At 69.0% G+C, this 224,885-nt stretch carries 220 protein-coding genes, 2 tRNA genes and 1 riboswitch (1 of these 223 running past the window's edge); of the genes, 93 read left to right on the forward strand and 129 right to left on the reverse strand.

Going from position 1 to position 224,885, the window contains the following annotated elements; genetic code table 11:
• Positions 1–125 precede the first annotated feature (125 nt).
• Genes ABZ382_RS12235 through ABZ382_RS12260 form a run of 6 tightly spaced genes read right to left on the reverse strand, consistent with a single transcriptional unit; the run spans position 126 to position 7,089 of the window.
• Positions 126–1,301 carry a lipid-transfer protein gene (locus ABZ382_RS12235; protein WP_357087378.1) on the reverse strand — a complete coding sequence of 392 codons (1,176 nt, stop codon included), beginning with the start codon at positions 1,299–1,301 and terminating at the stop codon, positions 126–128.
• The gene (locus tag ABZ382_RS12240) at positions 1,298–1,711 is read right to left on the reverse strand and encodes a MaoC family dehydratase (protein WP_357087381.1); all 414 of its coding nucleotides are present in this window, start codon (positions 1,709–1,711) and stop codon (positions 1,298–1,300) included. Before ABZ382_RS12240 ends, ABZ382_RS12235 begins: the two co-directional genes overlap by 4 nt.
• Positions 1,708–2,673: a bifunctional MaoC family dehydratase N-terminal/OB-fold nucleic acid binding domain-containing protein gene (locus ABZ382_RS12245; RefSeq protein ID WP_357087384.1), complete on the reverse strand. Its 966-nt coding sequence runs from the start codon at positions 2,671–2,673 to the stop codon at positions 1,708–1,710. Before ABZ382_RS12245 ends, ABZ382_RS12240 begins: the two co-directional genes overlap by 4 nt.
• An 18-nt stretch (positions 2,674–2,691) precedes the next feature.
• Entirely contained in the window at positions 2,692–3,861 is a 1,170-nt protein-coding gene (locus ABZ382_RS12250) for an acyl-CoA dehydrogenase family protein (RefSeq protein WP_357087387.1), read from the reverse strand.
• The gene (locus tag ABZ382_RS12255) at positions 3,846–4,913 is read right to left on the reverse strand and encodes an acyl-CoA dehydrogenase family protein (RefSeq protein WP_357087390.1); all 1,068 of its coding nucleotides are present in this window, start codon (positions 4,911–4,913) and stop codon (positions 3,846–3,848) included. Before ABZ382_RS12255 ends, ABZ382_RS12250 begins: the two co-directional genes overlap by 16 nt.
• A gap of 25 nt (positions 4,914–4,938) precedes the next feature.
• Positions 4,939–7,089, reverse strand: a complete 2,151-nt coding sequence (locus tag ABZ382_RS12260; protein WP_357087393.1) for an acyl-CoA dehydrogenase — start codon at positions 7,087–7,089, stop codon at positions 4,939–4,941.
• 166 nt (positions 7,090–7,255) lie between these two features.
• Here ABZ382_RS12260 and kstR point away from each other — a divergent pair, with 166 nt between their 5' ends.
• The 5 genes from kstR to ABZ382_RS12285 all read left to right on the forward strand — a co-directional run bounded on the left by kstR (position 7,256) and on the right by ABZ382_RS12285 (position 13,759).
• Entirely contained in the window at positions 7,256–7,906 is a 651-nt protein-coding gene (gene kstR / locus ABZ382_RS12265; protein WP_357087396.1) for a cholesterol catabolism transcriptional regulator KstR, read from the forward strand.
• Positions 7,907–8,176: 270 nt separating this feature from the next.
• Positions 8,177–10,753, forward strand: coding sequence for a trehalose-phosphatase (gene otsB, locus ABZ382_RS12270; protein WP_357087399.1), 2,577 nt, complete (start codon positions 8,177–8,179; stop codon positions 10,751–10,753).
• A gap of 170 nt (positions 10,754–10,923) precedes the next feature.
• The gene (locus tag ABZ382_RS12275; protein ID WP_357087401.1) at positions 10,924–11,871 is read left to right on the forward strand and encodes a zinc ABC transporter substrate-binding protein; all 948 of its coding nucleotides are present in this window, start codon (positions 10,924–10,926) and stop codon (positions 11,869–11,871) included.
• Between the two features lie 35 nt (positions 11,872–11,906).
• Complete coding sequence (locus tag ABZ382_RS12280; RefSeq protein ID WP_357087403.1) at positions 11,907–12,884, forward strand: metal ABC transporter ATP-binding protein; 978 nt, start codon at positions 11,907–11,909, stop codon at positions 12,882–12,884.
• Entirely contained in the window at positions 12,884–13,759 is an 876-nt protein-coding gene (locus tag ABZ382_RS12285; RefSeq protein WP_357087405.1) for a metal ABC transporter permease, read from the forward strand. The genes ABZ382_RS12280 and ABZ382_RS12285 overlap by 1 nt, the downstream gene beginning before the upstream one ends.
• 123 nt (positions 13,760–13,882) lie before the next feature.
• On the opposite strand, the gene ABZ382_RS12290 is transcribed toward ABZ382_RS12285, so the two are convergent.
• The gene (locus tag ABZ382_RS12290; protein WP_357088702.1) at positions 13,883–14,767 is read right to left on the reverse strand and encodes an A/G-specific adenine glycosylase; all 885 of its coding nucleotides are present in this window, start codon (positions 14,765–14,767) and stop codon (positions 13,883–13,885) included.
• A 225-nt stretch (positions 14,768–14,992) separates the two neighbouring features.
• Here ABZ382_RS12290 and ABZ382_RS12295 point away from each other — a divergent pair, with 225 nt between their 5' ends.
• Together ABZ382_RS12295 and ABZ382_RS12300 are read left to right on the forward strand one after the other, a co-directional pair.
• On the forward strand, positions 14,993–15,616 hold the full coding sequence (locus ABZ382_RS12295) for a carbonic anhydrase (RefSeq protein WP_357087408.1): 624 nt from the start codon (positions 14,993–14,995) through the stop codon (positions 15,614–15,616).
• Positions 15,617–15,720: 104 nt separating this feature from the next.
• Positions 15,721–16,386 (forward strand): hypothetical protein, encoded by a 666-nt coding sequence (locus tag ABZ382_RS12300; RefSeq protein ID WP_357087410.1) that lies wholly within the window; start codon positions 15,721–15,723, stop codon positions 16,384–16,386.
• A 133-nt stretch (positions 16,387–16,519) separates the two neighbouring features.
• Here ABZ382_RS12300 and radA read toward each other — a convergent pair whose 3' ends face one another.
• Positions 16,520–17,923, reverse strand: a complete 1,404-nt coding sequence (radA, locus tag ABZ382_RS12305; RefSeq protein WP_357087412.1) for a DNA repair protein RadA — start codon at positions 17,921–17,923, stop codon at positions 16,520–16,522.
• Positions 17,924–18,051: 128 nt separating this feature from the next.
• Positions 18,052–18,702, reverse strand: a complete 651-nt coding sequence (locus ABZ382_RS12310) for a hypothetical protein (protein WP_357087414.1) — start codon at positions 18,700–18,702, stop codon at positions 18,052–18,054.
• 475 nt (positions 18,703–19,177) lie between these two features.
• Here ABZ382_RS12310 and carD point away from each other — a divergent pair, with 475 nt between their 5' ends.
• The 6 genes from carD (at position 19,178) to ABZ382_RS12340 (ending at position 23,975) form a co-directional block, all read left to right on the forward strand.
• Positions 19,178–19,666, forward strand: a complete 489-nt coding sequence (gene carD, locus ABZ382_RS12315; RefSeq protein WP_025346809.1) for an RNA polymerase-binding transcription factor CarD — start codon at positions 19,178–19,180, stop codon at positions 19,664–19,666.
• Positions 19,667–19,668: 2 nt separating this feature from the next.
• Complete coding sequence (gene ispD, locus ABZ382_RS12320) at positions 19,669–20,415, forward strand: 2-C-methyl-D-erythritol 4-phosphate cytidylyltransferase (protein ID WP_357087417.1); 747 nt, start codon at positions 19,669–19,671, stop codon at positions 20,413–20,415.
• A 14-nt stretch (positions 20,416–20,429) separates the two neighbouring features.
• Positions 20,430–20,897 (forward strand): 2-C-methyl-D-erythritol 2,4-cyclodiphosphate synthase, encoded by a 468-nt coding sequence (ispF, locus tag ABZ382_RS12325; protein WP_357088704.1) that lies wholly within the window; start codon positions 20,430–20,432, stop codon positions 20,895–20,897.
• A 45-nt stretch (positions 20,898–20,942) separates the two neighbouring features.
• Positions 20,943–22,343 (forward strand): cysteine--tRNA ligase, encoded by a 1,401-nt coding sequence (gene cysS / locus ABZ382_RS12330; RefSeq protein WP_357087418.1) that lies wholly within the window; start codon positions 20,943–20,945, stop codon positions 22,341–22,343.
• 246 nt (positions 22,344–22,589) lie between these two features.
• A complete protein-coding gene (gene rlmB / locus ABZ382_RS12335; protein ID WP_357087420.1) occupies positions 22,590–23,573 on the forward strand; it encodes a 23S rRNA (guanosine(2251)-2'-O)-methyltransferase RlmB in 984 nt (327 codons plus the stop codon).
• A gap of 123 nt (positions 23,574–23,696) precedes the next feature.
• Complete coding sequence (locus ABZ382_RS12340; protein WP_357087423.1) at positions 23,697–23,975, forward strand: DUF4190 domain-containing protein; 279 nt, start codon at positions 23,697–23,699, stop codon at positions 23,973–23,975.
• A 3-nt stretch (positions 23,976–23,978) separates the two neighbouring features.
• Here the strand turns inward: ABZ382_RS12340 and ABZ382_RS12345 are convergent, their stop codons facing one another.
• From ABZ382_RS12345 to ABZ382_RS12355, 3 genes are all read right to left on the reverse strand, one after another.
• A complete protein-coding gene (locus ABZ382_RS12345; protein WP_357087425.1) occupies positions 23,979–24,791 on the reverse strand; it encodes an enoyl-CoA hydratase/isomerase family protein in 813 nt (270 codons plus the stop codon).
• A 48-nt stretch (positions 24,792–24,839) separates the two neighbouring features.
• Positions 24,840–26,012 carry an acyl-CoA dehydrogenase family protein gene (locus ABZ382_RS12350; protein ID WP_357087426.1) on the reverse strand — a complete coding sequence of 391 codons (1,173 nt, stop codon included), beginning with the start codon at positions 26,010–26,012 and terminating at the stop codon, positions 24,840–24,842.
• 77 nt (positions 26,013–26,089) lie between these two features.
• On the reverse strand, positions 26,090–26,854 hold the full coding sequence (locus ABZ382_RS12355) for an alpha/beta hydrolase (RefSeq protein ID WP_357087429.1): 765 nt from the start codon (positions 26,852–26,854) through the stop codon (positions 26,090–26,092).
• Positions 26,855–26,925: 71 nt separating this feature from the next.
• On the opposite strand from ABZ382_RS12355, the gene mhuD reads away from it, so the two are divergent.
• The gene (mhuD, locus tag ABZ382_RS12360; RefSeq protein WP_357087432.1) at positions 26,926–27,237 is read left to right on the forward strand and encodes a mycobilin-forming heme oxygenase MhuD; all 312 of its coding nucleotides are present in this window, start codon (positions 26,926–26,928) and stop codon (positions 27,235–27,237) included.
• On the opposite strand, the gene ABZ382_RS12365 is transcribed toward mhuD, so the two are convergent.
• From ABZ382_RS12365 to ABZ382_RS12385, 5 genes are all read right to left on the reverse strand, one after another.
• Positions 27,238–28,470 (reverse strand): DUF418 domain-containing protein, encoded by a 1,233-nt coding sequence (locus tag ABZ382_RS12365; RefSeq protein ID WP_357087435.1) that lies wholly within the window; start codon positions 28,468–28,470, stop codon positions 27,238–27,240.
• A 165-nt stretch (positions 28,471–28,635) separates the two neighbouring features.
• The gene (locus ABZ382_RS12370; RefSeq protein WP_357087437.1) at positions 28,636–29,079 is read right to left on the reverse strand and encodes an OsmC family peroxiredoxin; all 444 of its coding nucleotides are present in this window, start codon (positions 29,077–29,079) and stop codon (positions 28,636–28,638) included.
• 43 nt (positions 29,080–29,122) lie between these two features.
• Positions 29,123–29,563, reverse strand: a complete 441-nt coding sequence (locus ABZ382_RS12375; RefSeq protein ID WP_357087440.1) for an SRPBCC domain-containing protein — start codon at positions 29,561–29,563, stop codon at positions 29,123–29,125.
• 30 nt (positions 29,564–29,593) lie between these two features.
• Positions 29,594–29,914: a multidrug efflux SMR transporter gene (locus ABZ382_RS12380; protein ID WP_357087443.1), complete on the reverse strand. Its 321-nt coding sequence runs from the start codon at positions 29,912–29,914 to the stop codon at positions 29,594–29,596.
• A 1-nt stretch (position 29,915) separates the two neighbouring features.
• On the reverse strand, positions 29,916–30,563 hold the full coding sequence (locus tag ABZ382_RS12385) for an NAD(P)H-dependent oxidoreductase (RefSeq protein WP_357087446.1): 648 nt from the start codon (positions 30,561–30,563) through the stop codon (positions 29,916–29,918).
• A 105-nt stretch (positions 30,564–30,668) separates the two neighbouring features.
• Between ABZ382_RS12385 and ABZ382_RS12390 the strand changes: the two genes are divergently transcribed.
• The gene (locus tag ABZ382_RS12390) at positions 30,669–31,274 is read left to right on the forward strand and encodes a helix-turn-helix domain-containing protein (RefSeq protein WP_357087448.1); all 606 of its coding nucleotides are present in this window, start codon (positions 30,669–30,671) and stop codon (positions 31,272–31,274) included.
• Between the two features lie 60 nt (positions 31,275–31,334).
• On the opposite strand, the gene ABZ382_RS12395 is transcribed toward ABZ382_RS12390, so the two are convergent.
• Positions 31,335–32,219, reverse strand: coding sequence for an ABC transporter permease (locus tag ABZ382_RS12395; RefSeq protein WP_357087451.1), 885 nt, complete (start codon positions 32,217–32,219; stop codon positions 31,335–31,337).
• The gene (locus ABZ382_RS12400; RefSeq protein ID WP_357087452.1) at positions 32,216–33,112 is read right to left on the reverse strand and encodes an ABC transporter ATP-binding protein; all 897 of its coding nucleotides are present in this window, start codon (positions 33,110–33,112) and stop codon (positions 32,216–32,218) included. Before ABZ382_RS12400 ends, ABZ382_RS12395 begins: the two co-directional genes overlap by 4 nt.
• 148 nt (positions 33,113–33,260) lie before the next feature.
• On the opposite strand from ABZ382_RS12400, the gene ABZ382_RS12405 reads away from it, so the two are divergent.
• Positions 33,261–34,487, forward strand: a complete 1,227-nt coding sequence (locus ABZ382_RS12405) for a sensor histidine kinase (RefSeq protein ID WP_357087454.1) — start codon at positions 33,261–33,263, stop codon at positions 34,485–34,487.
• 22 nt (positions 34,488–34,509) lie between these two features.
• Positions 34,510–35,172 (forward strand): response regulator transcription factor, encoded by a 663-nt coding sequence (locus ABZ382_RS12410; protein WP_357087456.1) that lies wholly within the window; start codon positions 34,510–34,512, stop codon positions 35,170–35,172.
• Here ABZ382_RS12410 and ABZ382_RS12415 read toward each other — a convergent pair whose 3' ends face one another.
• Entirely contained in the window at positions 35,173–35,685 is a 513-nt protein-coding gene (locus tag ABZ382_RS12415; protein WP_357087459.1) for a hypothetical protein, read from the reverse strand.
• A 156-nt stretch (positions 35,686–35,841) separates the two neighbouring features.
• Here ABZ382_RS12415 and ABZ382_RS12420 point away from each other — a divergent pair, with 156 nt between their 5' ends.
• Positions 35,842–36,636 (forward strand): LLM class flavin-dependent oxidoreductase, encoded by a 795-nt coding sequence (locus ABZ382_RS12420; protein ID WP_357087462.1) that lies wholly within the window; start codon positions 35,842–35,844, stop codon positions 36,634–36,636.
• Positions 36,637–36,640: 4 nt separating this feature from the next.
• Here the strand turns inward: ABZ382_RS12420 and ABZ382_RS12425 are convergent, their stop codons facing one another.
• From ABZ382_RS12425 to ftsH, 21 genes are all read right to left on the reverse strand, one after another.
• The gene (locus ABZ382_RS12425; protein ID WP_357087464.1) at positions 36,641–37,426 is read right to left on the reverse strand and encodes a phytanoyl-CoA dioxygenase family protein; all 786 of its coding nucleotides are present in this window, start codon (positions 37,424–37,426) and stop codon (positions 36,641–36,643) included.
• Between the two features lie 112 nt (positions 37,427–37,538).
• Complete coding sequence (locus ABZ382_RS12430) at positions 37,539–40,097, reverse strand: ATP-dependent Clp protease ATP-binding subunit (protein ID WP_357087466.1); 2,559 nt, start codon at positions 40,095–40,097, stop codon at positions 37,539–37,541.
• Positions 40,098–40,370: 273 nt separating this feature from the next.
• Positions 40,371–41,324: a lipase gene (locus tag ABZ382_RS12435; protein ID WP_357087468.1), complete on the reverse strand. Its 954-nt coding sequence runs from the start codon at positions 41,322–41,324 to the stop codon at positions 40,371–40,373.
• A gap of 42 nt (positions 41,325–41,366) precedes the next feature.
• Complete coding sequence (locus ABZ382_RS12440; protein ID WP_357087470.1) at positions 41,367–42,314, reverse strand: lipase; 948 nt, start codon at positions 42,312–42,314, stop codon at positions 41,367–41,369.
• Between the two features lie 197 nt (positions 42,315–42,511).
• On the reverse strand, positions 42,512–43,108 hold the full coding sequence (locus ABZ382_RS12445) for an anthrone oxygenase family protein (RefSeq protein WP_357087473.1): 597 nt from the start codon (positions 43,106–43,108) through the stop codon (positions 42,512–42,514).
• Between the two features lie 121 nt (positions 43,109–43,229).
• Entirely contained in the window at positions 43,230–43,790 is a 561-nt protein-coding gene (locus ABZ382_RS12450; RefSeq protein WP_357088707.1) for an FHA domain-containing protein, read from the reverse strand.
• A 250-nt stretch (positions 43,791–44,040) separates the two neighbouring features.
• Positions 44,041–44,403, reverse strand: a complete 363-nt coding sequence (locus ABZ382_RS12455) for an Lsr2 family protein (RefSeq protein ID WP_357087475.1) — start codon at positions 44,401–44,403, stop codon at positions 44,041–44,043.
• A gap of 116 nt (positions 44,404–44,519) precedes the next feature.
• Positions 44,520–45,986: a lysine--tRNA ligase gene (gene lysS, locus ABZ382_RS12460; RefSeq protein WP_357088710.1), complete on the reverse strand. Its 1,467-nt coding sequence runs from the start codon at positions 45,984–45,986 to the stop codon at positions 44,520–44,522.
• A 288-nt stretch (positions 45,987–46,274) separates the two neighbouring features.
• On the reverse strand, positions 46,275–46,697 hold the full coding sequence (locus ABZ382_RS12465) for a rhodanese-like domain-containing protein (protein WP_357088712.1): 423 nt from the start codon (positions 46,695–46,697) through the stop codon (positions 46,275–46,277).
• A gap of 5 nt (positions 46,698–46,702) precedes the next feature.
• Positions 46,703–47,317 (reverse strand): cysteine dioxygenase family protein, encoded by a 615-nt coding sequence (locus tag ABZ382_RS12470; RefSeq protein ID WP_357087477.1) that lies wholly within the window; start codon positions 47,315–47,317, stop codon positions 46,703–46,705.
• A gap of 192 nt (positions 47,318–47,509) precedes the next feature.
• Positions 47,510–48,304, reverse strand: a complete 795-nt coding sequence (locus ABZ382_RS12475; RefSeq protein WP_357087480.1) for a type III pantothenate kinase — start codon at positions 48,302–48,304, stop codon at positions 47,510–47,512.
• Positions 48,305–48,318: 14 nt separating this feature from the next.
• Positions 48,319–48,738, reverse strand: a complete 420-nt coding sequence (gene panD / locus ABZ382_RS12480) for an aspartate 1-decarboxylase (RefSeq protein WP_357087483.1) — start codon at positions 48,736–48,738, stop codon at positions 48,319–48,321.
• A gap of 13 nt (positions 48,739–48,751) precedes the next feature.
• Entirely contained in the window at positions 48,752–49,678 is a 927-nt protein-coding gene (gene panC / locus ABZ382_RS12485) for a pantoate--beta-alanine ligase (RefSeq protein WP_357087486.1), read from the reverse strand.
• Entirely contained in the window at positions 49,678–50,607 is a 930-nt protein-coding gene (locus tag ABZ382_RS12490) for a DUF2520 domain-containing protein (protein WP_357087488.1), read from the reverse strand. Before ABZ382_RS12490 ends, panC begins: the two co-directional genes overlap by 1 nt.
• 119 nt (positions 50,608–50,726) lie before the next feature.
• Positions 50,727–51,728 carry a DUF6779 domain-containing protein gene (locus ABZ382_RS12495; RefSeq protein WP_357087491.1) on the reverse strand — a complete coding sequence of 334 codons (1,002 nt, stop codon included), beginning with the start codon at positions 51,726–51,728 and terminating at the stop codon, positions 50,727–50,729.
• Positions 51,729–51,797: 69 nt separating this feature from the next.
• Positions 51,798–52,265: a DUF3180 domain-containing protein gene (locus ABZ382_RS12500; RefSeq protein ID WP_357087494.1), complete on the reverse strand. Its 468-nt coding sequence runs from the start codon at positions 52,263–52,265 to the stop codon at positions 51,798–51,800.
• Entirely contained in the window at positions 52,262–52,798 is a 537-nt protein-coding gene (gene folK, locus ABZ382_RS12505) for a 2-amino-4-hydroxy-6-hydroxymethyldihydropteridine diphosphokinase (protein WP_357087497.1), read from the reverse strand. The genes ABZ382_RS12500 and folK overlap by 4 nt, the downstream gene beginning before the upstream one ends.
• A 2-nt stretch (positions 52,799–52,800) precedes the next feature.
• Positions 52,801–53,190 carry a dihydroneopterin aldolase gene (gene folB, locus ABZ382_RS12510; protein WP_357087499.1) on the reverse strand — a complete coding sequence of 130 codons (390 nt, stop codon included), beginning with the start codon at positions 53,188–53,190 and terminating at the stop codon, positions 52,801–52,803.
• Entirely contained in the window at positions 53,187–54,110 is a 924-nt protein-coding gene (folP, locus tag ABZ382_RS12515) for a dihydropteroate synthase (RefSeq protein ID WP_357087501.1), read from the reverse strand. The genes folB and folP overlap by 4 nt, the downstream gene beginning before the upstream one ends.
• An 11-nt stretch (positions 54,111–54,121) precedes the next feature.
• Positions 54,122–54,745: a GTP cyclohydrolase I FolE gene (gene folE / locus ABZ382_RS12520; RefSeq protein ID WP_357087503.1), complete on the reverse strand. Its 624-nt coding sequence runs from the start codon at positions 54,743–54,745 to the stop codon at positions 54,122–54,124.
• Between the two features lie 153 nt (positions 54,746–54,898).
• Positions 54,899–57,259 carry an ATP-dependent zinc metalloprotease FtsH gene (gene ftsH / locus ABZ382_RS12525; protein ID WP_357087506.1) on the reverse strand — a complete coding sequence of 787 codons (2,361 nt, stop codon included), beginning with the start codon at positions 57,257–57,259 and terminating at the stop codon, positions 54,899–54,901.
• Positions 57,260–57,626: 367 nt separating this feature from the next.
• On the opposite strand from ftsH, the gene ABZ382_RS12530 reads away from it, so the two are divergent.
• Positions 57,627–58,493 carry a hypothetical protein gene (locus ABZ382_RS12530; RefSeq protein ID WP_357087508.1) on the forward strand — a complete coding sequence of 289 codons (867 nt, stop codon included), beginning with the start codon at positions 57,627–57,629 and terminating at the stop codon, positions 58,491–58,493.
• A 58-nt stretch (positions 58,494–58,551) separates the two neighbouring features.
• On the opposite strand, the gene ABZ382_RS12535 is transcribed toward ABZ382_RS12530, so the two are convergent.
• Positions 58,552–59,376 carry a DUF1266 domain-containing protein gene (locus tag ABZ382_RS12535; RefSeq protein ID WP_357087511.1) on the reverse strand — a complete coding sequence of 275 codons (825 nt, stop codon included), beginning with the start codon at positions 59,374–59,376 and terminating at the stop codon, positions 58,552–58,554.
• A gap of 194 nt (positions 59,377–59,570) precedes the next feature.
• On the opposite strand from ABZ382_RS12535, the gene ABZ382_RS12540 reads away from it, so the two are divergent.
• Entirely contained in the window at positions 59,571–59,840 is a 270-nt protein-coding gene (locus tag ABZ382_RS12540) for a DUF2277 family protein (RefSeq protein WP_213559021.1), read from the forward strand.
• A gap of 11 nt (positions 59,841–59,851) precedes the next feature.
• Here the strand turns inward: ABZ382_RS12540 and ABZ382_RS12545 are convergent, their stop codons facing one another.
• The gene (locus ABZ382_RS12545) at positions 59,852–61,117 is read right to left on the reverse strand and encodes a helix-turn-helix domain-containing protein (RefSeq protein WP_357087514.1); all 1,266 of its coding nucleotides are present in this window, start codon (positions 61,115–61,117) and stop codon (positions 59,852–59,854) included.
• A gap of 156 nt (positions 61,118–61,273) precedes the next feature.
• Here ABZ382_RS12545 and ABZ382_RS12550 point away from each other — a divergent pair, with 156 nt between their 5' ends.
• Genes ABZ382_RS12550 through ABZ382_RS12560 form a run of 3 tightly spaced genes read left to right on the forward strand, consistent with a single transcriptional unit; the run spans position 61,274 to position 64,652 of the window.
• Positions 61,274–62,908 (forward strand): aldehyde dehydrogenase family protein, encoded by a 1,635-nt coding sequence (locus ABZ382_RS12550; RefSeq protein WP_357087517.1) that lies wholly within the window; start codon positions 61,274–61,276, stop codon positions 62,906–62,908.
• The gene (locus ABZ382_RS12555; RefSeq protein ID WP_357087520.1) at positions 62,908–63,738 is read left to right on the forward strand and encodes an SDR family oxidoreductase; all 831 of its coding nucleotides are present in this window, start codon (positions 62,908–62,910) and stop codon (positions 63,736–63,738) included. The genes ABZ382_RS12550 and ABZ382_RS12555 overlap by 1 nt, the downstream gene beginning before the upstream one ends.
• A gap of 20 nt (positions 63,739–63,758) precedes the next feature.
• Positions 63,759–64,652 (forward strand): PfkB family carbohydrate kinase, encoded by an 894-nt coding sequence (locus tag ABZ382_RS12560; protein ID WP_357087522.1) that lies wholly within the window; start codon positions 63,759–63,761, stop codon positions 64,650–64,652.
• Between the two features lie 4 nt (positions 64,653–64,656).
• Here ABZ382_RS12560 and ABZ382_RS12565 read toward each other — a convergent pair whose 3' ends face one another.
• From ABZ382_RS12565 to ABZ382_RS12575, 3 genes are read right to left on the reverse strand one after another with little or no spacing between them, the layout of a single operon-like run.
• Positions 64,657–65,343 (reverse strand): nucleoside/nucleotide kinase family protein, encoded by a 687-nt coding sequence (locus ABZ382_RS12565; RefSeq protein WP_357087524.1) that lies wholly within the window; start codon positions 65,341–65,343, stop codon positions 64,657–64,659.
• Between the two features lie 19 nt (positions 65,344–65,362).
• Positions 65,363–67,618: a protein kinase gene (locus tag ABZ382_RS12570; RefSeq protein ID WP_357087527.1), complete on the reverse strand. Its 2,256-nt coding sequence runs from the start codon at positions 67,616–67,618 to the stop codon at positions 65,363–65,365.
• On the reverse strand, positions 67,615–70,188 hold the full coding sequence (locus ABZ382_RS12575; protein ID WP_357087529.1) for a serine/threonine-protein kinase: 2,574 nt from the start codon (positions 70,186–70,188) through the stop codon (positions 67,615–67,617). Before ABZ382_RS12575 ends, ABZ382_RS12570 begins: the two co-directional genes overlap by 4 nt.
• Positions 70,189–70,516: 328 nt before the next feature.
• Here ABZ382_RS12575 and ABZ382_RS12580 point away from each other — a divergent pair, with 328 nt between their 5' ends.
• A complete protein-coding gene (locus ABZ382_RS12580; protein ID WP_357088715.1) occupies positions 70,517–71,854 on the forward strand; it encodes an amidase in 1,338 nt (445 codons plus the stop codon).
• A gap of 169 nt (positions 71,855–72,023) precedes the next feature.
• On the opposite strand, the gene ABZ382_RS12585 is transcribed toward ABZ382_RS12580, so the two are convergent.
• From ABZ382_RS12585 to dacB, 5 genes are all read right to left on the reverse strand, one after another.
• Positions 72,024–72,911: a LysR substrate-binding domain-containing protein gene (locus ABZ382_RS12585; RefSeq protein WP_357087532.1), complete on the reverse strand. Its 888-nt coding sequence runs from the start codon at positions 72,909–72,911 to the stop codon at positions 72,024–72,026.
• Positions 72,912–73,290: 379 nt separating this feature from the next.
• Positions 73,291–73,848 carry a hypoxanthine phosphoribosyltransferase gene (hpt, locus tag ABZ382_RS12590; protein WP_357087534.1) on the reverse strand — a complete coding sequence of 186 codons (558 nt, stop codon included), beginning with the start codon at positions 73,846–73,848 and terminating at the stop codon, positions 73,291–73,293.
• Between the two features lie 16 nt (positions 73,849–73,864).
• Entirely contained in the window at positions 73,865–74,962 is a 1,098-nt protein-coding gene (locus tag ABZ382_RS12595) for an ATP-binding protein (RefSeq protein WP_357087536.1), read from the reverse strand.
• Between the two features lie 122 nt (positions 74,963–75,084).
• Positions 75,085–76,158 (reverse strand): zinc-dependent metalloprotease, encoded by a 1,074-nt coding sequence (locus ABZ382_RS12600; RefSeq protein WP_357087538.1) that lies wholly within the window; start codon positions 76,156–76,158, stop codon positions 75,085–75,087.
• Between the two features lie 13 nt (positions 76,159–76,171).
• Complete coding sequence (dacB, locus tag ABZ382_RS12605) at positions 76,172–77,632, reverse strand: D-alanyl-D-alanine carboxypeptidase/D-alanyl-D-alanine-endopeptidase (RefSeq protein ID WP_357087541.1); 1,461 nt, start codon at positions 77,630–77,632, stop codon at positions 76,172–76,174.
• Positions 77,633–77,766: 134 nt separating this feature from the next.
• On the opposite strand from dacB, the gene ppa reads away from it, so the two are divergent.
• Positions 77,767–78,258, forward strand: coding sequence for an inorganic diphosphatase (gene ppa / locus ABZ382_RS12610; RefSeq protein ID WP_040802838.1), 492 nt, complete (start codon positions 77,767–77,769; stop codon positions 78,256–78,258).
• 47 nt (positions 78,259–78,305) lie between these two features.
• Here ppa and ABZ382_RS12615 read toward each other — a convergent pair whose 3' ends face one another.
• A complete protein-coding gene (locus ABZ382_RS12615; protein ID WP_357087544.1) occupies positions 78,306–79,961 on the reverse strand; it encodes an MDR family MFS transporter in 1,656 nt (551 codons plus the stop codon).
• 81 nt (positions 79,962–80,042) lie between these two features.
• Entirely contained in the window at positions 80,043–80,864 is an 822-nt protein-coding gene (locus tag ABZ382_RS12620; RefSeq protein ID WP_357087547.1) for a crotonase/enoyl-CoA hydratase family protein, read from the reverse strand.
• 146 nt (positions 80,865–81,010) lie between these two features.
• Here ABZ382_RS12620 and ABZ382_RS12625 point away from each other — a divergent pair, with 146 nt between their 5' ends.
• The 3 genes from ABZ382_RS12625 (at position 81,011) to ABZ382_RS12635 (ending at position 82,458) form a co-directional block, all read left to right on the forward strand.
• Positions 81,011–81,328: a 2-oxo-4-hydroxy-4-carboxy-5-ureidoimidazoline decarboxylase gene (locus tag ABZ382_RS12625; protein WP_357087549.1), complete on the forward strand. Its 318-nt coding sequence runs from the start codon at positions 81,011–81,013 to the stop codon at positions 81,326–81,328.
• A gap of 41 nt (positions 81,329–81,369) precedes the next feature.
• Positions 81,370–81,843, forward strand: a complete 474-nt coding sequence (locus tag ABZ382_RS12630; protein ID WP_357087551.1) for a YbaK/EbsC family protein — start codon at positions 81,370–81,372, stop codon at positions 81,841–81,843.
• A 66-nt stretch (positions 81,844–81,909) separates the two neighbouring features.
• A complete protein-coding gene (locus tag ABZ382_RS12635; protein WP_357087553.1) occupies positions 81,910–82,458 on the forward strand; it encodes a flavin reductase family protein in 549 nt (182 codons plus the stop codon).
• A gap of 2 nt (positions 82,459–82,460) precedes the next feature.
• On the opposite strand, the gene ABZ382_RS12640 is transcribed toward ABZ382_RS12635, so the two are convergent.
• Positions 82,461–83,093: a LysE family translocator gene (locus tag ABZ382_RS12640; RefSeq protein WP_357087556.1), complete on the reverse strand. Its 633-nt coding sequence runs from the start codon at positions 83,091–83,093 to the stop codon at positions 82,461–82,463.
• A 154-nt stretch (positions 83,094–83,247) separates the two neighbouring features.
• Positions 83,248–83,916, reverse strand: a complete 669-nt coding sequence (locus ABZ382_RS12645; protein ID WP_357087559.1) for a biliverdin-producing heme oxygenase — start codon at positions 83,914–83,916, stop codon at positions 83,248–83,250.
• 221 nt (positions 83,917–84,137) lie between these two features.
• Positions 84,138–84,251, forward strand: a riboswitch (SAM riboswitch).
• A 57-nt stretch (positions 84,252–84,308) separates the two neighbouring features.
• On the opposite strand from ABZ382_RS12645, the gene ABZ382_RS12650 reads away from it, so the two are divergent.
• Positions 84,309–85,622: an aminotransferase class V-fold PLP-dependent enzyme gene (locus ABZ382_RS12650; RefSeq protein WP_357087561.1), complete on the forward strand. Its 1,314-nt coding sequence runs from the start codon at positions 84,309–84,311 to the stop codon at positions 85,620–85,622.
• Positions 85,623–85,637: 15 nt separating this feature from the next.
• Here ABZ382_RS12650 and ABZ382_RS12655 read toward each other — a convergent pair whose 3' ends face one another.
• The 3 genes from ABZ382_RS12655 to ABZ382_RS12665 all read right to left on the reverse strand — a co-directional run bounded on the left by ABZ382_RS12655 (position 85,638) and on the right by ABZ382_RS12665 (position 87,035).
• On the reverse strand, positions 85,638–85,826 hold the full coding sequence (locus ABZ382_RS12655; RefSeq protein ID WP_357087563.1) for a hypothetical protein: 189 nt from the start codon (positions 85,824–85,826) through the stop codon (positions 85,638–85,640).
• A gap of 19 nt (positions 85,827–85,845) precedes the next feature.
• A complete protein-coding gene (locus ABZ382_RS12660) occupies positions 85,846–86,310 on the reverse strand; it encodes a DUF2752 domain-containing protein (RefSeq protein WP_357087566.1) in 465 nt (154 codons plus the stop codon).
• Between the two features lie 95 nt (positions 86,311–86,405).
• On the reverse strand, positions 86,406–87,035 hold the full coding sequence (locus tag ABZ382_RS12665; protein ID WP_357087569.1) for a TetR family transcriptional regulator: 630 nt from the start codon (positions 87,033–87,035) through the stop codon (positions 86,406–86,408).
• A gap of 139 nt (positions 87,036–87,174) precedes the next feature.
• Here ABZ382_RS12665 and ABZ382_RS12670 point away from each other — a divergent pair, with 139 nt between their 5' ends.
• The 4 genes from ABZ382_RS12670 to ABZ382_RS12685 all read left to right on the forward strand — a co-directional run bounded on the left by ABZ382_RS12670 (position 87,175) and on the right by ABZ382_RS12685 (position 90,637).
• Complete coding sequence (locus ABZ382_RS12670) at positions 87,175–87,966, forward strand: SDR family oxidoreductase (protein WP_357087572.1); 792 nt, start codon at positions 87,175–87,177, stop codon at positions 87,964–87,966.
• A gap of 24 nt (positions 87,967–87,990) precedes the next feature.
• On the forward strand, positions 87,991–89,055 hold the full coding sequence (locus ABZ382_RS12675; RefSeq protein ID WP_357087575.1) for a diacylglycerol kinase: 1,065 nt from the start codon (positions 87,991–87,993) through the stop codon (positions 89,053–89,055).
• Positions 89,056–89,250: 195 nt separating this feature from the next.
• Positions 89,251–89,610: a hypothetical protein gene (locus ABZ382_RS12680; RefSeq protein WP_357087577.1), complete on the forward strand. Its 360-nt coding sequence runs from the start codon at positions 89,251–89,253 to the stop codon at positions 89,608–89,610.
• Between the two features lie 751 nt (positions 89,611–90,361).
• Complete coding sequence (locus ABZ382_RS12685; protein WP_357087579.1) at positions 90,362–90,637, forward strand: hypothetical protein; 276 nt, start codon at positions 90,362–90,364, stop codon at positions 90,635–90,637.
• A gap of 336 nt (positions 90,638–90,973) precedes the next feature.
• On the opposite strand, the gene ABZ382_RS12690 is transcribed toward ABZ382_RS12685, so the two are convergent.
• The 3 genes from ABZ382_RS12690 to ABZ382_RS12700 all read right to left on the reverse strand — a co-directional run bounded on the left by ABZ382_RS12690 (position 90,974) and on the right by ABZ382_RS12700 (position 94,059).
• Positions 90,974–91,219: a hypothetical protein gene (locus ABZ382_RS12690; protein WP_357087581.1), complete on the reverse strand. Its 246-nt coding sequence runs from the start codon at positions 91,217–91,219 to the stop codon at positions 90,974–90,976.
• Positions 91,220–92,428: 1,209 nt separating this feature from the next.
• The gene (locus tag ABZ382_RS12695; protein ID WP_357087584.1) at positions 92,429–93,265 is read right to left on the reverse strand and encodes a glycosyltransferase; all 837 of its coding nucleotides are present in this window, start codon (positions 93,263–93,265) and stop codon (positions 92,429–92,431) included.
• Positions 93,262–94,059 (reverse strand): GntR family transcriptional regulator, encoded by a 798-nt coding sequence (locus ABZ382_RS12700; RefSeq protein WP_357087587.1) that lies wholly within the window; start codon positions 94,057–94,059, stop codon positions 93,262–93,264. Before ABZ382_RS12700 ends, ABZ382_RS12695 begins: the two co-directional genes overlap by 4 nt.
• A 130-nt stretch (positions 94,060–94,189) precedes the next feature.
• Here ABZ382_RS12700 and ABZ382_RS12705 point away from each other — a divergent pair, with 130 nt between their 5' ends.
• Genes ABZ382_RS12705 through ABZ382_RS12760 form a run of 12 tightly spaced genes read left to right on the forward strand, consistent with a single transcriptional unit; the run spans position 94,190 to position 102,104 of the window.
• Positions 94,190–94,669: a hypothetical protein gene (locus ABZ382_RS12705; RefSeq protein WP_357087590.1), complete on the forward strand. Its 480-nt coding sequence runs from the start codon at positions 94,190–94,192 to the stop codon at positions 94,667–94,669.
• Positions 94,669–94,857 (forward strand): hypothetical protein, encoded by a 189-nt coding sequence (locus ABZ382_RS12710; protein ID WP_357087593.1) that lies wholly within the window; start codon positions 94,669–94,671, stop codon positions 94,855–94,857. Before ABZ382_RS12705 ends, ABZ382_RS12710 begins: the two co-directional genes overlap by 1 nt.
• On the forward strand, positions 94,854–95,168 hold the full coding sequence (locus ABZ382_RS12715; protein ID WP_357087596.1) for a WhiB family transcriptional regulator: 315 nt from the start codon (positions 94,854–94,856) through the stop codon (positions 95,166–95,168). Before ABZ382_RS12710 ends, ABZ382_RS12715 begins: the two co-directional genes overlap by 4 nt.
• Complete coding sequence (locus ABZ382_RS12720) at positions 95,168–95,464, forward strand: hypothetical protein (RefSeq protein ID WP_357087599.1); 297 nt, start codon at positions 95,168–95,170, stop codon at positions 95,462–95,464. The genes ABZ382_RS12715 and ABZ382_RS12720 overlap by 1 nt, the downstream gene beginning before the upstream one ends.
• Positions 95,465–95,467: 3 nt before the next feature.
• Positions 95,468–96,076, forward strand: a complete 609-nt coding sequence (locus ABZ382_RS12725; protein WP_357087602.1) for a DUF2637 domain-containing protein — start codon at positions 95,468–95,470, stop codon at positions 96,074–96,076.
• A 49-nt stretch (positions 96,077–96,125) separates the two neighbouring features.
• Positions 96,126–97,421 carry an FtsK/SpoIIIE domain-containing protein gene (locus ABZ382_RS12730; RefSeq protein WP_357087604.1) on the forward strand — a complete coding sequence of 432 codons (1,296 nt, stop codon included), beginning with the start codon at positions 96,126–96,128 and terminating at the stop codon, positions 97,419–97,421.
• Entirely contained in the window at positions 97,418–97,600 is a 183-nt protein-coding gene (locus tag ABZ382_RS12735) for a hypothetical protein (RefSeq protein ID WP_357087607.1), read from the forward strand. Before ABZ382_RS12730 ends, ABZ382_RS12735 begins: the two co-directional genes overlap by 4 nt.
• Positions 97,597–98,280 (forward strand): DNA cytosine methyltransferase, encoded by a 684-nt coding sequence (locus ABZ382_RS12740; RefSeq protein WP_357087609.1) that lies wholly within the window; start codon positions 97,597–97,599, stop codon positions 98,278–98,280. The genes ABZ382_RS12735 and ABZ382_RS12740 overlap by 4 nt, the downstream gene beginning before the upstream one ends.
• Entirely contained in the window at positions 98,277–98,918 is a 642-nt protein-coding gene (locus ABZ382_RS12745) for a hypothetical protein (RefSeq protein ID WP_357087612.1), read from the forward strand. The genes ABZ382_RS12740 and ABZ382_RS12745 overlap by 4 nt, the downstream gene beginning before the upstream one ends.
• Positions 98,918–100,681 (forward strand): replication initiator, encoded by a 1,764-nt coding sequence (locus ABZ382_RS12750; RefSeq protein WP_357087615.1) that lies wholly within the window; start codon positions 98,918–98,920, stop codon positions 100,679–100,681. The genes ABZ382_RS12745 and ABZ382_RS12750 overlap by 1 nt, the downstream gene beginning before the upstream one ends.
• Positions 100,682–100,698: 17 nt before the next feature.
• Positions 100,699–100,875, forward strand: coding sequence for an excisionase family DNA-binding protein (locus ABZ382_RS12755; RefSeq protein WP_357087618.1), 177 nt, complete (start codon positions 100,699–100,701; stop codon positions 100,873–100,875).
• Positions 100,875–102,104, forward strand: coding sequence for a site-specific integrase (locus tag ABZ382_RS12760; RefSeq protein WP_357087621.1), 1,230 nt, complete (start codon positions 100,875–100,877; stop codon positions 102,102–102,104). The genes ABZ382_RS12755 and ABZ382_RS12760 overlap by 1 nt, the downstream gene beginning before the upstream one ends.
• A 48-nt stretch (positions 102,105–102,152) precedes the next feature.
• Here ABZ382_RS12760 and ABZ382_RS12765 read toward each other — a convergent pair.
• From ABZ382_RS12765 to ABZ382_RS12785, 5 genes are all read right to left on the reverse strand, one after another.
• Positions 102,153–102,228: transfer RNA gene (locus tag ABZ382_RS12765), tRNA-Thr, on the reverse strand.
• 80 nt (positions 102,229–102,308) lie between these two features.
• Positions 102,309–103,523, reverse strand: coding sequence for a DNA polymerase III subunit delta' (locus ABZ382_RS12770; RefSeq protein WP_357087623.1), 1,215 nt, complete (start codon positions 103,521–103,523; stop codon positions 102,309–102,311).
• Between the two features lie 42 nt (positions 103,524–103,565).
• Complete coding sequence (locus tag ABZ382_RS12775; RefSeq protein ID WP_357087625.1) at positions 103,566–104,072, reverse strand: DinB family protein; 507 nt, start codon at positions 104,070–104,072, stop codon at positions 103,566–103,568.
• Between the two features lie 61 nt (positions 104,073–104,133).
• Entirely contained in the window at positions 104,134–107,046 is a 2,913-nt protein-coding gene (gene topA, locus ABZ382_RS12780; protein WP_357088717.1) for a type I DNA topoisomerase, read from the reverse strand.
• Between the two features lie 317 nt (positions 107,047–107,363).
• Complete coding sequence (locus tag ABZ382_RS12785; protein ID WP_029925108.1) at positions 107,364–107,567, reverse strand: cold-shock protein; 204 nt, start codon at positions 107,565–107,567, stop codon at positions 107,364–107,366.
• A gap of 435 nt (positions 107,568–108,002) precedes the next feature.
• Between ABZ382_RS12785 and ABZ382_RS12790 the strand changes: the two genes are divergently transcribed.
• The gene (locus ABZ382_RS12790) at positions 108,003–110,399 is read left to right on the forward strand and encodes a DEAD/DEAH box helicase (protein ID WP_357087627.1); all 2,397 of its coding nucleotides are present in this window, start codon (positions 108,003–108,005) and stop codon (positions 110,397–110,399) included.
• Between the two features lie 320 nt (positions 110,400–110,719).
• On the opposite strand, the gene ABZ382_RS12795 is transcribed toward ABZ382_RS12790, so the two are convergent.
• From ABZ382_RS12795 to ssd, 7 genes are all read right to left on the reverse strand, one after another.
• Complete coding sequence (locus tag ABZ382_RS12795; protein WP_357087629.1) at positions 110,720–111,130, reverse strand: Rv3654c family TadE-like protein; 411 nt, start codon at positions 111,128–111,130, stop codon at positions 110,720–110,722.
• Complete coding sequence (locus tag ABZ382_RS12800; RefSeq protein WP_357087632.1) at positions 111,127–111,441, reverse strand: TadE family type IV pilus minor pilin; 315 nt, start codon at positions 111,439–111,441, stop codon at positions 111,127–111,129. Before ABZ382_RS12800 ends, ABZ382_RS12795 begins: the two co-directional genes overlap by 4 nt.
• A gap of 35 nt (positions 111,442–111,476) precedes the next feature.
• Positions 111,477–111,671, reverse strand: a complete 195-nt coding sequence (locus tag ABZ382_RS12805) for a DUF4244 domain-containing protein (RefSeq protein WP_357088720.1) — start codon at positions 111,669–111,671, stop codon at positions 111,477–111,479.
• A 78-nt stretch (positions 111,672–111,749) separates the two neighbouring features.
• Complete coding sequence (locus tag ABZ382_RS12810) at positions 111,750–112,346, reverse strand: type II secretion system F family protein (protein WP_357087634.1); 597 nt, start codon at positions 112,344–112,346, stop codon at positions 111,750–111,752.
• A complete protein-coding gene (locus tag ABZ382_RS12815) occupies positions 112,343–112,999 on the reverse strand; it encodes a hypothetical protein (RefSeq protein ID WP_357087637.1) in 657 nt (218 codons plus the stop codon). Before ABZ382_RS12815 ends, ABZ382_RS12810 begins: the two co-directional genes overlap by 4 nt.
• Before the next feature lie 390 nt (positions 113,000–113,389).
• The gene (locus tag ABZ382_RS12820; RefSeq protein ID WP_357087639.1) at positions 113,390–114,586 is read right to left on the reverse strand and encodes a TadA family conjugal transfer-associated ATPase; all 1,197 of its coding nucleotides are present in this window, start codon (positions 114,584–114,586) and stop codon (positions 113,390–113,392) included.
• A 186-nt stretch (positions 114,587–114,772) separates the two neighbouring features.
• On the reverse strand, positions 114,773–116,086 hold the full coding sequence (gene ssd / locus ABZ382_RS12825) for a septum site-determining protein Ssd (protein WP_357087642.1): 1,314 nt from the start codon (positions 116,084–116,086) through the stop codon (positions 114,773–114,775).
• A gap of 438 nt (positions 116,087–116,524) precedes the next feature.
• On the opposite strand from ssd, the gene ABZ382_RS12830 reads away from it, so the two are divergent.
• Entirely contained in the window at positions 116,525–117,325 is an 801-nt protein-coding gene (locus ABZ382_RS12830) for an HAD-IB family hydrolase (protein ID WP_357087645.1), read from the forward strand.
• A gap of 468 nt (positions 117,326–117,793) precedes the next feature.
• On the opposite strand, the gene ABZ382_RS12835 is transcribed toward ABZ382_RS12830, so the two are convergent.
• The 5 genes from ABZ382_RS12835 to ABZ382_RS12855 are packed head-to-tail and all read right to left on the reverse strand — an operon-like array spanning position 117,794 to position 123,683.
• On the reverse strand, positions 117,794–118,540 hold the full coding sequence (locus ABZ382_RS12835) for an oxidoreductase (RefSeq protein ID WP_357087649.1): 747 nt from the start codon (positions 118,538–118,540) through the stop codon (positions 117,794–117,796).
• A gap of 60 nt (positions 118,541–118,600) precedes the next feature.
• Complete coding sequence (locus ABZ382_RS12840; protein WP_357087651.1) at positions 118,601–120,271, reverse strand: ABC transporter ATP-binding protein; 1,671 nt, start codon at positions 120,269–120,271, stop codon at positions 118,601–118,603.
• Positions 120,268–121,227: an ABC transporter permease gene (locus tag ABZ382_RS12845; RefSeq protein WP_357087654.1), complete on the reverse strand. Its 960-nt coding sequence runs from the start codon at positions 121,225–121,227 to the stop codon at positions 120,268–120,270. Before ABZ382_RS12845 ends, ABZ382_RS12840 begins: the two co-directional genes overlap by 4 nt.
• Before the next feature lie 13 nt (positions 121,228–121,240).
• Positions 121,241–122,167 carry an ABC transporter permease gene (locus tag ABZ382_RS12850; protein ID WP_357087656.1) on the reverse strand — a complete coding sequence of 309 codons (927 nt, stop codon included), beginning with the start codon at positions 122,165–122,167 and terminating at the stop codon, positions 121,241–121,243.
• A 4-nt stretch (positions 122,168–122,171) separates the two neighbouring features.
• Entirely contained in the window at positions 122,172–123,683 is a 1,512-nt protein-coding gene (locus ABZ382_RS12855; RefSeq protein ID WP_357088723.1) for an ABC transporter substrate-binding protein, read from the reverse strand.
• A 298-nt stretch (positions 123,684–123,981) separates the two neighbouring features.
• Between ABZ382_RS12855 and acs the strand changes: the two genes are divergently transcribed.
• From acs to ABZ382_RS12875, 4 genes are all read left to right on the forward strand, one after another.
• Positions 123,982–125,928 carry an acetate--CoA ligase gene (gene acs, locus ABZ382_RS12860; RefSeq protein ID WP_357087659.1) on the forward strand — a complete coding sequence of 649 codons (1,947 nt, stop codon included), beginning with the start codon at positions 123,982–123,984 and terminating at the stop codon, positions 125,926–125,928.
• Between the two features lie 205 nt (positions 125,929–126,133).
• A complete protein-coding gene (nhaA, locus tag ABZ382_RS12865) occupies positions 126,134–127,357 on the forward strand; it encodes a Na+/H+ antiporter NhaA (protein ID WP_357088726.1) in 1,224 nt (407 codons plus the stop codon).
• A 41-nt stretch (positions 127,358–127,398) separates the two neighbouring features.
• Complete coding sequence (locus ABZ382_RS12870; protein WP_357087662.1) at positions 127,399–127,911, forward strand: phage holin family protein; 513 nt, start codon at positions 127,399–127,401, stop codon at positions 127,909–127,911.
• A gap of 23 nt (positions 127,912–127,934) precedes the next feature.
• A complete protein-coding gene (locus tag ABZ382_RS12875; RefSeq protein ID WP_357087664.1) occupies positions 127,935–128,882 on the forward strand; it encodes an alpha/beta hydrolase in 948 nt (315 codons plus the stop codon).
• A 63-nt stretch (positions 128,883–128,945) separates the two neighbouring features.
• Here ABZ382_RS12875 and ABZ382_RS12880 read toward each other — a convergent pair whose 3' ends face one another.
• From ABZ382_RS12880 to nth, 4 genes are read right to left on the reverse strand one after another with little or no spacing between them, the layout of a single operon-like run.
• On the reverse strand, positions 128,946–130,139 hold the full coding sequence (locus ABZ382_RS12880) for a MarP family serine protease (RefSeq protein WP_357087667.1): 1,194 nt from the start codon (positions 130,137–130,139) through the stop codon (positions 128,946–128,948).
• Entirely contained in the window at positions 130,136–130,864 is a 729-nt protein-coding gene (locus tag ABZ382_RS12885) for a CoA pyrophosphatase (RefSeq protein ID WP_357087669.1), read from the reverse strand. The genes ABZ382_RS12880 and ABZ382_RS12885 overlap by 4 nt, the downstream gene beginning before the upstream one ends.
• A 40-nt stretch (positions 130,865–130,904) precedes the next feature.
• Positions 130,905–131,561 carry a TlpA disulfide reductase family protein gene (locus tag ABZ382_RS12890; RefSeq protein ID WP_357087670.1) on the reverse strand — a complete coding sequence of 219 codons (657 nt, stop codon included), beginning with the start codon at positions 131,559–131,561 and terminating at the stop codon, positions 130,905–130,907.
• Positions 131,558–132,238 carry an endonuclease III gene (gene nth, locus ABZ382_RS12895; RefSeq protein WP_357088729.1) on the reverse strand — a complete coding sequence of 227 codons (681 nt, stop codon included), beginning with the start codon at positions 132,236–132,238 and terminating at the stop codon, positions 131,558–131,560. The genes ABZ382_RS12890 and nth overlap by 4 nt, the downstream gene beginning before the upstream one ends.
• 292 nt (positions 132,239–132,530) lie before the next feature.
• On the opposite strand from nth, the gene ABZ382_RS12900 reads away from it, so the two are divergent.
• Together ABZ382_RS12900 and ABZ382_RS12905 are read left to right on the forward strand one after the other, a co-directional pair.
• Positions 132,531–132,773 carry a hypothetical protein gene (locus tag ABZ382_RS12900; protein WP_033089361.1) on the forward strand — a complete coding sequence of 81 codons (243 nt, stop codon included), beginning with the start codon at positions 132,531–132,533 and terminating at the stop codon, positions 132,771–132,773.
• Between the two features lie 270 nt (positions 132,774–133,043).
• A complete protein-coding gene (locus ABZ382_RS12905; protein WP_019044571.1) occupies positions 133,044–133,718 on the forward strand; it encodes a Crp/Fnr family transcriptional regulator in 675 nt (224 codons plus the stop codon).
• A 123-nt stretch (positions 133,719–133,841) separates the two neighbouring features.
• On the opposite strand, the gene ABZ382_RS12910 is transcribed toward ABZ382_RS12905, so the two are convergent.
• The 3 genes from ABZ382_RS12910 to ABZ382_RS12920 all read right to left on the reverse strand — a co-directional run bounded on the left by ABZ382_RS12910 (position 133,842) and on the right by ABZ382_RS12920 (position 135,353).
• Complete coding sequence (locus ABZ382_RS12910) at positions 133,842–134,648, reverse strand: MBL fold metallo-hydrolase (protein WP_357087673.1); 807 nt, start codon at positions 134,646–134,648, stop codon at positions 133,842–133,844.
• 85 nt (positions 134,649–134,733) lie between these two features.
• Positions 134,734–135,189, reverse strand: a complete 456-nt coding sequence (locus ABZ382_RS12915) for a RidA family protein (protein WP_357087675.1) — start codon at positions 135,187–135,189, stop codon at positions 134,734–134,736.
• Positions 135,189–135,353, reverse strand: coding sequence for a hypothetical protein (locus tag ABZ382_RS12920; RefSeq protein ID WP_357087678.1), 165 nt, complete (start codon positions 135,351–135,353; stop codon positions 135,189–135,191). The genes ABZ382_RS12915 and ABZ382_RS12920 overlap by 1 nt, the downstream gene beginning before the upstream one ends.
• Positions 135,354–135,522: 169 nt before the next feature.
• Here ABZ382_RS12920 and ABZ382_RS12925 point away from each other — a divergent pair, with 169 nt between their 5' ends.
• Positions 135,523–136,542, forward strand: coding sequence for an ArsA-related P-loop ATPase (locus ABZ382_RS12925; protein ID WP_357087680.1), 1,020 nt, complete (start codon positions 135,523–135,525; stop codon positions 136,540–136,542).
• 2 nt (positions 136,543–136,544) lie between these two features.
• A complete protein-coding gene (locus ABZ382_RS12930) occupies positions 136,545–137,720 on the forward strand; it encodes an ArsA family ATPase (protein ID WP_357087682.1) in 1,176 nt (391 codons plus the stop codon).
• Between the two features lie 147 nt (positions 137,721–137,867).
• On the opposite strand, the gene ABZ382_RS12935 is transcribed toward ABZ382_RS12930, so the two are convergent.
• A complete protein-coding gene (locus ABZ382_RS12935; protein ID WP_033089817.1) occupies positions 137,868–138,191 on the reverse strand; it encodes a WhiB family transcriptional regulator in 324 nt (107 codons plus the stop codon).
• A 323-nt stretch (positions 138,192–138,514) separates the two neighbouring features.
• On the opposite strand from ABZ382_RS12935, the gene ABZ382_RS12940 reads away from it, so the two are divergent.
• Entirely contained in the window at positions 138,515–140,881 is a 2,367-nt protein-coding gene (locus ABZ382_RS12940) for a penicillin-binding protein (RefSeq protein WP_357087685.1), read from the forward strand.
• A gap of 86 nt (positions 140,882–140,967) precedes the next feature.
• Here the strand turns inward: ABZ382_RS12940 and ABZ382_RS12945 are convergent, their stop codons facing one another.
• Positions 140,968–141,432 carry a GatB/YqeY domain-containing protein gene (locus ABZ382_RS12945; protein ID WP_357087687.1) on the reverse strand — a complete coding sequence of 155 codons (465 nt, stop codon included), beginning with the start codon at positions 141,430–141,432 and terminating at the stop codon, positions 140,968–140,970.
• 83 nt (positions 141,433–141,515) lie between these two features.
• Here ABZ382_RS12945 and ABZ382_RS12950 point away from each other — a divergent pair, with 83 nt between their 5' ends.
• From ABZ382_RS12950 to ABZ382_RS12965, 4 genes are all read left to right on the forward strand, one after another.
• Positions 141,516–142,481 carry a metallophosphoesterase gene (locus ABZ382_RS12950; protein ID WP_357087690.1) on the forward strand — a complete coding sequence of 322 codons (966 nt, stop codon included), beginning with the start codon at positions 141,516–141,518 and terminating at the stop codon, positions 142,479–142,481.
• Positions 142,482–142,557: 76 nt separating this feature from the next.
• Positions 142,558–143,589 carry a hypothetical protein gene (locus ABZ382_RS12955; RefSeq protein WP_357087692.1) on the forward strand — a complete coding sequence of 344 codons (1,032 nt, stop codon included), beginning with the start codon at positions 142,558–142,560 and terminating at the stop codon, positions 143,587–143,589.
• A 30-nt stretch (positions 143,590–143,619) separates the two neighbouring features.
• Positions 143,620–144,702, forward strand: a complete 1,083-nt coding sequence (locus tag ABZ382_RS12960; RefSeq protein WP_357087693.1) for a hypothetical protein — start codon at positions 143,620–143,622, stop codon at positions 144,700–144,702.
• Positions 144,703–144,766: 64 nt separating this feature from the next.
• Positions 144,767–144,840 (forward strand) — tRNA-Pro (locus ABZ382_RS12965).
• 96 nt (positions 144,841–144,936) lie between these two features.
• Here the strand turns inward: ABZ382_RS12965 and ABZ382_RS12970 are convergent.
• Entirely contained in the window at positions 144,937–145,404 is a 468-nt protein-coding gene (locus ABZ382_RS12970) for a cupin domain-containing protein (RefSeq protein WP_357087695.1), read from the reverse strand.
• 76 nt (positions 145,405–145,480) lie between these two features.
• On the opposite strand from ABZ382_RS12970, the gene ABZ382_RS12975 reads away from it, so the two are divergent.
• Entirely contained in the window at positions 145,481–146,053 is a 573-nt protein-coding gene (locus ABZ382_RS12975; protein ID WP_357087698.1) for a TetR/AcrR family transcriptional regulator, read from the forward strand.
• Here the strand turns inward: ABZ382_RS12975 and ABZ382_RS12980 are convergent.
• A complete protein-coding gene (locus ABZ382_RS12980) occupies positions 146,050–146,520 on the reverse strand; it encodes a nuclear transport factor 2 family protein (RefSeq protein ID WP_357087700.1) in 471 nt (156 codons plus the stop codon). The two genes, ABZ382_RS12975 and ABZ382_RS12980, sit on opposite strands and share 4 nt — an antisense overlap.
• Before the next feature lie 21 nt (positions 146,521–146,541).
• Positions 146,542–147,402: a helix-turn-helix transcriptional regulator gene (locus ABZ382_RS12985; RefSeq protein ID WP_357087702.1), complete on the reverse strand. Its 861-nt coding sequence runs from the start codon at positions 147,400–147,402 to the stop codon at positions 146,542–146,544.
• Positions 147,403–147,534: 132 nt separating this feature from the next.
• Here ABZ382_RS12985 and ABZ382_RS12990 point away from each other — a divergent pair, with 132 nt between their 5' ends.
• Positions 147,535–148,152, forward strand: a complete 618-nt coding sequence (locus ABZ382_RS12990; RefSeq protein WP_357087705.1) for a YbhB/YbcL family Raf kinase inhibitor-like protein — start codon at positions 147,535–147,537, stop codon at positions 148,150–148,152.
• Positions 148,153–148,218: 66 nt separating this feature from the next.
• Here the strand turns inward: ABZ382_RS12990 and ABZ382_RS12995 are convergent, their stop codons facing one another.
• Positions 148,219–149,808: a succinic semialdehyde dehydrogenase gene (locus ABZ382_RS12995; RefSeq protein ID WP_357087708.1), complete on the reverse strand. Its 1,590-nt coding sequence runs from the start codon at positions 149,806–149,808 to the stop codon at positions 148,219–148,221.
• A gap of 137 nt (positions 149,809–149,945) precedes the next feature.
• Between ABZ382_RS12995 and ABZ382_RS13000 the strand changes: the two genes are divergently transcribed.
• A complete protein-coding gene (locus ABZ382_RS13000; protein WP_357087710.1) occupies positions 149,946–150,767 on the forward strand; it encodes a crotonase/enoyl-CoA hydratase family protein in 822 nt (273 codons plus the stop codon).
• Positions 150,768–150,814: 47 nt separating this feature from the next.
• Here ABZ382_RS13000 and ABZ382_RS13005 read toward each other — a convergent pair whose 3' ends face one another.
• From ABZ382_RS13005 to ABZ382_RS13045, 9 genes are all read right to left on the reverse strand, one after another.
• Complete coding sequence (locus ABZ382_RS13005; RefSeq protein ID WP_357087712.1) at positions 150,815–152,596, reverse strand: ABC transporter ATP-binding protein; 1,782 nt, start codon at positions 152,594–152,596, stop codon at positions 150,815–150,817.
• 176 nt (positions 152,597–152,772) lie between these two features.
• On the reverse strand, positions 152,773–153,543 hold the full coding sequence (locus ABZ382_RS13010) for an SDR family oxidoreductase (protein ID WP_357087715.1): 771 nt from the start codon (positions 153,541–153,543) through the stop codon (positions 152,773–152,775).
• Complete coding sequence (locus ABZ382_RS13015) at positions 153,540–154,253, reverse strand: acetoacetate decarboxylase family protein (RefSeq protein ID WP_357087718.1); 714 nt, start codon at positions 154,251–154,253, stop codon at positions 153,540–153,542. The genes ABZ382_RS13010 and ABZ382_RS13015 overlap by 4 nt, the downstream gene beginning before the upstream one ends.
• Positions 154,254–154,319: 66 nt before the next feature.
• The gene (locus ABZ382_RS13020) at positions 154,320–155,930 is read right to left on the reverse strand and encodes an acyl-CoA synthetase (protein WP_357087720.1); all 1,611 of its coding nucleotides are present in this window, start codon (positions 155,928–155,930) and stop codon (positions 154,320–154,322) included.
• 25 nt (positions 155,931–155,955) lie between these two features.
• Positions 155,956–157,212, reverse strand: coding sequence for a hypothetical protein (locus tag ABZ382_RS13025; RefSeq protein ID WP_357087723.1), 1,257 nt, complete (start codon positions 157,210–157,212; stop codon positions 155,956–155,958).
• Entirely contained in the window at positions 157,206–157,769 is a 564-nt protein-coding gene (locus ABZ382_RS13030) for a nuclear transport factor 2 family protein (protein ID WP_357087726.1), read from the reverse strand. Before ABZ382_RS13030 ends, ABZ382_RS13025 begins: the two co-directional genes overlap by 7 nt.
• Complete coding sequence (locus tag ABZ382_RS13035) at positions 157,766–157,969, reverse strand: ferredoxin (protein WP_357087729.1); 204 nt, start codon at positions 157,967–157,969, stop codon at positions 157,766–157,768. Before ABZ382_RS13035 ends, ABZ382_RS13030 begins: the two co-directional genes overlap by 4 nt.
• 2 nt (positions 157,970–157,971) lie before the next feature.
• Positions 157,972–158,766: an SDR family oxidoreductase gene (locus tag ABZ382_RS13040; RefSeq protein WP_357087731.1), complete on the reverse strand. Its 795-nt coding sequence runs from the start codon at positions 158,764–158,766 to the stop codon at positions 157,972–157,974.
• Complete coding sequence (locus tag ABZ382_RS13045; RefSeq protein WP_357087734.1) at positions 158,767–159,972, reverse strand: cytochrome P450; 1,206 nt, start codon at positions 159,970–159,972, stop codon at positions 158,767–158,769. It abuts the gene before it with no gap.
• 232 nt (positions 159,973–160,204) lie between these two features.
• Between ABZ382_RS13045 and ABZ382_RS13050 the strand changes: the two genes are divergently transcribed.
• The 7 genes from ABZ382_RS13050 (at position 160,205) to ABZ382_RS13080 (ending at position 167,168) form a co-directional block, all read left to right on the forward strand.
• Complete coding sequence (locus tag ABZ382_RS13050) at positions 160,205–161,677, forward strand: aldehyde dehydrogenase (protein WP_357087737.1); 1,473 nt, start codon at positions 160,205–160,207, stop codon at positions 161,675–161,677.
• Positions 161,678–161,688: 11 nt separating this feature from the next.
• On the forward strand, positions 161,689–162,441 hold the full coding sequence (locus ABZ382_RS13055; RefSeq protein WP_357087740.1) for an SDR family oxidoreductase: 753 nt from the start codon (positions 161,689–161,691) through the stop codon (positions 162,439–162,441).
• Complete coding sequence (locus tag ABZ382_RS13060; RefSeq protein WP_357087742.1) at positions 162,438–163,316, forward strand: NAD(P)-dependent oxidoreductase; 879 nt, start codon at positions 162,438–162,440, stop codon at positions 163,314–163,316. The genes ABZ382_RS13055 and ABZ382_RS13060 overlap by 4 nt, the downstream gene beginning before the upstream one ends.
• Positions 163,313–163,687, forward strand: a complete 375-nt coding sequence (locus ABZ382_RS13065) for a carboxymuconolactone decarboxylase family protein (RefSeq protein ID WP_357087745.1) — start codon at positions 163,313–163,315, stop codon at positions 163,685–163,687. Before ABZ382_RS13060 ends, ABZ382_RS13065 begins: the two co-directional genes overlap by 4 nt.
• A 30-nt stretch (positions 163,688–163,717) precedes the next feature.
• Positions 163,718–165,190 (forward strand): FAD-dependent oxidoreductase, encoded by a 1,473-nt coding sequence (locus ABZ382_RS13070; protein ID WP_357087748.1) that lies wholly within the window; start codon positions 163,718–163,720, stop codon positions 165,188–165,190.
• Positions 165,191–165,205: 15 nt separating this feature from the next.
• The gene (locus tag ABZ382_RS13075; RefSeq protein WP_357087751.1) at positions 165,206–166,072 is read left to right on the forward strand and encodes an LLM class F420-dependent oxidoreductase; all 867 of its coding nucleotides are present in this window, start codon (positions 165,206–165,208) and stop codon (positions 166,070–166,072) included.
• A gap of 67 nt (positions 166,073–166,139) precedes the next feature.
• On the forward strand, positions 166,140–167,168 hold the full coding sequence (locus tag ABZ382_RS13080) for a hypothetical protein (protein ID WP_357087754.1): 1,029 nt from the start codon (positions 166,140–166,142) through the stop codon (positions 167,166–167,168).
• Here the strand turns inward: ABZ382_RS13080 and ABZ382_RS13085 are convergent.
• Entirely contained in the window at positions 167,165–167,569 is a 405-nt protein-coding gene (locus ABZ382_RS13085) for a hypothetical protein (protein WP_357087756.1), read from the reverse strand. The two genes, ABZ382_RS13080 and ABZ382_RS13085, sit on opposite strands and share 4 nt — an antisense overlap.
• A 119-nt stretch (positions 167,570–167,688) precedes the next feature.
• On the opposite strand from ABZ382_RS13085, the gene ABZ382_RS13090 reads away from it, so the two are divergent.
• The gene (locus ABZ382_RS13090) at positions 167,689–168,252 is read left to right on the forward strand and encodes a helix-turn-helix domain-containing protein (RefSeq protein ID WP_357088732.1); all 564 of its coding nucleotides are present in this window, start codon (positions 167,689–167,691) and stop codon (positions 168,250–168,252) included.
• A gap of 99 nt (positions 168,253–168,351) precedes the next feature.
• Positions 168,352–169,716 carry a cytochrome P450 gene (locus ABZ382_RS13095; protein ID WP_357087759.1) on the forward strand — a complete coding sequence of 455 codons (1,365 nt, stop codon included), beginning with the start codon at positions 168,352–168,354 and terminating at the stop codon, positions 169,714–169,716.
• Between the two features lie 23 nt (positions 169,717–169,739).
• Here ABZ382_RS13095 and ABZ382_RS13100 read toward each other — a convergent pair whose 3' ends face one another.
• A complete protein-coding gene (locus ABZ382_RS13100; RefSeq protein WP_357088735.1) occupies positions 169,740–170,204 on the reverse strand; it encodes a glutathione peroxidase in 465 nt (154 codons plus the stop codon).
• 63 nt (positions 170,205–170,267) lie between these two features.
• Positions 170,268–171,500 (reverse strand): cytochrome P450, encoded by a 1,233-nt coding sequence (locus tag ABZ382_RS13105; protein ID WP_357087762.1) that lies wholly within the window; start codon positions 171,498–171,500, stop codon positions 170,268–170,270.
• A 205-nt stretch (positions 171,501–171,705) separates the two neighbouring features.
• Between ABZ382_RS13105 and ABZ382_RS13110 the strand changes: the two genes are divergently transcribed.
• Positions 171,706–173,340 (forward strand): GMC family oxidoreductase N-terminal domain-containing protein, encoded by a 1,635-nt coding sequence (locus ABZ382_RS13110; RefSeq protein WP_357087765.1) that lies wholly within the window; start codon positions 171,706–171,708, stop codon positions 173,338–173,340.
• A gap of 151 nt (positions 173,341–173,491) precedes the next feature.
• Positions 173,492–174,487: a TIGR03617 family F420-dependent LLM class oxidoreductase gene (locus ABZ382_RS13115; protein WP_357088738.1), complete on the forward strand. Its 996-nt coding sequence runs from the start codon at positions 173,492–173,494 to the stop codon at positions 174,485–174,487.
• Here the strand turns inward: ABZ382_RS13115 and ABZ382_RS13120 are convergent, their stop codons facing one another.
• Complete coding sequence (locus tag ABZ382_RS13120; protein ID WP_357087766.1) at positions 174,488–176,170, reverse strand: PKD domain-containing protein; 1,683 nt, start codon at positions 176,168–176,170, stop codon at positions 174,488–174,490. It lies immediately after the preceding gene.
• A gap of 126 nt (positions 176,171–176,296) precedes the next feature.
• Here ABZ382_RS13120 and ABZ382_RS13125 point away from each other — a divergent pair, with 126 nt between their 5' ends.
• On the forward strand, positions 176,297–177,484 hold the full coding sequence (locus tag ABZ382_RS13125) for an MFS transporter (protein WP_357087769.1): 1,188 nt from the start codon (positions 176,297–176,299) through the stop codon (positions 177,482–177,484).
• A 512-nt stretch (positions 177,485–177,996) separates the two neighbouring features.
• On the opposite strand, the gene ABZ382_RS13130 is transcribed toward ABZ382_RS13125, so the two are convergent.
• Positions 177,997–178,605 (reverse strand): TetR/AcrR family transcriptional regulator, encoded by a 609-nt coding sequence (locus ABZ382_RS13130; protein WP_357087771.1) that lies wholly within the window; start codon positions 178,603–178,605, stop codon positions 177,997–177,999.
• 125 nt (positions 178,606–178,730) lie between these two features.
• Here ABZ382_RS13130 and ABZ382_RS13135 point away from each other — a divergent pair, with 125 nt between their 5' ends.
• The 3 genes from ABZ382_RS13135 (at position 178,731) to ABZ382_RS13145 (ending at position 181,129) form a co-directional block, all read left to right on the forward strand.
• A complete protein-coding gene (locus ABZ382_RS13135) occupies positions 178,731–179,846 on the forward strand; it encodes a hypothetical protein (protein WP_357087774.1) in 1,116 nt (371 codons plus the stop codon).
• 2 nt (positions 179,847–179,848) lie between these two features.
• Positions 179,849–180,874 (forward strand): phosphotransferase family protein, encoded by a 1,026-nt coding sequence (locus ABZ382_RS13140; protein WP_357087776.1) that lies wholly within the window; start codon positions 179,849–179,851, stop codon positions 180,872–180,874.
• Positions 180,875–180,937: 63 nt separating this feature from the next.
• Entirely contained in the window at positions 180,938–181,129 is a 192-nt protein-coding gene (locus ABZ382_RS13145; RefSeq protein WP_357087779.1) for a hypothetical protein, read from the forward strand.
• A gap of 67 nt (positions 181,130–181,196) precedes the next feature.
• Here the strand turns inward: ABZ382_RS13145 and ABZ382_RS13150 are convergent, their stop codons facing one another.
• On the reverse strand, positions 181,197–182,738 hold the full coding sequence (locus ABZ382_RS13150; RefSeq protein WP_357087782.1) for an MFS transporter: 1,542 nt from the start codon (positions 182,736–182,738) through the stop codon (positions 181,197–181,199).
• A gap of 157 nt (positions 182,739–182,895) precedes the next feature.
• Between ABZ382_RS13150 and ABZ382_RS13155 the strand changes: the two genes are divergently transcribed.
• The gene (locus ABZ382_RS13155; protein WP_357087784.1) at positions 182,896–183,636 is read left to right on the forward strand and encodes a TetR/AcrR family transcriptional regulator C-terminal domain-containing protein; all 741 of its coding nucleotides are present in this window, start codon (positions 182,896–182,898) and stop codon (positions 183,634–183,636) included.
• An 18-nt stretch (positions 183,637–183,654) separates the two neighbouring features.
• Here ABZ382_RS13155 and ABZ382_RS13160 read toward each other — a convergent pair whose 3' ends face one another.
• Positions 183,655–184,380 carry an SDR family oxidoreductase gene (locus ABZ382_RS13160; RefSeq protein ID WP_357087786.1) on the reverse strand — a complete coding sequence of 242 codons (726 nt, stop codon included), beginning with the start codon at positions 184,378–184,380 and terminating at the stop codon, positions 183,655–183,657.
• A gap of 101 nt (positions 184,381–184,481) precedes the next feature.
• Here ABZ382_RS13160 and ABZ382_RS13165 point away from each other — a divergent pair, with 101 nt between their 5' ends.
• Complete coding sequence (locus ABZ382_RS13165; RefSeq protein ID WP_357087788.1) at positions 184,482–185,084, forward strand: TetR/AcrR family transcriptional regulator; 603 nt, start codon at positions 184,482–184,484, stop codon at positions 185,082–185,084.
• Positions 185,085–185,125: 41 nt separating this feature from the next.
• Here the strand turns inward: ABZ382_RS13165 and ABZ382_RS13170 are convergent, their stop codons facing one another.
• From ABZ382_RS13170 to ABZ382_RS13180, 3 genes are all read right to left on the reverse strand, one after another.
• Positions 185,126–186,580, reverse strand: coding sequence for a catalase (locus ABZ382_RS13170; protein ID WP_357087790.1), 1,455 nt, complete (start codon positions 186,578–186,580; stop codon positions 185,126–185,128).
• 74 nt (positions 186,581–186,654) lie between these two features.
• A complete protein-coding gene (locus ABZ382_RS13175) occupies positions 186,655–187,698 on the reverse strand; it encodes a tetratricopeptide repeat protein (protein ID WP_357087792.1) in 1,044 nt (347 codons plus the stop codon).
• Between the two features lie 18 nt (positions 187,699–187,716).
• Positions 187,717–188,979 carry an ATP-binding protein gene (locus ABZ382_RS13180; RefSeq protein WP_357087795.1) on the reverse strand — a complete coding sequence of 421 codons (1,263 nt, stop codon included), beginning with the start codon at positions 188,977–188,979 and terminating at the stop codon, positions 187,717–187,719.
• A gap of 249 nt (positions 188,980–189,228) precedes the next feature.
• Here ABZ382_RS13180 and ABZ382_RS13185 point away from each other — a divergent pair, with 249 nt between their 5' ends.
• A complete protein-coding gene (locus ABZ382_RS13185) occupies positions 189,229–190,581 on the forward strand; it encodes a serine hydrolase (RefSeq protein ID WP_357087797.1) in 1,353 nt (450 codons plus the stop codon).
• Between the two features lie 15 nt (positions 190,582–190,596).
• Here ABZ382_RS13185 and ABZ382_RS13190 read toward each other — a convergent pair whose 3' ends face one another.
• On the reverse strand, positions 190,597–191,847 hold the full coding sequence (locus ABZ382_RS13190) for a helix-turn-helix transcriptional regulator (protein ID WP_357087799.1): 1,251 nt from the start codon (positions 191,845–191,847) through the stop codon (positions 190,597–190,599).
• A gap of 455 nt (positions 191,848–192,302) precedes the next feature.
• Between ABZ382_RS13190 and ABZ382_RS13195 the strand changes: the two genes are divergently transcribed.
• A complete protein-coding gene (locus ABZ382_RS13195; protein ID WP_357087801.1) occupies positions 192,303–192,503 on the forward strand; it encodes a hypothetical protein in 201 nt (66 codons plus the stop codon).
• 71 nt (positions 192,504–192,574) lie between these two features.
• Here the strand turns inward: ABZ382_RS13195 and ABZ382_RS13200 are convergent, their stop codons facing one another.
• The 3 genes from ABZ382_RS13200 to ABZ382_RS13210 all read right to left on the reverse strand — a co-directional run bounded on the left by ABZ382_RS13200 (position 192,575) and on the right by ABZ382_RS13210 (position 195,573).
• Positions 192,575–193,606: an aspartate-semialdehyde dehydrogenase gene (locus ABZ382_RS13200; protein ID WP_357087804.1), complete on the reverse strand. Its 1,032-nt coding sequence runs from the start codon at positions 193,604–193,606 to the stop codon at positions 192,575–192,577.
• Between the two features lie 4 nt (positions 193,607–193,610).
• Positions 193,611–194,876: an aspartate kinase gene (locus ABZ382_RS13205; protein WP_357087807.1), complete on the reverse strand. Its 1,266-nt coding sequence runs from the start codon at positions 194,874–194,876 to the stop codon at positions 193,611–193,613.
• Positions 194,877–194,988: 112 nt separating this feature from the next.
• Positions 194,989–195,573, reverse strand: coding sequence for a dihydrofolate reductase family protein (locus ABZ382_RS13210; RefSeq protein ID WP_357087810.1), 585 nt, complete (start codon positions 195,571–195,573; stop codon positions 194,989–194,991).
• A gap of 72 nt (positions 195,574–195,645) precedes the next feature.
• Between ABZ382_RS13210 and ABZ382_RS13215 the strand changes: the two genes are divergently transcribed.
• The 3 genes from ABZ382_RS13215 (at position 195,646) to ABZ382_RS13225 (ending at position 198,315) form a co-directional block, all read left to right on the forward strand.
• Entirely contained in the window at positions 195,646–196,224 is a 579-nt protein-coding gene (locus tag ABZ382_RS13215; RefSeq protein ID WP_357087812.1) for a TetR family transcriptional regulator, read from the forward strand.
• Positions 196,225–196,417: 193 nt separating this feature from the next.
• Positions 196,418–197,023, forward strand: coding sequence for an SRPBCC family protein (locus ABZ382_RS13220; RefSeq protein WP_357087815.1), 606 nt, complete (start codon positions 196,418–196,420; stop codon positions 197,021–197,023).
• Positions 197,024–197,106: 83 nt separating this feature from the next.
• Positions 197,107–198,315, forward strand: coding sequence for a low temperature requirement protein A (locus ABZ382_RS13225; RefSeq protein ID WP_357087817.1), 1,209 nt, complete (start codon positions 197,107–197,109; stop codon positions 198,313–198,315).
• Between the two features lie 4 nt (positions 198,316–198,319).
• On the opposite strand, the gene ABZ382_RS13230 is transcribed toward ABZ382_RS13225, so the two are convergent.
• From ABZ382_RS13230 to ABZ382_RS13260, 7 genes are all read right to left on the reverse strand, one after another.
• Positions 198,320–199,120 (reverse strand): ion transporter, encoded by an 801-nt coding sequence (locus ABZ382_RS13230; RefSeq protein ID WP_357087820.1) that lies wholly within the window; start codon positions 199,118–199,120, stop codon positions 198,320–198,322.
• A gap of 182 nt (positions 199,121–199,302) precedes the next feature.
• A complete protein-coding gene (locus ABZ382_RS13235) occupies positions 199,303–200,931 on the reverse strand; it encodes a GMC oxidoreductase (RefSeq protein ID WP_357087823.1) in 1,629 nt (542 codons plus the stop codon).
• A 158-nt stretch (positions 200,932–201,089) separates the two neighbouring features.
• Positions 201,090–201,803, reverse strand: a complete 714-nt coding sequence (locus ABZ382_RS13240) for a glutamine amidotransferase (RefSeq protein WP_357087826.1) — start codon at positions 201,801–201,803, stop codon at positions 201,090–201,092.
• Positions 201,800–203,032 carry a MurT ligase domain-containing protein gene (locus ABZ382_RS13245; RefSeq protein WP_357088740.1) on the reverse strand — a complete coding sequence of 411 codons (1,233 nt, stop codon included), beginning with the start codon at positions 203,030–203,032 and terminating at the stop codon, positions 201,800–201,802. Before ABZ382_RS13245 ends, ABZ382_RS13240 begins: the two co-directional genes overlap by 4 nt.
• Positions 203,033–203,121: 89 nt before the next feature.
• A complete protein-coding gene (locus ABZ382_RS13250; protein WP_357087829.1) occupies positions 203,122–203,745 on the reverse strand; it encodes a pyridoxamine 5'-phosphate oxidase family protein in 624 nt (207 codons plus the stop codon).
• Between the two features lie 66 nt (positions 203,746–203,811).
• Complete coding sequence (locus tag ABZ382_RS13255) at positions 203,812–205,578, reverse strand: FAD-dependent oxidoreductase (RefSeq protein ID WP_357087832.1); 1,767 nt, start codon at positions 205,576–205,578, stop codon at positions 203,812–203,814.
• Positions 205,579–205,704: 126 nt separating this feature from the next.
• On the reverse strand, positions 205,705–206,682 hold the full coding sequence (locus ABZ382_RS13260) for an EamA family transporter (RefSeq protein ID WP_357087835.1): 978 nt from the start codon (positions 206,680–206,682) through the stop codon (positions 205,705–205,707).
• A gap of 114 nt (positions 206,683–206,796) precedes the next feature.
• On the opposite strand from ABZ382_RS13260, the gene ABZ382_RS13265 reads away from it, so the two are divergent.
• Both ABZ382_RS13265 and ABZ382_RS13270 read left to right on the forward strand, forming a co-directional pair.
• Positions 206,797–207,690, forward strand: a complete 894-nt coding sequence (locus tag ABZ382_RS13265; RefSeq protein ID WP_357088743.1) for a LysR family transcriptional regulator — start codon at positions 206,797–206,799, stop codon at positions 207,688–207,690.
• A 74-nt stretch (positions 207,691–207,764) separates the two neighbouring features.
• The gene (locus ABZ382_RS13270; RefSeq protein ID WP_357087838.1) at positions 207,765–208,754 is read left to right on the forward strand and encodes an LLM class F420-dependent oxidoreductase; all 990 of its coding nucleotides are present in this window, start codon (positions 207,765–207,767) and stop codon (positions 208,752–208,754) included.
• Between the two features lie 131 nt (positions 208,755–208,885).
• On the opposite strand, the gene ABZ382_RS13275 is transcribed toward ABZ382_RS13270, so the two are convergent.
• The 5 genes from ABZ382_RS13275 to ABZ382_RS13295 form a co-directional block, all read right to left on the reverse strand.
• Entirely contained in the window at positions 208,886–210,700 is a 1,815-nt protein-coding gene (locus tag ABZ382_RS13275) for a MinD/ParA family protein (protein ID WP_357087840.1), read from the reverse strand.
• 250 nt (positions 210,701–210,950) lie between these two features.
• Entirely contained in the window at positions 210,951–212,753 is a 1,803-nt protein-coding gene (leuA, locus tag ABZ382_RS13280) for a 2-isopropylmalate synthase (protein WP_357087843.1), read from the reverse strand.
• Between the two features lie 200 nt (positions 212,754–212,953).
• Positions 212,954–213,892: a transglutaminase family protein gene (locus ABZ382_RS13285; RefSeq protein WP_357087845.1), complete on the reverse strand. Its 939-nt coding sequence runs from the start codon at positions 213,890–213,892 to the stop codon at positions 212,954–212,956.
• Entirely contained in the window at positions 213,892–216,771 is a 2,880-nt protein-coding gene (locus ABZ382_RS13290; RefSeq protein ID WP_357087848.1) for a circularly permuted type 2 ATP-grasp protein, read from the reverse strand. Before ABZ382_RS13290 ends, ABZ382_RS13285 begins: the two co-directional genes overlap by 1 nt.
• A 23-nt stretch (positions 216,772–216,794) precedes the next feature.
• On the reverse strand, positions 216,795–220,178 hold the full coding sequence (locus tag ABZ382_RS13295; protein WP_357087851.1) for a transglutaminase family protein: 3,384 nt from the start codon (positions 220,176–220,178) through the stop codon (positions 216,795–216,797).
• Positions 220,179–220,307: 129 nt separating this feature from the next.
• Between ABZ382_RS13295 and ABZ382_RS13300 the strand changes: the two genes are divergently transcribed.
• The 3 genes from ABZ382_RS13300 to ABZ382_RS13310 all read left to right on the forward strand — a co-directional run bounded on the left by ABZ382_RS13300 (position 220,308) and on the right by ABZ382_RS13310 (position 221,519).
• Complete coding sequence (locus ABZ382_RS13300; protein ID WP_357087853.1) at positions 220,308–220,514, forward strand: hypothetical protein; 207 nt, start codon at positions 220,308–220,310, stop codon at positions 220,512–220,514.
• A gap of 16 nt (positions 220,515–220,530) precedes the next feature.
• Positions 220,531–221,172 (forward strand): hypothetical protein, encoded by a 642-nt coding sequence (locus ABZ382_RS13305; protein ID WP_357087855.1) that lies wholly within the window; start codon positions 220,531–220,533, stop codon positions 221,170–221,172.
• 155 nt (positions 221,173–221,327) lie between these two features.
• Complete coding sequence (locus ABZ382_RS13310; RefSeq protein ID WP_357087857.1) at positions 221,328–221,519, forward strand: hypothetical protein; 192 nt, start codon at positions 221,328–221,330, stop codon at positions 221,517–221,519.
• A gap of 38 nt (positions 221,520–221,557) precedes the next feature.
• On the opposite strand, the gene recR is transcribed toward ABZ382_RS13310, so the two are convergent.
• On the reverse strand, positions 221,558–222,166 hold the full coding sequence (recR, locus tag ABZ382_RS13315; RefSeq protein WP_357087859.1) for a recombination mediator RecR: 609 nt from the start codon (positions 222,164–222,166) through the stop codon (positions 221,558–221,560).
• A gap of 14 nt (positions 222,167–222,180) precedes the next feature.
• Positions 222,181–222,510, reverse strand: a complete 330-nt coding sequence (locus ABZ382_RS13320; RefSeq protein ID WP_357087860.1) for a YbaB/EbfC family nucleoid-associated protein — start codon at positions 222,508–222,510, stop codon at positions 222,181–222,183.
• A 101-nt stretch (positions 222,511–222,611) separates the two neighbouring features.
• Here ABZ382_RS13320 and ABZ382_RS13325 point away from each other — a divergent pair, with 101 nt between their 5' ends.
• On the forward strand, positions 222,612–223,421 hold the full coding sequence (locus tag ABZ382_RS13325) for a MerR family transcriptional regulator (protein WP_357087862.1): 810 nt from the start codon (positions 222,612–222,614) through the stop codon (positions 223,419–223,421).
• A 14-nt stretch (positions 223,422–223,435) separates the two neighbouring features.
• A complete protein-coding gene (locus ABZ382_RS13330) occupies positions 223,436–223,789 on the forward strand; it encodes a VOC family protein (RefSeq protein ID WP_357087864.1) in 354 nt (117 codons plus the stop codon).
• Here ABZ382_RS13330 and ABZ382_RS13335 read toward each other — a convergent pair.
• Positions 223,786–224,220 carry an SRPBCC family protein gene (locus tag ABZ382_RS13335; protein ID WP_357087866.1) on the reverse strand — a complete coding sequence of 145 codons (435 nt, stop codon included), beginning with the start codon at positions 224,218–224,220 and terminating at the stop codon, positions 223,786–223,788. The two genes, ABZ382_RS13330 and ABZ382_RS13335, sit on opposite strands and share 4 nt — an antisense overlap.
• A gap of 109 nt (positions 224,221–224,329) precedes the next feature.
• Between ABZ382_RS13335 and ABZ382_RS13340 the strand changes: the two genes are divergently transcribed.
• On the forward strand, positions 224,330–224,885 hold the 5' portion of the coding sequence (locus tag ABZ382_RS13340; RefSeq protein ID WP_357087868.1) for a hypothetical protein. 338 nt of this gene lie beyond the right edge of the window; 556 of the gene's 894 nt are visible here — the first part of the coding sequence; the start codon lies at positions 224,330–224,332; the stop codon falls past the right edge of the window.

The following is a 224,885-nucleotide window of genomic DNA, read 5'->3' on the forward strand; positions in this document are numbered from 1 at the left end:
CCGGGCAGGTCGTCCAGTCCCGGCACCGGCACGAAATACGGTGCGACGGGCCGCTTCAGGAACTCCATGTCGCCGTCGGCGCCGGCGCGTCTGCGCCGGTGGACTTCCGGTCCCCTCTTCCGAGGTCAGTTGGCGGTGAGCACCAGGCCCGAGGTCGGGACGCCGGTGCCGGCGGTCACCACGATGTTCTCCAGGCCCTGGACCTGGTTGACCGAGGTGCCGCGGATCTGGCGCACGCCCTCGGCGATGCCGTTCATGCCGTGGATGTAGGCCTCACCGAGCTGGCCGCCGTGCGTGTTCAGCGGCAGCCGGCCGCCGATCTCGATGGCGCCGTCGGCGATGAAGTCCTTGGCCTCACCGCGACCACAGAAGCCCAGCTCCTCGAGCTGCATCAGCACGAACGGGGTGAAGTGGTCGTAGAGGATGCCCGCCTGCATGTCCTCCGGACGCAGACCGGACTGCGCCCACAGCTGGTCGCCGACCAGGCCCATCTCCGGCAGACCCGTCATGCCGTCGCGGTAGTAGCTGGTCATGACGTACTGGTCGGCACCCGAACCCTGGGCGGCGCCCGCGATCAGCGCGGGCTTGTTGGGCAGATCCTTGGCCCGCTCCGCGGAGGTGATGACGATGGCGACGCCGCCGTCGGTCTCCTGGCAGCAGTCCAGCAGGTGCAGCGGCTCGGCGATGTAGCGCGAGGCCTGGTGCTCCTCGAGGGTGATCGGCTTGCCGTAGAAGTGGGCCGCCGGGTTCACCGCCGCGTGTTTGCGGTCGGCCACCGCGATACGGCCGAAATCCTCACTGCGCGCGCCGTACACGTGCATGTAGCGGCGGGCCACCATGGCCACCTGCGCGGCCGGGGTGCCCAGGCCGTGGGTGTAGGAGAAGCCGTTGTCCACGCCCGAGGAGCTCGGGTTGCCGGTCGCCAGGTGAGTGGCGAACTGGCCGAAGCGGTTTCCGGAGCGCTCGTTGAACGCGCGGTACGCCACGACGACATCCGCGATCCCGGTCGCCACCGCCATGGCGGCGTGCTGCACGGTCGCGGCGGCCGCGCCACCGCCGAACGGGATGTTGGAGAAGAACTTCAGGGACGGGATACCGGTGGCACGCGCGACGGCGGCCTGGGTATTGGTGTCCATGGTGAAGGTCGTCAGGCCGTCCACGTCGGCGGGGGTCAGGCCCGCGTCGGCGAGGGCGGCGGTGACCGCCTCGGCGGCCAGACGCAGTTCACTGCGGCCGGAGTCCTTGGAGAAGTCGGTCGCGCCGATGCCGACGATCGCGGCCGCGCGGCTCAGCCCGGTCACTGTGCCTCCTGCAGGGAGATAACGGCTTTCGCCGTGATGTGGTCGCCGAGCGAATCCTTGCCGACCACGTCGATGGTGACGGTCGAGCCCTCGACGGCCGAGACGGTGCCGGACAGGGTGAGGGTGTCACCCGCGTACAGCGGCACGCCCAGGCGCAGCGACAGCGACTTGACCAGGGCCGTCGGGCCCGCCCAGTCGGTCACGAACCGCTGCACCAGACCGGTGTCGGTGAGGATGTTGACGAAGATGTCCTTCGAGCCGCGCGCCAGCGCCTTGTCGCGGTCGTGGTGCACGTCCTGGAAGTCGCGGGTGGCCAGCGCCGTCGACACGATGAACGTGGTGTCGGCGTGGATCACCAACTCCGGCAACGTGGTTCCGACCTGGACGGCCGACAGTTCGACAGTCGTCATTTCACGGCCTTCCAGTAGGGCACGGTGTTGTCGTCGTCGAGCTTCAGGAACGCCGCCTCGACCGGCATGCCGACCTCGACGTCGGCCGGGTCGACCCCGGTCAGCTCGCCGAGCATGCGCACGCCCTCCTCCAGCTCGACCAGGGCGACGATGTACGGCAGCTGCCGTCCCGGCACCCGGGGCGCGTGGTGCACCACGAAGCTGAAGACGGTGCCGCGGCCCGAGGTCACCACGTAGTCGGTGGGCTCCGAGTGGTGCTTCCACAGCGCGGGCACCGGCGGGTGCTGCAGGGTGCCGTCGGGCCGCTGCTGGATGCGCAGCTCCCCGGCCTTGACGCCCTCCCAGTAGAACTCGGTGTCCTTGGAGACGGTCGGCCGCACCCGCTTGGCGAGATCCTCGGCCGAGACATCACCGGAAGCCTCGGGGGCCTCGGTCTTTCCGGTTCCGGGCGCGAACTTCAGCATCCGGAACTTCATCTCGGTGACCAGTTCGTCGCCCACGTACCAGTTGGTGAGGTAGGTGGTGAACCAGCCGTCGCCGAGCCCGGTCTTCTTGGGGCCCACGATGTCGCCGATGCTGGAACGCACCGTCACCTGCTCGCCGAGCTGCAGGTAGCGGTGGTAGACCTGCTCGCAGTTGGTGGCGACCACCGAGGTGAAGCCGGCCGCGTCGAACAGCTCGTTGGTGCGGGTCATCGGGTCGTCGTCGGCGCGGACGCCGCCCAGGCCCAGCATGGTCCACACCTGCGCCATGGCCGGCGGGGCCACGATGCCGGGGTGCCCGGCCGCCTGCGCGGCGGCCTCGTCCACATAGATCGGGTTGGCGTCGCCGAGGGCCTCGACCCAGTTGTTGATCATCGGCTGGTTGATCGGGTCGCGGCCCGCGCGGGGCGCGGACTCGCCGTCGGCCTTGATCTTCTCCAGGCCGTCGCGGATCTCGTCGGCCGTGAAACTCTTCGTCACGCTCTGCTCCTCTGCGATCTAGCGCGGCACCCGCGGCAGCCGCAGGCCCATCTGGGCGATCAGCTCGCGCATGACCTCGTTGACACCGCCACCGAAGGTCACCACCAGGTTCTGCTTGGTGCGGCGGTCCAGCCAGACCAGCAGCTCGGCGGTGGCCGGGTCGGCGGGATCACCGAAGCGGCCCACGATCTCCTCGGCCAGGCGGCCGGCTTCCTGCAGCGCCTCGGTGGAGAACACCTTGGTCGCCGAGGCGTCGGCGATCACGTCGCGCGGATCGGCGTCGGGGCGTTCCATATTGGAGGCCACCTGCCAGTTCAGCAGTTCGTTGAGCCGGGTCATGGCATGCAGGCGGCCCAGCGAGCGGCGCACCTCGGCCTGACCGAGCACGCCCTGCTTCTGCGCCCACTCGCGCACCCGCTCGTAGAGCTGCTCGATCTTGCCGGACGGGCCCAGGCTGACCCGCTCGTGGTTGAGCTGGGTGGTGATCAGCTTCCAGCCGCCGTCGACCTCGCCGACGACCATGTTCGCGGGGACGCGGACATTGTCGAAGTAGGTGGCGTTGGTGTGGTGCGCGCCGTCGGCGGTGATGATCGGCGTCCAGGAGTAGCCCGGGTCCTTGGTGTCCACGATCAGGATCGTGATGCCCTTGTGCCGGGACTCCACGGTGCCGGTGCGGACGGCCAGCCAGACGTAGTCGGCCTCGTGCGCGCCGGTGGTGAAGATCTTCTGGCCGTTGACGATCCAGTCGCCGTTGGCATCGCGCACCGCGGAGGTGCGCAGCGCCGCCAGGTCGGTGCCGGCGTCCGGCTCGGAGTAGCCGATGGCGAAATGCACGTCACCGGTGAGGATTCCGGGCAGGAACTTCTGCTTCTGCTCCTCGGTGCCGTACGACTGCAGCGCCGGGCCGACGGTCAGCAGCGTCACCAGGGGCACGGGCACGTCCGCCCGGACCGCCTCGTTGTAGAAGATCTGCTGTTCCAGCGGACCGAAGCCCTGGCCGCCGTACTCCTTGGGCCAGCCGACGCCGAGCTTGCCGTCGCGGCCCATGCGCTTGACCACCGCGCGGTAGGCGTCACCGTGCCGGTTCACCAGCATCTCGGCCTCCTCTTCGGGAGTCACGAGACCGGTGAAGTACGAGCGCAATTCGTCGCGCAGTTGCCGCTGTTCCGCGGTCAGTTCGATGAACATCTGGCTCCCAAACGGTCCAGCCGGAACGATTCGCCGCCGAGCCAGCGGGCGATGTCCTTGGCCTGTGAGTAGTAGCGGTGCAGCGGGTGGGTGATGTCGACGCCCAGGCCGCCGTGCAGGTGGTGACACTGCTGCATGGCCGCGGGCAGTTCCGAGGCCACCGTGTACGCCAGCACGTCGAGATCGTCGTCGATCCGCTCCAGGTGCTCCGTGCCGGAGTCTTCCTGGGCCAGCGCCCACGCCACGGACAGCGCGGCCACGGACAGCGTCCGCGAGACCACGTACACGTCCGCGATCTGCTGGGCCACCGCCTGGAATTCGGCCAGCGCGCGGCCGAACTGCCGACGGGTCCGCAGGTGCTCGGCGGTCAGCGAGACGACGCCCTTGAGCAGGCCGTCGGCCACCGCGCCCAGGCCCGCCAGCGCGTACCGGTGCAGCTCGGTCAGCCCGCCGGGCAGGAGCTGCTCGGCCGGGATCGCGACACCGTCGAAGCGGACCGAGAACTCCGGCACGCCATCGGACGTGGGGCTCGCGACGCGGGTGATGCCGGGGGCGTCACCGTCGACCACGGCGATGCCGTTGTCGGTCGGCACCAGGATCCAGCGGGCGGTGTCGGCGTAGGGCACCGCCACCTTCTGCCCGGTGACGCGCACGGTCGCGCCGTCGCTCACCGCGGTGGTCTCGGGCTTCACCGTGAACGGCGCGCCGGTCTCGTGCAGGGCCGCGGTCAGCACCGCGCCCTCGGCCACGGCCGGGAAGACCTTCCCCGCCAAGGCATCCGGCACGCCGATCGCCTTCAGCGGGAGCACGCCGAACGCGAGCGTGGCCAGGGCGGGCACCTGCGCGGCGTCGGTGGCCAGCTCGGTGAGCATGGCCGAGACCTCGAGCAGACCCATATCGTCGCCGCCGAAGCGTTCGGGCAGCGGCACGGCCAGCAGACCGCTCTCCGCGATGATGGGCCAGAGCGCGATATCGCGTGCGCTTTCACGCTCCAGCAAACTTACGACAACCTCGGCGACAGCGTCCTGGCTCTCGTCCCTGGTGAAGTCCAATTCAATGCTCCCGGTTAAGTGTGGGCTAGCTGCTCGACTCGCGAGGCAGCCCGAGAATCCGTTCACCGGCGACGGTCAACAGAATCTGTTCGGTACCGCCAGCAATCGACAAACAGCGTGTGAGCAGGAATTCCTTCACCACAGGGGTTTCCAGAGCGCCCGCGACACCGGACAATTCGACGGCGAACTCGGCCACCGCCTGCCGGTGCCTGACACCGACCAGTTTGCGCACACTGCTCTCGGCGGCGGGGTCCCCGCCGGTCAGCAGCTTCCGGGCCGCACGGGCCTCCAACAATGTTCCCGCAACCGACTCCGCGACGAGTCCGCCGAGCCGATCCGCGACCAGTTCGGCGCCCGGGCCCGACACGGGCGCGGCGGCGATCAACGCCTCCAGCTCGTCGCCGATTCCCTTGCCGCCCATGGCCACCCGCTCCGCCGACAGCGTCGACCGCGCGATCTTCCAGCCATTGCCGAGCTCGCCGACCAGGCAGTCGTCCGGCACGAAGACGTCGTCGAGGAACACCTCGTTGAAGCGCGCCTCACCGGTGATCTCCACCAGCGGCCGGATGTCCAGCCCCGCGCTCTTCATGTCGACCAGGAAGTAGCTGATGCCCTTGTGCTTCGGCGCGGACGCGTCGGTGCGGGCCAGGCAGATACCCCAGGTGGCGCGATCGGCCAGCGAGGTCCACACCTTCTGGCCGCGCAGCTTCCAGCCGCCCTCGACCCGCTCGGCCACCGTGCGCAGCGCCGCCAGGTCCGAACCGGCGCCCGGCTCGGAGAAGAGCTGGCACCAGATGACCTCGCCGGTCAGCGTCGGCAGGGCGTAGCGCTCGATCTGCTCGGGGGTGCCCCACTGCAGCAGGGTCGGGATCGCCCAGTTGGCGATCGCGATGTCCGGCAGCGTGATCCCGGCCTTGCGGACCTGGTCGTCGAGGCGGGTGCGCAGCAGCGGGCCGGCGCCGCGACCGTAGGGCGCGGGCCAGTGCGACGCGATCAGTCCGGCCTCGGCCAGCGCCAGGCGCTGCTCGGTCTCGGGCAGCGCCGCGATCTTGGCCAGGTCGGCTTCCAGCACGGCCGCCTCGGCGGCGTCCAAACCGCCCGTCTCCCACTCCGATTCGGCCTCGCCGCCGAGGTCGATGCCGACGGTGCGGCGCACGCCCGCCAGGGTGAGCTCGGTGACCCGGCCCCGCCAGCGCGCGGTGCCGCCCAGCAGCTGCCGCAGCGCAGTGGCGCGGCGCAGGTACAGGTGGGCGTCGTGTTCCCAGGTGAAGCCGATGCCGCCCAGGACCTGGATGCAGTCCTTGGCGTTCTCGACCGCGGCGTCAAGGGACATCGACAGCGCGACGGCGGCGGCCAGCGGGAGCTCGGCGCTCCCGGCGTCCGCGGCGGCGGCGGCATCGGCGGCCACCGCGCGAATCTGCTCGACCCGGCACAGCATCCAGGCGCAGATGTGCTTGACGGCCTGGAACTCGCCGATCCGGCGGCCGAACTGCTCGCGCACCTTCGCGTACTCGGTGGCGGTCTCCAGGGCCCAGCCCGCGATGCCCGCCAGTTCGGCGGCGACCAGGGTGGCGGCCAGGTCCAGCACCGAGAAGCCGGGCTCGAACAGCCGGTCTGCGGCCACGGTGACCTCGGCGCAGACCACGCGGGACAGCGGCACGCTCTGGTCGATCGCGTCCAGCGGCTCGACGGTCAGTCCGGTGGCGCCGGCGTCGATCAGCGCCCACAGGTGGCGGTCGCCGTCACGGACCGGAACCAGCACGGCGGTTCCCGGCGCGGCGCCGGGAACCGAGTCCCACTCACCGGACACCACGGCGCCCGAGGCGCTCGCCGAGATCGCGATTTCGCCCTCGAGCGCGACGCCGCATGGCGTAGTCTCGTCGAGCGCCTCGCCGACGACGAGACCTGCCAGCGCCGTCGCGAGAACCGGTCCGCCGACGAGGTCGTGCGCCGCCTGTTCGATCAGGACGGCCAGGTCCCCGACGGTACCGCCCGCACCCCCGGCCTCTTCCGGAACCGCGACCCGGAAAACCCCGAGATCGGCCAGGCGCGGCCAGTATTCGTGCCAGAAATCTGGTGCGCCGGAGCGCATTGTTGCAATTGGTCGCACTGCCGACGCCCATCCGCGCATCGACTCCTGGACGGCTTTATGCTCGTCAGTGGTGGCTATGGTCACAACCCCTACCTTCTTCCCGGCGTGACTTCCACTCCTAGAACATGTTCTAATGTTCGAGCCGGGCGGAAGTCAAGCGCCGTCCCGACGACGCGGTACGAACTCGTGCCCGGCGCGTGTCTGCCGGGTGAGATGAACCGAACGATTCGTGCGAAAGGACTTTCAACCGATGGCCAGTCCCTCCCGATCGCAGGCCGCCGACGGGGCGCCCGGTGGACGCACCGCGCCCGTCACCACCCTCAGCGAGGAGGATCTGAGCTCGGCGGCCCAGCGCGACCGGCGTAAACGCATCCTCGACGCGACCCTCGCCCTCGCCTCCAAGGGCGGCTACGACGCGGTCCAGATGCGGGCCGTCGCCGAACGCGCGGACGTCGCCGTCGGCACGCTCTACCGGTACTTCCCGTCCAAGGTGCACCTGCTGGTGTCCGCCCTGGCCCGGGAGTTCGAGTCCTTCGAGGGCCGCCGCAAGCCGCTGGCCGGGGCCACCCCGCAGGAGCGCATGCACCTGCTGCTCACCCAGGTCACCCGGGCCATGCAGCGCGACCCGCTGCTCACCGAGGCCATGACCCGCGCCTTCATGTTCGCCGACGCGTCCGCGGCCGCCGAGGTCGACCGGGTCGGCAAGGTGATGGACCGGTTCTTCGCCCGCGCCCTGTCCGACGAGATCCCCAGCGACCGCCAGCTCGCCATCGCCCGCGTCATCTCCGATGTGTGGCTGTCGAATCTGGTCGCCTGGCTGACCCGTCGCGCGTCCGCCACGGACGTCACCGAGCGCCTGGAGCTGACCGTCGATCTGCTCATCGGCGGCGACAAGGAGTAGCGAACGCACTACTGCGTTCGCGAAGCGAGACGGGCTGCCCGGTCCGGAGAGCCGGGCAGCCCGTTGGCATTTCCGGGGTCCGGGTTTGCTGGAACAGCGCTGGTCAGCCAGGGTGAACAGCGGGCAATCCGGGTGTGTCTCACACACGGCGTGATCGACGCGAAAGTGTCTTGTAAACGCTATGTATCACCGCACACACGAGCGGGCAATCAAGACCCAGTAGCATCACTCGCGCCCTGAAAAATCTCCTCCGATCACTAGGTTGGATGCGTGAGCGCACAGGATTTGTCACTCGAACTTCGCCGTGCCCTGTCGGCCATCGCCCGCGTGCCACGGTTGCTGGTCGCTTCGGACTACGACGGGACCATCGCGCCCATCGTCTCCGACCCGGCCAAGGCCTATCCCCATCGAGAATCGGTGAACGCCTTACGCGCTCTCGCCGGACTCAGCGGCACCACGGCTGCCGTCATCTCCGGCCGGGCGCTGCGAGATCTCGCGGCGTTGTCCCGGCTTCCCGTCGAGGTACAGCTGATCGGTAGTCACGGTTCGGAATTCGATGTCGGCTTCGTGCACGCCATCGACAACGACGCGAAACAGCTACTGCAAGAGGTCACTTCGACCCTGACGCAGATCGCTCAGGACAACCCGGGCGCCTCGGTCGAGATCAAACCCGCCAGCGTGGCCCTGCACGTCCGCAATGCCAGCCCCGAAATCGGCCGTCGCGCACTGGTTCAGGTGCGTCAGGGTCCGGCCAGCTGGGTCGGCGTGCAGACCACCGAGGGCAAGGAAGTCATCGAGCTCGCGGTCGTCGAGACCGACAAGGGCGCGGCCCTCGACATCGTCCGGCACCAGCAGGGCGCCTCCGCGGCACTGTTCATCGGCGACGACGTGACCGACGAGAAGGCGTTCAAGCGCCTCTCCGGACCCGACGTCGGCATCAAGGTCGGTGACGGCGAGTCCCTCGCGAAATACCATGTGGCCAGCACCGAGGAGGTGTCGAAGGCGCTGGCGTTCCTACTCGAGGAGCGCCGCACATGGTTGGCAGGTGCCTCGGCCCCTCGAATCGAGCGGCTGACCATGCTGGCCAGCCCTCGCTCCAAAGCCCTTGTCACACCGGACGGCACCGTCACCTGGCTGTGCCACCCCGAACCCGACTCCGCCGCCGTCTTCGCCCACCTGCTGGGCGGACCGGGCGCGGGGCACTTCACCATTCAGCCCGAGCGCGCGGGGCTGCCGCTGTCGCAGCGGTACGTCGACGGCACCATGACCGTCGAAACCCGTTGGTCCAGTTTGCAGGTCGTGGACTACCTGCCGCACGACGTGGTCCCCGAGCGCACCGACCTCACCCGCGTGATCACCGGTGACGCCAAGGCGGTCATCACCTTCGCGCCCCGGCCCGAATTCGGGCAGGTGCCGGTGCGGCTGGTGCACGCCACTGGCGGGCTCAAGCTCGAGGGCACCAACGATCCGATGGTGCTGCGCTCCCCCGGCGTCGAGTGGGAGATCATCGACGAGGGCAACCACCACACCGCTCGCGCGGTGGTGGACCCCTCCGAGGGTCCGGTCGTGCTCGAACTGCGCTGCGGCACCTCCGATCTCGCGCCCGCCATGCGGCCCGAGGCGGACCGCCGCCGCGAGGCCGAGCGCCACTGGGCGGATTGGGTCGGCACCCTCGAACTGCCGCCGCTCAAGCCCGACCTGATGAAGCGCTCCGCGCTCACCCTGCGCGGACTGGTGCACGCGCCGTCCGGGTCCATCCTGGCCGCGGCCACCACCTCGCTGCCCGAGGACATCGGCGGCGTGCGCAACTGGGACTACCGCTACTGCTGGCTGCGCGACGCCTCGCTGACCGCGTCCGCACTGGTCTCGCTGGGCTCCACCGGCGAGGCCGAGGAACTGCTGGCCTGGGTGCACCGGGTGCTCGAGACGCTGCCCGGACCCGAGCGGCTGCACCCGCTGTACACCCTCTACGGCGAGACCCTGCCGCCCGAGGCCGTCATCGACCAGCTGCCCGGCTACGCCGGCTCGCGGCCGGTGCGCGTCGGCAACGCGGCGAACATGCAGGTCCAGCTGGACGTGTTCGGGCCCATCGTGGACCTCATCTCACAGCTCGCGCACACCCGGGAACGCCAGGGCATCAACGATCCCGCCAAGGCGCTGCCGGACGCGGACTGGGAGTTGGTGCACGCCATGGTGTCCGCGGTGCAGCGGCGCTGGCGCGAGGCCGACCACGGCATCTGGGAGATCCGCGGCAATCCGCGCCACCACGTGTACTCGAAGGTCATGGGCTGGCTGACGGTGGACCGGGCGCTCACCCTGGCCAAGCAGTTCGGCCGCCCGGCCGATCCGGAGTGGGCGCCGCTGCGCGACACCATCGCCGACGAGGTCAAGGCCGAGGGCTGGAACGACGAAGTCCAGTCCTACACAGCGGCTTACGACGGCACCGACCTGGACGCCGCCACCCTGCACATCGGGTTGAGCGGGCTGATCGAGCCCTCCGACCCGCGCTTCGCGGCGACCGTGGTGGCCACCGAGGCGGAGCTGCGCAGCGGGTCGACGGTGTACCGGTACCACCACGACGACGGGCTGCCCGGCGGCGAGGGCGGGTTCCACCTGTGCGCCGCGTGGCTGGTCGAGGCGTATCTGCTGATCGGCAAGCGGGAGGACGCGGAGGCGTTGTTCGCGCAGCTGGTGGATGTGGCGGGACCGACCGGTCTGCTCTCCGAGGAGTACGACCCGGTCGCCGAACGCTCGCTCGGCAACCACCCGCAGGCCTACAGCCACCTCGGTCTGCTGCGCTGCGCGCAGTTGCTGAGCCAGCCGGTCGCGGCCTTCACCAGTCACTGACCTGAGGATTCGATAGTTCCGAAAGACCCGGAGAGCAGGTTGCTCTCCGGGTCTTTCGTGTCGCGGACCACATCCGCGGATCGGGGCTAGGGACTCGCCCGGGGCGTGCGCTACATTCAAATGGCAATCGTTTTCGTTATTGATAAGCCGTAGTGCCAGGAGTGCCCCGCGTGACCAGAAGCTCTGCCCGAGGATTCGCCGTGTTCGCCGCAGGACTCGCGACCGTCGCCACCCTGACCGCCTGCGGCAGCACCAAGACCTCGGACCAGCTCACCGTCATCGCGTCCACCAATGTCTGGGGCGACATCACCCGGGCCGTCGCCGGACCCGACGTGAAGGTCGAATCGATCATCGACGACCCCGCGGTGGACCCGCACTCGTTCGAGGTCACCCCCGCCGACGCCGCCCGGATCACCGACGCCGCGCTCGTCGTCTACAACGGCGGCCACTACGACGAATTCATCGACAAGGCCATCGCGGGCCGGAACAAGAAGACCGTCAACGCCTTCGACATCGCCACCGAGAGCGACCACGCCCACGAGAGCGCTTCCGGCGCACCGACATCCGACAAGACCGAGGCCGCCGGTCACGACCACGAGGCCAACGAGCACGTCTGGTACGACGTGCACCAGGTCAGCCACGTCGCCGCGCACATCGCCGCGGCCCTCGGCGCCGTCGACCCCGCCCACCAGCAGGACTACACCGACCGCGCCGCCGCGTTCACCGCGAAACTCGCGCCCGTCGAGGCCATCGCCGCCAAGATCGCCGCCGAGCACCCGAACCAGCCGGTCCTGCAGACCGAACCGCTGGCCGCGTACCTGCTCACCGCCGCCAAGGCCGATGACAAGACCCCGCGCGCCTTCCAGGAGGCCATCGAACAGGGCACCGACCCGTCCCCCGCCGACGTGGCCGCCGTCCGGGACCTGGTGAACGCCAAGCGGGTTCGCGCCCTCGTCTACAACATCCAGACCGAGGACAAGCTCACCAAGGACCTCCGCGCCGCCGCCGACAAGTCCGGCGTCGCCGTCGTCGAGGTCACCGAAACCCTCCCCCAGGGCCTGGACTACGTCACCTGGATGACGAACAACGCCCAGTCCCTCGCCAAGGCTCTCGCATAAACACCCGCAGCACCGCCGGATCCGGGAGGACCACCATGACCGCGAAGCCCGCGACCAACCCCGGGGTCACCACCCCCAAGGCCGGTTGCGCCCTCACCGGAGCCCGCCCCCGCACCCCCGGGCGCTCCGGTCGCGCGGAACCGACCCGGGCCGTGGCCGCACCCCAGCCGGAAACCGTGCGGCGCCAAGGCGTCCCCGCGGTACGACTATCGGGCGCACGGCTGGCGTTCGGCGAACGGACGCTGTGGGACGGACTGGACCTCGAGGTCCAGCCGGGCGAATTCATCGCGGTGCTCGGCCCCAACGGGTCCGGGAAGACCTCCCTCATGCGCATGCTGCTGGGGCAGCTGGGGTTGACCGCCGGAACCGCCGAGATCGCGGGATCGCCGGTGCGCGTGGGCAACCCGGATATCGGCTACGTGCCGCAGCAGAAGACCATCGAAGGCGGCGGGCAGCTGCGCGGCGTGGATCTGGTCGGCCTCGGCGTCGACGGGCACCGGTGGGGACTCGGGCTGCGCGGGCGCAAGGAACGCAAACGGAAAGTGGCCGAGGCGATCTCGGCGGTCGGGGCGGAACACTTCGCGCACGCGCCGCTGGACGCGCTGTCCGGCGGCGAACAGCAGCGGCTGCGGGTCGCGCAGGCGCTCGCGGGTGACCCCAAGGTGCTGTTGTGCGACGAGCCGCTGCTGTCGCTGGATCTGGCGAATCAGCGACTGGTGTCGGAGCTCATCGATCGGCGGCGGCGCAGCCACGAGACCGCCGTGCTGTTCGTGACCCACGAGATCAATCCCATTCTGCCGCTGGTGGATCGGGTGCTGTACCTGGTGGACGGGAAGTTCCGGATCGGGACGCCCGACGAGGTGATGACCTCCGAGACGCTCTCCGAGCTCTACGGCACCGAGGTCGACGTGCTGCGGGTGCGCGGCCGCCTGGTCGTGGTCGGCACCGGCGACGCCATGGACGCGCTCGGCGAATCCGGCGCGGCCCACTGCCAGCCGGAGGTGCGGGCCTGATGGAGAAGCTGTCCAAGCTGTTCTCACAGCTGTTCGACGTGTCCACCACCACGCATCTGCTGGGCTACGACTTCGTGCAGCAGGCGGTGATCGCCGCCGCGCTGCTGGGCCTGCTGGCCGGGGCCATCGGACCGCTCATCATCAGCCGCCAGATGTCGTTCGCCGTGCACGGCACCAGCGAGCTGTCGCTGACCGGCGCGGCCGCCGCGCTGCTCGCCGGGATCGGGGTGGGCGTCGGCGCGATCATCGGGTCGGTGGTGGCGGCCGTGCTGTTCGGCGTGCTCGGATCCCGGGCCCGCGAACGGGATTCGGTGATCGCGGTGGTGCTGTCCTTCGGCCTCGGTCTGTCGGTGCTGTTCCTGTGGCTCGGCCCCGAACGCGCGGGCTCCAAGTTCTCGCTGCTCACCGGCCAGGTGGTGAGCGTCGGCAACTCCGGTCTCGGGCTGCTGGCCACCTGCACGGCCGCGGTACTGGTGGTGCTGGCCGCCGTCTACCGGCCGTTGCTGTTCGCCAGCGCCGACCCGGAAGTCGCTGTCGCGCGCGGGGTTCCGGTGCGGGCGCTGTCGATCGTGTTCGCGGTGCTGCTCGGTGTGACGGCCGCCTTCGGCGTGCAGATCGTGGGCGCGCTGCTGGTGCTGTCGCTGCTCATCACGCCCGCCGCGGCGGCCGCGCAGCTCACCGCGAGCCCGGCCCGGGTGGCGGTGCTGTCGATCGTGTTCGCCGAGATCGCCGCGGTCGGAGGCATTCTGCTGTCGCTGGCCCCCGGCGTCCCGATCTCGACCTTCGTCACCACCATCTCGTTCACCATCTACCTGATCTGCCGGGTGGTCGGGTCCCGCACCCGCAATCGGCGCACGGCCCTGGTCGCCGCCTGAGTTTCGCGGCGATCCCGCGAAACCGGCCACACCCCACCCGATCTGCCGCATGAGGGGCGGCAGATCGTGCCCGCTCGCCCGTCCCGGTTCGTCACGCATCGGCCCGGGACGGGCGGCGCGGGGTCAGCTCCCCTCGCCCGCCAGCGCGAACAAGCCGTCGGGAGTCTGCTCGATGAGACCGTCGACCAGCAGCGAATCCAGCGCCCGGTCCCGCTGGCCCGGATCGCGAGTCCAGGCCAGGTCCAGGCGAACCCGCTCCACCGGCCCCGACGAATCCCGCAGCACATCGAGCAGCCGTCCGCGCGCCTGACGGTCGGTGCCCTCGTACTTCTGCACCTTGCGCACCACCTCCGAGGCCGGACGGCCCGCCGACACCCACGCGCACGCGGGCAGCGGGCAGCGCTCGCAGTCCGGGGTCCGGGCGGTGCAGACCAGCGCGCCCAGCTCCATCAGGGCCGCCGACATGACCGCGGCCCGATCGACCCGCGCGGGCAACAGTTCCTCGGTCTCGGCCAGATCGCGGGCCGCCGGATTGCCGGCCTCGGCCCGCCCGTGCACGGCTCGCGCCACCACCCGGCGAACATTGGTGTCCACCACCGGAACTCGCTGCCCGTACGCGAAACACGCGACCGCGCGGGCGGTGTACGCCCCGATGCCCGGCAGGCCCAGCAGCACATCCACATCGGCGGGCACCTCGTCACCGTGCTCGGCGGCCAGCACCTGCGCGCACTCGTGCAGCCGCAGCGCCCGCCGCGGATACCCGAGCTTGCCCCAGGCGCGCAGCACCTCACCCTGCGGCGCGGCCGCCATCGCCGACGGCACCGGCCAGCGCGCCACCCACTCCCGCCAGATCGGCTCCACCCGAACCACGGGCGTCTGCTGCAACATGATCTCGCTCATCAGGATCTGCCACGCGGTGACACCCGGCCGCCGCCACGGCAGGTCCCGAGCAGTCTCCTCGTACCAGTCGATCAGCACATCGCTGTCCACATCCGCCTCCTCCCGCATGGCGTGCAGGCTGTTTCGACCGATGAGAAACGCCCGCGCGCCGTCACGCGCGATGGTATCCATGTCGAGGAGGCCGGGCTCCCCCCACCCGGCGTGCCCCTCGCGGCACCGAGCCCGGCGCGTCGGGCAGCTCACCGAGGCCGCCCCGACATGGTCGGCCCGTCTTTGCCGGACCGTAACGCCATGGACTCGCCGGTAACCGAGGGGCTATGGAAAATAGGTCACATGCCGCATAACAACCCGATCAGTGCGTGGAAAGCCCTGCGCGAAGGCAATGAACGCTTCGTCAACGGCCAGTTGCGGCACCCTAGCCAAGGCGCGATCGACCGGGCCAAGCTCGTCGACGGACAGCAGCCCGGCGCGGTGTTGTTCGGCTGCGGCGACTCTCGCGTCGCCGCCGAGATCATCTTCGATCAGGGCCTCGGCGACATGTTCGTGGTGCGCACCGCCGGCCATGTCATCGACGCCTCCGTGCTGGGCTCCATCGAATACGGCGTGCAGGTCCTGAACGTGCCGCTCATCGTGGTTCTCGGCCACGACAGCTGCGGCGCGGTCCGGGCCACCATCGACGCCCTCGACCACGGCAATGTGCCCGGCGGCTTCATCCGCTCGGTCGTCGAACGCGTCACCCCGTCCATCCTGATCGGCCGCCGCGAGGGCCTGGAGGGCGTCGACGAACTCGAGGCCCGGCACGTCGAGGAGACCGCCCGCCTGCTCATGCAGCGGTCGATGATCATCTCCCAGCGGGTCGCCACCGGCGAGTGCGCCATCGCCTGCGTCACCTACAACCTCGGCGAAGGCCAGATCAAGCTGCACCGCGTCATCGGCAATATCGGCGAAGTGGTCTGACCCGCCGCGGGGGCCGGAATTTACCGGCCCCGTAGCCGCTTTCGCGACCGACACGCCGAGACCCTGCTCGGGGTGACCAGGACGGTGCGCTTACCGTTGTCACCGTGCTGGAACCGAACGGACCACTCCCACCGGAAATCTACTGGCGTCGACGCGCGGTCGCGATCGGCGCGATGGTGATCGGGCTCGCCCTGGTGCTCTGGGTGGGCTTCGCGCTGCTGAAGGGCGACGGCGACCACAAGTCCGACACCAAGGCCGCCGCGAGCTCCAGTGCGGCGACCAGCGGTAAGACCTCGGGCAGCGCCACGGGCACTCCGGACCCGAGCTCGGCCAAGCCGTCCGCCGCGTCGTCGAGCGGCGCGGCCCCGGCGGCGCAGGCCCAGTGCACCGATCAGTCGCTGGCCGTGAAGGTCACCGTCGGGCAGGCCAGCTACAAGGTCGGTGAGCAGCCGCAGTTCGGCATCGTCATCACCAATATCTCCAGCGGCGTCTGCGAACGCGACATGGGCTCCGGACTCCAGCTGGTCCAGGTGCAGTCCCTCGACGGCCAGCGCAAGCTGTGGTCCAGCACCGACTGTTACCCGGACGGCACCCCCGACATGCGCACCCTGGCCCCCGGCCAGCAGGCCGCCTTCACCGTCACCTGGTCGGGCGCCAGCTCACAGCCCGGCTGCGCGGGCGAGCGCCTGCAGGTTCCGGCCGGGCCGTACACCGTTGTGGCCCAGCTCGGTTCGGTCCGCAGTCAGCCGGAACCGTTCAATATCGCCTGACGCCCGCAGCACACCGAAGGCCGGGATCCGATCGACGGATCCCGGCCTTCGTCGTTTCCGGGGAATTCCGGTATTCACGAATCGAATTCCGCCCCCATTTCGAATTCGCGCTCCCGCTATTCGATTCCGGCGTTCACTCCGCCATTTCCATCGGCTCCTCCTGATCGCGCCGCCGCCGGCGCAGGCCGGTAACCGACAGTGCCGCACGGATATCGGCCACCTCGCGCAAGGTCATGGTGCGGCCGGTGCGGTCCACGCCCGGCGGGACCAGGGCCTCGGTGAAGCCCAGCCGCTCCGCCTCCGCCAGCCGACGGGTCAGCCCGGTCACCTGGCGCACCTCACCCGCCAGCCCGACCTCGCCCAAGACCACCATGCCGGTCGGCAGCGCCAGATCCTGGCTGGCGCTCGCGATGGCAAGCGCGACAGCCAGATCCGCCGCGGGCTCGGTGAGCCGCATACCGCCCACGGTGGCCGCGTAGACGTCCTGCTTGCCCACGTACACGCCCCCACGGCTCTGCAGGACCGCCAGGACCATGGAAACGCGGTTGTAGTCCAGCCCGCTCACCGCGCGCCGCGGAGCGGGCGCCTGGGTGTCCACGGTGAGGCCCTGCACCTCACCCAGCATGGGGCGCTTGCCGTCCATGGCGACCGTGACCGCGGTCCCGGGCACCGAATCGGTGCGGTGGTGCAGGAACAGCCCGGAAGGGTCGTCCACGCAACGGATTCCCGCTTCCACCATCTCGAAGCAGCCGACCTCGTCGGTGCTGCCGAAACGGTTCTTGATGCCGCGCACCATGCGCAGCGACGAATGCTTGTCCCCCTCGAACTGCAGCACCACGTCCACCAGGTGCTCCAGCGTGCGCGGACCGGCCACCGCGCCGTCCTTGGTGACATGCCCGACCAGCAGCACCGCGATCCCGGTCGCCTTGGCCAGCGAGGTGAGCGCCGCCGTCACCGACCGCACCTGGGTGACACCGCCGATCACGCCGTCCGCGTCGGCGGCCAGCATGGTCTGCACCGAGTCCACCACCAGCAGGCTGGGTTTCACCTGCTCCACGTGGCCCAGGATGGTCGCCAGATCGGATTCCGCGGCCAGGTACACCTTTTCGTGCACCGCGTCGGTCCGGTCCGCCCGCAGCCGGACCTGACCCGCCGACTCCTCGGCGGTCACGTACAGCGCGATCTCGTCACGCGCCCGCGCCCACCGGTGCGCCACCTCGAGCAGCAGCGTCGACTTGCCGACGCCCGGCTCCCCCGACAGCAGCACCACCGAACCGGGGATGATCCCGCCGCCCAGCACCCGGTCCAGCTCGGACACGCCCGTCGACCGCGACTGCGTCTTGTTCGAGTCGATGCTCGAGATCGGCGTGGCCGCCGTGCTCGGCAGCATGGCCCGCCGCCCCACCGCCATCGCGCCCGAGGACGCGGCCACCTCCTCGATGCTCCCCCACGCCCCGCAATCCGGGCAGCGCCCAACCCATTTGGCGACCTCGCACGTGCACTCCGCACACCGATACACCGATTTCACCTTGGCCACGCGGGCAGCCTAGCCAGGGCCCCCGACACACTCCGGCAACCACGCGCGCCGAAGTCCCCGCCGGGCCCGGACACGACGGTGCCCGCCCCGGAATCCGGGACGGGCACCGTCGGAGGTTCAGCGCGAGCTCAGTGCTCGCCGCCCTTCTTCTCCGCCTTGGCGGGCTCGGGGCGCGGGTTGTTCGGACCGGCGTCGACCGGGGTGTTGACGACGACGGTGCCACCCTCCTTGAAGTTGAAGGTGAGCGGGTAGGTCAGGCCCGGGTTGACGTCCTTGGCGAGACCGGTGACCTCGATCAGGATCGGCTTGGCGTTCGGGTCCGCGACCTTGTCGGAGGCGGGCTGGCCGGCGTTGTGCTCGTGCACGTCGGCCGCCTGGGCGGCGTCCTTGGCGGTCGGCTTGTCGGCGACCACGGCGCTGGACGGCTTGATCTCGATCTTGCCGTCGAGCTTGACCGTGCCCAGGCCCTCGGCGGTGATGCTGACCAGCTCGTCGGTCTTGCTGTCGCTCATGTTCACGGCGGTGAAGGCCAGCACGGCCTTGCCACCCTTGGTGTTGCCGGACTCCTCGCCCTGCGGCAGCAGGAAGCGCACGTCGCGCAGCGCGATGGACCCGACATTGGCGGTGCTGCCGTTGACGGCGGCGACCTGGGTGGCGGTCTGCGAGATCTGACCGGCGCCGCAACCCGACAGCGCGAGCACCGCACCCGCAGCGAGTGCAGCAACTGTCACGGCACGCCGCCGCGACTTCGACGCAGTGGTGGCTTTCAGGGCAGTCACGGTGTCCTCCATGTCGACCGGGCTCACTCCACTATGGAGAGTAGTAGTCAATGAGAGTAGTGCGTCGCTTCCCCCGTGCTACACGCGGGCGGTGTCGTGCGCGCGTCACGCGGTATCGGTTGCGAGCGTCGTGCGATATCGGTTCGAACGTCGGGCGGTATCGGGCGGACGCGTCACAGATCACACGGAGCGACCGGGTGGGATGTGTCAGGGGGCATGACAGAGATTCCGAGACGAGTTCTCGTGAGAGGCATTGCCGTTTATGCGAGGGTGCCCGGTCGCGTATGCGAACTACGCACTCGCATATGCGCGCGAACAGCGCGATGCGCTATCCCCTTATGCCACAACGGGATGCACACGATTCGTCATCTGTCAACCCCCGCCGCCGCTCCGTTGTGGCCCTGACCTGCGCCGTTGATCGCGCCGTTACCGAGTCGCATGTTAAACTGTGAACATCGAAAGGGGCACGGGACACATGATTTTTAAGGTCGGAGACACCGTCGTTTACCCCCACCACGGAGCGGCGCTGATCGAAGCTATCGAAACCCGCACCATCAAGGGTGTACAAAAGGAGTATCTGGTCCTGAAGGTCGCACAGGGCGACCTGACCGTTCGGGTTCCCGCAGAGAATGCGGAGTATGTCGGCGTCCGCGACGTCGTCGGCCAGGAGGGCTTGGACAAGGTCTTCCAGGTCCTGCGGGCTCCGCACACCGAAGAGCCGACCAACTGGTCCCGCCGCTACAAGGCCAACCTCGAGAAGCTCGCCTCCGGCGATGTGAACAAGGTGGCCGAGGTCGTTCGCGACCTGTGGCGTCGTGAGCAGGACCGCGGCCTGTCCGCCGGCGAGAAGCGGATGCTGGCCAAGGCCCGTCAGATCCTCGTCGGCGAGCTCGCGCTCGCGGAAGGCACCGACGACGTCAAGGCGGAGACCCTGCTCGACGAGGTTCTCGCAGCGGCCTCCTGACCGTGAAAACAACACCCGGCGACGACGTTCGCGTCGTCGCCCTGGTTCCTGCCGCCGGCATGGGCGTGCGTCTCGGTGAGAACAAGCCGAAGGCCTTCGTCCACGTCGGCGGCAGTCCCATGCTCACTCTCGCGGTCCAGGGGCTGATCGATTCCGGGTCGGTCGACGACGTTGTGGTTATGGTGCCCGCCGAACTCGTCGCACAGACCCGAGCCCTGCTGCCCGACTCCGGCGTCCCCGTGCACGTGGTCGCCGGTGGCGCCGAGCGGACCGATTCGGTGCGGGCCGGCCTCGCGGCCGCCCCCGATGCCACCCTGGTGCTGGTGCACGACGCTGCCCGGGCCCTGACTCCCCCGGCCCTGATCACCCGGGTCGTGGACGCGCTGCGCGCGGGTGCGCGGGCCGTGGTGCCCGCCCTGCCGGTGGCCGACACCATCAAATCCGTGGACGCCTCGGGCGCGGTGACCGGCACGCCGGACCGCTCCGAGCTGCGCGCCATCCAGACTCCGCAGGGCTTCGACGCCGAGCTGCTGCGCTCCGCCTACGCTGTGGGTACACAGGCGACCGATGACGCGGGGTTGGTGGAGATGCTGGGTGCGACCGTCGAGACGGTGCTCGGTGACGCCCTGGCCTTCAAGATCACTTCGCCCTTGGACCTGGTCCTGGCCAATACCCTGGCCGCCCGCCGTGATTCGCCCGACACCGCAGGTGGGCTGGACACGACACGCGCGGCGGTGATCGCGCCGTGACGGATCCGATGAGCCTGCGCACCGGCATCGGCAGCGATGTCCACCCCATCGAACCCGGCCGCCCCTGCTGGATGGCGGGCCTGCTGTTCGAGGGTGACAGCGGCTGCGAGGGTCACTCCGACGGCGATGTCGCCGCACACGCGCTCTGCGACGCCCTGCTCTCGGCCGCCGGACTCGGCGATGTCGGCGCGGTCTTCGGCACCGGCCGTCCCGAATGGGAGGGCGTGTCCGGCGCGGCCATGCTGAACGAAGTCCGGCGACTGCTCGACGAGGCCGGATTCTCGATTGTCAATGCGGCTGTACAGGTCATCGGAAATCGGCCCAAAATCGGTCCCCGGCGGGCCGAGGCGCAACAGGTGCTGGGTGAGATCCTGGGTGCGCCGATCTCGGTGTCGGGCACCACGACCGACGGTCTGGGCCTCACCGGCCGCGGCGAGGGCGTGGCCGCGGTGGCCACCGCCCTGCTGTGTTGCCGCGCCTGACGCACCCGTAATCCGCCCATTTCCCAACAGCTAGGATGCTCTGTCGTGACTCTGCGCCTTTTCGACACCGAGACGCGGACCCTGCGTGATTTCACGCCGCTGGTCCCCGGCAAAGCCTCGGTGTACCTGTGCGGCGCGACCGTTCAGGGGGAACCCCACATCGGGCACGTGCGCAGCGGCGTCGCCTTCGACGTGCTGCGACGGTGGCTGGCCGCCAACGGTTTCGACGTGGCCTTCATCCGCAATGTCACCGATATCGACGACAAGATCCTGACCAAGGCCGCCGAGCACGGCCGTCCCTGGTGGGAGTGGGCCGCCACCCACGAGCGCGCCTTCGACCGCGCCTACGAGACGCTCGGCGTGCTGCCGCCGTCCGCGGAGCCACGCGCGACCGGGCACATCACCCAGATGGTCGGGATGATGGAACGGCTCATCGAGCGCGGCCACGCCTATGCCTCCGACGGCAATGTCTATTTCGATGTGCTGAGCTTCCCGGATTACGGAAAGTTGTCCGGGCACAAGCTCGATGACGTGCATCAGGGTGAGAGCGCGGGCACCGGCAAGAAGGATCCGCGCGATTTCACGCTGTGGAAGGCCGCGAAACCCGGTGAGCCGAATTGGCCGTCGCCGTGGGGTCCCGGCCGGCCGGGCTGGCATTTGGAATGCTCCGCCATGGCCGAGTTCTATCTCGGTCCGGAATTCGATATTCATTGCGGTGGAATGGATCTGGTTTTCCCGCACCACGAGAACGAGATCGCGCAGTCACGCGCGGCCGGGGACGGATTCGCGCGCTACTGGCTGCACAACGGCTGGGTGACCATGGGCGGCGAGAAGATGTCCAAGTCGCTGGGCAATGTGCTGTCCATTCCGAATGTGCTGGAACGGGTCGGGGTGCGCGCGGTCGAATTGCGCTACTACCTCGGCAGCGTGGGCTACCGCTCGATGGTCGAATATTCCGATCAGGCGCTGACCGAGGCCGCCGCCGGATACCAGCGCCTGGAGGCGTTCGTGCTGCGGGTCGCCGAGCGCACCGGTGACGTGCCGGTCGGCACCTGGACCCCGGCCTTCGCCGAGGCGCTCGACGACGATCTCGGTGTTCCGCAGGCACTGGCCGCGATTCACGGCGTGGTGAGCGAGGGCAACAAGGCGCTCGACGCCGGCGACCTCTCGGGCGCGCGCATGCTCGCCGGTCAGGTCCGGGCCATGCTGGACATTCTCGGCGTGGACCCGCTGGACGCGCACTGGGCCGCGCCCGCCGACAACTCGAACGCCATCGCCGCGCTGGACGTGCTGATCGGCGCGGAACTGGACCGGCGGCAGCAGGCCCGCGCCGACAAGGATTGGGCCACCGCCGACGCGGTCCGCGACCGGCTACAGGCCGCGGGCGTCGAGGTCACCGACACGCCGCAGGGCGCGGAGTGGGCCTTGTCCAAGGACAAGAAGTAGCGGTTCCGAGCGGGAGCGGCGGTTCCCGGACGGTGTGGCGGAGCGCACCGAATTCGGGGCCGCTGCCCAGCGTAGGGCACAATTCTTAGCGACCCTCCGGCAATGCCAGTGCCCGGAGGAGGTTCGATATGGGCGCAGCCGCACGCTGCGCCGACCGGAGGCAGGTTTCCCGCAGGATCGAGAGTGAGCGGGTTCGTCCCGCGCCCGGCTCGAGGCGGTTTACCGCGTAATACGGAAGGCGAAGTGATGGCAGGCAATTCCCAGCGACGCGGGGCGACCCGGAAGACCGGAAGCAAGAAGGGGCAGACCGTCGGTTCCGGCGGGCAGCGCCGACGGGGGCTCGAGGGCAAGGGGGCGACACCCAAGGCCGAGGATCGGGTCTATCACGTCGCCGCCAAGCGGGCCAAGGCGAAGGCCAAGGCCGAGGCGACGGCCGCCACCACCCGGTCGCGCAATGCCTCCCGGCCGATCGCGGGTCGCAAGGACAATGAGGGTCCCGAGCTGGTGCTCGGCCGGAACCCGGTCGTGGAGTGCCTGCGCGCCGGCGTGCCCGCCACCGCCCTGTACGTCGCCAATGGCACCGAGAACGACGACCGGCTCTCCGAGGCGGTGAAGACGGCCGCCGAGATCGGCATCTCGATCCTGGAGGTGCCGCGCACCGACCTGGACAAGATGAGCCACAACGGCATGCACCAGGGCATGGCGCTGCAGGTGCCGCCGTACAAGTACGCGCACCCCGACGATCTGGTGGACCGGGTGCACAGCTCGGGCGAGCCGGCGCTGATCGTGGCGCTGGACAACATCACCGATCCGCGCAACCTGGGCGCGGTCATCCGGTCCGTGGCGGCGTTCGGCGGGCAGGGCGTGGTCATCCCGCAGCGGCGCAGCGCCAGCGTCACCGCGGTGGCGTGGCGCACGAGCGCCGGTGCGGCGGCGCGGCTTCCGGTCGCGCGGGCCACGAATCTGACTCGCACGCTGAAGGATTGGGCCAACAAGGGCTATCAGATCGTCGGGCTCGACGCGGGCGGCGACACCACCCTCGACGAATTCGACGGCAGCGCACCGACGGTCGTCGTGGTCGGCTCCGAGGGCAAGGGGCTCTCGCGGCTGGTGCGCGAGAACTGCGACTCGATCCTGAGCATTCCGATGGCGGGGCCGGTGGAGTCGCTGAACGCGTCGGTCGCGGCGGGTGTGGTGCTGGCCGAAGTGGCTCGCCAGCGCCGCTCCTGAAACCAAATCGGTCGCTCGACCATCACTGTCGGGCGTCCAGTTTCGCCTCGATAATCAAGTGGCCCAAGCGAACACCGCGCGTCCACCTGCCGCGCGGTGCCTTCCGCCCGTAAACTTTGGCGGGTGGTCTTCGATCAGCCGCCCCTCGGGTCCCCCGTCGAGCACGAGCACGCAACCGCCGTCCTGCTACTGGGCGCGCTCAGCGTGTTCTGCTGTGGCGCGCTGGGACCGATCGCGTGGGCCCTCGGCCGCCGCGCGCTCAACGACATCGAGGAGGGTGGGGGCCGCTTCGGCGGCCGGGTGCAGGTCCTGGTCGGCTACGTCCTCGGCGTCATCGGGACGTTCATGATGGTCGTGTTCGGCAGCATCTTCCTGATGATGGTGATCAGCGGACGGGCCTGATCATCAGTCCAGGCCCGGGCGCTGCTCGCCGCCGGTGATGCCGTCCCACGCGGGCCATTCCCCCGCGACGCTGCCGGTCCACTTCGGCGGGCGGCGGTCCTTCAGTGCCGCGACGCCTTCGCCGCCGTCCGTGCTCTTGGCGACGTAGTCGTTGAGCTCGGTTTCCAAGCGGCCCACGGTGTCCGGATCCATGGTGGGGGCCTCCCAGAGCAGGCGCTTGGACAGCGCCACCGGGAGCGGGGCCGAACCGTGGGCGATGTCGTGGGCCACCTCGAGGGCGGTGGGCAGGACCTCGGCGGCGTGCAGGCAGGAGTTGGCGATGCCGAGCGAGTACGCCTCGTCACCGTCGAAGGTGCGGCCGGTGAGCAGCAGGTCGGCGGCGCGGGCGCTGCCGATCAGGCGGGGCAGGGTCCAGTGCGCGAAGCCGTCGGCGAGCGCGCCGCGGCGGACCTGGTTGAGGGCGTACACGGCGTCGCGGGCCATGTAGCGCAGGTCGCACTGCAGCGCGATCTCCAGGCCGATGCCGACGGCGTGCCCGTTGACGGCGGCGATGACCGGTTTTCGGATCCGGAACGGCGCCGGGTCGATGAGGCCGTTGACCTCGCCGACCTTGAGTGACAGGTCCGCGCCCGCGCAGAACGCGGGCGCGGTGCCGGTGATGACGACCGCGCCGATGGCGTCGTCGTTGTCGCAGCGGCGCAGGGACGCACCGAGTTCCGACGCCATGGCCGGAGTCAGCGCGTTCTGCTGGGCGGGCCGGTTGAGCGTCAGGACCGCGACGCCCCCGGAGACGTCCACAAGCAATTCCGAACTCATGCGCTGCATATTAGGCCCTGCACCCGACTCCGGGCGGGTTCCCACAGTTCAGGCGCGGAGGATCTGCCGGCCGATGGCGTACTTGTGCACCTCGGTCGGGCCGTCGTAGAGGCGGAAGGCGCGCATGTCGCGGAAGATCATCTCGACCACGGTCTCGTCGGAGATGCCGATGCCGCCGAGCACCTGGACGCAGCGGTCGGCGACCTTGAACAGTTCCTCGGAGACGGAGGACTTGGCGATCGAGGACTCGTGGCGGGCCTTGTGGCCCTGATCCATCAGCCAGCAGACGTGCCAGATGGTGAGGCGGCACTGGTGCAGCGCGATCTCGTTGTCCGCCAGCATGAACGACACGCCTTGGTGCTCGCCGATCGGCTTGCCGAAGGCGGTGCGGGTCTTGGCGTAGTCGACCGCGATGGCCTGGGCGCGTTCGGCCGCGCCGAGCCAGCGCATGCAGTGGGTGAGGCGGGCGGGGGCCAGCCGCAGCTGGGCGTAGCGCAGCGCCTGGCCGGTCTCGCCGAGCACGGATTCCTTGGGCAGGACCAGGTTTTCGAAGTTCACCACCGCGTGGCCGCCGACGTAGTTGCGGTCCATGGTGTTCATGATCCGCTCGATCACGATGCCCTCGGTGTCACCGTCGCAGAGGAACAGGGTGGGGCCCTCGGGCAGGTGCGGGTTGGCGGCCAGGCGCGCCATGATGATCCAGGTCTTGGCGCCGTCGGCGCCGGTGATCAGCCATTTGCGGCCGTTGATGGTGAAGTTCTCGCCGTCGAAGACGGCCTCGGTGGCGAGCTGGTTGGGGTCGGAGCCCGCGCCGCCCGGCTCGGTCATGGCGAAGACGGAGCGCTGGTGGCCGTCGATCACCGGCTGCAGGAAGCGTTGCGTCTGTTCCGGATTCGCGATCTTGGACAGCATGAACATGTTGCCCTCGTCGGGAGCGGCGCAGTTCATGGCGACCGGGCCGAGGGTGGACCAGCCGGCGGCCTCGTACAGCACGGCCTGTTCGACGTGGGTCAGGCCGCGCCCGCCCAGCTCGACGGGGGCCTGGATGGTGAGCAGCTTCTCGGCGCGGGCCAGCTCCACCATTTCCTGGCGCAGTTCGTCGTTGGGGCCGTGCGCGGTCAGGCGCGGGTCGCGTTCGAAGGGCACGATCTTGTCGATGACGAACCGGCGAACGCGGTCGCGTTCGGCAGCGAGGTCGGCGGGAATCGAGAAGTCGATCATCGTGGTCACCATCCGTCAGGAGTCGCGGTCGAGCCGAGCATACGACGACCACCCCACCCGACTGAAGGCACCCGCCCTCAAACGAGGACGCGGCGCAGGAAATCCTCGACTTCGGCCCGGTAGGCGGCCGGTTGATCGTCGTGCACCAGGTGCCCGGCGTCCGCGATGACCACGTGCCGGGCGTCCGGATGCAGCGCGGCCATCTCCCGCATCTGCCCCGGCGGCGTGATGGTGTACTCGCCCTCGATCAGCAGCGCGGGCACCGTCACCGACTTCCACTGCGCCCAGAAGTCGCGAGTGCCCCACTCCTCGGAGATGTCCCGGAAGGTCGGCACCTCGCCGTGCAGGTGGTAGCCGTCGGGCTCGTGGCGGAACGAGTCCAGGAAATAGCGTCCGGCCACCGGCCCGAAGAACTCCAGCACCGCCGCCTCGGTCGCGAACGGGACCGGCCAGGCCTCGACCATGGCCGCCCAATCGGCCGCGGTGCGCCCCTGGAAGTCGGGGGCCATGTCCTCGACCACCAGCGCCCGGACCCGGTCCGGGTGGGCCGCGGTGAACATCCAGCCGTGCAGGCCGCCCATGGAGTGCCCGATCACGACCATCGGCTCGGTGATGCCCGCGGTGGCCGCCGCGAGATCGGCCACGAAGGCCTCGGTGGTGAGCTGCGCGGGCGGGGTCCGGCCGTGCCCGGCCGCGTCGAAGGTGTAGACGTGCCCGAACGCGCGCAACCAGTCGAGCTGCCGGTTCCAGGTGTACGCACTGCCCATCAGCCCGTGCAGCAACAGGATTGGGACCCCGGTCCCGCCCTCGTCGTGCAGTGGGCTCGCTTCGTCTTCCAACACGCCACCAATCTAGGGCGCGGGCGGCGTGGGCCGTTGCCGCCCCCGCCCGGCGGCGGCGTAGCCTCGGGCCCATGGCAGTCGTCAAGATCAACGCAATCGAGGTCCCCGAGGGCGCCGGCCCCGAGCTGGAGAAGCGTTTCGCGCACCGCGCGCACGCGGTCGAGAACTCGCCCGGGTTCCTGGGCTTCCAGCTGCTCCGCCCGGTCGCCGGCGACAACCGCTACTTCGTTGTCACGCAGTGGGATTCGGAGGAGTCCTTCGCGGCGTGGCGGGACGGCCCGGCGCGCGAGGCGCACGCGGGCGAGGCGCGCAAGCCCGTCTCGACCGGCGCGTCGCTGCTGGAGTTCGAGGTCGTCCTGGATGTGGCGGGCAAGAACGCCTGATCAGGCCCGGTAGGTGAGCCTGTGGAGCAGCCATTCCGCCGGACCGCGGCGGAAGCGGTAGCGCCACAGGGTCGCCACCACCAGTGAGCCGAGCGCCAGCAGGGCCAGCAGTTCCCAGCCCGGTCCGTGCACGCCGCCGGGCAGCGAGGTCGCGTCCCGATCCGGGACCGGCACCAGCACGCTGACCGAGACCACCTGCAGGATGTAGAGGCTCAGCGCGCAGGAGCCCGCGGCGATCAAGGGCCGCAACAGGATTCCGGTCCGCGGGACCAGCGCCATGAGCGCGCCGATCACCAGGATGGCGACGCCGGTCGCGCCGAACACCTCGAACGGGGTGCCGCTGTGCGGGGTCGCGACGGTCAGCCACCACGGGCTGGTCGTGGACACCGTGCCGAATCCGGCCGCGTCGATGACCTGGCCCGGATCGAAGTCGGTGATGCCCGCCTCCGACATGGTCCGGGTGAGCAGCTCGGCGAGATGCGCACGGCCACCGAACGGCTGCTGCGCCAGCCAGGAACCGCCGTAGCCGAGCAGGGTGAGCGCCGCGCCGACACCGATCACCGGTAGCGGACGCAGCGAGCGAATCCCCCAGCGGCCCAGGGCCATCCCGGCGAAGAGGAACGGCATCCAGATCAGGGCCGGGTAGGTGCCGGTGAGCGTCAGCATCTGGAACACCTGCCGCACCCCGGACCAGGAGGTCAGCATGCCGAAATCGGGATGGCCGCCGAAAGCGCTCTGCTCCAGCTGGTTTCGGATCGCGTACGACTCGAGCGGTCCCGCGATCGCCCAGATCGCCGCCAGCAGGGCCAGTCCCCGCGCGCTCAGCCACAGCGCGGGCAGCGCCAGCAGGAAGAACAGGCCGTAATAGGTCAGGATGAGCGCGATTCCGATGCCGGAATGCAGTTGTGCCAGTACCAGGCCCAGCAGCGCCACCAGGATCGCCCGGGCGGCGATGCGGACCACAGCGCGGCGCCCGGCCGGCCCGGAGGCGGGTTGCGCCCCGCCGGACATGAGGGCGAGGGACACGCCCGCGAGCACCGCGAACAGGGCCGCCGAACGCCCCTCGAAGACCGTCAGCCAGCCCGCGCCGGGACTCTCCCGCCGTGGTCCGACGTGGACCGCGAACATGCCGAGCACCGCGATCCCGCGGGCGGCGTCCAGCGCGAGTACGCGCGGCAGCGAATCGGCCGCATTCGATTCCCGCGCCGCGTCGACCGCGACCGGTGACTCCATCACCACTGCTCACCTCCAGATTTCGACCGGCAGTGAGGGCGAGGCTAATGGTGCGGCAACGCGAATTTCGAGCCCATTGCCCGTTTCCGGGCGAACTCTGACCGAAAGAACTAGTCCCGGCCGACAAGAGTGTCAGCCGGGACTTCGCGCACTGCGCCTCGAGGACTACGCCTCGAAGGTGGCGTCCAGCTCGATGGTGTCGACGCCGGTCAGCGCCTTGGACACCGGGCAGCCCGCCTTGGCGGCCGCGGCGGCGGCCAGGAACCCGGCCTCGTCGATGCCGGAGGCCTTGCCGACCAGGGTCAGCTTGATCTTGGAGATGCGGAAGCCGCCGGCCGGGTCCGGGCCCAGGGTGACGTCGGCGGTGATGTCGAGGCTCTGCGCGGTGCCGCCCGCATTGCCGATCTCGGCGGACAGAGCCATGGCGTAGCAGGAGGAGTGCGCGGCCGCGATGAGCTCTTCGGGGCTGGTGGTGCCGTCGGCCGCGTCGGCGGCGCGCTTGGGGAACGAGACGTCGTACTTGCCGACGCCCGAGCTGACCAGCTCGACCTGACCGGAACCGTCCTGCAGACCACCGGACCAGCTGGTACGCGCGGAACGTGTAGGCATCGTTACGTCCTTTCGTATGGGGGAACTCGACTCCCGCTCGAACCTACCCGGTGGCGGCCGCGCTGTGGTCCCAGTGTTCGAGGATGCGCGGCCAGGACTGCCGATGCCGGTCGCGGGCGGGCTCGTCGGGGAATCCGGCATGGGTGAGCAGCAGGGCGGTGCCCGCGCCGTGTGCCGAGAGCTCCACCGTGAGTACGGTTTCCGCGCCCGCCGTGCCGTCGGTGATCCAGGTGAGCTCCACCAGATTGTCCGGGACCAGGCGCAGGAAACGCCCGTAGTGCGGGTGGCCGCCGCCCGCGGTGAAGTAGAACGGCTCGTTCACCTCGGGCCGCATGCGCACCGAACCCGGGTCCGCGAACCAGGTCCCGAACTGTCTGGTGGCCATGCGGTAGAGCTCGGCCGGGGAGGCGGCCATGATGCGTTCGGCGACCAGCGAGAACGGTCGCGCGGCGAGGTCGGGTGGCCGCGGGGGCGCAGCGTTCATGGGCGGCGACGATACCGCCCCGAACCGCGCTCACCCGGGATTGGTGACCCGGGCGAGCACGATGCCGCCGATGATCATGGACAGCGCCAGCATCCGGCCCACACTCAGCGGGTCCTTCTGCACCAGCACGCCCAGCGCGATCGCGCCGACCGCCCCGATGCCGGTGAAGATCGCGTACGCGGTGCCCACCGGCAGCGACTGCATGGCGTAGGACAGCAGGTACACCGCGACCGCCGCGAGCAGGAAGCACACCAGGGTCGGGAGCGGCTTGGTGAAATTCTGGGTCGGTTTGATGGACTGCGACCAGGCGATCTCCACCAGACCGGCCAAACCCAGGACGAGCCAGTTCATGTCAGTACTCCTTACCGAGCGCGCGGACGGCGTCGAGGGCGGCCGCGTAGGAGGCGTCGTGCTTGTCGCGCAGCTGAGCCAGCGCCGGATCGTGGCGGGCGTTCACCAGTTCGGCATTGACGAAAACCGTGTCCTCGACGGCGAAGTGGCCGGCGAAGAAGTCACGCAGGTAGCGCTCCTGGTAGTCGTAGATCGCCTTCGGCGCGCCCGGGGAGTACGCGCCGCCGCGCGCGGTCACCACCACGAATCGGGTGGGGGCCAGCGACATTCGCGGGAAGGTGATCTGGTCCAGCCAGGCCTTGAGGCTCGCCGGGATCGAGTAGTTGTACATCGGCGTGCCGATCAGCACGACATCGGCGGCGCGGACCTCGGCGAGCAGGGGTTCGACGATATCCCAGGCCCGCTGCTGGGCGGCTGATTCCACCAGGTCGGCCAGGCGGTCCAGGTCGGTGCTGCCGTGTGCGAGGAGGCGGTCGCACAGTTCGGTCCAGCCCTCGCCGATGAACGGGATGGGGTCGGCGGCCAGGTCGCGGTGGACGTAGGCGCCGTCGGGGTGTTCGGCCCGCCAGGCGTCGGCGAAGGTCGCGCCGAGCAGGCGGCTGACGGAGTTGCGGCGGGCGCTGGCGTCGAGGTGCAGCAGGGCGGTCATGAGCGGGTCTCCCATCAAGTGGACATGATGTCCGGTTACTTCTCCGACGGTAGACCTCAACCGGACATGTTGTCCACTTATTCCTCGACGGCTACAGTGAGCTGCATGAACACCCCCGGCCTACCGCTCATCGACGACCAGGCCGCGCCCGTCGAACGCGCCGACGCGGCCCGCAACCGGGCCAAGGTGCTGGCCGCCGCCGCGCGCCTGTTCGCCGACCGCGACCCGCGCACCGTCACCATGGACGACATCGCCAAGGCCGCCGGGGTCGGCCGCGGGACGCTGTACCGGCGCTACCCGGACGTGGGCTCGATCGCGGTGGCCCTGCTCGACGAACACGAGAAGGCGCTCCAGGAACAGCTCTTACGCGGGGAACCGCCGCTCGGGCCGGGCGCACCGCCCGCCGAACGGCTCGCCGCGTTCTACGCCGCGATGCTCGAATTGCTCGACACCCACGCCAATTTGGTGCTCGGCGCGGAGACTGGGGGCGCGCGCTTCCGCACCGGGGCCTACCAGTTCTGGGCGGTGCACGTCCGGACGCTGCTCGTCGAAGCCGGTGTGGCCGAACCGGATACGCTGGTAGACGCACTCCTCGCCCCGCTCGCCGCCGAGGTGTACCGGCAGCAGCGCGACCGCGGGCTCGGCACCGATCGGATCGCCGCCGGACTCGCGCGGATCGCGCACGGCGTCCTGGACTCGCCCCGGCCGTGACACGGCGCTGCGACCGCCCTCCGGCTGGAGGGACGGCCGCACACGGTATCCGCTTGCGCCTCAGGCCATGTCGCGACGATGGACCAGCCAGATCGTGCCGCCCGCGAACAAGATCACGTAGACGGCCAGGACGATCAGCGACTCGCCGCGCGAGAGCACACTCAGGACGCCCGGCGTCGCCGGGCCGCTCACCGTGCGCATCGAACCCGCGAGCGAACCGGCGGCCGTACCGGGCAGGTGATCGGTCACCGCCTCGATCGGCGAGAAGATCGCGCCCACGCCACGGAGCAGATTCTCCACCACCAGCACCCACACCAGGCCCAGACCGACCGCCAGCGCGGGCCCCCGGGCCGCGGTCCCGACCAAGGCGCCCGCCAGCGTCCACATGGTCAGAATCGCCGCGCCCGAACCGATTCCGAACAGGATCCGGCCCGCGGACGGCAGCGCCAGGGACTGCCCCTGGCTGCCCGCGATGAGCATCGCCACCCCGGTGTCGACAGCGAAGGCGACCAGCACCAGCGCGACCACCGTCAGCGCCAGGCTCAGCACCACCGCGCCGATCACGTTCGCCCGCGAAGGCCCCTGTGTCAGTGCGGTTTTCCAGCTGCCCCAGCCGTATCCGCTGCCCGTCGCCAACGCGCCCAGCACCAGCAGCAGGGCGCCCCCGAACAGCGCCATGCCCTGCGTGAACACCTCCGGTACCGCGGCGGGCAGCATCTGCTGCAGGAGCGCATCGCGGGGCAGCCCGTTGGACATGCGCGTACTGCCGCCGGTCGTGTAGGCGAGGTAGTTGAACAGGTAGGCGAAGGTGAGGTTCAGCAGGATCCAGGTGCCGAGCACGATCCAGAACGCGGGCCACTTGCGCAGCCGTAGCAGTTCGGCCCGGACGCTGGCCACCAGCGCCGGGAGCGGGCGGTGGTCGTCGAGTACGCCGCGGTCTGTCATTTCGCCGTCTCCGTCATCTCGAAAAACACTTCTTCCAAAGACTTTTCGTCGCTGCGCAGTTCGAGCAGGTCCGCGCCCGCCGCGACGACCGCGCGCGCCACCGCCGGTGCGGCGGCGGCTCCGGCGTCCACCCGGATCCCGGCGGCGGTGAGCAACGCGGACCGTTCCCCCGCCACCGCTCGCACCGCCGGGAACGCCAGGTCCAGGGGTTCGGCCCGGACCAGCAGCGAGGCGGTGCCACGCAGGTCCCGCACCGTCGATTCGGTGAGCAGGCGGCCGTCGGAGATGACGCCGACGCGATCGCAGATCTCCTGCACTTCGCTGAGCAGGTGACTGGACAGCACGACGGTGTGCCCGTCGGCGGCGAGTCCGGTGATGAGTTCCCGCATGTCGGCCATGCCCGCGGGATCCAGGCCATTGGTGGGTTCGTCGAGGATCAGCAGGTCGGGGCGGCCGAGCAGGGCGGCCGCGACGCCGAGACGCTGCTTCATGCCGAGGGAGTAGGCGCGGAACCTGTCCTTGCCGCGGGCGGACAGGTCCACCCGGGCCAGGGCGTCGGCGACCGCGTCGTCGCCGACACCCCGATATCGGGCCAGGACGCGCAGGTTGTCACGGCCCGACAGATAGGGGTAGAAGCCGGGGCCCTCGATGAGAACGCCCATGCGGCGCAGCGCATCCGGGTCGCCGGGCGCGCGGCCGAGCACGGTCGCGGCGCCCGAGTCAGGGCGGATGAGACCGGCCAGCATGCGCAGCGTGGTGGTCTTGCCCGCGCCGTTGGGGCCCAGGAAGCCGTAGATCTCGCCGCGGCGCACGCTCATGCTGACCGCGTCCACGGCGGTGTGGTGGCCGTAGCGCTTGGTCAGCCGGTCGGTGACGGCGATCGCTTCGTTCATGGCTTCCACGATCCGATTCCGGGGACGGAAAGTAATCCGTCCCGGCGCGTGATCGGGTGTACGTATCGAGACGTATTCGGGGGCCGTATCCGGACGTATTTCGGTGCGACACGGTGCCGCTGCCCGACGACGGCGCTACGGTGCTGCTATGGACACACGCGGGGGAAGGCTGGGTCGGCGCGACGTGCTCCCGGCTCTGGCGGTGGGGGCGATACAACTCGGCGCGGGCACGCTGGCCAATCACCATCAGAACGTGCCGCGCGCCCTCGACCTGCTCGGATACATGCTGCTCACGGTGGGTCCGGTGCTGCTTCTGCTGCGCCGGCGGTACCCGCTGGGGGTGTTCTACGGGACGATGGCCGTCACGGTCGCGTACCTACTGTTCGGTTATGGATACGGGCCGATCTTCGTCTCGCTCGTCGTCGCCTTCATGACCGCCGCCGTACGCGGATCCCGTTGGCACACCTACCCGTTCGTCGCCGTCGGGTATCTGCTCATGGTGTGGCCGGTCCCCGGCTGGTGCGGGTACCGGACCAGCGTCTGGCAGGAATTCGGTTTGCTCGCTTGGCTTTTCCTGCTGGCGGCCGCCGCCGAAGGGCTGCGGCAGCGACGCGTCGCCCTGATCGCGCGACAGCAACGCGCCGAAGCCGCGGCACGCGAGGAACAAGCCGAACGGCAGCGCGCTCGCGCCCAGCACGCCCTGGAATCGGCCGAACGGGAACAGCGGGTCACCGAGGAGCGCCTGGCCATCGCGCGCGAACTGCACGATGTGCTGGCGCACAGCCTCTCGCTGATCAATGTGCAGTCCTCGGTCGCGCTGGAGCTGTTCGAGCGCAAGCCCGAACAGGCCGCCACCGCGCTGGCCGCCATCAAGACCGCCAGCAAGGACGCGCTCGGCGAGGTCAACGCGCTGCTGCGGTCCATCCGCGGCGGCACCGCCACCGTCGCCGCGCCCACCACGCCCACCATCGGCATCACCGACCTCGACAAACTCACCGGACCGGCCCGCGCCGCCGGACTCGAGGTGCACACCATGGTCACCGGCGGGCCGCGCCGGCTGCCCGCCGTGGTCGACGTGGCCGCCGCCCGCATCGTGCAGGAGTCGCTCACCAATGTGGTGCGGCACGCGCCCGGCGCGAGCGTGCTCGTCACCGTGCACTACGCGGCCGAACGGCTGCAGCTCACCATCGACAACACCCGGCCCACCCGGCAGCCCGCACCCCAGTCGCCGTCCGGCGGGCACGGCATCACCGGCATGACCGAACGGGCCCACGCGCTGGGCGGGCAACTGTCCGCCGAACCCAAGGCCGACGGCGGATTCCGGGTCAGGGCGCGCCTGCCCACCCACCTGGCTCACCCCGAACCGGCTGCGTAACCTGGGAATTCGAGGAGGACCGATGCCGATCCGAGTGGTGATCGCCGACGATCAAGCGCTGGTGCGCGCGGGCTTCGTCGCGCTGCTCGGCGCCCAGGACGACATCGAGGTGGTGGGCGAGGCCGACCACGGCGGCCAGGCCGTCGACCTGGCCCGGGCGCTGATCCCCGACATCGTGCTCATGGACATCCGCATGCCGGTCCTGGACGGGCTGGCCGCCACCCGCGCCATCGCCGCCGACCCGGCCCTCGCCGCGGTGAAGGTCATCGTGCTCACCACCTTCGACCTCGACGAATACGTCTTCGAGGCGATGCGCGCCGGAGCCACCGGCTTCCTGGTCAAACACACCGAACCCGCCGACCTGGTCAAGGCCGTCCGGGTGGTCGCGGGCGGCGACGCCCTGCTCTCCCCCAGCGTCACCAAACGCCTGGTCGAGGAATTCGCCACCCACGCCAAACCCGCCCCCGCCGCCGCCTTCTCCGAACTCACCGACCGCGAACGCGAGGTCATGACGCTCGTCGCCGAGGGCCTCACCAACGCCGAGATCGCCGAACGCCTCTACCTCAGCCCCGCCACCGCCCGCACCCACGTCAGCCGCATCCTGGTCAAACTCGGCGCCCGCGACCGCACCCAACTGGTGGTGCTGGCTTACGAATCCGGCCTGGTGCGGCCCGGCTGGCAGTGATCAGAAGCTGCTCCAGTACTCGCCCACCTCGAAGCTCTGCACCACACCGCGTTTCATCTGCGGATCATCGGCGACGGTGACCATCTGACGCGACAGGTCCAGCTTCATGCCGTCCGAGGCGAGGAACTGCTGACTGTTCGAGGTGAACGTGAAGAACTTCGCCTCGAACGGCTGCGGGCGCAGCTGCGGAACATCGGCGCGCAGCACCCGCGGACCACCCGGCTCCTCGCACACCGCCAACCGCTGCATCGTCTCGAGCCGGGACCCGATCAGCAGCACCGGTCGTTCACCGTCACCGCAGCGCGCGAAGGAATCCCGCCAGCCCTGCGCGTCGGCGGCGGGCGGCAGTGCACCGGACGTGGTGGGAATCGACGGTGTCGACGTGGGTGCCGGCGTTCCGGCCGACGGCACCGACGCCGTCGACGGCGCGGTCTCTTTCCCCGAGCACGCCGCCGTCGACGCCAGTAATGCGAGCCCGGCCAGCACCGGAAGACAGGAGCGAACCGTGATCACCCCGGGAGGCTAGCAATCCGGCCACGGTCGTGAATCGGTCGGCGATTCGGTCGTGCGGCACTCACGGCCCCAGACGGCGGCTACGCCTGCCGACGTAGCCGAGGTGACGTCTCGAAACGGATTCCCCGCCAAACGAAGCCGCGCATGCTCGAGGGCATGAGCATGAACTTCGGCATCGTCATCGCGCCCCGGTCGGGGGCCACGTGGATCGAGGCGGTTCAGACCGCCGAACGGCAGGGCTACGGCACCGTGCTGCTGCCCGACACGCTCTACACCCCCTCACCGTTCCCGGCGCTCGCCGCCGCGGCCGCCGTCACGACCACCCTGCGGCTACGGCCCAATGTGCTGGCCGCGCCGATGCGGTCGGCGGCCGCCACCGTGCGCGAAACGGCTGCGCTGCAATTGCTTTCCGACGGCCGATTCGAGCTCGGGCTCGGGACCGGACGACCGGATGCGGCCGCCGAGGCCGAAAAGCTCGGCGTCGCTTTCGGTTCCGCGGCGCAGCGGCGGGCGCAGCTGGTGGAGGTCGCGCGGGCGGTACGGGCGGAGGTGACGCCCGCACCGCCCATCGTCATCGCGGCCTCCGGGGCGCGGATGCTCGCCGCCTGCGCCGAGACCGCGGACCGCGTTCATCTCGCCGTCGCGCCGACCGCCGGTGAACAAGACCTGGCCGACATCGTGGCCCGGGTCCGGGATCTCACCGAACGGCCGATCGCGTTCAGCCTGCAACTGGTGGCGATCGGGGACGCGCTGCCGCCGTTCATGAGCAAGTTCATGGGCGTCACCCTCGAGCAGCTACGCGACGCGAACGCGGCCGCCCTGCTGCCGGCCGACCCGGCCGCGGCGGCCGAACTGCTCGAGCACCGTCGCGAGAAGCTCGGAATCGACGAAATCCTGGTCCCCGGCGACCTTTCCGAGGCGTTCGCCCCGGTGCTCGAGCAGTTCCGCTGAACCGTCAGCGCACCGGCTCGCCCAGGCCCTGCCGAATGGCCTGCTCCACAGGGGAATACGCGCCGTCAGGCCGATCCAGGTCGCACGGCTCCCGCAGCAGCAGCGGCGGCTGGGCCATGAACTTCGGCCGCCCGGTGCGATTGGGCTGGGCAGCGTGGATGAGGAAGGGGTGGCACAGGAACACGTCACCCGCCTTGCCGGTGGCGGCGACCTCGGGCAGATCGGCGCAGTCGGCGTAGAACTCGTGCAGATCGAACATCGTGGTGCCCGCCTCGCCGAACGGACGCAGGACCTGGGCGAGGCGCTGATGCGAGCCGACCCGAATCCGGGTGGGGGCGTCGTCGGGGCCGACATCGGAGAAGAGGAACAGCATGAGCAGGGCACGGCCCTTGGAGTAGACGTTCACCCGCCAGCTCAGGTAGTCGTCGCGGTCGGCGTCGCCCGGGAAACTGACATCGACATGCCAGCCGGCATCGCCGGGCGACTCCGGACTCGGGAAGCGAATCGGCCAGCTGCCCAGGCTCTTCCGCGGCAGCCAGCGGCCCGGGCCCACCAGCTGGTCGAAGGCCTCCAGCAGAGCGGGAGCGGTGACCGCGTGCTGGAAGGGCTCCTCGGCGTGATCCCAGAGCCGGATGACCGGCTCGGTCCAGGTGGCGGGATCGTCCGGATCGCATCCGGTCTCGCGCCAGAGGATCTCGCGGCCCGCCGCGGCGGTCGCCGCCGAGAAGACCCCGTCGACCTTCACGAAGCCATCGGTGACGAAAGCGGCGATCTGAGCGTCGGTGAGCATTGCTCGAGCATCCGCGATACCCGGGTCGCTCCGCCACCGAATTTCGTTCCCGGACACAGCAGCAGCCCCGCCCTCCCGGAGGAGAACGGGGCTGCTGTCGTCTTGCCGAGACCTACTCGCCGGAGGCGGCGGCCGGTGCCTCACCCGCGAGGGCGGCGACCGGCTTGTCCTCGGCGGCCGAGTCGGCCTTCTTGGTCAGCTTGGCCTTGGCGGCGAAGGTGAACTTCGCGTTCTCACCCTGGCCTTCGCCGTCCCAGCCCTCGACGTCCACCACGACGACCTGACCGGCGCCCAGTTCGCCGAAGAGGATCTTCTCCGACAGCTGGTCCTCGATCTCGCGCTGAATGGTGCGACGCAGCGGGCGGGCGCCCAGGACCGGGTCGAAACCGCGCTTGGCGAGCAGGCTCTTGGCCTTCTCGGACAGCTCGATCTCCATGTCCTTGTTCTTCAGCTGGTTCGCGACGCGGCCGATCATCAGGTCGACCATCTGGATGATCTGGTCCTGAGTCAGCTGGTGGAACACGATCACGTCGTCGATACGGTTCAGGAACTCCGGGCGGAAGTGCTTCTTCAGCTCGTCGTTGACCTTCAGCTTCATCCGCTCGTAGTTCGAGCCCTCCGCGTTGGACTGGGCGAAGCCCAGGCCCACGGCCTTGGAGATGTCCGAGGTACCGAGGTTCGAGGTGAAGATCAGCACGGTGTTCTTGAAGTCGACCGTACGACCCTGACCGTCGGTCAGGCGACCGTCCTCCAGGACCTGCAACAGGGTGTTGTAGATCTCCTGGTGCGCCTTCTCGATCTCGTCGAACAGCACCACCGAGAACGGCTTGCGGCGCACCTTCTCGGTGAGCTGGCCGCCCTCCTCGTAACCGACGTAGCCCGGAGGGGCACCGAACAGACGCGAGGCGGTGAAGCGGTCGTGGAACTCGCCCATATCGATCTGGATGAGCGCGTCGTCCTCGCCGAACAGGAAGTTGGCCAGCGCCTTCGACAGCTCGGTCTTACCGACACCGGACGGGCCGGCGAAGATGAACGAGCCCGACGGACGCTTCGGGTCCTTCAGACCGGCGCGGGTGCGGCGGATGGCCTTGGACACGGCCTTGACCGCGTCCTCCTGGCCGATGATCCGCTTGTGCAGCTCGTCCTCCATACGGAGCAGACGGGTGGTCTCCTCCTCGGTGAGCTTGAACACCGGGATACCGGTCCAGTTGGCCAGGACCTCGGCGATCTGCTCGTCGTCGACCTCGGCCACGACGTCCAGATCACCGGAGCGCCACTGCTTTTCGCGCTCGGCCCGCTTGGCGACGAGCTGCTTCTCCTTGTCGCGCAGACGCGCGGCCTTCTCGAAGTCCTGCGCGTCGATCGCGGACTCCTTCTCCCGGCGCGCCTCGGCGATCTTGTCGTCGAATTCGCGCAGGTCCGGCGGCGCGGTCATCCGGCGGATGCGCATGCGCGCGCCCGCCTCGTCGATGAGGTCGATCGCCTTGTCCGGCAGGAAGCGGTCGTTGATGTAGCGGTCCGCGAGGGTGGCCGCGGCGACGAGAGCGCCATCGGTGATGGAGACCCGGTGGTGCGCCTCGTAGCGGTCGCGCAGACCCTTGAGGATGTTGATGGTGTGCTCGACCGTCGGCTCGCCCACCTGGACCGGCTGGAACCGGCGCTCCAGGGCGGCGTCCTTCTCGATGTACTTGCGGTACTCGTCGAGGGTGGTGGCGCCGATGGTCTGCAGCTCACCGCGAGCCAGCTTGGGCTTCAGGATCGAGGCCGCGTCGATGGCGCCCTCGGCCGCGCCCGCACCCACCAGGGTGTGCAGCTCGTCGATGAACAGGATGATGTCGCCGCGGGTGTTGATCTCCTTGAGCACCTTCTTCAGGCGCTCCTCGAAATCACCGCGGTAGCGGCTGCCCGCGACCAGGGAACCCAGGTCGAGGGTGTACAGCTGCTTGTCCTTCAGCGTCTCCGGCACCTCGCCGTTGACGATGGCCTGGGCGAGACCCTCCACGACGGCGGTCTTACCGACGCCGGGCTCACCGATCAGGACCGGGTTGTTCTTGGTACGGCGGCTCAGCACCTGCATGACGCGCTCGATTTCCTTCGAGCGGCCGATGACCGGGTCGAGCTTGCCCTCGAGGGCGGCCTGGGTCAGGTTGCGGCCGAACTGGTCCAGCACCAGCGAGGTGGACGGGGTGCCCTGCTCGCCGCGCGAACCGGAACCCTCGACCGGCTCCTTGCCCTGGTACCCGGACAGCAGCTGGATGACCTGCTGACGGACGCGGTTGAGATCCGCGCCCAACTTCACCAGCACCTGCGCCGCGACGCCCTCACCCTCGCGGATCAGGCCGAGCAGGATGTGCTCGGTGCCGATGTAGTTGTGACCGAGCTGCAGCGCCTCACGCAGCGACAGCTCGAGCACCTTCTTGGCACGCGGGGTGAAGGGAATGTGGCCGGACGGCGCCTGCTGGCCCTGTCCGATGATCTCCTCGACCTGCGAACGCACACCCTCCAGCGAGATACCAAGGGACTCCAGCGACTTCGCCGCGACGCCCTCGCCCTCGTGGATCAGGCCCAGCAGGATGTGCTCGGTGCCGATGTAGTTGTGGTTGAGCATCCGGGCCTCTTCTTGGGCCAGGACAACGACCCGCCGCGCGCGGTCGGTGAACCTCTCGAACATCGCTCCCTCACTCTCCTGCTCCGCCATCACTGGCATCCGGCGCTTCAGACCCTGTGCTGCCCTTCTGGTCGCCAGCCTGCCATGAAGCCCTGGGGTTGCATCCCCCGACTCCACTCTAGTTGCCAGGGGTCACGCACGTCGTCCGTCCACCCTATTGCGAACCGGCGACAGTACGACTCATTCAGTCATAACGGGGCAGTTGCGCGGTACGTTTCCGAACCCGCTACGCCCACAGCGAACAAGCCGGTCAGTCCCGGAAATCGAGTGCGTCGGCTATCCGGTGAGCGGCGGAACGAACTCGCACGGGACCGGACGCGGATGCTCGGGATCGAGAGCGTTGAGCGCGATCATCGCCGCGCGATGGCTGCCCGCGATCGCCAGGTGGTCGGAGTAGTCGACCGGGCAACCGTCCTGCATGAAGAAGTTGGTGACGTTCGGACCGGGCACCAGGCCGATCGTGTACGGCACGATCAGCTCGTCGTAGCGGGTGTCCAGGTTGGTGTACGCCACGGTCGGGTCGTAGACGCCGTCGGCGTTCAGGGCCGTCATGAACGGATCCCCGCCCAGCATCTCCGAACAGGCCGGGCACACGCCCAGGCTGACCGCCGCGTCCACGGTCGCGGCATCGGCCCCCAGCCGCGCGGCGAAGGCCCGGACCATGGCCATATTGTCGCCGTAGGTGCCGAGCCACGGCGCGGCGATGGCCACGAACTTGTCCACCTGACCCGAACCGCCGAGCCGCTTGATGAAGTACTGGCCGACGATATTGCCCTGCGAATGGGCGATCAGGTCCACCTTCAGGGCGCCCGTCGCGACCCGCACCCGGGCCACGAAGGCGGCCAGCTGCGCCGAACTGTCCTCGATGGTCCGGAGGCCGCCCATGGCCGACAACGGCCACGGCACGTCCAGCGCACCGTAGGTGAGCGCGAAGACGCAGTAGCCCTCATTGGCCAGCAGCGGCGCGTAGGCGCCCCAGTTGGTCTGCGCCCCACCGGCGGTGCCGTGCACCAGCACCACCGGATCCGGATGCGCCGCGGACGGCTTGCAGTTCCAGTCGTTGGAACCCGGCAGCGAGCCACCGGGATCGGCGAGCTCGTACGGAATACCCGCGAAGAAGTTGAAGCTCACCGGATACTCCGCGTGAGCCGCACCGCTCGCGGTGATTCCCAGCATGGCCAGCACCGCCAGGATCAACAGCGAACCCGATGTTCCCCGCACCCTTGTCATCATCCCTCCCGATGCCCCGAATCCCATGGTGAACCCGGCCGGTCAGGCGCCCGTGAAGGGCGGGACGAACTCGCACGGGACCGGACGGGGGTGCGCCGGGTCCAGGGCGTTGAGCGTCATCATGGCCGCGCGGCGACTGCCCGCGATGGCCATGTGATCGGAGAAGTCGAGCGCGCAGCCTTCCTGCATCAGGTCGTTGGTGACGTTCGCGCCGGGGACCAGGGCGATCGACGGCCACACCGCCTCGTCGAAATTGGAGGCCAGGTTGGTGTAAGTGACCGACGGGTCGAACACGCCGTCGGCGTTCAGGGCGTTCATGAAGGAGGAGTCGCCGAGCATCTCCGGGCAGGCCTGACAGATGACGCCGATGGTGGCCAGATTGTCGATCTGGTCCGCGGTCGCGCCCAGCTGCTCGCCGAAGGCGCGGATCACGTTCATCTGGTCGCCGAAGATGCCCAGCCACGGGGGCGCGATGGCCGCGAAGTGGTTGACCTTGCCGGCGCCGCCGAGCCGCTTGATGAAGTAGTTGCCGACGGTGTTGCCCTGCGAGTGGGCGACGAAGTCGACCTGCGCGGCGCCGGTCGCCGACAGCACCCGGTTCACGAATGCGGCCAGCTGAGCGGCACTTTCGGGGATCGGCTTCATCCCGCCCAGCGCGTTCAACGGCCACGGGACGTCGAGGGCGCCGTAGGTCAGGGCGAACACGCAGTAGCCCTCGTTGGCGAGCAGCGGCGCGTAGGCGCCCCAGTTGGTCTGCGCGCCGCCCGCGGTGCCGTGGATCAGCACCACCGGATCGGGGTGGGCGGCCGTGGGCTTGCAGGACCAGTCATTGGCGCCGGGCAGCGAGCCGCCCGGATTGAGCAGCTCGTTCGGGATACCCGCGAAGAAGCTGAATGTGACCGGGTATTCCGCGCGAGCCGTACCGCTCGCGGTAATGCCTAATATCGCCAGCACCGCCATGATCAGCAGTGATCCTGGCGTTCCACGCATGGGCATCCTCTGCATGTTCCCTCCCAAATTAGAACGCGTTCCGACAACCTAGCCAGGAAACAAGCACGGAGGATGGATTACTGACGAGTAAGTTCTGAAACCGGTTTCACTACAGGAAAACGGCGGCGGCCGGGACCCGCAGGCGGCTTGTGTTGCCGCACATCGGGTCCCGGCCACCGCCGGAAAAGCGTGCCGAATTACTGCCGGGCGGAAGGGAATCCGGGCTGCGGGGCGTATTGCGGGTACATCGGAGCCGAGGCCGCGACCGGAGCCGACACCGACTTCTGATCCGCCTTGGCGTGCTGCATGCCCGCCACGAACAGCGCACCCGTCAGCACCAGGAAGGCGAGGGTGTGGATCACCGCGCGCACGACGTTCCAAGCCACCCAGGAGCTTTCGAACTGGGATCGCACCGCCGCCAGATCCGGGATCTGCGCGACATCACCGGCATTGGCCAGCTGGTTGTTGAGCGGCACGTTCAGGCCGGAGGTCACCACGAAGGCGATCACATTGAGCGCCAGCGCGACGCCGGCCCAGATCAGCGTGGTGCGGGCGTCCTTACCCAGGTGCAGGGCCGCGGCCAGCACGGTGAAGCCGACCGAACCCATGAAGGCGAGCATGAACGGCGGGTTGATGATGACCACGTTGATCTTCTGCATGATGTCGACGAAGGTGCGGTCGTCGGACTGGCCCAGAGCCGTCATCACCGAGGTCGCGTAGGCGAAGAAGATGCCGGCGGTGAGGCCGGTGGTCAGCGTCGCCGCCACCAGCGCGGCCGTGCGAAGTGCGAACATCGATCTCTCCTGACTGGATCCGCCACCCGAACTCCCGGGCGATCAACTACATCCAGTCAACAGTCCGCGGCCCCGGAAACCCATGGCTCAGAAGCTCACCCCCATGCGCGCGGATCCAGGGTCAGAGATCGCGCTCCGAGATGACGCCGGACTGCATGGCCAGGTTGGCGAGGCGGACGCGCTTCTGGTTCTGCGGCAGGTCCTCGACGCCGAACTTGGCGAACAAGGCGCGCAGGTGGGTCTTGATGGCGTCGACGCTGAGGAAGAGTTCGGCCGCGATCTGCTGGTTCGAGGCAGGCGAGGCGAAGCCGTCATTGCCGCGCAGGGGGCGGCAGAGCGCGATCAGCACCGACCGCTGGGTCTCGGTGAGCGAGCGGAGCGTGGGCAGCCCGCCGGTCGAGGTCTGCGTGACATCGCCTGCGGCGCCGCTGAAGTCGTGGAAGGTGACCCGCGAGGTGCCCATCCGGATGACATCCCCCGGCTGCAATCGATGCCGCCCCACCAGGCGGTCACCGTTGACGAAAGTGCCGTTGCGGGACAGGCCGTCGTCCACGATGGTCCAGTGCGCGCCCAGGTATTCCGCGGTCGCGTGCAGGCGCGACACCTCGGCGTCCCAGAACAGCGACAGATCGGCCTGCGGGGAGCGGCCGATGGTGATCCGGGGCTGGTCGGAGGACAGCATCAACTCGTGCTGGCGTCCCTCTTGGTCCTTGACCCGGAGGAAGGAACCGTGGAAAGCGGTCACTGTGCCGATACCTCTTCTCTACACCCAGCCAGTGACGTCGTCTGCACGTTTCAATGGTGCCTGGCCACCCCGGGCGGTAGCAAGATCGCAGTTGATCCTCTGGTTATACGCAAAGCGTATGAATAAACCACTGCCGCCCGGGTCGCACGAACACCCGGACGGCAGTCGAATCGGCGACTAGCGGACACTAGTTCTTAGCAGCGGCCTTGTTGTAGGCCTCGGTGATGTCAGCGGAGATACGACCACGGGCGGACACCTTGTGTCCATTCCGGCGAGCCCATTCGCGAATGGCCGCGCTTTGTTCACGGTCGATCGAGACCCGGTTCTTCGGTCCCGCGGCCGGAGCGCCGGCCACCTTGGTGCGACGCCGTCCGCTCGTGCGCCGAGCGGCCGAAACCCAAGTCTCCAGACCCTCCCGAAGCTTGGCCGCATTCGCCGTCGACAAGTCGATCTCGTACGAGACGCCATCGATAGCGAACTCGATGGTCTCGTCCGCGATGGACTCACCGTCGACATCGTCGATCAAGCTAACGGTGACCTTCTTTGCCATGAGATGAACGTCCTCTCGAAATCGTGCGACCCACATAGTCAGGCCGATTACCCGACGCCAGAATACCGCTAATTCCGATAGTCCCAGAACAGGCCCCGGAAATGCAATCCGGAGAACTAACGGGCGGCCGGCCGCACAATTGGAAAGAGTATCGTTTCCCGGATTCCGTGGCCAGTCAGGGCCATCAGCAAACGATCGATACCCATACCCGTTCCCGTTGTGGGGGGCATACCGTGCTCCATCGCGGCGAGGAAGTCCTCGTCCAGGCGCATGGCCTCGTCGTCACCGGCCGCCGCCAAACGCGCCTGATCCATGAAACGTTCCCGCTGGATCACCGGATCCACCAGTTCCGAATAGCCGGTGGCCAGTTCGAAGCCGCGCACGTACAGGTCCCACTTCTCGGTAACCCCGGGCTTGCTCCGATGCTGACGGGTCAGCGGCGATGTCTCCACCGGGAAGTCGCGGACGAAAGTCGGGGCGTAGAGCTTGTCACCGTAGACGTGCTCCCACAGTTCCTCGACCAGTTTGCCGTGACCGTAGCCCTTACCCTGCGGAATTTCCAGACCGACCCGATCCGCGAGCGCCAGCAATTCCTCGACGGAAGTTTCCGGGGTGACCTCGGTACCGATCTGCTCGGACAGCGACGGGTACATCTCGACGGTCGCCCACTCGCCGGACAGATCGTATTCGGTGCCGTCGGCCAGCGTCACGACCTGCGTGCCGTAGACCTCCTGCGCGACTTCCTGGATCAATTCGCGCATCATCACGGCGGAATCATCGTAGGTGCCGTACGCCTCGTAGGTTTCCAGCATTGCGAACTCGGGCGAATGGGTGGAGTCCGCGCCCTCGTTGCGGAAGTTCCGGTTGATCTCGAAGACCTGCTCGATGCCGCCCACCACGCAACGCTTCAGGAACAGCTCCGGCGCGATGCGCAGGAACAGCTCCATGTCGAGCGCGTTCGAGTGGGTGGCGAACGGACGGGCCGCCGCGCCGCCGTGGATGGTCTGCAGCATCGGGGTCTCGACCTCGAGGAATCCCCTGCGCTCCAACGCGTTTCGCAGCGCGCGCACCGCGGCGACGCGGGTGCGGGCCATCTCGCGCGCCTCCGGGCGCACGATCAGGTCGACATAGCGCTGCCGGACCCGGGACTCCTCGTTCATCTCCTTGTGCGCCACCGGCAGCGGGCGCAGCGACTTCGCCGCCATCTCCCACGAGTCGGCCATGACGCTCAATTCGCCACTGCGCGAGGCGATCACCTCACCGTGCACGAACACGAAGTCACCCAGATCGACATCGGCCTTCCAGGCCGCCAGCGACTCCGCGCCGACCCCGTTCAGGCTGATCATCGCCTGCAGCTTGGTGCCGTCGCCCTCCTGCAGAGTGGCGAAACACAACTTGCCGGTATTACGGACGAAAATGACGCGACCCGCGATCCCGACCGTCTGACCGGTCTGGGTATCGGGCGCCAGCTCCGGGTACGCCGCCCGAATTTCGGCGAGGGTGTGGGTGCGATCCACCACCACCGGATAAGCCTCGCGACCCTCCCCCAGCAACCGTTCCCGCTTCTCCTGGCGAATCCGCATCTGCTCGGGGACGTCATGCTCCACCGCGGGCGCCGCGGCACGCTTTTGCCCAGCGGAAACGGTGGTGCTTGCAGAAGAAGAAGAGGGAGGGGTGCTCACGGGTACCCAGCCTATCCTGCGGCGGAAACCTTTTTCACTCCCCCGCCTCCCCGCGACTTCGGCGCCCGACCCGGGCAGCGTCGACCGTCTCGCACGCGTCCCGGCGGTCGAGTGCCGAAACAATTTCGGCCGTGCCCGACGAGTTACCCCGGGCGGCACGAAATCGGTCGGCAACTCCGCGATCGAAAGCTACAGCCATGCCAGGGTGGCGACCTCACGTTCGAAGTGGGGGGCCGAGGCGGCGACGGTCAGCAGACCGGCGGCCTTCAGCGCCTGATATCCGCCTTCGAGGTCGGTGGCGCGGCGCAGGCCCAGCTGTTGCAGAGAGGCGGCAGCCAGGCTGGAGGTGTAGCCCTCCGAGCAAACGACGATCCATTCCACGTCGTGGTGCTCGGCCATTGCCAAACGCGCGGAACTGGACGGATCCAAACGCCATTCCAGCACATTCCGCTCGATGACCAGCGCGCCCGGCAGGGTGCCCTCGCGCAGGCGCTGCGCCTGCGGGCGAATATCCACCAGAATCGCGCCGCGGGCGATGGCCTGCGGCAATTCGATCGGGAGCAGGCGACGCAGCTGCTGGCGCGCCTGGGCGAGCATGCCGTCGATCGTCATGTGGGTCATTCGAGTTCGCCTTCGGGCTGGTCGGTGAGGACGGAACGGGTGCGCCGCAGGGTGCCGTGGCCGGTGACCTCGTAATAGGACATGGCCGTCAGCGGCGGGGAATAGGCGTGCACGCTCAGGGTCGGATTCAGCGGGCCGGTGATGCCCGCCTCGGATTCCGGGGCCCGCACCACGTCGTGCACCCAGCCGAGCGGGAAGGAAGCCTGGTCGCCGGCGGTGAGGGTGCGGCGGCGCAGGTCCCGGCCGTTCCAGCGGTATTCCGAGAGCGCGCCGGACAGCACGGTCAGCGCGCCCAGCGAGCCCGCGTGGTCGTGCAGTTCGGTGTACTTGCCCTCCACCCAGCTGATCAGCCAGACGTCGACCTCGTCGTCCGCGACAAGCCTTGCGGCCCAGCGGTTCTCGGTGGGCCACAGGCCGCCGTCGGGCAGCAGGTGATCGTAGCGGCCCTCCAGCACGTCCTGGGCGCCCTCATCGGTCAGGCGCAGCAGGTCGGCCGGACGCAGCCGGGTGGGCAGAGCGGAGGCGGTGGCGCGCTCGGTCACCTCGGGCAGCAGGCCCGACGTGGCGGCGGCACGCGAATCGACAGGTAAGGAAAGAACAGAGGAACGCATGAGCGCATCTCCAAGAAGTGTGAAAGTGGTCGGGGGCTATACGAAGCCTCGACGACCGTCGAGGCGAATCAGCCTCGACAACACTCCTGGGTGCTCACACGGAAAGACACGAGGGCGAGTTTAACAGCGGATCGCCGGGAACCACCAGGCCCCCCGGCGACGACTGCGTCACTTTTATTCCGCCCGGTCGGTTCAGGGCCGGGTGCGGCGCGCCTGATTGCGCTCGTACACCAGCCGCAGGCCGTCCAGGGTCAGGTTCGGCTCGTGATGCTCGATGGTCTCCGACTCCGGCACGATCAGCGGCGCCGTCGCACCCGTCGCCACCACCGCCACATCGTCGCCGGAGAAGGCGTCGATATCCCGGATCCGGTCGATCAGGCCGTCCACCAGGCCCGCGAAACCGAAGATGGCGCCCGACTGCAGGCACTCCATGCTGTTCTTGCCCACCACCGACCGCGGCCGGGTCAACTCCGCACGCCGCAGCGCGCTGCGGGAGATCAGCGCCTCGGTGGAAATCTCCACACCCGGCGCGATACTGCCGCCCAGGAATTCACCCTTCGCCGATACCAGGTCCACACAGATGGCGGTCCCGAAATCCACCACGATGGCCGGGGATTGGAAACGGTGATATGCCGCAAGACAATTCACGATCCGGTCCGCGCCGACCTCTTTGGGATTGTCCACCAGCAACGGAATACCCGTGCGCACACCGGGTTCCACGAGTACATGCGGCACGTGACCCCAATAGCGCGAGAGCATCTCGCGTAGCTCACGCAGCACCGGCGGCACCGTGGACAGCGCCGCGACACCCACCACCTGATCGGCGTCTGCGCCGATCAGACCGCGCACCTGCAGCGCGAACTCGTCCGCGGTCAACAGCGGATTGGTGTGCATCCGCCAGTGCCGGGCCAGCTTGGCGTGCTCCCCGCTGCCGGAGAACAGGCCCAGCTCGATACTGGTATTGCGGACGTCGATACAGAGCAGCATGCCCGCCCCGCCGCTCAGGCCATCGTGAGCGAACGCGGCGAGATCAGGTCCGAGCCCTCCGGGGCGTGCGCCGGATCGGTGCCCAGCTCGATCGGGCGATTGCGTTCGTCGACGAAAACCACGTGCGGAGCGTAGTTCTCGAGCTCCTTCGCGTCCATCATGCCGTAGGCGATGAGGATCACCAGGTCGCCCGGGTGCACGAGATGCGCTGCCGCGCCGTTGATTCCGATCACGCCGGAACCGCGCTCACCGGCGATCACATAGGTCTCGAGGCGGGCCCCGTTGGTGATGTCGACAATGCTGACCTTCTCGCCCTCGAGCAGGTCTGCCGCATCGAGCAGGTCCTGGTCCACGGTCACCGAACCCACATAGTGCAGATCGGCGTGAGTCACCGTGGCGCGGTGGATCTTCGACGTCATCATGGTGCGCAACATCGTCGTCGCCTTCCTAGAGAGATGCCTGGGCAGGCTGGTCGGGAACCGAGGGCAGGCCGTCGAGCCGCTTGCCCACCGGGACATGCATGTTGTCGATCAGACGGGTGCTGCCGATCCGGGCCGCGATCAGCAGCCGGGCATTGCCGGTCGGCCACTGCTCGGAGAAATCGGACCCGCGCAGGGCCAGGTAGTCGACATCGATCGCGGGCGCGGTGTCCAGCACCGACCGGGCGGCGGCCAGCACGGCCTCCGGACCCTTGCCCGCCGCGTGCCGACCAGCGAGCAGCGCGGCCGACAGGGTGGTGGCCAGCTCGCGCTCCTCCGGGTCCAGGTAGCGGTTGCGCGAGGACAGCGCCAGACCGTCGGCCTCCCGAATCGTGGCCGCGGGCACCACCTTCACGTCCATGTTCAGATCCACCACCATCTGGCGGATCAGGGACAGCTGCTGGTAGTCCTTCTCACCGAAGAACGCCTCGTGCGGCTGACAGATATTGATCAGCTTCGACACCACGGTCAGCACACCGGAGAAGTGGCCCGGCCGGGTCGAGCCCTCGAGGATGTCGCCGTACGGACCGGCCTGCACGGTGGTGCGGGGACCGAACGGGTACATGTCCTGCGCGCTCGGCGCGAAGACCAGCTCCACACCCTCACCACGCAGCAGCTCCACATCCGCGTCCAGGGTGCGCGGGTATTTGTCGAGATCCTCGTTCGCGCCGAACTGCAGCGGATTCACGAAGATCGACACGATCACGGTGGTGTTGGTGACCCTCGCCAGCCGCACCAGCTCCAGATGGCCCTCGTGCAGCGCGCCCATGGTCGGCACCAGCGCGACCCGACGGCCCACCGAACGCAACGCCTTCACGACCTTGGTCATCACGGCCGGATCGTGGTGCACGGTCAGCTCGCCGCGCTTGTACGTTCCGATCAGCTTGGGGTCCATCAGTGTCCTTCCAACAGATCGATGAGAGCGGGATTGGTGCGGGCGCGCTCGGCCGCACGCAGCGACTGGGCCCGGTAGCCGGCGGCCAGGCGCGGATCCAGCGCCTCGAAAGCCTCCAGGTGCGCGGCCACCGCGGCCACGTCACCGCGGGCGACAGGACCGGTCAACGCGGCCGGGCCGCGCCGCAGGGCATTGTCGAGAGCCGCCGAGGCCAGCGGCGCGAGCACGCGCTCGGCCAGGCCGTTCGGCTGATCGTCCACGATCTGCTGACCCAGCAGACCCGGACCGGACAGGGCCGCGCGCAGCGCCTCCACCGCATCCACGATCAGGGTCACCAGATGGTTGCTGCCATGCGCGAGAGCCGCGTGGTAGAGGGTGCGGTTCTCCTCCGCCACCCGCACCGGCTCGCCGCCCATCTCGATCACCAGCGACTGCGCGATGGCGTAGCCGATGTCGTCCGCGGCGGTCACGCCGAAGCAGGCGTTCGCCAGCCGGGCCACATCCTCGTCGTGCCCCGTGAAGGTCATGGCCGGGTGGATCGCCAACGGCAACGCGCCCAGCTCGGTCAGCGGCGCGAGCAGTCCGACACCGTTCGCACCCGAGGTGTGCACCACGATCGTGCCTGGACGCACCGCGTGCGCGGCCGCCAAACCCGCGACCAGACCGGGCAACTCGCTGTCCGGAACGGCGAGAACCAGCAGTTCACTGCGGGCCGCCACCTCCTCGGCCGGCAGGATGCGGGAATCCGGCAGGCGCGTGGTGGCACGCCGCACCGAGGCGTCCGAAATCGCGGACACCCCGAAAACGACATGGCCGGCACGCTCCAGTGCCACACCCAGTGCTGAGCCGACGCGTCCCGCCGAGACGATTCCCACCGTCAACCGTGCAGGCGCAGGATCGGTCCCGCAGACATCCTTGTCCGAGGTCACTTCGTCCTCTCGAAAGTCGTTCCAGTCCCGCCATGCGGGTACCGGACGTTACGAGAGCGAGAATATCGCCGCCGATTCGCCAGAGCTACCCAGTGTGGGATAGGCAACTCTCGCGACGGCTAGTTGCTGCTCTCCGACTTCAGGTTCGCCATGATCTCGGCGACCGAGAGGCGCTGGGTGCCTTCGGGGTCGGCGCTGTCGTCGCGGCGCCGGCGGCGGGAGGTGGCGCGGCCGACGGGGACCGCGGCGGCGGGCTCGGGGACCAGGCGCGGGACCGGGGCGGCGGCGCCGCCGTTGCCGTTCTCGGTGGCATGGCCGTTGGTGGCGGGTTCGGGCTCCGGAGTCTCGACGGTGGCGGCCGGGGCCTCCGGCTCGGCGGCCGGGGGTTCGGGGGTCGGGTCGGCGGCGCGTTCGGCCTCGTAGTCCTGACGCATGGCGTCGGTGATGATCGAGGTTTCGGCGGTGACCGGGTCGTCGAAGGGGGTGGCGAAGGCCGGGGGCTCGGGGTGGGAGGGGTCGAATTTGGGGGCGATGCGGGCGCGCGGGTCGTCCTCGTCCTCGGCCTGATCGGGGGACGACCACGGGTCCCAGGGGTCCGCGTTCGGCCAGTTATCGTTCGCCGCTTCCGGAGCCGTCACCGTGTCGCCACCCGGAAGTTCTTGGACCCGAACGGCATCGGCGCGCAGGGCGGGGCGCTCGGAGGGCAGATCGCCGTCGAAGAGGCGCTGCAGGCTCTCGCGCAGGACCGTCAGTTCGGCGCGCAGCGCGGCCATTTCCGCGGCGTCCGCGCCGACCTCGTGGCGGACCCGGGTCTCCACGCCCAGCTCGTATTCGCGGCGGGCAGCAACCTCGCGTTCCAGCTGCAGTTGGTAGACCTTCTGGAGGTCGCCCACTTTCGCCTTGTCGACGGCCGCCTCCCTGCGATAACGGGTGGCCGCCAGGGCGCCGATGGCGGCGGCCCAGAGCGCCGCGACCAGGCCCACCCGGATCAGGTGGAGGTTGTCACTGAAGACCAGGAAAACGCTGGCAACCAGTCCGAGGAGAAGCAGAAAGCCGGTGAAGAACTTTCCCGCATCCTCCCGGCGGCGACGGGAAGCACTGCTACGGGAGGGTGAAACCATGTCAGCCAGCGTAGCGTGATCTTCCGGGCACGTCCCCAACCTTGACGATGATCAGCATCATTACGTTAGCTACGAAGTAGCTGCCTCATCGGGCGGCTCGATGGGCGCGCGACAGCAATACTCCAGCCACAACGCCGCCGCGACCAGCGCGATACCGCTGACCAGACCCACCACCGTGCCCGGCGTATCCGCGGTCGCCGCACGCAGATCCGAATGCATGGCCAGCCACACCAGGAAACCGAGCCAGATCCCGCCCACCAGCGAGCCCACCTGCGCCGACGCCTTGGCCAGCGCCACCGCCCGGGCCGCCGTGATCGGATGCAGCTGCCCCGAACCGGGACCGATCCCGTGATTGTCCTTGCGCTGCCGAATCACGAACGCCAGCACCACCTCCAGCAGCGCCACCGGCAGCAGCGACGCGCCCGAGAACACCGAGATCGGCGGGAAGCTGGAGTACGCCACATTGGTGGCGATCCACGCCACCACCGCGGCCAGCAGGACATTCGCGCACAGATCGAGAATGCGAGTCGGCTTCACCGCGGCGCCCAGCCCAACGTCAACTCGGTGCGGCGCACGCCCAGCACCTCGGCGCCGTCCAAGGCGGACAGCCACTCGCGCAGCGAGCGCAGCGCCCCGGCCGCCTCCAGCTCCGCGTCCGGCTCCACCTCGAGCCACGGCACCAGCACGAACGCGCGGTGATGCGCCTGCGGGTGCGGCAGCGTCAGCACCGGATCCAGACTGCGCACCACGGTCCGGCCGTCGCGGCGGCGCTGCTCGGCGGACACCACGTCCACGTCGAGAGTGCGCGCGCCCCAGCGGACTTCCCGGACCCGGCCCGCCGCCTGCTCCAGCTCCTGCCCGAGGCGTAGCCAGTCCGAGGGCTCCAACGCCGGATCGTCGGCCACCAGAACGGCATTCAGGTAGTCCTGCTGCGGCACCCCGCCCCAGGGCGGCGTCGAGTACACCGACGAGACCGCCACCAGGCGCGGGCCCAGCGCCTCCACGACACTGCGCAGATGCGCCAGCCGGTCGCCGAGATTGGATCCGATGGACAGGACTACGCGGGTCACCGCTACTCCTCCGCTCCCTCAGGGTCTGCTGCGCGTCGGCGGGACGTGACTACACGGACGTCTTCGAAGGTATGCGGAATCGGCGCGAAAGGCTTGTGCAGCACCACTTCCAGCGCCTGGATGCGGGAATCGGCCATCACCTCGTCGGCGATGTTCGAGACCACCGTCTCGATCAGATCCTTCGGCTCGCCCGCCACGATGGCCACCACCTGCTCGGCGAGCTCGCCGTAGTGGATGGTGTCGGCGATGTCGTCGGATTTCGCGGCGGCCGAGAAGTCGGTCCACAGCGTGAGATCGACGACGAACTCCTGGCCGTCGCGCTTCTCGAAATCGAACACCCCGTGGTGGCCGAAGACGCGCAGGCCGCGCAATTCGATCCGGTCCCCGCTCACTGCCGCTGCCCCGCTTCCCGCCGATACCGCTCCCGCAGCCGCCGCGCGGCCCGGGTGGTGGCGTCCACCACCGAGATCGCGTCGAGCGACGACCGCACGTCGTGCACCCGCACGCCCCACGCCCCGTGCTCGGCGGCCAGCGCCGAGATCGTGGCCGTGGCCACCTCGCGGCCGTCGGGCGGACGCGGGGTCTCGCCCTCGGCCAGCAGCGCGCCGAGGAAACGCTTGCGGGAGGCCCCGATCAGGATCGGGATCCCGGCGTCCATCATCTCGGTCATGCGATAGAACAAGCCGCCCAGCAACTCCCAGTTGTGGTCGGCGTTCTTGGCGAAGCCCAGGCCCGGATCCAGCACCAGCTGCTCCCGGCCGACGCCGCCGGCGAGCGCGAACTCGACCTGCGCGTTGAGCTCCTCCCACACCTTCGACACCACGTCGTCGTATTGCTCGGCGGGCCCGGCGTGCCGGTAGTCCGCCTCGGCGCGCCAGTGCATGAGGATCCACGGAATCCCGGACTCCGCGACCACTTTCACCATGTTCGGGTCGGCGCGACCGCCGGAGACGTCGTTGACCATGGTCACGCCCGCCGCGATCGCGGCGGCGGCCACATCGGCCCGCATGGTGTCCACGCTGGTCGGCACCCCGGCCGCGGCCAGCTCCCGGATCACCGGAACCACCCGCGCCGCTTCGGTTTCCGGATCGACCCGGATCGCGCCCGGCCGCGTCGACTCACCGCCGACATCGACGATGTCCGCGCCCATCTCGTACAGCTCGAGCCCGTGCGCGACCGCCAACCCCGGATCCAGATAGCGACCGCCGTCGGAGAACGAATCGCTGGTGACGTTCACGACGCCCATGACCACGCACGAGCGGCCCCCACGAGGAACAACCAGTCCGGCCCCCCGCGTACCGCTCTCGGCCATGGTCAGCACCCTCACTTTCGGAGAATGAGGTCCAGGGCCTCGGCGCGCGAGGAGGCATTGCTCTGCAGCATGCCGCGCACGGCCGAGGTGGTGGTGGACGCGCCCGGCTTGCGGATGCCGCGCATCGCCATGCACAGGTGCTCGGCCTCGATCACCACGATCGCGCCGCGCGGATCCAGCTTCTCCATCACCGCGTCGGCGATCTGGGAGGTGAGCCGCTCCTGCACCTGCGGGCGCTTGGCGTAGAGGTCGACCAGGCGGGCCAGCTTGGACAGACCGGTCACCCGGCCGTGCGGGCCGGGGATGTAGCCGACGTGTGCGACGCCGTGGAACGCCACCAGGTGGTGTTCACAGGTCGAGTACATGGGGATGTCGCGCACCAGCACCAGTTCCTGGTGCCCTTCCTCGAACGTCGTGTTGAGGACGTCGGACGGATCGGTGAACAAGCCCGCGAACATCTCGCGGTAGGCCCGGGCCACCCGGGCCGGGGTATCGGCGAGACCGGGACGGTCCGGGTCCTCGCCGACCGCGATCAGCAGTTCGCGGACAGCGGCCTCGGCACGCTCCTGATCGAACGGCCGACCGGTGTCGAGCGCGATCGGGCCGGATACGACACGATTGTTGGTGGCCGACAATCGACACCTCCTGTGTTGACTTGCCGCACATACAGACGCGGCCTGGACGCGGTCGCCGTGCCACTCGGGCGAGTTCCTTCGCGTGGGCAATCGCCCCGCGAACGAACTCGCCCGAGCCGGGCCGCGAACCCCTAGAGCGTATCGGGACCGCGGTCAGCGACGACCGTTCGGTCCGTCCCAACCGTTCTTCTCGTCCTCGTCATTCCCGGCGGCGGGCGGCGCGGCCGGGGCCTCCGGCTGCTGATAGCCCGGCTGGTACTGACCGCCCGGCTGATACCGCTGGTTACCCGCGGGCGCCCAGCCGCCGTACGCGCCGCGCGGCTGCGGGGACTGACTCTCGTCCTCCTGCGGCGGCCAGCCCGGCGCGGACCAGCCGGCCGGAGCGCCGTAGTCCGGACGCGAACCGTGCGTGGGCGTGCCGTGCCGCGGGTAGGCCGGAGCCTGCGGCGCCGCCGGGTAGCCCTGCGGCGCGGGAGCCGGATAGCCACCGCCGTACTGCGGCTGCGCCCCGGCGTAGGCCGGATCCGGGTACCCGTTGGCGGGCTGCGCCGCCGGGCGCGACTCCTCCTCCGGGAACGGCTCACCGCGTTCGGCGGCCAGCTCGCGCGGCGTCTTCACCGGCGGGCGGTCGGACGGCTTGCGCTCGCCGAAATCGTTGAAAGCCGTGATGCGCGGCCGCTTCTCGACGGTGGCGAGAATGGTCTCGAGGTCCTTGCGGTGCAGGGTCTCGCGTTCCAGCAGCGCGGTGGCCAGCGAGTCCAGCTCGTCGCGGTAGTCGTTGAGCACCGACCAGGCCTCGGTGTGCGCGGCCTCGATGAGGTTGCGCACCTCCTCGTCGATCTCGCGAGCCACCTCGTGCGAGTAGTCCGAATTCGTGCCCATGGACCGGCCCAGGAACGGGTCACCCTGGTCCTGGCCGTAGCGGACCGCGCCCAGGCGGGCGCTCATGCCGTACTCGGTGACCATGGCCTTCGCGGTCTTGGTGGCCTGGTCGATATCGGACGAGGCGCCCGTGGTCGGCTCGTGGAACACCAGTTCCTCGGCCGCGCGACCGCCCATGGCGAACACCAGGCGGGCGATCATCTCCGAGCGGGTCATCAGGCCCTTGTCGTCCTCGGGCACGGTCATGGCGTGGCCGCCGGTGCGGCCGCGGGCCAGGATGGTGACCTTGTAGACGGGCTCGATGTCGGGCATCGCCCAGGCGGCCAGGGTGTGACCGGCCTCGTGGTAGGCGGTGATCTTCTTCTCGTGCTCGCTGATCACCCGCGACTTGCGGCGGGGACCGCCGATGACGCGGTCGACCGACTCCTCCAGTGCCGCACCGGTGATCACGGTGCCGTGCACGCGCGCGGTGAGCAGCGCGGCCTCGTTGATGACGTTCGCCAGATCCGCGCCCGACATGCCGACCGTGCGCTTGGCCAGACCGTCCAGGTCGGCTTCCGGCGAGATCGGCTTGCCCTTGGAGTGCACGGCCAGGATCGCGCGCCGGCCCTTCAGGTCCGGGTTGCCGACCGGGATCTGCCGGTCGAAACGGCCCGGGCGCAGCAGCGCCGGGTCCAGGATGTCGGGCCGGTTGGTGGCCGCCATGATGATGACGCCGGTGCGCTCACCGAAGCCGTCCATCTCGACCAGCAACTGGTTCAGGGTCTGCTCGCGCTCGTCGTGACCGCCGCCCAGGCCCGCGCCGCGCTGGCGGCCGACCGCGTCGATCTCGTCGACGAAGATGATGCAGGGGCTGTTCTGCTTGGCCTGATCGAACAGGTCGCGCACGCGGGAGGCGCCGACACCGACGAACATCTCGACGAAGTCCGAACCGGAGATGGTGAAGAACGGGACGCCCGCCTCACCGGCAACGGCCTTGGCCAGCAACGTCTTTCCGGTGCCGGGCGGGCCGTAGAGCAGCACGCCCTTGGGGATCTTCGCGCCCAGCGCCTGGTACCGCGCCGGGTTCTGCAGGAAGTCCTTGATCTCCTCGAGCTCTTCGATGGCCTCGTCGGCGCCCGCCACATCCTGGAACGTGGTCTTGGGCATGTCCTTCGACAGCAGCTTGGCCTTCGACTTGCCGAAGCCCATCATGCCGCCGCGGCCGCCGCCCTGCATGCGCGACATCACGAAGATGAACAGGCCAAGCAGGATCACCATGGGCAGCATGAAGAGCAGGATCTGGCTCAGCCACGAGTCCTGCTTGACCGAGGTGTTCACCTTGGCGCCGGAATCCTGCGCGGCCTTGAACATCTGCGCGGACACCTCACCGCCGCCCGGATACTTGGCGAGCAGCTTGGTCTCGCCCTTGGTCGCGTCGGTGGGATTCTTCAGCGTGATGCGCAGCTGCTGTTCTTTGTCGTCGATCTGAACCGATTCGACATTCTGCTTGTCCTGCAGCTGGGACAGCGCCACCGAAGTATCGACGCTATGCCAGCCGCGCGTGTCGTTGCTGAAATAGCTGACCAACCAGATCACGAGCAGAAAGCCCGCGACTATGGCCAGGTTGCGGAACACATTCTTGCGGGTCATAGAGCGTCGGCCGGAGGCCAGTCCTTTCCGGGGGGTGTATCCGGTTGCCTGCTGTGCTTTCGGGGCACGCCCGTTCCGGCGAACGGATGCGGACATGCCACGGTACCGCGTACGGTCTAGTCGTTACATCGCGCAGTTCGGCAGCTAGTGCAGTTCAACAGGTAAACGGCTGGAGAACGCGGGTGGTTCCCCGACCACTTGCGGCAACACGTCGGTTCGATCACCCCCTGGTGTCGGACCTCGTGGTCACAATCATGGCATGGTCGTTACATCGTGAGTGGCGACACAACAGAGCGCAGGGGGTATGGACATAGTCGAGCTACGGACACCCACGGCGATTGTGCGTCATGGCAACGGGCGGTTGACGGTGCTGCGACCTGGAACGGACGGCGAGCGCGTGCTCGACGTGCCGGTGAGCGACCTGCTGAAGGTGCGTTTGAACCGGCGCGCCGATGACGCCGTCGTCATCGAGATCTATCTCCGCTACCCCACCCCGGTCCTGACCGGAGTCCCCGCCGACCGGACCCCGCTGCCGGTGCTCATCGCCGAACACGATGTGCCCGCCGCGACCGTCATCGTCGAGCGGATCAACAACCAGATCCTGGCCACCCAGCGGCTGGACGTGGCCGCCCCCGATCTGACCCCGCCCGCGCCCTCCTGGGGTCGCGGTGGGCCCGCCCGCGCCGACGTGGATCGCGCGGTGCGGCGCATGGCCCCCAAGCGGGACGCCAAGCCCGCGATCGCGGCCTTGCAGCGCTTCGTCACGCCCGGCGAGTACGTGCTGGAGACCGCCCTGGTCACCGCGCAGGCGCCCGCGCCCAAGGCCACCGGCCTGCTCGCGGTCACCACCACGCGGCTGATCTTCGTGGCGCTCGGCTCGGGCAAGCGTTTCGCCCACGAACTGCCGATCGCGACCCTGTTGTGGGCTCGCACCACCGACGACGAGGACGCGGCGGACTCGGCGCCGGGCGAATACGGTTTCGAGGTCAGTGACGGCAATCTGATCTGGAATTTCCTCGGCACCGATCGCGCCGACACCGATCGGGTCGCGGGCGCGTTGAATTTCGCCATTCAGCGCGAGGTCGCCGACGGTGCGGCCGGGCCGGCCGATCCCGGCGTGGCGAAGCTGTACTCGGAGTGGGAATTGCTGGTCGAGCGGCATTCGCTCGGCATGGTCGACGACGCGCAGTTCCAGCGCTACGGCCGCGGAATTCTGCGGTCCCTGCCGGACTGATCGACACGGCCGGAACCGGGACGCGGGTTTGGGGGCGAATGGCCCCCGAACCGGGGAGTTATTCGTCCGGCTGCAATGTGATGCGCCGCCACGGGCTGGTCGGCCGCATCCACAGGCGTAGCAATTCCATGCGCCGGTCCACGCCGCCGGATTTCAGTTCCGCGAGGTCCTCGCAGGCCTGCCAGTAGGTCCACCCGGCCAGGTAGGCGTCGCCGAATTGCCGCCAGTTGCGGTATTTGCGCTGGGCCGGGGGCAGGGCCCGCATGAGGTAATCCCAGGCGACGTCGGCGTCGAGGTAGCCGGCGGTGTAGGCCATGCGAGCGACAGCCACCACGCGGGCCAGATCCCAGGCCTGGATATCGGTGGGCAGCGGGCGGACCAGGTGATCGGTGAGACCGAGTTTGATGGCCTGCGACCAGATGTCGTAATCACGGACCAGGGCTTCGGGATTCTCCATGCCGCGGAAGGATCCGACCTGGCGTAGGAAGGCGCGATGACGATCCGCGCGTTCGCCGAAGCGGTCCCGTTCAGGGGAGTTGATGGCCGCCATGACGAGTGGATGCACGAGCGCGTAGAGCGGGCCGTGCATGCCGTCGAGCAGTTGTTCCATCGAGGCCATGGCCTCGGTGCCGTCGGTGATGCCCCAGGCGCCGGTGAGGGTGTCGATGGCAAGTTCGCGGCGATCACCCAGGGGGTGGTCGCGTTCGGGTCCGAGCAGCAGCGCGTCGTGGAAGGCGTCCCAGCGCGCCGAATAGAAGCCGCCGAGCGCGAGTGCGCGCAGTTCGTCGTCCGAGACCTGCGCACCGGACCAATGATCGTCTTCGCGCTGGTCCAGCTCCGGATAGGGAAATGTGGTCAGCGTGGGTACGTCGCGGGCGGGCATAACCCGATTGTTCCCCATCGATCTTGGAGTGGCCGCCTATTCGCCGATCGCGTCTGCCACACCCGTCGCGGCGGGTGCGAATAATCGGCAAACCATTCGGTCCGTAATTTCGGCGGACCCGGCACGACACAGTCACGCAATTGTCTGAATCTTGCCCTGTCACAGCGGGTAATCCGCCGCTAACCTCTGGGGGCATGAGTGGGAACATCACCCTGCTGCGCGGGCTCACACCGGCCGCCACCGAGCAGGAAATCTATGCCGCCGCACAGGAATACGTGCGGAAAGTCGGCGGGGTGTCGGGATTGACAACGACTACCAAGACCGCGGTGGACAAGGCGGTCGCCGCGATCGCCGCCGCCACCACCCAATTGCTGGCCGAATTACCGGAACGCCGGGCCTCGGAGGGCGAACCGCCCACCCGTCGCCGGGCCGCCCGGGAGGCCGTCGCGGAGGAGGCGAGCTGAGGCTCGCCGATTCACACGCCGTACACCGCCACGCAGTCGAGCGCGATCTCCAGCCGAGGTCCGCGCTGGTCGAGTGAGTGACCGAGTAGTTCTTCTATGCGCTGAATGCGGTATCGCACCGTGTTCTTGTGCACGCCGAGCGTTTTCGCGGCCGCGTCGGGGCTGCGCCGGGCTCGGAGATAGGCATGCAAGGTTTCGCGCAATCGCGCCGACTGCGGGTCGGGCGCGGCGAGTGCGCCCAGTTCCCGTTCGATGAGCGACCGCATCGCGGCCTCGTCGGTTCCCGCCAGATAGGCGACCTCCACCTCCGAGTAGTGCAGCACCCGCGGCGTACCCGGCCGGGCCCGTTCGGCGACCTGCCGGGCCGCGACCGCCTCGCGGTGGCTGGCCCGGAATCCGGCGGTGTGCGCGGCGGGCACGCCGACCGCCACGCGCACGGGGGCGTCCACCGACCACACCGGATCGTCCGGCCCGGGAATCGCCGGGCCGGACACCCCGTCGCCGTCCACGCCGATCCAGGCCCACAGCGCGGTAGCGCCGGAGGGCACGGTGAGCAGGCTGCCGTTGCCGAGCGTGCCCGCGAATCGGGCCACGATCCGGTCGAGCCGGCCCACCGCCTCGCCGCTGCCGTCGGACGGCAACGGCGCGGCATCCTCGTCGGTCCACACCACCAGCGCCAGATGCCGTTGGCCGAGCCGGTATCCGAGCCGGGCGGACGCGCTCTCGGTGTCCACGTCGGCCCCGTCGAGCAGGCTGCGCACGATCTCGGCGCGCTGGGTGAGGGCGGCGCGCAGACCGCGTTCGCGTTCGGCCATGTAGGTGTCGGTGAGGGTTTCGACCGAGGTGCTGACCCAGCGCGTGGTGCGATCGAAAAGCCGTAGCAGCAGCGATCTTTCGATATCGCGCGGCAGCTGCCGCTGTTCGAGCACCTCGGTCATGTAGTCGATGCAGGCTTCCTGGCCGAGGTGGTAGACGCGCAGCAACAGGCGCACGTCGTAGCCGCGGCGGGCGACGGTCCGGGCGAAGGCGTGGGCTTCCTCGGGGACCGGGTAGTCGAAGCGGTCCTGGGTGAGGCCGCTGAGCACGGCGACGGCGTGGGCGCGGCTGCTGGCGGCCAGGTCGCGGCGCATATCGCGGTCACGCAGTTCGGGGATGCGGGCGATGATCGCGTTGTCGAGGCGGGTGACGACCTGTTCGAGGGTTTCGGCGGGCAGGGTCTCGGCGACGAAATCGGCGATCCATTGCCGGATCTCGGCGCTGTTCAGCGTCGTCGTCACGGGGCACCTCCGGGGTTTGTACTCCGAGCACAAAACCGACCGGAACTATTGACCCGATTGGCCAAGCATGGGCTCGCGAAATTGTGTCACGATCATAGTCCGGTGAGCTGGCACACAGTTCGCCATCGCAACGTAGCGCATGGGGAGAGGCACATCGTGACCAATACCGAACCCGCCGCGGGCACCGCTCGCAAGACCGGGACCCGCAAGGCAGCCGCGACCGCGACCAAGGCCGCCCCGCGGCCCGAGACCCCGAAGCCGGCCACCGAGCTCGAGGTCCGCAACCCCGCGACCGGGGCGCTCGCCGGGACGGTCCCGATCGACTCGGCCGACACCGTCGCGGCCAAGGTCCGCGAACTGCGCGCCCACCAGCCCGCCTGGGAGGCCCTCGGCCCCGACGGCCGCAAGGAGTGGCTGCTAAAGCTCCAGGACTGGCTGGTCGACAACACCGACCATCTGGCCGACGTGCTGCAGTCCGAGACCGGCAAGGCCCGCGTGGACTCGCTCATCGACCCGGCCTTCTCGGTCGACCTCACCGGCTACTACGCCCGCCGCGCCGCGAAATTCCTGGCCGACGAACACCCGTCGCCGCACAGCCCGCTGGCCCGGGTCAAGCAGCTGACCACCGTCTTCCGCCCGTACCCGGTGGTCGGCGTGATCACCCCGTGGAACTTCCCGCTGGCCATGCCGGTCATCGATGTCATCCCGGCGCTGGCCGCCGGCGCGGCGGTCATCCTCAAGCCCTCCGAGGTGACCCCGCTCTCGGCCGTCGAACTGGCGCGCGGCTGGCGTGAGATCGGCGCGCCCCCGGTGTTCGAGGTCGTCACCGGCGCGGGCGAGACCGGCGCGGCCGTGGTCGGCACTGCCGACTACATCCAGTTCACCGGTTCCACCGCCACCGGCCGCAAGATCGCCGCGGCCTGCACCGAGCGGATGATCCCGTTCAGCCTGGAGCTCGGCGGCAAGGACCCGGCCATCGTGCTGGCCGACGCCGACCTGGACCGGGCGGCGCACGGCATCGCCTTCGGCGGGCTGTTCAACGCCGGGCAGGTGTGCATCTCGGTGGAGCGCGTGTACGTGGAAGCCGCTGTGTACGACGAGTTCCTGGCGAAGCTGACCGCCGCGGTCAAGGAGGTCCGCCAGGGCGTGGACGGCCGCAAGCCGCAGTACGACATGGGCGCGCTGGCCAACGAGAACCAGGCCCAGATCGTGCAGCGGCACGTCGAGGAAGCCGTCAAGGCGGGTGCGCGAATCACCACCGGCGGCAAGCGGACCGGCGTCGGCACCCTGTTCGAGCCGACCGTTCTCGCCGACGTGGACCACACCATGACCTGTATGACCGAGGAGACCTTCGGCCCCACCCTGCCGGTCATGAAGGTCGCCAACGAGGCGGAAGCCATTCGGCTGGCCAATGATTCGATCTACGGCCTGTCCGCGTCGGTGTGGTCGGGCGACAACGATCGCGCGGAACGCGTTGCGCGCCAGCTGAACGCGGGCGCGGTCAATATCAACGACGTGTTCGCCAATATGTTCAGCTTCGCGCTGCCCATGGGCGGCTGGGGCCTGTCCGGCACCGGCGCGCGCTGGGGCGGCCCCAACGGCGTGCGCAAGTACTGCCGCCAGCAGGCCATCACCAAGCCGATCCTGCCCACCATGACCAAGGAACCGCTGTGGTTCCCGTACTCGCCGCCCAAGCTGATGTTCGCCATGAGCGCCATGCGCGCCGCGGGCACCCGCGGGCTGCGGCGCCTGAACGTGCCCGCCATCGTCAAGACCGTGCGGGGGCTGTGATGACCGACTTCGGAACCATCGCCGGCAAGGTCGTGGTGATCACCGGCGGCGCGCGCGGCATCGGCCTGGCCACCGCCACCGCCCTGCAGGCCCTCGGCGCGAAGATCGCCATCGGCGACATCGACGAGACCACCGTCAAGGAGTCCGGCGCGGCACGGGATTTCGACGTCTACGACAAACTGGACGTCACCGACCAGCAGTCCTTCGAGGGCTTCCTCGACGAGGTGGAACGCCGGCTCGGCCCGATCGACGTGCTGATCAACAATGCCGGGATCATGCCCACCGGACGCGTGGTGGACGAACCGGACCAGATCACCCGCCGCATCCTCGACATCAATGTGTACGGCGTGATCCTCGGCTCCAAGCTGGGCATCGCCCGCATGCTGCCGCGCGGGCGCGGGCACGTCATCAATATCGCGTCGCTGGCGGGCGAGAGCCACATTCCCGGACTGGCCACCTACAACGCCAGCAAGCACGCGGTGCTCGGCTTCACCGACACCCTGCGCGAGGAGTACCGGGGCACCGGGCTCGAGTTCTCCTCGGTGCTGCCCACGCTCACCAAAACCGAACTGGGCTCCGGGGTTTCACTGCCCAAGCTGATGCGCGCCGCCGAACCGGAGGAGATCGCGGACGCCATCGCCAAGCTGATCGTGGCGCCCAAGGCGAAGGCGCGGGTCACCGCGGTGGCGGGGATCATCGCACAGGCCGTGGGGCTACTGCCGCAGTTCGTGGGTGACGCCATCGGGCGGGCGCTGGGCTCGCAGACCGCCTTCCTCGACGACGTGGACGGCGACGCGCGCAAGGCCTACGAGCATCGGGTGCGCGACTAGCTCGCCGTAGGGTCGGCGGCATGGGAAGCAGGAGTGCGGTTTTCGCCGGATTGTCGACATTGGATCTCGCCTATGCCGTCGACCGGTATCCCGCCGAGGACTCCAAGACCCAGGCCGCCGACCTGTTCCTGGGCGCGGGCGGACCCGCCGCCAATGCGGCGGTCGCCTACGCGTTCCTGTCCGGCGCACACCCCACGCTGGTCACCGCGCTGGGGAAACACCCACTGGCGGAACTGATCCGGGGTGAGCTGCGGCAGCACGGCGTCACCACCGTGGACCTCACCCCGGACGGCGATCAGCAACCGCCGGTGTCCTCGATCATCGTCGCCACGGCGGCGGCCACCCGGACCATCGTGTCGCTGGACGGCTCGCGGATCCATCCGGGACTCGACGACTCGACCGCGGAGACGGTCGCGGACGCATCGCTGCTGCTGGTGGACGGCCACTACCCCGACCATGCCGTGCGACTCGCGACCGCGGCTCGGGCGGCGGGGGTGCCCGTGGTCCTCGATGCCGGACGCTGGCGGCCGGTGCATGCCGAACTGCTGCCGATCGTGGATATCGCGATCTGCTCGAGTGCCTTCACTCCGCCTGGAGTAGCGGCGGATTCGGCGGATGAGGTGTTCGACCACCTGCACGCGGTGGGCCCGGCGCTGGTGGCGGTCACCGGGGGCGGCGGCCCGATCCGCTATTCGACGCCGGGCGGCCGCGGCGAGATCCGGGTTCCCGTCGAACCCGCGATCGACACGCTCGGGGCGGGCGACATCCTGCACGGCGCGTTCTGCCACTTCCACGAACGCGGCGCCGACTTCCCGGCCGCACTGCGCGAGGCTGCCGTCGTGGCCGGCGCCTCCTGCCGCTACGTCGGCACCCGGGAATGGATGCGGCACTTCGATACTCGACCGGCGCGGTGACCGCTCAGTCGATGCGGTAGCCGCGTCCCGCTTTCCGGAGCACCAGATCGGCTCGGCCGCGGGTGGATTCGACCAGGACGGCATTGCGCAGGTCGCTGTTCATCACCTTGTCGCGGGCGGCCGCGGGGGTGCGGCCGCCGCGAATATGTCGGCGCAGCAGGCGTTGTTCGATGATCGGGCGCGGCACGTCCAGGTACCAGGCCTCGTCGAGCTGCGGGCGGACGGCGGCCCAGCCCGGGTGGGAACGGTCGTCGAGGAGCAGGTAGTTGCCCTCGGTGACGACGATCGTGTGGTGGTCGAAGACGACGCCGCCGGGCACCGGTTCGTGCAGGTCGCGGTCGTAGGTGGGCCAGGGCACCGGGGTGCCGGGCGTGGCGTCGCGGAGCGTTCGGAGCAGCGCCGCATAGCCTTCGGCGTCGAAGGTCTCCGGTTCGCCCTTGCGGTCCAGGATTCCGGCGGCGCGCAGCCGGTCGTTGGTGAGGTGGAAGCCGTCCATGGGCGCGACTTCGGCGACGGCGGTCCCGGCGGCCAGGTTCAGTTCGTCGCGGATGCCGCGGGCGAGGGTGGATTTGCCCGCCCCGGGCGGGCCCGCGATACCCAGCAGAAACCGACCGGAATGACCTTCAGCACGCCGGCGGACACGCGCCGCCAACTCCGCCAAGGAGGTTTCGACACTGCCACGTATCGCCACCCCACGAGCCTACGGGGAATCAGTGCCCGCCTTCGGGAATGGCGCGAACCAGCGCCCCCAGATCGGCTTCCAGCATTCGCGACAACCGGTAGATCACCACGAACGCCAGCACGCCGCCCACACTGAGAATGCGCAGCGGCACGATCACCAACCCCAGATCGTCGGTCGACACGAACGTCACCGACGCGACCCCGAGCAGCGGCACCGACGCCGCCGCGGCCAGATAGAAATTGCTGCGCCGCGCCAGCGCCGCCAGCTGCCGCCGATCCTCGTGCCCCACCGAACCGCGCGCCAATAACTGCGGATACAGCGACCGCACCGAATACACCATGATCAGGAAGAACGGATAGGCCAGCGCGATGGTCGCGCACACCACCTGCGCCGTGAAGAAATGCACGAAAGCCATGTGCGGCAGGCGCGCTCCCGCACCGGCCAGCGCCAGCGGCCACGCGATTCCGGCTATCAGCCACAAGGCGAACGGCACCCACACCACCCGCTCCCCGAGCAGCAGCGTGTCCGCCCGGGCGCGGGCCAGCTGGTCCGGGGTGTACTCGTGGCCGCGGCCCAGCCGGTACGAAACCGTGAGCGGTCGCCGCGCCAGCCACAACAGCAGCAGCGCGGCCACCGGGAAGGCGGCCAGATTGTTGATCAACGCCACCTGCTCGAACCGGTACTGATCCGACGCCGACAGCTCATCCACGATGAGGCTCTTGTTGATCCGAATGTTGTACCAACTGGCCAGTGCGTTCGGCAGACCCACGCACAGCACCGCGATCGGCACCGGCCAGCTCCGCAACCGCGCCCACAGACTGTGCGCGGGCGGGTCGATCAGATCCCGGGCGTCGGGGTCCAGGCACAGGTCCAGCTGCCCGGCCAGCTGACCGCCGCTCTGCCAACGCCGGGACGCGTCGGGGCGCAGGCATTCCAGCAGCACGCGCCGCAGGGTGGCGGGAGTGTCCGGGGGCAGGTTGTCCATGGCCGCCGCGGGCACCCCGGCCATACGGCGGGCCAGCATCGCCGGCACGGCCTCGGTCCCGGTCTCGGGATCGTCGAACGGCAGTGTGCCGGTGAGCATTTCCCACAGCACCACGCCGAGCGAGTAGATGTCGCTGGCGGGTCCGGGCGACGGCGCGGCCGAATCCAGCACGGCCCGCAGCGCTTCCGGCGACCGATACCGCAGCGCCCCCGCACCATTCGCGCTCGCGCTCCTGGCACCGAGGAACCCGGTGCTCCAATACATCGGCCCCAGTGCGAAATCCGCGAGTTTCGGCACCCCTTCGGCCGTGAACAGCACATTGGCGGGCCGGATGTCGTGGTGCAGCACCCCTTGCCGTTCCCCGTATTCGAGTGCCTCGGCGAGCCGTCGCCCCACCCAGGCCACGGTTTCGGGCCAGCTCAGGGCGGCGATATCGGTCCGCACCGGTGATCCGGACGGGCGGCTCTCGCCCTTGGCCTCCATGGCGGAATCGATGGCGCGCAGCAGTAGTCCGCCGTCGGGCAGTCCGTTCGTGGCGGGGGCGGTGCGGTGGATCATGCGACCGCCGGATTTGCCGCCGTTGCCCGCCGGCTGGGCTTCGCGGCGCAGCTGGGCGAGCACGCCCTCGGCGGTGCCGCCGGGCACGTACTGCATGTACAGCAGTCGCAGTGGTTTCCCGGTGCTGCCGTCCGCGATCAGCCGCTGGTCGAAGACGCGCACGATGTACTGGTGGTCGAGCTGGGCGACGGTGTCGGTGTCGCTGTCCGCGCCCGCCTCCACCCGGACCGCGACCAGTCGCTGCATGGAGCGCTGCCGGGCCAGGAACATGCGGCTGTAGTCGGCGCCGCCGAGGTCGGTGAGCAGGTCGAAATCGTCGAGGCGGCGACCGGTTTCGATGCCCTCGGGCAGCACCGGCGGCGGGGGCGGCGGGGTCTCCCCGGTGAAGCGGCGACGGATCTCGGTGGCGACCTCGGGGTACTCGGCGGTGAAGCTGTCCACGTCGAGGGGCCGGAAGCGGCTGCGGGCCACGTACTCCTCGCACACCAGGTCCGCGAAGGCCGGGCTGGTTCCCATCTCCGGGAATTCCTTGCGGTACTCCGCGATCCGCTTCTCCAGTCCGGCGCGCCGCCAGCGCTGCCGCATGTCGACGCGGACCAGGTCGGTGAGCACCTCGAGCCGGACCGCGCGCCCGTCGGGCAGGTACCCGGCCAGGGGCGGCGGTTCCTGGCGGTCGCCGCGCAGGGTTGATTCCCAGTCGGCGGAGAAGCGGGCGAGAGCTCGGGCGGAGAGCTCGCTCACGGAGCGGCACCCGGGTCGCCATCGGTGCCGGACGCCGCGGTCGTGCCGTCGCCGGCCGGGCGGACCGAGCGGGCCGGGGCGACCACGCGTTCCAGCGCCGCGAGGTCCGCTTCGAGGGCCCGGAAGATGGCGTAGATCAGCACGAACGCGGCGATCCCGCCGACGCTGAGCACCCGCACCGCCACGATCACCTTGGGAATGTCCTCCGGCGGCAGGAACGTCACGCCCGCGACCGCGAGCAGCGGCACCGACGCCGCCACCGCCAGATAGGTGGTGCAGCGGCGGCCCAGCCGGTGCAGCCACACCGCGTCCTCGCTGCTGATGTCGCCGTGTCGCAGGAACATCGGATAGATGCACCGCACCAGATAGAAGGCGACCAGGAAGAACGGGTACGCCACCGCGATCGCCCCGCACACCACCAGCGACACCAGGAAGTGCACGACACCGCGCACCGGGAGATCGGTGGCGGTCATGCGCAGCACCAGCGGGAAGGTGAAGCCCGCGACCACCCACAGCCCGAACACCACCAAGGAGATGCGTTCCCCGGCGAGCAGCACATCCGCCCGGGCTCTGCGCAGCGTCTCGGCGTCGTATACCCGGCCCTTGCGCAGCCCGCGCGGCACCACGACCACCGACCAGCACAGGTAGGCGATGACGGCCGTGCCGAGCGGGAAGAACACCAGGTTCACCGTGGTGGTGGTGAGGTAGAAGGTGCGCATGGCGGACTCGGACAGGTGGCTGATGATGAAGGCCCGGTTGTGCGCGATGTTGTACAGCGAGGCCAGCGTGTTCGGTATCGCGACGGCCAGCGTGACGAGCGGAATCAGCCACGGCCGCAACCGCCTCCGCCAGCTGTGCGGGGGCGGGTCGACCAGGTCGCGGGCGCGTTCGTCCAAGCACATCTCGAGCTGGCCGGCCAGGACGGCGCCGCTGCTCCAGCGTTGGTCGCGGTCGGGCGCCAGACAGGTGAGCAGGACCCGGCGCAGCGCGGCCGGGCAGTCGGGCGGCACCCGGTCCAGGGCCACGGTGTCGACGCCGCTGCGGCGGCGGGCGAGCATGGCCTCGAGGGTGGTCCGGTCGCCGTGGTCGCCGGGTCCGGCGGTGGAGTCGTCGAACGGTTTGGCCCCGGTGAGCAGCTCCCACAGCACCACCCCGAGGGAGAAGATGTCCGCGCGGGTGTCCAGGTCGGCGGCACTGGTCGCGGCCGCCGGATGGCAGGCTTCCAGCTGTTCCGGAGACATGTAGGACAGCGAACCACCGAAGTAGGAGACCGGGCTGGAACTGTCCAGATTGCGGCTGAAACTGATATTGAAGTCGGCCAGTTTCGGCACGGCCTCGGCCGTGAGCAGCACGTTCGCGGGTTTCACGTCGCGGTGCAGCACCCCGTGTGAGTCCGCGTAGTCCAGCGCCTCGGCCAGTCTGCGGCCCAGCCACGCGACGGTTTCCGGCCAGCTCAGCCCGGCCAGTTCGGCGCGCACGCTGGAGTCGGTGGGCCGGATCTCGCCCTTCTCCTCCATGGCGGCGTCCACCGCGTCCAGCAGCAGCTGCCCGCTGCGTTCGGCGGGCGGGGTGGCGCGCACCCAGCGCAGCACGCCGAGCAGGGTGCCGCCGGGCAGGAACTGCATGTAGAGCAGCCGCAGCCGCCGCCCGGATTCGGTGCGCACGTCCGAGAGCAGGCGCTGGTCGAACACGCGCACGATGTAGTCGTGGTCGAGCTGGGCCAGGGTCTGCGGCTCGGTGCCGTGGTCGGCGGAGATCTTCACCGCGACCAGGCGCTGCAGGGAGCGCTGCCGGGCCAGGAAGACGCGGGCGAACGCGCCGGAACCGAGGCTGGTCAGCAGGTCGAAATCATCGATGCGCTGGCCGATCTCGATGCGGTCGAGCAACGCGCCGGTGTCGGGCGTGGTGGCGACCCCGCCGGTGGCGCGGGTCGGATCGGCCGGGTCGCCGACCAACTGCGAGGGGTCCTCGTACTGGGTCAGTTCGCTCGCGTCGGGCACCCGGGTGGTGTCGCCGTCGACCGGCGGCCCGGTGCGGGTGGTGGCCTCGATCGGGAGCCGGGTGGACTCGTCGAGCCAGGCGCCGCGGGTGGACGCGTCCAGCTCGAAATCGCCGCGGGTGGATTCGCCGGGCCCGGCGCGGCGGGTGCTCTGGTCCTCGTCGTCGGCATTGAGCAGCTGCCGCAGCTCGCCCGCCTGATCCGGGTACTCGCGCAGGCAGTCGCGCGGATCCACGCGCTCGCCGCTGTGGCGGCGGATGACGAACTCCTCGTACACCAGCCCGGCGGGCAGGTCGGCCAGTGTGAGCTCGGGGAATTCGGCGCTGTAGTCGCGCAGTCGTTTGGGCGGGGTGGCCGGTTCCCCGGTGGTGCGCCGCAGCCAGCGGTGGCGCATGTCGACGCGGATCAGTTCCAGCAGGGCGTCCCGGCGCAGCGTGCTGGCGTCGGGCAGATAGTCGGCGATGCTGGGCGGGGCCGCAGCGGTGTCCCAGGCCGCCGCGAAGGCGACGACCGCGCTCGATTCGATTCCGGCCGAGTACGCGCCGGAACGGTGGTCGGAACCAGAAGCCATGTCCGCACCCATCTGGCTCGGCACGGATGTCGTCAATCCGCACTGTCGATCCGGGGATGTCAAGGATTCTGAGATTGGGACAAAGAACCCGCCACACCCCACACCATCATCCCCGACCAATAGCCGGAATGATAACTTGCGGGCCACGAGCGGATCACCCGATTTCGACACGATGCGACGGGGGAAGACCAGCATGTACGACGAGGGCACGGCATTAGCGGCGGAGATCGCCGCGGCCGACGCCGCCGAGGAGGAAGCGGTGGCACGAAACGCGCGAGACGGGGGAGCCGACACGCCCGATTCCGACACCCCGTCCGACCGTCCCCCGATGGACCCGACCACCGCGATCGGCGTCGCCACCGCGGTCCAGAACGGCACCCTGTCCCCCGAGGACGCCGTCGAGGCCGCGCTGACCCGGATCCGCGCCCGCGATCGGAAGCTGAACGCCTTCTGCCTGGTCCGTGAGGAAGCCGCGCGCGCCGAGGCCCGCGCCGTCGCCGAACGGGCCGATCTGGACATGCTGCCGCTGGCGGGGGTGCCGGTCGCGGTCAAGAACAATATCGACGTCGCGGGCGAGGTGACCCGGGGCGGGTCGCTGTCCGGGGCCGATCTGGCGGCCACCGGCGATCACGCCGTGGTGCGGCGGCTGCGAGCGGCGGGCGCGGTGGTCGTCGGGATCACCCACATGCCCGAGTTCGGGCTGTGGGGCGTCACCGACGGTCCGGGCAGCATCACCCGCAGCCCCTGGAACACCCGCTACTCGGCGGGCGGGTCGTCGGGCGGTTCCGGCGCGGCGGTCGGCTCCGGCATGGTGCCGATCGCGCACGGCAATGACGGACTCGGCTCGGTGCGCATCCCGGCGGCCTGCTCCGGCGTGGTCGGCATGAAGCCGGGCCGCGGCCTGGTGCCCGCGGACGTGGGCATCGACTCGTGGGGCGGAATGACCGAGAACGGCGTTCTCGCAACGACTGTCGCCGATACCGCACTCATGCTGTCGGTGCTGGCGGACCGCCCCGACCTGGCCGACCTGGACACCCCGCAGACCCTGCGCATCGGCCTCGCGACCGGGGCCCCGACGCCGCTCACCCACGTCGACCTGGCCTGGACCGCGGCCGCCGACAAGGCCGCGGCGGCCGCCTCGCTGGCCGGGCACATCATCGGCGTGGCCGAACTCCCTTACCAGGGCGTGACTTTCGCGCTGCTGCTGCGCTGGCTGGCCAATGCCGCCCGCGAGGCCGCGACCGTGCCGCACCCGGACCGGCTGCAGCGCCGCACCCGCACCCACGTGGCGCTGGGCCGGACGGTGCTGAAGTCGGGTCTGCTGCGGGCCGCGCAGGTCGACCGGGTGGAGTCGCGGCTGCTGGACTACTTCGAGCGCTACGACGTGGTCATCACGCCCACGCTGGCCACCCCCGCGCCGCGCGCCCGCCGCTGGCATTCGCGGCCGTGGCTGGCGAATGTGCTTGCCAACGTGAAGTTCTCGCCGTTCACGCCGCTGTGGAATCTGGTCGGCTGGCCCGCCATCTCCGTTCCGATGGGCCTGCACCCGCGCTCCGGCACCCCGGTGGCGGCGCAGATCGCGGGCCCGCCCGGCAGCGAGGCCACCATCCTGCGGCTGGCCGCCCAGATCGAGGCCGCCCACCCCTGGCAGCGCACGGTCTCCTGACGTCCTGACCGTCCCCCGGACACACGACAGCGCCGCGTCACCGAAGTGACGCGGCGCTGTCGTCGTGTCGATCCCGCACGCCGTTGTGCCGGTCCCACACTGTCCGTACGGACCGCGGCAACCTCCGACCCTCTGCCGCCGCCCGTCCCGGACGGTCCTTCCCTCGGGCCTAGACGGCCGCGAGCGGTTCCTGTTCGGCGAAGCCGCCGTCGAGCACGCGGGCCGCGAACTCGAGGATGGTCGGGCGGTCGTCGTCGGCGCGCCAGGCGACCGCGAGTTCGCACGGGGCCAGGCCGGCCACCGGGCGGGCGGTCAGGCCCGGCCAGCGGTACATGGGGACGTTGTTCTCGGCCAGCAGGCAGACGCCCAGGCCGAGGCTGACCGCCTCGAGGCGTTCCTCGGCGGTGGCGGCTTCCGCGCCGATCTTGGCCTGGCGGCCGCCGCGGGAGTCGGCGCCGAGCCAGAAGTCGCGGGCCGCGCCGGCTTCGGCGGGCATGGCGACGAAGGGCTCGTCGATCAGGTCGGCGAAGTCGATGCTCTCCTGGCCGGCGAGGGCGTGGTTCTCGGGCAGCAGCACCCAGCGCGGCTCGGTGCGCAGCACCTGCCAGCGGTAGCGGCTGGTGTCGGGCACGGGCAGCCACATGAGCGCCAGGTCCGCCTGGCGGCCGGCGAGGCCGCTGGACGGGTCGGTCCAGGACGCGGAGTGCAGGGCGAGCCGATGGCCGCTGGCGCTCTCCAGATCCGTGATCAGGCCGCGGCCGATGGAGGACTGGATGCCGACGCGCAGCACCTCACCGGCCTCCTGCAGGGCGACATTGGTGACTTCCCAGAGTTCGAGGATCTTCCGGGCGCCTTCGAGCAGTTCCTTGCCGGCGACGGTCAGGGCCACGCTGCGCTGGTTGCGGTCGAACAGCACGACGTCCAGCTGGCGTTCCAACTGCCGGATCTGTCGTGACAGGGTGGGTTGAGCGATGTGCAGGCGTTGCGCCGCGTTGGTGAAATGAAGTTCCTCAGCGACGGCGACGAAATACCGCAGGTCGCGCAAATGCGGGTCCATAGCCCCTTGCTATCAGAATCGGTCTTGATTTTCCAGCCGTATCCGACCCAAAAGTTTGCAACAGGATCAGAAAACAGCCGTCAGGTTTGTTACGGACAGCATATGACGCCAGTTCAACATTCCGTTAACCGGAGTCGCGAATTCCTGGCCATTTGCCAGCACTTCCCCATGCGCCCCGGAACGGACACTTGACCAGCATCGATTCGCGATCTTGGTCGATCCGCGATCGGAAAGCGATCCGATCGCTGACCTTCAGCAACAACGCTCCGCCCCGGCCCGCACCCCAAACCAGCCGATCGAGTGAGTTTGGTCACATAACGACAAAAAGCCGCCTCCCACAGTGGAAGGCGGCCTGTTTTTCGAGCCGGTGAGGCGGCGGTTACTCCCCGCCGTAGACCTTCGGATCCAGGGTGCCGATGTAAGGCAGATCGCGGTATCGCTCGGCGTAGTCGAGGCCGTAGCCGACCACGAACTCGTTCGGGATGTCGAAGCCGACGGCCATCACGTCCACCTGGGTGCGCAGCGCGTCGGGCTTGCGCAGCAGCGTCACCACCTCGAGCGAGGCCGGATTGCGGCTGGACAGATTGCGCAGCAGCCACGACAGCGTCAGGCCGGAGTCGATGATGTCCTCGACGATCAGCACATTGCGCCCGGCGATGTCCTTGTCCAGGTCCTTCATGATGCGCACCACGCCCGAGGACGAGGTGGAGGAGCCGTAGGACGAGACGGCCATGAACTCCATCTGCGTCGGCACGGTGAGCTTCTTGGCCAGGTCGGTCATGAAGAAGATCGCGCCCTTGAGCACGCCCACCAGCAGCAGGTCGCCCTCGGGGGCATCGGCGGGATACCGCTTGGCGACCAGTTCGGCCAGTTCCTCGACCTTGGCGGCGATCTCTTCCTCGCTGATCAGCACCGACGCGATGTCGTCCCCGTACACGTCCGCTGGTTTCCCTTCAGTCGACCCGGAATCGGGTTGTCTCCGACCCGAGTATGAGCCTGCCATGTTCACGCGCGGCAACCAACCTGGTCCCACTGGGCGAACGGCCCACCGCGACCGCACCCTGCCCACGCCACCGCGTGACCAGCGCGTCCACCGCTCGTAAATTGCTGTCCGTCAATGATTTTGCGCCACCCTCGAGCAGCCAGACGCGAATGACGCGGCGGCGGATCGCGGTCGTGGCAGTGGCGAGCGTCTCGATTCCCAGTCCGTCACCGGAACGCGCGGCCGCCAGCAACTCCGCGGCGAGCGCGTCCAGCACGGCCGAGTCCTCCCGCAGCTGCGCCGCCGTGCGGGCCAGCGCCTCGGCCACCCCGCCCCCGAGCACCTCCTCCAGCAGCGGCAACACCTCGCCGCGCAGCCGTACCCGGGTGAACTCCGGGGCACTGTTGTGCGGGTCCTCCCAGGCCTCGAGCCCCAGATCCGCGCACAGCTCCCGGGTCACGCTCCGCCGCACCCCCAGCAGCGGCCGCCCCCACGGCTCGTCGAATTCCGTCATCCCCTGGATCGACCGCGCCCCGGACCCCCGCCCGAGCCCGAGCAACACGGTCTCGGCCTGGTCATCGAGGGTGTGCCCGAGCAGCACCGGTTTGCCTTCGTGAGCGTTCCGCAGGGCCGTGTAGCGGGCCCGCCGCGCGGCCGCCTCGGGCCCGCCCGGGAACCTGTCGCCCGCCGGACCGCTGCCCGCCGGTCCGTCGCCGGTAGCCCACTCCGCCACGGGCTCGAGACCGCCCTCGGAGGTCGCCCCGTTCGGCGCGCTGCGCTCGACGTGGACGCGCAAGACCCGCGCGGACCGGCAGCCCAGGTCCAGCGCGGCGGCCGCGGCGCGATCCGCCACGTCGGCGGAGCCGTCCTGCAGGCCGTGGTCCACGATCAGCGCGTCCACCACGTCGGCCTCGGCGCAGGCGGCGGCGGTGAGCGCCAGGGAGTCCGCACCGCCGGAGAGGGCGACGCGGACCACGCCGTCGGGTGCGTAGCGGCCCAGCCATTCCCGCACGGCGCGGCGCAGTTCGAGCGCGGCGCGCGTCTCGGGTAGCCGGGGCCGATCGTTCACGTCCCGATCGTCGCATGCGCGGCGGGGGCGGGACCGGGCGGCGAGCATTCCTGCCGGGTACGTCCCGAATTCCGGCTCGGCGCAAGCGCTCCGGAGCGACCGGGCCCAGGATGGTGGGCGGCTCAGCCCAGGACGCGGGTGACCCACCGTTGCGGTTCGCCGATCTCGTCGGTGCGGGGCAGGGTTTCCGGTTCGGTCCAGATGGTGTTGAAGCGGGCCATGCCGACGGTGTCGACCACCTCGTCGACGAAGGCCTTGCCGCGCACGTACTGGGCGACCTTGGCGTCCATGCCGAGCAGAGCGCGCAGCAGGCGCTGGATCGGGTTGGCGGGCCGCTTGCGGCGCTGATCGAAGGCGGCGCGAATCCGGGTGACGGAGGGGACCACGGCCGGGCCGACGGCGTCCATCACGTGGTCGGCGTGGCCTTCGAGCAGGGTGCCGAGCATGAGTAGTCGGTCCAGGGCCAGGCGCTGGGGTTCGGCCTGGGTGGCGCGCAGCAGCCCGATGACGCCACCCGCGGGGTCCTCGACGCCGCGGCGGCGTTCCTTCACGGCGTCGGCGAGCCGGGCCAGAATGTCGGCGAGCGGTTCGTCGCCCGCCTCGCCCAGGGTCTCGACATTGCGGCGCATGTAGCCGGCGATCCAAGGGGCGGAAGAGAATTGGACCCGGTGGGTGACCTCGTGCAGGCACACCCAGAGCCGGAAGTCGCTGGGCGGCACGCCGAGTGCGCGTTCCACCGCCATGATGTTGGGCGCCACCAGCAGCAGCGTGCCGTCCGGCCCGGTGAACGGGTCGTACTGGCCGAGGATGGCGGTGGACAGGAAGGCCAGCATGGCCCCGGCCTGTAGTCCGGCCGGTTTGCCGACCAGCTTGCCCTTCTCGCCGGGTTCGATGCCGCTGCCGGTGAGCTGGGCCATGGAGTCGGCGGCGGCCCGGATCCAGCCCGGCCGGTCCACGATCAGCGCGTCGGGCACCACCGAGCCGTCGTCGAGCCCGCTGACCTCACGCACCGGCGCCTCGGCGCGGACCGAGGCGGCGGCGAGTTCGGCGACCGCGTGCTCGGCCGAGTACCGGGAGGTGCGCGGCCCGGCCGGGACCAGGGCCGCGCCGGTGCGGGCGGCCACGTTCCAGTCGACCGATCCGGTCAGCGTGGTCCGGGTACGGGCGGGGGCGGCGGGGTTGTCGGATCCGGTCATGTTCATCCACCCGTCAGGAGCAGCCACAGTTGCGCAGTGCGTTGGCGACGGCGTCCAGCGCGGGTCGGCTCACCTCCGGCGGCCGATCGTTCGACATGAGTGCGAACGTCAGGACGCGTCCGTCGCGGTCCAGCACATAACCGACCAACGCACTCGATACGGACAGAGTTCCGGTTTTGGCCCGGATCCAACCCGCGCCCTCGCGATCGCGGTCCACATAACGGCTCGCCAGCGAGCCGGTGCCGCCCGCGACCGGCAGGTAGTCCAGCAGCGGCGCGAGCGGGGAGCCGGGGGTGGTGACCGCGGCCGGGTCGACGGTCGAATTGCCTTGCGGAGCAGCGCCGTTGGGCAGCGCGGCCACCGTCAGCACCCGGTTGAGCAGGCGCGGCGGGATCCGGTCGTCGGTCGAGAGTCCGCTGTTGTCGGCCATTTTCAGGCCGGCGAGGTCGAATCCGGCGGCCTGCAGCACGGTGTTCAGGGCGGTGACCGCGCCGGTGAAGGAGGCCTCCTGTCCGCCGGCCACCGCGACCTCGCGGCCGATGGCCTCGGCCAGCACGTTGTCGGAGTGCACCATGGCCTGCAGCAGGCGGTCCCGCAGCGGCGCGGACTCCACCGCGGCCAGCTGGGTGGCGGTCGCGGGCGCATTGCCCGCCTTCACCTTCGCACCGTCCACGCCCAGTTCGGCGGCCATCCTGCGGCCCGCGTCGAGGGCGGGAGTGGCGGTGCGGGGCGAGTATTCGACCAGCGGGTCCAGGCGGCCGCCGTCGATCATCACCGCGTCCATGGGCGCGATGGAGCCGCCCCCGATGTCGGCGGCGTCCCAGCCGGGCGCGAAGTTCGGACCCGGGTAGGCGGAGGTGTCGACGGTGATCGAGTCCACCCGCTGTCCGGTGGCCTTGATCTGCGCGACCAGGTCCTGCAGGCGCGGCGCGCCCGGGTAGTAGCCCTTGCCGTCGGGCTGCGCGGTGATGGTGGGGTCGCCGCCGCCGACCAGCACGATCTCGCCGGGGGCCGCGCCGGTCACCACCTTGGTGGTGACCCGGTGATCGGCGGGCAGCGCCAGCAGGGCGGCCGCGACGGTGAGGATCTTGGCGGTGGAGGACGGGATCATGGCCTTGTCCGGGTCCAGCGTCCACAGCACCTTGCCGGTGTCCCCGTCGGACACCGAGGCGGCGAACGCGCCCAGGTCCGGGTTGCCGACGACGGGCGCGAGCGCGGCCGCCAGACCGGCGGTGCTCGCCGCGGGCGCGGTCTCGGGGGCGGGCGCGACCTGGGGGATGGGTTTCACCGGCGCGGGCGGGTCGGCGATCGTCAACCCCCCGTGCTGGAACTCCTCGGTCCAGGGCTTCAGGATCAGCACCACGGCCGTGGCGGCCACCAGCATGACGACCAGCACCGACGACACCACGATCCAGGTTCTGCGTCGCCGCTTGGCCTCCAGACCACCGATGTTCTGCTTGTTCCGACCAAACACCTGCCGCTGTCTCCCTGATACCTGTGGTGGGGCTGATGGCTCTACCGCGGTCCACACTATCCTCGTTGCGCAGTCGTTCCCCCGAACGTGCTGGCGAGTCGGCAGCCTTACCGCCCACCGAAGAAGGAGATGACGTGGAGTTCGACGTCACCATCGAGATCCCCCGGGGTCAGCGCAACAAGTACGAGGTTGATCACGAAACCGGACGCGTGCGGCTGGACCGCTACCTGTACACCCCGATGATGTACCCGGCCGACTACGGCTACATCGAGAACACCCTGGGCGGCGACGGCGACCCGCTGGACTGCATGGTCCTGCTGCCCGAGCCCGTGTTCCCGGGTGTGCTGGTCGAGGCCCGCCCGGTCGGCGTGCTCATCATGAGCGACGAGGCCGGCACCGACGAGAAGCTGGTCGCCGTCCCCAACAAGGACAAGCGCTGGGACCACATCCAGGACGTCGAGGACATCCCGGAGTTCCAGCGCAAGGAGATCGCGCACTTCTTCGAGCGCTACAAGGACCTGGAGCCCGGCAAGTGGGTCAAGGTCGAGGGCTGGGAGGGCCGCGAGAAGGCCGAGAAGCTCGTCGACGAGGCCTACGCCCGTCTGAAGGAGCAGGGCGGCCACTAGGTCACGCCGAGTGCGGGGCGGCACGGATTTCCGTGCCGCCCTTCGCTTTACTCGGGAACGGAATCCACTCCCGCGGTGGTGCGGAGCGGGACTTCCTTCCAGAACAGCACCAGCACGAACGCGACCAGGGCGACCGCGGAGGTCGTCAGGAAAACCGTGGACAGCGAATCCGCGAATCCGACCTTGAACGGATGCGCCAGTACGGGATTCAGCTTCTGAATGATCGAACTGTCCTTCAGCACGCCCTGCGCCGCCGAGGTGTCGTGATTCAGGAATCCCTGCGCCAGCCGCATATCCGCCGGATTTCCGTCGTGCGCGGCGTTCACCACGGCTTTCTGGAAGGCCGGATCGGTACTGGACGCCTCCAGCTGAGCGCGAATATCGGGGCCCAGCCGGTCGAAGAGGATGGACAGGAATACGGCCGCGCCGAGGGTGCCGCCGATCTGCCGGAAGAATGTCGCCGACGCGGTGGAAACACCCATGTCCTTGGGCGGCAACGCATTCTGCAGCGCCACGATGAGCGGCTGCATGAGATTGCCGAGCCCGAATCCCACGCACAGCATGAACAGCACCACGATCCAGAATGCGGTGTCGGCCTCCAGATAGTGCAGCAGGAAAAGCCCCAGGGTGATCATGGCAGCGCCGAGCAGCGTGTAGATCCGGTAATGGCCGGTGCGCGAGATCAATTGGCCCGACAGAATCGACCCGATCATCATGCCCAGCACCATCGGGATCATCTGCAGGCCGCCCAGCATCGGGCCGGCGCCCCGGTCGGCCTGCAAGTACTGGGGCAGCAGCAGGATCCCGCCGAACATGCCCGCACCGACCACGAACGAGATGACCACGCCGAGCGCGAAGGTGCGGTTGGCGAAGATGCGCAGCGGGATCAGCGCCGCGTCCCCCAGCGCGCGCTCGATCAGCACGAACGCGGCGACGCCGAGCGCCCCGATGAGGTAGCAGGCAACGGATCTCCCGCTGCTCCACCCCCATTCGCGCCCCTGCTGGGCCACGATCAACAGCGGGCTCATGGCGACGATCAACGCCAGCGCGCCCCAATAGTCCACGCGGTCACGCGATTTCTCGCGCGGGGGCAGCCGCAGCACACGCGTCACCACGACCAGCGTGAACAATCCGATGGGCACGTTCACCAGGAACACCCACCGCCAGCCCGCGATCCCCAGAATGCTGTGCTGCCCCGCGAACAGCCCGCCCAGCACCGGCCCGATCACGCTGGAGGTGCCGAACACGGCCAGGAAATATCCTTGGTACCGGGACCTTTCACGCGGGCTCACGATATCGCCGACGATGGTCAGCGCCAGCGACATCAACCCGCCCGCACCCAGCCCCTGCAATGCCCGGAACACCGCCAGCTCGTACATGGACTGCGCGAACGTGCACAGCAGCGAACCGGTCACGAAGATGGTGATCGAGGCCAGGTAGAAGGGCTTGCGCCCGTACATGTCCGACAGCTTGCCGTAGAGCGGCGTGGCCAGCGTCGCGGTGATCAGGTAGGCGGTGGTCGCCCAGGCCTGTAGCGAATACCCGTTCAGGTCATCGGCGATGGTGCGGATCGCGGTGGACACGATCGTCTGATCGAGCGCCGCGAGCAGAATGCCCAGCAGCAGCCCGGAGAGGATCACCAATATCTGCCGATGCGTGAAGCCGCCCTCGCCGGTCGCTTCGCCCACTTCGGATGTCGCCATGCCACACCTCCAGCCCCGACCAAAACGATAGGCCGGGAACCGGAGGCATGGGGTCCTTTTATGGGCGGTAACCCGAAGGGGTTACTTGCCTTTGAACTGCGGGTCGCGCTTCTCGAAGACGGCCTGGATGGCCTCGGTCAGGTCCTCCGAGGGCAGGAACGCCGAGTTCCAGGCGGAGACGTAGCGCAGGCCGTCGGCGATCTTGCCGCGCTTGGGCTGGTCCAGGACGTCCTTGATGCCCTGCACCACCAGCGGCGGGTTGGCCGCGATCTCGCGCGCCATGGCGTAGGCGGCGTCGAGCACGGCTTCCTGGTCGGCGTACACGTCGTTGACCAGCCCGATCTTCTCGGCACGGGCGGCGTCGATGTCCTTGCCGGTGTAGGCGAGTTCGCGCACGTGCCCCTCGCCGATGATGCCCGGCAGCCGGTGCAGTGAGCCGATGTCGGCCACGATGGCGACCTTGGCCTCGCGCAGGCTGAATTTGGCGTCGGCGCTGGCCAGCCGGACGTCGGCGGCGGCGATGAGGTCCAGTCCGCCGCCGATGCACCAGCCGGAGACGGCCGCGATGACCGGCTTCACGCAGTCGGCGACCGCGGTCACCGAGTCCTGCATGCTGCGCACGTGCTTGAGGAAGTCGGTGCGGGGCCCGGCGAGCGCCTTGTCGGCCAGCAGCGGCCCGAACAGCGGGCTCATGGCCGGGAGGTCCAGTCCGTAGGAGAAGTGCTTCCCGGAGCCGGTGAGCACGATGGCCCGGATGTCGGGGTTCGCGTCGAGCTCGCCGAAGATGATCGGCAGCTCGCGCCAGAAGTCGGGGCCCATGGCATTGCCCTTGCCGGGACCGGTGAGCGTCACCTGGGCGATGTGGTCCTTGCTTTCGACCTCGAAAGCCTTCCATTCGGTCATCGGTCCAGCGTATAGGGGTTACTCGCGAGTAGGTAGGCCGGTGTAAACCCTGTGCTAAATCTGCTGCGTCCCAGCGTTTTCACCACACCGGGAGGCGGACGATTATCGCGTCCGCACAAACTGCTCCTCCTGTGTGTGAGGTCACGATGATGCATCACGGAATCGGCCTCGACCGCTTCAACGCGCTCCCCCGCCGTCGCGCGATTCATGCCCTGTACGAATGCTGCTGCAATGTCACCTGGGCGCAGAAGATCGCCGACGGCCGCCCCTACCCCGGCCACGCCGCGCTGCAGACCGCGGCGGCGGCGGAACTGCGCGCCATGTCCGCCGTCGATCTGGAACGGGTCTTCGATTCCTGTGCGCACCAGCCGGTTTCGGAGCGCACCGTCGACGAGCTGGCCCCGATCGTGCACAACCGCCTGACCACGATGCTCGGCCCCGAGGAGGGCTACCCCGACTACTGATCCCCCCGCACATCCACCGCAATCGCTCTACCCTGGTTGCCATGCGCAGGTCCCTGCCACCGGTCGCGTCGAAGGTTTCCGACACCTTGATCGCGCGCGGCCATCACGGGGTGATCATCACCCAGCCCACACCCACCCCCACCGCGCGCGATGCGGCCGACGCGGTCGGCGTCACCGTCGGGGCCATCACCAAATCCCTGGTGTTCCTGCTCGACGACGACCCCGTGCTGCTGCTCGTCTCCGGTGCCCACCAGGTGCATCTGGCGCGCACCGGGCAACGCCTGGAGGGCACGCTCAGCCGGGCGCCCGCGGCCATGGTTCAGGAGGTGACCGGGCAGCCCATCGGCGGCGTCGCGCCGCTCGGGCACCCCACCAATCTGCCCACCTTCGTCGACAACGCGCTGGCCCAGTACCGGGAGCTGTGGGCGGCGGGCGGGCATCCGAACACCCTGTTCCGCACCACCTTCGGCGAGCTGGTCCGGATCACCGCGGGCCTGGCCATCGACGTGGACTGACCGCCGTCGACGCGGGTTTTCCCACAGCGCGGAATACCTGGGCCCGCGACCACGTAGGTTCTTGACGTGACCGATTCTCCGACGCCCGGCGCCGAGCTACACGTGCCCGACGACCTGAGCGGCATCACCGCGCAGCAGTTCCGTGCCGCCATGCGGCACTATCCGGCGGGCGTCACCATCGTCACGCTGAACTCCGCGCAAGGGCCGGTCGGTTTCACCGCGACCTCGTTCGCCTCGCTGTCGGCGCAGCCGCCGCTCATCTCGTTCAATATCGCCGAGACCTCCTCCAGCATCGAGGCCATGCTCGGGGCCGAATCGGTGGTGGTGCACTTCCTGGGCGAGCATCAGAAGCATCTGGCGCAGCGGTTCAGCCGGTCCGCCGAGGAGCGTTTCACCGACAGGTCCTTGTGGGCCACGCTCGGCTCCGGCGAACCGGTCCTGCACGGCTCCCCGATCTGGGTGCGCGCGACCGTGCACCAGCTGATCCCGATCGGCGATCACACGCTGGTGATCGGACTGGTCACGCAGGTGCACGACAACACCGAGAGCTCGCCCGCGGCCGGCCCGCTGGTGTACTACAACGGCGCCTATCACCGCGCCGAGATCGCCGACTGACCTCAGGCCGCCGAGGCCGCGGTGCCGATGCCCAGCGCCGCCAGGATCGCCGCGCTCGCCTGCTCCAGCCGGGCCCGGACCCGCGGCCGCTTCAACAGCGTGACCGCGCGGGCGGCGGCCACCGCGAGCAGGATCATCTCGATCGCCGCGATGCTGGATTCGATGGCGCCGAGGGTGAGCGTGTTCAGGAAGGTCACCTCGGTCAGGAACTGCGGCAGCACCGCGAGGTAGAACAACCCCACCTTCGGATTGAAAACACAGGACAGCAATCCGGCAGCGAACGCCGAGCGCATCGACGCGGGCGCGCCCTGCGCGACCGTCGTCTCCGGCTCGGCCTCCACGTTCCGTGCGCGCCGATGCTCGACCAGCGCCCGAATCCCCAAGTACAGCAGGTAGATTCCGCCGATCACCTTCAACGTGCGATACGCGGTCGCCGACTGTTCCAGCAGCGCCGCCACTCCGGCCGCCACCACCGTCGCCCAGACGATCCCACCGAACGCCGAACCCACCGCCGCCGCGATCCCGGGTCGCGGTCCGGCCATCGAGAATCGCAGCACCAGAAAGGTATCGGGACCCGGCGTGAGCGCCAGCAGCACGCACAATCCCGCGAAACTCAACAGCAGCGGAAGACTCATGCCCTCCATGGCAACCCATCGCGGCTGCGGGACGCAAGGGTGATATCGCTGACCCTGCCCCCGACGAGCAGGGCCAACGGCGCACCCCCGAGCACGGCGAAGGCCGCCGCCCCCGTCTGATGAACGGAGCGCGACGGCCTCTGGTGACGGTGTTCTAGTTCCGCGCGCCGAACTCCGCACCGAGTTCACGGAACAGATCGGTGTTCATCGTGAACGCCAGTCGCGCTTCGTCGAGCACGCGATCGACTTCGGGACCTTCGAGGGGAAGCTGGTCCAGGGCCTCGCGGTACTCGCGCTTGAACGCGGCCGGATTGGTGATCTCGTCGAAGACGTAGAAGCGGACGCCGTCGCCCTTCTTGGGCAGGTCCCACAACTTCTCGGCGGTGCCGCGGATGACCTGACCGCCGGAGAGATCACCCAGGTAACGGGTGTAGTGGTGGACGACGTACCCGGCAGGCCAGTCCTGCGCGCACTCCTCGATGCGGGCGGCGTAGGCGGCGGTGGCGGGCAGCGGCTGCAGCTCATCGCGCCAGTTCGCGCCGCCCAGGTGGGCCAGGTCGGTCTCGAGCGCGGCCAGGCGCGCCAGTTCCGGCTTCACGAAGGGACCCGCGACGGAGTCGGACGCCAGTGTGGCGGAATGCTTTTCGAGGGCCTCGTAGACGAACCAGAGCTGGCTGGTGTAGCGGAGAAAGGCCTCGACGCCGAGCTGGCCGGTGAGCAGGTCACGCATGAACGTGGAGTGCTCGGCCTCGTTGTGCTGCTGCTCGGTCGCGGTGCGAATGAGCGTCGAGAACGGGGCGGCGGCGGTGTCCGTGTCCAACATGGTCGGGCTCCTCGTGGTCAACTCCGGGGGCACCCCACTTTGGCTACCCTAACTTCCTCATCGACCCTACGCCCCAGCAACGATCGCGCGATTCGAACTTTGCGGCCCACCCACTCCAACTTTCGGATGATTTTTCCGATTCGCCGGTGCCGTTGGTCACAGGCCGCCGCCGCCCAGACGCGCTTGACAAGCCCGCGACGCGTCTGCCAATCTCGCACTCAGGTCATGAGTACCAGCGCTAAGCCCCGGCTAGCTGGTCGGCAACCCTCCACCGCGGCGGGGTGCTCCGGGTGACGACCGGGCCGTTGCCCGACCGGGCACGGCAAGCGCGGACTCACGATCGATTCCTGTTTTCCGATCGCGCGTCCCCTGAATCCGATGGGATTTTTGTGATGACCGCTTTCGCCGACCAGACCTGTGCTCCCCTCGCCACCGTGTCCGGCTGTGACCTCCGGGTTCCGCTGGTCCAGGGCGGGACCACCGGCTACGCCAACTTCGACTACGCCGCCAGCGCACCCGCGTTGCGGCAGGTCACCGACCGGGTCGCCGACCTGCTGCCGTTCTACGCCAGCGTGCACCGCGGCGCCGGATACGCCTCCCGCGTCTCCACCGACTGCTACGAGTCGGCCCGCGGCTCCGTCGCCCGCTTCCTCAACGCCGCCGACGACCAGGTGGTGGTCTTCACCCGCAACACCACCGACTCGCTGAACCTGCTGGCCGCGTGTGTGCCCGGCGACACCGTGGTGCTGGATGTCGAACACCACGCCAACTTCCTGCCCTGGACCCGGCACGGCCGCCGCGTGGTGCCGGTCGCCGACACCATCGAGGAGACCATCCAGCGGCTGGTCGCCGAACTGTGCTCGAAACCCGCTGCGCTGCTGGCGGTTACCGGCGCCTCCAATGTGACCGGCGAACTGCTGCCGCTGGAACGGCTGGCCTGGATCGCGCACCAGTGCGGCGCCCGCATCCTGGTCGACGCCGCCCAGCTGGCCCCGCACCGACGGATCGACCTGCGCACCACCGGCATCGACTACCTGGCCTTCTCCGGGCACAAGGCGTACGCGCCGTTCGGCGCGGGCGTCCTGGTCGGCCGCCGGGACTGGCTCGACGCGGCGGAGCCGTACCTGGCGGGCGGCGGCGCGGTGCGCTCGGTCGCCGCCGACCGCGTGGAGTGGGCGCCCGCGCCGCAGCGGCACGAGGCCGGCTCCCCGAACGTGCTCGGGGTGGCTGCCCTGGCCGCCGCCTGCGACGCGCTCGCCGACCTGGACGAGACCACCGTCGTCGAGCACGAGCAGTACCTCACCCACCGGCTGCGCTACGGGCTGAAAACCGTTCCGGGCGTGAACTTCCTGCGTGTGTGGCGCGACAGCACCGACGCCGTCGGCATCGTCGCGTTCACGGTCGACGGTTTCGAGCCCGGCCAGGTGGCCGCCTATCTCTCCGCCGAACACGGGATCGGCGTGCGCGACGGACGGTTCTGCGCGCACCCGCTGTTGTCGCGGCTCGGGGTCGACGCGGCGCTGCGCGCCAGCATCGGACTCGGCACCACCGCCGCCGACGTGGACCGTCTCATCGACGCCGTCGCCACCCTGGTCGAGCATGGTCCGAGCTGGGATTACGCCCGCACCGACGGCCACTGGAACCCGGTCCCCGAGACCCGGCCCTTCGGCGGTTCGGCGGACGGCGGAGCGCCCTGCGGGTTCTGAATCGCGCGGAGCGGGTCAGGGCACCATGTAGCGAGCCGCGAGCTCCTCGACGAACGGGTCGTCCTCGCTGACGGCTTCGAGCCGGTCCAGATCGAACTGGACCGATACCTGCCGGGTGTCCTGCCGCTCCGGATCGGGCGGCCCGTCCTCGTCGAGCTGGCGGATCAGCTTGTTCCGCACCCGCTCCTTCAGCGATTCGCTCATATCAAGAGCATCCTCCGACCTAGACGGGTGCGATCCAGGTACCCCATGGCGTGTTCCGGACGACCGTGAACACGACGAGGAAGGCCACCGCGATCCACATCGCCGACCTGGGCAGAATCCGCGGTAGTCGCGGCGGCGTCGCCCGGCCCCGCCAGGCGCGCACCAGCCAGGTGCCCCACCAGGCGAGGAAGCCGAGCGTGAGCGGCAGCAGCAGCACATTGCTGTGGATGGCGTCGAGGAACCGGCCATCGGTCAGATTGTGCAGGCCGCGCAGGCCACCGCAGCCGGGACACCAGTACCCGGTCAGCTCGTAGAACGGGCAGAACCCGTAGGCCCCCTGCACGTGCGGGTCCCGGAAGTGCAGCAGCGCCAGGCCGCCGGCGACGGCCGCGCCGCTCAGCAGCGGGAGTCCGACGCCGAGCCGTCGCGGGCGCGTAGGCCCTGGTTCGGCTCCCGCCGTCGGTACTGCTGCCGTGGTGTCCACGAGAATCAACGGTAGCCGGGCCGCCGCCCACCTGCCAGGTCGCGCCGAACTTCGCACCCCGGTCGCGCCGATTCACCTCCGATTGCGTTGCGGCCTCAGCGGATCGGGGCGCGTTCCACGACCGGGGCGGTGAGCACGCCCGCGAGCATGTCCACGATTTCTCCCCAGGCATCCACATCCCCCGCGGCGACCTTGCCCGCCTCGACCGCGCGTTCGTGATCGGCGAGCAGCGCGAACAGCACGGTCGGCAGCGCGCGCAACCGCCGCAGCCGCAAGCGTTTCGGCAGGTCGGCGAGCTCCCGGTCGAGCTGCTGCATGATCACGCGGACCGAGGTGCGCTGGGCGGAGGCCAGATTCGCGGCATCGGTGACGGCTCGATGGGTGTGGATTTGTTCGAGGAAGCGCGCGTAATGGTGGATCCCGTGCCGGTCCCCCAGTTCGAGCATGGGGATGACCAGCGCTTCGAGCAGGTCGTGGACGCTGGTCACGCCGGTCCCGGCCTGTTCGGCCAGCAATTCGAGGCGCCGGATCTCCAGGGTGGCGAGCCGGTGTTCGACCACCGCCTCGATGAGCCCGTCGCGGGAGCCGAAGTGGTACTGGACCGCGGAGTTGTTGCGCTGTTCGGCGGCCGCGGCGATATCGCGCAGCGGTACCGCCGGTCCGCGCTCGGCGATCAGCTGTTCCGCCGCCAGGATGATGCGCTCACGCGCCCCCGTGACTGCCATTCGAGTACCGCCACCCGCCTTGTCCACAGTCTGCACTGTAGCCGTTCACCTGGGGATAAAGAACTTGTCCTTGACGGTTAAGAACTAATGCTTAAAAGTGTCGAGTGACTGTCGTCACCATCGAAGGACTGAATTAGCGATGATCCTGGACACCTTCCGACTGGACGGCCGCGTCGCCGTCGTGACCGGCGCGGGCCGCGGCATCGGCGCCGCCACCGCGCTAGCGCTCGCCGAAGCCGGTGCGGACGTGGCTATTTCGGCCCGCACCGCCGCCCAGCTCGACGAGGTCGCCGGCAAGATCCGCGAGCTGGGCCGCCGTTGCGTCACCGTCCCCGCGGACCTGTCGGACCTCTCGGCCGTCACCGCGCTGGCCGAGACCGCCGCCGCCGAGCTGGGCGGCATCGACATCGTGGTCAACAATGTCGGCGGCACCATGCCCAACACCTTCCTCACCAGCACCCCCGAGTTCCTGGAGGAGGCGTTCCGGTTCAACGTGTCGACCGCGCACGCCCTCACCCAGGCCGCGGTGCCGTACATGCTGAAGAGCGGCGGCGGCTCGGTCGTGAACATCTCCTCGCGCATGGGCATCAGCGCGGGCCGCGGCTTCCTGGCCTACGGCACCGCCAAGGCCGCGCTCGCACACTGGACCAAGCTGGCCGCCGCCGACCTGTCGCCGCGTATCCGGGTGAACGCCATCGCGGTCGGCTCGGTGCTCACCTCGGCGCTGGAAGTCGTTGCGCAGCAGCCGGAGATCAAGCAGCAGATGGAGGACGCCACCCCGCTGCACCGCCTCGGCGAGCCGTGGGAGATCGCCGCCGCCATCGTCTACCTGAGCTCCCGCGCGGGCGGCTACATCACCGGCAAGGTGCTCGAGGTGGACGGCGGCATCGACGCGCCCAACCTGTCCCTCCCCATCCCCGACCTGCAGTGATCGATTGCGTCCCAGGAGTTTTCCATGACCTACCGCGTAGTCCAGTGGAGCACAGGCAATGTCGGCCGCCGCGCCCTGCGCTCCATCATCAACCGCCCCGAACTCGAACTGGTCGGCGTCTGGGTGTCCAGCGCCGAGAAAGCCGGCAAGGATGCCGGTGAACTGGCCGGTCTCGACCGCGAGACCGGTGTCCTGGCCACCCGGGACGCCGAGGCCCTGCTGGCCCTGAAGCCCGACTGCATCGTCCACACCGCCATGGCCGACGATCGCCTGATGGAGGCCGTCGAGGACCTGAAGACCTTCCTCCGCGCCGGCATCAATGTCGTCTCCAGCAGCCCCGTCTTCCTCCAATTCCCTTACGGCACACTCCCCGACGAGGCCATCGCCCCCATCGTCGAGGCCGCCGAGGAGGGCGGCGCGTCGCTCTGGGTCAACGGCATCGACCCCGGCTGGGCCAACGACTGGCTGCCGCTGCTCCTGTCCAGTGGCTCCGAACGCATCGACCGGGTCATCTGCTCGGAGATCATGGACTATTCGACCTACGACAACCCGAAGGTCGTCTTCGACATCATGGGCTTCGGCAGCAAGCTCGACGACCTGCCCCTGCTCCTGCAGCCCGGCATCCTCACCCTCGCCTGGGGCAGCGTCATCCGCCAGCTCGCCGCCGCCCTCGACATCGAACTCGACTCGGTCACACAGCATTTCGAACGCCTCCCCGCGACCGAACCGATCCGCATCGGCGCCCACACCGTCGAGGAAGGCACCGCCGCCGCCCTCCGCTTCCAGATCCACGGCATCCGCGACGGCCGCGAAATCCTCACCCTCGAACACGTCACCCGCCTCCACCCCGATCTGGCCCCCGACTGGCCCCAACCGGCCGGATCCGGTTGCTACCGAGTGGAAATCAAGGGCGAACCCGACTACCTCCTCGACCTCCAGCTCTACAGCAACGGCGACCACGCCGAAGCCGGAGTGGTCGGCACCGCCGCCCGCCTGGTCAGTGCCATCCCCGCCGTAGTCCAAGCCCGCCCCGGCCTGCTGACCGCGATGGACCTCCCCCTGACCACCGGCCGCGGCCTCGTCTCCTGACCCCACCAACGACAAAGGTGAGGACCACAACGGTCCTCACCTTTGTTTTGAGCCACCCGGGGGAATCGAACCCCCGACCGTTCCATAACGGCAGGTCACGACTGCGCCACATGGTTCAGCGCTGTTGATCACCTGAGTAAAATTCTGATCAGGTCGATCGCAGATGGGGGTATCTCCGCCGGAAAGGCAATGATGATGACCAACGAGACCTATCGAAATGTCATGCGTCAGCTGTTCACCACGTTCGTGCTGGCAGGGGTGGTGATGGCGGTTCCCGCGACGGCGGCAGGTCCGGCCGTGGCCGCGGCCAGCGCGGCGTCCGGCGTCGTGCAGGTCGCCGAGCCGATTGCGCCGCCTCCGCCGGTCCCGCCCCACGGCTGCGACAACGAGAACTGCGGGGAGAGCGGTGGGGGCGAGAAGACCTGCACCGATCCCAGCCAGACCGGGGACGGCTGCACCGACAACGGCGAACACGGCGGGACCGGAGGTGGACCAGGGGTCGCCGAAGCCCGCGGAATCCACGACACCACGGGCACGACCCCAGCGATCTGGTAGCGGTGGATGATCCGGAACAAGTGGGATTCGGACCCCGAAACGACAACAGGTGGAGAGCGACAATCGCTCTCCACCTGTTTGTTTGGAGCCGCCTGGGGGAATCGAACCCCCGACCTTTTCATTACGAGGGGCAGGCTACTGCGGTTGTACAGCACGATCACGCAGAAGTGAGCACCGAATAGTCAGGCGTCGAAGTCGCGCTGGTCGTGCTGGTTGTCGTCAACGCTGTCGTCCTATCACGCCACCTCATACATCAGAGGTAGTGCATTGTCAATCTTCAGTGATCGATACGAGGTGAGCTTTGCCATCGCAAAATCGTGGCGTCGCTCACCGCCTTCGCACGGTTTGCGTGCTATATCGAATCCTAAGCGTCAAAAGTGGACCAATTGACCTCTGACCCGCCAAAACGGCAGCTCCCGCGCCAAATAGCCGCCTGCGTTATCAATGCAGGTCACGCCATATGACTAAGATCACATTAGTGACTTCAGCAACTCCCCTAGCTGCGGTTTTGCTGGAAAAGTCCCGATCGGGAACTACACATATGTAAGCCACAAGCGCTTGTGGCCGGAAACGTGTCGGCCACTAGGTGTAGTGTTGGCCTCGGCCAGAAGAGGTCGAGAAACACGACCAGCCTCAACACCAGATGAGGCATCCGGCGTGAGGCTGGTTCGTTCGCATACTTCCGAGGGCATGCAAGCCGAACCATACCCTTTCGTGGCCGATCCCGTCATATATGGGATCGGTTTGCTGGATGTTCTGGCTCTACGAAGGGAGCCACTGTGGCAACCACGACGAGCATCCGCACGACTCGCACGACCCGCACGGTTCGAACCGTTCGCGTCCCGGTTCGGATTACTCGCGTCGTCCGTACGATCACCGTCAAGCCGGCGCGGTAAGGGGGTCGATGATGTCCAAGCACCAGCCTCCGCAGGTCCCGAAGCAGGGCGGCGGGACGAAGGATCGCGATCGCAATAACGACGGTCGCTGGCGCGAGAAGCGCAGTGACGCCGGCAAGAAGCGCAAGTAGCTCTAGCCGGTAGCGTGTCTGCCATAGAGGCCCTCAGTGCTGTTACGCGCTGAGGGCCTCTTTATTGGTCGGCACCGTTGCTTTGCCACAGCTCGCCTAGTCCTCTCCCTGCTTCCTCGTACAGGCCGCCCTCTGTGGAAGGAAGTCGGGTCAAGGGTGGGCGAATGCCCATCGGCGTAGCCGACGCGAAGCGCCCTTGATGCGGCTTCCTGGAGCGAGACAATTGGGCCGATGAGGAGGCGGGGAAACCCTCCACCAGCAGCCGAAAGGGGCTGGGAGCCGACGTCGTTGTCGGCCCGCTCCCGAGCGCCGTTGCCCGGTGCCCCTCCGAGCGGGTCAGTAGACGTACCAGCCGCAGGCGTGGCAGATGTGGTCGGCGCACCAGTCGCACTCGCCGATCAGGTACAGGGCCTGGCAGCCGTCGCCGTTGCAGACGGGGCAGTCCTCGGGGGTCCAGGGCCAGGGGCGGCGGGGAACGATGGCACGGGCCCAGGTACCGCCGAAGCTGGAGTCGGGGACCAGTTCCCAGCGGGCGTTGCGGTGGGAGATGTCGGGCAGCTCACTGAGGGCGATGGAAACCATGGGAGGGGTCCTTTCCTGCGGTGCGGAATCTGGGCTTGCCCAGATCAGGAGCTCTCCCCGGCGTCCAGGCTCACACCGTGACCCGAAGGGCTTGGCCTGGACGCCGGGGAGAGCTCCTGATATGCCTCCGGCAGATTCCTCGCCGCAGGAAAGGACCCCGGTGGCGATCCGCCCTCGGTGAGCTGCCCGACATCGGACGCAACGGCCACCGGGAACTGGTCCCCGGCGGGCGGTACCGATCCGAGCCAGCGGTCCCCGCCACCCCTGGCCCTGGACCCCGGGTGCCCCGTCTGCAACGACCCCGGTGACAGCCCGTGCCCGATCGGCGAGTGCGACTGGTGCGCCGACCACATCTGCCACGCCTGGTACGTCTACTGACCTGCCCGGGACTGCGCTCGGCAAGCGGGCCGACAACGACGTCGGCTCCCAGGTTCATGAAGTCCGGCAGAGGGGTCCTCGTGGCAAGCGGCGAAGCCGTGCGGCAGCTCGTTTGGCGGTGACTGCGGTCAATGTCAGCGATTCCGGCTCCGCGGTGGGACGCCGGCCGATTCGGTTCCGGCTGAGGGACATCCGACCATGCTCGGCTCCCAGCTCGCCCAGCTGTTCATCCTGCCCGTTGCCTGAAGCGGCCCAATGGGTTTCGGGGCGCTGCCTTCCGGGCTTCGGCGCATGCGTGCTGCCGACGCGCCCGACGCACCGCGGGCGACGCACTATCAGCCCGCGTTGTGCGTCGTCGCGTGGCGGCGGCGCGCATGCGCCGTCGCCCGTGTGCGACGCCTTGAGACCATAGAGGCAAATTCGGCAACGAGGCACGATGGCATGGCTGCTGGTTGACCGAGAAGCCGAGCCAGTTCGCTGTCCGTCAGCTGGAACCGGGTCGTCCGACGCCTCGCTGGGCGTAGATCGGAATCGATCTCAAGACAGCAGATTCCGGGCATGCGAAACTCCGAACATGGCGAACAAGCTGCGACCGGGCTACTACTCCCTCGCCCCGAACGGAACCAGTCGGGACTACATGCTGGTGCGTGTCGACGGCACTGAGGCGCTACTACGTTGTCTAGCCGGTTACGCCGTCCATCAGGTCGATACAGGCGAAATTCTATGCCTGCCCTCGAAGCCATCGCCGGGGTCAGGACGCGAGAAGGGCTGAGACCCAATCGGATTCGATGGAACGAACCGGAATCTCAGCCCTTCGGAAGTGCGGGAACGCTACGGGATGTAGCGGTCGCCTCCTGGTCGATCACCGGGCTGCCACTTGGGAACCGGCCGAACAAGAAGTTCGCCTATGGCTCGAACCCGCTCCGCAATGATGTTCAACCGCTCGGGCCTGGTCTCCCTCTTCAGCGATCGGGTGATCTGGTCATCGTGCTTTCGATAGTGCAGACCGACTTCTCGGATATAGAGACCTGGCACCGCCGCCTGGACCGCCAGAAGCAGTCCTGCGTCTTCCGCATGCGGCATCGCCATCCAGCCACCCATGGCCATCAACCACTCCCGGCGGATGCAGAGCGTCGCTGGGTGGACGGGCAAGTCGTAGTCGTTTTCGACCCAGTAGTCGAAAATCCAGCCTCGGGGAATGAACGGGGTCAGGTTCGTGGGCTCGATCTGAGCGCGGACGAGGCTGCCATCAGGTAGGAGGTCCAGCGCGCGGCTGACAGCCCATCCACAAGCCGGGCGATCGACAAGAGCATCGATGCTGCGGGCGAGTGCTCCTGGGGTGAGGATGTCGTCAGCGTCGAGTACGGCTATCAGCTCCCCTCCGGCTCGGGCCAGAGCAAGGTTTCGCGCAACGGCTGGACCGCCAGAAGGACCGCTGGCAGCTTTGACCCGCGGGTCAGCCAGCGCAGCGTCAGGTAGGGGAAGCGGTTCGCCTTCACCATCGGCTTGGACAAGCCATTCCCAACCCCAGCCAGTTGGAAGCTGTTGCGCCAGAAGGGATTCGTAGGCTTCGGCCAGGAAGTCTTCGCGCGTCCGATAGCAGGGGGTGATTACCGATATCAGCATCAGAACGCTCTCCGATTCACTCCGCGGGGTTGGAAGACTCATTTCTGCCACCTTGCTAGTTGCGTGGTGAAGACCAGCTGACTCCTGTCGCCGGGAAGGATGACATCCACAACCTCCACTACGCGACCGGTCACGTCTACCACTCGTTTCCGAATATCGAAGACCGCAGTCCCTTCACGCGCCATACCCAATTCGTCAGCTTCTTGTGCTGTCGGTGGCCGTGCCTCGATCTCCTCGGTGATGTGATCGACTTCGATCCCCAGGGTGAACAGTTGATGCTGCGTGCCACCTGGCCACGGCTCGTTGTCCACTTCGAGCAAATCCGGATTGATCGAAACCGTGTCGTAGAGCAGGTAGGAGCGACTCAGATTGAGCGGGGCGTCCTCGACATGCGGGCGGGTGCGGTAGTCCCGCTGCAGAATCTTCGTGCCGGCCGGAACCTCGAACGCATCCGCGAGTCCATCGTCGGCGTAGATGACCTCGTAGTGGGCAGTGAACGCGAGACCCGGCATCGCGAGACCGGAATCCTGTTCGGTTGCACCACTGGCGCGCCTGACCGACTCCGGTTCGCGTACTCGGTTCTTCTCCCACTGGTACCGCTCATCGGTGCGGCGGACCTTGACGCGTGGCGCTCGGACAAACGTCCCGACACCGTGTTTGGCTTCGATCAATCCTTCGGTACGGAGGACCGCGAGAGCTTGGCGAACGGTCGGGATACTGACCCTGTACTGGTCGATCAAGGCAGTTTCGCCCGGAACCCGATCGCCAGGATGTAGCTCGCCAGCCTTGATGCGCTGCCGAAGCTCATCGGCTATTAGCTCGTACTTTGCGGGCATGATCGGTCCCTTCTCGCTCTGTGAACTCATCATCTCATGTCCTCTGTAGGTCTTGACCAGAGGGCCTGACTTCTGCTGTCCTATATAGGAGTTGTCCTACAGAGGACAGCATAACTAGAGGAGTTCGATAATGGCGATTACCAGGGGTTTCCAGTTTTCGGTCCAGCACGATGCGACTTTCCCGCAGCAGCTGATGGCGTCGGGCCAGATCTTGCCGGTCATCAAGTACAACCCGGACCGCAACGCCGTCCCGGAGCAGGCGATCGACTACGACACCAAGACCGGTGAGGGCACGATGAAGCGGCTGTGGAAGCTCGCCGTCACCGACCCGCACGAGCCGAACGACAAGCGCAAGTCCTTCACGGTCACCTTCATCGCCGACGTGCAGCCGGTCTTCTCGACCGAGGAAGTCGCGCCCGGTACCGGGATGCGCTGGGTGGAGCTGGAGGGTCTGACCGCTGAGCCGCGGATCATGGGTCAGGGCGAGTACAAGTACCTCGGCTTCGTCTACCGCGCGACCGGCATCAAGGGCGACAACTCCGGCGCGAAGGTCCCGCCCGCCGATGTTCCTGCCTCTCGTCCGTCCCGCAATGACAAGGCGGTGGCGTGATGACCACCTCCGAACAGCGGGTACGTGCCCGCAAGACTCGCCGCTACGACGACCTGATTCCTGAGCGACCGGCGAAGTCCAACCGTGGTCGCCGCGATGCGAAGACCAGCCCGGAGGCGTTGCTGCGTGACTGGGTGTGCGAAGGCCAGCTGGACCTGTTCGGGGTCCCCGGAGGGCAGCAGGAATGACCGGCAAGACCTTCGCCCGCATCATGTCCGATCCGCGTCACTCGCAGCTGCGAGCGTGCGCGGGCATGGACACCGAGATCTTCTTCCCGGACGCCCTCGACGGTGCCCGTGAGGCGCAGCAGGTGTGCGAGCTGTGCCCGGTCCTGACCCGCTGCGCCGAATGGGCTCTGCGGGAGGGCTTCTCCGATGGCGTGGTGGCCTCGGTGTGGATGCCCTCGGGTCTCGCGGATCAGCGGCTCGCCCGTCGTCGCCTGGAGCAGGTGGCCACAACCGGCCAGCCGGCGACCTATCCCCGGAAGGCGGTGGCGTGATGATCCTCGCTCCTCCTCCCACGAATCCGCGTCCGGCGCTCGTCCGCGGCGGGGTCGGGATCGGAATCGCCCTCCTGGCCCCCTTCACGGTCATCCCGGCGGTGGCTGCCCTGCTGGTGTTCGGCCACCGCTCCGACCCCGCTGAGCCGGCTCCGACTGCGGTGCTGGTGTCGGACACCGGTGGCGTGCCGTGCGTGATGTTCTGCGACGAACCGCCCCGGACCTCCGATGCGCCGATGCCGACCGCCGCGCCGGCAACCCTGTGCCCGCCGTTCTGCGAGTTCGAGCGGTGGTGATCGATGATGATGCACAAGGTCACGGCCATGCTCGTGGTTCGCGGGCTGGCCGTGGCCGCCATCCTCTCCGTGGGGCTGGCGGCCTTCCGTCTCTCCTTCGTCACCCTTCGTGAACTCGCGGTGATGGCCGGTATCGGTCCGGCCGATGCGTGGCTGTTCCCCGTCGTCATCGACGTCACGACCGGAACTGCGGCCATGCTCGCCCTGCTCACCTCCGATCCGACAGTGCGCCAGTGGTTCTCCTGGGTGGTGGGCATCGGGACCGTGGTCTCCATCGCGGGCAACTCCGTCCACGCGGTCACCCACGGGGAACGCCTGCCGACCTGGGCCTGTGTCGCGGTGGCTGCTGTCGCGCCGGTCGCGGTGCTCGTCAATGTCCACGGCGTGATCCTGCTGCTTCGCTCGGCCACCACCGCGGTACCGGCCATGGACGTCGCGCTGGCCGAATCCGCTCCGGCGCCTGCGATGACGCCCGCGCCGCTGGAGGTCGAAGAGCCCCGCGTGCTGGAGCCGATGCCTGACCCGCCGATGGTGGCGGTGTCGGTGGCCGTGACTCCACAACCGCGACCGCTGCCCATCGCCCGACCGTTCGTCCCGGTCGTGCCTTCGTAATCGCCTCTACTGCTTCATCTTTCAAGTCTTCATTCCCCAGGGGGTTGTCATGCTGTTGTCCTCGTTGATCCAAGTCACCGTTCCCGTCGCCAGCGCTCTCGCGTTCGGCGCGTACATCACGCCCGGTCCCTGGCACGGCAAACCCGTTGTGCGCCTGTCGGAGCTGGAGCAGACCCTCGCCGCCACGCCCCCGGAACTGGGCTTGGCGGTGCTGACCCTGGCGGACGGGGATCAGCGGCTGTCCATGCTGGAAGCGGCCGGACTCGGCTCCTGGGAGGGCGGGTTCCCGGTCCTGGACTGGTGGGACTACACCCTCTACGGCCTGGAAGCACAGTTCATGATGCTGGCCGGCCAGAAGCGCAAGGACTGGGTCAATGAAGACACCCTCGACACCTTGAGCCAGATGCTCGGCGCGAAAGTCACTGCCTCCCAACCCCATCCGGGGTGGATGCGGCTGGAGGTGAGGGCGTTTGACACCCTCGCTGCCTCGGCAACGATGCCGTTGGCGGTCCCCGATGACGTGGACCTCACAGCCGTCCCGGTCGGCGTGTTCGAAGACCTGACTCCGTGGCCGGTGCCCGTGCAGGGCCGACACATCCTCGCCGGTGGCGGGACCGGTTCAGGCAAGTCCGGATTCCTCGGCGCGCTCGTGAACGGCATGGGTCCGGCCATCGAATCCGGGCGCGTGGAGCTCCGCGTGCTCGATCCCAAGGGCGGCATGGAACTGGGATGGCTGGAGCCGTTGTGCACCCGGTTCGAATGCACCAGCCCCGAAGGGATGATCGGCATGCTGGAGGAGACCGCCCGCGAGATGCAGGAAGCCGCCCAGGGGTACCGCGCTGCCCGCAGCCGCAAGCCGGTCCCGACCGCGGACAACCCGCTCGTGGTGGTCGTCATCGACGAAGCCGCGACCCTGTCGGCGTTCACCGAATCGAAGTGGCGCGACCGCTTCCAGATGGCCCACGGCCTGCTGCTGTCGCAGGGCCGCGCCCCGTTGTTCTCCGTCGTCGAAACCGTCATCGATCCGTCGAAAGAGAATGTGCCGCAGCGGCAACTGCTTCCCTATCGGGTCGGGTTCCGCATGGAGGAGCCGACTCAGGTCGCCATGATCCACGGCCAGGGTGCCCGCGACCGCGGCTCGTACTGCGACGAGATCCCGTTCACCACCCCCGGCGTCTGCTACGTGCAGGAGGACGGCCGGCCCGGTTTCCGTCGCGCCCGCGTCTTCGAGGTCACCGATGCCGACTGCGAGTGGATCGCCCAGCGCTACCGCCCGCGCCCGCGCCCGATCGATCTCTCGGCCTTCGAGCACCGAGATGACTTCGGCGGAGAGGCGGCGGCATGAATGGCGTTGTGCGGCTGCGCCTTTCCGGCACTCGCGCCGACATCACTCGCGTGCTGGCGGACCTGATCGCCTCGCACGCCTTCCGGATCAACGTGGACGAACGCACCTACCTCGATCGAACCGGCGGCGTTCGTGTCTACGCCGAACTCGCCATTCCCGAACAGGAGACCTGGAGATGACCACAACCAGACCGCGACTGCTCGACCTGTGCTGCTGCGCCGGCGGGGCTGCTGTCGGCTACGACCGTGCCGGCTTCGAAGTGGTGGGCGTGGACATCGCGCCCCAGCCCGACTACCCGTTCGAGTTCCACCAGGGCGACGCGATCGAGTTCCTGACCGCCCACGCCCACGACTTCGATGCCGTGCACGCTTCCCCTCCCTGTCAGGCGTCCTCGGCCCTGACCGCCGGGACGAATCAGGCCATGGCGCACAAGTACCCCCAGCTCATTCCCGCAGTGCGAGAGGCGCTCACCGCGACCGGGCTGCCGTGGGTACTGGAGAACGTGCAGGGCGCGAAACTGCGCCGCGACGTGGTGCTGTGCGGAGAGATGTTCGGGCTCAAGGTGATCCGCCACCGAATCTTCGAGCTCGGCGGCTGGGTCGCCCCGACTCCCACTCACCTGCCCCACCGCGGACGGGTCGCCGGCTACCGCCACGGCAAGAACTACGACGGCCCCTACGTCGCTGTCTACGGCTGCGGCGGCGGCAAGGGCTCGGTCTCGCAGTGGCAGGAAGCGATGGGTATCGACTGGACCGCCGACCGCAAGAGCCTGGCCGAAGCGATCCCGCCGGCCTACACCGCCTGGCTCGGTGGACATCTGCTCACCGCCCTCGCAATCGGTCAGGCGGTGGCGGCATGACCACACGGGCCCGTCACGCCCGCCACTCCGGCGACACCGACGTCGCCGACGCCGTTCTCACCGCCCTCGGCCACCTGATCATCGGCGTGCTGGCCGCCGTGCTCGTCACCGCCTGGTGGGCGCTGCTGTTCCCGATGGTCTCCGCCCCGATCGCCCTGGCCATCGCCGCCACGATCCTGCTCGGCTGGCCCGCGGGCTGCATCGCCGCTGCAACGGGTCTCGCACTCCTCACTGCGTGGAAACTGCTGTGGCCCCTGTCCTTCCGGCGTTTCGTCACCGCTCGTGCCCGGACGCGGTTCCTGCGGTGGTTCCGCTACCGCCGCCGCTGGGCACGGTTGATGATCGCCTGCAAGCTCGCCGAAGGAGACGCGGGAGCCCTGTATCTGCCTCGCCTGCGCGGGATCGACATCGGTGAGCACATCGACCGCGTACGGGTGCGGATGCTGCCCGGACAGTCCCCTGAGGACTACCACCTGCGGGCGGTGCGCCTGGCCCACGCCTTCGGCGCGCTGGAATGCCGTCCCATCGACGTGGGCCCGGGGGTCGTGGAACTGGTCTTCCGCCACCGCGATTCGCTCGCCGCCCCGATCCCGCTGCCCTCCGACCGCACCGCCCTCGGCTGGAAGGACGTGGCCTGATGACCACTACCGAACAGCCGACCACCGCGCCGGCCGAATCCGCCCCCGCCCGCCAGACAGCCGCCGAACGCCGCGCCCTGCCCAACATGATGGACATCGCCCAGGCCGCTGCGGAGAAGTACGGCGTGTGCAAGCGACCGATCCCCATGCGCGCCTTCGACCCCGACACCGGGCAATCCACCTACGTTGGCGGAGCCTGCAAATCGACCCGCGCCTCCGACTGCCCCAGCTGCGCCGCGAAGGCCCGCGCCCTGCGTTTCACCCAGTGCCGCGAAGGCTGGCATCTCCCCGAGGAACCGGTCCGCCAGCGCAACGCCCCTAGCAAGCATCAGCAGGAGTTGCTGACCGCTCGCGCCGACTTCCTCAGCTACTACAAGGAAGCACGCGAGAACGGTAACGAGGAGGATGCTCAGGGCTTCCGCGAGGTGATCGCCGATCTGGACCGCGAACTCAGAGCCTCGGGTCTGTCCGGCCGGATCAAGGGCATCGACGCCTTGCCCAAGCCGCGCCGGACCCGCTCGACCCGACGTCGTCAGGACGTTCCGAACCTGCCCCGCAAGAAGGTCGAGAAGACCACCCTCGGCCGCAAGTTCGCGGACAAGCATCAGCCGTCGATGTTCGTCACGGGCACCCTGGACTCCTACGGCCGCTGCCATCGTGACGGTGCGATCGACAAGAACGGCGAGGTGGTGGGAGATGGTTCTCCGGTGGACCCGGAGACCTACGACTACCGCCGTGCCGCGCGGGACGCGATGTTCTTCCCTCAGCTGTTCGACCGGACCATTCAGAACTGGCGTCGTGCCGCGGGCAGAGATGTCCAGTACTTCGCTGCCGTGGAGCCTCAGCGTCGCGGAGCACCGCATGTGCACATCGCGATCCGTGGCACGGACCCGCATGCGCTGATCTCCCAGATCTTCGCCGCGACCTATCAGAGCGTGTGGTGGCCGCACTTCGACCACGAGCAGTACACCGACGACAGGATGCCGGTCTGGGATCCCACCGCTGGCGCGTTCGTCGACCCGGACAGCGGGTACGTGTTGCCCACCTTCGACGACGCGCAAGCGCTCATGGATGAGATGGACGACGTGGAACCCGCGCACGTCGTCCGATGGGGCGTCCAGGTGGACCGCAAGGACATCGGCGAGACCGACCCGGACGGCGAACAGGGTCCGGTCCGTCCCGGCAAGGCCAAAGGCGTGATCGGCGGTGACGACGCGAACAAACTCATCGGCTACCTGACCAAGTACCTGACCAAATCCATCGCCGAAGTCCTCGAACCCCCGAACGAACGCACCCGACGCCACTACGAACGCCTACACGCGGAAATGCAGCGCACCCCCTGCTCCGAGAAGTGCGGCGTGTGGCTGCGCTACGGCATCGCTCCCCGCGGCGCCAGCGCCAAGACCCAGCCCGGACGCTGCAAGGGCAAGGCCCACCGCCGAGACACCCTCGGCCTGCGCGGTCGCCGGGTGCTGGTCTCGCGCTACTGGTCGAACAAGACCCTCCCGGATCACAAGGCCGACCGGATCGAATTCGTTCGGCAACTCCTCGCCGCGGTCGGCATCGCCAAGGCCGAACGCTCCAAGAACTGGGTGGTCCGGCTGACCGAACCTGATGACCCAGACGTCCCACCGCGAGAGCACCTCATCATGGGCGAGATCTCTCGCCGCTCGGCCTGGGAGAAGGAATACCTGGAGGCGAAGCTGTTGCTCGCGGAATCGCCTGGACCGCAACCTATCTCGGTTGTCGGAGAAGCGGCGTAGCAGGAGAGGGGATTGCTATGGGCAAGTTCATGACCGTGCAGGAGGCCGCGGCGGAGTTGAAGGTCAGCCGGTGGATGATCTACCAGTTGATCTGGGCCAACGAGGTGCAGTCGGTGACCGTGGGTCGCTGCCGCCGGATCGTCCGGCAGTCCTTCGATGCCTACGTGTCCGGTCTGATCGATCAGGCCGCGTGATGACTGAGGGGAAGAAGGGTCGCAAGAAGTCCCCGAACGGCTCGGGCACGATCGGCGCGCGCAAGGACGGCCGCTACGAGCTGAAGCTGTTTGTGGATACTCCGGATGGTCGCCGGAAGCGGGTCAGCGTGTACGGGGCCACCTGGGAGGAGGCAGACCGCGAACGCACGCGCCTGAAGGAATTGCAGCGCAGGGGAATTCCCGTTGATGTGACCACGATGAGTGTTCGGCAATACCTGGAACGGTGGTTGCAGGAGGAGGCCAAACCGAGAATCCGGCCGACCACCTACGCCGCCTGGGAGTCGCTGACCCGCCTCTACATGGTTCCAGGGCTGGGCCGCTACAAGCTGAAAGCATTGCAGGGCAGGCACATTCGAGAATGGCTGGTGAAACTGGCCGATCAGTGCCAATGCTGCGCCCAGGGCAAGGATGCCAAGCGGAAGCAGGCCCGGTGCTGTGCGCGGACTCCGAAGCAATGCTGCGGCCAGTTCCCGAGTGTCGGTACTCGGCGGACACTGCTGCGGATCGTGCGGTCAGCACTCCAGGATGCCGTGAACGATGAGGTTCTGTCGCGCAATGTCGCTCGGCAAGTGAAGATGCCGGTGGGCCGCGTCCGGAAGGAGAAGCCGTGGACCGACGCGGAGGCGAAGGAGTTCCTGACCGCCGCGCGGGATCATCGGCTCTACGCCCTGTGGTCGGTCGCGCTGTCGATCGGACTTCGCCGCGGTGAGGCGCTGGGGCTTCGATGGACGGATGTCGATCTGGCCGGCGGTTCGGTGGACATCGCACAGGCGCTCTATCGGGTCGGTGGCGCGCTCGATCTGCACGACGTGAAGACCGAGGACTCTGAGGCTACGATTCCGCTGCCGCCCAAGCTCGTTGCGATCCTTCGGCAACATCGGCGGGACCAGCTCGCGGACCCTGTGGTGTCGCAGGCGAACCGGCTCGGCCTGGTGTTCACCTCGGCCCGTGGGACTCCGCTGGAGCCGCGCAACGTCAATCGGGCCTTCGCTGCGCTGGTGAAGCAAGCGGGTGTGCGTCCGATCCGCCTGCATGATCTGCGGCACTCATGCGCGACGCTGCTGTTCGCTCAGGGAGTGGATGCGGCGGTGGTGCAGCGGATTCTGCGGCACGCGTCGATCACCACGACGACAGGCATCTACATGAAGGTCATCGAACGGGTGCAGCGCGATGCGGTCGCTGGAATGGATGGGCTGTTCGATGCCTGACTGTCGTCAAGCGCTGTCGTCAAGCCCACACGGGAATCCCCGAGGGAGTGGAGCCGCCTGGGGGAATCGAACCCCCGACCTTTTCATTACGAGTGAAGCGCTCTACCGACTGAGCTAAGGCGGCGTGCCTTCCGGCGGTGCGAGTCTATCGTCTCGGGGCCGGATCGCGAAAACGGGTGGTCGGGTGACCGGGAACACTCTCGTTCAAGCGGAACGGGCCGCCATCAGGGCGGCGACCATGGCGGCGAGGGCGAAGCGGGGCTTCACGTTCGTCTCGAGGGCCTCGCGGCAGTCGAGGACCGCCTGGATGGAGAGGAGCAGGCCCTCGGGGCGGACGTCGGTGGCGAGTTCGCGGATCTGGTCGGCCATATCCGGGTGGGTGAGGGTGACGCCGGAGGAGGAATCGGCGGCGGCCGCACCGAAGCGGACAGCGAGGGCGTCGCGGTAGAGGCCCGCGACATCGATGAGGGAACGGTCCAGGGCGTCGCGGCCGGTGCGGGTGGCGCGAGACTTCTGGCGTTTCTCCAGATCCTTGAGGGCGCCGGCGGAACCGCGGGTGGCGGAGGCGGTGCCCTTGCCGGTGCCGCCGGCGCCGAGGGCGGTGGCCAGGGCGTCGCGTTCCTTCTCGTCGCGTTCGGCGCTGACCAGTTTGGCCTCGTCGTCGGCGGACTTCACCAGTTCGTCGGCGGCGGCGTAGGCCTGCGCCGGGCGGGCGGTCGCCGCGACCAAGGCCAGCGCCCGGCGGCGGCGGGCGCGGGCGTCGTCATCGGTGGCCAACCGGCGGGCGCGGCCGACGTGGCCGCCGCTCACCGAGGCCGCCCAACCGGCGACCTTGGCGTCCAGGCCGTCCCGGTCACGCAGCACCTGGGCGATCGAATCCACCGACGGCGACGCCAAATGCACGTGGCGGCAGCGGGATCGCAGGGTCACCGAGATGTCCTCCGGATCCACCGAAGGCGCGCAGAGCAGGAACACGGTGCGCGCCGGCGGCTCCTCGACCACCTTGAGCAGCACATTGCCGGCGGCCTCGGTCAACCGGTCGGCGTCCTCGACCACGACGATCTGCCAGCGGCCGGTACTCGGCCGCCGCGACGCCACCTGCACGATCTCGCGCATCTCCTTGGTGCCGATACTCAAACCCTCCGGCACCACCCGGCGCACATCGCCGTGGGTACCGGCCATGGTGGTGGTGCAGGCGTGGCAACGGCCGCAGCCGGGCGTCCCCTCATCCGTGCACTGCAGAGCGGCCGCGAAACACAACGCCGCCACCGATCGCCCCGAACCGGGCGGACCGGTGAACAACCAGGAATGCGTCATGGCCGACGACGATCCGGCCCCACCCCGCGCCGCCACCGCCGCAGCCGTCAACTCGGACTCGACCGCACCCTGGCCGACCAGCCGATCGAAGACACCCGCCACGCCGACCACCTTAGCGGCCACCCCCGACAGCGCCGCCGAGTGTCAGTTCGCGCGCTGATATGTCGTGTTCGCGCCGTCCAGCGACTCACGGAGAATGTCCGCGTGGCCGGAATGGTGCGCGATCTCCCGCAGGATGTGCAGCAGGATGTAGCGCACGGTCAACCACTCCCGCTCCGGCGCCCACGGGGCGGTCGGCGTCGGCACCGAATCCTCGAGATTCGGCAGTTCGCGGATCAGCTTCGCGGTGTGCTCGGCCACCGCCTCCCACTCGGTGAGCAGCCCCGCGACCGTCTGGTCCGCGTCCATCCGATACTCGGAATCCATTCGGGAGACGTCGAATTCGGAATTCGGGTCCCGCTCGACCAGGATGGTGGTCCAGTGCCGCTCGACATTCACGCAATGACTGAGCAGGCCGCCGAGGGTGAGTTCACTGATCGTGGTGCGCTGGCGCGCCTGTTCGTCGTCGATGCCCCGGACCGTGATCCGGAACAGGTCCCGCTGGCTCGCGAGAACCTTGATCAGCTCTTCCCGCTCGTGGTCGACCGTCATCGAATGCCCTTCCGCTGGTGCGCGTTCCGAACAGCACGCTACGGCAGGGCACCGACAATCGTCAGGATTGCGCCGACGCGGCGCTCTTCGTCGCGGCCTTCTTGGCCGGGGCCTTCTTCGCCGCCGCGGCCTTCTTGGTGGTGACGCCGTCGGCCGTCTTGGCCGCCGCCTTCTTCGCCGCCGCCTTCTTGACCACGGTCTTGGCCACCGCCGTCTTCTTGGCCGGAGTCTTCTTCGCCGCCGCCTTCTTGGCCGTCTTCTTCGCGGCCTTCTTCACCGGTCCGCGCGCCCGCCGGTCCGCCAGCAGCTCCGAAGCCCGGGCATCGGTGATGGACTCGACCTCGTCGCCCTTACGCAGGCTGGCATTGGTCTCGCCGTCAGTGACATACGGGCCGAAGCGCCCGTCCTTGATCACCATCGGCTTCTCCGACACCGGGTCGACACCCAGCTCACGCAGCGGCGGCGCGCTGGCCGCCTGCCCGCCGCGCCGCTTGGGCTCGGCGTAGATCTTGAGCGCGTCCTCCAGGGTCACCGTGAAGATCTGATCCTCGCCGGTGAGCGAGCGCGAATCCGTGCCCTTCTTCAGATACGGCCCGTAGCGCCCGTTCTGCGCGGTGATCTCGTCGCCCGAGGTCGGGTCGACGCCGACCACGCGCGGCAGCGACAGCAGCCGCAACGCTTCCTCGAGCGTCACCGTCTCGACGCTCATGGACTTGAACAGCGATCCGGTGCGCGGCTTGGGTTTGTCGGCCGCCTTCTTGGTCTTCTTCGCGGCCGCGTCCGCCGGCTCCTCGGCCGGCTCGGGCAGCACCTCGGTGACGTACGGGCCGAAACGTCCTTCCTTGGCGACGATTTCGTGCCCGGACACCGGGTCCGTGCCCAGCGAACGACCTTCCTGCGGGGTCGCGAACAGCTTCTCCGCGACCTCCGGAGTCAGCTCGTCCGGCGGCAGATCGTCGGGCAGGTTGGCGCGCTGCGAGACCGGATCCCCGTCCGGGTCATCGGGATTGACGACCATGCGCTCCAGGTACGGCCCGAACTTGCCGACCCGGACCACCACATCGCGGCCCTCGTCATCGGCAAAAAGCTTGATGGAGTTGACTTCTCGGGCGTCGATGCCGTCGAGTCGTTCTCCCACCATCTTTTTCAGGCCGCCCTCGCGCGCCACCGAACCCTGCGCGCCGTGATCGCCACCGAAATAGAAGGAGGACAACCAATTTCCGCGCTGCTCGCGACCGCCGGCGATAGCGTCGAGGTCGTCCTCCATGGCCGCGGTGAAGTCGAAGTCCACCAGCCGCCCGAAGTGCACCTCCAGCAGCCCGATCACCGCGAACGCCACCCACGACGGCACCAGCGCACTACCGCGCTTGTACACGTATCCGCGATCCAGGATCGTCTTGATGATCGAGGAGTAGGTCGACGGACGGCCGATACCGAGGTCTTCCAGCGCCTTGATCAGCGAGGCTTCGGTGAAACGCGCGGGCGGATTGGTGGTGTGCCCGTCCGGCAGCAACTCGATGGCGGTGACGCCCTGGCCCTCGGTCAGCGCCGGCAGCCGCGATTCGGCGTCATCGGACTGGCCGCCCGCCTCCTCGTCGACACTCTCCACGTACGCCTTGAGGAAGCCCGCGAAGGTGATGGTCCGGCCCGACGCCGAGAACACGCACTCCTCACCGGAATTCGCGACACCGGTGATGCGGACGGTCAGCGTGGTGCCGCGCGCGTCCTGCATCTGCGAGGCCACGGTGCGCTGCCAGATCAGCTCGTACAAACGGAATTCGTCGGTGTCGAGCTTGGTGTGCAGCTGGCCCGGGGTGGCGAAGGTGTCACCGGCGGGACGGATCGCCTCGTGTGCTTCCTGCGCGTTCTTGACCTTGCGGGTGTACTGCCGCGGCGTGGGACTCACGAACTCCGCGCCGTACAACTGCGTGGCCTGCGCCCGCGCCGCCTGGATCGCCGACTCCGACAGGGTCGTCGAGTCGGTACGCATATAAGTGATGTAGCCGTTCTCGTACAACCGCTGCGCCACCCTCATGGTGCGCTCGGAGGTGAAACGCAGCTTGCGTCCCGCCTCCTGCTGCAGGGTCGAGGTCATGAACGGCGCGTACGGCTTTCGCGTGTACGGCTTCGACTCCACCGAGGTGACGGAGAGATTCACGCCGTGCAGCGACTCGGCCAGATGCTGGGCATCGGCGGCGCGCAGGACACGAACGGTCGGCGCGGCGGACTCGGCGGACTGCGACTTCAGCTGCCCGTCGGCGCCGAAATCACGACCGGTCGCGACCCGCAGACCGTCGACGCTGACCAGGCGCGCGCCGAAGACCCGCGGATTCCCGCCGTCCTCCTTGCCGCCGGCATCCAGTTTGGCCGCGATGTCCCAGTACTCCGCGGACCGGAACGCCATGCGCTCCCGCTCGCGCTGCACGATGACGCGGGTCGCCACCGACTGCACGCGGCCCGCCGACAAACGCGGCATGACCTTCTTCCACAGCACCGGCGACACTTCGTAGCCGTAGAGCCGGTCCAGGATGCGCCGCGTCTCCTGCGCGTCGACCAGATCCTGGTCCAGTTCCCGGGTGTCGGCGGCGGCCGCGCGGATGGCGGGCTCGGTGATCTCGTGGAACACCATGCGCCGGACCGGCACCTTGGGCTTGAGGGTTTCGAGCAGATGCCAGGCGATGGCCTCGCCCTCGCGGTCGGGGTCGGTGGCGAGGTAGAGCTCGTCGGCGTCGGCCAGCAGGCTCTTCAGCTCGCTGACCTTCCCCTTCTTTTCGGGGCTGACAACATAGATGGGCTCGAAATCATGGTCGACGTCGACGCCGAGCCGGGCCCACTGTTGTCCTTTGTATTTGGCGGGCACGTCCGCCGCACCACGCGGCAGGTCCCGAATGTGGCCGACCGACGCCTCGACCACATAACCGCGGCCCAGATACGGGGCGATCTTCTTGGCCTTCGTCGGCGACTCGACAATCACGAGACGACGCAGGGAACGGCCCTGGTCGGGCGCTGCCTCGGGGTTCGGCGCTGCACCGCGGTCTCGTGTTGCCACCGGCGAACACACCTTTCGTCTCGATCCGCGCCGGAGCTTGGTGAACGCGCTCTACGCGGCTGGGGCAAAGCGGCTGCGATGTCCGATATCGCTGCCAGCAACGTTTATACCGTGTTCAAAGGCCGCGGCTGGTGCGCGGCGACGATGTAGCCCCTGATCGTGATCGAGTGTAATGGGTCAAGATATGGGTCGTCCCCCACCGCCGGGGGCGATGGGGGACGGAACCTTAGGGGTTGGCTCGCTCAGAGCGCGCGAACACCGGTGGCCTGCGGGCCCTTGGTGCCCTGACCAACCTCGAACTCGACCTTCTGGTTCTCCTCGAGGGTGCGGAAGCCCGACCCCTGGATCTCGGAGTAGTGGACGAAGACGTCAGCGGAGCCGTCCTCGGGCGCGATGAAGCCGAACCCCTTCTCCGCGTTGAACCACTTCACAGTTCCCTGTGCCATTCTGTTCCTTCTCTTTCCATACCGGAACGGCGGACAACTGGGTTCATCCACCGGGTCCGTTGAGACCGCTGTACTCTGTTCCCCCTGCAGGAAAGCACCTAGTACACCGTTCGCAACATCGATCCTGCTGATGGTTTGGACTTTAGATCCGTTCCCTCGAACACAGAAGCTTGCGACCAGGGACCAGTGAACCATGTCTTCGGGCAATTCAACAGCGGAGTTACCCACAATTTGCAAAAAAGTTGATCTTGCGAATGCGCAGGTGAGGGGCATAATGCCCAAATCCGTACTTGAAGTTGGTTTGCTTCCGGATAACAGAGCGAGCATCTGGCAAACAGGGTGTGAGGCAGGTCGCTACCCTGTAGTGAAATGGCAGGTAGAGCGGCGGACGCACACACGTTTCGCACCCCTTCGGCGTGTCGCGATGGCGCTTCGATGATTGATCGAGATCCGGCGCCGCGATCCGGAGATGCGAGCGACATCAGCTACGGGAGATCGTTGCTGAATCGTGTCCTAAACGGCCCTGTTTCAGGCGACCCCCGGCTCACTCATGTTCGTGAGCTACCACCGCGCGCGGCGCAGGTCACGAAATGGCCCGAATGGATATCTCCCGACGTCATCGCCGCAGTTCAGGCGGCCGGCGTCGCGGAGCCGTGGAGCCACCAGAGCCGGGCCGCGGACCTCGCCGCGGCGGGCCGGCACGTGGTGGTGTCGACCGGAACGGCGTCTGGAAAGTCGCTGGCGTACCAGCTGCCGGTGCTGACCGCGCTGCAGGAGGATCCGCGGGCCACCGCGCTGTATCTCGCGCCGACCAAAGCGCTGGGAGCCGACCAGCTGCGCATGGTCAACGAGCTGACCAGCGAAGATCCGCTGCGGGGCATCCATCCCGCGCCCTACGACGGCGACACGCCGGCGGAGATCCGGCAATGGGTGCGGGCGCACGCGCGCTGGGTCTTCACGAATCCGGACATGCTGCACGTCGGCATGTTGCGGTCGCATCAGCGGTGGGCTCGGCTGTTTCGGCAGCTGAAGTACATCGTGGTCGACGAATGCCACATCTACCGGGGGGTTTTCGGGTCCCACGTCGCCCTGGTGCTGCGCCGACTCCGGCGACTCGCCGAGCGGTACGGGGCCGATCCGGTCTTCGTGCTGTGCTCGGCGACGGCCGCCGACCCCGCCGCCACCGCCGAGAAGCTCATCGGCGCACCGTGTGTCGCGGTCACCGAGGACGGGTCGCCGCAGGGCGCGCGGACGGTGGCGCTGTGGGAGCCGCCGCTCGTCGGCAGCGGCGTGACCGGGGAAAACGGTGCGGCCCTGCGGCGTTCAGCCGGGGCGGAAGCGGCCACCGTGATGGCCGATCTGGTCGCCGAGGGGGCCCGCACCCTGACCTTCGTGCGGTCCCGGCGCGGCGCGGAACTCATCGCCATGGACACCCGGCGGCTGCTCGCCGACGTGGACGCGGGACTTCCCGGGCGTGTCGCGGCCTATCGGGCCGGATATCTGGCCGAGGACCGGCGCGCCCTGGAAGCCGCCCTGTCGGAGGGCACGCTGCTGGGGGCGGCCACCACGAATGCCCTGGAACTGGGCGTGGACATCGCCGGACTGGACGCCGTCGTGGTGGCCGGATACCCCGGCACGGTCGCCTCGTTCTGGCAGCAGGCCGGGCGTGCCGGACGCCGCACCCAGGGGTCGTTGGTGCTGCTCATCGCCCGTGACGACCCGCTGGACACCTACCTTGTGCACCACCCGGAGGCGCTGCTCGGGCGGCCGCTGGAAGCGACGATCACCGACCCGCACAATCCGTACGTGCTCGGGCCGCACCTGCTGTGCGCGGCGCTGGAACAGCCGCTCAGCGATGCCGAAGTACACGCCTTCGCAGCCTGGGAACTGCTGTCCGACCTGGCCGAACAGGGTCTGATCCGGCGGCGGGCGGGCGTGGCGCGGGACGGGTCGGCCCGCTGGTTCGTGACGGCCGACGCGCACCCACACGACGCGGTGGACGTGCGGGGCGGCATCGGCACCGCGATCGCCGTGGTGGACGTCGAATCGGGGCGCATGCTGGGCACCACCGACGCCGGGCGCGCCCCCGCCACCCTGCACCCGGGCGCGGTGCACCTGCATCAGGGCGAGAGCTATGTGGTCGACGAGCTGGATCTGGAGGAGGGTGTCGCCCTGGTCCGCGCCGACACGCCGGGGTGGAGCACCAGCGCGCGGGCGGTGACCACGCTGGAGATCGAGGCGGTCACCGAGGAACGGCGGTACGGCTCGGTCACCACGGGGTTGGCCCAGGTGCTGGTCACCCGGCAGGTCGTCGCCTACCTGCGCAGACTGCCCAGTGGCGAAGTACTGGACCTGATCCCGCTGGACATGCCCGCGCAGACCCTGCCCACCCGGGCGGTGTACTACACCGTCACGCCCGATCTGCTGGCCCGAGCCGGGATCGACGCGCGACACGCCGCGGGCGCGCTGCACGCGGCCGAACACGCCGCCATCGGCATGCTGCCGCTGGTCGCGACCTGCGATCGGTGGGATATCGGCGGAGTTTCGACGGCTGAACATGCCGACACGGGCCTGCCGACAGTATTCGTCTACGACGGACATCCCGGCGGGGCCGGATTCGCCGAACGCGGGTTCCTGCGATTACGCCACTGGCTGACCGCCACGCTGGGCGTCATCGACTCCTGCGGCTGCGCGGCCGGGTGCCCGTCCTGCGTGCAGTCCCCCAAGTGCGGTAACGGCAACAATCCCCTGGACAAGGCCGGGGCGGCCCGGCTCCTCCGGGCGGTTCTGGCCGATCTGGGCGAAGGTGACGACGACACTCCCGAACCGTGACGCCGCCGTCGCCGCGGTGAGACCGAAGCGCCATCCGACCAACCGGTCGGCGTCGTCAACTGGCAGATATCGGGCCGAATCCGGATGCTGGAGGGTGGCGGCGACACGCCGAGGCGTCAAGTCGATTAAAAAGGGATGTGATCCTGTTAACTGAGGGGTTGCTCCACTCGAATATGTCACTCGCGGATTTACCTGTGCATTCATTCGAATGAGTCTCGGGCGACGAATTGCAATGCAATCGACACCTCTTCAATTCGGCTAAAGCTTTCATCGAATTTCCGTATTGATCGACCACCGATGTGGCCCGCGCCATCACAATTTTAACCAACCGCTCGGTACGAGATATCCCCTCGCAACCCCAGGTCATCCCCCAACCCTGCCCGAGCCGCGGCCCGGACATCCCGCTCCCCGAGCGGCCCGAGCGACACCCGCCCGACGACCGTCACCGTCACGTCCCAGTCCCGCGCCTCACACCCGGCAGACCGGACACCCATGCGGTCCGCGATGTCGGCGGCGCGGCGGCACGCGGCGCCCACGCCACCGTCCAGGGCACCCGCCGCCGCGAGCGCGCCCAGATCCGCGGCGGCCTGCACCCGATGCCGGGCCGTGACCGCCACCCCGACCTGCGCGACCAGGATCGTCACCGCGAACAGGCCGATCAGCGCCAGGCACGCGGTCACCGTCACCCCGCCCGAATCCCGCGCCGCGCGATCCCGCCCCGCGCGGGTCATGGCGACTCCCCTGGTTCCCGAGCCGCGACCGCCGCCGCGTGCAGCGTGACCGGGACCAGCGCGGCGTGGGCGCTCACCTCGGCCACCATGAGCTCCCCCTCGGACCGGACGACGATCCGGGCATCCGCCGGCGCCAGCCGCCGGGCGGTCGCGACGCCTGAGTCGGTCTCGCCGCGGGCCGCGAGCCGGGCCGCCTCACGGGCGGCGTCGACACAGCGCACCTGCGCCGACACCGCCAGCAGGGCGCCCACCCCGAGGATCACGACCGCCACCAGCGCGGCCAGCGCGATTGCCGCCTCAACAGTCGCCATCCCCGCCTCGGCATGATCAGGTGGTGTGGCATACGTCACTTGACGGGAGTCTTCAGGGCGCGGTCGATAATGGCGGTCAGGGCGCTCACGATGCTGTTCCCGGTGACCACGGTGTAGAGCACCGCGCCGAACGCCGCGGCCGCGATGGTGCCGATCGCGTACTCGGCGGTGCTCATGCCGGAGTCGGCGGTCAGAGCGTGCAGCAGTCGGGCGCGCAGTTCCCAGCACAGGTGCCGGATGGTCGTTCCCACGGTCTCTCCCTCCCTCGTCGCGGCGCGGCCGTTCCGCGCCGGCACAGTCGTCTGCGGTCACAGCAGCCCGCCGTCCAGTACCCGGCCCGCCAGACCCAGCACCACCGGGACGATGCCCAGGCATACGAAGGCGGGCAGGAAGCAGAGGCCGAGCGGGCCGCCGATCAGCACCCCGGCCCGTTCGGCGCGGGCGGCGGCGGCATCCTCGAGCTCCCCGCGGCGGCGTTCCGCCAATTCGGTGACGGCGGTGGCCAATCCGGTCCCCGATCGCGCCGACCGGCGGGCCATCCGGGCCAGCGCCGCCACCGCGTCGTCGGCGATGCCCTCGGTGGCCTGCGCCCAGGCGCTCGTCGGATCCGCGCCCAGCACCAGCAGATCCGAGACTCGCGACAGGGCCGAGGCCAGCGGCTCAGGCGATTCGGTGGCCACCGCGGCGGCGGCTCGTGCGGTGGGCAGTCCGGCTCGCAGGCACGCGGCGAGCAGATCGAGCGCCGAGGCGATGCCCAGCACGTCCGGATCTGCCGGAAAGCCAGACGGCACCGGTGGTCCCGCCGACGCGGAGTCGCGCATCGAGCGCAGCCTGCGCAACGCGCCGGCCCGGCCCGGCAGGACCAGCAGGGCGAGAGCCGCCAGCACGACGGCGAAGGGGCTCATCGCAGCACCTTGCCCGCGATGGCGTCGGACCACAGCAGACCGGCACAGGTGAACGCGGAACCCAATGGCAGCAGGGCTGTTCCCGCCGGGGACAGGAACAGCACCCGGAGTGGGGCCGCGCCCATCAGCTGTCCGAGGCCGATACCGAGCACCGGCAGCAGGGCCAGCACCACCGCTGTCGCCCGGGCTCCGGCCAGCGCCGCGGCGGTGCGGTCCCGGAAGCGCTTGCGACCCAGCAGGTCCAGACGTGCGGCCGTCAACAGCTCGGCCAACGCAAGGCCGTGCCGCTCCGCCACCCGCCAGGCGCCGGACACCCGGGACAGTTCTCGTGCCACCACCGAATCGGGGCGGCGCAGGCCCTCCGCCCCTGACCCTCCCAGTCGGCTGCGCGCGGAGCTGACCGCGAAGGCCCTGGCCACCTCACCCTCGGTCTCGACGGCCGCCACCGCGGCCGCCGCGCTCGGGTGCGCGCCGATACGCAGTTCACCGATCACCGCCTCCAACCCCTCCAGGAGCTGCGCGGTGGCGGCGATCCGCGACCGCTCCCGACGGGTCCGCCGAGAGCGGACGACAAGGGTCGCGGACACCAACAGACCCGCCAGCACCGGTCCGGCACCGGCGAACAGAAGCAAGGGCACGGCTGCGAGTGCCATAGCGCGAACGGTCCAGGTGCACTGCGTCTTTCGCGTGAACTCAGGCCGATCGAACAACCTGTTCATCCGTCGCCGGGCGAGGGGCGGCGGCAACACGAACAGCGCGAGCGCGATACACGCCAGCACGGAAGCGGGCTGTCCGATGGCGGTCGGCATCAGTTGTCTTCCCTCATCGATGCTGCCGACTCTTCCTGTGCCCCAGTGGAATCACCGCTCGAACAGCGACCACATCCGCCGGGCCAGGCCAGCCCGAGACCTGGGAACCGCGACCCGTGCACCCCGAATGGATTGCAGCACGGCGCATTACCGACTGGAACCGGACAGGTCTTCTCCAGACGGACGCGTGGAGCCTCCGTGGGCCGCGGGCGCCCGCACGAACCCGAGCAATCGTCACTCGCGGGAATCATCAGGAGTCCTTTCGTCGAGCAGGGTCAGCAGGGCGGACGCCGCCGGGGCCGGACGATCGTCGGCGGTCCACGCGGGGACGAACCGCACCCGGCCGCGGTCGGCCGTGACCAGGCCGATCTCGCGGAGCGTGCGGCGGCCGTCGGGATGGCGGTGAACGTGCAGGATCACCTGGATCGCCGCCGCCAGCTGGCTGTGCAGGGCGGCCGCGGGCAGGCCGCCGAGGGCGGCCAGCGCTTCCAGGCGGGCCGGGACCTCGCCGGGCGAGTTCGCGTGCACCGTGCCCGCCCCGCCGTCGTGCCCGGTGTTCAGGGCCGTCAGGAGGTCCACGACCTCCGCGCCGCGGACCTCCCCGACGACAATGCGGTCGGGCCGCATGCGAAGCGCCTGGCGGACCAGGTCGCGCATCGTGACTTGGCCCGCGCCTTCGACATTGGCGGGCCGGGCCACCAGCCGGACCACGTGCGGATGCGGCGGTGCGAGCTCGGCCGCGTCCTCGACGCAGACGATGCGCTCGGCCGGATCGACCGTGGCCAGCAGGCTCGACAGCAGGGTGGTCTTGCCCGACCCGGTGCCGCCCACCACCAGGAAGGCGAGCCGGGCGCGAATGATGCGCTCCAGCAGCGACTTCGCGTCGGAGTTCACTGCCCCGGCCGCCGCGAGGGCATCCAGGCCCAGGGTGGCGGGCCGCAGCACCCGCAGAGACAGACAGGTGCCGCCGTGTGCGATCGGCGAGAGCACCGCGTGCAGTCGGACGCCGAACGAATGTCCCTGTGCCGCCCCGATTCCCGGCAGTCGACCGTCCACCCACGGCTGCGCGTCGTCCAGCCTGCGCCCCGCCGCCAGGGCGAGCCGCTGGGCCAGCCGCCGTACCGCCGCCTCGTCCGGGAATCGGATCGATGTGCGTCGCAACCCCCGCCCGCGATCCACCCACACCGACTCCGGTCCGGTGACCAGCACATCGGCCACCTCGGGATCGTGCAGCAGCGGTTCCAGCACCCCGGCTCCGGTCATCTCGGTCTGCAGCATTCGCAAGGCGCGCAACAGATCCGTGTCGGCCAGCACCCCGCCCGCCTCGGTCCGGATGGCCGCCGCCACCCGCGCCGGATCCGGGTCGGCGGCCCCGTCGGCCAGCCGCTCCCGCACCCGCTCCAGCAGTTCGGCCGTCACCAGCTCACTCATCGCGCACCTCCACATCGAACGCGAGCCACCGGCAGCCGGGCCCGGACCCGATACGGCAGTAGGCCAATCGACCGGCCGTGGACCGTGCGTGGGACAGCGGACCGCCGCCCGATGCCCGTGAGGTGCCCGCATCCGGCCAGATGCCCACGAGCACCCGCTGCAACCGGCAGCGCCCGCATCCCGGCGTCATCGGCCCACCTGTGCCGACGCCCGCGACTCGGCGTGGGTGCCTCGCGCTCTGGCGAGACTCCACCAGAACGGGCCGGGGTGGCGCGCCACGCGGTCGTGGCCGGGACCACCGGTGAACAAGGCCGTCAGCGCGGATTCGGCGGCGGTGCGGAGCGGACCGCGACGACGTACGGTGAGGCCGCCCCGCTCCAGGCGCTCGATCAGCCCCGGCTGGGAGGGAACGGCCGACAGCAGTGGCAGCGCGAGGGTCTCCGCGATATCCGTGGGTGCGAGGCCGCCGGGGGCGGGTCCGCGGATGATCAAGCGCACATGCGGATTTCGGGCCTTCAGGTAGGCCGCCGCTGATTCCGCCGCCGCGATCGAACGCAGCCGCGCCTGCGTCACCAGCACCACCAGATCCGCCAGATCGAGAACTTGGTCCGTGTGCGGACCATGGTCGCTGGACAGGTCGGCGACCACCAGATCACCGGCCGCGCGGCCACCCTCCAGGACGGCACGCACCGCCGCCGGCGCCAGCGGGGTATCAGCCCCACCGCCATCCGCCCAAACGCCGCTCGACGTCTCCGCTCCGGCGCCGAGTTCGGTTGTCACTCCGGGGATTCCGGAGCACCCGGCCATCACTCCTCGGTCGATCTCACCGCCCTCCGCATCGAGTTCCCCTGCGGGAGCGGCTCTTCCGCAGGAGAGGACAGCCAGCCCCGAGGTGACGGGCAGCGCCTCGTGCAGTGCCGAGGCGGCGATACGGCCGTGTTCGATGGTGAGGTCGGGCCACCGCAGGCCCGCGTGCTTCTCCAGACCGAGCAGCAGATCGAGGCCGCCGCCGTAGGGTGCGCAGTCGACGAGCAGGGTGCGGTCGCGGAAACGCCCTGCGGCGGTGAGGGCTACGGCGGCGGCGAGCACCGAGGCGCCCGCACCGGCGCCCGCACCCGCGACCGCGAGGACCGCGCCGTCGCCGGGGCGGCGGCCGTCGTGGGCGGCGAAAGCGGCGATCAAGGCGTCGGCCGCGGCGGGCAGGGAAAGGACTTGTTCGGCGCCCGCCGCGGTGGCGGCTTGCCAGTCGAGCAAACTCGGCTCGCCGTCGGTCACCAGGAGGATCCCGGGGCGGCGGGGGTGCCCGGCGGATACGCAGCTATGCGCGGCGGCGGTGTCGAGGACGATGACGGACGCGGCTGTCCAGGGGTGTCGACCCGGGGGCGGCACGCGTTCGTCGAGCGGGCGGTCGGCCGCGGCGGCGATGCGGCGGATCTCCTCGCGCAGACGGGGATCGGCGACCAGTGCGAGCGCGGGTGGGGTGGCGGCATCGGAGTTCATGCAGGTCAGCGTCGCTCGATTGGCGAAGCGACGACAGCGGCCCGACGGCGAGTGTGGATAACACGCGGCCTGTGCACAATTCGAGAGGAGTGGGCGGATCCGAAACCGCCTGAAAATAGAGGACGGCCCCAGCCGGGGGGGGAGGAGGCTGGGGCCGTCGGGTTCAGCCCCGGGGGGTCGGGCTGAACGCGCCTGGACCATGTCCAGGTAACTGCGATACTACACCCAAGCCCCGGCCGTATTGCAAGTCCGCCCGGCGAGTCTTTTTCCCGTCCTGACCGCCCGGCTTCCCGCTGGCTAACCCCGACGAACCCCGGTTCAAACGTGACGTCGACCATGGCCGCCGACCGCGTCGTATGAAGGACCCCGGCGTATCGAGGACCCGCGCGGGACGACCCGCGACGCCCGCCGCGCGACGCGGAACCATATCCTGGACCCGTGACAGCCGAACGCGGACGAGTCGCCGCCTTCTTCGATCTCGACAAGACGGTGATCGCCCGGTCGAGCGCCTTCGTCTTCAGCAAGCCGTTCCTGGACCAGGGCCTGCTCAGCCGGCGCGCGGTGCTGGAGAGCAGCTACGCGCACTTCCTGTTCCTGCTGTCCGGCGCCGATCACGACCAGATGGAGCGCATGCGCGAGCACCTCACCAAGATGTGCGCGGGCTGGGATGTCGACCAGGTGCGCTCGATCGTCGCCGAGACCCTGCACGACATCGTGGACCCGCTGATCTACGCCGAGGCCGCGGATCTCATTGCGGACCACCGGATTCGGGGACACGACGTGGTGATCGTCTCCGCCTCCGGCGAGGAGGTGGTGGCCCCGATCGCGGCCGCCCTGGGCGCGGACCATTTCGCCGCCACCCGCATGGTGATCGAGGACGGCCGCTACGCGGGTGAAGTGGAGTTCTACTGCTACGGCCCCGGCAAGGTCGAGGCGATCGAAAAACTTGCCGCGCAATACGATTACGACCTGGACCGCTGCTACGCCTACTCCGACTCGGTGACCGATCTGCCGATGCTGGAGGTGGTCGGTCATCCGACCGCGGTGAACCCGGACCGGGGCCTGCGGCGCGAGGCCGCCGCCCGCGGCTGGCCGGTGCTGGCCTTCTCGAACCCGGTGTCGCTGTGGGCGCGGATCCCGGCGCCGACGACCACCACGGTGGCCGCGACGGTCGCGGTCGGCTTGAGCGCGGTGGCGGCCGGAGCGCTGAGTTACCGGCTGCTGCGCCGGCGTCGCTGACCCGGTCATTCGTCCGAAATACCGGGCATGAAACGAGGCGGACACGCCGGGATTGGAAAGTTTCCGCAGGTCTTGATGTGACGGCGGTCACGGGGTAACAATGGAGGCACGGAAGGACGGAAGGCCAAGATCGGATCGGAAGAGAAGATTCGACCTCCCATCCCACCCTTCCCAGCACGGACACCAGGCACCCACGCGGAGCACGCCGCGACAAGGGCACGGATAGTTGTGGGCCTGCGTTATCCAGGATTTCGAGGGCGAGGGCCTCGCATCCAATGCGGGGATGAACCACCGGATCCCGGAGAGCTCGCCGAGGCCGAATAGAACACAACCCGAAAAGCACGCTTGGTAACCGGGTAGTCCGTGCTAGCGGGCGGTGAGGTCGCAATCGCGACAACGCCGCCCGCTCTTAATGTGTGTGGCACCTCGAATCACGGTGGCGCACAGCACTTTCGATGTCAGGGGTCTTTACCCCGAGGCCGCGTCCGCGATCGAGCGGGCTTCGCGCGCGCCGTCCTCGAGCGCGCCGCAGGTGAAGATCACCCAGCCGCCGACCCCGTCGGCGGTGCCCATGCCGAAGGAGGCCGCCGCGTCCAGGTACGCCTGACGGCGGCGGAGCCAGAAGACCTCGGGGACGCCGAGGCTGTGGGGGTCAAGGCCACTGGACACCGCGACGAGCCGGGAGGCGGCGCGGGCGACGATCCCGTCGGCGGTGCCGAAGGGGCGCAGCGAGAGCAGCTCCCCGTGGACAACAGCCGCGATGACCGGCGCGGGCGCTTTGGTCGTGGTGACGGTCTGGGCGAGCAAGTCCAGGCGCTCGGCGACTCCGGGCACATTGCGCGGACGGCCCAGCTGCTGCTGGTCCTCGACCATGTCGGCCGCCGCGAGCAGGTGGAGTCGGGCCAGGGCCTGGAGGGGTGCGCGCTGCCAGACGCCGACCAGGTTGGTGAGGGCCTCCGCGTCCAGGGCCTGCCCGACGCGCAGCGAGCCCGCGAGGATCGGGTCCTCGACATTGCCGTCGGCGGGCAGGTCGATGGTGCCGCCCTCGATGGCGGCCGAGGAGCGGGCCGCGCGAACGGCGGCCTCGGCGGCGGTGGTGGGCCAGCCGCGGCGGTTCGCCCGGTGGCGGTGCACCTCGGCGAGGGCGTCACGGGCCTTGTCGGCGGCGTCGCGCACGCCGGGCAGGTCGACGAGGGGCTGCAGCGGGTCGGTCACGAGATACGAGGCTACTGGCTGGTCACCAGCGCCCCGGCCACCACCTCGGGCCCCGGCCCGTCAGCTCACGCGCAGATCACGGCCGGGGATGGCTTCGAGCAGGCGCTGGGTATACGGCGACCGCGGGTTCGCGAACAGGTCGGTGGTGGACGCCGTTTCGGCCACCTTTCCGTCCTGCATGACCAGGACCGAATCGGCGATCTGCCGTACCACCGCGAGGTCGTGGGTGATGAACAGGTAGGAGAGCCCGAATTCGGCCTGCAGGGTGTTGAGCAGCTCGAGGATCTGGTCCTGCACCAGGACGTCGAGCGCGGACACGGCTTCGTCGCACACGATCAGCTCGGGTTCCAGTGCCAGCGCGCGGGCGATGGCGACGCGTTGCCTTTGGCCGCCGGACAATTCGCGCGGATAGCGGGCGGCGACGGCGGACGGCAGGGCCACCAGGTCCAGGAGTTCGCGGACGCGCGCGTCGCGCGATTCCCGGGTGCCGATGCGGTGGGTGCGCAGTGGTTCGGCGATGGCTCGATGGATCGAGTAGGTGGGATCCAGTGACCCGTACGGGTTCTGGAAGATCGGCTGGATCCGCCGCCGGAATGCGAGCGGCGTGCGGCGGGCGAGTTCGGCGACGTCCTTGCCGTCGAAGTGCACCGAACCAGCTGTGGGCGTGTCCAATCCGAGTACCAGGGACGCCACCGTGGTCTTGCCGGAGCCCGATTCCCCCACCAGCGCGGTGGTGGTGCCTCGCCGCAGCCGGAACGAGACGTCCTCGGCCGCAGTGAATTCCGTATGCCGCCACGGCACCGACCCGCGCACCCGATACCGCTTGGTGAGCCCCTCGGCGACCACGATGTCGTCGGGCACGTCCGCCGCTTCGGCGTCGGCCACGTCGATGGCGAGGTCGCGGTAGGCGGCGCGTTCGGTGGCGGTGGCGCTGCGCCGCGCGGCCAACGAGGGCGCCGCGGCCACCAGTCGCCGCGTGTATTCGTGGCGCGGATCGCGCAGGATCTCCGCGGCCGGTCCGGATTCCACCACCCGCCCGCGGTACATGACCACCAGGTGTTCGGCGCGTTCGGCGGCGAGACCGAGGTCGTGGGTGATGAGCAGCAGCGCGGTGCCGAGTTCGCGGGTCAGTTCGTCGATGTGGTCGAGGATCTGGCGTTGCACGGTGACGTCGAGCGCGGAGGTCGGTTCGTCGGCGATGAGCAGGGTGGGCCGCGCCGAGAGCCCGATGGCGATGAGCGCGCGCTGCCGCATCCCGCCGGAGTATTCGTGCGGGTACTGGCCGGCCCGCCGTTCGGGTTCCTTGATCCCCGCCTCGGCGAGCAGTTCCACGGCTCGCTGCCGGGCGGCTCGTCCGCGCGCGATGCCGTTGGCGGCCAGGGTTTCCGAGATCTGGAATCCGACCTTCCACACCGGGTCGAGGTTGGACATGGGGTCCTGCGGCACGAATCCGATCCCGTTGCCGCGCACCGCGACCAGCTCCGATTCGGGCGCTGCCGCGAGATCCCGCCCCTGGAACAGGATGCTGCCGGATTCGACGCGCCCGCCGCCGGGCAGCAGTCCGATGACCGCGTGCGCGGTGGTGGATTTCCCGGACCCGGACTCCCCCACGATGGCCACGGTCTGGCCGGGGTACACGGTGAGGTTCACCCCGCGCACCGCCTCGACCCGGGTGTCGCCGGATCCGAAACACACTCGCAGGTCCTGGATGTCGAGCAGGGGCTCGGTCATCGTCGCTCCTTGGGGTCGAGCGCGTCGCGCAGGGCGTCGCCGAGCATGATGAAGCCGAGCACCGTCAATGCCAGCGCGGTGGCCGGGTAGAACAGGATGAGCGATCCGGCGCGCAGTTGCCGCTGTCCGGCCGCGATGTCGGCGCCCCAGGACACTTCGGTGGGCGGCAGTCCGACGCCGAGGAACGACAGGGTGGCCTCGGTGACGATGAAGACGCCCAGCCAGATGGTGGTCACCACGATGACCGGTCCGAGCGCGTTGGGGATGATGTGCCGCACCAGGATCCGGAATCGCGACACCCCGAGCGCCTTGGCCGCGAGCACGTAGTCGCTGCCCTTGGCGGCGAGCACGGAGCCGCGCGCGATGCGCGCCACCTGGGGCCAGGTGAAGGCCGCGAGGATGGCGATCACCACCCAGATGGTGCGGTGCCCGGCCAGCTGCATGAGGACGATGGCGGCCAGCATGAGCGGTATGGCGTACACGATCTCGGCGATCCGGGAGATGATCGAATCCAGCGGTCCCCCATAGAATCCCGCGAGCGCGCCGAGGCTGCCGCCGACGAGCAGGAACAGCAGGGTGGCCCCGACGCCGGTGAGCACGGAGGCCCGCGCGCCGTAGATGGTGCGCGCGTAGATGTCGCAGCCTTGCAGGTCGTAGCCGAACCAGTGGTCCCGATTCGGCGGCGCGAGACTGAAATCCACCACGCAGTGCCGCGGATCCTGTCCGGTGAACAGGCCCGGGAAGGCGGCGACCAGCAGCACCAGCACGATGATGGCCATCGAGACCAGGAACAGCGGCTTGCGGCGCAGCTGCCGCCAGGCCGAGCCCCAGAATCCGGCGGGCGCGCCGTGCACGTCGACCCGGTCCGTGGCGACCACTTCGACGGCGTCGGGCGGCGCCACCCAGCGTTCCTGGCCGGGCCGCGGATCACGCCGGGGCGGTGAGGTTTCGGGCATGTCGGCGCTCCCGTCAGGCATAGCGGATCCGCGGGTCGAGCACGGCGTAGAGCAGGTCCACGATCAGGTTGGAGAGCAGGAAGATGACGATGAGCGCGGTCACGAAGGACACCACGGTCGGCGCCTCACCGCGCACCACGGCCTGGTAGAGGGTGCCGCCGACGCCGGGGATGTTGAAGATGCCCTCGGTGACGATGGCCCCGCCCATGAGCGCGCCCAGGTCGGCGCCGACGAAGGTGACCACCGGGATCAGCGAGTTGCGCAGGATGTGCACCACGACCACCCGCCGCCGCGGCAGGCCCTTGGCGGTGGCGGTGCGCACGAAATCGGCGTCCTTGTTCTCCGCCACCGAGTTCCGGGTCAGTCGCAGCACATAGGCGAACGACAGCGAGGCGAGGACCAGCGCGGGCAGGACGAGCCGCGGGATGCTCACGTCGGAGCCGACGGTGACGGGCGCGAGATGCCAGGTGACGCCGAACAGGAACTGGGCCAGGAATCCGATCACGAAGATGGGCATGGCGATCACGAGCAGGCTGAGCACCAGCATGGTGGAGTCGAACCAGCCGCCCTTGCGCAGTCCGGCGATCACGCCGAACGCGATGCCGAACACGGCCTCGAAGAACACCGCGAGCAGCGCCAGCCGGAAGGTGATCGGGAAGGCGCGGGCGAGCACTTCGCGCACCGGCCGTCCCGAGTACGAGGTGCCGAAGTCGAGGGTGACGATGCCCTTCAGGTAGTGCAGGTATTGCCACCAGAACGGTTTGTCCAGCCCGTATTGCGCTTTCAACTGCGCTTCCAGTGCCGGTGTCAGCGTGCGCTGCCCGGCCAGCGCCGTAACCGACCCGCCGGTGACCTTCCAGATCAGGAAGTAGATGAGCAGCGTCGCGCCGAAGAACACCGGGATCATCTGCAGCAGCCGCCGCGCTATATACCAGGCCATCAGGTCACCTCAGCTCGATGTTCTCGAAGTCGGCCAGGCCGTTCCAGGTCATGACCACATTGCGGACGCGTTTGGAGTAGCCGGCGGAGTTGATGTAGTCGAAGACCGGGATGGTGGGCAGGTCGTGCAGCAGCACGGATTGGGCCTGCCCCACCAGCTTCCACGATTCCGGTTCGGTGGGCGCGGCTTCGGCGGCGGTGAGCAGCCGGTCGAATTCCGGGTTGCTGTAGTCGACGTCGTTGGTCTCCGAGCCGGTCACGAAGCCGGGTTCCAGGAATTGCAGCATGGTCGGGTAGTCGCCCTGCCAGCCGTAGCGGAAGGCCTTGCCGATGGTGCGGTGCACGACCTGGTCGCGCAGTTGCTTGAAGGTCGGGTAGGGCGCGCCGACCGCGTCGATGTGCAGCGTGTTGCGAATGCTGTTGGCCAGGGCGTCGATCCAGGACTGGTGACCGCCGTCGGCGTTGTAGGCGATCTCGAAGCGCCCGCTCCAGGGGGCGATGGCGTCGGCCTGGCTCCACAGCCGGGCCGCTTCGGCCGGGTTGTAGTCGAGGACGTTCGAACCGGGCAGGTCCGGGTTGTAGCCGGGCAGCACCGCGGAGGTGAAGTCACGGGCGGGAATTCGGGTGCCGTGGAAGATCTTCCGCCCGATCTGCGCGCGGTCGATGGCCATCGAGAGCGCCTGCCGTCGCAGCCGTCCCTCCTCGCCGCCGAAGTGGGCCATGTTGGGCTGGAACCCGAGCCACTGGTTCTGCGCGGTCGGGGCCTCGATCGCGCGGTCGCCGAGATCGCGCTGGTAGACGGCGATGGCGCTGTCGGGGATGGTGTCGAGCACGTCGAGGTTGTCGGCCAGCAGATCCGAGTAGGCGGCGTCGAAGTTGGAGTAGAACACGAAGGTGAGGCCCTTGTTGCGTGGCGGCCGCCCGCCCCGGTAGCTCTCGTTGGGCACCACGGTGAGCTGGACGTCGTGCTGCCAGGCTTTGCCGTCGGCGAATCGGTAGGGGCCGTTACCGATCGGGTGCTCCCCGAAGGCCTTCATGTCCTTGAAGGCGGCGGCGGGCAGCGGATAGAACGGCGCGTAGGCCAGCCGGGTCCGGAAGTCGATGGTGGGCGCGACCAGGTCGACGGTGAAGTGCAGGTCGTCGACCACCTTCAGCCCCGACATGGTCTGCGCGCGTGGCGGATCCGCCTGCACGTCCGCGAATCCGGCGATCGGCCCGTAGGTGTAGCTCTGCAGTTGTGCGTTGGTGACCAGTGCCCCGTAGTTCCACGCGTCCACGAAAGAGTGTGCGGTGACCGGTGTTCCGTCGCTGAAAGTCCAGCCGGGCTTCAGCGTGATCCGGTAGTGCTGCTGGTCGGTGGTGTCGATGGATTCGGCCACCTCGTCGTGCAGCGTGCCGCGCTGGTCGATGTAGCGCAGTCCCGCGAACAGCCGGTCGACGATGCGCCCGCCGCCGTTCTCGTTGGTATTGGACGGGATCAGCGGATTCTGCGGTTCGGTGCCGTTGACGGCGATCATGTCGCCGTAGGCCGGGGTGACGGCGCATCCGGTCAGGCTCGCGCCCGCGATCAGCGCGAGTACGGCGGCCAGCACGGCGATCCCTCTGATTCTCAACGCGTTCTCCCGCCTCGAGCCGCTGTCGGTGACAGGGACAGTAGTGACCGTCACCGCCCTTGTCAGGGGATCGCATCACCGTGTGTCCCCGGGGCTGCCCCACCGATCGAGACAGCGCAGCCCGGCCCAGGTCACAGTCGGTTAGGGTCGGACGTGGCCGTCGTCACCCACGCGGCTTGCACGCGAGAGAAGAAGAGACGAGATGACCGAGACATCCGCAGACCACCTGGATGCCTATCCGCCCAGCGCTGAGTTCGCGGCCGCCGCCAATGGCGACGCCTCTCTTTATGCTCGATCCCAGTCCGACCGGGAGGATTTCTGGGCCGAGCAGGCACGCCGCCTGCACTGGCATCAGCCGTTCACCCAGGTGCTGGACTGGACCGACGCCCCCTTCGCCAAGTGGTTCGCCGACGGCAAGCTTAACGTCGCCTACAACTGTGTGGACCGGCACGTGCTCGACGGGCACGGCGATCAGGTCGCCATCCACTGGGAGGGCGAGCCGGGCGATTCGCGCGACCTCACCTACGCCGACCTGCTGGCCGAGGTGTCGAAGGCCGCCAACTACCTGACCGGCCTGGGCCTGGTCGCCGGTGACCGGGTCGCCATCTACATGCCGATGGTCCCCGAGGCCATCGTGTCGATGCTGGCGTGCGCCCGCCTGGGCCTGACCCATTCGGTGGTGTTCGCGGGCTTCTCGCCCAGCGCCCTGCGCCAGCGCGTCGACGACGCCGCGGCCAAGCTGGTCATCACCACCGACGGCCAGTGGCGGCGCGGCGCCGCGGCCCCGCTCAAGGCGGCCGTGGACGAGGCGCTCGCCGAGGGCGAGTCGACCGTCGAGCACGTGCTCGTGGTGCGCCGCACCGGCCTCGACACCGAGATGACCGAGGGCCGCGACCTGTGGTGGGACGAGACGGTCGCGCTGTCCTCCCCCGAGCACGAGGCGCAGGCCTTCGACGCCGAGCACCCGCTGTTCATCCTCTACACCTCCGGCACCACCGGGAAGCCGAAGGGCATCCTGCACACCTCCGGCGGCTACCTGACCCAGGTGGCGTACACCCACCACCAGGTGTTCGACCACAAGCCGGGCCAGGACGTGTACTGGTGCACCGCCGACATCGGCTGGGTGACCGGGCACAGCTACATCGTGTACGGCCCGCTGGCCAACCGCGCCACCGAGATCGTCTACGAGGGCACCCCGAACTTCCCGGACGAGCACCGGCACTGGCAGATCATCGAGAAGTACGGCGTCAGCATCTATTACACGGCGCCGACGCTGGTCCGCACCTTCATGAAGTGGGGTCGCGAGATCCCCGACGCGCACGACCTGTCGAGCCTGCGGCTGCTGGGCTCGGTCGGCGAGCCGATCAACCCGGAGGCCTGGCGCTGGTACCGGGATGTGGTGGGCGGCAACCGGACTCCCATCGTGGACACCTGGTGGCAGACCGAGACCGGCGCCATCATGATCTCCCCGCTGCCCGGCGTCACCGCGGCCAAGCCGGGCGCGGCCATGACCCCGCTGCCCGGCGTCTCCGCGAAAGTCGTTGACGAGGAGGGCAATCCGGTCCAGCTGGGCGAGACCGAGGCCAACGGGTACCTGGTGCTCGACGAGCCGTGGCCGTCCATGCTGCGCGGCATCTGGGGTGACAACGAGCGCTACGTGGACACCTACTGGTCCCGCTACGCCGAGAAGGGCTGGTACTTCGCCGGCGACGGCGCGAAGCTCGACAAGGACGGGGACCTGTGGGTGCTCGGCCGCGTCGACGACGTGATGAACGTGTCGGGTCACCGCATCTCGACCGCCGAGGTCGAGTCCGCGCTGGTCGGGCACTCGGGCGTGGCCGAGGCGGCGGTGGTCGGCGCGTCCGACGACACCACCGGCCAGGGCATCGTGGCGTTCGTGATCCTGACCGCCGAGGCCAAGGACACCGGCGCGGATCTGATCACCGAGCTCAAGGCCGAGGTCTCCCGCGAGATCTCCCCCATCGCGCGCCCGCGGGAGATCCACGTGGTGCCGGAGCTGCCCAAGACCCGCTCGGGCAAGATCATGCGCCGCCTGCTGCGCGACGTGGCCGAGGGCCGCGAACTGGGCGACACCTCAACCCTGGTGGACCCCAACGTCTTCGAGGCCATCCGGGCCGGCAAGGCGTAACCCGTAGCACCCCGCGCGAGGCCCTCCGATCACTGATCGGAGGGCCTCGCTGTCGTGGGATGGTCAAGAAGTTCCGGGCAAACCGTTAGAATTGCGCAAAAGGTGTGCCGGGAAGTCTGGTCGGCATGCGGTTGTGCCGTTGATCCCGTCAGTGGTGTGCACGCCGCTGTTCTGTCGAACGTACGGCTGAAAGGTGCACCCGGTGATCACTCAGGTCCGATCGGAGCTCACGCGCTATCTGAGAACCGAAACCTTCGGTGGCGCACTCCTTCTCATCGCCGCCGCGGCGGCCCTCATCTGGGTCAACTCCCCGTGGGGCGCGAGCTACACCACCATGACCGAGACGCGGCTCGCGATCGCGCCCTTGCACCTGGATCTCACGCTGGCCGACTGGACCAAGGACGGCTTGCTCGCCATCTTCTTCTTCGTCGCCGGTCTGGAACTCAAACGCGAGCTGGTGGTCGGCGAGCTCGCCGATCGCAAACGCGCCACCCTGCCCATCGTGGCGGCCGTCGGCGGCGTGATCATGCCCGCGATCATCGCCATGGTGGTCGGGCACGGCGTGGAGGGCATGGATCGCGGCTGGGCCATCCCGGTCGCCACCGACATCGCCTTCGCGCTGGCCGTGCTGGCCATGACCGGGTCGCGGATCCCGGCCGGCGCCCGGGTGTTCCTGCTCAGCCTCGCCGTGGTCGACGACCTGATCGCGATCCTGCTCATCGCGATCCTGTTCACGACCACGCTGAAGATGCTGTGGCTGCTGATCGCCTTCCTGTGCTTCACGGGCTGGGCACTGGGCCAGCGGTTCCGGATCGGCACCCCGTTCCTCTACGTGCCGCTGGGCCTGCTCTCCTGGTACGCCCTGCACGAGGCCGGGATTCACGCCACCCTGGCGGGCGTCGCGTGCGGCCTGCTCACCCGGGTGCGCCCGGATCCCGGCGAGGACGAGCACTGCGTGCCCGCCGCCCGGCTCGAGCACTTCTTCCAGCCCATCTCCGCGGCGCTGTGCGTGCCGCTGTTCGCGCTGTTCGCCTCCGGTGTCCCGCTGGATTCGGCGGTGCTGTCGAAGCTGTTCACCAACCGGATGTCGCTGGCCATCATCCTGGGTCTGCTGGTCGGCAAGACAGTCGGTATCTTCGGATTCAGTTGGCTCGCCGTGCGGTTGAGGATCGCCGAACGACCGGGGGATCTCGGGTATCGGGACATGTTCGCCCTGTCGGTACTGGGCGCGATCGGCTTCACCGTTAGCCTCTTGGTGGCAGAACTGGCCTTGGAAGACGTCGGCGACGGGTCGGCGGCAGAACTCGCGAAAGCGGCTGTGTTGCTCACGTCTTTGGCGGCTTCCCTGGCCGGTTCGGCGCTACTGTTGCGTCGTGGCCGTGCTCACCAGGCACGACGTGACGAGCGCGCACTGCAAAGTCAAGAGTGACACCGGAACGTACTACCGGGACATGGAGAAGGGTCGAGCAATTGAGCTTCACACAGGGCGGTAACGGCTACGACGGGAACCGCACCCGCACCGTCACCTCGATTCCGTTGTCCGATATCGATGCCCATCAGTCGGCCACCATCGGCAGTCTGGTCCGCGACGCCACCGAGCAGATGTCGACCCTGGTGCGCGCCGAGGTGGAGCTCGCCAAGACCGAGGTCACCGGCGAGATCAAGAAGGGCCTGCAGGGCAGCGTCTTCTTCATCCTGGCGCTGACCATCCTGCTGTTCAGCTCCTTCTTCTTTTTCTTCTTCCTCGCCGAACTGCTCGACGTGTGGCTGTACCGCTGGGCCGCGTTCCTGGTGGTGTTCCTGCTGATGATCGCGGCGGTCGCGGCCTTCGCGCTGCTCGGCTACCTCAAGGTGCGCAAACTGCGCGCGCCCGAGAAGACCATCGGCTCGCTGAAGGAGACCCAGACGCTGCTGTCGAGCAGCTTCAGCCACTCCGACGAGCACGCGGTGGACGCCACGGCAGTCGGCAAGCCCCGGGCCTAGACCTTCGATTACGCTCCTTCGGCGTGTCGTCGAAATCGCAGCCGGATCCGTCCGCAGTCCGCTATGACGGGCCGTGGACCCATCGCGACGTGCGCGCCAACGGCATTCGCTTCCACGTCGTCGAGGCCACGCCCGAACCCGCCCAGCCGGGCGCCAGCACGCCGTTGGTGCTGCTGCTGCACGGTTTCGGCGATTTCTGGTGGTCGTGGCGGCATCAGCTGACCGGGCTGGCCGCGCGCGGCTACCGCACCGTCGCGGTGGACCTGCGTGGCTACGGCGATACCGACAAACCGCCGCGCGGCTACGACGGCTGGACCCTCGCCGGTGACGTGGCCGGACTGGTCCGGGCCCTCGGGCACACCGAGGCCACCCTGGTCGGGCACGCCGAGGGCGGGCTGGTGTGCTGGGCCACCGCGGTCCTGCACCCCCGGGTGGTGCGGTCCATCGCCCTGATCGGCTCCCCGCACCCGGTGGCGCTGAAAAGAGCCGTGCTGCGCGACGAAGCGCAACGCTCGGCCTGGCTGCCCGGCTTCCTGCGCTACCAGCTGCCACGCCTGCCCGAGCACCGGCTCACCCGCGACGACGGCATCGAGATCGAACTCCAGCTGCGCGACCGGGTCAGCGAACGGTTCTCGGCCACCGAGGAATTCGCCGACACCGCCCGCCGCATGCGCACCGCCATCCGGATCCCCGGCGCCGCGCACTGCGCGCTGGAATACCAGCGCTGGGCCTTCCGCAGCCAATGGCGGCCCGACGGACGGCGATTCATGTCCGCCATGAGCGAGCCCGTGCGGGTGCCGACCCTGGCGATGTACGGCGACCGCGACCCCTACATCCTGCCCGGCACCATCCATCGGGGACGGCGGCTGTCGCCGGAGCGGCGGCTGGTCGAGATTCCCGGCGCGGGTCACTATGCGCACCAGGAGAATCCGGAACCGGTGACCGCGGAGATCGCGAAACTGCTGGCCTGACCGGCCCAGCACCGAAAGCGGCCCCCGGCGAATCCTGTCGCCGGGGGCCGCTTTCGGTCTCGATCAGCTCAGCACGCAGCTGCCGGTGCCGACGGCCGTCGACTGGTTCGACGCCGCATCCAGTTCCGGCTTCACCTCGTCGAGGGTCAGCACGTACCCGGTGTCGTCGTCGGTGACGGCCGCGCCGAACACCACGCCCAGGATCCGGCCGTCGGTGTCCACCAGCGGACCGCCCGAGTTACCGGCCCGGACCTGACCGCGGATGGTGTACACCTCACGCTTGACGTCGGCGTCGCGGTAGATATTGGGGCCCTTGAGGTTCAGCGTCTCGCGCACCCGGGCCGCGCTGGCCGTGTAGCGCCCGCCGCCCGGGTAACCGAGCACGATGGAGCTCTCGCCCGTACTGGCGTCCTTCGGGGCCAGCGCCAGCGGCTGGGCATTGAGGCCCGGCACCGCGAGGATCGCGACGTCCTTCTGCGAATCGAAGAGCACCACGGTCGCCGGGAGCGGGCCGCGTGCAGTGTCCACGCTGACGCTGTTGGTGCCGGCCACCACGTGCGCGTTGGTCATGACCCGCTCCGGGGCCACCACGAAGCCCGAACCCTCCAGCTGCCGTTGGCAACTGGGCGCGATGCCGCGGATGCGCAGCACGCTGCCCTGCAGCTGCTGGGCGATGGGCAGCTGCAGCACGCTGGCGTCGGGCGGCTCCACCGCGGTGATCGGGACGTGCCCGAACGGGCCGATGACGTCCGGCAGCCCGGAGGTGTTGAGCAGGTTGGAGAAGTCGGTCGGCACCCGGCGCAGCCAGTCCGGCGCGACATGGTCGACATTGCGCAGCACCTGGGAGTTGGTGACCGCGGCCGCGATGCCCGGCTGCGAGGAGTTGGTCAGCGGCAGCGCCAGCAGCCACGCGGTGGCCAGCACCGCCACCGCCTGCAGGCCCGCGCCCACCACGCTGTCCACGCTGCGGGTGAACGGATCCCGCATGCCGCCGCGCGCGGCCCGCCCGAGCACCATGCCCGCGACCTCGCCGATGATCACCAGCGCGACGATGAGCAGCACGCCCACCAGCACCCGCGTCCGGCCCTCGCTGAGGTGTTTCAGAATGTGCGGCGCGATCAGGATTCCGGCCACCGCGCCCAGGATGACGCCCAGGAAGGCGAGCGCCGAGGCGACCGCGCCCTGCCGCCACCCGGAGGTGGCCGCGAGCAACGCCAGAATGATGATGCCGAGGTCGAGCCAGCCAGAGGCGCTCATAATGTCATCCCTACCGCGGCCAGCGAGGCCTGCAGATCACGTACATCGTGATGGTCCCATTCGTGTTCCCACCCGGATACCGCCAGCAGTCCGGCGAGCACGCCGGCGGTGAACCCCCACACCAGCATTCCGTCCACGGTGAACGCCGGGCCCATATAGCCCAGCGGATGCCGCACCACGAAACGATTGGCCGGATCGATGAGCTCCGTCACCGGCACCCGCGCCACCCGGGCCGCCTCGGTCTCGCTCACCACGCCGACCGCGCCGGGCGTGCGCCAATAGGCGACCACCGGCGTCACATCGAACCGCGACGGCGGCACGAAGATCTTGGGCAGCACCGCGAGCGGCTCCACGCTCGCCGGATCCAGGCCGGTCTCCTCGTTGGCCTCGCGCAGGGCGGTGCTGATCGGGCCGTCGTCCTGCGGCTCCACCCCGCCGCCGGGGAACGCCACCTGGCCGCTGTGCTGGCGCAGGGTGGCGGCACGCTGGGTGAGCAGCACGTCGGCGTCGGCCGGAAGTCCGCCCGGCGTATCGGGATCCGCCTCCGGGGAACCGCCGAACAGCACCAGCACGGCCGCGTCCCGGGGCCGGGTCGCGGCGGCGGCGAAGCGCCGCATGGCACTGCGGCGCAGAACCGGGTTCACGCCGGTGGGGTCGGCCGGATCGTGCTCGGCCACCCCGCGTAGCCACGCCGGAATCCCATTGCTGGACGCCTCGAGTCTCATCACCACACCCTCACCGAAAACCACCGCGGCCCGGCCGCGCTCACGCCCGGACTCCCAATTCGGCCGCGACGGTATCGGATATGTCCTCGACGCTGCGGAACGGGCGCACCACGACCTTGGCAACGGTGCCGTCCGCGCGCAACAGCACCGAGATCGGCAGCACGGCGGGCGCGCCGACGGCGGCGCGGACCGTGGAGTTCGGATCCACGACACCCGGCAGATGGATGCCCAGCCCGCTCAGCCGCGACAGCGCCTTGCCGGTCCCGGGATCGCTGTGCACGGTCAGCACGGTGAGCGCGGTCCCCGCCTGCTGCGAGAACTGTTGCAGCAGGGGCAGTTCCTCCGCGCACGGGCCGCACCAGTAGGCCCACAGGTTGATCAGGGCGGGCTTGCCCGCCAGCGCCGAGACCAGGTCCACGGGCCTGCCGTCGGCCAAGCAGTCCAGGGTGATGCCGCGCAACGGGGTGGCGCCGACGGGCGCCCCGGTGGGCGGCGGGCAGGACGCCAGCGCGGCCGCGGCCCGATCTGCCTCGGCGACCGCCGGTTCGGCGGGAGCGGTGGTGGACCCGGTGGCGGCGCTCTTGTCATCGGTGCGGGTGAGCTGCGGCCACAGCGCGACGACGGCCGCCACGGCGACGATCACCGCCGCCAGGACCCAGCGCCACCAGGTGCTGCCCCGCGTCGCCTCGGCGCTCACAGGCCGACCAGTTCGAGAAGGTGCTCGGTCTCCGGGCCCTTCACGAGTTTGGCGGCCTCGGTCGGATCGGTCGGCCCGGTCCCGAAGGACGGGCAGTCGTTGGCCAGCAGGCAGGCGCCGCACGCGGGCTTGCGGGCATGGCAGACGCGGCGGCCGTGGAAGATCACCCGGTGCGAGAGCATGGTCCAGTCCCGGCGCTCGATCAGCGCGCCGACGGCGTGCTCGACCTTGACCGGATCCTCCTCGGTGGTCCAGCCCCAGCGCCGCACCAGCCGCCCGAAGTGGGTGTCGACCGTGATGCCGGGGACCCCGAAGGCATTGCCGAGCACGACATTCGCGGTCTTGCGCCCGATCCCGGGCAGGGTGACCAGCTCGTCCAGCGTGCTAGGCAGTTCACCGTCGAATCGCTCGACCAGTTCCTGGCCCAGCCCGATCAGCGAATTGGTCTTGTTCCGATAGAAGCCGGTCGGCCGGATGTACTCCTCCAGCTCGGCGCGATTGGCCTCGGCGTAATCGCGTGCGCTGCGGTACTTCACGAACAATGCCGGTGTGGTCTGGTTCACCCGTACATCGGTGCACTGCGCGGAAAGAATTGTGGCGACCGCCAATTCGAGCGGCGTAGTGAAATCAAGCTCACAGTGCGCGTCCGGGAACTCCCGCGTCATTTCCCGATACATCCGCCGCGCGCGCCTGACCAGGCCGGTCCGAGTCTCTTTGTCGCGCTTGCGCGCTTTGGCCGGGCGCGTGAACGATGGCGCATCCGCGACATCGACCGCGGCCTCGGCAGGAACCGTGGCAGCGTCCGATTTCGCTGTCGCGAGGCCCGAATTATCCGGGTCTGCCCCGCTCAGGGCCGCGTTGGATTCAGTGACACGCACGCGTCCACCTTACGGAACCAGCACTCCGTCACAACCGGCCAGCGGGCCTCCCGTGTTCCATCTGAGACCTTCGGCGTGTTTACTGCTGCCTATGCAAGGACTCGCTGTGGTGCTGTTTCCGATAGCGCTGATGCTGTTCGCGTTGGTGATGGAACGGGTCGAGAATCGACTGCGCAAGTTGCTCGAACCCGACCCGGAGGTTCAGCAGTACCTCGATCGAGCCACGAATGCCGAGGTCAGCGATCTGACCAAGCTGGGATTGCCGGCCGCCGCCGCGCGTCCCCGGCGGGCCCGGCCCGCGGCCAAGGGAATGGACGTCGCGCAGGCCAGCTGACCCGGGCGGGTCGGCGGTCGGGTGGTCCGGTGGCTTCGAGCCCCGGACCACTTTTTACGATCTTCATGACGCCGGTCTCACGGCGTGTCGTAGATTCGTGTGAAGCGTGTCGCAAGTTGCGTTGTGTGTCGCGTACTGGGGCTCCGCGTATCCGAGTATCAGCTCGGCGCGTGGTGTCTATCACTACCCGGCGGTAATGCAAAGTAGACTGCACTGTCGGCCGAGTCGTTTCGGTCCAGGACAGAGCCATTTCCCATAAGGAGCACATTCGTGGACGAGGCCCTCGCCAGAGCAGGCATCTTCCAAGGCGTCGAGCCCACCGCGGTGGCCGCTCTCGCCAAACAACTACAGCCCGTTGATTTTCCGCGCGGCCATGTCATCTTCAACGAGGGTGAGCCCGGCGACCGGCTGTACATCATCACCTCGGGCAAGGTGAAGATCGGCCGCCGTTCCCCCGACGGCCGGGAGAACCTGCTGACGATCATGGGCCCGTCCGACATGTTCGGCGAGCTCTCGATCTTCGACCCGGGCCCGCGGACCTCGACGGCCACCACCGTCACCGAGGTCAGAGCCGTCACCATGGACCGGGACGCGCTCAAGGCGTGGATCGACCAGCGTCCGGAGATCGCCGAGCAGCTGCTGCGGGTGCTCGCCCGCCGCCTGCGGCGCACCAACAACAACCTGGCCGACCTGATCTTCACCGACGTGCCGGGTCGTGTCGCCAAGGCGCTGCTGCAGCTCGCCCAGCGCTTCGGCACTCAGGAAGCGGGCGCCCTGCGCGTGACCCACGACCTGACCCAGGAAGAGATCGCCCAGCTGGTCGGCGCCTCCCGCGAAACCGTGAACAAGGCCCTGGCCGACTTCGCGCACCGCGGCTGGCTGCGGCTCGAGGGCAAGAGCGTGCTGATCTCCGACTCGGAGCGACTGGCGCGCCGCGCTCGCTGACGCGAGACGGACAAACGAATACGTCGAAGGATCGGGCATCACCTCCGTAGCGGTGCCCGATCCTTTCGCGTTTCCGTGCGCCCAGCCCGGTGGGCCGTGTGCCCAGCCCCGCGAGCCGTACGCCTAGCCCTGCGAACGCAGGTAGGCCAGCTGGGCTTTCACCGAACTGTGCGCGGCGGGCCAGAGCCGCTTGTCGACATCGGCGTAGACCTCGGCGACGATCTGCAGGGATTTGGCGTTGGGGCCCAGCTTCTCCAGCGCCGCGCGCACCTGGTTCAGGCGCTCCTCGCGGTGCGCGATGTAGTAGCGGATGACCGGTTCGGCGTCCGGATGGTCCGGGCCGTGCGCCGGGAGCAGGGTGCGGCCGGGGGCGACCGACACCAGGCGATTCAGCGAATCCAGGTAGGCGGCCAGCGCGCCGTCTGAGGATTCGAGGACCGTGGTCCCACTCCCCAGGACGGTGTCACCGGTGAGCAGGACTCGCTCGCCGTCCGGGCCGTCGACCAGAAAACTCAGGGAATCCCCGGTGTGACCGGGGGTGGCGAGCACGGTGATGCGGACGCCGGCCGCCTCGATGACCTCGCCGTCGGCCAGGGCCGTGCCCGAGCCGCGCAGGAAGTCGGAGCCCTTGGCGCGCACCGGGGTTCCGGTGGCCTTCACCAGGTGGTCGATGCCGCCCGTGTGATCCGCGTGCTCATGGGTGATCAGCGTCAGCACGATCTCGCCGCCGGTCGCGCGGACCAGCGCCTCGGTGTGCTTGCGATCCTTCGGACCCGGGTCCACCACAACGTATTCCGTGGCGCCGGGGGCGCGGAGCAGCCAGGTGTTGGTGCCCTGCAATGTCATTCCGCTGGGGTTGTCGGCCAGGACGACGGCGGCGGACGGAGTCACTTGCCGCAGTTGTTCGTACGCGGGGTGGGTGAGCGTCATACTTTTCCGTCCTAATGCACCGCGCGTGATGCGTCCAGTGTTGGACGCATCACGCTTTCGACTGTGCCCCAAGCATTTCGGGGGGTTATCGCACCTCGGCGATGAGTTCCACCTCGACCGGGGTGTTGAGCGGCAGCTCGTTGACGCCGACTGCGGAGCGGGCGTGCACCCCGGCCTCGCCGAGGACCGCGCCCAACAGCTCGGACGCGCCGTTGATGACCAGCGGCTGACTGTTGAAGCCGGCCGCCGAGGCCACGAAGCCGACCACCTTGACGATGCGCACGACATTGTCGAGGCCGACCAGGTCGTGCACCACCGCCAGTGCGTTGAGCGCGGCCAGCTTGGCCAGCTCCGCGCCCTGCTCGATGGTGATCTCGGCGCCGAGCTTGCCGGTCAGCGGCAGTTCGCCGTTGACGAACGGCAGCTGGCCGGAGGTGTAGACGTAGTTGCCGGTCCGGACGCCCGGCACGTACACCGCGACCGGCTTCGGCGCGACCGGCAGTTCGAGTCCGAGCTCCTTCAGGTTCTCGGCCCAGGTCATCAGCTCTTCGCCCGCTTCAGGTAGGCGACGTGCTGTTCACCGGTCGGTCCGGGCAGCACCGTGACGAGTTCCCAGCCGTCGGAACCCCACTGGTCCAGGATGGCCTTGGTGGCATGGGTCAACAGGGGCACGGTCGCGTACTCCCACCGGGTCAGTTCACTCATGGGCTGAGAGTAGCCCCGGCCACGTTCCGCGGGTTCTCCAGACCCTCCGACTACGCTGCGGGATTGGGAAATACGAGTTTCCAGAGTGGTGTATCAGACAGTTGACAAGTCCTGTGGGCAGGAATTCGGAACGAGTTATAGGCTCGCGAGCGTGGGAGTACCGATAGCAGTGCCCGTTTCGGTTGAGCCGGGGGTCGAAGCAGGGTGGCCGGAACGAGCGGACAAGGCCCGCTTGCATTACGTGTCCGGCAAGGGTGGGACCGGTAAGTCGACGGTCGCGGCGGCGCTCGCGCTGGCGCTCGCGGCGGGTGGGCGCCGCGTGCTGTTGGTCGAGGTCGAGGGCCGGCAGTCCATCGCGCAGCTCTTCGATCTGCCGCCGTTGCCGCCCACCGAGACTCGCATCGCCACCGCGGACGGCGGCGGCGAGGTGATGGCGCTGGCCCTCGACGTCGAGCACGCCTTCCTGGAATACCTCGACATGTTCTACAACCTCGGCTTCGCCGGCCGGGCCATGCGCCGGGTCGGGGCCATCGAGTTCGTCACCACCATCGCGCCGGGCCTGCGGGACGTCATCCTCACCGGCAAGATCAAGGAATGCGCGGTGCGGGCCGACAAGTCCGGCAAGCCCGCCTACGACGAGATCGTCATCGACGCGCCCCCGACCGGCCGGATCGCCAGCTTCCTGGACGTCACCCAGGCCATGGCCGACATCGCCGGCGGCGGGCCGATCGCCTCGCAGGCCGAGGGCGTGTCCAAGCTGCTGCGCTCCGAGCAGACCATGATCCACCTGGTCACGCTGCTGGAGGCGCTGCCGGTGCAGGAGACCGCCGACGCGGTCGCCGAACTCACCGCCAACGACCTGAACATCGGCACGGTCATCGTGAACCGGGCCAGCGAGGGCTACCTGCCGCGCACCGTGCGCGAACGGGCCGCCCTCGGCGAGGTCGACGTCGACGCTCTGAAGGCCGGGCTCGCCGAGGCCGGAGTCACCTTGTCCGAGGCCGACTTCCAGGGCCTGGTCACCGAGACCGTCGAGCACTCCGCGCGCCTGGCCGCCCAGGACGAGAGCGCGGCCGAGCTGTCGCAGCTCGACATCTCGCGGCTGTACCTGCCGTCGCTCACCGACGGCATGGATCTGGGCGGGCTCTACGAGCTGGCCGAAGTCTTGAGCGCGCAGGGGGTTCGCTAGTCATGGTCGTTCCGGCAGGCACTGTGCCCCTGGATATCTCGAAGATCATCGCCGACCCGTCGGCGCGGATCGTGGTGTGCTGCGGTTCCGGCGGCGTCGGCAAGACCACCACGGCCGCGGCCATCGCGCTGCGTGCGGCCGAGGCCGGCCGCAAGGTCGTGGTGCTGACGATCGACCCGGCCCGTCGCCTGGCCCAGTCACTGGGCGTCAGCGACCTGGGCAATGTGCCGCAGAAGGTCGAGCTGGGGCCGGAGGCCAAGGGCGAACTGTTCGCCATGATGCTGAACATGCGCCGCACCTTCGACGACATGGTGCTCGAGCACACCACCCCGGACAAGGCCGAGCAGATCTTCGCCAACCCGATCTACCAGACCGTGGCGTCCTCCTTCGGTGGCACGCAGGAGTACATGGCCATGGAGAAGCTAGGGCAGCTCGCCGCCAAGCGGGAGTGGGACCTGATCGTGGTCGACACCCCGCCCTCGCGGAACGCCCTGGACTTCCTGGACGCGCCGAAGCGGCTGGGCAACTTCCTCAACGGCAAGATGATCCGGGTCATCATGGCTCCGGGCCGCGGCGTCGGAAAGTTCGTCGCGGGCGCGATGAGCCTCGCCCTGCGCGGCGTCTCGACCATCGTCGGCGGCCAGCTTCTCAAAGACGCCAGTGTCTTCTTGCAGTCACTGGAATCCATGTTCGGCGGCTTCCAGGATCGGGCCGACCGCACCTACGCGATGCTGTCCCGGCCGGGCACCCACTTCCTGGTGGTGGCCGCGGCCGAACCGGACGCGTTGCGCGAGGCCAGCTTCTTCGTGGACCGGCTCTCGACCGACAAGATGCCGATGGCCGGACTGGTGCTCAACCGCACCCACCCGGCCCTGAGCTCGCTGTCCGCCGAGCAGGCGCAGGTCGCGGCGGATCGCCTGGTCCCGGAATCCGAGAACGGCGTGACGCCGGAACCCGAGGTGGAGACACCGGAGGCGCTCGCGGCCGCGGTGCTGCGCATCCACGCCCATCGGGCCGCCACCGCCAAGCGGGAACAGCATCTGCTGCACCGGTTCACGGGTGCTCACCCGAGCGTGCCCATCGTGGCCGTCACCGCGCTGCCCTTCGAGGTGGCCGATCTGGAGGCGCTGCGCGCCGTCGGTGACCAGCTCGTCGAGGCCGGCGCCAAGCCCGCCTGACGCGGACCCGCCGAGCCCTCGACTCGGTTTCCGGCTTTCGACCCTTTGGTTTGAAATGCCCGATCCGACCCCGGACACGGATCGAGCCCGCTCCCGCGGGCTCGATCCGTTCTGCTTATAGGGGGGATCTAGGTAAGGGATACTCGCTTACATCGCTACCTTCTGTGATCGCTGGACGCGGAAGAAGTCCGCCCAGCTCGTCACCTCCGGGTGCTGCTTCAGCAGCGCACGGCGCTGCCGCTCGGTCATACCGCCCCACACACCGAACTCGACTCGGTTGTCGAGGGCGTCAGCACCGCACTCCATCAGCACCGGGCAGTGCCGGCAGATGGTTGCGGCCTTGCGCTGTGCCGCGCCACGCACGAACAGCTGGTCGGGATCCACTTCCTTGCATCGGGCCTGGGAAACCCAGGCGATTCTCGCTTCGGCCTGCTCCACGTCCAATCGAGCGATCGGGGTAGTCATGTGCATTTGGTGTGCCCCTTTGCAGTCCGAACACCGGGTCACGGCGCTCCAGAATCGCGAGTGCAGCGCGCAGTTACCCAACCCCACTGCGTTCTGCACCACATTCCACTTTGAGTGTTAGCTCTATCACACTGGGTTCTCAATCTAGATAGAGGTGTATGGGCTGCGCAAGACCGTCCCGAGATTTTCTGGTACGTCCGTCCACGCATTCGTTGCCAAGAACCGGGCAGTCCGTACCTTTAGGGACGAAAGGACACCCGTGTGGGGACGGAAGGACACCCGTGGCGGGCGAACACCGAGTGTCCGAAAGGCCAATTAGGCTAGGGCCCGTGCCGATCACACGAACGCTCTGGAGACTGGCAGGCGCGTGCGTCTTGGCAGCCGTGCTGCTGGCCGGATTGCTGTTCCCGTTGGCCGGTGGCTTCGGGTTCATCTCCAACCGGGCCGCCGACGCCGTCGACAACGTCTCCGCCGAACTGGTCGAGGGCAGCGTGCCCGCGGTCTCGACCATGGTGGACACCAATGGGACGCCTTTCGCCTGGCTGTACGAGCAGCGCCGCTTCGAGGTGCCCAGCGACAAGATCTCCAACAACATGAAGCTGGCCCTGGTCTCGGTCGAGGACAAGCGCTTCGCCGACCACCACGGTGTGGACTGGCAGGGCACCTTCCGGGCCTTCCTGACCAACACCTCCGGCGGCCAGGTCTCCCAGGGTGGCTCGACCATCGACCAGCAGTACGTGAAGAACTACCTGCTGCTGGTGGTGGCCAAGACCGACGCCGAGCGCCGGGCCGCCACCGAGACCACCCCGGCCCGCAAGATCCGTGAGATCCGCATGGCGCTGACGCTGGACAAGCGGCTCACCAAGGACGAGATCCTCACCCGGTATCTCAACCTGGTGCCCTTCGGCAACGGCTCCTACGGCATCCAGGACGCCGCGCAGACGTACTTCGGCGTGGACGCCAAGGACCTGACCATGACGCAGTCGGCCATGCTGGCCGGCATGGTGCAGTCCAGCTCCAAGCTGAACCCGTACACCAACCCCACGGGCGTGCTGGAGCGCCGGAACACCGTGCTCGACACCTTGATCCAGAACGTGCCCAGCCGGGCGGAGGAGTTCCGTAAGGCCAAGGACACGGGGCTGGGCGTGCTGCCCGAGCCCAAGGGCCTCTCGCGCGGCTGCATCGCGGCCAACGACCGCGGCTTCTTCTGCGATTACGCGATGCAGTACCTGACCAACGCCGGCATCAGCCGTGATCAGCTGGAAAAGGGCGGCTACCTGATCAAGACCACCCTGGACCCGGCCGTGCAGGACCAGGTGCGGGACTCGCTGGCCGCCAACACCAACCCGAACCTCGACGACATCGCCGAGGTCATGAACATCATCGCCCCCGGCCAGGATTCGCATCCGCTGCTGGCCATGGGCTCGAGCCGCGTCTACGGCCTGGACGCGGGCGCGCATCAGACCGTGCAGCCGCAGCCGTACTCGATGGTCGGCGACGGCGCGGGCTCGATCTTCAAGATCTTCACCACAGCCGCGGCCATGGAGAAGGGCCTGGGCATCAACGCCACCCTCGATGTCCCGGCGTTCTTCTCCGCCAAGGGCATGGGTAACTCCGGCACGCCCGGCTGTCCGCCCGAGACGTACTGCGTGAAGAACGCGGGCGCCTACAAGGGCTCGATGTCGGTGACCGAGGCGCTGGCCACCTCGCCGAACACGGCGTTCGTCAAGCTGATCCAGGCCGTCGGCGTGGCCCCGACCGTGGACATGGCGATCCGGCTCGGCATGCGCTCGTACACCCTGCCCGGCACCTCCGGCCACGGGAACCAGAGCCTCGCGGACATGATCAAGGACCAGAACCTGGGCTCGTTCACCCTGGGACCGGTCGCGATCAACCCGGTGGAGCTGTCGAACGTGGCCGCCACCCTGGCCTCCGGCGGCAAGTGGTGCCCGCCCACCCCGATCCGGGAGGTGATCGACCGCAGCGGCAAGCAGGTTCCGCTGACCCAGCAGGCGTGTGAGCAGGTGGTCGACCCGGGTCTGGCCAATACCCTCGCGGTGGCCCTGGGCCAGGACGTGGTGAGCGGCACCGGTGCCGGTTCCGCGCATTCCGTCGGCTGGAACATTCCGACCTCGGCGAAGACCGGCACCACCGAGAGTCACCGGTCCTCGGCCTTCCTGGCCTTCACCAACGGTTTCGCGGGCGCCTCCTACGTCTACGGCGACAGCCCGACCCCCGGTGAGATCTGCTCGTTCCCGCTGCGCAGCTGTGGCAGCGGAAACCTGTACGGCGGTAACGAGCCGGCCCGCACCTATCTGGGCGCGATGAAGAACGTGCTCGACCGGTTCCCGCCGGCCGCGCTGCCGCCGGTCGACGACAAGTACGTGCGCGGATCGAACAACTCGCAGATCCCGGACGTGATCGGCATGCAGCAGGCCGAGGCCAACGCGGCGCTGGTCGGCGCGGGCTTCCAGGTGTCGGTCGTGACCCAGCCGGGCGCGGGCAAGGGCACGGTCATGAACGTGTCGCCCAATGGCTCGGCGATTCCCGGCTCGGTGATCACCATGTACGTCAGCGACGGCAGTCAGGTGCCGGTGACGGCGCCGCCGAACGCACCGCCGTCGGTGCCGGGGCTGCCCGGCATCACGATCCCGGCGCTGCCGCCGATCCCGATCCCGATCCCCATCCCGCGCTAGCCGCGAACGAAAGGCCCGGAGCGAGTCATTCGCTCCGGGCCTTTCGTATTAATAGCGGTATCGCATGATCCGCCGTGCGGACCGTCTCAGAGGCGGGCCTTCACGGCCGCGGAGATCCGGGTGCCGTCGGCGCGCCCGGCGGCCAGCGCGGTCGCGGCCTTCATGACCTGACCCATCTGCCGCATGCCCGGGCGCTCGCCCAGCTGCTCGGCGACCTGCGCGATGGCGGTGTCGGCGATGTCGCCGACCTCGGCCTCGGTGAGCTGGGTGGGCAGGTACTCGTCGATGATCGATTCCTCGGCGCGCTCGTTGGCGGCGAGCTCGCCACGCCCGGCCTGCTCGTAGACCACGGCGGCCTCGTTGCGCTTCTTCGCCTCCTTCTGCAGGACGGCGATGATCTCGGGGTCGGAAAGCTCACGCGCCTCGGGTCCGGCGACCTCGGCGTTCTGGATCGCCGACAGCAGCATCCGCAGGGTGCCGAGGCGCAGCGCGTCCTTGCTCTTCATCGCGGCGGTCATATCCGTGCGCAGCGTGGTTTTGAGTTCCGACATGAGCGACACGGTACGAGGGACTTCTATCGTGGTCCAGCTCATTTGACTCGATGTTTCTCCGCCGGGTCGCCTATTCTGGGCAAATGCCCGTCTTCTCGACCACCGCCCTCAGCCGTGCCGCCCTGGGAGCCGCCGGGGCCGCGGTCGCCGGAATCGGATACGCGACGCTCATCGAGCGCAACGCCTTCACCCTGCGGGAGGCGACGCTGCCGGTGCTGGAACCGGGCAAGCCGTCGCTGCGCGTGCTGCACATCAGCGACCTGCACATGATGCCCGGGCAGCAGTTGAAACAGGCGTGGCTACGCGAGCTGGACCGGCTGGAACCGGACCTGGTGGTGAACACCGGGGACAACCTCTCGCACCTGAAGTCGGTGCCCGCCGTGGTGCAGTCGCTGGGCGGATTGCTCGGGCGCCCCGGCATCTTCGTGTTCGGCTCGAACGACTACTTCGCGCCGGTGCCGAAGAACCCGCTCAAGTACTTCAAGAAGGACCACAAGCGCGTCTACGGCGAGCCGCTGCCCTGGCAGGACATGCGGGCCGCGTTCACCGAGCGCGGCTGGCTGGACCTGACCCACGTGCGCCGCGATATCGAGGTGGCGGGCGTGAAGATCTCCACCGCCGGTGTGGACGACCCGCACCTGAAGCGGGACCGCTACGAGACCGTCGCGGGCGCGCCGAATCCGCTGGCGGACTTGAGCATCGGGCTCACCCACTCGCCGGAGCCGCGGGTGCTGGACCGTTTCGCGGCTGACGGCTACGACCTGGTGATGGCGGGCCACACCCACGGCGGGCAGCTGTGCGTGCCCGGATTCGGCGCGCTGGTGACCAACTGCGGGATCGACCGGGCCCGGGTGAAGGGCGCGTCGCGTTGGGGCGCGCACACCCGGCTGCACGTGTCGGCCGGGCTGGGCACCTCGCCGTGGGCTCCGTACCGGTTCTGCTGCCGCCCGGAGGCGACGCTGCTGACGCTGGTCGGCGCGCCGCCGAAGAAGCCGGTGGCCGAGTCGGGGCGCGGTCGGGCCGCGTCCTCGGAGGCCGTCGCCCACTGAATCCGCCGCGGCGATATGCCCTGAGCGTCTGCCGCGATATACAGCGCGGTATGTAGTCGTCAGTCAGGGGGCCATCGTGACCAGTGGAGACAACCACCGCGACGAGGCCGGTTCGGAACCCGATCCGAATTGGTGGCAGGGCGCGCCCGCGCAGGAGCCGGGATGGGGACAGCCGGGATATCCGGCGCCCCAGCCGAATCAGCCGCCGGCGTGGCCGCAGCAGGGGTATCAGCCGACCACGCCGATGCCCGCCGGGCAGTACGCTCCGCCGCCGCAGTATCCGCCGACGCAGGCGTTCGCCCAGCCGCCCGGCTACGGCCGGCAGCCGTATCCCCCGCCGCCGGGCGGCGGTAAGAGCAAGGCGTGGTTGTTCGGCGGGCTCGCCGTGCTGCTGGTGGCGATCGTCGCGGTCGTGGCGGTGGTCGCGCTGGTGAACAAGGGCTCGAATTCGCCGTCGGCCAAGTCGAATACGACGCCGTCGCTGATCAGTGCGCTCACCTCGACCACCGCCAAACCACCGTCCCCGGGCAAGCCGACGCCCGGCAAGACCACCGCCCCGAAGGCGACCGGTACGCCCGGCGCGGTGATTCCCGGCTATCAGGTCGTGACGATCCCGAACAACGGTGCGGCCTATGACATTCCGCAGGGCTGGAAGCTGGACCACACCGGTCAGGACTCGTTCAGCAAGGGCACGGACTCCGTTCCGGTGGCGGGGCTGGCGCAGGACGGCGTCGACTACTGCCCGGAGAACGTGCGCACCAACGTCTTCCTGACCCAGTCCGACGAGACCGATCCGGGCAAGGCCGCCGCCGACATCGGAACCCGCCTGGGCCGGATCGGCTGGTCCACCTCCACCGGCACCACGCCCGGCGCGCCGGAGTCGTTCCAGTCCTCGGACGGCCAGTTGCAGGGCGTCTACCTGGAGACCAAGGGGACGGCCATCCCGTCGACCGCGGGTTGCGCATCGACCTACTCGATCTACACCTTCGCGTTTCCCGGCGACAGCGGCGCTTTCGTGTTCACGATCGCCGCGGACACCGGAGTCGCGCAGGCGGTGGACGCGACCTTGGCGAAGAAGATCCTCGCCAGCATCCGCCCGATCCAATAGGCGGCACGACTCGTCGGACAGGGGGCCGCGGTGAGCGGAGAACGCGACGACCGGGGCGACGACCCGGATCGAACGACATCCAGCGGCGACTGGTGGCAGGGCCCGGTCCACGACCGCCCCGCCACCCCGCCGCTGCCGCCGTATCGCCCGACCCCGAATCCCCCTGCCCCCGAACCGAACCCGCACCCGTCCGGACCGAGCCCTCACGTGTCCGGACCGAATCCGTACGTCTCCGGACCGAATCCCCAAGCGTCCTTCCGCAACCCGTACGCTTCCGGCCCCAATCCCTACGCATCGGGACCGAATCCGGTTCCACCAGTCGCGAATTCGTACGGCGCCGGTCCTGCGCCCGTCGCACCCGGCTCGCCGCCGCCCGGCACCTATCCACCCCCGCACGGTGATCGTGGCCGCCTGTGGCTGCTGGCGGCCATCGGCGCGGTCGTGGTGGCGATCGTCGCCATCGCGGCCGTCGTGTTCGTCCTGCGCGATTCCGGTTCCGCCCCGACTCCCACCACTCCACCGTCGTCGGCCGCGCCGACCACCACGGCCCCGCGCACCTCCACCACCGCCCCGGCCTCCACTCTGACCCCACACATCCCCGGCTACCAGGTGGTGGTCCCCAAGGACCTGAAGGCCGCCTGGGACGTCCCTCAGGACTGGACCGTCGACCTCACCACCACCAAATACGGCACCGACGCCGACCACATCCCCGCCGCCGGTTTCGCCCAGGAGGGCGTCGACTACTGCCCGAACAACGTGCGCACCAACATGTTTCTCTCCACCTCCGACCTCTCCGACGCCACCGCCGCCGCCACCGACATCGGCGCCCACGCCGCCCGCATCGGCTGGTCCACCCAAACCTCGTCGAAAGCGGGCACCCCCCAACCCCTCGACGCCGGCGACAACACCCTCCACGGCACCTTCGTCGAGACCACCGGCGCCTTCACCGCCCCCGCCGGCTGCGCCACCACGTTCTCCGTCTTCACCTACGCCGTGAGCGCGGGCCCGACCAGCGGCTCCCTGGTCCTCGTCATCGTCGCCGACACCGGCGTGGACCGCTCCGTCTCCCCCGATCTGGCCCGCCGAATCTTCGCCACTTTCCGCCTCCTTTAACCCCCTGACCAGCCGATTTAACACCTGGACAACGGGTGCGCTAAGCTACTGCAGGTTCACTTCACGGGGTGTGGCGCAGCTTGGTAGCGCGCTTCGTTCGGGACGAAGAGGTCGCAGGTTCAAATCCTGTCACCCCGACTGTGTGGTTGAGACACAACTCGGCCCCCGGCTCTTTCGAGAGCCGGGGGTTTTGTGTTTTCCGAGTTCGGACCGCGGATCCGCGATCGGGTCCGGTCACACCGCGGGTTCCTCGTACCGGATCTGATGCCGGGCGGCGATCGGGTTGATCCGGGCCGGGTCGAGGGCGCCCGCGGTGAACATGGTCGGTCCCGCCTCGATCAGATCCTCGAGATAGCACTCCCAGCCGCCCGGTGACGAGATCTGGATGAGGCGCGGCGGGAGGCTGGAGCCGCGGCGCAGCGCGTGCGGAATGCCATGCGGGAGTAGGACGAACATCCCGGCGGTGGCGTGCTCGACCCGGTCGTCGAATTCCACCTCGAGCGTGCCGTCGAGCACGTAGATGCATTCGTCGGCCACGTGATGGGTGTGGCGGGGGATGTCGTGGGCGAGGGTGACTTCCAGGAGCGAGAAGCGGCCGTCGGTATCGGCGGTGGTGGCCTTCACGGCGAACGCGGGCGGCAGGGGCACACGGCCCGGTCGGGCCGCGACGGCGTCGAGCAGCAGAAATCGATTGTGGGACATGGTGGTACCCTTCGACTGAATAGAAACGGAACCGGAATCCGGATCCGTTTCGAGTGTAGGCCGGAAGGGAACCCAGGTGTCAAGCCCATCAACACCGTCGCGCAAGCCGCGCGCGGATGCCTCCCGCAATCGTGACCGCATCCTGGACGCCGCCCGAAACCTGTTCGCGGAGCGGGGAAGCCAGGTCCAACTCCCGGAGGTGGCGCGGGCCGCGGGGGTCGGGATCGGCACCGTGTACCGGCACTTCCCGACCCAGGCCGACCTGATCGAAGCCGCGGCCGCGCAACGCTTCGCTGAGATCGGGGAGTACGCGCGCACCGAATGCCTGGACCGCTCCGAGCCCGGACGGGCGGTGCTGCATTACCTGACCCATGTCGGCACGATCCTGGCGGCCGACAGCGGACTGTCGGCTGCCATCGAAGCCGCCCGCCGATCGCGCGGCAGTGAACCACGCGGCGCGGCGCTGGAACAGCTCACCGAGATCATCGGCGCCCTCATCGAATCCGATCGGGCCGCCGGAACGGTGCGCCCCGACCTGTCCGTCGCCGACGTCTACATGGTCGTCGGTGCGCTGTCGGCCACCATTCGCTCCGGCAGCGGCGACTGGCGCCGGTTGCTCACCCTGTTGTTCGACGGGCTGCGGGCCTAGCCGGCCCCGTGGTTGCCTCGCGTGGCCGCGTTCGGCATGCGCAGGTGGCGGCTGAGGTCGCCCGTCAAGTGCATCGTGACCTGGCGCTCGGCGAATCGCCACTGCCCGTCGAGGCATTGGAAGCGGTCGCGGTAGCGGCCTGCGGCTATGGCCTGCAAGGGCAGGTCCGGGAGGGCCTGGAAGACCGTGAAGTAGGCGCGCGCCGTGGCGGTGGTCGCCGGGTCGTCGAATTCCAGCGCGATGTTGGTGGTGACGTGGTGGGTGCGTGGCGTGCCGTCCTCGTAGCGGATCACCAGGCCGGTGAACATGCGCTCGATGGCGGCGCGGCCGCGGACCGATCCCCCGTTGCCGATGAATTCGGCGTCCTCGAACAGTGCGCCGACGCCGGCGAAGTCTCCGGTGTCGATCAGTTCGGCGTACTTCGCGATCAGGTTCGTCACGGCGGTGGTGTCGGCGGCGGTGCTCATGGAGCGGACGATACGCGTCGGTCACCCGGCGACGGGGCGAAGTCGGGTGGTGGCCAGGCGGTTTGCGTGGGCGGTGAGGAGGGTGCGCAGGGCGGCGGCGGTGGCGGGGTCCGCCGGGGTGAGGATGGTGAGGGTGTGGTCGGGGTCGTTGGGGCTGGTGAGGCTGTCGTAGGCGACGGTGAGGTCGCCGGCTTCGGGGTGGCGGATGCGTTTGGTGCCGTGACTGCGGTCCTGGACGGTGTGGTCGTCCCACCAGTCGGCGAATTCGGGGCTGTCCGTGCGCAATTCGGCGATGAGGGCGCGTAGACCGGGGTCGGCGGGGTGGCGGGCCTGGTTGCGGCGGAGGATGCCGACGGTTTCGCGGGCGATGCGCGCCCAGTCGAGCTGACTGGCGCGGATGCCGGGGTCGAGCAGAGTCAGGCGGGCGGTATTGGTGCCGGAGTCGAATCCCGGGCCGAAGAGGGCCACGGCCGCGGTGTTGCGGGCCAGGACGTCCAGACGGAAGTCGGTCAGGTAGGCGGGGAGGGCGGGCATGCCGTCGAGGATCGCCAGGAGCGAGGCGGGCGGGGCGGCGACGGGGGTGCGGGCCGGGGGCGTGGCGCCGCGGGCGATGAGGTGGAGGTGGGCGCGTTCGGTGTCGGTGAGGCGCAGGGCCTCGGCGAGGGCGTCGAGGATCGCGGCGCCGGGGGTGCCGACGCGGCCCTGTTCGAGGCGGATGTACCAGTCGATGCTGACGGCGGCGAGCTGCGCGACTTCCTGCCTGCGCAGGCCGGGGGTGCGGCGTCGGCCGACGGCCGGGAGACCCGCTTGCTCGGGCGTCAGGCGCTCACGCATGGCGCGCAGGAATGCGCCGAGCTCCTGGCCGGATGTCGTTGTGTCCACGCTCGCTCCTTCACTCGGGTCCAGGGTAGGAGCGGCCGGGTGGTACGCGGAATACCAGGGTGCGGAGGCTCTCCCTGGGGTTTCCGGATTTCGGGATGCTCGTCGTGTCATTCGACCACGAGGAGAACCGCCATGACTCGCATCGCACGCACCGTTTCCGCGACCTTCGCCGTGGCGGCCCTGCTGTCCGCCGCCGCCTGCGGCGATGACGGGGATTCGGCGCCCGCCGCCACCACGAATCCGGCCGCGTCCGTTCAGGTTCGGCCCGTGGTCCCGGCCTCGGCCGCGCGGTTCACGGTCACCACCCCGGACGGCACCGCCGAGCACGCCTTCCCCGCCGACTTCTACGCGGGAGCGTTCGGCTGCACCGCCGCCAATCACGCCCTGAGTCTGCGATGGTCGGGCGCTCCGGCGGCAGCGAAGAGCTTCGCGGTCACCATGTTCGATCCGGACGCCCCGACCGGCGCGGGCTTCTGGCACTGGCTGAACTGGGATATCCCCGCCACCGCAACCGATTTCACCGCGGGCGCGGCGGGCGTCGCGGGCACCAATGACGCGGGCGCCCCCGGTTACCTGGGCCCGTGCCCGCCCACTGGCGACGGCCCGCACACCTATCAGATCTCGGTCCTGGCTCTGGACACTCCGAGCTTGGGCCTGCCCGCCACCACCACCCCGGCGGTCGCCTCGTTCTCGATGGGCTCGCACATCATCGGCGTCGCCCATCTGTCGCTGACCGCGCAGCGCCCCTGATCCGAAGCAGCGCACAGGGTCCCGGCCAGCTCGGCCGGGACCCTGTGTCGTGGAACGGTTTTACCGTCAGCCCAGGTGCAGGCGGCGCATGAGGCGCAGCGTGACCAGGGTCGACTTGAGCTGCTTCTCGTACGGCATGGAGGAGCGGGAGGCCATGATCTGCTTCTTCTGGACGCCGACGTTGACCGTGTCGGTGTACTTGAGCAGGCCCGCCGCGCCGTGGCGGGTGCCGACGCCGGACTGCTTGACGCCGCCCGACGGGGTGCCCTTGGCGGCGTAGCTGGTGATGAAGCCGTCGTTGATATTGATGGCGCCGGATTCGATGCGCTCGGCGAGTTTCGTTGCGCGATCGATGTTTCCGGTCCAGATGGCGGCGTTCAGACCGTAGGCGGTGTCGTTCGCGAGGGCGACGGCCTCGTCGTCGGTCTTGTACTTGTAGATGCTGACGACCGGACCGAAGGTCTCCATGGTGGACAGGGCCATGTCCTTGGTGACGCCGGTGAGGATGGTCGGTTCGAAGAAGGCGGGGCCGATGTCGGGGCGCGGGTTGCCGCCGGTGACGACGGTCGCGCCCTTCTCGCGGGCCTCGTCGACGTGGGCGGCGACGCGCTTCATGTGGTCGACCGAGACCAGCGAGCCCATCTCGGGTTCGAAGTCGTAGGTGGCGCCGGTCTTGCCGAGCAGTTCCTCGGCGGCGGCGGTGAAGCGGCGCAGGAACTCGTCGTAGATGCGTTCGTGCACGTAGATGCGCTCGATGTGCATGCAGATCTGGCCCGCGTTGCCGAACACGCCGAACAGGATCGAGGGGATGGCCTCGTCGAAATTGATGTCGTCGAGCACGATCATCGGGTTCTTGCCGCCGAGTTCGAGGCTGCAACCGATGAGGTTGCGCCCGGACTGCTCACCGATGGTGCGCCCGGTGGCGGTGGAGCCGGTGAACATGACGAATTCGACATTGTCGATCAGCGTCGGCCCGACGTCGGGGCCGACGCCGCAGACCACCTGCACGAGCCCGCGCGGCAGACCCGCCTTGTGCAGCAGTTCGATGCCGTAGAGGGTGCACAGGGCGGTCTTGTTGTCCGGCTTCATGATGACGCCGTTGCCCGCGATCAGTGCCGGGGTGGAGTCCGACATGGAGATGGCGAAGGGGAAGTTCCAGGGCGCGATGACCGCGATGACGCCCTTGGGCCGGTGCTCCTCGGTGGACGAGGTGATGACCGGCATGGGCCCGGAGCGCTTCTTGGGCTTGAGGACCTTCTCGGCGGTCTTGAGGTAGTGCGCGATCACCAGCGGGGTGTCGCACACCTCTTCGATGGCCATGCGCCGGGACTTGCCGCAGCCGATCTGGATCAGGTCGGCGAGGAGCTCGATTTCCGAGAGCAGCAACTCGTGGGCGCGCTCGAACACGGCGAGCCGGTCCTTGAGCGGGCGGGCGGCCCATTCCTTCTGCGCGGCGCGAGCCATTTCGGCCGCGGCCACCACGTCCTCGGGGGAGGATTGCGGCAGGTAGCCGACGACGTCGCCGGTGTAGACCTCGGTCATCTCGAAGGGCTCGCGGGCCTCGCCGGCCTTGCCCGCGGTCACCATCGCGGTCAGCCGGTCGATGAGGGATTCCGTGACGCGCGGCGGAAGCTTCGCCTTACTCGTTGTGCTCATGGGACTCTCTCCACTACTTGCCGCCCGTGACGGCGGTCACCATGATCCAAACTAGAACACGTTATTGTTTAGGACAACGGCGCGGGGTACTTTCGTGCCGGAATCCTGGTTCGTCCATATCGAAAGAAGGGTCGGCGATGACCGCAGCGACTGCTGAAACCCCCGCCAACACCGAGCCGCACGCGCTGGTCGAGAAGCGTGGCGCGACGCTCATCGTCACCATGAACCGCCCGAAGTCCAAGAACGCGCTGACCGGCGAGATGCTGGCCATCATGACCGAGGCGTGGGACACGGTCGACAACGATCCGGAGATCCGCTCCTGCATCCTCACCGGTGCCGGCGGCGCGTTCTGCGCGGGCGCGGACCTGAAGAACATGAACAAGAACAAGCCCGAGGACGGCATGAAGGAGGGTTCGGCCTTCGACCCGTCCCGCATGCCGGGTCTGCTCAAGGGCCGCCGTCTGACCAAGCCGCTGATCGCTGCGGTCGAGGGCGCGGCCATCGCGGGCGGCACCGAGATCCTGCAGGGCACCGACATCCGCATCGCCGGTGAGAGCGCCAAGTTCGGTGTATCCGAGGCGAAGTGGAGCCTGTTCCCGATGGGCGGCTCGGCGGTGCGCCTGCCGCGTCAGATCCCGTACACCGTGGCCGCGGAGCTGCTGCTGACCGGCCGCCACATCACCGCCGCGGAGGCGCTGAACTTCGGTCTGATCGGCCACGTGGTGCCGGACGGCACCGCGCTGGACAAGGCCCTGGAGATCGCCGAGCTGATCAACAACAACGGCCCGCTGGCCGTGCAGGCGATCCTGAAGGTCATCCGCGACACCGAGGGCCTGCACGAGGAAGAGGCGTTCAAGATCGACGCCAAGGTCGGCCTGCCGGTCTTCCGCAGCAATGACGCCAAGGAAGGCCCGCGCGCGTTCGCCGAGAAGCGCAAGCCGAACTTCCAGGGCAACTGAGGAATTCGAGGTGATGCCGGAACCTCTCCCGGCACCACCTCGAACCATCAGCGGGCGGCCACTTCCTCGGCCAGGAATCCGCCGGACTGGTGCCGCCACAGCTGCGCATAGGTGCCTTCACCGTGCAGCAGCTCTTCGTGGCTGCCCTGTTCGACGATCCGCCCGCGATCGAGCACGATGAGCCGGTCCATCCCGGCCACCGTGCTCAGCCGGTGCGCGACCACCAGCGCCGTACGCCCTTCCATCAACTCCCAGAGCGCCTGTTGCACCAGGAGCTCGCTCTCGGAGTCGAGGGCGCTGGTGGCCTCGTCCAGGAGCAGGATCGGCGCGTCACGCAGGATGGCCCGCGCGAGCGCGACCCGCTGGCGTTGTCCGCCGGACAGTTTCACGCCGCGCTCGCCGATGAGCGTCTCCATGCCGTCGGGCAGCCCGTCCGCGAATTCGGTGACGTGCGCGGCCTTGGCGGCGCGCCGCACCTCTTCGTCGGTGGCCTCGGGCCGGGCGAAGCGGATGTTGTCGCTCAGCGACCGGTGGAACATGGCCGGGTCCTGCGGCACATAGGACAGCAGACTGCGCAGATCGCGCTGGCGGAGTCGCGAGATGTCCTGTCCGCCGATGCGGATCACGCCGCCGTCGATGTCCATCATGCGCAGCAGCAGCTGGGTGAGCGTGCTCTTGCCGCCGCCGGACCGGCCGACCAGGCCGATGCGCGCGCCGCTGGGCACGTCCAGATCCAGGCCGCGGAACAGCGGCTGCGCCCCCGGGTACGCGAAGTTCACCCGCTCGAACCGGATGTCGGACCCCTTGGGCCGCAAGGGTTCCGGTTCGGCGACGTCGAGCACGGTCGGCGATTCCAGCAGCAGTTCGGTGAACTGCGCGGCCTCGGTGGTGGTGCTCTCCAGACGCCGGTAGATCTGGTTGAACCGGAACATGATCCCGGTGGCGTTCCAGTAGTAGGTGAAGGCCACCATGATCACCTCGACCGAGGCGTGCCCGCCGCCCATGCCGAGGGCGATGAGCAGTCCGGCCACGTTCACGATCACCATCAGCGGGGTGATGACGGTGTCGATGTAGAGATTGTTGTAATCCCACGACAGCAACGACTTCCGCCGTTGCACCGCGACCCGCCGCCGGTGTTCGGCGATCTCCTCGGGTTCGGCCGCGAAGGCCCGCACCGCCTGCATGTTCGACAGGGTGTCGGAGACGTGCCCGGACACCAGGGCGATGGCGGCCTCGCGGTCGTCGACCAGGTGCTGGCGCCGCCGGATGAGCGGGGTGACGACCGCGCCGCTGACGGCGATGAGGCCGAGCAGCACGATGACCAGCATCGGGTCGTAGCGCCACAGCACCACCGACGCGAAGGTCAGCGGCACGAAGGCGGCGACGATCTCGAAGGCGAAGGTGTCGGCGAAGTCCTCGAACCGGGTGGCGAAACTCAGCGCGCGCTTGGTCAGCGAGCCCGCGAAGTTGTTGTGGAAGAACGCCGAGTCCTTGGCGAGGAGTTCGTCCATCGCGGTGTTGTAGAGGTTCTCGATTCCGTTGGCGTCCAACCGGTTCAGGAAGTGGATGCCGATACGCCAGCACACCTCGGCGATGAACAGCAGCGCGCCGAACCCCACCACGTAGGGCGCGAGCGCGCCGATGGACGAGTCGCCGGTGGCGGCGACCTTGCCGACGACGATCGCGACCAGCAGCGGCGCGATGTAGAGCTGGCAGATATTGCCGAGGGCGGGCCCCAGCATGGCCGTGATCGTGATGGCTTTGCGCCGGGCCATTTCCCGGCCGTAATAGCGCAGAACCAGCCGTACCGCGGACGTGCGCGTACTCATTCATCCCCTCTCGGCTAGTGCTTGCAGAGAGCCCAGAGTGCCCGGAGGGGAGTGATAGCGCTACTGAATTATCGCTGGATGGTTGCGGGATACGGGTGCTGGGCGGCCGCAGAGCCCGGCCGCCCAGCACCGGAGCGGATGCCGATCGGAGCACGTGCCGGCATCCACGTTCTGGGTTATCCGGTGGGACGGATGGAGCGCCGGACGATGGCCCGCGCCACCCCGGGCAGGAAGCGCCGCATGTAGTAGGCGGGGCGGGCCTGCCCCGGGAACACGTACAGCGGCGACTTCGGTTCGGCGAGCGCCTTTTCCAGGCTGTCGACCACGAATTCCGGGCTCGCGGCGCTCGCATTGCCGACCACGCTGGCGTTCTCCTCGCGGACCGCGTCCAGGAAGGGGGTCTCGACCATGGGCGGGCACAGCACGAGCAGTCGCACGCCGCTGTCCCGCAGTTCGTAGGAGAGGCTGTCGGCGAAGCCGATGACCGCGTGCTTGGAGGCGGAGTATCCGGCCATGCCGGGCGAGGGCAGCCAGCCCACGATCGAGGAGAACAGCACCACCGTGCCCGCGCGCGCCTCCTTCATGGCGGGGATGACGGCCTGGCACAGGTTCACGGTGCCGATGTAGTTGACGTCGATCATCTTCCGGATCTGGGCCACGTCGTGGTCCAGGACAGAGGCGTGCACGTGGCACATGCCCGCGGCGTGCACCAGCCGGTCGATGGTCCCGAGTTCGGCGCGCACCTTGTCGACGACGGCCCGGACCTGCGCCGCGTCGGAGACGTCGCACGCGTAGGTGTGGGTGTTGGGTGAGCGCGCGGCGGTGACGGCCAGACCCTCGGCGTTCAGGTCGACGGCGGCCACCTGCCAGCCCGCGGCGGCGAGCCGTTGCGCGACGATGCGGCCCATGCCGCTGGCCGCGCCGGTGACGAGTGCGGTGCGGCTCATCGGTCCTCCCGGGTCTGCAAGACGGTGGCGGCGTCCTCGAAGGTCATGCGGAGCGCGCCGATCCGGCTGGAGAAGAGGGCGCGCGCGGGCAGTCCCAGGGCGCGCAATTGTCCGGAGACCGCATGGTCTCCCAGTTCCAGCCGGGCGCCGCCCGGCCGTCCCCGGACCTGGCCGGGGTTCATGATCCACGGCGTGCGCCGCAGGATGCCGTTGCGCGAGGTGTAGGCGTCGATGGAGGCCCCGCCCGCGCCGGCGGGCATGGGGAAGCCGTCGGCGATTCGCAGCGCGAGCACGAACTGCCCATCGACCCGGACCTCGCAGCGGTGGCCCCGCCCGTCGGGGGTGATGTCGATGTCGGCCATGAGCTTGGGGAAGCCCCAGATCGACTGTCCCGCTTCGCAGGTGAAGCTCTGATTGACCGGCAGCCAGTGGATGTAGGCGCCGGTGCTGTCCTTGCGCCCGGGCTGTCGGACCATGAGCGAGAAGGCGAATTCGTGGTACGGGCCCAGATCGCCGTCGACGTAGCGTACGAAAGCCAGTGAGAGCACGGCCTTTCCGAACAGCGGGGTGATCGGCTCCAGTCCGGTCCCGGCGAGCAGGTCGGCGGCGGCGCGGGCGTCGACGAGGAACAGCGCCGAGGACGCGTCGGCCTGCCGGATCTGCACCGGCATGCGGACCTGCTCGCCGAGCACGGTGTGGGCCTCTACCATGCTCGAATTAGAACAGGTTTCAATGAAGATCGACGGCGCTTTCGCGCAGTTCGCCCACTCACCGGGTCACCCTCTTTCATGGTCTGGCGCATGGTCGGCCACATATGCTTTGGCCCACCGGTAGTCGGGCTTGCCGCTCGGCGTCCGGGAAACCGTTTCGGTCACCCAGATCCGGCGCGGCAGTTTGTATCCGGCGAGGCGTTCGCGCACGTGCGCCTCCAGCGCCGCGAAGTCGATGGCGCCGTCGGCCGGGGACACCACGGCCGCCACCAGCTGACCCCACCGCTCGTGCGGCATCCCGACCACGACCGCGTCGTACACCGCCGGATGGGCCTTGAGCGTCGCCTCGACCTCCTCGGGAAAGACCTTCTCCCCGCCGGTGTTGACGACCATATTGCCGCGCCCGATCAGCGTGACCGACCCGTCGGCCTCGACCCGCGCCCGGTCGTCGGTGATCACCATCCGCGTCCCGTCGACCGTGCGGAACAGCTTCGCGGTCTTCACCGGATCCTTGTAGTACCCGATCGGCACATTGCCGGTCTTGGCCACCCAGCCCTCCCCGCCGGGCGCGACCGGCTGCCCGTCATCGTCGACCACCAGCGCGCCCCGGCCGGTGTTCACCCGCGGCGCGCGAGCCGGATCGTCGTCCTTCTGCGCGAATCCGATTCCGCCGAAACCGGTTTCGGACGACCCGATGGATTCGGTGACCAGCGTGCTCGGGAACAGTTCCAACAGCGCGTTCTTCACCGGCTGGGTCAGCTGCGCCGCCCCGGATCCGATGGAGACGAGCGAGGAGGCGTCCACGGGCGCGGCCCGATACGAGTCGACCAGCGGCCGCGCGATGGCGTCGCCGGTGACGACCAGGACGTGCGGCCGTTCCCGCGCCACCACCCGCCACACCTCGTCGGGATCGAAGCGCGGCTGGAACACCACCGCGTTGCCCGACCACAGCGCGGTGAAGGTGGGCATCATGGCGGCGGCGTGGATGAGCGGCGGCAGCACGAACCAGGTCATGGGGAACTCGTTCTGCGCCGCCATCCGGGACTGCTGGTACTCGTCGGCGACGGGTTCACCGGTGTAGAAGTCGATGCCGCCGCCGAGCACCCGCCACATGTCCTCCTGCCGCCAGATGACGCCCTTGGGCAGGCCGGTGGTGCCGCCGGTGTACATGATGAAGTGGTCGTCGGCGCTGCGCGGCCCGAAATCCCGGAGGTCGGAGGCGGATTCGAGCGCCTCCTCGTACGGCAGCGATCGGCTCGGCAGTCCCGTTCCCCCTTGGTCGTCCTCCACGACCAGGGTGTGCCGCAGCTTCGGCAGCTGATCCCGGATCTCCTCGATGAGCGGCGCGTAGCAGCGGTGGTGCACCGCCATCTCCAGGTCCGCGTTGTCGTAGACGTAGCGCAGTTCCTCGGCCCGGTACCGGTAGTTGATATTGACCGGCACCGCGCGAATCTTGTAGCAGCCCAGCAGGGTTTCCAGGCTCTCGATGCTGTTGTGCATGTGGAACCCGATGTGGGTGCCGGGCCCGGCGCCGGCCGCCGCCAGGTGGTGGGCGAGCCGGTTGGCGCGGGCGTCGAGCTGGGCGAAGGTGAGCCGTCGTGTCCCCTCGATCACGGCGGTCCGGTCCGGCACCGCGTCGGCCGAATGTTCGTAGAGGTCGGCGAAGTTGCACGCCATGGCCGTTTCTCCTGGTGTGTTCCGGCTACAGGACGGTGAGCGGCAGCGGTGTGCCCCGGTCGGTGAAGGTGAAGGCCGCCCCGGAGCTGAACCGGGTGATGGCGACTTCGTCGGCTTCCCGGAACGGCAGGTCGGCGCAACCGATTTCGAGGGTGAGCCCGCAGTCGGCGGCCTCGCGGACCCGGGCGTGGAAGCGCGGGTTCACCCCGCGCACCAGGGCGTCGAGCGGCTGGAGATGGTCGGGGTCGAGCAGGGCGGGCCAGGCGCCGTCGTCGATCGCGCCGCAGCCGCGGCCGATGCGCAGTTCGACCAGCTGCTCCCCGCCGGTGGTCTCGGCGGTGACGTCGACGTCGACATAGGCGGCCGGGTTCAGCGCCGGGTGCAGGCGCAGCACCTTGGCCAGCGCCGCCATATCGTCGCCGAGCCCGAGCGCGGTGCGGATGCGTTCGGCGGTGAGGCCCGCGATGCCGGTGAACTGCTTGCGCAGGATGTCCAGCGCCACTTCCGGTTTCGCGCGGCTCTCGACCGCGGTCCGATAGCCGAGGGTGAGCAGGTGGTGTTGCAGGCACACCTCGTCGGCGATCCGGATCAGCGCCGAACGCGAGAAGTCCTCGAACCGCAGGTCGCTCAGCAGCGGCCCCGCGTAGTCCGCCTGCCCGGGATCTTCCGGGTCGATGGGGTCGAGCACGGTGGCGGCGGCCTCCGACCCGGCCACCACCTGCGCGTCCTGGTGCGGGGTCGGCGGTTCGTGCGCGGGATCGATGGTGACGGTCCACGCGCACACCGGCTTTCGATTCGCCGGTTCGCGGGGCGGCCGGTGCACCGGCCGCACCTGGGCGTACGGATTGGTGGCGAGCGCGGTCGCGTCGAAGGTGGGGTCCTCGATGTCATGGCACATGGCCACCACGAATTCGGTACCCATCGGCTCGACATCGGCGAGCGCGCCGCAGTGGTCGAGATGGAATTCCCCGTGATCGTGGTCGATCACCTTGTAGCGGAAGTCCATGAACTGCGGTGGCGCGCCGATATCCAGCTGGAAGCCCTTGAAGATGGCGTCCACCCCGTCACTCGTGATGCCGAGCGCCCGCCGCATGCGCCGGGTGTAGACCGGGCTGGCCAGCTGCCATTCGTCGATGGCGACCGCGGTCATGCCCTCCCGGCCCAGCGCGCCGAGCACGTGCGCCATTCCGGACCGGTCGATGAGGTGCCCGCACAGCAGCAGTTCCGGAACCAGCAGGGCCAGTTCGGATCTGGTGAGTGATGCGTATCTGCTGGTCACCACAGGGGCACCGGCCCCGTCCCGACCGGGTACCAGCCGGGCAGCGGTTCGCCCGACATGGACCGTTCCATGCGCTTGCGCATGCCGGACGAGAGCGCGTTGTTCGAGATCATCTCCACGAACAGCGCGGTCACATTGCCGAAGTCGAAGAAGTCGCGCTGCCAGCTCCACTGGTAGTTCCCGGCGTAGCGGAACCAGCTGCCGCCGAGCCCTTCCGGGCTGTAGGGCCGCCCGTCGGCCCGCCGCTGATCGTTGACCTGCTTCCAGAAACCGATCACGCTGCCGGTGCGCTCGTCGACCACGAATTCCTGGTACGGATACGTCCAGCCCTCGAGCCCGAACATCTCCTGGCCGAGCGCGATATCGCGGATCTCGTCGCGCCCGACGGCCATGAATTCCTGCTGCGGACCGTAGTTCCAGCCGTAGGTGGCGTCGTCGGTGTAGAAGTGCTCGAGGGGTTTCCAGTCCCCGGCCGCCTCACACTGCTTGTTCTCGTCCACCCAACGGCGGATCATCTCGTCGAGTTCGTCGCGGGACCAGCTCACGGCTGTCTCCTTCATTCGACAGCGCTGTCGTCTACGAGCGACAGGGCCTGGGTCGGGCAGTAGCGGACGGCGGCGCGCGCCGCGTCCAGGTCGGCGCCGGGGTCGGTGCGCAGGATCCGCACCTGTCCCTGTTTGGGCACCTCGAAGAGGTCGGGGGCCTCGTCCTGGCAGACGGCGTGGCCCTGGCAGAGGTCGAGATCGACGACCAGGCGCATGATCAGGGTCCTTCCGGATTCGGTTCGCGCAGTGGCGCTTCCGGCTGGACCTCCACCAGCACCAGGTGCGCCCCGCGCGGGGTGGACACGACCGCGGACACGGCCGCCGCGAGATCGGCGGGCCGCAGGAACTGCGGGTGCCGGGCGAATCCCCATTTCACCCAGTTCTCCAGCAGCGGACCCACCACTTCCGGGGTGGCCTGCATGCCCATGCCGGTGAGGGTCTGGCCCGGCCGCACGATGGACGAGCGCACGCCGGTGCCCTCCAACTCCATGCGCAGCTGGGTGGCGAAGGCCTCGACGCCGGTCTTGGCGGCGTTGTAGGCGCCCGCGCCGGGCCGGGCCCGCACCGCGCAGTCGGAGCCGATGACCACGAAGTCGCCGCGCTGCCGCTCGATCATGCCGGGCAGCACCCGGTGCGCGAGGCGTTGCGCGCCGACCAGGTGCACCCGCACCTGGGATTCGAACAGGTCGGGATCCATCTCCCAGCCCTGCCCGAATTCGAGATCGCCCGCGCCGGAGACCAGGACCTCGGTGGGCCCGAGCGCCGCTTCGGCGGCGGTGACGAATTCGTGCACCGAGGCGGTGTCGCAGACGTCGAGCCGTCCGGCGAAGGCTTCCCCGCCCTCCGCGCGGATCTTCTCGGCGAGGGTCTCGCAGATCTCCACCCGGCGCGCACCCAGCGCGACCGGGTGTCCCAGCGCGGCAAGGGCTTCCGCGGTGGCGGCCCCGATTCCGGAGGATGCGCCCGCGACGATGGCGGGGCGGCGGGCGGGATGCGGTGCGAAGCGGGCCATTCAGCGAACCTCCACGGAGACGGGCAAGTGGGCGAAGCCGCGCACATTCACCGAATGCACGCGCTGGATACCGGTGTCGGCGATGCCGTACGAACGGACGCGAGCGGCGAACTCGCGCAGGACGATCGAGGCCTCCAGCCGCGCCAGGTGCGCGCCGAGGCAGAAGTGCACGCCGCGGCCGAAGCTGATCAGCCCGCCCTTGTCGCCGCGTTCGAGGTCGTAGCGGTCCGGGTCGTGGAAGACGGCGTCGTCGCGATTGGCGGATCCGATGAGCAGCAGCACCTTCGAGCCCGCGGGAATGGTCTGCCCGTAGTACTCGAGGTCCTCGGCGGCGGTGCGCGCCAGGATCTGGCTGGAGGCGTCGTAGCGCAGGGTCTCCTCGACCCAGTCGTCCACGAGTTCGGGGTGGGCGGCGGCCTTGGCGTACTGCTCGGGATTGCGGCCCGCCCAGTACAGGGCGTTGCCGAGCAGTTTGGTGGTGGTCTCGTTGCCGGCGACCACCATGAGGAACATGAAGCCGAGGATCTCCTCCTCGGTGAGCCGGTCCCCGTCGGCCTCGGCGTCGAGCAGGGCCGAGGTGAGGTCGTCGGCGCGTTTGCGCTTCCGTTCGGCGAGGATCTCGTTGTAGTAGCCCGCGAGTTTCATGGCCGCCTCCATGGCCGCGACCGGCACGTCCAGCACGCCCTCCTCACGATGCACCAGTAGGTCGGCCAGCCGCCGGAGTTCGGCGCGATCGGCCTCGGGCACCCCGAGCAGTTCGGAGATGACGTCCATCGGGACCTGGCCCGCGACCGCGTCGATCCAGTCGAAATCGCCACCGGCCAGCGCGGGTTCCAGGTAGCGCAGCGTGATCTCGCGGATCCGCCGGCCCATCTCGGTCACCCGCCGGGGTGTGAAGCCCTGGTAGACGAGCTTGCGCAGGCGCAGGTGCCGGGGGTCGTCCATGGCCAGGAAGGACATGGTTCGCCAGGCGTGCGGCCCCCAGGCGGCGGGATCGAGCGAGACCCCGTTGGCACTGGACAGGCGCACATTGTCCCGGAAGCCGGCCGCCACGTCCCCGTGCCGCGACAGCGCCCAGAAGTCCAGGTCGGGGTGGTGGTACACCGGGGCCTCGGTGCGCAACCGCTGGTACACGGGGTAGGGGTCCTCGTGGATGCGGTAGTCGTAGGGGTCGAACAGCAGCGGCTCCAGCGAGGCTGCGGTCATGGTGGGTCCACCTCGTATTCGATAACTCGTTCATCGGCTCTGACGAACGTTTTCCAGCAACGGAGACACGTAGCTGGACATGTGTCTGTACGGTACTAGCGACGGGATCACCTCACAACGGAATCCCGCGAAGAAAATCGGCCGGACCGCAGAAACTGAAACCTGTTCTTGCGCGTTTCCGAGCCGCGAACCTATAGTCCGTACACGTGTCCGGACAGCATGGGAGCTACCTATGAGCCCGAGCGATCTCGTCCCCGACGGCGGTTCGCACCTGCTGATCGGCGGCAAGTTGACGCCCGGCGGCGGCGGTGTGTTCACCACCGCCGACCCGGCCACCGGGGAACCCCTCGGCTACGCCGCCAATGCCGACTCCGCCGATATGGACGCGGCCATCGCCGCGGCCCGCACCGCCTTCGATACCACCGACTGGTCCCGCGATCCGGCTTTCCGCGCGGCCTGCCTCCGGCAACTGCGCGACGCCCTGCGCGGGCATATCGAGGAACTGCGCGAGATCACCATCGCCGAGGCGGGCGCGCCCCGCATGCTCACCAGCGGACCGCAGCTGGAGGGACCGGTCGGGGATCTCGGCTACTTCGCCGATCTGGCCGAGAACTACGCGTGGGAAACCGATCTCGGGGTCGCCGCGCCCATGGGGATCAAGAGCTCGCGCCGGCTGCGGCGCGAACCCATCGGCGTGGTCGGGGCCATCACACCCTGGAACTTCCCGCACCAGATCAACTTCGCGAAGCTGGGTCCGGCGCTGGCGGCCGGGAACACCGTGGTCCTCAAGCCCGCGCCCGACACCCCGTGGTGCGCGGCCGCCGTGGGCCGGATCATCGCCGAGGAGACCGACATTCCGGCCGGGGTGGTCAATATCGTCACCTCCGACGATCACGGCCTCGGCACGCAGCTGGTCACCGATCCGCGGGTGGACATGATCTCGTTCACCGGGTCCACCCGGACCGGCAGAGCCGTGATGACCGCCGCGGCGGCGTCGCTGAAGAAAGTGTTCCTGGAGCTGGGCGGCAAGTCGGCGTTCATCGTGCTCGACGACGCCGACATCGCGGCCGCCGCGAGCTATGCCGCGTTCGGCGTGTGCGTGCACGCGGGCCAGGGCTGTGCGATCAGCACCCGCCTGCTGGTGCCGCGCGAACTGCACGATCAGGCCGTCGAAGCGGCCGCACGCACCATGGGGGGTATCAAGCCGGGCGATCCGGCGAAACCCGGAACCGTGTGCGGCCCGGTCATTTCCGAACGGCAGCGAGCGCGGATCGAACGCTACCTCGACATCGCGCGCGCCGAGGGCGGCACCATCGTCACCGGCGGCAAGCGGCCCGACCGCGAGCGCGGCTGGTTCGTCGAGCCGACGCTGATCACCGGCCTGCCCAACAGTTCCACCGTGGCCCAGGAGGAGATCTTCGGGCCCGTTCTCACCGTCATCCCGCACGACGGTGACGCCGATGCCGTCCGCATCGCCAACGACTCCCCCTACGGCCTGTCCGGCACGGTGTGGGGCAGCGATCCCGAGCGGCTGCGCGAGGTCGTGAACGGCGTGCGCACCGGGACGCTCAGCGTCAACGGCGGCATCTGGTATTCGGCCGACGCGCCCTTCGGCGGGTACAAGCAGTCCGGCGTGGGCCGGGAAATGGGCGTCCTCGGATTCGAGGAATACACCGAGACCAAACTCATCGCGACCGGCGTCTGAGGAGTACCGACATGAGCCGATTCACCGACAGGTCGATCATCGTCACCGGCGCCGCGCGCGGCATCGGGGCGGCCTACGCGAAGGCGCTGGCCGCCGAGGGCGCGAAAGTCGTCGTCGCCGACCTGAACAGCGAACTGGGCGAGGCGACCGCCAAGGAGATCACCGCCGACGGCGGCGTCGCGGTCTTCGCGCCGGTCGACGTCGCCGATCCGGAATCCGCCAAGGCCCTGGCCGATTTCACCGTCGCCGAGTTCGGCGGCATCAACCACCTGGTCAACAATGCCGCCATCTACGGCGACATGAAACTGGACCTGCTGGTGTCCGTGCCGTGGGACTACTACAAGAAGTTCATGGCCGTGAACCTCGACGGCGCGTTGAACGTGACGCGCGCGGTCTACAAGCACATCGCCAAGGCGGGCGGCGGGTCCATCGTGAACCAGTCGTCCACCGCCGCCTGGACCTACTCCGGCTTCTACGGGCTGGCCAAGGCCGGGATCAACAGCCTCACCCAGCAGCTGGCACATGAGCTGGGGCACTCCAAGATCCGGGTGAACGCCATCGCGCCGGGACCCACCGACACCGAGGCCACCCGCAGCATCGTGCCCGAGCAGTTCGTGGATCAGCTGGTGAAGCAGATGGCGCTCAAGCGGCTCGGCACCACCGAGGACATGGTCGGGGCCTGCCTGTACCTGCTGTCCGACGACGCGGGCTGGGTCACCGGTCAGGTGCTGAATGTCGATGGCGGGCAGGTGTTCCGGCCATGAGCGAGGACATCTCGGTCGGGTTCATCGGACTCGGCAATATGGGTGCGCCGATGGCGCAACGCCTGGTCGAATGGCCGGGCGGGCTCGTGGTCTGCGATATGCGGGCCGACGCGCTGCAACCCTTCACCGATGCGGGGGCGACCGCCGCCGCGACCGCCGCGGAGGTGGCCGAACGGTGCCGGGTCATCTCGGTCGTCGTCCTCGACGACGCGCAGGTGCGCACCGTGGTGACCGGCCCGGACGGTCTGCTCCAGACCGCGAAGCCCGGCACCGTGATCGCGGTGCACTCCACCATCTCCGACCGGACCGCCGTGGAACTCGGTGCCGAATGCGCCTCGCACGGTGTCGAATTCGTGGACGCGCCGATCAGCGGCGGAGCGCCCGCCGCGCAGCAGGGCGCGCTCGCGGTCATGGTGGGCGGCAGTCCCGCCGCCTTCGAGGCGGTGCGCGAGCCGTTCGGGCGGTTCGGATCGCTGGTCATCCACGCCGGCGAGGTCGGCGCGGGCACGCGAATGAAGCTGGCGCGCAACCTGCTCCACTTCGTCGCCTTCACCGCGGCGGCGGAGTCGCAGCGGCTGGCCGAGGCCGCCGGGCTCGACATCACCGCCCTCGGCAAGGTCGTCCGGCATTCCGACTCGCACACCGGCGGGCCGGGCGCGATCATGCTGCGCAAGACCACCGCGCCGGTCGAGGCGGACGACTTCTGGTTCCCCATCCTCGGCCACGTGCGTGATCTCGGTGAGAAGGATCTGTCCTTGGCGCTGGATCTGGCGGGCCGGTTGGATCTCGACCTACCGCTGGCGCGCAAGGCATTGCACAACCTGGGTGACGGGCTCGGCGTAGGGCCCGGATCGATCGCTAAGGAGCAGTCATGAGTGACGAGCAGCCCTCGGAGCAGCGGCAGCGCGGCCTGAAGAAGATGTCGGAGGTGTACGGCTTCGAGCTGCCGAACTTCACCGGCGACCCGTTCTTCGAGGTCACCGCGGATCACCTGTTCGCCGACATCTGGAACCGGCCCGGCCTGTCCATGCGCGACCGGCGCCTGCTGTTGCTCGGCGCGATCACCGCGCTCGGGCATTCGGACATTCTCGACATCCAGGTGGGCGCGGCCCTGCGCAACGGCGAGCTCGACGCCGAGCAGCTGCGCGAGATCACGGTGTTCCTGGCCCACTACGTGGGCTGGCCCAGCGCCACCAAACTCGACGGCGCCGTTCGCAAGACGCTCGCCAAGGACAAGAAGAAGTAATCCCTACCCGCAGTGAGGAATTCAGAGAACATGGCGGAAATCGCTAGCGTCCGGCCACTCCTGGCCAGCGAGGTCGAGACCTGGGACCACCAGGCCGACGTCGTGGTCGTCGGCTTCGGCATCGCGGGGGTGTGCGCCTCCCTGGAGGCCGCCCGCTCCGGGGCCGACGTGCTGGTGCTGGAACGCACCGGCGGCTGGGGCGGAGCGGCCGCCATGTCCGGCGGCTTCATCTATCTCGGCGGCGGCACGGCGCTCCAGCGGAAGCTGGGCTTCGAGGACACCGCCGAGAACATGGAGGCGTTCCTCACCGCGGCCCTGGGCCCCGGCGTCGACAAGGCCAAGATCCACGACTACTGCCAGGGCAGCGTCGAGCACTTCGATTGGCTTGTCGCGCAGGGTGTCCCGTTCAACGAGGTGTTCTGGGGCGAACCCGGCTACGAACCGCCCGCCGACGAGGGCCTGATGTTCTCCGGCGGCGAGAACGCCGCCCCCTTCAAGGACAAGATCCCGCCCGCCCCGCGCGGTCACCTGGCCTGGACCAAGGACAAGAAGCTGGGTGAGAAGGGCGGCGGCTACATGCTGATGGAGCCGCTCGCCCAGCAGGCCGACGAGCTCGGCGTGCGGCACGAATACGACGTGCGCATGCGGCGGCTCATCGTGGACGAGACCGGCCGCGTGGTCGGCGTGGCCGCCACCCGCTACGGCAAGCCGGTGCACGTGCGCGCCGAGCGCGGCGTGGTGCTGGCCACCGGCAGCTTCGCCTACAACCACGAGATGGTGGAACAGTTCGCGCCCAAGATCGCCGGTCGCCCGGCCGCCACGGTCGAGGAGCACGACGGCATCGGCATCCGGGTCGCGCAGGCGCTCGGCGCGGACCTCGCCCACATGGACGCCACCGAGGTGGCCCTGGTGGTGGACCCGCAGCTGGTGGCGCGCGGCATCCTGGTGAACGGGCACGGGCAGCGGTTCATCACCGAGGACACCTACCCCGGGCGCATGGGTCAGGCCGTGCTGCAGGATCAGGACAACAAGGCGTACCTGGTGATCGACGAGCTCGCGCTGGAGGAGGCCATGGAGACCAAGTCGTCCATGTCGTTCCTGCGCATCGCGCCGACCTGGGTCGCGGAGACCGTGGCGGAGCTGGAAGGCGAGATGGGGCTGCCGGAGCACACCCTCCAGTCGACCATCGACCTCTACAACCACCACGCGGCGCAGGGCAACGACCCGTTCCTGAACAAGAAGACCGAATGGGTCAAGCCCATCCGGACGCCGCTGGGCGCCTACGACCTGCGCGGCTACACCGGCGGTTTCACCCTCGGCGGCCTGCGCACCGATCTGGACTCGCGGGTCCTGCACGTCTCCGGCGAACCGATCCCCGGCCTGTACGCCGCGGGTCGCGTCACCTCCGGCATCTGCGCCGGCGGATACGCCTCCGGTTGTTCCCTCGGCGACGGCAGTTTCTTCGGCCGCCGCGCCGGCGTCTCCGCTGCGAAGCAGCTCTGAAAGGACCTCTCCCCCATGCGTTTCGGCATCGTTCTCTTCACCAGCGACCGCGGCATCACGCCCGCGGCCGCCGCCAAGGCCGCCGAGGACCGCGGCTTCGATTCGTTCTACGTGCCCGAGCACACCCACATCCCGATCCGGCGCGACGCCGCCCACCCGCACACGGGCACCAGCGAACTGCCCGACGACCGCTACACCCGCACCCTCGACCCGTGGGTCGCGCTGGGCACCGCGGCGGCCGTTACCTCCCGCATCGAGTTGTCCACCGCGGTGGCTTTGCCCACCGAGAGCGACCCGATCACCCTCGCCAAGACCATCGCCACCCTGGACCACCTCTCCGGCGGCCGGGTCACCATCGGCGCCGGATTCGGCTGGAACACCGACGAACTCACCGATCACGGCGTCCCCGGCAACAAGCGCCGCACCGTGCTGCGCGAGTACATGGAGGCGATGCGGACGCTCTGGACCGAGGAAGAGGCCTCCTACAGCGGCGATTTCATCTCCTTCGGCCCCAGCTGGGCCTGGCCCAAGCCGGTCCAGTCGCACATTCCGCTGCTGATCGGCGCGGGCGGCACCGAGAAGACCTTCAAGTGGATCGCCCGCTCCGGCGACGGCTGGATCACCACGCCCTACGAGTCCGACATCTCCGCCTCCACCGCCCTGCTGCTGAAGCACTGGCAGGAGGCCGGCCGCGAGGGCGCCCCGCGGGTGGTGGCGCTGGCCGGCAAGCCGAACGCCGAACAGCTCTCGGCCTGGGCCGAGGCCGGGGTCACCGACGCCGTCTACGGTCTGCCCGACAAGTCCGAGGACGAGGTCCTCGCCTACCTGGACCGGCTGGCCGCCAAGCTCGCCCCGCTGGGTCTCGACGCCCCGTCCGCCTGACGGATCGGCCGCCATGGCCGATTCACCTGCGGATTCGCTACGGCGGCAGGAATCGTACGCTCGAGCCGTGTTCGAACCCCTGCCGCCGATGCCCGGCCTGCCCGACCCGACCGCGGTGTTCATCACGCACGAGGACACCGCGCGGGCGCTGGCCGAGTCGGCGCTGGCCTGGGTGCGAGGGCATTCCCGGCGACGACGACGCAATGCGCTGCGCTGGGTGATCACGGCGATCGTGCTGTACTCGCTGTGGTCGCTCGGCGGCCTGCTGATCGGGCTGGCGATCTGCGCGGCGCTGGTCGGGATGTACCGGCGGCGCTGGAATTCCGATCCCACCCGGACAGCGGCCCTGTTCTCGGCCATGGCCGCGCCGGGCACGGTGATGGCGACCCGGTTCGGCCCGGCCGCGTTCGACATCCAGGTGGGCGCGGACACCCACCGCCGGATCCGCTACGACAGCATCCGCGACCTGGAGGTGACGCCCGCGGCGATCGCCTTCGGCGAGGGTCCGCAGTACCACACCTATCCACGAGAACTGTTCCCCGACAGCGCACTCGAACTGATGACGGCGGACACCCCGGCGACCGAACCGCCGAGTCCGATTCCGCCGCTGGCCGATCCGTCGGCCGTGTACGTCGTGCAACCGGGCGCCACGAGCCGGCTGGTTCGGGTTCCGGCGCACCGATTCCGGGTGCGGCGGGCGATCATCTTCGCCCTGCTCTCGTCGATCTACCTGATCACGCTGTATCTGCTCCGCGGGTCGGGACCGGTTACGCTCGCGACCGCGGGCATCCTGCTGCTGGCCGTCGTGTTCTCCCTGACCTACACCGCGGACCGGAATCGGCGGGAAAGGGAAATGGCGCACCAATTCCCGCCGGGCACGGGCTTCGCGGCGCGCTTCGGGCCCGACGCGGCCGATATTCACCTGGGCAGCCGCCGCACCCGCATCCGGTACGAATGGATCAACGAGGTGCGCATCGAGGACGGCGTGATCGAACTGCGGGGCCTGGACGGCGGGGCGTACCCGCGGGAATTGTTCCCCGACTTCGCGATCGCCTACATTCGCGCGCTGAATGCCGAAGTGGCGGCGAGCCGCTAGTTGCAGGCGGCGATGCGCTGCAGGACGCGCAGAGTTCCGGCGGCGGCGAGGGTGCGGAACTTGCCGGTGGCCTCGACACGGCGGTAGAGCTCGTCCGCGGCGCGCAGTGCCAGCAGGCCGCCGCCCGCCACCCAGTGGGACCAGTCGTCGTAGGCGCGGTCGGCGGTGACGGAGTCGGTGATCAGCAGCAGGCGCAGCGGGGTGCGCCATTCCCGGACCGCGGCGGCGTAGGCGTCGGCGGCGGCGGGCGCCGTGGTGATCTCCAGGATCGCGCCCTTGCTCGCATAGGTGCGGGCGGCCTCGGACAATGCCCGGGCTTCGTCCGGGGGCAGCGTGGCGGCTATTTGCTCGATGAGTGCGGGCAATTCACGCGGGGTGGCGGAGAGCGCGGCGGGGAGCATTCGAAAGCCTTTCCGGTGCGGTCTCATTCATACCGATCACGCATACCGCGAGTTGCTCGGCGGGCCGAGTCATAGTAGCATCCGGACACGTGTCTGATCCCCTTTCCGACCGCTCAGCGGTGAGCATGGAGGCCACCCGCCGGCGGCTCACCGAGAAGCAGGCCGACACCGTGGACAAGCTCACCCGGGCGGCCATGGACGTCCTGTCCCGGGAGGGGTTCGCGGGGCTCACCGTGCGCATGGTCGCGGCTCAGGCCGGGGTCGGCACAGCCACCGCGTACACGTATTTCTCGTCGAAGGAACACCTGGTCGCGGAGATGTTCTGGCGGCGACTCGCCGCCACGGACGCACCCGCCGGGGAGGGCATCGACTCCACCACCCGGGTGTTGGCGGTGCTGCGCCAGATCGCCATGCTGATGGCCGACGAGCCCACGCTCGCGGGCGCGGTGACGGCCGCGCTGCTGGGCGTCGATCCGGATGTGGCGCATCTGCGGCTGCGGATCGGCGGTGAGATCCGGCGGCGGTTGATCGACGCGCTGGGCTCCGACTCCGATCCCGAACTCATCGAGACGCTCGAAATGATCTACGCGGGCGCGCTGGTACGCGCGGGCATGGGTTACGCGTCCTACGCCGAAATTGCCGAGCGCATGGAGAAATCCGCGCTGCGCATCCTGCGGCCCTGAAATAACCATTCCGATTTCGTGCGGGAATCCGCGGGATCCCTTGCCGTGCAATCTCTTCCGTAGTACCGTCTGGACAGGTGTCTACCCGGGAGGTCACAGATGACCCTGGTCAAACCGCGCGCGGTATCCGGTGGCGAGCACGAGCACGGCCACTTGGAGGAATTCCGCACCGATCCCATCGCCCTCATGGCTCGGGTTCGGCAGGAATGCGGTGATATCGGCTCGTTCCGATTGGCGGATCGCGATGTCATCCTGCTGACCGGCGCGCAGGCCAACGAGTTCTTCTTCCGCGCCGGCGACGATGAACTCGACCAAGCCGCGGCGTATCCGTTCATGAAGCCGATCTTCGGCGAGGGCGTGGTCTTCGACGCCCCGCCCGAGCGGCGCAAGGAAATGCTGCACAACACCGCCCTGCGCGCCGAGCAGATGCGCGGCCACGCCACCACCATCGCCCGCGAGGTGGAGCGCATGCTGGCCCGCTGGGGCGACGAGGGCGAGATCGACCTGCTCGAATTCTTCGCCGAACTCACCATCTACACGTCCTCGGCCTGCCTGATCGGGACCAAGTTCCGCGAGGAGCTCGACGACCGCTTCGCGCACCTCTACCACGAGCTCGAGCGCGGCACCGACGCCTACTGCTACGTCGACCCGTACGCCGATATCGAGAGCTTCCGCCGCCGCGACGACGCCCGCCACCAGCTCGTGAAGCTGGTGCGCCACATCATGGCCGGGCGGATGGCGAATCCGCCGACCGGCAAGGACGATCGGGACATGCTCGACGTGCTGGTATCGGTGCGCGACGAAAACGGGCAGCCCCGCTTCTCTGCCAGCGAGGTCACCGGCATCTTCATCTCCATGATGTTCGCCGGGCACCACACCACCTCGGGCACGGCCGCCTGGACCATCATCGAACTGCTCCGGCATCCGGAGGTGCTCGGCCAGGTGGTCGCCGAACTGGACACCCTCTACGCCGATGGCGCGGACGTGAGTTTCCATGCGCTGCGCCAGATTCCGAATCTGGAGGCGGTGCTGAAGGAGGCGCTGCGGCTGCACCCGCCGCTCATCATCCTGATGCGGGTGGCGCGCGAGGAGTTCGAGGTGTGCGGCCACCGCATCGATCCCGGCGACCTGGTGGCGGCGAGTCCCGCTGTCTCCAACCGGATTCCGGAGGCGTTCCCGGACCCGGAGCACTTCGATCCGGGCCGCTACCTGGACCCGAATCAGGAGGATCTGGCCAACCGCTGGAACTGGATTCCGTTCGGCGCGGGCCGGCACCGCTGTGTGGGCGCGGCGTTCGCGCTCATGCAGCTGAAGGCGATCTTCTCGATCCTGTTGCGGGACTGGGAGTTCGAACTGGCGCAGCCGTCCGACAGCTACCGCAACGACCACTCCAAGATGGTGGTCCAGCTGGAACAGCCGTGCGCGGTCCGCTACCGCCGCCGCACCCGGCCGTCCCAGGACTGATCAGAGCTCTGCCGCGGAGCGGATCAGAGCGCGGCCTCGATCGCGGCGACGATCGCCGCGTCCTTGGGCTCGGTGCGCGGGCGGAAACGGCCCAGCACCGAGCCGTCCCGGCCGATCAGGAACTTCTCGAAGTTCCACTGGATGTCACCGGCCACGCCCTCGGCGTCGGCGACCTGGGTCAGCTCCTGGTACAGCGGGATGCGGCCGTCGCCGTTCACGTCGCTCTTCTCCAGCAGCGGGAAGTCCACGCCGTAGGTCGCCGAGCAGAACTCGGCGATCTCCTCGGCGGTGCCCGGCTCCTGGCCCATGAACTGGTTGCACGGCACGCCGACCACGGTGAACCCGCGCGACCCGTAGGTCTGCTGGAGTTCGACCAGGCCCGAGTACTGCGGGGTGAGCCCGCACTTGGAGGCGACATTGACCAGCAGCACGATCTGGTCGTCGGCCAGCTCGGCCAGCGAGGTGGGCTTGTCGGTCAGGGTGCGCAGCGGAATCTCGCGAAGATTGGTCACAAGGCCGAATTCTAGAACGGGTTCGACGGGGTCACCGGTTCAGGAGTAGCGAACCTGCCAATGCTTGATGCCATTGATCCAGCCCGAACGCAGCCGCTGCGGCGGTGCTACCTCGCGGATTTCCGGCATGGCGTCGGCGATGGCATTGAACATCAGGTCGATCTCCAGCCGCGCCAGATTCGCGCCGACGCAGAAATGGGTGCCGGTGCCGCCGAACCCGACGTGCGGATTGGGATCGCGCAGCACATCGAATTCGAAGGGGCGGTCGAAGACCTCCTCGTCGAAGTTGGCGGAACTGTAGAACAATCCGACGCGCTGGCCTTCGCGGATCTTCTGCCCGCCGAGTTCGGTGTCCTGGGTGGCGGTCCGCTGGAACGCGGTCACCGGCGTCGCCCAGCGCACGATCTCGTCGGGCGCGGTGTGCGGGCGGCGCTCGCGGTAGAGCTCCCACTGATCGGGGTTGTCGACGAAGGCCTTCATGCCGTGCGCGATGGCATTGCGGGTGGTCTCGTTGCCGGCCACCGACAGCAGGATGACGAAGAATCCGAATTCGTCGGAGCCCAGCGCCTCGCCGTCGACATCGGCGGTCACCAGCTGGCTGACGATATCGCCGACCGGACAGGCCCGGCGCTGTTCGGCCATGTTGTAGGCGTAGCCGAGCAATTCGGCATTGGCGGCCATGTTCTGGCCGGCGAATTCCGGATCGTCGTAGTTCATCAGCTGGTTGGACCAGTGGAACAGCTTGTATCGATCGTCCTGCGGCACCCCGAGCAGTTCGGCGATGGCCTGCAGCGGGAGTTCACACGCCACCTGCTCGATGAAATCGCCGCCGCCGGCCGATTTCGCCTCCCGCACGATCTTTTCCGCGCGTTCGGTGAGCGCGGCCCGCAAGCCCTCCACGGCACGCGGGGTGAAGCCCTTGGACACGATGCGCCGAATCTTGGTGTGTTTCGGCGGATCCATGTTCACCAGCAGTGCTTCGCGGCCGAGTTCGAGCTGTTCGGGCTCGGAGTCGGCGGGCATCCGGATGATCGAGCCCTTGAGGTTGGAGGACCAGAGTTCGGGCCGCCGGGAGATCTCCTTGACGTCCTCGTGGCGGGTGATCACCCAGTACCCGTCGTCGTCCATGGGCGCGGCCTGCGCGGGCGTCTGCGCGTTCCACCAGACGGGTGCGGTGCGCCGCAGCAGAGCGAATTCCTCGACCGGACTACGGTCGGCCCAGAGCGCGGGATCGGTGAAGTCGAAGCCGACGGGCAGTGACGGAACAGACACTGTTCCTCCTCGGGCAAGGTGCCGCTAAGATCACGAAATTGGAACGTGTTTCACAGGAATTCAACCATGCCGACCGGCCAGAAGGCAGCGTTTCCAGCCTCCAAACCGAAGTCGATCTCGAGACTGGACAGCCCATCCGGGGTGTCGGCAGACTAGAACCTGTTCTACAGTGATGCCAGGCACACTCGAAGATGAGGTAACTGATATGACCCCTTCCCCGGGCTCCACGTCCGAAGCCGATTACGTCGTCGTTGGCGCGGGTAGCGCCGGCGCGGTGCTGGCCGGGCGTCTCGCGCAGGCCGGCGCGAGCGTGATCCTGTTGGAGGCCGGGCGCAAGGACAACACCCAGCTGGTCACCCGCCCCGGCATGATCTCGATGGTCCACACGGTCCCGCAGCTGAAGAAGCTGGTGACCTGGAAGCAGTACTCGGTTCCGCAGAAGCACGCCAACGACCGCAAGATCCCGATGACCCGCGGCAAGGTGCTCGGCGGCTCGTCCTCGGTCAACGGCATGCTCTACGTTCGCGGCAACAAGGCCAACTTCGACTCCTGGGCCGCCGAGGGCAACAAGGGCTGGTCCTACGACGAGGTCCTGCCCGCCTACAAGCGCCTGGAGAACTGGGTCGACGGCGCGGACGACTACCGCGCCACCGGCGGCCCGATCGAGGTGACCCGCCCGCGCGAGATCACCCCGATGGCCGAAGAGTTCATGACCGCCGCCTCCCAGACCCTCGGCGCGCCGATCATCAAGGACTACAACGGCGAGTCGCAGGAAGGTCTGTCGATCTTCCAGCAGTCCGTCAAGGACGGCGTCCGCTACAGCTCCTCGCGCGGCTTCATCACGAACATGCCGAACTCGCACATGACCGTGCTCACGCACGTGCACGCCACCCGCGTGGTCATCGAGAACGGCCGTGCCACCGGCGTCGAGATCGCCGAGAAGAACGGCACCCGCCGGATCGTGAAGGCCGCCAAGGAGGTCATCGTCTCCGGTGGTGTGATCGGCTCCCCGCAGCTGCTCATGCTCTCGGGCATCGGCCCGGCCGCGCAGCTGCGCGAGCACGGCATCGAGGTCGTGGCGGACCTGCCGGTCGGCCAGAACCTGCACGACCACCTGTTCGTGCCCATGACCTTCGTGTCCAAGAAGGCCATCCACCGCGGCATCCCGACCTACTTCGCGCGCGGCATCCTCAAGGAGATGCGCAACCCGGGCAGCTCCTTCATGGGCCGCACGGTCTTCGAGGCCGCCGGCTTCGTCAAGACCAAGTTCGCCGAGGGCGACCACCCGGACATGCAGATCCACACCCTGCCGTGGAGCTACCCGACGCCCAACCAGGACGCCGACAAGCTGCACCTGGTGGACCGCCGCCCGGCCTTCACCATCATGCCGTCGCTCATCTACCCGAAGAGCCGTGGCGAGATGAAGCTGGCCTCGGCGGACCCGTTCGCCTCGCCGCTGATCGACCCGGGCTACCTGACCGACCCGTGGGACACCGAGTTCCTGGTCGAGGGCATCAGGATGATCCAGGAGATCATGTCGCACAAGAGCATCGCGGGCGACTGGACCGAGAACTTCTTCCCCGGCAAGCAGTGGGCCGACGAGACCGCGCTGCGCCGCGAGCTGCCCAACCGTGTGCACTCCATCTACCACCCGGTCGGCACCTGCCGCATGGGCGTGGACGAGCGCGCGGTCGTCGACCCGACCCTGAAGGTGCACGGCATCGAGGGCCTGCGCGTCGCCGACGCCTCGATCATGCCCAGCATCACCGGCGGCAACACCAACGCGCCGAGCTACATGATCGGCGAGAAGGCCGCCGAGTTCATCAACGGCGGACAGTAATCCCACCGAGCCGCTCCGGAGACTGCTACTTCCCTGGTAGCTCCGGCGCGCGGGTCAGCGGCCACGACCATCGCTGACCTGCAACAGCCCCGGGCCTCCTACCTCTCGGCCCGGGGCTGTTGTCCTTTCTCCCGAGGAGTCAGCGGTGTCCCTGCCCGTCGATCTGTGGCTCAACGCGCCACTGGCCGAATCCGCTTCGCGCGCCGCGCGATTGCGCGAACTCGGGGTGGACGGCGTGTTCACCTTCGAGGGCGCGCACGACGTGTTCGCGCCGCTCACCCTGGCCGCCACCGCCGGAACCGACATCATGACCAATGTGGCCATGGCGTTCCCGCGCAGCCCGATGCACCTCGCGCACACCGCGTGGGATCTGCAGGCGCTCTCGGGCGGGCGGTTCCGGCTCGGACTCGGCAGCCAGATCCGGCCGCACATCGAGAAGCGGTACGGCAGCGTCTGGTCGGAGCCGGTGGAGCGGATGCGCGACACGGTGCTCGCGGTGCAGGCGATTCTGCGGGCCTGGCAGACCGGGGAGCGCCTCGACTACCGCGGCCGGTTCTGGCAGCACACGCTCATGACGCCGCAATTCGATCCGGGACCGAATCCGTCCGGGCCGCCGCCGGTGCTGGTCGGCGCATTGGGTCCGCGCATGACCGCCATGGCCGCCGAGGTCGCTGACGGGCTGCTGGTCATGCCGTTCACCACCGAGCGCCACTACCGGGAGCGGACCCTCGCCGCGGTGGAGAAAGGCCGCGGCGAATCCACCCGGCCGTTCGAGATCATCGTGGAAGCCATTGTGGCCATGGGTGATACGGACGAGGAGCTGGCCGCGGCGCGCAAGGCGGTGCGAAACCTGCTGGCGTTCTACGGTTCCACGCCCGCCTACCGCCCGGTGCTGGAGGTCGAGGGCTGGGCGGATCTCCAGCCCGAGCTCAATCTGCTGTCCAAGCAGGGTCGCTGGCGGGAGATGGCCGGACTGATCGACGACACCATGGTGGACGCCCTCACCGTCAGCGGCACGCCCGCCGAGTGCGCCGACCTGATCCGGAATCGCTTCGGGGACACCGCCGCTCGCGTCTGCTGCTACTTCCCCGGCTACCAGGTCGGCGACGATGCCATCGCCGACCTGGTGACCGCCCTCCACGCCTGATCAGCCCACGGTGATGGGCTCGGCCAGCTCGTACAGACTCCGACGGCCGGTCATATCGGTGACCACCAGCCGCGGCAGGTTCGGGCCGAGCCCGTTGTAGACGTGCGAGGCCGCCGGATCGGTGGTGGTCTCGTGCGAGCCGTCGCCGAAGTACCAGTCGTAGCGGCGAATGGCGCCGCCCGCCCGCTCGGCGTCGAAACTGACCGCGTTGCCGGACCGGGCGGTCACCTTCGACGCCGTGAACCCGATGCCGAACGGCTCACCGCCACCGAACCATTCGCTGATCCGGGGATTCATCAGGAAGACGTCGGCGTGCTTGCGCGCGACCTCGAGGTCGGGCGGTGACACGGCCGGAATGGCCCGGCACTGCGGCAGGTCGCTGGCCTGCGGGCAGACCAGCAGACGCAGCGACGCCGCCTCGTCGCCGAGCGGGTTCAGGGTCGGCGTGCGCTCGGCCGGCTGCGCGATGTCCCGGGGCGTCTGCGCGGGCTCCGGCACGACCTGCGCCGGATCCCGAACGCCCACCGCATCCTCGGTGAACAGCCCGTCGGCGGCGGTGGCGTACTCCTCGCCGGCGGCGGCATTGGCGTCGGCGACGGCCTGCCGGAACAACTCCGAGGACACCCGCACGAACTCCGACCAGCGCTGGGTCAGCGACTCCGGCACCCGGTCCCCGTCGTAGCCGTGGAAGTAGTTGCCCACCAACACCTTCGGCGTGCCGGGCAGTTGGTGCGCGGCCTGGACCGCCTCCCGCATACCGCGACCGCCGTAGCCGAGGGTCGCCCCGCTGTAATAGGGCACGGCGGCGGCCGGGTTCACCGCGTCCGCGCCCACCCCGCCGCATTCACGGTGCACCGCGGCCGCCAGATCCTGGGTGCCGGGCGTGACGCCCACCGGAATGCCGAAGATCGGGTCCAGATCGTTGAGGCAGCCGTCGATCAGCACCAGATCGACCGGGTAGCCGTTCGCGGTGGCGTCGCCGGTGGCCTTGGCGAGCTGGCAGAACACGTCGAGGGTGGCGTCCCCGCCGGGGCATTTGCCGGTCGGGTGTTCACCGGGCGCGTCCAGGGCGGCGCCCGAAGCGGTGTAGTCGTGCAGGGTGGCGCCGCGGCCGGTCCGGGATCCCAGCGCATCGGCCACCACGGTGGCGAAGCTGTGCTTGCGCGGGGCGCTCACGCCGCCGAGCACCGACTGGCCCCACAACACCGAGTCGCCGACCGAGACCACGTGCAGCGGACGGCAATCCCGGTTCACCCGGAAGTTCCACGGCTTGCCGTAGCCGGTGACGTCGCCGCCCGGGATCCGGGCGCGGGCGTCCACGCGGAGCAGGCCGTCGGCGGGGAGCTCGTCGTGGCGGAGATCGAACCCGACCGTCATCACATCGTTCTGCACCACGGTGATGCCGCTGCGAATCGGCTGCCCGCCACCGAGAATCCGCCACTCCACCTCCGCGTGCGAGTCGACGCCCGACGGGAAGTAGACGGCGGCGGTGCCGTGCAGCGGGCCGGCGCACGGCCCGTCGGGAGGTGCGCTGACGTCGATGACGAGGGGAAGGTCGCTCGCGGGCTCGGCGACCGCGGGTAGCGGCCGACCCGCCTGCGCCACGATTCCGGCCACCGCGATCGCACCCGCCAGGGCCGGCAGCAGGGCCGCACGACACCGGCGAGATCGCCACACTTTCATTGCTCCTCCTGGGAGACGCGCAATCCGACAGCAGACATGGTGCGGACGCGGCGGCACGGCACCCGGAGGCGCGCCGAAATGGCCCAATTTAGCCGGTTCTACCTGCGCATCTGTTAGACAAAAGGGATGAACGCGAGAAATCTGACACTCGCTACAACCGCCTTCGCCCTCACCTTCTGGGCATGGAATCTGATTGGTCCGCTAGCGAGCAGCTATACCGAGCAGCTGGACCTCTCCCCCGGCCGGCAAGCGCTGTTGGTCGCCACCCCGGTCCTGGTCGGATCGCTGGGCCGGATTCCGGTCGGCGTGCTCACCGACAAATTCGGCGGGCGGTTGATGTTCACCGCCGTCTGCTTCATCTCGATCATCCCGGTACTGCTCGTCGGCTGGTCGAATTCGTTTGCGGCACTGATCATCTGGGGATTCTTCCTGGGCATCCCCGGCACCTCGTTCGCGGTCGGCGTGCCCTTCGTCAACGGCTGGTTCGAACCGGCCCGCCGCGGCTTCGCGACCGGCATGTTCGGCCTCGGCATGGGCGGCACCGCGGCCTCGGCGCTGCTCACCCCGCGCCTGGTCGACCACCTCGGCCGCGCCCAGACCCACGTGCTGATGGCCGTCGCGCTGGCCGTCATGGGCGCGATCATGTGGCTGTTCGCCCGCAACGCCCCGCAGTGGCAGCCGGCCACCGAACCGGCGCTGCCGCGGATCACGGACGCGCTGAAGCAGAAGGCCACCTGGCAGGGTTCCATCCTGTACGCCCTCGCGTTCGGCGGATTCGTCGCGTTCTCCACCTACCTGCCGACCGTGCTCAGGAACGTCTACGAGTTCTCGCAGTCCGAGGCCGGCCTGCGCACCGCGGGCTTCTCCCTCGCGGGTGTGCTGGCCCGCCCGCTCGGCGGCACACTGTCCGACAAGATCGGGCCGATCAAGGTGCTGGTCATCTCGTTCGCGGGCGCGGCGACCATGGCGGTCGTGCTGGCCTTCGAGCCGCGGCCCGAGATCCCCGCGGGGCTCGGCCTGATCCTCATGGCCTTCTTCCTCGGCCTCGGCACCGGCGGCGTCTTCGCGCTGATCGCCAAGCTGGTCGAACCCGCGCGCGTCGGCACCGTGACCGGTCTGGTCGGCGCGGCCGGCGGCCTCGGCGGCTACTTCCCGCCGCTGGTGATGGGCGCGGTCTACAGCGCGAACAACGACTACACCCTCGGCTACATCCTGCTGGCCCTCACCGCGGTCGCCGTCCTGCTCTTCACCCTGAGGATCGGCCGCGATCTGCGCCAGACCGCACCGGCCGCCGAAGTCCGCCAACGCGTTTGACCGCTCCACCGGGACGACACCGCGATGAGCCCATCGGGTAGCTCCCCGAAAAGGGGGAATTAGCAGGACTTTTCACTGTTACAAGATCTTGTTAAGGCCGTGCCAAGCACGGCTGGGCATCGTTGTGTCCAACGCCGGAACGCACCGGCGGACCCACCGAGCCACCTTTCCTGGGGCGGGAATGCTGGGGCCGGCCCGTCCACGAGGGGTGACGGGCCGCCCACAGCACACCGATCGACTGGCGTCTCGCTGGGTATCCGGCCTGCCGCGAAGGGGGTGGCAGGCAGGCGCAGAACCCGCGAGTCCGTCCACGAGGGGTGACGGACACGCGGGTTCTCTGTGTCCGACGGCGCTCGCCCGGTGAATGGGGTCGAATGATCTTGTTATCGGCGAATGTGGCCTTGGCGACTCGAGAGACGGCATCATGGAAGGCAAGAGCGCCAAGCAGATTGGGATGGACGATGGAAACCTTGGTCGTACTGGCTCTGGCCTGCCTGATCTACTGGTGGGGTCTACTCTGACCGGGGAGTTTGCGCGACCGCGTAGAGGGCGTCGGCGATCCGGCGGCTGAAGTGGTCGGCATCCTCGGTCCCGTGGGTGAGCGCCCGCATCAGGGTCGCGCCCCGCAGGAATTCGAAGATCGCCTCCGTATCGCAATCCCTGGCCGCCTGGCCGGAGTCGGCCGCCGCCGCCAGCAGTTCGCCCAGCGCCTGAATCGTGGGGCGCTCACCGCCGTCGAGCAGGCGGCGGTAGCTCTCCTGATCGTCGTGATACTCCGACAGCAGGCCGGGGATGGCCGAGCGGGCCGCGGGGTGCGCGGCCGCGTTCAGGAACAGGCGCGTCCAGGCCAGTAGGTCGGCGCGCAGGTCGCCCGAGGGAACCGGATGGTTCTGGTTGTCCAGGGCGAAGATGGCGTCCTCGACCAGGGCGCGTTTACCCGGCCACCGGCGGTAGATCGACGTCGTCACCACACCGGCCCGGCGGGCCACGGCCGCGATGGTGGTGGCCTGATAACCGTCCCGGACCAGAAGTTCCTGGGCCGCGGTCAGCACCATCGCGTCCAGCTGCGGGTCGCGCGGACGGCCGGGTCCGGTGCGGGTGGTCGCGGCACCTGCGGGCACGGCATCTCCCTCGGGTCGTCGAAATTTCTTTCTGGCACAGGTTACATTCTCGCGGCGATGAGAATACGCTACGCCTCGTATTCTAATTCAGTGTGGTCCAGACCACCCTCGTGAGAGGCCCGTCAATGCTGACGCCCCAGGACGAACTCCTCGCCCACCAGCTCCCCACCACCTTCGACCACGTGCAGCAGAGCGACCTGCGCTGGACCGAACGCGTCGTGATGTACGGATTCGACACCACCGGCGAGATCAGCGTCATGACCGGCATGGCGCGCTACCCCAACCGGAACGTGCTCGACGCCTACGCCATGGTCACCATCGGGAACAAGACCGCGCACGTGGTGCGGCTGTCGCGCGAGATCGGCGGCAAGTACGACGGCATCGCCGACTGGACCGTCGGCCCGTTCAAGTACGAGATCGTCGAACCGCTGCGCAAGGTCCGCGCCACCCTCGGCGACAACGAGCACGGCGTGCGACTGCACCTCGACTTCGAGGGCCAGTTCCCCGCCTACGAGCAGGAACCCGCCTTCTTCCGCACCCGCGGCCGGGTCCGCGAGGACGCCCGGCGCTACTACCAGAACGGGCGCATCTCCGGCTGGATCGAGGTCGAGGGCAAGCGCTACGACATCGACCCCGAGACCTGGTGGTTCGGCCGCGACCACTCCTGGGGCACCCGGCACGGCGGTGGCGGCGGCAGCCTCGGCGAGGGTGACGGCCTGCAGCCGTCCGAGATCCCCGATGGCGTCCTCTACTACATGGGCATCTTCCAGTTCGAGGACGAGCTGGTGCATTTCGCGCAGCGCGAGACCGCCGACGGCCAGCGCTGGCATTTCGAGGGCACGGTGCTGCCGCCGCTGGACTCCGGCAAGCAGCCGATCGCCATCGCGACCACCGACCACGCGCTCACCTTCCGCGACGACTTCCGCATCGTGAGCGGCGGCAGCTTCACGGTGTACTCGACCGACGGCCGCAATCGCGAGTTCACCATCACCCCGGTCTCCGACTTCTGGCCCGGCATCGCCGGCTACGACTTCTATCGCGGGTACGCCTCGGGCCTGTGGCGCGGTGAGAACTGGAGCGAGGGCATGACCGTCGACCTCACCGACACCGCGGACCTGAAGCAGGCCAGCATGCTCAGCGAGACCTTCTGCCGCATCGAGACCGAGGGCAAGGTCGGTTACGGCCTCGTCGAGATGGTGTTCATGGGCCGCAACGCGCGGTACGGGTACGAGGGATTCTGACCGTGAACACCACCCGAATTCCCGCCGAGCAGCTGGGCTCGGCACTGGAACCGCTGGTGCGCGAACACTTTCCGAGCACCCAGCGGGCCCGGATCGACGGCTTCACACGCACCGAACGCGGATTCGCCACCGAGACCTACCTCTTCGAGGTCAGTGACGACTACGGCAGCGTTCCGCTGGTGATGCGGAGGCCACCGGACATGTCGCTGTTCCCCGACTACGACCTGCTGCGGCAGGTGCTGGTCATGAAGCGGCTCGCCGGTACCGGCATCCCGGTCCCGACCGTGGCCTGGCTCGAACGCGACGACAACCCGCTCGGCAGCCCGTATTTCGTCATGAACCGCCTCGAAGGGCGGGCGCCGAGCGACTACCCGTCCTATCACGCCGCCGGAACCTACTTCGAGGCCACACCCGAGCAGCGGGCCCGCATGTGGTGGGGCTGCGTGGACACCATCGCCGAAGTCAGCCGAATCGATTGGCGGGCCTCGGGATTGGAGTTCCTGGCCTTCCCGCAGCACGGGAACGGAGTCATCGAGCAGGGGGTGAACTACCTCGACGCGGCCCTGCACTGGGCGTGCGAGGGAAATGTGCCCGACACCTACCGGCGAGCGATCGCGTTCCTGCGCGAGCATCACTACGAACCCGACGAAGCCGTCCTGTGCTGGGGCGACGCCCGGATGTCGAACATCCTCTACGACCAGGACTTCCAGGTCCGCGGCGTGCTCGACTGGGAGATCGCCCACCTGGGCGCCCCCGAATCCGACCTCGCCTGGCTGCTGTTCCTGGACTGGGCGTGCAGCGAATACGAGGGCCACGCTCCCCTGCCGGGCACGCCCTCCCGCGCGGAGACCATCGCCTACTACGAGAAGCGCACCGGCACCCAGGTCCGCAACCTCGAGTACCAGGAGATCTTCTCGGCCGCGCTGCTGTCGATTCCCTTGCTGCGCATGTCCCATCGCGTGCAGCTACCCCCGGAAATGAACATCACCGGCTTCTGCACCGCCCGCATCGAGCAATTACTGAACTGACAGTGTCGCCGTCCACCGATACGCTGTCGCGGCACATTTCATTTCGATCGGGGGGGTTCCCTAATGCTGCGTCTGGGTATCTGGATGGCGATTCTCGGCTTCGGCTCGCTGTTCCTGGAGCAGGCCAATATGCACTTCATCATCCTGGCCTGGGCTGACGATATGCAGCCCGGCTTCGGCATCGTGCTCGGGGCGATCGGGGTACTGGTGGCGCTGGTCTCGTTCGGCATGCAGGCCAAGGACGAGTCGGCCTGAGCCACCAGGAAATAGACGATTCCGCCTCCGGCAGGACGCCGGGGGCGGAATCGTTTTCGCGTATCGACTAGCGGGCCTGAGCCAGCTCCGGCTCGGCCGCCTCCTCCGGAAGTCCTTCCGGCGCTGCCGCCTTCGCGCCCTTCATCAGGAAGAAGGCGATCACCGTGGCGGCCAGCACCGCCGCGCCACCGGCCAGGAAGGTGGTCGACATGGCGTGGGTGAAGGCGTCGCGCGCCGCGCTCAGCAGGGTCGCGTCACCGGTGGCGAAGGCTCCGGCGATGCTGTCGCGGGCCGCCGCCGGGGCGTCGGAAGGCATTCCGTCGGTGTAGGTTCCGGCCAGGATCGCACCCAGCACGGCCACACCCAGCGCGCCACCGGTCTGCTGGATGGTGTCGTTCAGGGCCGAACCGACACCGGCCTGCTCCGGCGGGATGGCCCCCATCAGCGCGCCGATCGCGGCGGGCATGGCCAGACCGGCGCCCGCGCCGACCAGCGCCATGGCCAGGGCCGCGGCCCAGAAGCCCGAGTCGGTGTCGAGCGCGGCCAGGGCGCCCGAACCGGCGGCCAGCACCAGCATGCCGAGCAGGGTCAGCGGGCGGACACCCAGCTTCCGCACCAGACCCGCGCCCACACCCTGCGCCACCAGGGCGGCGAAGGCCAGCGGGGTGAAGGCCAGCGCGGTCTTCATCGGCGTGTAGCCGAGCACGAACTGCAGGTACTGGGTCAGCAGCAGGAGCAGACCGGCATTGGCGAAGGTGACCAGCACCAGCGAGAAGCTGGACCCGGTGAAGACGCGGTTGCGGAACAACTGCAACGGCACCATCGGGTGCTCGGCCTTCAGTTCGCGAATCAGGAAGGCCACCAGGAAGAGCACGGCGACCAGCAGCGAAACCCAGGTTCCGGCAAGGCCCTTGGTCGGGAACTCGATGATGCCCCACACCAGCGCCACGGTGCCGACGATGGACAGCGCCATGCCCGGCAGATCGGTCGGGCGGGCCGGGCCCTTGGACTCCGGCATCAGGGTCATGGCCGCCACGATGGCCACCGCCGCGATCGGCACGTTCAGCAGGAAGACCGCGCCCCACCAGACGTGTTCGAGCATGAGGCCGCCCAGCACCGGGCCGCCGACCATGCCGATCATGGCGACACTGCTCCAGGCGGCGATCGCCTTCGGGCGCTCCTGCTCGTCGAACACGGTGATCAGGATGGACAGGGTGCTCGGCATGATGAGCGCGCCGCCGATGCCCATGATCACCCGGCCGCCGATCAGCATCTCGGGGCTGGTGGCGTAGGCGGCCAGCAGTGAGGCCGCGCCGAAGAGCACCAGGCCCAAGACCATCACCAGCCGGCGACCGAAGCGGTCGGAGAGGCTGCCCGTGGTGAGCAGCAGGCCCGCGAAGACCAGGATGTAGGAGTCGATCACCCACTGCAGCGCCTGCGGGCCGGCGTGCAGGTCGGTGGCGATCTGGGGCAGGGCAACGGTGAGCACCATATTGTCGATCACCAGCACCAGGGAGCTCAGGCAGAGCACCACCAGGATCAGCCAGCGCCGCGGGTCGCGCTGGGCGACCGGCGCGGTCAGCGCCTCGGCCATGTCTTTCGCGGTCATTGTCATGTCCCCTTCGAGAAGCGGTTCCGCACACTGTGCGGCGTTGTCGAACACTGTACGGTCTCCGTACACTGTTCGCAATAGGGAACGGTGTACGGCGGCACGAACGGCGTTCTAGCTGGGGTTATGCTGTTCGGCAGACAAAGGAGGAAGAGCCATGGCGGCCAAGGCACAGGAGTTCTCGTCGGTGTGGACCCGACCGGAACGACAGCGCAAGGATCAGCCCGCACTGAGCCGGGAACAGATCGTCACCGAGGCGCTCGCCCTGCTCGATACCGAGGGCTACGACTCGCTCAGCATGCGCCGCCTCGGCAGCCGACTCAACGCGGGAGCGACCTCGCTCTACACCCACGTCACCAACAAGGACGAGATCCTCGAACTCGCCATCGACGAGGCCTTCGGCGAGGTCCGGATGCCGCCCCTCGCCCCCGAGCGGTGGCGCGCCGATCTCCTGGCGGTCGGCCGCGAACTGCGAGCCACCATTCTGCGACACCCCTGGATCAGCATCGCCATGACCGGCGCCGGACTCGCCTATCTCGGCCCGAACCTGCTGCGCCTGTCCGAGGGCATGCTCGCACTGCTCGAGGCGGCCGGATTCGACGACTACGCCGCCGACCGCGGCTCCAATGCCATCTGGTCCTACGTGATCGGCTCCACTGGCGGCGAGACCGCCATGGTCACCACCGTCGCACGCAGCGGCCAGACCGAACAGGAGTGGTTCGCCAAGATGATGGTGATGGCCGGGCAGGCGACGCAGGGATATCCGCACATCACCAAGCGACATCGCAGCCTGGGGGACATCGACGTCGCCCAGACCCGCGAGGATTTCTTCAACTCCGAACTCAGTCTGATCCTGGACGGCCTGGAACTGCATCGCGACCGCGCGGCCGAGAAATAGCCTGCCGCCTCGGCGGATTCAGCGACCGGTCGCCAGACCGGTCCCCCCGTTGACATCGAGGACGACGCCGGTGGTGAAGCCGTTCACCGCCAGCAGGTGAATGGCGGCCGCGACATCCTCCGGCCGGCCGACCCGGCCCACCGGGGTGGTGGCGACCAGACCGTCGAACAGAGCGGTGCGCTGCGCCTCGGGAACCCGGTCCCACCAAGGCGTATCGATGACACCCGGGGCGACCGCGTTGATCCGCAGCGGGGCGAGCTCGACCGCCAGCGGCGCGACCATGGCATTGAGCGCGCCGTTGATGGCGGCCAGACCCGCCGTGCCAGGGAAGGCCGACCGGGCCGAGGCGGCGGTCACCAAGGTCACCGAACCGTGCGAATCCAGGTGCGGCAGCGCGGCTTTCAGGATGCGGACCTGCGGCCAAAACTTGCCGTCGAAACCGGCGGCCAGCTGATCCAGGCCGAGTTCGGCGAACGGGCCGCTGCCGGCCGAGCCGCTCACCGAGATGACCAGGTGGTCAAGGGTTCCCAGCCCGGCGAAGAAGGCGTCGACCTCGGCCTGGTCGGTGGCGTCCACGGCGTGACCGGTGGTGTCGCCGCCGATGCGGGCCACGGCCGCGTCCAGTTTGCCCCGGTCGCGACCGGTGATGACGACCTCGGCGCCCGCGGCCGCGAAGACGGCGGCGGTCGCCTCGCCGATGCCGGAACTGCCGCCCATGATGACGACGCGCTGTGTTGTGGTCATTGCCGGAACCTCCAGTTTGTTGGAACTGATAGTCTCGACAACAGCGAAACCGAGACTTTTAGTCTCGACAGAACGGTGAGCTGCGCCACAGGAGGGCACCGATGAAAACCCCAGGGCCGCACACCGATCCGCAGCGGCCTCACACCGGCCGCCGCCGCAACGAGGCCACCCACCAGGCCATCCTCGACACGGCGCTGCGACTGCTCGGCGAATCCGGGGGCGCGCCCGTCACCATCGACGCCATCGCGCGAGCGGCCGGAGTCGGGAAGCAGACCGTCTATCGCTGGTGGCCGTCCAAGGGCGTGCTGCTGCTGGACGCGCTCACCGAACGATCGGCCCTGCACGTGCCGACGCCCGACACCGGTTCGGTGCGCGCCGACCTGCTCGCGATCATCGACTCGACCTTCCGCGGCGCGCAGAGCGATTCGACCGCGCCCGCCCTGCGCACCCTGGTGCGCGAGGCAGCGCAGGACCCGCACCTGGCCGAACTGCTGGAAACCTTTACGGCACAACGGCGCCGGGCCGTCCGGGACGTCCTGGAACGGGGGGTCGAACGTGGCGAACTGTCCGATGACGCCGACCTCGATCTCATGGTCGACCAGTTCTACGGCGTGTTCTGGTACCGCTTCGTGCTCGGCCACGCACCCCTCGATACCGCCGTGGCCGAACGGCTCGCCGATTCGATCCTGACCGGGAACACCTGAAGGCCCGCGTCGCCCATGGCGACACGGGCCTCGAGAGTTGGTCAGAGCTGTTCGCGCACAGCCACTTCGATGCGCTTGCCGAGGTCGGCGTCCACGCTCTTCCAGTAGTCGAACACGCGGCTCAGGATCGGCTCGCGCACACCGCCCAGGATGTGGCCGGCCACATTGCTCACCAGGCGATCCCGCTGCGCGTCGTCCATGACCTCACGCACCAGGGTGCCCGCCTGCGCGAAGTCGTTGTCCTCGCGGTGGGTGACGTACCCGGCGCGGATCATGGTCGGGTCGAACGCCCACGCGCCGTCGTCGATGGCGCGGGCCGGGTCGGCGTGCGCGCCGCCGAAGGAGTTGGGCGCATACACCGGAACGGTCGGCGCGTTGTGGCCGGAGCGCATGGCGCCGTCCTGCGAGTAGGAGTTCACCGGGGCGGCCTTGGCGCGGTTCGGCGGCAGCTGCGCGTGGTTGGCGCCGATCCGGTAGCGGTGCGCGTCGGCGTAGGCGAAGACGCGGCCCAGCAGCATCTTGTCGGGCGAGAACGCGATGCCGGGCACCACATTCGAGGGCGCGAAGGCGGCCTGCTCGATGTCCACGAAGTAGTTCGCGGGGTTGCGGTTCAGGGTCCAGCGGCCGACCTCGATGAGCGGGTAGTCCTGCTGCGACCAGACCTTGGTCAGGTCGAACGGGTTGAAGCGGTAGTTCTCCGCCTCGGCGACCGGCATGATCTGGACCTTCAGCGTCCAGCTCGGGTGGTCGCCGCGCTCGATGGCCTCGTACAGATCACGCCGGTGGTAGTCGGCGTCCTTGCCGGCGAGTTCGTCGGCCTCGGCCTGGGTGAGGGTCTTGATGCCCTGATCGGTCTTGAAGTGGTACTTCACCCAGAAGCGTTCGCCCGCTTCGTTGATCCACTGGTAGGTGTGCGAGCCGAAGCCGTCCATGTGGCGCAGGGTGGCGGGGATGCCGCGGTCGCCCATGAGCCAGGTGACCTGGTGGGCGGTCTCGGGACGCAGGGTCCAGAAGTCCCACTGCATGGTGGCGTCGCGCAGGCCCGAGCCGGGCAGGCGCTTCTGCGAGTGGATGAAGTCGGGGAACTTGATCGGGTCCTTGATGAAGAAGACCGGGGTGTTGTTGCCGACGATGTCGTAGTTGCCCTCGGTGGTGTAGAACTTCACCGCGAAACCGCGCGGGTCGCGCCAGGTGTCGGGGCTGCCCTGCTCACCGGCGACGGTGGAGAACCGCACCAGCGATTCGGTGCGGGTGCCCGGCTGGAACAGCGCGGCCTTGGTGTAGCGGCTGACGTCGCCGGTGACCACCAGTTCGCCGAACGCGCCCGCGCCCTTGGCGTGCACCACGCGCTCCGGGACGCGTTCCCGGTTGAAGTGCGCGAGCTTCTCGATCAGGTAGTGATCGTGCAGCAGGATCGGGCCCTGGGCGCCCGCGGTGAGCGATTCGTTGTCGCTGGGCACCGGGGCGCCGGAGTTGGTGGTGGTCGCCTTGGTCATGTCGCCGAGCGTGCTCGCTTTTCTGGAACTAGTCAAGAAAAGCGAGCGTAAACAAAGGTGTATACAGTCCGGGGCTACCGCGGCGGCGGCATCCGATAGGTCGGGAAATCGCCGGGCCAGGTGGGCATCGGCGGCACCGTGAGCGGGTACTGCCGCAGGTAGGACGGGAAGGTCGGCGGCGCGTTGTAGCGCGGCGGCGTGTAGTGGGTCGTGGTCGGCGCGGAGTCATGGCCCGAACCCAGCGCGGCGATCACCACCCGGATCACCAGCAGCACCCCGACCGCCGCCGCCCACCGCCCGAACCGGCTGCCGTCGGACCTCGGCCGCGAAACCGGCGCCTGGACAGCGGCTTTCCGCGTGCCGGCCGGACGACGGGACGCGCCCCCGGCCGCGGCCTCCCGGACCGCCCGCGCCCGCAGCTCGTCCTGCGCGGCCAGCCACGCCAGCTGCTCCCGCACCACATCGCCGTAGGCCGGATCCAGCTGCGCGACCCGCCGCAATTGCTCCGCGCCCGCCTGGTTGTCCCCTCGATCCACCGCGAGCAGCGCGAGCTCGTACAACGCTTCCGCGTGGTCCGGCTCCAGCCGCAGCACCTCCCGGAACGCGGCCTCCGCCTGCGCCTGCGCGTCGGGCCCGTGCACGTTCCGCCGCAGGGTCAGCCCGCGCAGCAGATGCGTGTGCGGGTCATCGGGTTCCAGTTCGAGCGCCAGCTCCAGATTCTCGAGCGCTGCGGCCGGATCGGTATCCCGTTGCGTGGCAGCCAGAATCCGGAAGTTCACCGCCTCGTCCGGCTCGAGCTCGATAGCCCGCCGGGCCGCCGCCTGCGCCCGCTCCCGCCGCTGCGCCCCCTCGTCCCCGGCCGCGCCCCGACTCAACTGCAATTCCGCCAGCGCCCGCACCCGCCACACGAACGGCTCGTCCGGCACCACCCGCATCGCGGTCCCCGCGAACTCCAGCGCCCGCTCGTACTCCCCCGCCCGATAGGCCAGATTGGCCATATCCGCCAACGCCTCGGGATCCTCCGGATCCCCCGCCAGCACCTCCCCCAACATCTCCCGGGCCGCCTCGAACCGCCCGAGATCCGCCAGCACCCTGGCCTTCTCGATCTTCTCGCTCATCCGATCGGCGATCCGGGATCAGCGATTGTTGCGAGTGCGCATGTAGGCGGCGAGCTCGTCGTAGCTGCCGTCGTTGTTGGCGAACTCGACGACGTTGCGGGCGGATTCGAACCAGGCGCCGGTGCTGGGTCGGGTTTGGGTGAGGGCGGTGGCGAGGTCGTCCATGCGGACGGGGCGGACGGTGCCGGTGCGGATGGAGTCGGCCATGGCGAGTTGGGTTGCGGACTTGCAGATTTGGGCCAGGTCGGCGCCGGAGTAGTTCTCCGTGCGGGCGGCGACGGCGTTGAGGTCGATGCCTTCGACGGGGCGATCCTTCAGGTGGTGGCGGAGGATCGAGACCCGGGCCTCCGGATCGGGGAGGGCGACCAGGACCATGCGGTCGAAGCGGCCGGGGCGGCGCAGGGCCACGTCGACGTCCCAGGGGTGGTTGGTGGCGCCGATGATGTAGACGCCCTCGTTGTCGCTGGTCATCGAATCCATCTCGGTGAGCAGCTGATTGACGGTGGAGCGCAGGGAACTGGAGCCGGAGAGGTGGCTGCGCTTGTGGCCGAGGGCGTCGATCTCGTCGAAGAACAGGACACAGGGGGCCTTGCGGCGCGCGGTGCGAAAGACCTGTTTGAGGTTGTACTCGCTGCGGCCGGTGTACCAGTTCAGGATGTCGGCGATCTCGATGGCGTAGAAATTCGCGCCCAGCTCACCCGCCACCGCCGACGCCACGAACGTCTTGCCGCACCCGGGCGGACCGTAGAGCAGCAGGCCGCCGCGGGCGCTGGTGCCGAAGGCCTTGGCCAGTTCCGGGTTTCGGACCGGGCCCAGCAGCGACAACTCCAGCTGCTGCTTGACATGCTCCATGCCACCGACATCGGCGAGGGTCAGCTTGGGGCGCTCGAACAGGCCCACATCGCCCTCGGCGTACGGTTCGGACCGCTCGTTCACGAAGGCGGGCTGGATGATGTCGCCGACCTGCTCCTCGGCGGCGTCCCAGTCGTAGCCGGAATCGGCCGCCTCGGACCCGTGCGCGGGCGAGGTCGTGGAAACCGGTGCGACCGCGGCCGATTCACCGGCCTCGCCGCCCGCCAGCGCCGCGGTGCAGCGTTGCAGCAGCGCCGTCACCTGCGCGTTGACCGGATCCTGGGCCAGCGCCGTGGCGCACTGCGTCAGCGCCTCCGCGTGGCGGCCCCGGGCGGCCAGCAGTTCGATCACGCTGATCCGCACCGGCAGCAGCTCGGGATTGGCGTCGAGCACGGTCAGCAGATTGGCGATCACCGGATCGTCGGTCACAGCTCCCCCAAGAGAAGTACAGATTGTTCTCCGCCGAATGCTAAACGCTCCGGGTGACACCGGTCACCACCGTAGAGACGTCACCCGGATCACACTGCCGGTGCCGGAATAGATCCGGCGGACGCTCGGTTGATCCACACTGCCGGCGTCGGAACAGCCCCGGGCCGCACCCTTCGTCGCTACGAGCGACCACTCGCCGAGAGGCGCTTGTTGGGCGTCGGCTTCAACTTTCCGGGTTAGCCTGACTCCATGCGGCGCATGCGCAGGGGGATGGCCGGCACGTTGGCGACGGTAGTGATGGCGGGCAGCGTGATCCTCGGCGGAGGAGCCGCGACAGCGGCCACCGATCCGGCGTACTGCGCGCAACCCACGGGGCGCGACTTCGTGCGCGCCGCGCCCGAGGACACCGGAGTAGACCCCGGGCAACTGGCCGATGCCCTCGCTTTCGCGGCCACCCGAAACCGATTGAACGTCCAGGTCTTTCGGCACAACTGCCTGATCGGCACCGGCCCCTCGAACGCCGAGACCGACACCGTCCCGTGGAACGTCTGGAGCGTCACCAAGAGCATCGTCTCGTTGCTCGCCGGAATCGCCTGGGACCGAGGGAAACTCGATATCGACGCGACCCTGGACAGCTATCTCCCGCCGGATGTCGGCGATGCCGGGCACCGCGCCATCACCGTGGAGAACCTGCTGCAGGAGACCTCGGGCCTGCGGGTCGGCGCGGCCACCGAAGGCATCACCGGTGTCGTCCCGATCGACCCGTTCAGCGCGGTCCAGGCCCTCGGCGTGCCCTTCGACACCCCGCCGGGCAGCGCCTTCCAATACAGCCAGCGCAATGTGGACCTGCTGTCGTACGTGATCGAACTGGCCACCGGCGAACCGCTCCAGGACTTCGCGCAGCGGGAACTGTTCGGCCCCTTGGGCATCGAGCGCGGCGACTACTACTGGGCGCGGGACCGTTCCGGCCACACCTACGGCTACGCGCACCTGTTCATTCCGCCCGCCGATCTGGCGCGGCTCGGCATGCTGGTCGCCGCGCACGGCCGCTGGAACGGCCGCGCCGTCATCTCCGAGGCCTACCTGGATCGGGCCGTCACGCCGTCGGGCACCAACCGCTGCTACGGCTACCTGTTCTGGCTCGGCCCGGGCTGTGCGGAGAATCCCGAATTCCTGCCCGCCGACACCTATTCCATGTCCGGCCTCGGGCTGCAGAACGTCTTCGTGGTGCCCGACCTGGACCTGATGGTGGTGTGGACCGGCGCGTTCGGCGTGCACAGCGGTCAAGGCCCCGGCGGCCTCCTGCAATACGGCGACGAGCCGTCGCACGAGTTCTTCCGCCGCCTGCTGTCCGGCTTCCGCGACCATCCGATGCCGGATCCGGGCCCGTACGTGGAGACGCCGCTGCGGGTGGACTACCGCGCCTACTTCGACACCGATATCGCGCTGGCGGTCTTCGGCGTCGGCGCGGATGCCTATCCCGGCTGTACCGTGTTGTCCTGCTTGAACCTTCCGCTCGCCCCGCCGTTCAGTGACGCTCCCCCGGGCTGCCTGCTGCTGGCGTGCGTCGGCCCCGACCCGCGCACCCCGGGCGTGCGCTGACTCCGACGACAGCGCCTAGGGCGTGACCGCGGCCCGCCCCGCCAGCTCTCGTAATTCCTCGGCCGGTCGGCGGCCGGCGAACTGCAGCAGATCGCGCACCACCTCGCGGGCGCGATGATCGGTGTGGACCAGTTCGGGCGTTAGTCGCTCGGCATTGAGCAACGCCTCCAACGCTTCCGCCGCCTGCCGCCGCTGCGCGTGCGCGCGAGCCACGTCGACCAGGAAGCGGGCCTGCCGTTCCGGCGACAGGATCGACGCGTCGACGGTGCGCGCGGTGTCGAGCGCCTCGCCCGCGTCACCCAGTTCGACTGCCACGGCCACCGCGTGCACGGCGACCCCGGTCGGACCGAACTCGGTGTCGAAGTCGTTGCGGCCCTCGCCCAGTCGATCGGCGGCGACGCGTGCCGCCGCCAGCCCGGCCCGGGCCGCGGTGCGATTCCCGTCGGTCGCCGCGATCACCGCCAGCATGAGCTGCAGAGATCCGTAGAGCGACAGCACTTCCGGCCGCGGCTGGTCGGCCGCCGCGCGGGCGGCCAGCGCCGCCACCGACACCCGTGCCGCCTGTTCGGCCTGTTCCAGTCGTTGCAGGCGCAGGAAGGCCTGGGCCATGCGGTAGGTTCCGGCCACGACGCTGAGCGCGTCACCGGATTCCTCGGCCGCGGACAAGGCGCGATCGGCCGCGACCCATGCCGCGTCGACCTCCTCCTGACGGGTGAACGCGGTCGCGGCCACCTGATAGGCGCGCGAGAGCTGGGTCAGCACTTCCGGCCGCCGCGGGGTGTTCGCCCGCGCGGCGTGTTCCAGGTCCGGGATCAGTTCCAGCAGGCTGCCGCCCACCTCGACCAAGCGGGATTCGTGTGCCAGCTGCCAGGCCAGGTCCACGCGCTGTTGCAGCTCGGGGAGTTTCGCGTCCGCCGCGTTCGGCTCCGGAACTCGGTCGGCCTCGTCGCCGAGGAGCTGGTCCAGTGCGGGATGTCCGGTGAGCATCAGCCGCAGCTGCTCGAAGACCGCCGAGCCGGGCCGAAGCCCGTCGCCGCGGTCGGCGGCCACCGGTTCGGCCGCTTCGGGACGCAGATCGCGTACCGCCACGCCGAGCACATCCGCCAGTCTTTGCAGAACGGACAGTCGCTCAACAGGCAGGACGTCTCGCTCGACCTGCGACACCCAGCTTTCCGAGCGCCGAATCGCCGCGCCCAACTCTTTCTGCGATAGTCCCCGCCGCCGGCGCAACTCCGCTACCCGTGCCCCAAGGGTACTTTCGGCCACCGGGTCAAACTCCTTCTGCCTGATCGGCTTTCCCGGCCGTCACCGCCCGCTTGTTTCGCCGATGTCTACCATGCCCTTCTCCTTCCGCCCATTCCTTCCAAGGGGGGATCTGCCGACAAGGATTCCAGACCGGGCGAGCTTACGGCGCACAGTATGGAACATGGATTTTTCTTATTGCACCGCAATTTTTCTGTGTTTAACGTTTGAAGAGGACCCGTCGAACCAAACGGACGACAAGAGGTGGTCATGCCCGGCGAACTTCTCTTCTTCCTACTCGGAGCCGGAATCGGCGGCGCGGCAATGTGGTTCGCGGCGTGCGCCCTAGCGGCCACCAAGTATTCCTCCACTGCCGACGGGGCGACGGTGCAATCGATCACCGCTCGCCTCGAACGCGAGGGTAACCGGAACTCTCGCGCGGCGAAAGGTCAACCAGTCACCCACCGGGCGCCCACCCGATGACGGCCGCCCCCAAAACCGACGAAGTCCATGTGCGCCTGCGGTTTCCCGGCGGAATGATCTTGGATTACCGCGCCGAGCGTGCAATTGCGGAACGTCTCGCAGCGCATTTGAGACCGCATCGCATTGAAGTCACCATCGACGGCATGCCCATCGATCGGCTCGCGCCACTTCCGTGCGCGGAACTCTGGGCCGATTGACCATATCCGAAAACGGACCGCGCACTTTGCGTGCACGGTCCGTAACGGTTAGTTCCGATCAGAGAAACTGATCAGTTGTTCAAAAGAACTTCCGCGATCTGAATGGTGTTCAGCGCGGCGCCCTTACGCAGATTGTCGCCCGAGATGAACAGCGCCAGACCGCGACCGTCCGGCGCACCCGGATCCTGGCGGATACGACCCACCAGCGACTCGTCCTGGCCGGCGGCGGCCAGCGGCGTCGGCACATCGGTCAGCCGCACACCGGGCGCCTCGGCCAGCAATTCCTCAGCGCGCTCCACCGAGATCGGCCGGGCGAACTCGGCATTGATCGACAGCGAGTGCCCGGTGAACACCGGCACGCGCACGCAGGTGCCGCTCACCAGCAGGTCCGGCAGACCCAGGATCTTGCGGGACTCATTGCGCAGCTTCTGATCCTCGTCGGTCTCACCGCTGCCGTCGTCCACCAGTGCGCCCGCGAGCGGAATCACATCGAAGGCGATGGGGGCCACGTACTTGTTCGGCGCCGGGAAGTCCACGGCCGAACCGTCGTGCACCAGCTTCTCGGCGTCGCCGATCACCGCGCGCACCTGCGAGGCCAGCTCCTCCACACCGGCCAGGCCGGAGCCCGAGACCGCCTGGTAGCTGGACACGATCAGCCGCTGCAGACCGGCCTCGTCGTGCAGCACCTTGAGCACCGGCATGGCGGCCATGGTGGTGCAGTTCGGGTTCGCGATGATGCCCTTGACCAGGTTGCGGGTCGCCTCCGGGTTCACCTCGGAGACCACCAGCGGCACCTCGGGATCCTTGCGCCAGGCCGAGGAGTTGTCGATCACGGTGACACCGGCGGCCGCGAAGCGCGGCGCCTGCACCCGGGACATGGTGGCGCCGGCCGAGAACAGCGCGATGTCCAGTCCGGTCGGGTCCGCGGTCTCGGTGTCCTCGACCACGATGTCCTTGCCGCGGAACGGCAGCGTCTTGCCCGCCGAGCGCGAGGACGCGAAGAAGCGCACCTCGTCGGCCGGGAAGTTGCGCTCCTCCAGCAGCTTTCGCATGACCGCGCCGACCTGACCGGTCGCGCCGACGACACCTACACGCACACCCATGGCTCTACCGTCCCGTTCCGCCGTGCACCACGGCGACCTCGTCGCCGCCCAGATCGAACGCCGAGTGCAGCACCTTCACGGCCTCGTCCAGGTCGGTGTCCTTGACCAGCACCGAGATCCGGATCTCCGAGGTGGAGATCAGGTCGATATTGATGCCCGCGTCCGCGAGCGACTCGCAGAAGGTGGCGGTCACGCCCGGGTGCGACTTCATGCCCGCGCCGACCAGCGACACCTTGCCGATGTGGTCGTCGTACACGACCTGGGAGAAGCCGATCTCGCCCTGCCGCTTGGTGAGCAGCTCGACGGCGCGCGGGCCCTCCAGCTTGGGCAGGGTGAAGGTGATGTCGGTCTTACCCGTCTCCACCTTGGAGATGTTCTGCAGCACCATGTCGATATTGATCTCGGCATCGGCGACCGCGCGGAACACCTTGGCGGCGTAGCCCGGCTCGTCCGGAATGCCGACCACGGTCACCTTGGCCTCGCTGCGGTCGTGCGCGACGCCCGTGAGGATTGCTTGCTCCAAGGGGATGTCCTCCATCGATCCGGTAATCATGGTGCCCGTCTTGTCCGTGTACGAGGACCGCACATGGACGGGCACGTTGTAGCGGCGCGCGTACTCGACGCAACGCAGCATCAGAACTTTCGAGCCGCAGGCCGCCATCTCCAGCATCTCCTCGTAGGAGACGGAGTCGAGCTTCTGGGCGTCGGTGACGATGCGCGGGTCGGCGGAGAAGACGCCGTCCACATCGGTGTAGATCTCGCACACGTCGGCATTGAGCGCGGCGGCCAGCGCGACCGCGGTGGTGTCGGAACCACCGCGACCCAGCGTGGTCACGTCCTTGCTGTCCTGGGACACGCCCTGGAAACCCGCGACCAGCACGATGGTGCCCTCGCCGAGCGCCTGCTGCACCCGGCCCGGGGCCACATCGATGATCTTGGCGTTGCCGTGCGTGCCGGTGGTGATGACACCGGCCTGCGAGCCGGTGAAGGACCGGGCCTCGGCGCCGAGCGAGTGGATGGCCATGGCCACCAGCGCGTTGGAGATGCGCTCACCGGACGTGAGGAGCATATCCATCTCGCGGGCCGGCGCGGCGGGCGCGACCTGCTGGGCCAGATCCATGAGTTCGTCGGTGGTGTCGCCCATGGCCGAGCACACCACGACCACATCGTGGCCCAGCTTCTTGGTCTCGACGATCCGCTCGGCGACCCTCCGGATGCGCTCGGCGGTGGCGACCGAGGATCCTCCGTATTTCTGGACGACGAGAGCCACGGCGGAAATCCTCCAAGATCGACAAACTGCTGCTACCGAGCCCCAAGACTACCGGCCGAGGTCCACGAGATTTCGCCCCACCTCTCGTCGGCCGAGTTCAGCCATCCGGTAGCTATTCCGAACGCATCCGGTCCAGCCAGGTGACCTGCGTGCCATTGCCGAATTCCCGCCGCTCGGTGACGGCGAACCGGGTGGGATGGAACCCGCCGGCGAAGAGCGGGATGCCCGCGCCCGCGATCACCGGGTAACTCTTGAGAATCAGCCGGTCGACCTCATCGATCAGTTGTCCGGCCAGGTTCGCGCCGCCGCAGAGCCAGATGTCGAGCCCCTCCTCCTTCTTCAATCGGCGCACCAGCTCGACCGGATCACCCGCGACCACTTCCACCTGCGGGTTGTCGACCGGTGCCAGGGTCGTGGAGAAGACGTACTGCTTCATGTGGTCGTAGGGGCTGGCGACGCCCGCGGCCAGCGCGGGCTCGTATGTGGCGCGACCCATGAGGACCGTGTCCCACTGCCGGTTCGGGGTATCGGCCGGCAGGCCCACGAGTTCGCGAATGTGGGTCGGGACAGCCTCCGGGACCCGCTCGTTGAACCAGGCCGACAGGTCGTCACCGACCGGATAGAAGTCGACCTCGTTCTCCGGACCTGCGATGAAGCCGTCGAGGGTGACCGCAACGTAGTAGACGAGGTTTCGCATGTTTTACCGCCTCATTCGTAGTACTGTGTCCGTAGTGGTTACGAACATAGTACTACGAATGGAGTGGTGTCAATGGTTCGGACGAATCCGGAACGACGCAATGCCCTGATCGACGCGGCCATCGAGGTCCTGGCCCGCGACGGCGCCCGCGGACTGACCTTCCGCGCGGTCGACAAGGAGGCCGGCGTGCCGGCGGGAACGGCCTCGAACTACTTCCCGAACCGGGACGAACTCTTCGTACAGGCGGGACACCGCTTCTACGAACGGCTGCAACCCAGCGCCGAGACGATGAACCACCTGGCGACCGGCCCGCGCACCCGCCAGACCATCGCCGAGCTGATGACCGAGACCGTCGCCCGGATCACGGGCTTCCGGACCGGCTACCTCGCCCTGCTGGAACTGCGCCTGGAAGCCACCCGCCGCCCGGAGTTGCAGGCGATCCTCACCGAGCGGGTGCGCGCTGACATCGAGTTCAATGTCCGCAACCATCTGGACTCCGGGCTGCCCGGCGATGCCGACTCCGTATTGCTGCTGTACCTGGCCTTGAACTGGCTCATCGTCGAAAGGCTCACGCTGCCCGAGATCTTCGACGACGCGGAGGCCGCGCGGCTGATCGAAACGGCGGTGGAACGGGCCATTCCGGCCGTGTGACCGCCGTCACTTCACACCGCCCGAATACCGGCTTTGCCCAAGATTTCCGGTTTATCTACAGCCCCGGCGGATTTCCACGCGGAGCTGGGACATTGCGACCAACCAGACCGACCAGTCGGTCAGAAGTGGTGGGATGCGCAGTTGACTCTGGCAGCGACCCTGGTCACAATCGGTCCCCGAGTGGAGGGTAGATATGCGCACGAAAACTGACCACCGGTTCGTGATCGACCTCGATCCCGATCAGGTGATGGACGCGTTGCTCATGGTCGAGCAGATGCCCGACTGGTCGCCCTCGCACCAGGACGTCCGGGTCGCCAGCCGCGACCAGTTCGGCCGCCCGAAGCGGGTTTACGTCTCGGCCAACCTGATGGGCCGGCCGGACCGGCAGGTCGTCGAGTTCAGCTGCACCGAGACCCGCGTCGAATGGCGGGTCACCGAGTCCAGCGCCGGCGCCGGCGGCACCAGCTGGTTCGACCTCGCCGAAATCGAGGACGGCGCAACCGAAGTCTGGTACCACTCCGAGCTCTACCTGCCGATCCCGGTGCCCGGCATGGTCCTCAAGCGCAGCGCGCGCCGCGAGGGCGAGGCGTTGATCAGCAACTTCATCGCCTTCGTCGAATCCGTCACCGGCCTGCAGGGCCTCGGCGAGGTCGAGGCCGCTCCGGCCGAGGCCGCCGAACCCGCGCCCTACGCCGAGGGTTACGAGCAGGGCTACGCCCAGCCCGGCTACCCGCAGCCGGGTTACGCGCAGCGCCTGGACTACGGCCGCGGCTTCGAACCCGGCTTCGGCACCGCGTAACCCGGGCTCGCCGCGTAACGCCGAGGGCGAACACTCGCCGCCGACACTGCCGTTCGCCCGCGCGAACCGGCAGTATGTCTGCCATGCCCGGTTCGGTTCGCACCCGCATGACCCCGGTCGCCGAGGACGCCTCGGTGACCCAGCTGGAACTGTTCTTCGACCTGGTGATCGTCTTCGCGTTCACCATGGTCACCGACTTCGCCGCGCACGACACCTCCGGTGTCACGCTGCTGCGCGCCCTGCTGATGCTGACCATGCTCTGGTGGGCCTGGATCGGCTACTCCTGGCTCGGCAATGTGATCAAGGCCGACGAGGGCATCGCCCGGGTGGCCATGTTCGTGGCCATGGGCGCGGTGTTCATCATCGCGCTCACCATTCCCGAGGCCTTCCACGATCTGTCCGGCGGCTGGTACGGGCCGCTGGTCTTCGTGATCGGCTACCTGGTCGTGCGGGTCGTCCATCTGACCGTGTTCTGGATGGCCAGCACCCACGACGCCCAATTGCGGCGGCAGGTGATCCGCTGGGCCGCAGGATCACTCAGCGTGGCCAGCGTGCTGCTGGTCGCGGGCGCGCTCACCTCCGGCGCCGCCCAGCTGGGTCTGTGGCTGGCCGCGCTGGTGTGGGAGATGGGCTGGACGTTCTTCGCGGGCAACGAATGGCGGCTCTACTCGGCCTCGCACTTCGCCGAGCGGTACGGGCTGATCGTCATCATCGCGCTGGGCGAGTCCATCGTGTCCATCGGCGTCGGCGTGGCCGGACTGCCGATCTCGTGGTCCATCACGGTCGGCTCGATGCTGGGGCTCGCTGTGGCCGGGCTGCTGTGGTGGGCCTACTTCGACGTGGCCGCGCTGGTGGTCGAGCGCGCCATGCACCAGGCCGGCGGCGAGCGCCGCATCCAGATCGCCCGCAACTGCTACACCTTCCTGCACTTCCCGATGATCGCCGGAATCGTGGCCATGGCACTGGGTTTGAAGAAGGTGCTCAACTACGTGGGTGGGGCGCAAGGGCATTCGCTCAGCGATCAGCTGCACGGGATCCCGCTGTTCGCGCTGTACGGCGGCGTGGCGGCCTATCTGCTGGCGCTGGTCGGGTTCCGGCACTACGCGACCGGCACGGTGCTGGTGCCGCGGCTGGTGGCCGCCGTGGTCCTGGTGGCGCTGATCCCGCTCGCCTCGGCGCTGCCCGCGCTGGCGGCGCTGGGCATCCTGTGCGCGGTGCTGCTGGCGCTGATCGTGTTCGAGGTGGTGCGCTACGCCCAGCCGCGCGATCTCATCCGGCACGGGACGCACTGAGCCGTCATCCGGGCGAGCCGGGGGCCGGGGCGATCCGGTGGTTGATCGCCTCCGGCACCCGGGTGCCCGCGTGCACCGCGTCGCGGAGCTGATTGATGTTCTCGCGCAGCGCGTCCGCGACCAGTTCGTCGGTGCGCGGATCGGCCAGCACCTGGAAGATGACCCGGAAGCTGGCGTCCGCGATGCCGCGGATCATCTCCTCGTGGAACGGGATGTAGCGCACCTTCCCCAGCTGCGGATCGCTCCGGATCACCTCGACGATCATCTGATCGATCTCGGAGCGGTTCTCCTCCAGCGCATTCGCGATATTGCGGGTGTAGTGCCCGGCGCGCATCACCTCGCCGACCTCGTCGAGCACCCGGATGGTGAGCGGCCGTTCGATGGCCTCGACGATGGCCCCGATCGAGCGGTTCACCACCGCCGCGGTGATCCGGTCGCCGAAGGCGCGGTCGGCCACCCGGCCCAGCCGCACCACGATCACCACGATCCGCAGCAGCCGGAACCCGCGGAAGAACGGGCTGGTCACCGGAATCATGCCGAGGACCTCGTACCAGTAGACGAACGGGAAGGTCCAGCTCCAGCCCTCCCGCCGCCAGCGCCACAGGAATTCGGCGGCGAAGACCGCGCAGATGCTGTAGTCGGCGATCCGGATCAGCCGGTAGGTGTGGTCGGACACCGGGAAGAAGGTGATCCAGGTGACCAGCGCGACGGACACCACCGCGAGCGCGAGCATGAGGAAATCGCTCCACAGGGCCGGAGGCTTGCGCGGAAACTCATCGGCCTCCGCTGCGCCGAGCTCGGTCACGACGTCCCCTTCCTCCTCGAACGGTCGCCGCCAGCGTAGTCGGCGCAAACCCCCGGTGAGGCAGTGTTCCGCACAGCAGATTTCCCGCCGACCGGTCTTTCCCTATCGCAGCATTCCGCGTCGCAAGTTTGTCCACAGCCCCCTGGGGAACTGTGGACAACGGCGAAAAGCCTTCCGCCCGGCTACTTTCCGGCGCGGATGATCGCCTCGATATTGCGTTCGGCGATCGCGGTGATGGTGAGTGACGGATTCACCGTCGCGGTGCTGCCCGGGATGGCCGCGCCGTCCATGACGTACAGGCCCGGATGGCCGACGACGCGGCCGTAGCCGTCGGTGGCCCGGCCCAGCACCGCGCCGCCGAGCGGGTGCGCGGTGAAGAAGCCCTGCGCGTCGAAACCGATGACGCCGTAGTCCATTACCGCGCCACTGGCCTGCCCGACCTTGTGGTCGACCGCGCGGCACGCCTCCACGATCCGATCCTGCGCCTCCCGTGGCCAGGCCAGTCCGACGGCGTTGCGGCCGCGGTCGTAGCCGAAGCGGGCGCGGGTCGGGTCCAGCACGATGCCCAGCGAGGCGATGGCGCCGGTGTCCATGGGAATGCCCGGCACGTACCAGTTCTCGAGGTGCAGCGGCATGCCCGCGTCGTCGAAGATGCGGCTGGCGCTGGGGACGCCGCCACCGTTCATGGACGGGTAGCTGAAGCTGCGGGCCGTCACCACGTCGCCGTTGGTGCCCCAGCCGTCGCCGACGTGCTCGTTGAGGTTGGGCAGCGTGCCGGTGGCCTGGGCGCGCACCAGCAGTTCGGAGGTGCCGACCGAGCCCGCGCCCAGGAACAGCTTGTCGCAGGTGAGGGTGCGGGTGCGCAGTACCTGACCGGTCGGAGCCAGCTTGCTCACGGTGACAACGTATTTGCCGTTGGCGTCCTGGCCGATGGTGTCGACCCGGTGGCCCGGGAAGATGCCGGTGCGGCCGGTGCCCTCGGCGTAGCGCAGGTAGTTCTGGTTGAGATCGAACTTCGCGCCATTGGAGTTGCCGAGGTTGCTGCGCGCCGCGGTGGCCGAGGCGCGGCTGTTGCCCGCCAGTTCCGCGCGCACCACATCCCAGTTGAAGATCGAATCATTGGCCTCCGGCGTGTATCCCGCGGCCCGCACCTGCTGGTCCCAGACCCGCGAATGCGCGAACGGCGCGGAGTCGTAGATGTCCTGCGGCATCGTGGACAGCCGCAGCATCTGCCGGACCCGCGGGTAGTACACCGAGTCCAGTTCGCCGTAGTTCACCACGCCGCCGAAGACGTGGTCGAACAGGTGTTTCGGCGGCGCGACCATGGCGCCGGTGAACACGATCGACCCGCCGCCGACCGCGGAGGCGCGCCACACGTCGATGCCCGGGTACTCGGTGACGTCCAGGACGCCGCCGAAGGACGCGCACGGCACCGGCACCTTCGTGATGCCGGTGAAGCTGGTGCGATGCCAGAAGCCGCGACCGTCGGGCAGGTCGTCGCCGGTGAAGATCTCCCGCCACGGGTCGTTGGGCCAGCGGGAACCGCGTTCCAGGACGGTGTTCTGGATACCGGCCTCGGCCAGCCGCAGCGCGGTCACCGCGGCGCCGAAACCGGAGCCGATCACGATGGCCTCGGTGTGCTCGGGCGGATCCGGCAGTGGCGCAAAGATTTCCGGGACCCACGCCTCGAACAGCGCGTTCCACAACGGATTGGCCGACGCGGACCCGGCGCCGCGCGTGGCGGCACCCGTTCCTACGCCCGCCAGCAGAGCCGCCAACCCGGCAGCCTTCAACATGGTGCGCCTACGCAACCGGTCACCTCCCTCATCACGCGTGACCGCGCGCGAGATTACCGGCCGGTCGCCATCGCCTCAACACCTTCGTGAGAGATCACTAACCGGACATTCGGGATGGCTATGCCGGGGCACAAGCCCCCGATCCCGTGGGCGACGCCGAAATCAGCCCGCCATCAGGCCCGGAGGCGTTCCCGGCGGAGCTGATCGACCTCCGGAAGCTCCAGCGGCGGAAGCGAATCCACGCCCAGCGCGCGGCCGAGCAGATAGTCGGCGAGCTCGGGATTGCGGGCCAGGGCGGGGCCGTGCATGTAGGTGCCGAGCACCGAACCCTGGATGACGCCCTCGAGCCCGTCCCCGACGCCGTTGCCGACGCCCTTGGTGACCCGGGCCAGCGGTTTGGCGTCGCCGCCGAGTTTGGTTCCGCCGCGATGGTTCTCGAAGCCGGTGAGCGGCTGGGACAGGCCGGGCACCAGCGGCTGGGTCGCGACCTCGCCGATGGCCCGCTTGTCCTGGGGCGCGGTGGTGACGTCGAACAGGCCCACGCCGTCGACGCGTTCGCCCGACGACGTCTCGTACCAGTGGCCCAGCACCTGGATGGCCGCGCAGATGGCCAGCACCGGCGCGCCCCGTCCAGCGGCCTCCTGGAGGCCCGGATAGCGCTGCAGATGGCGGGTGGCCAGCCGCTGGGCCGAGTCCTCCGCGCCGCCGAGGGTGTAGAGGTCCAGCGAGTTGGGAACCGGCTCGGCGAGCGGGATCTCGACGATCTCCGCGTCGTAGCCGCGCATGCGCAGCCGCTGGCGCAGCACCACGGCATTGCCGCCGTCGCCGTAGGTGCCCATCACGTCCGGGAGCACGAGGCCGATGCGGACGGTCGATTCTCGTGTCATGCCTTGCCGCCCGTCTTCTCTTCGAGGTCGCGGTTCAGGTCGCGGAACGCGGTGTAGTTGGCCAGCACCTCGACCCGTCCCGGCGGGCAGGAGGCGATGGCGCGCACCGGATCCGCCACCGTGATGTGCTCGACGCCGGCGTAGGTGAGGCGCACCGCGAGGTCGGTGGCGCGCTCGCCGGCGGCCACCACCTGGGTGCCCTCGAAGTGCTCGAAGCGCACGTCCCACAGCCAGGACAGGTCCTCGCCGTCGGGCACCTGGCCGTTGACCGCGATCACCAGACCCGTTGCGGCCGGGTCGATCATGGACAGCGCTTCCTGCCAGCCCGCCGGGTTCTTGGCCAGCAGCATGCGGGTGCTGCGGCCGTCCACGTCGACGCTGCGGTAGCGGCCCGCGATCTCCTTCACGGTGCCGGTGGCCGCGGCGGCCACGGCCGGATCCGCGCCCAGCGCGACCGCGGCGGCCACCGCCTGGGCGGCATTGCCGCGGTTGGCGCGGCCCGGAAGGGCAAGGGAGAGCGGCAGTTCCAGGCCGTCGGGGCCGTGCAGGCCCGCATCGTCGACCCGCCACTGCGGCTCCGGGCGCTGGAAGTCCGCGCCCGTGCTGTACCAGTGCTCGCCCTCCCACACGATGGGCTCGCCGCTGCGCGGGCAGCTGGTGGCGTCCACGGCCCAGCCGCTGCCGGCCGAGACCCACACCACGTTCGGGTGGTCGTAGGCGATGGAGGTGACCAGTACGTCGTCGCAGTTGGCGACCAGGACGGCCGCGGGATGCCGGGCCATGCCCTCGCGCAGGCGGCGCTCGATCATATTGATCTCGCCGACCCGGTCGAGCTGGTCGCGGGACAGGTTCAGGAGCACCACCACCGACGGGTTCAGCGCGTCGGCGACGTGCGGCAGGTGCAGTTCGTCGACCTCGATGGCCGCCAGCGGCGCGGTGCGGTGCGCGGTGAGCGCGGCCACGATCCCGGCGTCCATGTTCGCGCCGTCGGCCTGGGTGGCGACCCGGCCCAGCGACTGCAGCGCCGCGGTGGTCATGCGGGTGGTGGTGGACTTGCCGTTGGTGCCGGTCACCAGCACCGTGCGCTTGCCGCGGCCGAGCTGCGTCATGAGCGAGGGATCGATCTTCAGGGCGATCAAACCGCCGATCATCGAGCCGTTGCCCCGCCCGGCCCGCCGCGAGGCCCACGACGCCGCCGTCGCCGCCCGCAGCGCCAGCTGTCCGCGCATCGAGATGTCTGCCACGACCGCGAGTTTATGGGGAACGAGGATTCAGCGTGCACGCGGTGCCGGGGGCAGCGCCGTGATTCGCGCCGCAATCAGCCGTTGTAGAGCATCTTCTGGTAGCTGTCGGCGCTGTAGTACTCCTCGAGCTGTTCGACGGTCTCGGGTGTGGCCGGCTGCACATCCTTGACCAGACGTGCGGTGCCCGGCAGCGTGTCGGCCGCCCAGCGCTCCGGCTGCCAGAGCCCGCTGCGCATGAACGCCTTGGCGCAGTGGAAGAAGATCTGCTCGATCTCGATCTCGATGGCGAGGATCGGGCGGTGGCCCTTGACGATCATGTCGTCGAAATACGGTGCGTCCCGGAGCAATCGGGCGCGGCCGTTGATCCGCAGGGTGTCGTTGCGGCCCGGAATCATGAAGAGCACACCCACATGCGGATTGCTCAGGATATTGAGGTAGCCGTCGGCGCGCCGGTTGCCGGGCCGCTCCGGGATCGCGATGGTCTTGTCGTCGAGCACCCGCACGAATCCGACCGGATCGCCCTTCGGCGAGGCGTCACAGGTGCCGTCCGCGGCGCTGGTGGCCAGCACCACGAACGGCGAGCGCGCGATCCACTCCCGATCCCGCTCGTGCAGGGAATAGCGGTCCTTGTTCCGCGGCCGCGGAGCGACCTCCCCCAGTAGTTCACGCAGTTCGACCGGGTCCGTGATCTCGCTCATGTCCCCGATTCAACGCGCACGGGATGCCCTCACACCAGCTCTTTTCCGCCGGTGTGAGGAATTCCCTCAAGCGTCGAACAGATTCGGCTGACCGGCGGCGAAGCGCTGGACATCCAGCTGCCGGAACGGCTCCAGCTCGGGGGCGCGGTAGAGCGTGAACAGCTTGCAGCGCGGCGCGTCCGAACCGGTCACGTCGAGCAGCTTGTTGACCGCCGCGCGGGCCGATTCCGAAGCACCCTCCATGGTGGCGAGGTCCACGTTGGTGCGTACGTAATCGCCCGCCAGATACAGGTTCTGGAGGCTGTCGGAGTGCGAGTCGGGGCGCAGCGCCAGCGAGCCCGCGGTATTGATCAGCAGCGGGTCGGCATTGGTGTTGCGCTGCTGCGCGGCGTCCCACGCGATGCCGGTGTCGAGGAACCAGGAGTGCAGGTCGTCCTTGCGCAGCAGCTCACCGCGGTCGTTGAGGTGCGCGTCGAGCTGCGCCCAGGTCTCGCGCGCGATCTCCTCGTGCGTGCACTCCTTGGCCGGTTTGCCGTAGAGGATGCCCGGGGTGTTCCAGTCGGAGATGTCGACCGACAGGCAGTCCTGCACGGCGCCGTCCCCGAGGCCGGTGACGGGGGTGCGATTCCAGAACTGGCCCTGCGCGATCGAGGTGAGCGACCACGGCGAATCCACGTAGGCGACATGGCCGCGCGCGATATCGGTGCGGCGGCGCAGGTAGAACTGGATGCCGCTCATCCAGTCCACCGTCAGCTGGCTCATGCCCGCCAATTCCGGTCGCAGCGACAGGATCTCGGGCGTCCACAGGGTGCGGGCCACCTCGACGGGCAGCGCGCTCACGAAATGGTCGGCCTCGATTGTCTGGGCCGCTCCCGACGAATCCACCATCCGCGCACCGGAAATGCGCGCCCCATCGAGTTCCAGTCCACGGATCTCGGCGTTGACGAAGGTGACGCCGAGTTCGCGCAGCCGGTTGACCCAGGGGTCGATCCAGGCCTCGTTGGTGGAGCCGTTCAGCAGCCGGTCGAGCGGGCCGTCATTGCCGGTCTCGAGCGGGTTGCCCAGGAACTGCTCGCCCATATTGCCGATGGTGCGGGTGCTGGCCTTGTCGTCCTTGGCGGCCACCAGCAGGGTGGTGAGCGTTCTGGACAGCAGCATGCGGAATTCGTTGGAGCGCTTGCCTGCACCGACGTAGTCCCGCCACGCCACGCTGTCCCACTGCCCATTGCGGCGCGCGTCGCAACTGGTGTTGAAGACCAGCAGGCGATTGGCGAAGTAGAGGGCGTCGGCCGTGCCCATATTGGTGGAGGTGGTGATCGCGGACCCGACTGTTTCGCGGAAGTTGTCGGGGCTGGACCACGGTTTCCCGGCCCTGCCCATCGGAATGATGGTGTCGTCGGTGCCCTTGCGCGAGAAGCGCGCCTCCGACGCCGCCACCAGGTTGTCCCACACACCATTGGCATTGCCCGCGAACGGGATTCGCCGCATGGTGTCTGGAATGTGACGGTAGAAGCCGGGGAAGAAACGGAATCCGTGCTCACCCCACAGTTCCGGCTTCCCGTCCTTGCCGCTGCCCGGGACGGGAATGCTGCGCGCCTTGCCGCCCAGCGCCCGCCGCTCGTACAGGGTCACCTCGAAACCGCGTTCGGCCAGTTCGTGCGCCGCGGTCAGACCCGCGACGCCGCCGCCCAGCACGGCTACCCGACGTCCGGCGGCCGCGTGGGCGGTGCCGGGACGGGCGGCCCCCGCCGCCACCGCTCCCGCCATCGCTCCGGCCGCCATTGCTCCACGCAGCACTGATCGCCGCGTGACGGACAAACGCTGTCCTGCCATACCCGTTACCTCCCACGCCTGGTCAGCATCCTATGGAGCTGTCGCAGACAGATGGTCGGTTGGGGTGGAAATTTTCATCCCGAAGGTCCGTAATTCGGGCGTCCAGCAACAAACCGGACTGCTCAGCTAGGCCTCGACGAGCGCGGGGTCCTGAATTTGGCGGTGTGTCGGCTGGGCGTGTCGAATTTGCCCGGGCGTGGCGGCTTCCACCCCGGCCGCTGGGCCCCGGCGGCCCGCCGAGGTCGCGGTGAACGCACCCGCGATCACGATCATGGCCCCGACCAGCGACAATGCCGACGGCGTCTCGTGCAGGAAGGCCCACGAGGCGGCGATCCCCACCACCGGCACGGCCAGCGACAGCGGGGCCACCGTGCTCGCCGGATAGCGGCTCATCAGATAGGTCCACAGGCCCGAACCCGCGATGGTGCCCAGCGCCACGATGTAGGCCAGGGCCGCGAAGGCGGGCCACCCGGTCGCCGAGAACGACGCGATCAGGTCGTTCCAGCCGGTGGTCGGCCCCTCGGTGAGCGCGGACAGCGCGAACATGGGGATCGGCGGCACCACGGCCATCCACAGCGTGAGGTGCAGCGGATTCACGCCCGCCGACGAGGCCGCGGCCAGCCGGGACCCGATATTGCCGAAGGCCCAGCCCAATCCGCCCAGCAGCGTCAGCAGCAGGGGCACCAGGGCCGCGTGGTGTGCCCGATCCCAGCCGATCACCGCCATGCCCGCCATGGCCACCGCGATCCCCGCCAACTGGACCCCGCGCAGCCGTTCCCGCAGGAACACCGCGCCCAGCAGCACCGTGAACGGCGCGGAGGACTGCAGCACCAGCGAGGACAGCCCGGTCGGCATCCCCGTCCGCAGAGCGGTGAACAGGAAGGCGAACTGCAGGATCCCGAACCCGATCCCGTAGAGCAGCAACCACTTCCACGCCACCCGGGGCCGCGGCACGAACAACAGCACCGGAATCGCGATGACGGCGAACCGCAGTCCCGCGAAGAAGAACGGCGGGAAGTGCTCCAGCCCGACGTGGATGGCGAGGAAGTTCAGGCCCCACAACACCACGACGGCGAGTCCGAGCAGTCGATCGCGATTGGTCATGCCGAGAATATTGCTGGCGCTAATAAGTAAGGACAATCGAATAATTCTGTACTCACGATGTAGTAGAACTTAACTGTGCCGAGCCCCGAACCTGCCCGAGCCGACGGGCCGCTGATGTCGCTCGAACGGCTGCGGGTACTGCGGGAACTGGCCGATCGCGGAACAGTAGCCGCGGTCGCCGAAGCCCTGTCCATGACGCCGTCCGCGGTCTCACAGCAACTGAAGGTGCTGGCCCGCGAGGCCGGGGTGGCGCTGCTCGAGCCGGACGGCCGGCGGGTGCGGCTCACCGACGCCGGGCGGGCGCTGGTGGTGCGCGCGGACGAGGTGCTCGCGGCCATGGAACGCGCGGTCGGCGAGATGGCCGAGTACCGGGGATCGCCGCGCGGACGGGTCCGGGTGGCGCTCTTCCCGTCCGGGGCCGCACTGTTGCTGCCGCACGTGCTGGCCGAACTGGCGGGCGGCGGCGTCGACGTGGTGGCCAGCGACGAGGACGTGCCGCCCAGCGAGGTGCCGCGCTTGCTGGCCGATTACGACGTGGTGCTGACCCACCGCGACGAGCGCGCGCCGTCGCTCACCGGGCCGCGGGTGGCGTCACGGGTGCTGATGCGGGAGCCCATCGACGTGGTGGTCGCGCCCGACCACCGGCTGGCCCGGCAGGGCGCGGTGGTGCCCGCGGAACTCGCCGACGAGACCTGGGTCAGCGTGCGCACCGGCTTCCCGGTCGACGACGTGCTGCGCTCCATCGCCACCGTGACCGGCGTGCAACCGCGGATCGCCCAGCGGCTCAACGAGTTCAGCGTGATCGAAGCTCTGGTGGCCACCGGGTACGGCGTCGCCCTCATGCCCCGCTACGCGGTCCGCCACCCGCACCTGGTGATGCTGCGCCTGGCCGGGGTGCGCGCCGCCCGCGTCTACGATCTGGCCACCCGCCCGCACGCCGAGAAGCGGCCCGCCGTCGCCATGGTGATCGCCGCCTTCCAGGCCGCCGCCCGCCACGCGACCACCTGACCCCACGCCGGGGCGACCGGGTTGGAATTTCAGCGGTTGACTTGGAGTGCGCTCCAAGTCCTACCGTGGCGCTCATGAGCATTCGACTCGGGTATCAGATGCCGAACTTCAGCTACGGGGTCGCGCCCCGGGACCTCTTCCCGGCGGTGGTGGCGCAGGCGCGCGAGGCCGAGGCGGCGGGCTTCGACGCGGCCTTCGTGATGGACCACTTCTACCAGTTGCCGCTCCTCGGAGCGCCCGAGGAACCGATGCTGGAGGCGTACACCGCGCTGTCCGGTCTCGCGGCCTCGACCGAGCGAATCCAGTTGTCCGCCTTGGTGACCGGCAACACCTACCGCAACCCGGCGCTCACCGCCAAGACCGTCACCACCCTGGACGTGGTGAGCCGGGGGCGGGCCGTGCTCGGCATCGGCGCGGGCTGGTTCGAGCTCGAGCACCAGGCCTACGGCTTCGACTTCGGCACCTTCACCGAGCGCTTCGAGAAGCTCGAGGAGGCCCTGGAGATCATCACGCCGATGCTGCGCGGCGAGCACTCCACCTTCGACGGCAAGTGGTACCGGACGAAGAACGCCATGAACGAGCCGCGCGTGCGCGACGACCTGCCGATCCTGCTGGGCGGCGGCGGCGAGAAGAAGACCTTCGGGCTGGCGGCCCGGTTCGCCGACCACCTCAACATCATCTGCAACGCCTCCGAGCTGCCCCGCAAGCTGGACGCCCTGCACGCGCGCCTGGACGAGGCGGGCCGCGACCCGAAGACCCTGGAGACCAGCTTCCTGGCCTTCGTCATCGTCGACGAGGACGGCGACCGCGCCCGCAAGACCCAGGCCGAGATGCTGGCCCGCATCGGCATCACCGACCTGGGCTCACTGCCCACCGAAGCGCTGCGCAACTCCCCCGCCGACCGTCAATTCGTCGGCACCCCGGACGAAGTGGCCGAGCAGATCCAGTCGCGGGTCCTCGATCACGGCATCGACGGCATCATCGTCAACCTGGTCACCAACGGGCACGAGGCGGGCACGGTGGAGCTCGCCGGGAAGGCGCTCGCACCCCTGGTGCACGGCTGACTCCTCCCGAGCGCGGATCGCCCGCGATGAACGAAGCCCCGCGGTTCCGTTGAACCGCGGGGCGTTTCGTTGTTCACGCCCCACCGGCACGCACCGCCCATACGGTGCGGGAGGCAGACGTCCGGCGGAGCTCAGCCCTGCGGCGGGAAACCGCCGCCCGGCTGCGGCGGGAAACCACCCGGCTCGAGGCCACCCGGCTGCGGCGGGAAACCACCTGGCTGCGGCGGGAAGCCGCCGTGCGGGGGCATGCCGCCCTGGGGCTGGAAACCACCCTGCTGCGGCGGGAATCCGCCCTGCTGGGGCGGGAAGCCTTGCGCGGCGGCCTGATAGCCGAAGTCGTCGGCCACCATGGCGGCCAGCTCCAGCAACGCCCGGCGGGTGGGCTTGCCGACCAGCTCGAGGTCGATCTCCGCGCCCTCGGCCAGGTGGTCGTCGAACGGGACGACCTGCACGGCCCGGGTGCGGTCCAGGAACAGCTTGCGCAGCTGGTCCAGGTCCACCGTCGAGGAGCCCTTGCGAGAGGCGTTGACCACCACCACGGTTCGCTCCACCAGCTTGTGGTAGCCGTGGTGGTCGAGCCAGTCCAGGGTGGCCGAGGCGCTGCGCGCGCCGTCGATGGCCGGGGAGGTGACCAGCACCAGCGAGCTCGCCATATCCAGCACGCCGGACATGGCCGAGTGCATCAGACCGGTACCGCAGTCGGTCAGGATGATGTTGTAGAACTGCTGCAGGATGCCGATGGCCTTGCGGTAGTCCGCCTCCGAGAACGCTTCCGACACGGCCGGATCCTGTTCGGAGGCCAGCACTTCCAGCCGGCTCGGGGCCTGCGAGGTGTGCGCCCGCACATCGGAGTACCGGCTGATGTGCCCGTCCTCCAGCAGGTTTCGCACCGTGGAGCGGGTCTGCCGCGGCACCCGGTGCGCGAGCGTCCCGAGGTCGGGGTTGGCGTCGATGGCGATCACCCGGTCACCGCGCAGCGACGCGAAGGTGGAGCCCAAACCGACAGTCGTGGTGGTCTTTCCGACGCCGCCCTTGAGCGACAGGATGGCGATCCGGTAGTCGCCGCGCACCGGCTGGTTCACCCGATCCACCAGCTGCCGGTACACCACGTCCGCGGCGGACTCACCCGGATTGATGACACCGCCCGACGCCTTGTGCACGGCGCGCCGCCAGCCGCTGCCCGGCGCGCGCCGGGCCCGCTTCAAGAGATTGAGGTCATTGACCGAATGTCCGGGCGGCGGCGGCTGCTGACCGTACTGCTGCCCGAACGAGCCCGGCTGCGGCGGAATCCCCTGCTGCTGCTGGGCATTCCAGCCCGGCTGGAAACCGACCTGCGGCTGCGGCTGCTGCGGCGGCGCGGCCGGGGGCGGCGACCAGCTGTAGATCGGCCCGCCCGGCTGATCGTTGGAGGGCGCGAACTGCCCCGGCTGTCCGGGACCGCCGAAGTGCCCCGGCTCCACCGGTTCACCCGGCTGCTGCTCGGGAAACACCCGGCGCACCATGCCGTCGCTGCCGATCTCCTGCCGGACCTCGCCGTAGGGCGTCTGCTCGCGCACCTCGCCGATCGGCGGAAAACCGCCCGGCACACCGGGATTCGGCGGCGGGGCGAACTGACCGGCGTCCGGCGGCGGAAAGCCGCCCGCGGGCGGGAATCCCGGCGGGCCGTACGGTCCGGGCCCGCCCGGCGGGAACGGATTGTGGCCATCGGCCGCGAAGGGATTGTGGCCGTCCGGCCCCTGGGGTCCCGGGAACGGCCCGCCATTGCCGGGATACACCACGGTCTGGTCGATCGAATCCGGTACCGGCGGAAAGAATCCGGCCGCCTGCGCCTCGGAATCGGATTCCTTCGCCTCGGCGGGCCCGCCCGCTTCCACCTCGTCGAGGATGTCTTCGACGTTCTCCGCCACGATCGGCTTCGAGGTCGAATTCTGATCTTTCGTAGTCACGTGTCCCCCATCTGCTCGACAGCTCGAACAGAGAGCTCGGCGCTATTGCGACCCAACGCTAGCATTGTTGACCCGCCCGGACGCGGCGAGGCAATACCGCCTCCCCGCGACTTCGGCGCACAACTGAGAGCCGCCGACACTCCTGCATGCGTGCCTGCGTTGGGTGCCCAAACCATTTTGGACGTACCCGGTGAGTTACCCCGATCGTCACGAAATCAGGCGTTGCGTTCGCGACGATCGGGGCGCGTTGTCAGGCCTTACGGGCAGCGCGGTTGACCGCCGAGACCACCGCGCGCAGTGAGGCGGTCGTGATCGAGGTGGCGATGCCGACGCCCCAGGTGACCTGATCGCCGATGGCGCATTCGACGTAGGCCGCGGCCTGGGCGTCGTCGCCGGAGGACATGGCGTGCTCGCTGTAGTCCAGCACCCGCACGTCGTAGTCGATGGTGGCCAGCGCGTCGACGAAGGCGGCCAGCGGGCCGTTGCCCTCACCGGCGATGGCGTGCTCGACACCGTCGACCTTGACCACGGCCTCGATGTGGTCGACGCCGCCGTCGGTCTCGGACGCGGTCACCTTCTGGCGCATGCGCTCCAGCGGCAGGATCGGGGTCAGGTACTCCTCGGAGAAGACGTCCCACATCTCCTTCGGGGTGACCTCGCCGCCCTCACCGTCGGTGATCCGCTGTACGGCCTGCGAGAACTCGATCTGCAGGCGGCGCGGCAGCACCAGCCCGTGATCGGTCTTCATGATGTAGGCGACGCCGCCCTTGCCGGATTGCGAGTTCACCCGGATCACGGCCTCGTAGGTGCGGCCGACGTCCTTCGGGTCGATGGGCAGGTACGGAACCTCCCACACGATGTCGTCGACGTCCGCGCCCTGCGCGTCGGCGGCGGCCTTCATGGCGTCCAGGCCCTTGTTGATGGCGTCCTGGTGCGAACCGGAGAAGGCGGTGTAGACCAGGTCGCCGCCGTAGGGGTGGCGCTCGGCGACGGGCAGCTGGTTGCAGTACTCGACCGTGCGGCGGATCTCGTCGATGTTCGAGAAGTCGATCTGCGGGTCCACGCCGCGGGAGAACATGTTCATGCCCAGCGTGACCAGGCAGACGTTGCCCGTGCGCTCGCCGTTGCCGAACAGGCAGCCCTCGATGCGGTCGGCGCCGGCCTGGTAGCCCAGTTCGGCGGCGGCCACGGCGGTGCCGCGGTCGTTGTGCGGGTGCAGCGACAGCAGGATGGAGTCGCGGCGGGCCAGGTTGCGGTGCATCCACTCGATGGAGTCGGCGTAGACGTTGGGCGTCGCCATCTCCACGGTCGCGGGCAGGTTGATGATCAGCGGCTTCTCGGGGGTCGGCGCGATGATCTCGGAGACCGCGTCGCAGACCTCACGGGCGTATTCCAGCTCGGTGCCGGTGTAGGACTCGGGGCTGTACTCGTAGCGCCAGTTGGTGTCGGGGTACCGCTTCTCGACCTCCAGGCACAGGGTGGCCGCGTCGGTGGCGATCTTCTTGATCGCGTCCCGGTCCGCGCGGAAGACCACGCGGCGCTGCAGGATCGAGGTCGAGTTGTAGAAGTGGACGATCACGTTCGGGGCGCCGGCGCAGGCCTCGAAGGTGCGCTCGATCAGCTCCGGGCGGGACTGGGTCAGCACCTGGATGGTGACGTCGTCCGGTACCGCGCCGTCCTCGATGATCTCGCGGACGAAGTCGAAGTCGGTCTGCGAGGCGGACGGGAAGCCGACCTCGATCTCCTTGTAGCCCATCCGCACCAGCAGGTCGAACATGCGACGCTTGCGGGCGGGGCTCATCGGGTCGATCAGGGCCTGGTTACCGTCGCGCAGGTCCACGGCACACCAGCCGGGCGCGCGGTCGATGATCTTGTCCGGCCAGGTGCGGTCGGGCAGCTCGACGGGCTCGACCTCCTCGGCGAACGGCCGGTACCGGAACACCGGCATCGAGGAGTTCTTCTGCTTGTTCCACGCCGGCTGGTCGGCGGGCGCGGGCTTGGACGGCACGGTGATGTTGCGCGTACCGGAAACGAAAGCGTCAGCGGGTGACATGGCGATTTATCTCCGAGGGTGTGGCTGGATCCCAGGTTTTGGGTAGACCGGCATGGCAGATCCCCGCGGCGGGAGCCGGTCCGAATCAGACCCCGTCGCGGCGGCCGAGGAGAAGTGCCCGCTGCATGATGTCCACGAGTTTACAGGGGCGCGATAGACGCCTGGAAGCAGGGGAGGCGAGGGCCACATCGTCGAGTGTGTCACTCCGGGGACGGGGCCGGGCCGACATCAGGAGAGATAGGGGCCCTATCGGGCGCGATAGGGGCGGTACCGGGCGGGATCGGGGCGACGTCGACGGAGACGGTGATGGTCGATTCGCGGGCGTCGGTATAGATGATGCCGCGCAGTGGCGGGACGTCGGCGTAGTCGCGTCCCCAGGCCACGGTGACATAGCGGTCGTCGGCGAACTGGTCGTTGGTCGGGTCGAAGCCGATCCACCGGCCCGCGCCGCCGGGCAGCCAGACGTCGGCCCAGGCGTGGGTGGCGTCCGCGCCGACCATCCGTTCCTTGCCCGGGGGCGGGTCGGTGGAGAGGTAGCCCGAGACGTAGCGGGCGGCCAGGCCCTGGGAGCGCAGGCAGGCGATGCCGAGGCGGGCGAAGTCCTGGCAGACGCCGTGGCGTTCGGCGAAGACGTCGGCGACGCTGGTGCTGACCGTGGTGGAACCGGATTCGTAGGCGAAGTCGGTGTGGATGCGGGTGGTCAGTTCCCGGACCGCGTCCAGCAGGGGGCGGCCGGGCGGGAAGGATTCGGCGGCGTAGGCGGCGACCTCGGGGGTGATCTCGGGCGGGGTCAGATCGAGGGTGAATTCGACGGCGAGCGGGCCGTTCCCGGCGCCGGGGCGGGCCTGCTCCCAGGGCGGTTGCGCGGCGGGAACGGCGGGCGGGGCGACCTCGACCAGGGATTCGCCGGTGACCTCGAGGCGGCGGTGCCCGGCGGTGACGTGGAAATAGAGGGTGGTGTTGCCGTATACGTCCGCGCCCACCGACCGGTCCGACGGCACCGGGTCCACACGCGTGTCATGGGCGAGCAGGCGCTGCCCCGGGAACTCGCGCGGGGTGAGATACGCGCGGCCGTAGGAACTGCTGACCACGTCGGAGTACTCGTAGACGGTGCGGTGCAGCACCCGGTAGCGGCGCATCAGCCCACCACCCGGGCGGTGCCCCAGAGCGGCTGGATCTCCGAGGGCACCGACAGCCGGGTCGCCTCGAAGGATTCGGCGAGCTTGCGCAGCCGCAGGTGGACGCCGTCGAGCAGGTCGGCCAGCTCGGCACGGCGGCCCTCGGCGTCGACCGCCTCCAGGTCGGCCGGATCGACGCGGCGCAGCATGCGCTGGGCGTCGGCCAGGAGTCGTTGCGGGCGGGCGGATCCGGAGGCGCCGGGCAGCGCCTGGAAGTCGTCGTCCAGGCGTTGCAGCTGGTAGGCCAGCGAGCGCGGATTGTGCTCGTCGAACAGCAGCAGGCCCGCCACGGCGGCGATGCGGACCGAATCGCGGTGGCGGCGGCGGTAACTCACCGCGGAGACGGTGGCCTGGAGGACGGCGTCGGTGATCACGCGCCCGGCCTCGGGCGGATGGTCGCCGGTGAGCGCGGAACTCATGAGCGCGGCCAGTGCGAGGGCGCGCTCCAAGCGGCGGCCGATGTCCATGACGTGCCAGCCGGTGTCGCGCACGGTCGACTCGGCGTCGATGCCGGTCAGCGACAGCAGCGCGGACAGGGCGCGGGAGTGCACGGCCGACAGGGCCGCGCCCCGATCACCCAGTGCGTCACGGTATTCCGACAGGGCGCGGTCCAGGGAGCCGAGCACCATCCAGGTGTCGGGCGAGAGTTGATCGCGGACGGCGCGGGCGGCCTTGGCGTAGCGCTCCACGGAGAAGGCGACCGAACCGGTGACATCGCGGTCGACGGTGAGCGAGACCAGATAGTCGTGATCGCGGCGGGAGGCGCCGGGCAGAGCGATCGGGACGGTCGGTTCGTCGGAGTACTCGCGGCGACGGGAGATCTGCGCCGCGCCCACGGGCTCGGGCAGGGACTGCGACTGTCCGGGCTGCGCGGCGGATCGCGATGACGTCCCCGGGCGCGCTCGCGACGTCGCCACCCCAGGCCGCCGCCTACTGGAGCGGTCGGTCGAATCCTCTTGCACTGGTACCGGTTTGACGACGGCCCGGGTCGGCGCGGGCAGCGCGGTTCCGGTCATGCGGGCCAGCGCGTCCATCAGGATCGGCATGGCCTCCGCGCCCTCCATCCACGGCCGATAGCGGTAGTCCTGATGCCGGTCGTGGATGGCGGCGAGCAGGCGCACGGTGACCTCGGCGCGTTCGCCGTAGCGGCCCAGCCAGAACAGGTCGTCGAGGACGCGCGGCGAGCTGACCACATCGACGGGGGCGACGGCCACCACCAGGCGTTCGCGTTCCTCCGGCACCTCGACTGCGGGCACGGCCGGGACCTCCGCGGGCGTCGCGCGCACCCAGACGTCCTTGGCGGCGGCCTCCCCCACCATGCCGTCTGGACCCCCGCGCTGGTGCAGTTGCCCCAATCCGCCCTGCATGACGCGGTATCCGACCCGACCGGCCAGCGAGAACAGCCGGACCGCGACGGGCGCGGCGACCAGTCCGCCCGAGCCGTCCACCGCCGGGGCGACGGAGAAATGGGCGGGTTCCTGCCCCACCCATTTCCAGCCCTCGGCCTCCACCCGGGCCCGCCACTGCGCACGCTGGGCGGCGGTGAGGACCGGCCCGAAGACGGTGGAGCCGTCGACGGTGGAGCGCAGGATCAGCCGGTGCAGGTTGGCGGTCAGGTGAGAGCGTTCGGAATCATCACCACCCCAGTAGGATTCGACACCCGGCAGCGTGAGTTCCTCGTCCAGTAGCCGTCTCGACAGCCGCGGCAGGAACGGGGCCAGCCCCGGATTCTCCAGCAGCCCGCTGCCCAGGGTGTTGACGACCGTGACCGCGCCACGGCGCAGCACCTCTACCAGACCGACCACGCCCAGCCGCGAATCCGCGCGCAGATCCAGCGGATCGGAGAATTCGGCGTCCACCCGGCGCAGCACCACGTCGACGCGTTTCAGGGTGCCCAGTGATCGCATCCACAGGCGGCCCTCGCGGACCACCAGGTCGGCGCTCTCGACCAGCGGAAAGCCCAGCACCGATGCCAGATACGCCTGATCGAAGGCGGTTTCGGAATGCACGCCGGGGCTCAGCACCACGACCACGGGGTCCTCGTCGGCGGCGCGGGGCGCGGCCTCGATGAGCATCAGCCGCATGGCCCGCACGAACGGGGTGAGCGGACGCGGGCTGGCCAGTTCGAACGCCTCGGGAATGGCGGCGGACACGACGCGGCGGTCGGCCAGCGCGTAGCCCGCGCCGGACGGGGCCTGCGCCCAGTCGGCCAGCACCCGGAAGCCGCCGTCGCTCCAGCGGCTGACATCGCAGGCGTGCAGGAACAGTTGATGCCGTCCGGGCAGCGAGATGCCGTGCGCGGCACGGACATACCCCCGGTTGGCGAAGACCAGCTGCGGCGGCAGCAGGCCCTCGGTGAGGGTGCGGCGTGGGCCGTAGACGTCGGCGAGCACCGCGTCGAGCAGCCGGGAGCGTTGCACCACACCGGATTCCAGGGCCGCCCACTCGGTGTCGGAGAGCAGCAGCGGGATCGGGTCCAGCCGCCACGGCGAGGGAGTGGCGGGTTCCGCGGCGGGGGTCAGTTCGGTATAGGTGATGCCGTCGTCCTCGACCAGCCGCCGGACCCGGGTGTCGATGCGCCGCAGCCCTTCCCGGCCTTGGTCCAGGACGTCGGCGGACAGGTCCGCCCACATGCCGCGCAGGCGGCCGTCCCGGTCGGCGAGTTCGTCATAGTAGCCGCCGGTGGCGAGACCGCAGGCGTCGCGGGCGCCGGTGTCGGCCGCAGCGGCGCGGTAGTTCGCGAATTCCTCGAGCACCTCCCGGCGCGCGGCCAGGGCGGTCCACCGGTCGGGTTCTCCCGGCGTGGCGTCTCCGGGCGGCACCGCGTCGAGCACTGTCACCGCAACCACTTCCCCGGGTATGCCTATCGATCGCCGACGTTCGGGTGGGACCGCGGACCGTCGGCCGTGCCCCACACGGTCCGCGCCCGGCGCAGATCGAGTATTCCGGGCGCGCCCACGTCCGTCGCCTGTATGGCCATTCTGGCACGCACATCGGCGAGATCGACCGGACCCGGAGTGTGCCCGGCGGATTCGAAGCGCCGGTTGCGCCGCGATTGCGCCACCACCGCGTTCACCGGCGGCCCGGCGTAGAACATGCCGCCGGGATGGCTCACGTGATAGGTGCAGCCGCCCCGCGACAGTCCGGTCTCCAGGTCGATCACGTCGAAGACCAGGGGCGCGTCCACGGTGATGGTGGGGTGCAGGGATTCCGGCGGCTGCCAGGCGCGATACCGCACGCCCGCCACCTGCACGTCCGCGCGTCCGGCCGGGACCAGCGGCAGCGGGAAGCCGTTGCAGGTCACCACGTATCGGTCCCGATCGGCGCCGGTGACCCGCACCTGCAGCCGCTCCACCGACGAGTCCACGTACCGGGCGGTCCCGGACGCGGTGGTCTGCTCACCCAGGGTGTTCCACGGTTCGATCGCGCCGCGCAGTTCCACTTCCATATCCCCGAGTACCACCGTGCCGAAGCGGGGAAAACGAAACTCCGAGAACGGATCGAGCCAACTGGTCTCGAATTCGATACCGTGCGCGCGCAGATCGGCCGCCACATCGGCGATATCGGCCTGCAGGAAATGCGGCAGCAGATAGCGTCCGTGCAGATTCGCGCCGTGCCGGATGAGCGGGGCCGTGTACGGATGCTCCCAGAACCGCAGCACCAGCGCCCGCACCAGCAGCGACTGCACCATGGCCATCCGGAAGTGCGGCGGCATCTCGAAACCCCGCAACTCCACCAGACCCAGTCGGCCGCGCGCCGAATCCGGACTGTAGAGCTTGTCCACACAGAACTCGGCGCGATGGGTATTGCCGGTGAGATCGGTGAGCAGATGCCGCAGGGCCCGGTCCACCGCCCACGGCGGCGCGACGGACTCCTCGGATTCGTCGGCCGTCGCGGCCCGGCTCAACCGCGCGATCTCGGCGAACGCGATCTCCAACTCGTAGAGCGTGTCCTCTCGGCCCTCGTCCACCCGGGGCGCCTGGGAGGTCGGCCCGATGAACCGGCCGGAGAACAGATAGGACAGCGCCGGATGCCGCTGCCAATAGGTGAGCATCGAAACCAGCAGATCCGGCCTGCGCAGCAAGGGGGACCGCGCGGGCGTCCGCCCACCCAGCGTGATGTGATTACCGCCCCCGGTCCCCCGATCGGTGCCGTCCACATCGAACGCCTCGGTGCTCAACCGCGCCAGGCGTGCCTGCTCGTACAGGTTCTCCAGCAGCCGCGACTGCTCGCCGAACCCGGTGGTGGGCTGCACATTCACCTCGAGCACGCCCGGATCCGGGGCCAGCGACAGCGTGTGCAGCCGGTCGTCCACCGGCGGCGGATACCCCTCGAGAACGATCGGCACGCCCACCGCGACCGCCGCTTCCTCGACCCGGCGGACGAGATCGCAGAAGGCCCCGAATTCCGCGATCGGCGGCAGGAAGACGGACAGCTGTCCGTCGCGGATCTCGGCGACCAGCGCGGAGATGGGCGCCCGCTCGGCGGACTCGACCACGGCCGCGGGCTCGCCGACCGCGAAGGGCTTGCGGGGCGCGAACGGATCCGCCTCCGCACGCGGCGGCGGCGCGTTCCAGGTGACCGATCCCAAGGGCAGCCGCAATCCGGCCGGAGAATCGCCCTCGGTCAACATGATCCGGCCGCGCCGCAGCCGCCAGTCCGCGCTCGCCCAGCCCGCCTCGTCGGCGCGGCGATACAGCGACAGCACGTAGGCCACGGGCTCGCCGACCGTGGTGTCGAGGCGTTCCAGGAGCTCACGGCGGGCCCGAGCCGAATCCCGGCTCGGCACGAGATCCTCCTCCGCCCCGACCGGATCTCCCGACGGTGCGGCGACTTTCGCTGCCATCCGGCGTAGCGGATCCTCGAAGGCCGGCCTGACCTGTGTGTCCGGCAGGCCCAAGCCCAGGGCGATGTGGCTGATCAACGCACGCGCGGCCCGGGTGTCGGTGGGGCCTGGCGCATCGGCGTCCGTCGGGGAGGGGTGCGTCAGGAGGTCGGGGCGGCTCCAGAGTGGTTCATCGTCGTCACGCCAGGTGAGGGCGATTTCCCAGCGCGGCAAGGGTTCTCCGGGGTACCACTTGCCCTGTCGGTACTGGATCAGGCCGGTGGGGGCGTAGATGCGGCGGAGGCGGTCGGCGAGGTCGGTGGCGCGTTCGCGTTTGGCGGGGCCGTCGGCCTCGGTGGTCCATTCGGGGGCGGTCTGGTCGTCGACGGAGACGAAGGTGGGTTCGCCGCCGATGGTGAGGTCGATTCCGGCGGCGGTGGTGCGGGCGTCGACCGCGGCACCCGCGGCGCGGATGCGCTGCCATTGGGAATCGGTGTAGGGCAGGGTGACCCGGGGGTCCTCGTGGATGCGGCGGACCGTGTTGGAGAAGTCGAGGGTGGCGGTGACCGGGTCGGTGGCGCCGGTGATGGGGGCCGAGGACACGGGGTGCGGGGTGGCCGCCAAGGGAATGTGGCCCTCTCCGGCGAAGAGTCCGGAGGTGGGGTCCAGGCCGACCCAGCCCGCGCCGGGGAGGTACACCTCGGTCCAGGCGTGCAGGTCGGTGAAGTCGGCGGGCGGGCCGGAGGGGCCGTCCAGAGACGGGACGTCCTGGGCCAATTGGATGAGGTAGCCGGACACGAAGCGGGCGGCCAGCCCGAATTCGCGCAGGATCGAGACCAGCAGCCAGGCCGAGTCGCGGCAGGAGCCCAGGCCGGCGCGCAGGGTGTGGCCGGGCGTCTGCACGCCCGGCTCCATGCGGATGGTGTACGCGACGTCCTGGCGCAGCGCCTGATTCACGGCGATCAGGAATTCGATGGTGCGGGGCCGGTCGCGCGGGGTGTGGCGGCGCACCCAGTCGCGCACGAGACCGCCTGGCCCCGTGTCGTTCTCACCGTCCGCGACCGGCCGCAGGTACGCCTCCAGGTCGGCGGCCAGTTGCGGGGAGTACTCGAACGGGAAGTGCTCGGACCGATCCTCGACGAAGAAGTCGAACGGGTTGATGGCGTCCATGTCGGCGATCAGCCCGACCACGATGGACAGTTCCGGCGTCGGTTCGTGGAAGACCAAGCGCGCCAGGAAGTTCCCGAACGCGTCCTGCTGCCAGTTCACCCAGTGGTTGCCCGGCGTCACCCGCATCGTGTACGCCTCGATGGCGGTGCGGGTGTGCGGGGCGGGGCGTAGCCGGACCACGTGCGGGTGGACGCGCACGGGGCGGTCGAAGGAATAGGTGGTGCGGTGTTCGAGGGAAACCTTGATCCCCATCCGTCCAGTTCACCACGGCGGGCCCCCGGCACGCGGGAGTTTTTCCGACAGTTCGGACGACACGCGGTGTCCTCCCGCGCTTGTCGGTGGCGAGTGTTATCACCATAGGAACGGCTGAAGGAGGTTGCGGTGCATCCTGCGGGTTGCTCACTATGCGAATCGGCCCTCGATCACTGTCACGGGACATTGATCGTGCACGCCGCGGGTCCGGTGGAATGCACCGAATCCGAATGCTTCGACACCGACCGGGCCCGGCACGTGTTCGTGGCCGACTGCGGTGACGCGGCGGGCGGCTGCGCCTGCGCGGAGACCGGGCGGCGGACCCGCGCGGGCTAGCCACTAGCCTGGCCGGGTGAGCTACGACCTCGTTCTGCTGCCCTCCGGCGTCGCGTCCTCCCCCACCGAGGTGGACGACCACCTGACCGGGCAGGAGGGCCGCCCGGCCGGTGCGGCGATCACCGAGATCGCGGCCGAGCTGGACAAACGCAATACGGAGCTGCCCGAGGTCGACAGCTTCCTGGGCGCGCCCGCCGCCGACGGCGTGCTCGGTGACGCGCTGTTCGTGTCCACCCAGTACGACGCCATCGGGCACACCCGCTCGCTGCTGTTCGAGCTGGGCACGCCGCGCGGGTACGCGGTGTGGGATCCGCAGCTGTCCTGGCTGGCGGATCCTGCTGGATCGGTGGCCGCCGCGGTCACCCACGGCGGGGCCGGCGAATTTCCTTACCTGACAAAACAACTGGTGGACCTGTGGATTCCGGAGCTGGGGCAGCCCGGTCCCTATCTGATCGCGGAAACGGCCGATCAGGTCTATATCCAGACCTATCGCCACCCGGACGGGCATTACGACGTCGAATACCGGGACGGGTCGCCGGACAAGCATTTCGCCACGACCGCGAACGACCCGCGAATTGTCGCCGACCTGATCTGGGGCTGGGCGACCGGAGATCGTTCGGGATTCGATGCCCTGGACTGGCAGCGTCTAACGTTCTGACCAGAAATAACGGGAAGATTTCAATTTCCGGTTCCAACCCCCCACAATGTGCGGCGCGGCGGTGAGGGAAAGCTAGCCTTCAGTTAGTTCGACACAGGGCTAATTGCACGCGGTGTTCCGGGTCGACGCATTATCACCGAGGCGAGGAGCGAAAGATGAAGCTACGCCCGTCCCTGAAAACCGGGACCTTGCGTAAGGGCCTGGCAGTTGTGGCGGGTTTGGCGGCCACCTTCGCCATTGCCTTGGCTTTACACGCCAGTGGCGCCGGCGCCGATATCCCCCGCAACGTGCAGCACATTCCGTGCCCGCAGCCGGCGGCACTGCCCGCACCGCCGACCTGGACCTGATCGACTCCCGGGGGTTCCCCCCGAAACCCCCGGACCGGCTATAGCGCGCGACGGCCGGAAAGGGCGCGGCCCAGGGTCAATTCATCGGCGAATTCGAGATCGCCGCCCATGGGCAGGCCCGAGGCCAGACGCGTCACGCTCAGGCCCGGGAAGTCGCGCAGCATACGGACCAGATAGGTGGCCGTCGCCTCACCCTCGGTATTCGGGTCGGTGGCGATGATGACCTCCGACACGTCCACCCCGTCATCCTGATTTCCGATGCGGGTCAGCAATTCCCGGATACGCAACTGATCCGGGCCGACGCCCGAGAGCGGATCGAGTGCGCCGCCGAGCACGTGATAGCGGCCCCGGAATTCGCGGGTGCGCTCGATGGCCTGCACATCCTTGGGTTCCTCGACCACGCAGATCATGGTGCGATCGCGGCGCGGATCGGCGCAGATACGGCACAGTTCGCCATCGGAGACGGTGCCGCAGACATTGCAGAACCGCACCCCGTCGCGCACCTTCTGCAGGGCGGATTGCAGCCGGTCGATCTCCGGCGGCTCCACCGACAGCAGATGGAAGGCGATGCGCTGCGCGCTCTTCGGGCCGACGCCGGGCAGTTTGCCCAGTTCGTCGATGAGATCCTGAACCGGACCCTCGTACACCTACCCAGCCCCGCTCAGAGTCCGGGCAGCGCGCCGCCGAGACCGCCCGCGAGCGGGCCCAGCCGCTCGGCGGCCAGGTTCTGCGCGACGTCCATGGCGTTGTTGAGCGCGCCGATGATCAGGTCCTGCAGGGTCTCCACATCCGAGGGGTCGACCACCGCGGGATCGATGGTCAGCGACAGCACCTCGCCGGTGGCGCGGATCTTGGCCCGCACCAGGCCGCCACCGGCCTCGCCCTCGACCTCGGACTCCGCGATCTCCTGCTGCGCGGCCATCACCGCCTGCTGCATCTGCTGGGCCTGTGCCATCAACTGCTGGAAATCGAAACCTTCACCGGGCTGCACGGCGCGTCCTTCCTGGGGGATGGTGATCGCACCCCAGCCTAGTCGCCGACACGCGACGGTTCGCTTGACTCTCCCCTCGCTGGAGGGTGTTCGCTGAAAGCATGACGGCAACGGTTCCGATCGGTGAGTTCTCCCGGCTCACCTACCTGACCATCAAGACGCTGCGGTACTACCACGAGATCGAGCTGCTGGAGCCGGTCGCGGTGGATCCCGGCTCGGGCTACCGCTTCTACTCGACCGCCCAGGTGGATCAGGCGCACCTGATCAAGCGGCTGCGCGAGCTGAACATGCCGCTGCCGGAGATCAAGGCGGTGATGGCCGCCCCGGATCAGCCGGCGCGGGACGCGGCGATCCGCGCGCATCTCGAGCGGATGGAGGCCGAGCTGGTGCGCACCCGCGACGTGGTGGCCTCGCTCAAGGCGCTGCTGCTGCCGGCGGACCGGATCAGCGTCGAATACCGTTCCATCACAAGCCATCCCGTGATCGCCATGTCCGCCGAGGTGGCGCGCGAGGACTGCGACCAGTGGTGCGACCACAGTTTCGGGACGCTCTACGGCAGCCTGGCCGCGGCCGATCTGGCGCCCGCCGGGCCGGGCGGCGCCACCTACGCGCCCGCCTTCTTCGAACACGACCGCGGCGAGGTGGTCACCTTCGTGCCCATCGACCCCCGGCATCGGGACCGCTTCGCCCCCGGAACGGTCCTGGACCTGCCCGCCCGCCGCTTCGCCATCGCGGTGCACGCGGGCCCGTTCACCGAATTCGACCGCACCTACGGCGCGCTGGGCAGCCACGTGGCCGAACACGACACCGCGCTCGCCGAACCCGTGCGCGAGCTCTACCTGGTGGGTCCCGGCGACGCCGAACCCGCCGACTACCGCACCGAAGTCTGCTGGCCGATCGGCCGGCTCTGAAAAGGAGAGAACACATGGCACTGTCCCTCGGGAACATCACCTTCGACTGCGACAACGCCGCCGAACTGGCGGGGTTCTACGCGCAGCTGTTCGAGCGTCCCGTCGACGACGGCGCGACCGAATTCTTCGCCACCATCGACACCGCGGCCGCCACGCCGACGCTCATGTTCATCAAGGTGCCCGACAAGAACCCGGGCAAGAACGTGGTGCACCTGGACCTGCACTCACCCGACCAGCAGGCCGAGATCGCGAAGGCGGTCGCGCTCGGGGCCAAGCATCTCGCCGACTTCGACGAGTACGGCGTCAAATGGGCGACGCTGTCCGACCCCGAGGGCAACCTCTTCGATATCGCGCAGGATCAGCGCTAGGCCAGTTCCCGCTTCAGGTTCTCGAGCACCTCGGCCTGGATCTTCTTCAGGCCGAGGGGCGCGAAGATGCCCTCGAAGATGCCGCCGATGCCGCCCGCACCCTTCCAGGTGGTGCGCACGGTGACCAGCGAGCCGGAGCCCGAGGGGGTCACGGTCCAGGCGGTGACCATGGAGGAGTTCGAATCCCGTTCGGTCACCATGGAATCGGAGACCGAGATGGCCGCGCGCACATTGCGGGACCGCTTCTCGGTGGCCTGCAGCGTCCACTCCGCGACGGTGCCCGCGCCCTGGCCGCCCTCGACCACCTTGTAGTCGCGGTAGTGCGAGGAGAGGATCTTCGGCCGGACCGTTTCGTAGTCGGCGATCGCGTCGAGGGTGCGCTTCGGATCCGCCGCGACGACGATCGAACTGGAGGCGCTGACCTGTCCCACCATGTGCTCCTTAGTGATTGCGGGCTGACCGGCACTCTGCCCTGTTACCGCTCGGTCATGCTACGCGGCACCTATCCTGGGTGACATCTCTCGGGGGAGGACGCCGCCCATGACACGCCTCGCTACCTGGCTCCGGCTCAATATCGACGCGGTGGTCGCCATCGTGATCGCGATCACCGCCGTGATCGTCGAGTTCATCGACAAGAACACCAAGCTCGATCCGGTGAGCAATGCCATCCTGCTGGTGCTGAGCCTGCTCGCGGTGACGCTGCTGCGGGACCGCAACCGGATCGCCCGCCTGGTCGGCGAGACCGCGGCGGTGCGCCTGCTCTACGGCGCGGAGGTGGATCAGGCGCACGCGCTGGCCCGCCGCGACACCGACAACTGGATCTACAAGGGCGGCACCGGAACCTACCTGCGGGCCACCACCCTGCCGTTCTTCCTGGGCCGGGTGCGCGCCGAACAGCACCTGCTGAATCTGCGGGTCGAGATCCTCGACCCCGGCGACGAGCAGCTGTGCGAGGTCGAGGCGCAGCATCGCAATTCCTTGCAGCCGGGCGGCGACGCGACCGGGCGGCCGTGGACCACCGACCGGATTCGCAAGCAGTCCTTCGCCACCGTGGTGGCCTGCTCCTGGTACCGGGCCCAGTCCGAGCTGCTGACCA

Origin of the sequence: Nocardia sp. NPDC005825 (genome assembly GCF_040630175.1) — a bacterium.
Lineage (GTDB): Bacteria > Actinomycetota > Actinomycetes > Mycobacteriales > Mycobacteriaceae > Nocardia.

Excerpts from the sequence above, each read along its gene's own strand:
- ABZ382_RS12655 (WP_357087563.1), bottom strand. The coding sequence starts at position 85,826 with ATGAGCGAATCGCTGAAGGAGCGGGTGCGGAACAAGCTGATCCGCCAG.
- ABZ382_RS12910 (WP_357087673.1), bottom strand. The coding sequence starts at position 134,648 with ATGACGCTCACCCACCCCGCGTACGAACAACTGCGGCAAGTGACTCCG.
- ABZ382_RS12795 (WP_357087629.1), bottom strand. The coding sequence starts at position 111,130 with ATGACCCGCGCGGGGCGGGATCGCGCGGCGCGGGATTCGGGCGGGGTG.
- ABZ382_RS12930 (WP_357087682.1), top strand. The coding sequence starts at position 136,545 with ATGGTCGTTCCGGCAGGCACTGTGCCCCTGGATATCTCGAAGATCATC.
- ABZ382_RS13005 (WP_357087712.1), bottom strand. The coding sequence starts at position 152,596 with ATGAGTACGCGCACGTCCGCGGTACGGCTGGTTCTGCGCTATTACGGC.
- ABZ382_RS12240 (WP_357087381.1), bottom strand. The coding sequence starts at position 1,711 with ATGACGACTGTCGAACTGTCGGCCGTCCAGGTCGGAACCACGTTGCCG.
- ABZ382_RS13040 (WP_357087731.1), bottom strand. The coding sequence starts at position 158,766 with ATGGCCCGCTTCGCACCGCATCCCGCCCGCCGCCCCGCCATCGTCGCG.
- ABZ382_RS12730 (WP_357087604.1), top strand. The coding sequence starts at position 96,126 with ATGCTGTTGTCCTCGTTGATCCAAGTCACCGTTCCCGTCGCCAGCGCT.
- ABZ382_RS12425 (WP_357087464.1), bottom strand. The coding sequence starts at position 37,426 with ATGCTCACCGACGCTCAGATCGCCGCTTTCGTCACCGATGGCTTCGTG.
- ABZ382_RS13210 (WP_357087810.1), bottom strand. The coding sequence starts at position 195,573 with ATGCGAAACCTCGTCTACTACGTTGCGGTCACCCTCGACGGCTTCATC.
- ABZ382_RS12990 (WP_357087705.1), top strand. The coding sequence starts at position 147,535 with ATGACTCGCATCGCACGCACCGTTTCCGCGACCTTCGCCGTGGCGGCC.
- ABZ382_RS12710 (WP_357087593.1), top strand. The coding sequence starts at position 94,669 with ATGACCACCTCCGAACAGCGGGTACGTGCCCGCAAGACTCGCCGCTAC.
- ABZ382_RS12920 (WP_357087678.1), bottom strand. The coding sequence starts at position 135,353 with ATGAGTGAACTGACCCGGTGGGAGTACGCGACCGTGCCCCTGTTGACC.
- carD (WP_025346809.1), top strand. The coding sequence starts at position 19,178 with ATGATTTTTAAGGTCGGAGACACCGTCGTTTACCCCCACCACGGAGCG.
- ABZ382_RS13255 (WP_357087832.1), bottom strand. The coding sequence starts at position 205,578 with ATGGCAGGACAGCGTTTGTCCGTCACGCGGCGATCAGTGCTGCGTGGA.
- ssd (WP_357087642.1), bottom strand. The coding sequence starts at position 116,086 with ATGAACTCCGATGCCGCCACCCCACCCGCGCTCGCACTGGTCGCCGAT.
- ABZ382_RS12410 (WP_357087456.1), top strand. The coding sequence starts at position 34,510 with ATGCCGATCCGAGTGGTGATCGCCGACGATCAAGCGCTGGTGCGCGCG.
- ABZ382_RS13110 (WP_357087765.1), top strand. The coding sequence starts at position 171,706 with ATGACCCCTTCCCCGGGCTCCACGTCCGAAGCCGATTACGTCGTCGTT.
- ABZ382_RS13060 (WP_357087742.1), top strand. The coding sequence starts at position 162,438 with ATGAGCGAGGACATCTCGGTCGGGTTCATCGGACTCGGCAATATGGGT.
- ftsH (WP_357087506.1), bottom strand. The coding sequence starts at position 57,259 with ATGACCCGCAAGAATGTGTTCCGCAACCTGGCCATAGTCGCGGGCTTT.
- ABZ382_RS12455 (WP_357087475.1), bottom strand. The coding sequence starts at position 44,403 with ATGGCAAAGAAGGTCACCGTTAGCTTGATCGACGATGTCGACGGTGAG.
- ABZ382_RS12400 (WP_357087452.1), bottom strand. The coding sequence starts at position 33,112 with ATGAACGAAGCGATCGCCGTCACCGACCGGCTGACCAAGCGCTACGGC.
- ABZ382_RS12690 (WP_357087581.1), bottom strand. The coding sequence starts at position 91,219 with ATGGTTTCCATCGCCCTCAGTGAGCTGCCCGACATCTCCCACCGCAAC.
- ABZ382_RS12970 (WP_357087695.1), bottom strand. The coding sequence starts at position 145,404 with ATGTCCCACAATCGATTTCTGCTGCTCGACGCCGTCGCGGCCCGACCG.
- ABZ382_RS12715 (WP_357087596.1), top strand. The coding sequence starts at position 94,854 with ATGACCGGCAAGACCTTCGCCCGCATCATGTCCGATCCGCGTCACTCG.
- ABZ382_RS12370 (WP_357087437.1), bottom strand. The coding sequence starts at position 29,079 with ATGCCTACACGTTCCGCGCGTACCAGCTGGTCCGGTGGTCTGCAGGAC.
- ABZ382_RS12585 (WP_357087532.1), bottom strand. The coding sequence starts at position 72,911 with ATGGACCCGCATTTGCGCGACCTGCGGTATTTCGTCGCCGTCGCTGAG.
- ABZ382_RS12445 (WP_357087473.1), bottom strand. The coding sequence starts at position 43,108 with ATGTTCGCACTTCGCACGGCCGCGCTGGTGGCGGCGACGCTGACCACC.
- ABZ382_RS12650 (WP_357087561.1), top strand. The coding sequence starts at position 84,309 with ATGACCGCTTTCGCCGACCAGACCTGTGCTCCCCTCGCCACCGTGTCC.
- ABZ382_RS12785 (WP_029925108.1), bottom strand. The coding sequence starts at position 107,567 with ATGGCACAGGGAACTGTGAAGTGGTTCAACGCGGAGAAGGGGTTCGGC.
- ABZ382_RS12885 (WP_357087669.1), bottom strand. The coding sequence starts at position 130,864 with ATGAGACTCGAGGCGTCCAGCAATGGGATTCCGGCGTGGCTACGCGGG.
- ABZ382_RS12760 (WP_357087621.1), top strand. The coding sequence starts at position 100,875 with ATGACTGAGGGGAAGAAGGGTCGCAAGAAGTCCCCGAACGGCTCGGGC.
- ABZ382_RS12580 (WP_357088715.1), top strand. The coding sequence starts at position 70,517 with ATGGACCCGACCACCGCGATCGGCGTCGCCACCGCGGTCCAGAACGGC.
- panC (WP_357087486.1), bottom strand. The coding sequence starts at position 49,678 with ATGGACCCCAAGCTGATCGGAACGTACAAGCGCGGCGAGCTGACCGTG.
- ABZ382_RS13175 (WP_357087792.1), bottom strand. The coding sequence starts at position 187,698 with ATGAGCGAGAAGATCGAGAAGGCCAGGGTGCTGGCGGATCTCGGGCGG.
- ABZ382_RS12285 (WP_357087405.1), top strand. The coding sequence starts at position 12,884 with ATGGAGAAGCTGTCCAAGCTGTTCTCACAGCTGTTCGACGTGTCCACC.
- ABZ382_RS12700 (WP_357087587.1), bottom strand. The coding sequence starts at position 94,059 with ATGCCCGCAAAGTACGAGCTAATAGCCGATGAGCTTCGGCAGCGCATC.
- ABZ382_RS13010 (WP_357087715.1), bottom strand. The coding sequence starts at position 153,543 with ATGAGCCGCACCGCACTCGTCACCGGCGCGGCCAGCGGCATGGGCCGC.
- ABZ382_RS12470 (WP_357087477.1), bottom strand. The coding sequence starts at position 47,317 with ATGCGTTCCTCTGTTCTTTCCTTACCTGTCGATTCGCGTGCCGCCGCC.
- ABZ382_RS13150 (WP_357087782.1), bottom strand. The coding sequence starts at position 182,738 with ATGACCGCGAAAGACATGGCCGAGGCGCTGACCGCGCCGGTCGCCCAG.
- ABZ382_RS13155 (WP_357087784.1), top strand. The coding sequence starts at position 182,896 with ATGGCGGCCAAGGCACAGGAGTTCTCGTCGGTGTGGACCCGACCGGAA.
- mhuD (WP_357087432.1), top strand. The coding sequence starts at position 26,926 with ATGGCAGTCGTCAAGATCAACGCAATCGAGGTCCCCGAGGGCGCCGGC.
- ABZ382_RS12380 (WP_357087443.1), bottom strand. The coding sequence starts at position 29,914 with ATGAACTGGCTCGTCCTGGGTTTGGCCGGTCTGGTGGAGATCGCCTGG.
- ABZ382_RS12900 (WP_033089361.1), top strand. The coding sequence starts at position 132,531 with ATGCAAGGACTCGCTGTGGTGCTGTTTCCGATAGCGCTGATGCTGTTC.
- ABZ382_RS13035 (WP_357087729.1), bottom strand. The coding sequence starts at position 157,969 with ATGCGCCTGGTCGTCGATCTCGACCTCTGCCAGGGCCACGCCGTCTGC.
- ABZ382_RS12630 (WP_357087551.1), top strand. The coding sequence starts at position 81,370 with ATGCGCAGGTCCCTGCCACCGGTCGCGTCGAAGGTTTCCGACACCTTG.
- ABZ382_RS12405 (WP_357087454.1), top strand. The coding sequence starts at position 33,261 with ATGGACACACGCGGGGGAAGGCTGGGTCGGCGCGACGTGCTCCCGGCT.
- ABZ382_RS13015 (WP_357087718.1), bottom strand. The coding sequence starts at position 154,253 with ATGGTAGAGGCCCACACCGTGCTCGGCGAGCAGGTCCGCATGCCGGTG.
- ABZ382_RS12935 (WP_033089817.1), bottom strand. The coding sequence starts at position 138,191 with ATGCACATGACTACCCCGATCGCTCGATTGGACGTGGAGCAGGCCGAA.
- ABZ382_RS13030 (WP_357087726.1), bottom strand. The coding sequence starts at position 157,769 with ATGAAGGAGACAGCCGTGAGCTGGTCCCGCGACGAACTCGACGAGATG.
- ABZ382_RS12665 (WP_357087569.1), bottom strand. The coding sequence starts at position 87,035 with ATGGCAGTCACGGGGGCGCGTGAGCGCATCATCCTGGCGGCGGAACAG.
- ABZ382_RS13225 (WP_357087817.1), top strand. The coding sequence starts at position 197,107 with ATGCCCGGTTCGGTTCGCACCCGCATGACCCCGGTCGCCGAGGACGCC.
- panD (WP_357087483.1), bottom strand. The coding sequence starts at position 48,738 with ATGTTGCGCACCATGATGACGTCGAAGATCCACCGCGCCACGGTGACT.
- ABZ382_RS13145 (WP_357087779.1), top strand. The coding sequence starts at position 180,938 with ATGCTGCGTCTGGGTATCTGGATGGCGATTCTCGGCTTCGGCTCGCTG.
- ABZ382_RS12475 (WP_357087480.1), bottom strand. The coding sequence starts at position 48,304 with ATGCTGCTCTGTATCGACGTCCGCAATACCAGTATCGAGCTGGGCCTG.
- lysS (WP_357088710.1), bottom strand. The coding sequence starts at position 45,986 with ATGCGGATTCGCCAGGAGAAGCGGGAACGGTTGCTGGGGGAGGGTCGC.
- ABZ382_RS13195 (WP_357087801.1), top strand. The coding sequence starts at position 192,303 with ATGACGGCCGCCCCCAAAACCGACGAAGTCCATGTGCGCCTGCGGTTT.
- ABZ382_RS12840 (WP_357087651.1), bottom strand. The coding sequence starts at position 120,271 with ATGACCGAGCCCCTGCTCGACATCCAGGACCTGCGAGTGTGTTTCGGA.
- ABZ382_RS13055 (WP_357087740.1), top strand. The coding sequence starts at position 161,689 with ATGAGCCGATTCACCGACAGGTCGATCATCGTCACCGGCGCCGCGCGC.
- ABZ382_RS12945 (WP_357087687.1), bottom strand. The coding sequence starts at position 141,432 with ATGTCGGAACTCAAAACCACGCTGCGCACGGATATGACCGCCGCGATG.
- ABZ382_RS12615 (WP_357087544.1), bottom strand. The coding sequence starts at position 79,961 with ATGGCGACATCCGAAGTGGGCGAAGCGACCGGCGAGGGCGGCTTCACG.
- ABZ382_RS12750 (WP_357087615.1), top strand. The coding sequence starts at position 98,918 with ATGACCACTACCGAACAGCCGACCACCGCGCCGGCCGAATCCGCCCCC.
- ABZ382_RS12620 (WP_357087547.1), bottom strand. The coding sequence starts at position 80,864 with ATGACCGAATGGAAGGCTTTCGAGGTCGAAAGCAAGGACCACATCGCC.
- ABZ382_RS12435 (WP_357087468.1), bottom strand. The coding sequence starts at position 41,324 with ATGACAAGGGTGCGGGGAACATCGGGTTCGCTGTTGATCCTGGCGGTG.
- ABZ382_RS12350 (WP_357087426.1), bottom strand. The coding sequence starts at position 26,012 with ATGATCGACTTCTCGATTCCCGCCGACCTCGCTGCCGAACGCGACCGC.
- ABZ382_RS13085 (WP_357087756.1), bottom strand. The coding sequence starts at position 167,569 with ATGCTCCCCGCCGCGCTCTCCGCCACCCCGCGTGAATTGCCCGCACTC.
- ABZ382_RS12535 (WP_357087511.1), bottom strand. The coding sequence starts at position 59,376 with ATGCCCGCCCGCGACGTACCCACGCTGACCACATTTCCCTATCCGGAG.
- ABZ382_RS13310 (WP_357087857.1), top strand. The coding sequence starts at position 221,328 with ATGAAGCTACGCCCGTCCCTGAAAACCGGGACCTTGCGTAAGGGCCTG.
- folP (WP_357087501.1), bottom strand. The coding sequence starts at position 54,110 with ATGGCCGAGAGCGGTACGCGGGGGGCCGGACTGGTTGTTCCTCGTGGG.
- ABZ382_RS12345 (WP_357087425.1), bottom strand. The coding sequence starts at position 24,791 with ATGAGTTCGGAATTGCTTGTGGACGTCTCCGGGGGCGTCGCGGTCCTG.
- ABZ382_RS12375 (WP_357087440.1), bottom strand. The coding sequence starts at position 29,563 with ATGAACGCTGCGCCCCCGCGGCCACCCGACCTCGCCGCGCGACCGTTC.
- ABZ382_RS12540 (WP_213559021.1), top strand. The coding sequence starts at position 59,571 with ATGAGTGGGAACATCACCCTGCTGCGCGGGCTCACACCGGCCGCCACC.
- ABZ382_RS12845 (WP_357087654.1), bottom strand. The coding sequence starts at position 121,227 with ATGCCCGAAACCTCACCGCCCCGGCGTGATCCGCGGCCCGGCCAGGAA.
- ABZ382_RS13135 (WP_357087774.1), top strand. The coding sequence starts at position 178,731 with ATGCTGACGCCCCAGGACGAACTCCTCGCCCACCAGCTCCCCACCACC.
- ABZ382_RS12740 (WP_357087609.1), top strand. The coding sequence starts at position 97,597 with ATGACCACAACCAGACCGCGACTGCTCGACCTGTGCTGCTGCGCCGGC.
- ABZ382_RS12755 (WP_357087618.1), top strand. The coding sequence starts at position 100,699 with ATGGGCAAGTTCATGACCGTGCAGGAGGCCGCGGCGGAGTTGAAGGTC.
- ABZ382_RS12810 (WP_357087634.1), bottom strand. The coding sequence starts at position 112,346 with ATGAGCCCCTTCGCCGTCGTGCTGGCGGCTCTCGCCCTGCTGGTCCTG.
- ABZ382_RS13240 (WP_357087826.1), bottom strand. The coding sequence starts at position 201,803 with ATGACACGAGAATCGACCGTCCGCATCGGCCTCGTGCTCCCGGACGTG.
- ABZ382_RS13000 (WP_357087710.1), top strand. The coding sequence starts at position 149,946 with ATGACCGCAGCGACTGCTGAAACCCCCGCCAACACCGAGCCGCACGCG.
- ABZ382_RS12745 (WP_357087612.1), top strand. The coding sequence starts at position 98,277 with ATGACCACACGGGCCCGTCACGCCCGCCACTCCGGCGACACCGACGTC.
- ABZ382_RS12395 (WP_357087451.1), bottom strand. The coding sequence starts at position 32,219 with ATGACAGACCGCGGCGTACTCGACGACCACCGCCCGCTCCCGGCGCTG.
- ABZ382_RS12880 (WP_357087667.1), bottom strand. The coding sequence starts at position 130,139 with ATGAGCGCCTCTGGCTGGCTCGACCTCGGCATCATCATTCTGGCGTTG.
- ABZ382_RS13215 (WP_357087812.1), top strand. The coding sequence starts at position 195,646 with ATGGTTCGGACGAATCCGGAACGACGCAATGCCCTGATCGACGCGGCC.
- ABZ382_RS13160 (WP_357087786.1), bottom strand. The coding sequence starts at position 184,380 with ATGACCACAACACAGCGCGTCGTCATCATGGGCGGCAGTTCCGGCATC.
- ABZ382_RS13260 (WP_357087835.1), bottom strand. The coding sequence starts at position 206,682 with ATGACCAATCGCGATCGACTGCTCGGACTCGCCGTCGTGGTGTTGTGG.
- ABZ382_RS12855 (WP_357088723.1), bottom strand. The coding sequence starts at position 123,683 with ATGATCGCCGTCAACGGCACCGAACCGCAGAATCCGCTGATCCCGTCC.
- ABZ382_RS12420 (WP_357087462.1), top strand. The coding sequence starts at position 35,842 with ATGAGCATGAACTTCGGCATCGTCATCGCGCCCCGGTCGGGGGCCACG.
- ABZ382_RS12915 (WP_357087675.1), bottom strand. The coding sequence starts at position 135,189 with ATGACCTGGGCCGAGAACCTGAAGGAGCTCGGACTCGAACTGCCGGTC.
- ABZ382_RS12850 (WP_357087656.1), bottom strand. The coding sequence starts at position 122,167 with ATGGCCTGGTATATAGCGCGGCGGCTGCTGCAGATGATCCCGGTGTTC.
- ABZ382_RS13065 (WP_357087745.1), top strand. The coding sequence starts at position 163,313 with ATGAGTGACGAGCAGCCCTCGGAGCAGCGGCAGCGCGGCCTGAAGAAG.
- ABZ382_RS12775 (WP_357087625.1), bottom strand. The coding sequence starts at position 104,072 with ATGACGGTCGACCACGAGCGGGAAGAGCTGATCAAGGTTCTCGCGAGC.
- ABZ382_RS12675 (WP_357087575.1), top strand. The coding sequence starts at position 87,991 with ATGACCTACCGCGTAGTCCAGTGGAGCACAGGCAATGTCGGCCGCCGC.
- ABZ382_RS12995 (WP_357087708.1), bottom strand. The coding sequence starts at position 149,808 with ATGAGCACAACGAGTAAGGCGAAGCTTCCGCCGCGCGTCACGGAATCC.
- ABZ382_RS13070 (WP_357087748.1), top strand. The coding sequence starts at position 163,718 with ATGGCGGAAATCGCTAGCGTCCGGCCACTCCTGGCCAGCGAGGTCGAG.
- ABZ382_RS12815 (WP_357087637.1), bottom strand. The coding sequence starts at position 112,999 with ATGGCACTCGCAGCCGTGCCCTTGCTTCTGTTCGCCGGTGCCGGACCG.
- ABZ382_RS13050 (WP_357087737.1), top strand. The coding sequence starts at position 160,205 with ATGAGCCCGAGCGATCTCGTCCCCGACGGCGGTTCGCACCTGCTGATC.
- ABZ382_RS13285 (WP_357087845.1), bottom strand. The coding sequence starts at position 213,892 with ATGCGCCGCTACCGGGTGCTGCACCGCACCGTCTACGAGTACTCCGAC.
- acs (WP_357087659.1), top strand. The coding sequence starts at position 123,982 with ATGACCGAGACATCCGCAGACCACCTGGATGCCTATCCGCCCAGCGCT.
- ABZ382_RS12385 (WP_357087446.1), bottom strand. The coding sequence starts at position 30,563 with ATGACCGCCCTGCTGCACCTCGACGCCAGCGCCCGCCGCAACTCCGTC.
- rlmB (WP_357087420.1), top strand. The coding sequence starts at position 22,590 with ATGGCAGGCAATTCCCAGCGACGCGGGGCGACCCGGAAGACCGGAAGC.
- ABZ382_RS12575 (WP_357087529.1), bottom strand. The coding sequence starts at position 70,188 with ATGGCTTCTGGTTCCGACCACCGTTCCGGCGCGTACTCGGCCGGAATC.
- ABZ382_RS12625 (WP_357087549.1), top strand. The coding sequence starts at position 81,011 with ATGATGCATCACGGAATCGGCCTCGACCGCTTCAACGCGCTCCCCCGC.
- ABZ382_RS12250 (WP_357087387.1), bottom strand. The coding sequence starts at position 3,861 with ATGTTCATCGAACTGACCGCGGAACAGCGGCAACTGCGCGACGAATTG.
- ABZ382_RS12390 (WP_357087448.1), top strand. The coding sequence starts at position 30,669 with ATGAACACCCCCGGCCTACCGCTCATCGACGACCAGGCCGCGCCCGTC.
- ABZ382_RS12450 (WP_357088707.1), bottom strand. The coding sequence starts at position 43,790 with ATGCTGTCCTCCGACCAGCCCCGGATCACCATCGGCCGCTCCCCGCAG.
- ABZ382_RS13075 (WP_357087751.1), top strand. The coding sequence starts at position 165,206 with ATGCGTTTCGGCATCGTTCTCTTCACCAGCGACCGCGGCATCACGCCC.
- ABZ382_RS12705 (WP_357087590.1), top strand. The coding sequence starts at position 94,190 with ATGGCGATTACCAGGGGTTTCCAGTTTTCGGTCCAGCACGATGCGACT.
- ABZ382_RS13200 (WP_357087804.1), bottom strand. The coding sequence starts at position 193,606 with ATGGGTGTGCGTGTAGGTGTCGTCGGCGCGACCGGTCAGGTCGGCGCG.
- kstR (WP_357087396.1), top strand. The coding sequence starts at position 7,256 with ATGGCCAGTCCCTCCCGATCGCAGGCCGCCGACGGGGCGCCCGGTGGA.
- ABZ382_RS12725 (WP_357087602.1), top strand. The coding sequence starts at position 95,468 with ATGATGATGCACAAGGTCACGGCCATGCTCGTGGTTCGCGGGCTGGCC.
- ABZ382_RS12640 (WP_357087556.1), bottom strand. The coding sequence starts at position 83,093 with ATGAGTCTTCCGCTGCTGTTGAGTTTCGCGGGATTGTGCGTGCTGCTG.
- ABZ382_RS13020 (WP_357087720.1), bottom strand. The coding sequence starts at position 155,930 with ATGGCGTGCAACTTCGCCGACCTCTACGAACATTCGGCCGACGCGGTG.
- ABZ382_RS12495 (WP_357087491.1), bottom strand. The coding sequence starts at position 51,728 with ATGGTTTCACCCTCCCGTAGCAGTGCTTCCCGTCGCCGCCGGGAGGAT.
- ABZ382_RS13220 (WP_357087815.1), top strand. The coding sequence starts at position 196,418 with ATGCGCACGAAAACTGACCACCGGTTCGTGATCGACCTCGATCCCGAT.
- ABZ382_RS12685 (WP_357087579.1), top strand. The coding sequence starts at position 90,362 with ATGTTCTGGCTCTACGAAGGGAGCCACTGTGGCAACCACGACGAGCAT.
- ABZ382_RS12290 (WP_357088702.1), bottom strand. The coding sequence starts at position 14,767 with ATGCGGGAGGAGGCGGATGTGGACAGCGATGTGCTGATCGACTGGTAC.
- ABZ382_RS13125 (WP_357087769.1), top strand. The coding sequence starts at position 176,297 with ATGAACGCGAGAAATCTGACACTCGCTACAACCGCCTTCGCCCTCACC.
- ABZ382_RS12820 (WP_357087639.1), bottom strand. The coding sequence starts at position 114,586 with ATGAGTGAGCTGGTGACGGCCGAACTGCTGGAGCGGGTGCGGGAGCGG.
- ABZ382_RS12695 (WP_357087584.1), bottom strand. The coding sequence starts at position 93,265 with ATGAGTCTTCCAACCCCGCGGAGTGAATCGGAGAGCGTTCTGATGCTG.
- ABZ382_RS12720 (WP_357087599.1), top strand. The coding sequence starts at position 95,168 with ATGATCCTCGCTCCTCCTCCCACGAATCCGCGTCCGGCGCTCGTCCGC.
- ABZ382_RS13270 (WP_357087838.1), top strand. The coding sequence starts at position 207,765 with ATGAGCATTCGACTCGGGTATCAGATGCCGAACTTCAGCTACGGGGTC.
- ABZ382_RS12600 (WP_357087538.1), bottom strand. The coding sequence starts at position 76,158 with ATGACCGGATCCGACAACCCCGCCGCCCCCGCCCGTACCCGGACCACG.
- ABZ382_RS13165 (WP_357087788.1), top strand. The coding sequence starts at position 184,482 with ATGAAAACCCCAGGGCCGCACACCGATCCGCAGCGGCCTCACACCGGC.
- ABZ382_RS13265 (WP_357088743.1), top strand. The coding sequence starts at position 206,797 with ATGTCGCTCGAACGGCTGCGGGTACTGCGGGAACTGGCCGATCGCGGA.
- ABZ382_RS13295 (WP_357087851.1), bottom strand. The coding sequence starts at position 220,178 with ATGGGGATCAAGGTTTCCCTCGAACACCGCACCACCTATTCCTTCGAC.
- ABZ382_RS13330 (WP_357087864.1), top strand. The coding sequence starts at position 223,436 with ATGGCACTGTCCCTCGGGAACATCACCTTCGACTGCGACAACGCCGCC.
- nth (WP_357088729.1), bottom strand. The coding sequence starts at position 132,238 with ATGTATCGGGAAATGACGCGGGAGTTCCCGGACGCGCACTGTGAGCTT.
- ABZ382_RS12680 (WP_357087577.1), top strand. The coding sequence starts at position 89,251 with ATGACCAACGAGACCTATCGAAATGTCATGCGTCAGCTGTTCACCACG.
- ABZ382_RS13250 (WP_357087829.1), bottom strand. The coding sequence starts at position 203,745 with ATGAGCGAGATCACGGACCCGGTCGAACTGCGTGAACTACTGGGGGAG.
- ABZ382_RS13170 (WP_357087790.1), bottom strand. The coding sequence starts at position 186,580 with ATGACCAAGGCGACCACCACCAACTCCGGCGCCCCGGTGCCCAGCGAC.
- ABZ382_RS12430 (WP_357087466.1), bottom strand. The coding sequence starts at position 40,097 with ATGTTCGAGAGGTTCACCGACCGCGCGCGGCGGGTCGTTGTCCTGGCC.
- ABZ382_RS13245 (WP_357088740.1), bottom strand. The coding sequence starts at position 203,032 with ATGCGCGGACAGCTGGCGCTGCGGGCGGCGACGGCGGCGTCGTGGGCC.
- ABZ382_RS13120 (WP_357087766.1), bottom strand. The coding sequence starts at position 176,170 with ATGAAAGTGTGGCGATCTCGCCGGTGTCGTGCGGCCCTGCTGCCGGCC.
- ABZ382_RS12560 (WP_357087522.1), top strand. The coding sequence starts at position 63,759 with ATGGGAAGCAGGAGTGCGGTTTTCGCCGGATTGTCGACATTGGATCTC.
- ABZ382_RS13185 (WP_357087797.1), top strand. The coding sequence starts at position 189,229 with ATGCGGCGCATGCGCAGGGGGATGGCCGGCACGTTGGCGACGGTAGTG.
- leuA (WP_357087843.1), bottom strand. The coding sequence starts at position 212,753 with ATGTCACCCGCTGACGCTTTCGTTTCCGGTACGCGCAACATCACCGTG.
- ABZ382_RS12735 (WP_357087607.1), top strand. The coding sequence starts at position 97,418 with ATGAATGGCGTTGTGCGGCTGCGCCTTTCCGGCACTCGCGCCGACATC.
- ABZ382_RS12980 (WP_357087700.1), bottom strand. The coding sequence starts at position 146,520 with ATGAGCACCGCCGCCGACACCACCGCCGTGACGAACCTGATCGCGAAG.
- ABZ382_RS13325 (WP_357087862.1), top strand. The coding sequence starts at position 222,612 with ATGACGGCAACGGTTCCGATCGGTGAGTTCTCCCGGCTCACCTACCTG.
- ABZ382_RS12280 (WP_357087403.1), top strand. The coding sequence starts at position 11,907 with ATGACCGCGAAGCCCGCGACCAACCCCGGGGTCACCACCCCCAAGGCC.
- ABZ382_RS12555 (WP_357087520.1), top strand. The coding sequence starts at position 62,908 with ATGACCGACTTCGGAACCATCGCCGGCAAGGTCGTGGTGATCACCGGC.
- ABZ382_RS12645 (WP_357087559.1), bottom strand. The coding sequence starts at position 83,916 with ATGTTGGACACGGACACCGCCGCCGCCCCGTTCTCGACGCTCATTCGC.
- ABZ382_RS13045 (WP_357087734.1), bottom strand. The coding sequence starts at position 159,972 with ATGACCGCAGCCTCGCTGGAGCCGCTGCTGTTCGACCCCTACGACTAC.
- ABZ382_RS12950 (WP_357087690.1), top strand. The coding sequence starts at position 141,516 with ATGCCCGTCTTCTCGACCACCGCCCTCAGCCGTGCCGCCCTGGGAGCC.
- ABZ382_RS12670 (WP_357087572.1), top strand. The coding sequence starts at position 87,175 with ATGATCCTGGACACCTTCCGACTGGACGGCCGCGTCGCCGTCGTGACC.
- ABZ382_RS12295 (WP_357087408.1), top strand. The coding sequence starts at position 14,993 with ATGCCGCATAACAACCCGATCAGTGCGTGGAAAGCCCTGCGCGAAGGC.
- ABZ382_RS13095 (WP_357087759.1), top strand. The coding sequence starts at position 168,352 with ATGACCCTGGTCAAACCGCGCGCGGTATCCGGTGGCGAGCACGAGCAC.
- ABZ382_RS12800 (WP_357087632.1), bottom strand. The coding sequence starts at position 111,441 with ATGGCGACTGTTGAGGCGGCAATCGCGCTGGCCGCGCTGGTGGCGGTC.
- ABZ382_RS12790 (WP_357087627.1), top strand. The coding sequence starts at position 108,003 with ATGATTGATCGAGATCCGGCGCCGCGATCCGGAGATGCGAGCGACATC.
- ABZ382_RS12465 (WP_357088712.1), bottom strand. The coding sequence starts at position 46,697 with ATGACGATCGACGGCATGCTCGCCCAGGCGCGCCAGCAGCTGCGTCGC.
- ABZ382_RS12365 (WP_357087435.1), bottom strand. The coding sequence starts at position 28,470 with ATGGAGTCACCGGTCGCGGTCGACGCGGCGCGGGAATCGAATGCGGCC.
- ABZ382_RS12440 (WP_357087470.1), bottom strand. The coding sequence starts at position 42,314 with ATGCGTGGAACGCCAGGATCACTGCTGATCATGGCGGTGCTGGCGATA.